Here is a 194,718-nt window from a genome sequence, read left to right as displayed (position 1 = left end):
AAGGCGGTGGCGGTCTCCTTTCGCTCGTCGGCGAGGATCTCGCTGTAGGCCAGGCGGGAGTGGTCGTCGACGGCGTTGTGGAGGTAGCTGTAGCCGGCGCCGGAGCTGTTCTTCTTCCCGACGGGGCGGCCCAGCACCCGGTGGCCGCCGCCGTCGGGGATGTTGCCGAGCTTCTTGATGTCCACGTGGACCAACTCGCCTGGCGCGCAGTGCTCGTAGCGTCGTATCGGCCGACCCGTGGCGCGGTCGAGATGCGCGAGACGGGCGAGGCGATAGCGGGTCAGCACGCGGTGCACGGTGGCCGGGTTGAGTTTCAGCAGGTAGGCGATGCGGGCCGGTCCCCAGCGTCGCAGGACGCGGACCTTGATGATCCGTCGCTCGGTGCGGGTCGGGGTTCGGCGCGGGCTGCGGTGCGGCCGGCTGGACAGGTCGCTCATGCCGGCCTCGCCGAGCGTGCGGTAGCGGTCCGCCCAGCGCTTGGCCGTGGTCGGTGAGACCTGGAAGCGCTCGGCGGCCCGCCGCAGCGGCCAGCCGTCCTCGACCACACAGCGGGCCAGACGCAGGCGTCCGGTCTCGGTCAGCGGTGCGTTACGGTGTGGCATGAGGGCCTTTCTGGTCGCCGGTGCAGATGTCGCAATCCACACCTGGCCAGAAGGCCCTCACTCATTTCAAGATCACCTGGCCGTGAGCCCTGTCACCAACCTCCGTGGTCAGTACACCTAGGCGGCAGGCACGCAGGAAGGGGCGGTGCGCATCGCGCACCGCCCCTTCCTGACGTCTCGTCGAGTCTCAGATCTCGCCGCGCAGCTTCGCCAGTGCCTCCGCCAGGATCGCCTCGCCGTCGGCGTCCGTGCGCCGCTCCCGGACGTAGGCCAGGTGCGTCTTGTACGGCTCGTTGCGCGAGGGCGCGGGCGGGTTGTGCTCGTCCTGGCCGGCCGGGAAACCACAGCGCGGGCAGTCCCAGGTGTCCGGGATGACGGCCTCGGCGGCGAAGCTCGGGCGCGTCTCGTGCTTGTTGGCGCACCAGAAGGAGATCCGGTTGCGGGGGGCTGATTCGCCGCGCTCCGCCTCACCCATCGGGCCGGCCCCGACCCTGCTGCCTCGAATGGCGTTGCCACTTGCCACGGTCTGACTCCCTGCGTGCCCTTGACCACCTGGGGGTGCCCAGGTGCTGCCTACCGGCCGCCCGCTGCGGACAGTGGCAAGTTGTCCTAGTGTACGGAGCGGATAAGGATCTGTCCGCACCGCCTTCGGAACTGAGTCCTGATCAGCCCTTGACCTTCATCAGCAGACCCAGTACCACGATGCAGGCGAACCAGCCGATGCCGACGATCACGGTGATCCGGTCGAGGTTGCGCTCGGCGACAGCGGAGCCGCCGGCCGAGGAGAGCGAACCGCCGCCGAACATGTCGGAGAGGCCACCGCCCTTGCCCTTGTGCAGCAGCACCAGGACGACCAGCATCAGGCTGAAGACGATCAGGGCAATCGAGAACCCGAGAACCACGGCGGGACCAACTCTCTCGTTCAAGGCTCATCTGGTGAAGAGGCCGGACCCCGGGGAAAGGGGTCCGGCCCAAAGACTACGTTGCTGCGGGGGCGTTAGCCTACTGCCTGGTCCCGGTAGCGCACGATCTTGACGAACTCGTCGGCGTCCAGCGAGGCCCCGCCGATCAGGCCGCCGTCGATGTCCGGCTGGGCCATCAGACCGGGCGCGCTGCTCGCCTTCATCGAACCGCCGTACAGCACGCGGACCTTGCCGGCCAGCTCGGCGGAGTACAGCTCGGCCAGCCGGGCCCGGATCGCGGCGCAGACCTGCTGGGCGTCCTCCGGGGTGGCCACCTCGCCGGTGCCGATCGCCCAGACCGGCTCGTAGGCGACCACGATGGACTCGGCGTCCGCGGCGGGCACCCCGTCCAGCGCGCCGTCCAGCTGCGCCAGGGTGTACTCGACGTGGGTGCCGGCCTTGCGGATCTCCAGCGGCTCGCCGACGCAGAGGATCGGGGTGATCCCGCTGCGGTAGGCGGCCTTCACCTTGGCGTTGACGATCTCCTCGTTCTCGCCGTGGTACTGCCGGCGCTCCGAGTGGCCGATCACCGCGAAGGTGCACTTCAGCTTCGCCAGCATCGGGCCGGAGACCTCGCCGGTGTAGGCGCCGCTGTCGTGGGCCGAGATGTCCTGCGAGCCGTACCTGATCTTCAGCTTGTCGCCGTCCACCAGGGTCTGCACCGAGCGCAGGTCGGTGAACGGGGTCAGCACCGCGACCTCGACCGCCTGGTAGTCCTTGTCGGCGAGGGCGAAGGCCAGCTTCTGGGTGTGCTGGATCGCCTCCAGGTGGTTGAGGTTCATCTTCCAGTTGCCCGCCATCAGCGGGAGACGCTCAGTCATTGCTCTCAGCCCTCCAGAGCGGCGATGCCGGGGAGGGTCTTGCCCTCGAGGTACTCCAGGCTCGCGCCGCCGCCGGTCGAAATGTGTCCGAACTTGTTCTCGTCGAAGCCGAGGATGCGCACGGCCGCGGCCGAGTCGCCGCCGCCGACCACGGTGAAGGCCTTCGAGTCGAGCAGGGCCTGGGCCACCGCGCGGGTGCCGTCGGCGAACTGGGGGTGCTCGAAGACGCCCATCGGGCCGTTCCAGAAGACGGTGGCCGCGTCGGCCAGCTTCTCGGCGAAGAGCCGCGCGGTCTCCGGGCCGATGTCCAGGCCCAGCTTGCCGTCCGGGATGGCCTCGACGCCGACCACCTCGAAGCCCTCGGCCGGGGTCCCGCCCTTGAGGTCGGGGAAGCTGCCCGCCACCGCGGTGTCCACCGGGATGACGAACTCCACCCCGGCCTCCTTCCCCCGCGCGAGGTAGTCCTGGGCGACCGGGATCTGGTCCTCCTGCAGCAGCGAGGCACCCACCGAGTGGCCCTGGGCCGCGAGGAAGGTGAACATCATGCCGCCGCCGATCAGGATCCGGTCGGCCTTGCCCAGCAGGTTCTCGATCACGCCGACCTTGTCGGAGACCTTGGAACCGCCGAGCACCACCACGTACGGGCGGGCCACGTCCTCGGTGAGGCGCTTGAGGACGCCCAGCTCCTTCTCGATCAGCAGGCCGGCCGCGTGCGGCAGCCGGGCCGGCAGGTCGAAGACCGAGGCGTGCTTGCGGTGCACCGCGCCGAAGCCGTCGCCCACGTAGAGGTCGGCCAGCGCCGCCAGCTGGTCGGCGAAGGCGCCGCGCTCGGCGTCGTCCTTGCTGGTCTCGCCGGCGTTGAAGCGCAGGTTCTCCAGCAGCGTGACCTCGCCGTCGCCGAGGGCGGCGACGGTGGCCTTCGCGCTGTCCCCCACCGTGTCGGTCGCGAACGCGACCGGGGTGCCGAGGATCTCGCCCAGCCGCACGGCGACCGGGGCGAGCGAGAACTGCGGGTCCGGCTCGCCCTTCGGGCGGCCCAGGTGCGAGGCGACGACCACCTTGGCGCCGCGCTCGAGCAGCTTCGCGATGGTCGGCGCGACGGCGCGGATCCGGCCGTCGTCGGTGATGGTGTCGCCCTTCAGCGGCACGTTGAGGTCGGCGCGGACGAACACCCGCTTGCCTGCCACATCGAGGTCGTCGATGGTCTTCACGTCTTCGGTCTCCAGGGAAGGAAGGTGGCGCTGAACAGGCGGCACAGCGCCGGGCCGCCGGGGGAAGGGGGCGAGGTGAGGGTACACGCAGGGACAGGGCCCGGAGACGAGTGCCGTCCCCGGGCCCTGCCACCTCACATCACGTCAGCTGTCGCCGTGTCAGAGCTGGTCGCCGACCAGGGTGGTGAGGTTGACCAGGCGGTTCGAGTAGCCCCACTCGTTGTCGTACCAGCCGAGCACCTTGACCTGGTTGCCCTGCACCATGGTCAGCTTGGAGTCGAAGATGGTCGAGAAGGGCGAGCCCACGATGTCGGAGGAGACGATCGGGTCCTCGGTGTAGGCCAGGATGCCCTTGAGGTTGCCCTCGGACGCCTTCTGGAAGGCGGCGTTGACCTCCTCGACGGTGACGTCCCGCTCGAGGGTGACGACCAGGTCGGTGATCGAACCGGTCGGGACCGGAACGCGCAGCGAGGTGCCGTCCAGCTTGCCCTTCAGCTCCGGCAGCACCAGCGCGGTGGCCTTGGCGGCACCGGTGGAGGTCGGGATGATGTTGACGGCGGCGGCGCGGGCGCGGCGCAGGTCCTTGTGCGGGAAGTCCAGGGTGACCTGGTCGTTGGTGTAGGCGTGCACCGTGGTCATCAGGCCCTTGACGATGCCGAAGCTCTCGTTGAGCACCTTCGCCATCGGCGCCACGCAGTTGGTGGTGCAGGAGGCGTTGGAGATGACCGTGTGGTTGGCGGCGTCGTACTTCTCGTCGTTGACGCCCATCACGATGGTGATGTCCTCGTCGGTGGCGGGCGCCGAGATGATGACCTTCTTGGCACCGGCCGCGACGTGCTTCTTGGCCGCCTCGGCCTTGGTGAAGATGCCGGTGGACTCGATCACGATGTCCACGCCCAGCTCGCCCCAGGGGAGGTTGGCGGGGTCGCGCTCGGCGATGACCTTGAAGGTGTGTCCATCGACGGTGATGGAGTCCTCGGTGTGGCTGACCTCGGCCTGGAGGGTGCCCAGCGTGGTGTCGTACTTGAGCAGGTGGGCCAGCGTCTTGGTGTCCGTCAGGTCGTTGACACCGACGATCTCGATGTCCGCGCCCTGCGACTTGACCGCCCGGAAGAAGTTGCGGCCGATGCGGCCGAATCCATTGATGCCTACCCGGATCGTCACGAACCGATCTCCTCTTACTACGCCGGGCTGCCCCGACGGGGTGGAAATGGGAAGTCCCCGACCACCCACGACCCTACCCCTCGGGACGTGCGTAGAGCACATCAGCCGGTGGCCGCCACCCGGGCGTGGCGCGTCCGCGGAAGGGCTGCGGACGCGCCGTCCGGACGTCGCCGGACAGTTGACCGGAGGTCAGCTGAGCGCCATCTCCTCGGTCAGGCTGGACTCGGTGCCGGGCAGGCCCAGCTCCAGCGCGCGCTTGTCCGCCATCGCCAGCAGCCGGCGGATCCGGCCGGCCACCGCGTCCTTGGTCAGCGGCGGGTCGGCGAGCGCGCCCAACTCCTCCAGCGAGGCCTGCTTGTGCTGCATCCGCAGCTGGCCGGCGGCCGCCAGGTGCTCCGGCACCTCCTCGCCGAGGATCTCCAGCGCGCGCTGCACCCGGGCGCCGGCCGCCACCGCGGCGCGGGCCGAGCGGCGCAGGTTGGCGTCGTCGAAGTTGGCCAGCCGGTTGGCGGTGGCCCGCACCTCGCGGCGCAGCCGGCGCTCCTCCCAGGCCAGCACCGACTCGTGCGCGCCGAGCCGGGTCAGCAGCGCGCCGATCGCGTCGCCGTCGCGGATCACCACCCGGTCGGCGCCGCGCACCTCGCGGGCCTTGGCCGGGATGCCCAGCCGGCGGGCCGCGCCGACCAGGGCCAGCGCCGCCTCGGAGCCGGGGCAGGTGATCTCCAGCGAGGAGGACCTGCCCGGCTCGGTGAGCGAGCCGTGCGCCAGGAAGGCGCCGCGCCAGGCCGCCTCCGCGTCGCAGGTGGCGCCGGAGACCACCGCCGGGGGCAGGCCCCGGATCGGGCGGCCGCGCCCGTCCACCAACCCGGTCTGCCGGGCCAGCAACTCGCCGTCCTTGATCACCCGGACCACGTAGCGGCTGCCGCGCCGCAGACCGCTGGGAGCCATCACGACCAGTTCGGAGGCGTGGCCGAAGATCTCCAGCAGGTCCTTGCGCAGCCGTCGCGCCGCAATGCCGGTGTCCAGCTCCGCCTCGATCACGATCCGACCGCTCACAATGTGCAGTCCGCCCGCGAATCGCAGGATCGCCGACACCTCAGCCTTGCGACAGCAGGCCCGGGTGACGGGGAGCCGGCTGATTTCGTCCTTCACCGCTGCCGTCATCGCCATGGGCCGATCCTTCCATGTGTCCGGAAAATCCGGTCGTACGCCGCAGCCAGAAGCTCCGGGTCGTGTCGCGGGGTGCCGTCGCCGCGGGCCACCGTGTCGAGCACCAGCGCGGCGCCCATCCGCTCGGCCGCCTTGCGCAGCCCGGCCACGTCCGCCACGCCGAAGGCGCCGCCGGTGACCGCCCGCTCGTCCACCAGGATCGCATCCACGCCCAGCTGCGGAGCGTGGTCGGCGATCACCTCCAGGTGGCGCTGCGGGGTGAAGCCCTCGGTCTCGCCCGGCTGCGGGGCCAGGTTGAGGCAGAGCAGCCGGCGGGCCTTGGTCTCCACCAGGGCCTTGGCCAGCTCCGGCACCAGCAGGTGCGGCAGCACGCTGGTGAACCAGGAGCCGGGCCCGAGCACCACCCAGTCGGCCTCCAGCACCGCGCCCACCGCCTCCGGCACGGCCGGCGGCTCCTCCGGCAGCAGCCGGACCGACTGCACGGTGCCCGGGGTGACCGCCACGTTCGCCTGGCCGCGCACGGCCGAGACCGCGGCGGGCCGCGCCGGGTCGTGGCCGCGCACCTGGGCCTCGATGTCCAGCGGGACCGCGGACATCGGCAGCACCCGGCCCTGCACGTTGAGCAGCCGGCCGACCCACTCCAGCGCGGCCACCGGGTCGCCCAGCTTCTCCCAGAGCGCCACGATCAGCAGGTTGCCCACCGCGTGGCCGCCCAGCTCGCCGGTGCCGGTGAAGCGCTGCTGGATCACCTCGGACCAGGTGCGGCCCCAGTCGTCGTCGCCGCAGAGCGCGGCCAGCGCCTTGCGCAGGTCGCCGGGCGGCAGCACGCCGAGCTCGGCGCGCAGCCGGCCGCTGGAGCCGCCGTCGTCGGCGACCGTGACCACGGCGGTCAGGTCGGAGGTGAGCCGGCGCAGCGCGGAGAGCGAGGCCGACAGGCCCTGCCCTCCGCCGAGCGCCGTGATCCGCGGCGCGGTACCACCGCGGGAGCCTCGTGGTGCACCCGGGGAGCCCCGCTCGGCGGCCTTGTAGAGGTTCTGCTGCCGCCCTGGCGAGTATCCCGTCACACCTACCCCACGATCCTGTTCCGTCCGGCGGTGCTGGGGACCGCCGCTACTCCCGTCCCATGTCGCGGTGCACCAGCACCGTCTCCACGCCCTCCGCGATCAGACGCTTGGTCAGCCGCTCGGACATGGCGACGCTGCGATGCTTGCCACCGGTGCAGCCTACGGCAAGCGTCATGTACCGCTTGCCCTCCCGCCGGTAGCCCTCGGTGACGATGCCCAGCAACTCGGTGTAGCCGTCCAGGAACTCCTTGGCGCCGGGCTGCCGGAAAACGTAGTCCGCGACCTCCGGATCGGTGCCGGTGCGGGCCCGCAGCTCCGGCACCCAGTGCGGGTTCGGCAGGAAGCGGCAGTCCACCACCAGGTCGGCGTCGACCGGCAGGCCGTACTTGAAGCCGAAGCTCATCACGGTGCAGCGCAGCTGCGGCTCGTCGTGGTCGGCGAACTGGGCGTCCAGCTTGGCCCGCAGCTGGTGCACGTTGAGGTCGGTGGTGTCGATCACCAGGTCGGCCTCGCCGCGCAGCTCGCGCAGCAGGTCGCGCTCCTGGGCGATGCCGTCCACGATCCGGTTGTCGCCCTGCAGCGGGTGCGGGCGGCGGACGCTCTCGAACCGGCGCACCAGCGCCTCGTCGCTGGACTCCAGGTAGACCACCCGCAGCCGGGTGCCCCGCTTCTCCAGGTCCTCCAGCGAGGCCCGCAGGTCGTCGAAGAACTGCCGGCCCCGGACGTCCACCACCACGCCGATCCGGGCCACCGCGCCCTGGGAGCGGGCGCCGAGGTCCACCATGGTCGGGATCAGCGCGGGCGGGAGGTTGTCCACCACGAACCACCCGAGGTCCTCCAGGCACTTGGCCGCGGTGCTGCGGCCGGCCCCGGACATCCCGGAGATGATCACCAGCTCCGGGGCGTTCTCCACCGCTGCGGCCTGCGGCCGGGTGGTTCCCCCGTCGTCGGACACTGTCACTTCGGCTCCCCGCTCTCGGTACTGGCCGGTCCCTGGTCACTGGCCGGTCTCTGGTCGGACGTGCCCCCGGGCGCGTCGTCCTCCATGATCTCGCCTGTGGCGGTGTTCACGGCGAATGCCGCGGGTGTCCGGGAGGACAACGCCGTGACAACAGTTTCGGCGGTCCGGCGGCCGATCCCGGGTACTTCGCAGATCTCCTCGACCGTGGCGGCGCGCAGCCGCTTCAGCGAGCCGAAGTGCTTGAGCAGCGCGGTGCGCCGGGTCTCCCCCAGGCCCGGCACCGCGTCCAGGCCGCCCGCGGTGAACCGCTTGCCGCGCTTGGCGCGCTGGTAGGTGATGGCGAACCGGTGCGCCTCGTCGCGGACCCGCTGCAGCAGGTACAGGCCCTCGCTGCTGCGCGGCAGCACCACCGGGTCGTCCTCGCCGGGCAGCCAGACCTCCTCCAGCCGCTTGGCCAGGCCGCAGAGCGCGACGTCGTCGATGCCCAGCTCGTCCAGCGCCCGCTTGGCGGCGGCCACCTGGGGCTGGCCGCCGTCCACCACCAGCAGCTGGGGCGGGTAGGCGAAGCGCTTGGGGCGGCCGTCGTCGGTGCGGTTCCGGTCCTCCTCGCCGCCCTCCTCGGGCACCGCCCACTCGCCGGTCTGCTCGCGCTCCTGGAGGTAGCGGCGGAACCGGCGGCCGATCACCTCGTGCATCGAGCGGACGTCGTCCTGGCCCTCGAAGCCCTTGATCTGGAACCGGCGGTACTCGCTCTTGCGGGCCAGGCCGTCCTCGAAGACCACCATCGAGGCCACCACGTCCTCGCCCTGCAGGTGGGAGATGTCGAAGCACTCGATCCGCAGCGGGACCGAGTCCAGCTCCAGCGCGTCGGCGATCTCCTGCAGCGCCCGGCTGCGGGTGGTCAGGTCGGAGGCCCGCTTGGTCTTGTGCAGCGCCAGCGCCTGTTGGGCGTTGCGGGCGACCGTCTCCATCAGGTCCCTCTTGTCGCCGCGCTGCGGCACCCGCAGGTCCACCTGGGAGCCGCGCAGGCCGGTCAGCCACTCCTGCACCGGGGCGGCCGGGTCGGGCAGCGCCGGGATCAGCACCTCGCGCGGCACCGCGGCGGTGTCCCCGCCGTAGAGCTGCTGCAGGGCGTGCTCGACCAGGGCAGCGGTGTCCACGTCCTCGACCTTGTCGGTGACCCAGCCGCGCTGGCCGCGGACCCGGCCGCCGCGGACGTGGAAGATCTGCACCGCGGCCTCCAGCTCGTCCTCGGCCAGGGCCAGCAGGTCGGCGTCGGTGCCGTCGGCGAGCACCACCGCGTTCTTCTCCATCGCGCGCTTCAGCGCCTCGATGTCGTCGCGCAGCCGGGCCGCCTTCTCGTACTCCAGCTCCTCGGCGGCCTCCTTCATCTCCTCTTCCAGCCGGCGCAGGTAGTTGCCGGTCCGGCCGGCCATGAAGTCGCAGAAGTCCTCGGCCAGTTCGCGGTGCTCGGCGGCGGAGACCCTGCCGACGCAGGGCGCGGCGCACTTGCCGATGTAGCCGAGAAGGCAGGGGCGGCCGACCTGGGCGGCCCGCTTGAAGACGCCGTTGGAGCAGGTGCGGACCGGGAAGACCCGCAGCAGCAGGTCCACCGTCTCGCGGATCGCCCAGGCGTGGCCGTAGGGCCCGAAGTAGCGCACGCCCTTCTTGTGCGCCCCGCGCATCACCTGGGCGCGCGGGAACTCCTCGTTCATGGTGACGGCGAGCTCGGGGTAGCTCTTGTCGTCGCGGTACTTGACGTTGAACCGGGGGTCGAACTCCTTGATCCAGGAGTACTCCAGCTGCAGCGCCTCGACCTCGGTGCCGACCACGGTCCACTCCACCGAGGCGGCGGTGGTGACCATGGTGGCGGTCCGCGGGTGCAGGTTGGCCAGGTCCTGGAAGTAGGAGGAGAGCCGCGGGCGCAGGCTCTTGGCCTTGCCGACGTAGATCACCCGGCCGTGCTCGTCCCGGAACCGGTAGACGCCCGGCGAGGTCGGGATCGCCCCCGGTGCCGGGCGGTAGGTGGACGGGTCAGCCATGCGGTTCGGTCCCCCTCGGACGCTGTTCTGGTGTGGCCGGGCCTCAGCTGGTGGTGACCGTGAGCTGGCCGTTCTGCACGGTGACGGGGTAGGAGGTCAGCGGCGACGGGGCCGGGCCGCCGGCCACAGAGCCGTCCGCGACGTTGAACGCGCTGCCGTGGCACGGGCACTTGATCAGTTCCCGGCTCACCGTGTCGACGATGCAGCCGGCGTGGGTGCAGCGGGCGCTGAACGCCTTGAACTGGTTGGGCTGCGGCTGGGTGACCACGATCCGCTGCTCGCGGAAGACCTTGCCGCCGCCGACCGGGATGTCCTCGGCCGAGCCGAGCTGCAGCGGGCCGCCGGAGCTCTTGGCGGCGGTGGTCTGGCTGCCCGAACCGCCGGCGCCGGAGGCGGAGGAGCCGCAGCCCGCCACGGTGAGGGCCGCGCCCGAGGCCAGCGCGGCGGTGCAGCAGAGCACGGCGCGGCGGGAGGCTGCGGGCTGGTCGACGGTCTCGGACATCGTTGCTCCTGAGGGGTGCCGGGGGCGGACGGCCGCAGTCTAACCGCGCGCTCCGACCGCCCCGGCGCCCTCGCTACTTCTTGGCCGCGGCCCGCTTGCGGGCGGTGCGCGGGGCCGGCACCGGGGCGTCGGTCACCCGGTCGCCCAGGATGTCCCGGAGGAACTTGCCGGTGTGACTGGCCGTCACCCCGGCCACCTCCTCCGGGGTGCCCTCGGCGATCACGCCGCCGCCGCCGCTGCCGCCCTCGGGGCCCATGTCGACCACCCAGTCGGCGGTCTTGATCACATCGAGGTTGTGCTCGATCACGATCACCGTGTTGCCCTTCTCCACCAGGCCGGTGAGCACCTTGATCAGCTTGCTGATGTCCTCGAAGTGCAGGCCGGTGGTCGGCTCGTCCAGCACGTAGACGGTCCGGCCGGTGGAGCGCTTCTGCAGCTCGGAGGCGAGCTTGACGCGCTGCGCCTCGCCGCCGGAGAGGGTGGGCGCGCTCTGGCCGAGCCGCACGTAGCCCAGGCCGACGTCGGTCAGCGTCTTCAGGTGGCGGGCGATGGCCGGCACCGCCTCGAAGAAGTGCAGCGCCTCCTCGATCGGCATGTCCAGCACCTCGGCGATGGACTTGCCCTTGTAGTGCACCTCCAGGGTCTCCCGGTTGTACCGGGCGCCGTGGCAGACCTCGCAGGGCACGTAGACGTCCGGCAGGAAGTTCATCTCGATCTTGATGGTGCCGTCGCCGGAGCAGTTCTCGCAGCGGCCGCCCTTGACGTTGAACGAGAACCGGCCCTGCAGGTAGCCGCGCACCTTGGCCTCGGCGGTCTCCGCGAAGAGCTTGCGGACGTGGTCGAAGACGCCGGTGTAGGTCGCCGGGTTGGACCGCGGGGTGCGGCCGATCGGCGACTGGTCCACGTGCACCACCTTGTCCACCAGCTCGGTGCCGGTGACCCGGGTGTGCCGGCCGGGCACGGTGCGGGCGCCGTTCAGCTCGCGGGCCAGGTGGGTGTAGAGGATGTCGTTGACCAGGGTGGACTTGCCGGACCCGGAGACGCCGGTGACCGCCGTCAGGGTGCCGAGCGGGAAGCCGACCGTGACGTCCTTGAGGTTGTGCTCGCGGGCGCCGTGCACGGTGATCTGGCGCTTCCTGTCCCGCGGCCGGCGGGCCGCCGGGATCGGGATCGAGCGCTTGCCGGCGAGGTACTGGCCGGTCAGCGACTCCTCGTTGGCCAGCAGCTCCTTGAGCGCGCCGGAGTGCACCACCTTGCCGCCGTGCTCGCCGGCGCCGGGGCCGATGTCCACCACCCAGTCGGCGGTCTTGATGGTGTCCTCGTCGTGCTCGACCACGATCAGGGTGTTGCCGATGTCGCGCAGCCGGACCAGGGTCTCGATCAGCCGGTGGTTGTCCCGCTGGTGCAGGCCGATCGAGGGCTCGTCCAGCACGTAGAGCACGCCGACCAGGCCGGAGCCGATCTGGGTGGCCAGCCGGATCCGCTGCGCCTCGCCGCCGGACAGGGTGCCGGCCGCGCGGTCCAGCGAGAGGTAGTCCAGGCCGACGTCGACCAGGAAGCGCAGCCGCTCGTTGACCTCCTTGAGCACCCGCTCGGCGATCTTCTTGTCCCGGGCGGTCAGCTTCATCGCGCCCAGGAAGTCGGCGCAGTCGCTGATCGACATCCCCGCGACCTCGGCGATCGACCGGCCCTGCACGGTGACCGCGAGCACCACCGGCTTGAGCCGGGTGCCCTGGCAGGCCGGGCAGGGCACCTCGCGCATGTAGCCCTCGAAGCGCTCCCGGCTGGAGTCGGTCTCCGCCTCCGAGTGCCGGCGCTGGATGAACGGGATCACGCCCTCGAAGCCGGTCACGTAGGACCGCTCCCGGCCGTACCGGTTGTTGTACCGGACCTCGACCTTGGCCTTGTGGCCGTAGAGCAGGGCCTTCTTGGCCCGGGCCGGCAGCCCGGCCCAGGGGATGTCGGTGCGGAAGCCCAGCTCGGCGGCGAGCGCGCCGATCAGCCGGCCGAAGTACTCCTTCATGTGGCCGCCGGACCAGGGGTGGATGGCGCCCTCGTCGAGCGACTTCTCCTCGTCCGGCACCACCAGCTCGGGGTCCACCTCCATCCGGCTGCCCAGGCCGGTGCACTCCGGGCAGGCCCCGAACGGGGAGTTGAAGGAGAAGGAGCGCGGCTCCAGCTCCTCGAAGGAGACGTCGTCGTACGGGCAGTAGAGGTGCTCGGAGTACATCCGCTCGCGCTCGGGGTCGTCGGCCTCCAGGTCGACGAAGTCGAGCACCACCATGCCGCCGGAGAGCTTGAGCGCCGTCTCCACCGAGTCGGTCAGCCGGCGCTTGGCGCTCTCCTTGACGGTGAGGCGGTCGATCACCACCTCGACGGTGTGCTTCTCCTGCTTCTTCAGCTTGGGCGGGTCGGTCAGCTGCACCGTCTCGCCGTCCACCCGGGCCCGGGCGTAGCCCTTGGACTGCAGGTCGGCGAAGAGGTCGACGAACTCGCCCTTGCGCTCCCGGACCACCGGGCTGAGCACCTGGAACCGGGAGCCCTCGGTGAGCTTCAGCACCTGGTCGACGATGGCCTGCGGGGACTGCTTGGCGATCGGGCGCCCGCAGTGCGGGCAGTGCGGCTTGCCGACCCGGGCGAAGAGCAGCCGGAGGTAGTCGTAGACCTCGGTGATGGTGCCGACGGTGGAACGCGGGTTCCGGTTGGTCGACTTCTGGTCGATCGAGACGGCCGGGGAGAGGCCCTCGATGAAGTCCACGTCGGGCTTGTCCATCTGGCCCAGGAACTGCCGGGCATAGGAGGACAGCGACTCGACGTAGCGGCGCTGGCCCTCGGCGAAGATCGTGTCGAAGGCCAGCGAGGACTTGCCCGAACCGGAGAGACCCGTGAAGACGATCAGGGAGTCCCGGGGCAGGTCGAGCGAGACGTTCTTGAGGTTGTGCTCGCGAGCACCGCGGACGATGAGGCGGTCGGCCACTGCTTCTGGCGCCTTTCTCCGGGACGGACGGAATCGGTCTCTGTCCAGTGTCGCCGACCAGCATATAGCTCAGGCGTTCGAATACCGGCGCTGTCCAGCCGGGACCACCTGAACGAGTGAAGCGCCTCGCACTGACAATCGGAGCGGGGTGCGGAAACCCGCTGCTCACGGGCGCGCGCGGAGATAGCCTCGCCTTGGAAACCAACGACCGGACTCCGGACAAGGCACGCGCCGCCAGGCGTGAAAACAGAAGAGGGGCCCCATCCGATGACCCAGCAGCCCGCTCCCGCGGACCTCGCCGCCGAGACCTTGAAGGCCGTCGCCGAGAGCACCGAACGCCTGCTGCGCACCGTCGCCGAACTCACCCCCGAGCAGATCGCCGAGCCCTCCGGCCTGCCCGGCTGGACCCGCGGCCACGTACTGGCCCACGTCGCCCGCAACGCCGACTCGCTGGTCAACCTGCTGGAGACGGCCCGCACCGGCGTGCCGATCCCGCAGTACCCGAGCGAGGCCGCCCGCGAGGAGGGCATCCAGCAGGGCGCCCCGCGCCCGCCGGCCGAGCAGCTGGCCGACCTGGCGGCCAGCGCCGAGCGGTTCGCCGCGGCCGCCGCCGAGCTGCCCGCCGAGGCCTGGTCGGCCGAGCTGACCCACCGCCACGGCTACACCTTCCCGGCCTGGGAGATCCCCGAGAAGCGGCTCGGCGAACTGGAGTTCCATCACGTCGACCTGGCCGCCGGCTACACCCCGGCGCACTGGCCGGCCGGCTTCGCCGCCGAGCAGTTCGGCTGGCTGGTGGAGAGGTTCACCGGACGGGACGGCGTGCCGGCCGTCGAGCTGGTCAGCGACGACACCGCCGACCGCGGCGCGATCGGCGCCGGGGGCCCGGCGGGACTGCGGGTGGAGGGGCCGCTGCGGGCGCTCACCGCCTGGCTCTCCGGCCGCTCGAACGGCGACGGGCTGCAGGTGCACACGGCGGACGGCCACCTCGCCGACCCGCGCGCCGCGCTGCCGGTGCTCCCGCCGATGGGCTGAGCGGCGATCATGGTTGCTGCCCCACCCGCCCAAGCAGTGTCGTGAAGGAGAGTCAGCCTTGAGCTACCACGGAGCCGTCACCGTCGGCGGCCGGCCGGACGTACGGGAACTCGCCCACCTGATCATCACCAAGGTGGCGGTCGGGCCGTTCGACAACAACGCGTACCTGCTGCGCTGCCGGGCCACCGACGAGCAGCTGCTGATCGACGCGGCCGCCGACGCGCCCGCCCTGCTGGAGACCGTCGGCGACCGGCTGGCCACCGTGGTCACCACGCACCGCCACCGGGACCACTGGGACGCGCTCGCCGAGGTGGTCGCGGCCACCGGCGCCCGCACCGCGGCCGGCCGGATCGACGCCGAGGGCATCGAGGTGCCGACCGACCTGCCGCTGGACGACGGCGACACCGTCCGGGTCGGCGACTGCGCCCTGACCGTCCGCCACCTGGTCGGCCACACCCCCGGCGCGATCGTGCTGGTCTACGACGACCCCGAGGGCCACCCGCACGTCTTCACCGGCGACTGCCTCTTCCCCGGCGGGGTGGGCAACACCTGGAAGGACCCGCAGGCCTTCGCCACGCTGTTCCGGGACGTCAACGAGAAGCTGTTCGACGTGCTGCCGGACGAGTCCTGGGTGTACCCGGGCCACGGCAACGACACCACGCTCGGCGCCGAGCGCCCGCACCTGGCCGAGTGGCGCGAGCGCGGCTGGTGACCCGCCGTCCGGTGGTCCCCCGCGGGGGACCACCGGGCCACCCGGCTACTCGGCCGCGGGCAGCGCCCGGGCGGCCCGCCGGGTCGCCCAGAGGCTGGAGACGGTGGTGACCGCCAGCACCGCGCCGATCACGCCCAGGGAGAGCGGGATGCCGATCTCCGGCACGTGCACGCCGCTCTCGTGCAGCGCGTGCAGCACCAGTTTGACGCCGATGAAGCCGAGGATCACGGCCAGTCCGTAGGACAGGTGCACCAGCCGGTCCAGCAGGCCGCCGAGCAGGAAGTACAGCTGCCGCAGGCCCATCAGCGCGAAGGCGTTGGCGGTGAAGACGATGTAGGCGTCCTGGGTCAGGCCGAAGATCGCCGGGATCGAGTCCAGCGCGAAGAGCAGGTCGGTGGTGCCGATCGCCAGCATCACCAGGCCCATCGCGGAGAGCGAGGGGAACCACCGGCGCAGCGCGGTGAGCAGCCGGCCCTCCTCGAACTCCTCCTCCTGGTGGCCGCCGCGGGCCTCCTTGAGCAGCTTCCAGGCGGTCCACACCAGGAAGGCGCCGAAGAGGTAGAAGATCCAGGAGAAGTTGGCGATCAGCGCGGCACCGGCCGCGATGAAGATCGCCCGGAGCACCAGGGCGATGATCACACCGACCATCAGCACCCGGGGCTGGTGCTTGGCGGGCACCGCGAACTTGGCCATGATCAGCAGGAAGACGAAGAGGTTGTCGACGCTGAGCGACTTCTCGGTCAGGTAGCCGGCGAAGAACTCGCCGGCCTTGTCACCGCCGCCGTACCACCAGAGGAAACCGCCGAAGGCCACGGCGAGCAGCACCCAGACCACGGTCCAGGTGCCGGCTTCCTTCATCGAGACTTCGTGCGGCTTGCGGCCGCCGATGAAGAAGTCGGCGGCGATCAGCAGCACCAGCACGGCGATGGTGCCGGCCCACAGGGCCAGGGAAACGTCCATGAAAACTGCTCCTCCGGCAGTCGAGTCTGCCGGAGGTCTCCTCCGCCCGCGTACGACACGCGGACCGGTGCGCCCGGGTGGGCCGATCGACGGCCACCGTGATGACGGAGGCACCGCTTGGGGAGTACTCCCCTCCGATGTCAAGCAGAGTACCAGAGAACCCCAAGAGAAGGTAAAGAACCTCTAAAGGAAGGGCTCGATCGCGGGCAGCAGGTCCTGGAAGGTGCGGGCCCGGGCCGGGGCGCCGATCGCCTGCATGCCCCAGCCGTCGCCGTCCCGGTAGACCTTGGCCATGATCTGCCCGGTGTGCTCGCCGCCGCCGGCCAGCTCGTAGCGGGCCAGCTCGGCGCCGTTGGCCTCGTCCACCAGGCGGCAGTGCGCGTTCTGCACCTCGGCGAAGGTCTGCCCGGTGTAGGAGCTGACGGTGAAGATCACCTGGGTGATCTGGGCCGGGATCCGGGTCAGGTCCACCACGATCGACTCGTCGTCCTCGCCGGCCCCGGCGCCGCCGACCAGGTTGTCGCCGGTGTGCCGGACCGAGCCGTCCCGGCTGACCAGCTGCTGGAAGAAGACCACGTCCTTGGGCGTGTGCTCGGCGTAGAGCAGCGCGGAGGCGTCCAGGTCGATCTGCCGGGTCCGGGTGCCGAAGAGGCCGCGCTTGGGCGCCGCCCGCCAGCCCAGGCCCATCCGCACCAGGCTCAGCGTCTCACCGCTCGACTTGCGCAGGCTGACCTGCTGGCCCTTGCTCAGACTCACCGACACGGCGCCCCCTCTTTCCTCAACGCGCTCGCCTCACCCTAGGCCCTGGGCGGCGCACCCCACCAGGGGAGGGCCGCCCAGCGTCGGGCCGGTCAGGTGACGGTCAGCCGATGCCGGCCTCCCGCATCTGGCGCAGCTCCTTCTTCAGCTCCTTGACCTCGTCGCGCAGCCGGGCGGCGACCTCGAACTGCAGCGAGGCGGCGGCCGTGTGCATCCGCTCCGTCATGTCCTGGATCAGCTGGGCGAGTTCGGCGATCGGCAGCGAGCTGGGCTGCTTGCGGTCGGCGCCCAGGGCGGGCACCGGGGCCTTCTTGGCCTTGCCGGCGTCCCGGTAGCCGGTGGACAGCAGCTCCTCGGTGTCCACCTCCTCCCGGGCCAGGGTGTCCAGGATGTCGCCGATCTTCTTGCGCAGCGGCTGCGGGTCGATGCCGTGCTTCTGGTTGTAGGCCTGCTGCACCTCACGGCGCCGGTTGGTCTCCTCGATCGCCTTCTCCATCGAGGGGGTGATCCGGTCCGCGTACATGTGGACCTGGCCGGAGACGTTTCGGGCGGCGCGGCCGATGGTCTGGATCAGCGAGGTGCCGGAGCGCAGGAAGCCCTCCTTGTCCGCGTCCAGGATCGCCACCAGCGAGACCTCGGGCAGGTCCAGGCCCTCGCGGAGCAGGTTGATGCCGACCAGCACGTCGTACTTGCCGGCCCGCAGCTCGCGCAGCAGCTCCACCCGGCGCAGCGTGTCGATGTCGCTGTGCAGGTAGCGGACCCGGATGTCCAGGCCGAGCAGGTAGTCCGTCAGGTCCTCGGACATCTTCTTGGTGAGCGTGGTGACCAGCACCCGCTCGTCCCTCTCGACCCGGGCCCGGATCTCGTGCACCAGGTCGTCGATCTGGCCCTCGGTCGGCTTGACGATCACCTCGGGGTCGATCAGGCCGGTCGGGCGGATGATCTGCTCCACCTGGCCGTCGCCGCGGGAGAGCTCGTACGGGCCGGGGGTGGCGGAGAGGTAGACGGTCTGGCCGATCCGCTCCAGGAACTCCTCCCACTTCAGCGGGCGGTTGTCCAGCGCGGAGGGCAGCCGGAAGCCGTGGTCCACCAGGGTGCGCTTGCGGGAGGCGTCGCCCTCGTACATCGCGCCGATCTGCGGGACCGTCACGTGCGACTCGTCGATCACCAGGAGGAAGTCCTCCGGGAAGTAGTCGAGCAGGGTGTTCGGCGGGGAGCCGGGCTCGCGGCCGTCGAAGTGCATCGAGTAGTTCTCCACCCCGGAGCAGCTGCCGATCTGGCGCAGCATCTCGATGTCGTAGGTGGTGCGCATCCGCAGCCGCTGGGCCTCCAGCAGCTTGCCCTGCTTCTCCAGCACGGCCAGCCGCTCGACCAGCTCGGCCTCGATGCCGGTGATCGCCCGCTCCATCCGCTCCGGGCCGGCCACGTAGTGCGAGGCGGGGAAGACGTGGATCGCGTCGTCCTGGCTGATGATCTCGCCGGTGAGCGGGTGCAGGGTGTAGAGCGCCTCGATCTCGTCGCCGAACATCTCGATCCGGACGGCCAGCTCCTCGTAGACCGGGAAGATCTCGATGGTGTCGCCGCGCACCCGGAAGGTGCCGCGGGTGAAGGCCAGGTCGTTGCGGGTGTACTGGATGTCGACGAAGCGGCGCAGCAGCGCGTCCCGGTCGACCTCCTCGCCGACCCGCAGCCGGACCATCCGGTCCACGTACTCCTGCGGGGTGCCGAGGCCGTAGATGCAGGAGACCGAGGCGACCACCACCACGTCCCGCCGGGTGAGCAGCGAGTTGGTGGCGGAGTGCCGCAGCCGCTCGACCTCCTCGTTGATCGAGGAGTCCTTCTCGATGTAGGTGTCCGTCTGCGGGACGTAGGCCTCGGGCTGGTAGTAGTCGTAGTACGAGACGAAGTACTCGACCGCGTTGTTCGGCAGCAGCTCGCGGAACTCGTTGGCCAGCTGGGCGGCCAGGGTCTTGTTCGGCGCCATCACCAGGGTGGGCCGCTGCAGCTTCTCGATCATCCAGGCCGTGGTGGCCGACTTGCCGGTGCCGGTCGCGCCGAGCAGGACGACGTCCTTCTCGCCCGCGCGGATCCGGCGCTCCAGCTCGGCGATGGCCGCCGGCTGGTCGCCGTTGGGCTGGTAGGGGCTGACGACCTCGAAGGGCGCCGTGGTCCGCTCAATGCTCGTGATGGGTCGCACGGTCCCACCGTACGACCCACCGGTGACAGGGCGGCGACTACTTGGCGGAGTCCCGGGCCAGCGCGACCAGCCGGGAGACCGCCCGGAGGTACTTCTTGCGGTAGCCGCCGGCCAGCATCTCCGCGGAGAACACCTGGTCGAAGGGGATGCCGGAGGCGGTGATCGGCAGCTCCCGGTCGTACATCCGGTCGGCCAGCACGACCAGGCGCAGCGCGGTGGACTGGTCGTCCACCGGCACCACGCCGCGCAGGAAGACCGCGTGCACGTCGTCCAGCATCGCGCCGTAGCGGCTGGGGTGGACGGCGGACAGGTGGGCCAGCAGCGCCGGGAAGTCGTCCAGCGAGGCGCCCGGGGCGGTGGCGGCCCGCTCGGCCACCTGCTCGTCGGTGTAGGGCGCCGGGGCGGCGGGCAGGCCGCGGTGGCGGTAGTCCTGGCCGTCGATCCGCACGGTGCGGAAGTGCGCCGAGAGCCCCTGGATCTCGCGCAGGAAGTCGGTGGCGGCGAACCGGCCCTCGCCCAGCTTCTCCGGCAGGGTGTTCGAGGTGGCCGCCAGCTTCACCCCGGCCTCGACCAGCCGGGAGAGCAGGGTGGAGACCAGCACGGTGTCGCCCGGGTCGTCCAGCTCGAACTCGTCGATGCAGAGCAGCTTGTGCCCGGAGAGGGTGCGCACCGCCTGCTGGAAGCCGAGCGCGCCGACCAGGTTGGTCAGCTCGACGAAGGTGCCGAAGGCCTTGGGCCCGGGGGCGGCGTGCCAGAGCGAGGCGAGCAGGTGGGTCTTGCCGACGCCGTAGCCGCCGTCCAGGTAGACGCCCGCGGGCCCGGTCGGCGCCTTGGCCCGCCCGCGGAACCAGCCGCGCCTGGGCGCCTCGGCCGTGTTCAGCGCGGCCGCGAACTCCTCCAGCACCGCGACCGCCTGCTGCTGGCTGGGCTGGGTCGGGTCGGGCAGGTAGGAGCCGAAACTCACCCCCGCGAAGCGCGGCGGCGGCACCATCTCGGCCACCAGCCGCTCGGCCGGGACCACCGGCTTGCGGGCGGAGAGCGCCACCGGGGTGGTGGTGACGGTTATGGCATCAGCATGGAAGGCTCCGGACACGGTAGTAAAGGGTACGCGCCGTGGAAGACTCCGGATCATGTACCAGCTGATCTCTCCGTCACACCTCGAGGCCCCCGGCACACCCCTGGACGACTCGCTGGAGTCGCTCGCCGCCGTCTACGCGTACCCCGAGCAGGTGAACCTCGGGCACCCCTGGCTGCGGGCCAACATGGTCTCCTCGCTGGACGGGGCGGCCCGGCTGGCCGGCCTCTCCGAGGGGCTCTCCAGCGAGGCCGACAAGCGGATCTTCGGCGTGCTGCGGGCACTGGCCGACGTGGTGCTGGTGGGCGCCGAGACGGTCCGCGCCGAGGGCTACCGGCCGGCCCGGGCCCGGGAGGCGTTCCAGGCGGCCCGGGCGGCCGCCGGGCAGGCGGCGGTGCCGGCGATCGCGGTGGTCAGCCGCTCGCTGCGGCTGGACCTGGCCGCGCCGCTCTTCACCGAGCCGCTGGTGCCCACCGTGGTGGTGACCACCGAGGACGCGCCGGCCGACCGGCTGGCCGAGGTGGGCGCGGTGGCCGAGCTGGTCCTGGCCGGGCAGGGCGAGGTGGACCTGGCGGCCGCCCTGGCCCAGCTGACCGCCCGGGGCTGGACCCGGCAGCTGACCGAGGGCGGCCCGCACCTGCTGGGCGGGCTGGCCGAGGCCGGGCTGCTGGACGAGCTCTGCCTCTCGCTGGCCCCGCTGCTGACCGCCGGCGGGGCGCCGCGGATCGCGCACGGTGCGGAAATGGCTGACGCGCAGCGGATGCGGCTGGTCTCATTGATCGAGCAGAAAGGTTTCCTCTTCACCCGCTACTGCCGTCTGCCCGTCAGCTGACGGGTCCGTTGCTCACTCCCACGTGGCGCGAGTGCCGCGTGTGCCGCGTGAGGAAAGCTTCCTCCGGGCACTATGGGAGGGGACACCGGACCCCGGGGGCCTGCAACACGGAAGGGACTCTTGTGTTCAAGACCGTACTGATGATCGAAAAGGCGCTCTCCGACGCCGACGTGGAGCTGGTCACCACGCTGCACGGCGAGGAGAAGGTCTCCTTCGTCGTCCTGATGCAACCCCGCGGCAAGACCGACGAGCTCCTGCGGGCCCTCGACGACGTGGCCCTCGGACATCTCGACAAGGCGGTGCACGAGCACGAGGAGGCCGATGCCGGCGCCGTCGCGGGCGAGTCGCTGGAGCACAGCCTGCGCCACCTGCGCGCGGCCGGCGCCGAGGCGGTCGGCAAGGTGGTCGAGGCCCACCCCCTGGACAGCCTGCGCGCGGTGGTCGAGGAGACCGGCGCCGACGAGGTGCTGGTGCTCACCGCGCCGCACTTCGTGGAGGAGTTCTTCCACCGCGACTGGGCCTCCCAGGCCCGCCACAAGGTCGGCGTCCCGGTGCTGAAGCTGTTCGCCAGCGAGACCTGAGCGGAGCGGCCGGAACCCTCCGGTGGTGCAGAATCGTCCTTGCGTGCGCGCCCCGGTCCGGGGCCCCCGTTCGCGAGGACGATTCGCCACTTCCTACGGAGCACTCCCTTGAACGACGCCGCCCACGACCTGCACGCCCCGCACTTCATCGGCATCGGCGGCGCCGGCATGTCCGGACTGGCCAAGATCCTCACCGTCCGCGGCGCCAAGGTCTCCGGCAGCGACGCCAAGGAGTCCGAGACCGTGCTGGCGCTGCGCGAACTGGGCGCCGCCGTCGCGGTCGGCCACGCCGCCGCGAACGTGCCGGACGGCGCCAGCAGCATCGTGGTCTCCAGCGCCATCCGCGAGGACAACCCGGAGCTGGCCGCCGCCCGCGAGCGCGGCATCCCGGTGGTGCACCGCTCCGACGCGCTGGCCGCGCTGATGGGCGGGCGCCGGGCGCTGGCGGTGGCCGGCACCCACGGCAAGACCACCACCACCAGCATGCTCGCGGTGGCGCTGGGCGCCCTCGGCCTGGACCCGTCCTACGCGATCGGCGGCGACCTGGACGCGCCCGGCTCCAACGCGCACCACGGCGCCGGCGAGATCTTCGTGGCCGAGGCGGACGAGAGCGACCGCAGCTTCCACAAGTACGCCCCCGAGGTCGCGATCATCCTCAACGTGGAGCTGGACCACCACGCCAACTACGCCTCGATGGACGAGATCCACGACTCCTTCGAGACCTTCGTCGGCCGGATCCAGCCCGGCGGCACCCTGGTGGTCTCCGCCGACCACCCCGGCGCCCGCGAGCTGACCGCCCGGGTGGCCGGCCGCGAGGGGCTGAACGTGGTCACCGTGGGCGCCGCCGAGGACGCCACCGTGCGGGTGCTCTCGATCGCGCCGCGCGGCATGACCAGCCAGGTGGTGGTGGAGCTGGAGGGCAGCGAGCTGGCCTTCACCGTCTCCGTCCCCGGCCGGCACTACGCGCACAACGCGGTGGCCGCGCTGGCCGCCGGCGTCGCGCTGGGCGTGCCCGCCGAGCGGCTGGCCGAGGCGCTGGGCTCCTACACCGGGGTGCGCCGCCGGCTGCAGCTCAAGGGCGAGGCGGGCGGCGTGCAGGTGATCGACTCCTACGCGCACCACCCGACCGAGATGGCCGCCGACCTGGAGGCGATCCGGGACGCGGTGCGGGAGTCCACCGACGGCCGGGTGCTGGTGGTCTTCCAGCCGCACCTGTTCAGCCGCACCCAGCAGCTGGCCGAGGAGATGGGCCAGGCGCTGGCGCTGGCCGACGCCTCCGTGGTGCTGGACATCTACCCGGCCCGCGAGGACCCGATCCCGGGCGTCACCAGCGAGCTGATCATCGGGGCCGCCCGCCGGGCCGGGGCGGACGTGGCCGCCGAGCACCGGTTCGACGCCGCGCCCGCGCTGCTGGCCGGGATGGCCAAGCCGGGCGATCTGGTTCTCACCATGGGAGCCGGGGACGTCACCAACCTCGGTCCGGCCATCCTTGAGGAGCTCGCACGATGACCTACGAGATCGAGAAGACCGACGCCGAGTGGCGGGCCCAGCTCAACCCGGACGAGTTCCGGGTGCTTCGCCAGGCGGGCACCGAGCGCCCGTTCACCGGTGAGTACACCGACACCAAGACCGCCGGCGTCTACGCCTGCCGGGCCTGCGGCTCCGAGCTGTTCAGCTCGGAGGCCAAGTTCGAGAGCCACTGCGGCTGGCCCTCCTACTTCGCGCCGCTGGCCGGCGACCGGGTCGAGTACATCGAGGACACCACGCTCGGCATGCGCCGGGTCGAGGTGCGCTGCGCCCGCTGCGGCAGCCACCTCGGGCACGTCTTCGAGGGCGAGGGCTACCCGACCCCGACCGACCAGCGCTACTGCATCAACAGCATCTCGCTGACCCTGCGGCCGGCCGAGTAGCGAAAAATCCGGAGAGGCCTGCGACCGGATCGGCTGTCCGATCCGTCCTGGTGGTCAGAGCCCGTGCCGAACGGGCCCGCATGGCCGGCGTGCGGTTGAGACCACCAGAAGGACATCCGAGATGAACGACGAGTTCAGCAACGCCCTGCGCGAGGAGCTGTCCCGGCTGAGCGAGCCGCCGGTCGGCGACCTGGTCGGGCAGGCGGCCCGCCAGGGCCGCCGGGTCCGGCGGTTCCGGGCGATCGGGGCGACGGCGGCGGTGGCCGCCGTCGCCACCGTGACCGCGGTGCTCGGCGGGCAGGCGGTCGGCCACGGCCACGGCGGCACCACCGTCCAGCAGATCGGCCCGGCGGCGGCGCTGGAGGCACCGGTGGGCGCTTCCGCCTCCGCCTCTGCTTCCGCTTCCGCCTCTGCTTCCGCTTCCGCCACCCCGTCGGCGCCGGCTTCGGCCACCGCGTCCGCGTCCGCCGCCTCGCCCTCCGCCTCCGGCGGCGGCGCGCTGGTCCCGGCCACCGCGGCCGCCCTGCTCGACGCGGTGGTCAAGTCGCTGCCGGCCGGGTTCACCGCCGACCACTTCAGCGCCGACCTGCCGAAGCCCCCGATCACCACCGACCCGACCGTCTTCCTCCAGCTGCACAGCGGCTCGAGCAACGGCCGGATCAGCGCCAGCGCGTTCAGCTACGACACCGCGGGGCCCTGCACGGTGCCGGAGGGCTCCCAGAACGTCACCATCGCCTGCTCGACCGACCGGGCCGGCGACCAGGTGCACGTGCTGACCAACACCAAGAACTGCATCCAGGCGCAGAGCATCATCGTCTACCGCCCCGACGGCATCGGCGTCGGGATCGACCTCTCCTCCTGCCTCGACTGGACCGGCAGCCAGAACCCCTCGGCCACCGTGGTCCTGACCCATGACCAGGCGATCGCACTGGCCGACAATCCGCTGATCAACACGAGGATGCCCGCCGCGTTCGTCCAGGCCGCCGACGCCGCCTACCCGAACCTGCCCGAGCCGCAGTAGCCCACCGGCGACCGCCGCGGCCCCTCCCGGGGCCGCGGCGACCGGCGTTCCCACACCAGCGACCGACCCGGGGGTTCCACGTGCGCAACGAAGCAGAGTTCACCGCCTTCGCCGAAGGCAGCGCCAAGCGGCTGCGGCAGATCGCCTACCTGATGTGCCGCGACTGGCACCTCGCCCAGGACCTGACCCAGACCACCTTCACCAAGATGTACGTCCACTGGAACCGGATCACCCGCACCCCGGGCTCCGACCCGTTCCAGTACGCCCGCAAGGTGCTGCTGAACGCGCTGCTGGACCACCGGCGGCTGCGCAGCAGCACCGAGCTGGCGGTGGACCGGGTACCGGACGAGCCGGACGGCGCCGCCGACCCCGCGGCCACCCGGCTGACCCTGCTGGACGCGCTGGAGCGGCTGCCCAAGCGGGACCGGGCGATCGTGCTGCTGCGCTACTGGGAGGACCTGAGCGTGGAGGCGACCGCCGAGGTGCTGGGGGTCAGCGTCTCGGTGGTGAAGTCGCAGAGCGCCCGTTCGGTGGCCGCGCTCCGGGCCCACCTCGGCCAGGAGGGGCGCCTGCTGCTCGGCTGACCATCCGTCAGATGGTCACGATTCCGTATCGCGCTGGGGATAAGCCGTGCCGATTGTCATCAGAGAGGTTTAGAACTGGGCCCATGTGGTTGCTCTTCCTCGTCCCGGCCTGCGTGATCGCGGTGGTCTCCTGCCTCCGCCTGGTCCGGGCGGCAGCCACCGCCGACGCGATGGCGGGGATCGCCGAGGAGGAGCCGGAGGCGCTGTCGATCGGCCTCTACGAGACGGCCTACCTGGCCGGCGGGCCCAGCCGGGTGGTGGACCTGGCGCTGGTGCTGATGAGCGGCCGCGGCCGGCTGCACCTGGCGCACACCGGCTGGACCACGGTGGTCGACCCGCTCGGCCGCAGCCGGCTGGAGCGGGCGCTGATCGGCGAGATCGGCCCGGAGGGGCAGTGCCGCACCAGCGAGCTGCGGCAGGCCCTGGTGGACCACCCGACGGTGACCGAGATCGGGGTGCGGCTCTCGCTGGCCGGCCTGGCCACGCCGGCCGGCATCCGGGAGAGCACCCTGCAGGCGGTCCGCCAGGTCCGCCAGGCGCTGGTGCTGGCGGTCGTGCTGCTGCTGGCGGCGCTGACCCTGACCCGGCCGGGCGAGCCGGGCGGCACGGCCACCCTGGCCTGGTTCTCGCTGCCGCTGATCCTCACCACCGGCACCCTGCTGATGGCCCGGGTGGACGTGCACCCCTACACCCGCTGGGCGGCCCCGGCCGGTCAGCGGGTGCTGCGCGAGCTGCGCGTGCCGGGCCGGCGCGGCGAGTCGGACACCGAGCGGCGGCTGCTCACCGCGGTGGCGATGAGCGGGGCGGACGCGGTGCCGGACGCCCGGCTGCGGGCGGCGCTGCGCGGCTGAGCCGGTGCGCCGCCCGCGAGCCGGGCGCGGGGTGGCGGTGCGTCAGGCCAGGCCGGCCAGCAGGTCGGCGACCGGCTTGCGGCGGCCGGTGAAGAACGGCACCTCCTCGCGGACGTGCAGCCGGGCCCGGGACGGGCGCAGGTCGCGCATCAGGTCGACGATCCGGTGCAGCTCGTCGGCCTCGAAGGCGAGCAGCCACTCGTAGTCGCCGAGCGCGAAGGAGGCGACCGTGTTGGCCCGCACGTCCGGGTAGCCGCGGGCCATCATGCCGTGCTCGGCCAGCATCTGCCGGCGCTCCTCGTCCGGCAGCAGGTACCACTCGTAGGAGCGGACGAACGGGTAGACGCAGACGTACTCGCGCGCGTGCTCGTCGGCCAGGAAGGCCGGGATGTGCGACTTGTTGAACTCGGCCGGGCGGTGCAGCGCCATGTTCGACCAGACCGGGGCGAGCAGCCGGCCCAGCGCGGTGCGGCGGAACCGGTTGTAGGCCTCCTGGAGGTCGTCCGAGCTCTCGGCGTGCCACCAGATCATCAGGTCGGCGTCGGCGCGCAGGCCGGAGACGTCGTAGCTGCCGCGGACCACCACGTCCTTGGCGGCCAGCTGCTCGAACAGCTCCTCGACCTCGGCGGCCAGGCCGGTGCGGTCCTCCGGGAGGACGCCCTCCAGCCGGAACACCGACCACATGGTGTAGCGGATGACCTGGTTCAGGTCCCGGGCCTTCTTCTTCGCGGGCTGCTCGGTGCTCTCAGTCATGGTCCTCATTCTCCCTTCGCTCCCCCTGCCCCTGGCAGGAGGTCACTACTTCTTCGGCGGCCCGCCGGGCGCTGCCCACGCAGGCCGGGATGCCCACGCCGTCGAAGGCGGCGCCGGCGAGCGCCAGGCCCCCGGTGGCGCGGGCGGCGGCCCGGATCCGGGCGACCCGGTCCTGGTGGCCGACCGGGTACTGCGGCAGGCCGGCCCGCCAGCGGGTGACGGCGGTGGCGTACGGGACGGCGGTCAGCCCGACCGCCTCGCGCAGGTCGGCGAGCGAGCGGCGGACCAGCTCGGCGTCGTCCAGGTCGAGCGCGGCCTCCTCGCGGTGCCGGCCGAGCGAGGTGCGCAGCAGGAAGGCCTCCGGCGCGGACTCGGCCAGCCAGCCCCACTTCTGGCTGGAGAAGGTGGCGGCCTTGATCGACCGGCCGTCCACCGGCGGCACCAGGAAGCCGCTACCGGGCGGCGGCGCGGGCAGCTCGGCCCGGTGGAAGGCCATGGTGACCAGGGCCATCCCGGCGTACTCGACGCCGGCCAGTTCGGCGGCCGCGGCGGGCGCCTCGCGGGCCAGCAGCCGGGCGGCGACGGGGGCCGGCACGGTGAGCAGCACGGCGTCGTAGGCCTCGCCGTCCACCAGCCAGCCCTGCGGGGTGCGGCGCAGCTCGCCGACCGGGGAGTCCAGCCGCAGCTCGGCACCGGCCGCGCGGCAGGCCTCGGCGACGGCGAGCGGCAGGGTGCCGATCCCGCCGGGCAGCCCGGCGAAGACCGGGCCGCCGGCGCTGGGCCGGGAGAGCAGCTCGTGCACGCCCTCGACCAGCGAGCCGCCGCCCTGGGCGATGGCCAGCAGCTGCGGCACGGCGGCGCGCAGCGAGATCTCCTCGGCCCGCCCGGCGTAGACGCCGCCGAGCAGCGGCTCGACCAGCCGGTCCACCACCTCCCGGCCGAGCCGGTCGGCGACATAGCCGCCGATCGAGGTGTCCTCGCCGAACCGGGCGGCACGCTCCTGCCGGGCCCGGTCCAGGCCGGCCTCGGTGAGCACCCCGGAGGCGGCCAGTGCACCCAGGTCGCCGGGCACGCCCATGAGTTGACCGGCCGGCAGCGGGCGCAGCGCGCCCCGGGTCCAGACCGCGGCCTTGGCGGTGGTGGGCGCCTGCAGCGCCTCGCCGAGCCCGACCGCGCGGGCCAGGCCGACCGCCTCGGGGCGGCGGGCCAGCATGGACTCGGCGCCCAGGTCGACCCGGACCCCGCCGACCTCGCCGCTGTGCAGCTTGCCACCGAGCCGGCCGCCCGACTCGAAGAGCACCACCCGGGCCCGGGCGGGCCCCTCGGCGGCGCCGCAGAGGAAGGCGGCGGCGGCCAGGCCGGTGATCCCGCCGCCGATCACGGCGACCCTGGGCAGTGCTGCGGTGCGTGGTTCAGCCATGGCTGGCAGTCTCGCAGTCCTCACGTCCGGCCGGGTCAGCGGGCGCTGGCCTCGTGCACGAAGGCGACCAGCCGGGTCAGCGCGTCCGGGTCCATGCTGGGCGAGACGCCGTGGCCGAGGTTGAAGATGTGGCCGCTGGTGCCGAGCGCGGAGGCGGCGTGCAGCACCTCGCGGGCCTTGGTCTCCACCACGGAGGTCGGGGCGAAGAGCACCGCCGGGTCCAGGTTGCCCTGCAGCGCCTTGCCGAGGCCGACCCGGCCGGCGGCGACGTCCAGCGGCACCCGCCAGTCCACGCCGACCACGTCGGCGCCGGCCTCGCCCATCAGGCCGAGCAGTTCGCCGGTGCCGACGCCGAAGTGGATCCGCGGCACGCCGTAGCCGGCCACCGCGTCGAAGACCTTGGCGCTGCCCGCCATCACGGAGCGCCGGTAGTCGTCCGGGGCGAGCGAGCCGACCCAGGAGTCGAAGAGCTGGATCGCCGAGGCGCCGGCCTCGATCTGCACCTTGAGGAAGCCGGCGGTGATCACCGCGAGCCGGTCCACCAGCTCGGCCCAGAGCTCGGGCTCGCCGTACATCATGGCCTTGGTGCGCTCGTGGCCCTTGGACGGGCCGCCCTCGATCAGGTAGCTGGCCAGGGTGAAGGGGGCGCCGGCGAAGCCGATCAGCGGGGTGTCGCCGAGCTCGTCGACCAGCAGGCCGACCGCCTCGGTGACGTAGCCGACGTCCTCGGGCTCCAACGGGCGCAGCCGCTGCAGGTCGGCCCTGGTGCGGATCGGGTCGGCGATCACCGGGCCGACGCCGGGCTTGATCTCGACGTCGATGCCGACCGCCTTGAGCGGGACCACGATGTCGCTGAAGAAGATCGCCGCGTCCACCTTGTGCCGGCGGACCGGCTGCAGGGTGATCTCCTTGACCAGTTCGGGCCGCATGCAGGACTCGAGCATCGGGATGCCCTCGCGCACCTTGTGGTACTCGGGCAGCGAGCGGCCGGCCTGCCGCATGAACCAGACCGGGGTGTGCGGGACCGGCTCGTGCCGGCAGGCGCGCAGGAAGGCGGAGTCGTGCGCGGCGGTGCGGCGCACGGAGGGCTGGGCGGCGGTCGTCTCACTCACCGCGCCATCCTCCCACGCGTGATCGCGGCGCCGGTCGCGCCCAGCTCGTGGGATTGTCCAATTTCAGACGTGGTCGACTGGTGGCATGGCGTGCCGGTCCTGGGGGAACTGTCGCACAGGGCCTAGTCTTCAGCTCATGGCATCGGTCGGTGGGAACCCCGCGCAGCACGGCGGGACGGGCAAGGAGTCGGCGCCGATCGGGTTCACGGCCGCCGTGCAGGCGCTGGCGGCGGCCCGGGTGCGGCCCGAGGTGCGGCTCTCCCCCACTCCGGCGCCGCGCCGGCTGGCCCCGTTCGCCTGGGCGGTGACCGCCGAGGTGGAGGTGGACGGCGAGGAGTTGGCCGACGGGCGCTTCGTGCTGCTCCACGATCCGGCCGGCCAGGAGGCCTGGCAGGGCGAGTTCCGGGTGGTGACGATGGCCCGGGCCGAGCTGGAGCCGGAGATCGCCGGCGACCCGATGCTCGGCGAGGTCGGCTGGTCCTGGCTGATGGACGCGCTGCAGGCGCACGGCGCCGGCTACGCCGAGCCGGGCGGCACGGTGACCCACGCCGCCTCGCAGTACTTCGGCGCGCTGGCCGACCGGACCGACAGCACCGAGCTGGAGCTGCGGGCCTCCTGGACCCCGGCCGACGGCCGGTTCGAGCGCCACCTGTCCGCCTGGGCGGACCTGCTGGCGGTCTGCGCGGGGCTGCCCCCCGCGGTGCCCGCGCCCCTGCCGCCGGCCGACGCGCCGTCACTCGGCGGAGTGGTCCCGATGCCCGCGCGCCGCCGTCCCCGCTCACACTGAAGGCTGACGCCCCGCCAGACCCCCGCAGACCCGGTCCCCGCTGCTCACTGGGGGTTACGGGGCGTCAACTCACGCACACCGGCCGATCGTTTCGTGTGGGTTTCGTTCGATTTCCTCCGACTTCTGGGCATGTTGCATCAATCATCCGCTCGATTTGTCCGTATTGTGACTCACTAGATCGTGATCATTCGCTAAAGCCGGGCACGGATGATGCCGAAGCAGTCTGTGACCCTTTCCACACGCGGAACACTCCGACTCCTTCGCCCATCGGGGTTCCGTCCGCCACTCCCCTCAGGAGGCACGGTGTCGGTCCTGCTAGAGCACCCCGCAAACGTGGTCGCCTACCGCCCGACCAAGCCCACCGCGATGGTGGTGATCGCCGACCCCCGGGTCCGCAACACGGTCACCCGTCATCTGTGGGCCCTCGGCGTCCGCGACGTCATCGAGGTGTCGTCGATCGCCGAGGCCCGGCCGCGGGTCTCCACCCCCCGGGACATCTGCGTGGCCGACGTCCACCTGCCGGACGGCTCCGGCCTGACCATCCTGGCCGAGACCCGGGCCGCGGGCTGGCCGAACGGGCTGGCGCTCTCCGCCGCCGACGACATCGGCGCGGTGCGCAGCGCGCTGGCCGGCGGCGTCAAGGGCTACGTGGTCACCGGCACCCGCACCAACGTCGCGATGCCCGGCCGCCCGGGCCTGCCGCTGGGCGCGGCCGGGCTGGCCGGGCGGATGCGCCGGCCCGGCATCCCGGGCGCCCCGGGCCACCACGGTGCGCCGGGCGCGCCCGGGGCCCCCGGTGCGCCGGGCGCCGCGCCGGCCGCCTACCGCGAGCTGTCCGGCCGCGAGGTCGAGGTGCTGCGGCTGGTCGCCGAGGGTCAGTCCAACAAGGCGATCGGCGTGGCGATGGGGCTCTCCGCGCTGACCGTGAAGAGCCACCTGGCCCGGATCGCCCGCAAGCTGGGCACCGGCGACCGGGCGGGCATGGTCGCGGTCGCGCTGCGGACCGGCATCATCCACTGAGCCGCGACGGCGGCCCGGAGGAACGTTTCCTCCGGGCCGCCGTTGGCATCCGGGCAGGTCCGCGCCTGACGATCAGGGTCCACCGAGCGGGGGTCGTCGTACCCTTGGTGGGTGACCGACGCCGCTGAAGCCATCGCCGTAGAGACCGTCCCGGTGCCGCTCCTCGAACCCCGGGAGGGCCTGCCACCGGTGGTGGCCGACCAGGCGGCGCTCGACGCGGTGATCGCGGCCTTCGCGGCCGGCACCGGACCGGTCGCCGTGGACGCCGAACGGGCCTCCGGCTACCGCTACGGCCAGCGCGCGTACCTGATCCAGCTGCGCCGGGCCGGCGCCGGCACCGCACTGATCGACCCGATCGCCTGCCCCTCGCTGGCCCCGCTCGGCGAGGCGCTGGCCGAGGCGGAGTGGGTGGTGCACGCGGCCACCCAGGACCTGCCCTGCCTGGCCGAGGTGGGGATGCGCCCGCACCGGCTCTTCGACACCGAACTGGCCGGCCGGATCGCCGGCTTCGCCCGGGTCGGCCTGGGCCCGATGACCGAGAACGTGCTCGGCTACAGCCTGGCCAAGGAGCACTCCGCGGTGGACTGGTCCACCCGCCCGCTGCCCGAGCCCTGGCTGCGCTACGCCGCGCTGGACGTGGAGGTGCTGGTCGAGCTGCGGGACGCGCTGGAGGCCGAGCTGGCCGGCCAGGGCAAGCTCGACTGGGCGCTGGAGGAGTTCGCCTCGATCGCCGCCGCGCCCCGCCCGGCCCCCCGGGTGGACCCCTGGCGCCGCACCTCCGGACTGCACAAGATCCGCCGCCGGCGGCAGCTGGCCGCGGTCCGCGAGCTCTGGCAGGCCCGCGACCGGGTGGCCCAGGAGCGGGACGTCTCGCCCGGCCGGGTGCTCTCCGACGCCGCCATCGTGGCCGCCGCCCTGGCCATGCCGGCCAACCTGCCCGGCCTGCAGGCCGTCGCCGGCTTCGGCCCGCGGATGCACCGGCGCCAGCTGGAGCAGTGGCTGGCCGCGCTGGACCGGGCCCGGGCGATCCCGGAGGCCCAGCTGCCGCCGGCCGCCGCCCCGCACGAGGGTCCGCCGCCGCCGCGCGCCTGGGCCGAGAAGGACCCGGTCGCGGCCGCCCGGCTGACCGGCGCCAAGGCCGCGGTCACCGAGCTGTCGGAGCGGCTGCGGCTGCCGGCCGAGAACCTGATCACCCCCGAGCTGATCCGCCGGGTCTCCTGGGAGCCGCCGGCCGAGGCCACCGCAGCCGCGGTGGCCGACGCCCTGCGGGCCCTCGGGGCTCGCGCCTGGCAGGTCGAACTGGTGGCCCCGGCGGTCGCCGCGGCCTTCCTGAAGGCAGAGTCCGGGGCCGTCTGACGGACGTGGCGGGGGACACAGCCGCCTCCGGGGGCCCGGCCCTGGGCAAGTTGGTTACCGACCAGTAGCATGGCCGTGAAGCAGTGCCGCTCGCCCATGGGCGCCGGGCTGCGCACCATGCCATGTCCCCTGGGAGGAGAGCCCCCGTGCCTCGTACCGCGAGGGACGTCGTCTTCGTCGACGGCGTCCGCACCCCGTTCGGCAAGGCCGGCCCGAAGGGCATCTACCACGAGACCCGCGCCGACGACCTGGTCGTCAAGTGCATCCGGGAGCTCGTGCGCCGCAACCCGAACCTGCCCGTCGAGCGGATCGATGAGGTCGCGATCGCGGCCACCACCCAGATCGGCGACCAGGGCCTGACCATCGGCCGCACCGCCGCGCTGCTGTCCGGGCTGCCGAAGTCGGTGCCCGGCTACGCGATCGACCGGATGTGCGCCGGCGCGATGACCGCCGTCACCACCACCGCCGGCGGCATCGCCTTCGGCGCCTACGACATCGTGGTGGCCGGCGGCGTCGAGCACATGGGCCGCCACCCGATGGGCGAGGGCGTGGACCCCAACCCGCGCTTCGTCTCCGAGAAGCTGGTGGACGAGTCCGCCCTCTTCATGGGCATGACCGCGGAGAACCTGCACGACCGCTTCCCGCACCTCACCAAGGAGCGCTGCGACGCCTACGCGGTGCGCTCCCAGGAGAAGGCGGCCAAGGCCTACGCCAACGGCGACATCCAGCCCGACCTGGTGCCGATCGCCATCCGCAACACCAACCCCGAGGCCGGCGAGACCGGCTGGGGCCTGGCCACCGCGGACGAGCCGATGCGCCCGGGCACCACCATGGAGTCGCTGGCGGGCCTGAAGACCCCGTTCCGCCCGCACGGCAACATCACCGCCGGCAACGCGGCGGGCCTCAACGACGGCGCCACCGCCTCGCTGCTGGCCGCCGAGGACGTCGCCCGCGAGCTGGGCCTGCCGGTCAAGATGCGCCTGGTCTCCTACGCCTTCGTCGGCGTGGAGCCCGAGGTCATGGGCATCGGCCCGGTGCCGGCCACCGAGAAGGCGCTGGCCAAGGCCGGCCTGACCATCGACGACATCGGCGCCTTCGAGATCAACGAGGCGTTCGCCGTCCAGGTGCTGTCCATGCTCGACCACTTCGGCATCGCCGATGACGACGAGCGGGTCAACCCGTTCGGCGGGGCGATCGCCTTCGGCCACCCGCTGGCCTCCTCCGGCGTCCGCCTGATGAACCAGCTGGCCCGCCGGTTCGAGCAGCGCCCCGACGTCCGCTACGGCCTGACCTCCATGTGCATCGGCTTCGGCATGGGCGGGACCGTCATCTGGGAGAACCCGCACTTCGAGGGTGGCAAGTGATCATGACCAACACCACCGAGCTCCTCACCCGCGGCGCCGAGCTGTTCCCCGGCGAGGTCGTCACCACCGCGCACGTACGGCACCTGGACCTGCCCGGCCAGGCCGGCCGGCTGGCGCTGATCACCCTGGACAACGGCTTCGACCACACCAAGCCGACCACCTTCGGCCCGGGCTCGCTGCTCAAGCTGTCGGTGGCGCTGGACCAGGTCGAGGCGGAGGCCGCGGCCGGGCAGATCGCCGGCGTGGCGATCACCGGCAAGCCGTTCATCTTCGCGGTCGGCGCCGACCTCAAGGGCGTCGAGCTGCTGACCGAGCACGCCGACGCGCTGGCCATCGGCAAGGGCGGCCACGAGGTCTTCAAGCGGATCGCCGCGCTGCCGGTGCCGACCTTCACCTTCTACAACGGCGCCGCCATGGGCGGTGGCGTGGAGATCGGCCTGCACTGCGACTACCGCACGGTGAGCGCGGGCGTGCCGGCCTTCTCGCTGCCCGAGGTCTTCCTCGGCCTGGTCCCCGGCTGGGGCGGCTGCACCCTGCTGCCGAACCTGGTCGGCCCGGCCAACGCGGTCAAGGTGATCATCGAGAACTCGATGGCGCAGAACAAGCAGCTCAAGGGCAAGGAGGTGTTCGAGCTCGGGATCGCGGACGCGATCTTCGAGCCGGCCGACTTCCTGGAGCAGTCGCTGCTCTGGGCCGCGAAGGTCCTCAAGGGCGAGACCGTGGTCGTGCGCCCCGAGATCGACCGCGGCGAGCACTGGGACCAGTGCATCGCCTGGGGCCGCGCCGTCGCCGACGGCAAGGTGCACGGCGCCGCGCCGGCCGCCTACCGCGCGCTGGACATCATGCAGGAGGCCAAGGACGCCGACCTGCAGAAGGGCTTCGACGCCGAGGACGCCGCGCTGGCCGACCTGATCATGGGCGGCGAGCTGCGGGCCGGCCTCTACGCCTTCAACCTGGTGCAGCGCCGGGCCAAGAAGCCGTTCGGCGCCCCGGACAAGTCGCTGGCCCGCCCGGTCTCCAAGGTCGGCGTGGTCGGCGCGGGCCTGATGGCCTCGCAGCTGGCGCTGCTCTTCGCGCGCCGCCTGGAGGTGCCGGTGGTGCTCACCGACATCGACCAGGAGCGGATCGACAAGGGCGTCGGCTACGTGCACGCCGAGATCGACAAGCTGCTGGCCAAGGGCCGGATCGGCAAGGACAAGGCCAACAGGCTCAAGGGCCTGGTCTCCGGCCACCTGGACAAGGCGACCGCCTTCGGCGACGCGGACTTCGTGATCGAGGCCGTGTTCGAGGAGATGGGCGTCAAGCAGAACGTCTTCGCCGAGCTGGAGGCCGTGGTCGCGCCGACCGCGATCCTGGCCACCAACACCTCCTCGCTCTCGGTCTCCGAGATGGCCTCCAAGCTGGAGCACCCGGAGCGCGTGGTCGGCTTCCACTTCTTCAACCCGGTGGCGATCCTGCCGCTGCTGGAGATCGTCCGGGCCGAGCGGACCGACGACGCCTCGCTGGCCACCGCCTTCGCGGTCGCCAAGAAGCTGAAGAAGACCGCGGTGCTCTCCAAGGACGCCCCGGCGTTCGTGGTGAACCGCATCCTGACCCGCTTCATGGGCGAGATCCAGACGATCATCGACGAGGGCACCTCGTTCGAGACCGTCGAGAAGGCCGTGCAGCCGCTCGGCCTGCCGATGTCGCCGATCGCGCTGCTGGAGCTGGTCGGCCCGGCCATCGCGCTGCACGTGTCGGAGACCCTGCACGGCGCCTTCCCGGAGCGGTTCGCCGTCTCCGAGAACCTGGGCAAGGTGGTCAAGGCCGGCAAGCGCGGCTTCTACGTCTGGCAGGACGGGCAGCAGGTGCTCGACCCGGAGGTGCTGGAGCTCCTCTCCTTCGGCGACAGCGTGCTCACCGAGGAGCAGGTCCGGGCCCGGGCGCTGGACGCGGTGGCGCAGGAGATCGGCCTGATGCTGGACGAGGGCGTGGTCGGCGAGGCGCAGGACATCGACCTGTGCATGATCACCGGCGCCGGCTGGCCGTTCCACCTGGGCGGGATCACCCCGTACCTGGACCGCGAGGGCGTCTCCGAGCGGGTCAACGGCAAGAAGTTCCTGGCCCCCGGCCTGGCCAGCGTGCCGGTCTGAGCCTGACCCGGCCCCGCCGGCGATGACCAAGGGCGCCCCTCCTCTGCCAGGGAGGGGCGCCCTTCGCTATACAGCAAATCAGGACGAAGCGCATAATACCGATAGGCCAAGCGGTTCAGACTTGCACACGCACGAAGGAGGCGAGTCGTATGGCCGACGTCTCACATCGAGCCGGTGATCTGCGCACGCATCCGGACATCGCCGAGATGCGCGCCCGGTACGCACGCATGATGGACGGACCCCAGGGAGTGGCGGTGGACGGCCTGGTCGTCCTGGCCGGCCTCTATCTCGCCATCTCGCCCTACGTGGTGCACTTCAGCGCCGCCAGCCACGAGCTGGTGGTCTGCAACCTGATCCTCGGCATCGGCATCGCCGTACTGGGGCTCTGCCTCACCCTCGCTCCGGCCCGGATGATGGGCCTGACCTGGGCGATGGCCGCCACCGGTGTCTTCCTGATCATCTCCCCCTGGGTGGTGACCGTCGGGCACACCGCGACCCGGGGCATGATCTGGAACCAGGTCATCGTGGGCGGCGTCACCGTGGCGCTGGCCCTGACCGCCGGGGCCGGCATGGTGGTGGGCAACCGCCGACGCCGGATCTGACCCTCTCCCCCGACCTGCCCGGCCCCTGCGGACCGGGCAGGTCCTCCTCGCGCCCTACGCCTCGACCGGCTGCGCGGCGTCCAGCCGGGAGACCAGCGCGGTGACCTGGCGGGCGACGTCCGGCGCGGTCAGGCCGATCTCGGCCAGGATCTCCTCGCGCTTGGCGTGGTCCAGGAACTCCTGCGGGATGCCGAAGTCGCGCACCGGAAGGTCCACCTCGGCGTCGCGCAGCGCCTGCGCCACGGCCGAGCCGACGCCGCCCGCCCGCCCGTTGTCCTCCACCGTGACGACCACCCGGTGCCCGGCCGCCAGGCCCGGCAGCGCGGCGTCCACCGGCTTGACCCAGCGCGGGTCCACCACGGTGGCGCTGATGCCCTGGGCGTCCAGCAGCGCGGCGGCCTCCAGGCAGAGCGGGGCCAGCGCGCCGACCGAGACGATCAGCACATCGGCCCGGCGCTCCCCCTCGGCCACCGGCTCCGCCGAGCCGTGCAGCACGTCCATCCCGCCGATCCGGCCCAGCGAGGGCACCGCCGGGCCGACCGTGCCCTTGGAGTAGCGGACCACCGTGGCCGCGTCCTCGACCTGCACGGCCTCGCGCAGCTGGGCGCGGAGCTGGTCGGCGTCGCGCGGGGCGGCGAGGCGCAGGCCCGGCACCACCTGCAGGATCGACATGTCCCACATGCCGTTGTGCGAGGCGCCGTCGGTGCCGGTGACCCCGGCCCGGTCCAGCACGAAGGTGACGCCGAGCTTGTGCAGCGCCACGTCCATCAGCACCTGGTCGAAGGCGCGGTTGAGGAAAGTCGCGTAGACCGCGACCACCGGGTGCATCCCGGCGGTGGCGAGGCCGGCCGCCGAGACGGCCGCGTGCTGCTCGGCGATGCCCACGTCGAAGGTGCGCTGCGGGAAGGCCTTGGCGAACGGGGCCAGGCCGACCGGGTGCAGCATCGCGGCGGTGATCGCCACGATGTCCTGGCGCTCCTTGCCGAGCTCGACCATCTCCTCGCCGAAGACCGAGGTCCAGTCCTTGCCCGAGGTCTTCACCGGCAGGCCGGTGTCGGGGTGGATCACGCCGACCGCGTGGAAGCGGTCCTCCTCGTTCTGCTCGGCCGCGTGGTAGCCGCGGCCCTTCTCGGTGATGCAGTGCACGATCACCGGGCCGCCGAAGCCGCGGGCCTTGCGCAGCGCGGACTCCACGGCGACGATGTCGTGGCCGTCGATCGGGCCGATGTACTTCAGGCCCAGGTCCTCGAACATGCCCTGCGGGGCGATGAAGTCCTTGAGGCCCTTCTTGGCGCCGTGCAGCGCGCCGGCCAGGCCCTCGCCGATCACCGGGGTGCGCTGCAGCGCGTCCTTGCCCCAGGTGAGGAAGCGCTCGTAGCCCTGGGTGGTGCGCAGGGTGGCGAGGTGGTTGGCCAGGCCGCCGATGGTGGGCGAGTAGGAGCGCTCGTTGTCGTTGACCACGATCACCACCGGGCGGTCCTCGCCCTCGGCGATGTTGTTCAGCGCCTCCCAGGCCATGCCGCCGGTGAGCGCGCCGTCGCCGGTGACCGCGACCACCGGGCAGTCCTTGCGGCCGAGCAGCTGGTTGGCCTTGGCGATGCCGTCGGCGTAGCCGAGCACGGTGGAGGCGTGCGAGTTCTCGATCACGTCGTGCTCGGACTCGGTCCGGCACGGGTAGCCGGAGAGGCCGCCCTTCATCTTCAGCCGGCTGAAGTCCTGGCGGCCGGTCAGCAGCTTGTGCACGTAGGACTGGTGGCCGGTGTCGAAGAGGATCCGCTCGCGGGGCGAGTCGAAGACCCGGTGCAGCGCGATGGTCAGCTCGACCACGCCCAGGTTGGGACCCAGGTGGCCGCCGGTCTTGGCGACCTCCTCGATCAGGAAGCTCCGGATCTCCTCGGCGAGGGCCGCCAGCTGCCCCGGGGTGAGCCGGTCGAGATCGCGCGGTCCCCTGATGCGGGTCAGCAAGGACACCCGTTCCTCCTCTGTCGTCTTCGGTCGCCGGGCGGGCGGTCGGCCCGGCCGGACTGGTCGAGTCTAATGTCCGCCGAACGGACGCTTCGCGCCGGGAGCACACCTTCGGGGCGTGCAAAAGCCCGGAACGCGCCCCCTGTTCGCGGGGCGCGTTCCGGGCGGGCGCACGGGGTCAGCCGCGGCCGGAGGACTTCTGGGTCCGGCGGGAGACCGAGTCCAGCACCACCGCGGCCAGCAGCACCGCACCGGTGATCATGTACTGGATCGACTGGCTGATGCCCTGCAGGTCCAGGCCGGTGACGATGGACTGGATGACCAGCATGCCGAGCAGCGCCGACCAGGTCTTGCCGCGGCCGCCGAACAGGCTGGTGCCGCCGATGACGGCCGCCGCGATGGAGTTCATCAGCACGTTGCCGCTGCCCAGCTGCTTGTCGGCGAAGCCGGACTGGGAGGCGATGAAGAGGCCGCCGACCGCGGCCAGGCCGGCCGAGATCATGAAGACCGAGATCCGCACCCAGGCCACGTTGATGCCGGCCCGGCGGGCCGCCTCGACGCCGCCGCCGACCGCGAAGACCTGGCGGCCGTAGGTGGTGCGGCGCAGCACGAAGTCGGTGACCAGCACCACACCGAGGAAGACCACCAGCGCCAGCGGCAGGCCGCGGTCCTGGTTGAGGGTGTAGGCGCCGCCGAAGGCGAGCACCGCGAGCACCGCGGCGCGCAGCAGGATCTCGCTGTTCGCCTTGGCCGGCAGGCCGGCCGCCCGGCGGCTGCGGGCGCCCAGGACGGCGGCGGCCAGGTAGCCGGCCACCGCGATCACGGCCAGCGCGTAGGCGGCGGCGACGTCGGCGAAGAAGTAGTTGTCCAGCTTGGTGATGAAGCCGTTCGGGATGTTGTTCAGGGTGCCGGTGTTGCCCATCACCCAGCCCTGCAGACCGCTCCAGGCGAGCAGGCCGGCCAGCGTCACCACGAAGGCGGGCACGCCGATCTTGGCGAAGAAGAAGCCGTGCAGCGCGCCGATGGCCACCGCCGCCAGCACCGCGATCACCGCGGCCAGCACCTCGTTCATCCCGTGCTGCACCGAGAGCACGGCGGAGACCGCGGCCGAGACGCCGGCCACCGAGCCGAGCGACAGGTCGATCTCGCCGAGCAGCAGCACGAAGACGATGCCGACCGAGATCAGGCCGGGGCCGGCGATGTAGAGGGTGATGTTGGAGATGTTGCCGGCGGTGAGGAACTTGCCGGTGATCGCCTGGAAGATGATCGCGATCAGGACCAGGCCGAGCACCACCGGGACCGAGCCGAGGTCGCCACTGCGCAGCTTGCGCCGGAACTCGGTGACGTAGCCGCTCAGGCCCTGTTCGCGGACCAGCAGCCGCGGGTCGATCGCGGGGGGAGGAGTGGTCTCCGTGGACATCTGCGCTGCCTTCTGGTTGGTGGCGTTGGTCGCGTGCTTGCTCACTGGCCCGCTCCCGCGCTGTGCCGCATGGTCGCATCCGCGACGCGGGCCTGACGGCGGGTCACCGCGTTGTCGGTGGCGCCCGTGATGGCCGAGATGATGGTCTCCTGGCTGGCGGAGGCGACCGGGAAGACGCCGTTGTTGCGGCCCAGCCGCAGCACCGCGACCTGGTCCGCGACCGCGCGCACGTCGGCCATGTTGTGGCTGATCAGGATCACCCCGAGGCCGCGGCCGCGCAGCCGCTCGACCAGGTCGAGCACCTGGGCGGTCTGCTCGACGCCGAGCGCGGCGGTGGGCTCGTCGAGGATGACGATCTTCGGGTCGCCGATCAGCGCGCGGGCGATCGCGACCACCTGGCGCTGGCCGCCGGAGAGCGCCGCCACCGGGATCCGCACGCTGGGGATCCGGATGGAGAGCGTGTCCAGCAGCTCCTTGGCCCGCTTCTCCATGGCGACCTCGTCGAGGCGGCCGCCGCGGACCAGCTCGCGGCCGAGGAAGAGGTTGGCGACCACGTCGAGGTTGTCGCAGAGCGCGAGGTCCTGGTAGACGGTGGCGACGCCGAGCGCCTGGGCGTCCTGCGGGCGGGTCAGCTGGACCCGCCGGCCCTCCCACTCGATCGTGCCCTCGTCGATGGTGTAGACCCCGGCGATGGTCTTCACCAGGGTGGACTTGCCGGCGCCGTTGTCGCCGACCAGCGCCACCACCTCGCCGGCGTGCACGTCCAGGTCCACGCCGGTGAGCACCTGCACGGCGCCGAACCGCTTGGAGATGTCCCGCATCGCGAGCACGGGTATGTCTGACTGAACCATCGGGGCTCCTTCGGGGTCGTCAAAAGGGGCGCACGGGGCTCGAGTCGGCCGGTACGCCGGTGGTCCCGCGGGCGCCGGCCGGACCACTGCTCGGGTCCGGCCGGCGCTCCGGCGGGTGACGGGGCGTCTGACTACTGGATGCCCGCGGCCTTGCAGGCGTCGGCGTACTGCGCGGTGCAGATGTCCGCGGCCTTGTAGAGGCCGTCCGCGATCACGGTGTCCTTGACGTTGGCCTTGGTCACGACGACCGGGGTCAGCAGCAGCGAGGGGATGTTGGCCCCGTTGCTGCTGGTGGAGGCGGTGGCCACGCTGGTGACGTCCATGTTGTGCAGCAGGTCGACCGCGATGGTGGCGGCGCCCTCGGCCTCGGGCTTGTAGGCCTTGTAGATCGTGTAGGACTGGTCGCCCGTCAGGATCCGCTGCACCGCGTCGGAGGCGGCGTCCTGGCCGCCGACCGGGACGTTGACGCCCTGCGCCTTGAGCGCGGTGATGATGGCGGCGGCCATGCCGTCGTTGGCCGAGTAGACGGCCTGGAAGCCGTTCTTGCCCAGGGCGGTGATCGCGGCACCGATCTTCTGGCTGGCCACGGTGGGCTTCCACTCGCCGGACTGCTCGTAGACGACCTTGCCGACGGCGGAGTCCAGCACCTTGTGGGCGCCGGCCTTGAACATGCCCGCGTTCGGGTCGGCGTCGTCGCCGTTGATCATGACCACGTTGGCGGACTTGGCGTTCGCGCCCAGCGCGTCCACCAGCGCCTGGCCCTGCAGCTCGCCGACCTTCTCGTTGTCGAAGGAGACGTAGGCGGCGACCGGACCGTCGGCGAGGCGGTCGTAGGCGATGACCTTGACGCCCTTCTTCTGGGCGTCGGTGACCCAGCTCGCGGTGCCCTTGGCGTTGACCGCGTCCAGCAGGATCACCTTGACGCCCTGCGAGACCAGGGTGTCGAACTGCTGCTTCTGGGTCGCCGCGTCGCCGTTGGCGTTGTTGTACTTGACGGTGCAGTCGGAGCAGAGCGCCTTGACCTTGGCCTCGATCAGCGGCTTGTCGAAGGACTCGTACCGCACCGACGACGAGTTCTCCGGGAGGAGCAGACCGATGGTCTTGTTGTCACCGGAGTTCGCGGAGGACGAGCTGCTGCCGCCGGCCTTGCCGCAAGCGGCCACGGAGAGGGCCATCGAGACGGCGGCGGAGCCGATGACGACGCGACGCATCATTGCGTTCATGTGGGGGGTGCCTCCCTGACAAGAGCCGCAGCGTTGCGGCGAGGTGGAAGGAGTCAACCTTTCTTCGCACCTTGTCGTCAACATGTGAAGTCAACGCTCCCTGGATTCAGATCTTTTCGTTACCTTTCTGAAAGCTCACCTGAGACCAAGCTGTCCGAACCTGTACCGATTCGTCCCCCTTGCGGGGGACGGACGGGGCGTCAGGCGCGGGCGGCGGCGGCCGGGGCGCCGTGCCCGATTGCGCCGGTTTCGCCCATCTCGCTCATCACCAGGGCCAGCGCTCCCAGCACCTCGGCGCGGCCACCCAGGGTGCCCGGCACGATCGACAGCTGACGCGCCGCCGACGGGATCGCGTACCGCGCCACCGAGTCCCGGATCGGGGAAAGCACCAGCTCACCGGCGTCGGCGAGGTCCCCGCCGAGGATCACCCGGCGGGGGTTCAGCAGGTTGCACAGGGTCGCCACCCCGGTCCCGATCTGCCGGCCGGCATCCGCCAGCACCCGGCGGCAGCCCAGGTCGCCCTGCTGGGCCAGTTGGACCACCGCGGAGAGCGTCAACTCCTGCTGATGGCTCGCGTTCAAGAGGTTGAGCAGATAGCGGGAGCCGACGAAGGTCTCCAGGCAGCCCCGGTTGCCGCAGCGGCAGACCGGCCCGGCCTCGTCCAGCGTGATGTGCCCGATCTCGCCCGCGGTGCCGCCCGGGCCCCGGTAGATCTGCCCGTTGATGACCAGCCCGGAGCCCACGCCGCTGGCCACCTTGATGTACGCCAGGTCGCTCAGCCCGCGCCCGGCGCCCCAGACCAGCTCGCCCAGCGCGCCCAGGTTGGCGTCGTTGTCGACGTGCACCGGCATGCCCAGCCGGGCCGACAGCTCCCGGCCGGGGGCGATCCCGGTCCAGCCCGGCAGGATCGCGGTGGAGCCGAGCGCCCCGGTCTCCACGTCGATCGGGCCCGGCACGCCCAGGCCCACCCCGATCACCTTGTCCGCCCGGAACCCGGCCTGCGCCAGCAGCCGCTCCACCAGCGACTCCGCCCGGGCGAAGCCCTGCTCGGCGGAGACGTCCACGTTCATCGGCTCGCTCTCCTCGGCGAGCACCCGGTGCGCCAGGTTGCCCACTGCGACCCGCAGGTGGGAGTGGCCGAAGTCGACGCCGACCACGATCCCGGCGTCCCCGCTGAGCGAGACGCTGCGCGCCCGCCGGCCGCCCGAGGAGGTGTCGGCGACCACGACGGTGCCGCCCTCCTTCAGCTCGCGCACGATGTTGGAGACCGTGGCGGCGGAGAGCCCGGTGCTGCGGGCGATCTCGGCCTGGGTCAGCGAACCGGCCATCCGGACCGCTTTCAACACCCGCTCCAGGTTGGCGCGGTGCAGCGAGGACTGCGAACCCGGCGTGTCCATGGACATGAATTACCCTCCTCAGGGCACGGGAACCCGACCAGCTCCCGCCCCGCGCCGCGCCCTTGCGGCGGAGTCGCGTCTACCAGAAGTTCACCTTCAACTTGTGAACTCTATGCTGATCCGCCCCCCACGTGTCGCCGGAGCGGCGCAGGACGCCCGCGACGGCCCCCGGGGCGCTGCGCCGCACCCTTCGGCAGCGCCGCTCCGGTCCACCTCTACGATGTCCTTTGTTCTCAGCCGCCCCCACCGCCACCGGAGCCGCACGGCCCGCTGCCGGGGGCGCACTCCACGCACAATGACGGGGAATCACATGGCAGGGGATCAGCCGGACCAGAAGACCCAGCTCGACGGGGCCTCGGTCCCGCAGCCGGCACAGCCGCCGGCGGGCGCGGCCGACGTCAGCTACCAGCCGACCGCGCCGGCCTTCCCCGCGCAGCCCGCGCAGCCGGCCGCCGCGCCCGGCGGCGCCCCGATGGGCCCGTACGACCCGCAGGCCTCGGCCGGCTACGGCTACCCGCAGGCCGGTCCGGCCCAGTCCGGCTACTCCGCCCCCGGCCAGCCGGGTCCGGCCCAGCCCTACCCCACCCCGCAGCCGGGCTACCAGCAGCCGGTGCCGCCGCAGGCCGGCTACCAGCAGCCGGGCGCCTACCCCACCCCGCAGCCGGGCTACTACCAGCCGAACCAGACCCCGCCGGGCAAGCAGCGCAACCCCGTGATGGTCTTCGGCGCGATCGCCGGCAGCGTGCTGGCGATCGCCATCGTGATCGGCCTGGTCGTGCTGTTCCAGCCGAACCACAAGCCGACCAGCAGCGCCGGCACCTCGGGCGGCCCCGGCCCGACCAGCGGCCCGAGCGGCAGCGCCGGCTCCGGCACCCTGGCCGCCGCCTGGACCGCGCCCAAGCCGACCGACAGCAGCGGCGACCACCGCATGATCGGCGTCTGGACCACCGACAAGTACGTGGTCCGCGGCGACGCCCAGGCGCTCACCGCCTACAACCTGAGTGACGGCCAGGTCGCCTGGACGCTGCCCGCGCCCAGCGGCACCAAGGCGTTCTGCAGCATGTCCAAGGACACCAACAAGAACAACGTCGGCGGCGTCAGCTTCAACCTGGGCGACGACGACTGCGCCGCGCTCGGCGCCGTGGACGCCACCACCGGCAAGCTGCTCTTCAAGCTCGGCAGCCCGCTGAGCAACAAGAGCTACGACACCCAGGTCACCATCACCGACACCACCCTGGTCGGCGCCAGCAGCGCGCTGCTGGCCGGCTACAACCTGTCCGACCAGAAGTCGGCCTGGTCGTACACCGACCGCGGCAAGTACTGCAACGAGAACGCCGACGCGTCCGGCGGCGTGGTGGTGGTCAGCGACTACTGCGCCGACAGCTCGCCCAAGCAGGTCATGCAGGTGCTGGACGCCAACACCGGCAAGGCCAACAGCACCATCACGCTGAACACCGAGAACGACCGGCTCTCCCAGATCGTCTCCGTCAAGCCGCTGGTGGTGCAGGTCAGTTCGGACGGCGACAACGACTACATGGTGGAGATCGACGGCTCCGGCAACCCGATGGCCAAGGTGCCGCTGAAGGTCACCGGCCAGGACAAGCTGCGGCTCTCCGCCGCCTCGGCCGCCGAGGCCAAGAACCTGGTGATCGGCAACACCCTCTACGTCGAGGTGGACCAGAACAGCAAGACCGCGATCCAGGCGATCGACCTGAGCAGCGGCAAGACCCTGTGGACCTCGGACGGCGGCGCCGCCCAGGGCCTGCGGCTGGTCGACAAGCCCTCCGCCACCGCGCTGCCGGTGATCGCCATCGACGGCTACGACAAGGGCGCCCGGCTCGGCACCCTCTCGGCCGGCGACGGCTCCTTCACCCCCACCGCGAGCTTCAACAAGAAGGACCTGGGCTTCATGGCCTTCCAGGACTCCGAGGTGCTGGCGGCCACCGACGGCAGCCAGGTGCTGGACGTCCAGGGCCTGCCGATCGACAGCACCGCGGTGCTCTTCAAGAAGAAGTAGCGGACGGGGCCGGGGCCCTGCGTGCACCCACCGGTCGGGCCGGGGCGGAATTCCGCTCCGGCCCGTCCGGCATGACGTGGGAGGATTCGGCCAAGAAGCCTGACGAAGGAGTCCTGCGAGTGCCTGGCACCAACTTGACCCGTGAGGAGGCCCGTACCCGGGCCGCGCTCCTCCACGTGGACGCGTACGACATCGAGCTCGACCTGGGCTCGGCCCGCGACAGCGCGACCTTCCGGTCCACCACCGTGGTCCGCTTCACCGCCACCGAACCCGGTGCCGCCAGCTTCATCGACCTGGTCGCCCCGGCCGTGCACGAGATCGTGCTGAACGGCCGTCCGATCGACACCTCGGCCTTCGCCGACAGCCGGATCGAACTCACCGGCCTGGCCGCCGAGAACGAGCTGCGGGTGGTCGCCGACTGCGCCTACACCAACACCGGTGAGGGCCTGCACCGGTTCACCGACCCGGTGGACGGCGAGACCTACCTGTACAGCCAGTTCGAGGTGCCGGACGCCCGGCGGGTGTTCGCCAACTTCGAGCAGCCCGACCTGAAGGCGAGCTTCGCCTTCACCGTGCACGCCCCGCGCGGCTGGGTGGTGGTCTCCAACTCGCCCACCCCGGAGCCGGCCGGCGAGGGCGAGGTGCAGACCTGGAGCTTCGCCCCGACCGGGCGGATCTCCAGCTACATCACCGCGGTCATCGCGGGCCCGTACACCGGCGTCTTCGACTCCTACACCGACGGGGACCAGGTGGTGCCGCTGGGCATCTACTGCCGCCCCTCGCTCAAGGAGTTCCTGGACGCCGAGGCGATCTTCGACGTGACCCGGCAGGGCTTCGCCTACTTCCAGGAGAAGTTCGACACGCCGTACCCGTTCGAGAAGTACGACCAGCTCTTCGTGCCGGAGTTCAACGCCGGCGCGATGGAGAACGCGGGCGCCGTCACCTTCCGCGACCAGTACGTCTTCCGCTCCAAGGTGACCGACGCCTCCTACGAGGCCCGGGCCACCACCATCCTGCACGAGCTGGCCCACATGTGGTTCGGCAACCTGGTCACCATGGAGTGGTGGAACGACCTCTGGCTCAACGAGTCGTTCGCCACCTACGCCGAGATGGTCGCGCTGGTCGAGCCCTCGGGCACCCAGTGGCCGAACGGCTGGACCACCTTCGCCAACCAGATGAAGACCTGGGCGTACCGGCAGGACCAGCTGCCGTCCACCCACCCGATCATGGCCGAGATCAACGACCTCGAAGACGTCATGGTCAACTTCGACGGCATCACCTACGCCAAGGGCGCCTCGGTGCTCAAGCAGCTGGTCGCCTACGTCGGCCAGGACGCCTTCTTCCAGGGCGTGCAGGCCTACTTCAAGCGGCACGCCTGGGGCAACACCACGCTGGCCGACCTGCTCAGCGCGCTGGAGGAGACCAGCGGCCGCGACCTCAAGGCCTGGTCCACCGCCTGGCTGGAGACCGCCGGCATCAACGTGCTCCGGCCCGAACTGACCACCGACGCCGAGGGCCTGATCACCAGCTTCGCGGTCCGCCAGGAGGCCCCCGAGCTGCCGGCCGGCGCCAAGGGCTCCGCCGCGCTGCGCCCGCACCGGATCGCCATCGGCTGCTACGACCTGGTGGACGGCAAGCTGGTCCGCACCCACCGGGTGGAGCTGGACGTGGACGGCGAGCGCACCGAGGTGCCCGAGCTGGCCGGCCGTCCGCGCCCGACCGTGGTGCTGCTCAACGACGACGACCTCTCCTACGCCAAGCTCCGGCTGGACCAGGAGTCGCTGACCGCCGTCACCGCGCACCTGGGCGACTTCGCCGAGCCGCTGCCCCGGGCGCTGGTCTGGTCCGCCGCCTGGGACATGACCCGGGACGGCGAACTCGCCACCCGCGACTACCTGGAGCTGGCCGTGGCCGGCCTCCCCAAGGAGTCCGACATCGGCGTGGTGCAGTCGGTGCACCGCCAGGTCAAGCTCGCCCTGGACCTGTACGCCGACCCGGCCTGGCGCGAGCAGGGCCTGGTCCGCTGGGCCGCCGTCGCCGAGGAGCGGCTGCGCTCCGCCGCCCCGGGCAGCGACCACCAGCTCGCCTGGGCCAAGGCGCTGGCCTCGGTGGCCCGTTCGCCGCAGCAGCTGGCGCTGCTGGACGACCTGCTGCAGGGCACCGCCCAGCTGGACGGCCTGGCCGTCGACACCGACCTGCGCTGGGACCTGCTGACCCGGCTGGTCATCACCGGCAAGGCCACCGACGCCGCGATCGACGCCGAACTGGCCCGCGACCACACCGCCACCGGCCAGGAGCGCGCCGCCACCTGCCGGGCCGCCCGCCCGACCGCCGAGGCCAAGGCCGAGGCCTGGGCCAGCGTGGTCGACTCCGACGCCCTCACCAACTACGTGCAGGACGCGGTGATCGGCGGCTTCATGGTGGCCGACCAGCGCGAGCTGCTGGTCCCGTTCACGGCCAGGTACTTCGACTCGCTGAAGTCGGTCTGGGACACCCGCAGCCACGAGATCGCCCAGCAGATCATCGTCGGCCTCTACCCGAGCTACCAGGTCAGCCAGGCCACCCTGGACGCCACCGACGCCTGGCTCGCCACCGCCGACCCGGCCCCGGCCCTGGCCCGCCTGGTCGTCGAGTCCCGCGCCGGCATCGAGCGCGCCCTGCGCGCCCAGGCCGCGGACGCGGCGGCGGGCGGCCGCTGACGGCAGCTCGACCCCTCGGGGCCCCGGGCGCGCACCGCGCCCGGGGCCCTCGTCACGGCAGGCGCAGCTCGAACACCGTTCCCGGGCCGTCATCCTGACGCAGCGTCAGAGTGCCGCCGTGGGCGGTGGCGATGGCCCGGGCGATGGCCAGGCCGAGGCCGGTGCCGCCGGTGGAGCGGGCCCGGGAGTGGTCGCCGCGGGCGAAGCGCTCGAAGAGGTGCGGGCGCAGCTCCGGGGGGATGCCCGGGCCGTCGTCGGCGACGGTGAGCAGGCCGCCGGCCAACCGGACGGTGACGGTGGTGCCCGGCGGGGTGTGGCGGTGGGCGTTGCCCAGCAGGTTGGCGAGCACCTGGGAGAGGCGGTCGCGGTCGCCCGTGATCAGCACCGGTTCGGCGGGCAGTTCCAGCCGCCAGTGGTGGTCCGGGGCGGCCGCCCGGGCGTCGGCGGTGCCGTCCAGCACCAGCCGGGTCAGGTCGACCTCCTCGCGGGCCAGCGGGCGGCCGGCGTCCAGCCGGGCGAGCAGCAGCAGGTCGTCGACGATGGTGCCCATCCGGCGGGACTCCGCCTCGATCCGCTCCAGCGCCCGCCGGACCGGCTCGGCGACCGGCTCCGGGTGGCGCAGCGCCAGCTCGGCGTAGCCGCGCACGGTGGCCACCGGGGTACGCAGCTCGTGGCCGGCGTCGGCGGCGAAGGAGCGCAGCCGGTCCTCCACCGCGTGCCGCTGGGCCAGCGCGTCCTCGACGTGGCCGAGCATCCGGTTGAGCGCCAGCCCGACCCGGCCGGTCTCGGTGTCCGGGTCGGCGTCGTCGGCCGGCACCCGCTCGGTCAGCACCACCTCGCCGCGGGCCAGCGGCAGCGCGCTGACCCGGGTGGCGGTGTCGGCGATCCGGTCCAGCGGGCGCAGCGCCAGCCGCAGCCAGAGCCAGCCGGCCGCCCCGGCCACCGCCACGGCGCCCGCGAAGACGGTCAGCTCGAGCAGGATCACCTGGTGCACGGTGGCCTCGGCCTGGGCCATCGGCAGCCCGGTCACCAGTACGTCGCCGTCCTGCCCCGGCACCGCGCGGACCCGGTACTCGCCGAGCCCGGTCATCCGCACCGTGCGGGCCGGGCCGCCGACCGGCAGCGCCAGCAGCTCGCGCTGGTCGGCGGTGGTCAGGGTGACCCGGTCGTCGGTGTCGGCGGGCTGGGTGCCGGCCGCCACCGCCGCGTCGTCGGCGTCGCCGTCCACCACCCCGGCATCCGTCACCAGGCCGTGCAGCAGCCGGGCGCCGAAGGTGCCGGGGGCCTGTGCCCGGGTGTCGGTGACGCCCGTGCCGTGCTCCAGGCTGGCGGCGTAGCGGCCGCCGGTGTCGGAGAGCTGCTGGTCCAGCCGGTCCAGCAGGAAGGTGCGCATCGCGGCCGTGACGAAGACCCCGACCGCCGCGAAGATCATCAGCAGCAGCGCCAGCAGGCCGGCCACCAGCCGCACCCGCAGCGAGCGCCGCCGCGGGGGCCAGTGGCGCAGCCACCGGAGCCGGGTCACGCAGCGGCCTTCAGCAGGTAGCCGGCGCCCCGCACGGTGTGGATCATCGGCGTGCGGCCGGCGTCGATCTTCTTGCGCAGGTAGCTGATGTAGAGCTCGACCACGTGTGCCTGGCCGCCGAAGTCGTAGGACCAGACGGCGTCCAGGATCTGCGGCTTGCTGAGCACCTGGCGCGGGTGGCGCATCAGGTAGTGCAGCAGGGCGAACTCGGTCGGGCTCAGCTCGATCGGCTGCCCGGCCCGGGTCACCTCGCGGGCCGACTCCACCAGCACCAGGTCGCCGAGCACCAGCGCGTCGGGCGGCGGGGCGCCGGCCGGCTCCACCCGGCGCAGCAGTCCGCGCAGCCGGACCACCACCTCGGCCAGGCTGAACGGCTTCGTCACGTAGTCGTCCCCGCCGGCCGCGATGCCGGCGATCCGGTCCTCCACCGCGTCCTTGGCGGTCAGGAAGAGCACCCGCACCTCGGGCCGCTCGGCGTGGATCCGCTCCAGCACGGCCAGGCCGTCCAGGTCGGGCAGCATCATGTCGAGCACCACGGCGTCCGGGCCCCAGCTGCGCGCGGCCGCCACGGCCTCGGCTCCGGTGGCGGCGCCGAGCGCCTGCCAGCCCTCGTAGCGCAGGGCCCCGCAGAGCACTTCGACCAGATCGGGCTCGTCGTCCACGACGAGGATGCGGCGGGTCATGTCGCTCATTCTGCCGGGTCGGAATGAGAAAGCGCTGAGATCCCTGCGCAGCGCTACCCCTTCCTACCTGCGGAAACGCACAATCGACCGGGTGGATTCAGAGCGAACTGAGAGTTCCGGCTGACAGCGTGGCGGACCAGGACGGCAAGGAGGTACCCATGGTGACGACAGCGACCCCGCAGCGCGGCCGGCGGGCGGCGCCCGCCAAGACGCCGTTGCGCGAACTGGCCGCCGCCGCGCTGCCCGCCCTGGTCCCGGCGCTGATCGCCTGCGGGGCGCTCGCGGTGCTGGCGATCTGGTGGCGGGACACCTCGGCGGTGCGGGGCGCCGACGGCTGGCTCACCGGCGCCTCCCGGATCGCCGGGCTGCTCGCCGGGTACGGCGCGCCGGTGCTGCTCCTGCTGATGGCCCGGATACCGGTGCTGGAGCGGGAGGTCGGCGCGGACCGGCTGGCCCGCTGGCACGCCGTCGGCGGGCGGTACGTGGTGGGCCTGGTCACCGTGCACCTGGTGACGGTGATCTGGGGCTACGCGCTGACCGCGCACCAGAACGTGGTGTCGGAGACCGACGAGCTGGTCTTCCACTACCCCGACATGATCAAGGCGACCATCGGCACCCTGCTGATGCTGGGCACCGGCGCGGTCTCGGCCCGGGCAGCGCGGCGCAGGCTCAGCTACGAGGCCTGGTACTACCTGCACCTGGCCACCTACCTGTCGATCGCGCTGGTCTTCGCGCACCAGCTGGCCAACGGCGCCGACCTGGTCGAGGGCCCCGGACTGCTCGGCTGGTGGGTGCTCTACCTGGGCTCGTTCGCGGTGCTGGGCTGGTTCCGGCTGGCCCTGCCGTTCCTGCGCGACCGGCGGCACCGGCTGCGGGTCGCCGAGGTGCGGCCGGAGGCGCACGGGGTGGTCTCGGTCTTCCTCAGCGGGCGGCGGCTGGAGGAGCTGCGCTGCGAGCCGGGGCAGTTCTTCCGGCTGCAGTTCCTGGCCCCCGGGCTGCGCTGGTCGGCCAACCCGTACTCGCTCTCCGCGCCGCCGCACCCCCGGTTCCTCCGGTTCACCGTCAAGGACCTGGGCGCGCACAGCGCCGCGGTGGCCGCGCTGCAGCCGGGCGTGAAGGTGCGGGCCGAGGGCCCGTACGGCGCCTTCACCGCCCGCCGCCGGGTGGCCAGGGGCCGCCGGGTGCTGCTGATCGCGGCGGGGGTCGGGATCACCCCGATCCGGCCGCTCTTCGAGACCATGCCGGCCGGTCCCGGCGAACTCACCCTGCTCTACCGGGCGCGGCGGGCTGAGGACGTACTCTTCCGGGACGAGCTGGAGCGGGTGGCCGCCCGCCGCCGGGCCAAGCTGCACCTGCTGCTCGGCTCGCGGCGGGAGGCGGGCGATCCGTTCACGGCGGCGGGGTTGAACCGGTTGGTTCCGGGGTTGCGGGGGCACGAGGTGTTCCTGTGCGGGCCGAGCGAGCTGACCGAGTCGCTGGTGCGCGAGCTGCGCGCCGCCGGGGTCGCGCGGCACCGGATCCACCACGAGTCCTTCGTCTTCTGACGTCTTCCGGTCTTTTGAAAGGAGCATCAGCCGATGCGCCGATTCGTCATCACCAGCGCGGCCACCTCGGCCGGGATCATCCTGCTGCTCTCGCTGAAGCCGCACGGCAGTGCGTCGGCGCAGGGCATACCGGTGATCTCCTCGGACACGGGGGCGACTTCGAGCGCGGCACCGTCGTCGCCGTCCTCTGGTGCCTCGCCGAGCGCTTCCGCTTCTGCCTCCGCTGCGGCTCCCGGCACCCGCACCATCACCGGCAGCGCGGTCGACACCCGCTACGGGCCGGTGCAGGTGCGGATCACCCTGACGGGCGGCAAGCTCACCAAGGTCGACGTGCTGCAGTACCCGGTGGAGAGCGGGCGCGACCAGGAGATCAACGCCTACGCGATCCCGCAGCTCAACCAGGAGGCGATCCAGGCGGGCAACGCCACCATCGACAGCGTCTCGGGCGCCACGTACACCTCCGCCGGCTACACCCGGTCGCTGCAGAGCGCCCTGGACCAGGCCGGGGTGCACTGATGCTGCGTCATGCGGAGGAGGTGATGGGGACGGTGGTGTCGTTCGCGGTTCCCGGAGCCTCCTCGGCCGCGGTGCTGGCGGAGGCGATCGCCGAACTGCACCGGCTGGACGCGATGTTCTCGACGTATCGGGCGGGGAGCGAGATCAGCCGGCTGTCGCGCGGTGAGCTGACGATCGACCAGTGCGACCCGCTGGTGCGCGAGGTGCTGGCGCAGTGCGCCGCCGTCGCGGCCGAATCGGACGGCTACTTCAGCGAGTTGGCGGTGGACGGGTCGCTCGACCCCTCGGGCTGGGTGAAGGGCTGGGCGGTCGAGCGCGCCTCCGCCCTGCTGGCCCCTGCTCTCCCGAACCACACCATCTCCGGCGGCGGCGACGTCCGCACCCGCTCGGTGGACGGGCAGCGCCCTTGGCGGATCGGCGTGGCCGATCCGCAGCAGCCCGACCACCTGGTCGCCGTGCTGACCGCCACCCACGACTTCGCCGTCGCCACCTCGGGAACCGCCGAACGCGGCGCCCACATCCACGACCCGCACACCGGGCGCCCGGCTGCGGGGTTCCTCTCCGTGACGGTGGTCGGCCCCGAACTCGCGCGCACGGACGCATACGCCACGGCGGCGTTCGCCATGGGACCGACGCGCGCCCTGCCGTGGCTGACGGCGCTGCCCGAGCACGAGGCACTGGCGGTGCTGCCGGACGGTCAGCGGGTGGGCACCCCGGGGATCACGCGCTACCTGGGCTGAGCTGCCGGACCGGGCCGAGATCAAGCCAGCCCTCGGCTCTGGCGCTGAACAGTGGCGAGCACCACTCGAACGAGTGACGCTGCCACCGGAGCGTCAGCTGGCCCCGGCCCGTTCGGGTGTGCGAAGACTGGAGAGTGGACGACACGGTAACGAGCGATCAGGGGCACCCGCCGCACGCCGGTGCTGAGGGCGGCGGGCTCAGCACCCGGCTCAACTGGCTGCGCGCCGGGGTGCTCGGGGCGAACGACGGGATCGTCTCCACCGCCGGGCTGGTGGTCGGCGTGGCCGGGGCCACCGACTCGCACACGGCTCTCCTCGCCTCCGGACTGGCCGGGCTGCTGGCGGGGTCCCTGTCGATGGCGTCCGGCGAGTACGTGTCCGTGAGTACCCAGCGCGACTCGGAGCAGGCCGCCCTCGCCACGGAGCGGCGGGAGTTGGCGGAGCAGCCGGACTACGAACTCGACGAGCTGACCGGGCTGCTGGTGGACCGCGGCATCTCCCGCGAGCTGGCCCGGGAGGTGGCGGAGCAGCTCACCGAGCGCGATGCGCTCAGTGCGCACGCCCAGGTGGAGTTGGGGATCAATCCCGAGGAGATCGTCAATCCGTGGCACGCCGCCTGGGCGAGCTGCATCTCGTTCACCGTCGGCGCGCTGCTGCCGCTGCTGGCGATCGTGCTGCCGCCGGTCTCGCTCCGCGTTCCCGTCACCGTCGTGGCGGTGCTCTGCGCGCTCGTCATCACCGGGTGGGTGGGCGCACGGCTCGGTGGCTCGCCCGTGGGGCGGTCGGTGCTGCGGAATGTCGTCGGGGGTGGACTGGCGATGGCGGTCACGTACCTGGCGGGCACTCTGCTGGGCGCTGCCGGGGTGTGAGGTCGATGACGAAGCGCGGGAGCATCCGTCCCGGGATCGAACCCGACGGCGATTCGCCCTCCCGGCGGGCGCCCATCGCCGCGTAGAAGTCGGCGGCGTAGGGATCGGCGTCCACGGTGAGCCGCGGCAGGCCCTGAGATCGGGCCAGTTCCAGCAGCGCGCGGTAGAGCGCGCCGCCTACCCCCGTACCGATCGCGGACGGGTCGACGAAGAGCATGGACAGCTCCTCGCCCTCCAGCAGCCCGAACCCCACCGGCGCCCCGTCGCGCTCCGCGACCAGCGCCTGCCCGGCGGTCAGCCACTCCGGCCGCACCGTCAGCTCCGCCCGCACCGAGTCCAGGAACGCCTGGTCGTACCCCCAGTGCGCCTTGGAGCGCATCACCAGCTCGGTCAGCTCGGCGGCCTCAGCAAGGTGCGCAGCGCGGATGGTGTCCATCCGTCCACCGTCGCACAACGGACGACGCCCCCGCCTCCGGTTTTCCAACCGGAGGCGGGGGCGTCGGAAGATCAGCTGTTCGGCTTGCCCTTGTGGCTGTTCTTGGTGCCGAGCACCACCAGGCCGGCGATCACCGCGAAGGCCAGCAGCGGCAGCGCGACGTAGAGCCCGAGGGTCTGCGCGACGGACAGGCCCGGGCCCGGGTCGTCGCCGTCGTCCCTGGTCAGGGCGAAGGCGGGCGACGACATCAGCATCATCAGCGTGGCCGCTGCGGAGACCGCACCGGCGCGCATAGCGTTCCTCTTGTCCACGTTTTCCAAGGTACCGGCCTCTTACCAGGGGTCGCGCGGCGGGGTCGTCCTTCCGGGGCGGGCCAGCTGCTCGGCCACCGCGCGCGGCCCCGGGGCGGCCGCCAGCTGCTCCAGGGTGACCGGCCGCCCGCCCGCGTCGGCGACCGGGAGGCGCCAGTTCGGGTACTGGTCCCAGGTGCCGGGCAGGTTCTGCGGGCGCGGGTCGCCGACGGTGTCCGGCAGCCAGATGCCGAGCAGCTGGGCGGGCGTGGCGAGCAGGAACCGGTAGAGCGCCCGCTGGTCCAGCTCCTCCCCCGGCGCCAGCATGCCGAGCCGGAGCAGTTCGGCCCGCCAGTCGGCCAGCTCGGCGGCGGCCGCCTCCTGCTCCTCGACCAGCGGGCGGGCCAGCAGCCCGAGCTGGTGGCGCAGCATCACCTGCTCGCCGTTCAGCCGGGCGGCGGTGCTGGGCAGGTCATGGGTGGTCAGGGTGGCCAGGCAGCCGGTGCGCCAGCGCTTGGCGGCCAGCGGCGCGCCCTTGGCGCCCTCGCTGCCGGTCCAGTCCCGTTCGAACCAGAGCACCGAGGTGCCGAGCACCCCGCGCGCCGTGAGCTCCTCGCGGACGCCGGGTTCGACGGTGCCCAGGTCCTCGCCGATCACGGCGGTGCCGGCCCGGTGCGCCTCCAGGGCGAGCACGCCGAGCATCGCCTCGGCGTCGTAGCGCACGTAGGTGCCCTCGGTGGCGGGCCGGCCCTGCGGGATCCACCAGAGCCGGAACAGGCCCATCACGTGGTCGATCCGCAGCGCCCCGGCGTGCCGGGCGGCGGAGCGCAGCAGTTCGGCGAGCGGGGCGTAGCCGGCGGCGGCCAGCGCGTCCGGGCGCCAGGGCGGCAGGCCCCAGTCCTGGCCGTGCGCGTTGAAGGCGTCCGGCGGGGCGCCGACCGAGATGCCGGCCGCCAGGTGGTCCTGCAGCACCCAGGCGTCGGCGCCGCCGGGGTGCACGCCGACCGCCAGGTCCTGCACCAGGCCGATCGCCATGCCGGCGTCCAGGGCCGCCTGCTGGGCGCGGCCCAGCTGCTCGTCGAGCTGCCAGGCCAGCCAGCGGTGGAACTCCACCCGGCCGGCGAGCTCGGTGCGGGCGGCGGCGACCTGCGGGCTGTCGGGCCGGCGCAGGCCCTTGGGCCAGTGCGGCCAGTCGGGGCCGTGCTGCTCGGCCAGCGCGCACCAGGTCGCGTACTGCTCCAGCCACTCGCCCTCGCGCCGGACGAAGGCCCGGTAGGCGGCCTCCCGGCCGGGGCCGCGCGGGACGGTGTGCAGCAGCTCCAGCGCCTCGCGCTTGACGGTCCAGACGGCGTCCCGGTCGATCAGCCCGTCGTGCTCCAGCACCTCGGCGCGCAGCCGGGCGGCCCGCCGGGCGAGGTCCTCCAGCGCGGCCCGGTCGGTGCAGTGGGCGTACTCGGGGACGGCCTCGATCCGCAGGTGCACCGGGTCGGCGAACCGCCGGGTGGAGGGGCGGTACGGCGACGGGTCGGAGGGCACGCCGGGCGGCGCGGGCCGGGCCGCGTGCAGCGGGTTGAGCTGCACGAAGTCGGCGCCCAGGCCCGCCCCGGACCACTGGACCAGCTCGGTCAGGTCGCCGAGGTCGCCCATCCCCCAGGAGCGCTCGGAGAGCACCGAGTAGAGCTGGGCCAGGAAGCCCCAGCCGCGCCCGGGCAGCGGGGCCAGGCGGTCCGGCGCGACCAGCAGCACGGCGCTCTCGGTCCGGTCGCCGAGCGCCAGGCGCAGCCGGTGCCGGCCGAGCGGCAGGTCGGCGGGCAGCCAGTGCGAGCGGCCCGGCGTCAGCTGCCACTCGCCGCCGGTCTCCAGCTCCACGGTGAGCCGGGCGGTGGCGGGGACGTCGACCGCGGTGCGCCGGCCGGCCCGGACCACCAGGCAGGGCGGCAGCAGCCGGGCGGCCTGGGCGGCCCGGTGCCCGGCCAGCGAGCGCTCCACGGCCTCGGGGGTGGCGGCGTCCACGCCGAGTGCGGCGAGTACGGCGACCAGGGTGGCGGCCCGGACCGGGACCGGTGCGCCGTCGCCCGGATCGTAGGCGGTGTCCACGCCGTGGGCGTGCGCGAGGGCGGCCAGCCGGGGGCCGGGGGCGTCGCCGTCGGGCGCCGGTTCGGCGGCCGGTTCGGGGGCCGGTTCGGGGGCCGGTTCGGGTTCGACGGCCGGTTCGGGCTCGGCGCCGGTGGCACCTGAGGCGTCGTCATGGTGCTCGTCGGAGCGGTCGAGGTATGCGGCCAACGCGGTCTCCTACCGGTGCTCGGGGCGATGGACTGGGCGGGCGTTCGGTGGCTCCTACACCTACCCGGCCCACCGCCCCCGCACCCGCCGCAACGCGCCCTGACGACTCGTCGGACAAAGTCGGATCAAACGGTCATCACAGCAGGTCACATTGACAGTGACGCGTCCAACTGGTGGGCTTTGGGCGCGAGTCCCACCTGCTCTGCGGGGGGTCGGGGGCGGACTCGCAAGCCCCCTTGAGCCACCCTCGATCCGGCCGACTGTCCCCGGCCCTTGGAGGCCCCCGTGCAGACCAGTGTGTCTGCAGCCGCCGGACGGCGGTTGCGGCAGCAGCTCGAAGCCAGTCCCGCGCTGCGCGAGGTCCTGCACCATCCCGCCGTCGAGGCCACCCGCCGGGCCACCGCCCGCACCGCCCGGCTGGTCGCGCCGCGCACCGCGGACCGGCTGATCGCCGACCTCAAGGGCACCGAACCGCTGCTCGCCGAGGTCCGCGCCGAGCGGCCCGCCGGACCCACCGTCAGCGGCACCGGCACCGCCGAGGCGCTGACGGCGCGCCGGGCCGGCCTGCGGGTGGCCGCCACGCTCTCCGTCGCCGCCGTGATCGGCGGGCTGCTGGCCTCCGTGCCCGCCGCCGCGCTCGCCGCCCCCGCGGCCGCCGCCAGCGCCGTGCAGCTGCCGGCCGGGTCGCGCACCCCGCTGGGCTCGCTGACGGACCCCCAGGTCTACCCGAAGCCGCAGCAGCTGCGCGCCGCCGGCAAGCCCGTCGCGGTGCCCGCCGACGTCACCCTGGTGATCGGCGGCACCCCGGACCCGGCCACCCTCTCGGTGGTCCGCAAGGTGCTGCTGGACGCCGGCGCGGTCTCCATCCTCACCCCCGAGTCGCCCGCCCCCGCGCCCGGCGCGCTGCTGGTCTACGTGGACTCCCCGGGCCCGGGCGACTCCTCCGACCCGGCCGTCGCCCGGGCGCTGCACGACCTGGGCGCCGACTCCCCGGCCGGACTGCCGGACGGCGGCTACACCCTGGCGGTCGGCCAGCTGCCGGTGGCCGGCGGCAGCTACGGCGCGGTGGTGCTCTCCGGGGTGGACGCGACCGGCTCCTTCTACGCCGCGCAGAGCCTGCGCCAGCTGCTCGCCCCGGTGCCCGCGGGCACGGCGGCCCAGGGCAGCGGCGGCTACGGCTTCCCCGGTCTGACGGTGCGCGACTGGCCGAGCGGGGCGCTGGTGCGCGGCACCGCCGAGTCCTTCTACGGCACGCCGTGGAGCAGCGAGCAGCGGCTGGCGATGCTCGACTTCCTCGGCCGGACCAAGCAGAACTTCTTCCTCTACGCGCCCGGTGACGACCCGTACCGCCAGGACCAGTGGCGCGCCGCCTACCCGGCCGACCAACTGGCCGACCTGCGCTCGCTGGCCGACCGGGCCGCCGCCAACCACGTGACCCTGGGCTATGCGGTGGCGCCCAGCCAGAACTTCTGCTTCAGCTCGGCCGCGGACACCGACGCGCTGATCGCCAAGCTGGAGGGGCTGCGCGAGATCGGCTTCGGCGCCTTCCAGCTGCAGTTCGACAACGTCAGCTACGACGAGTGGCACTGCAGCGCGGACCGCCGCGACTTCGGCACCGGCCCGGCCGCCGCCGCCAGGGCCCACGCCCAGCTGGCCGCCGCCGTGCAGAGCCGGCTGATCGCCGCGCACCCGGAGCTGGCCGCGCTCTCCGTGGTGCCCACCGAGTTCCACCAGCAGGGCGCCACGCCCTACCGCACCGCGCTGGCCGCCGCGCTGCCCAAGGCGGTGCAGGTGGCCTGGAGCGGGATCGGGGTGATCCCGGGCAGCATCACGGCCCAGCAGACCACCCGGACCGGCGCGCTCTTCGGGCACCCGCTGGTCACCATGGACAACTACCCGGTCAACGACTCCACCCCCGACCGGCTCTACCTGGGCCCCTACGCCGGCCGCGACCCGGAGGTGGCCACCCGCTCGGCGGTGCTGCTGACCGCCGGGATGCGCCAGGCGGCCGCCTCCCAGCTCCCGCTGGCCACCGCCGCCGACTACGCCTGGAACCCGACCGACTACCAGTCCGACGCCTCCTGGCAGCACGCGCTGCGCGAGCTGGCGGCCGAGGCCGCGCCGGCCCGCAGCACCGACGCCGGCCCGGCGCTGGCGGCGCTGACCGCGCTGGCCGGGAACAGCACCTCCTCGCCGCTGTCCAGCGCCGAGTCCGGCTACCTGACCCCGCTGATCGCCGCATTCTGGGCCGCCCTGCAGCCCACCGGCGGCAGCGCCGACCTGGCCCGGCTGCAGCAGGCCGCCGACCCGCTGCGGGCCGCCTTCGCCACCATGGCGGGCGCGCCGGACGCGCTGCGCGGCAACGACACCGGGGCCGGCGCCGGGATCGGCGGCTCCACCCTGCTGGCCGAGACCGGGCCCTGGCTGAACCGGCTGAGCACCTACGGCCGGGCCGGCGAGGCCGCGCTGGACATGCTGCTGGCCCAGCACAAGGGCGACGGCGCGGGCGCCTGGCAGGCCCGGGTGACGCTGCGCCGGCTGCGCGACCAGCTGGCCGCCGCCGGGCCGGTGACGGTCGGCGCCGGGGTGCTCGGCCCGTTCCTGGACAAGGCGCTGCAGGCCGCGGACAGCTGGTCCGGGGTCAGTGCCGGCGCGCTCAACCCGACCAGCAGCATGGGCAGCGCCAACGGGCACGGCCCGTCGCTGATGACCGACGCTGCGCCGGACACCTTCTACTGGAGCTCGGCCCCGCCGCAGCCGGGCGACTCCTTCGGGGTGGACCTGGGCGACGGGCGCCCGGTCGGCACGGTGACGGTCCTGATGGGCGGCTCGGACGGCGCGGACCGGACCGTGGTGCCGGGCAGCGACGAGGCCGCGGCCGCCGACGACTACCTGCACGACGGGGTGCTGGAGTACTCCACCGGCGACGGCAGCTGGCACCAGCTCGCGGTGCTGCACGACCAGAAGACGGTCACCGCCCAGCTGCCGCCCGGCGCCGTGGTCCGGGCCGTCCGGCTGCGCGCCACCAGGACCCAGCAGACCGCGGTGGCGGTGCGCGACTTCGCGGTCGGCGCGCCGGACGCCGGCAAGCCGCAGGTGACCGGCGGCCCGGCCGCCGCGCCCGGCTCCTCGGCCGCCTCGGTGCTGGACGGCGACCCGGACACCGCCTTCCGGGCCGCCGCCGCGCCGGCCGCCGAGGACGCCCCGCTGACCGTGCAGCTGAGCTCGGTCCGGCCGCTGGACCGGCTGACCGTGCTGACCGACCCGACCGTGCACGCCACCGCCACCGTCTCGGTCCAGCACGCGGACGGCGGCTGGGTGCCGATCGGCACCGTCAACCCGGGCTACAACGAGCTGCCGGCCGGCGGCCAGCCGACCGGCGCGATCCGGCTGGCCTGGCAGCCGGGCGGCGACGCCCCGGTGGTCAACCAGATCGTGCCCTGGTACGCCGACACCCCGGTGGCCCGGTTCTCGCTCTCCGACCAGCAGCTGGACGTGGTGGCGGGCGCCGCCTCGCCCGCGGCCACCCAGGCCGTGGTGGACGCGGTCCGCCCGGACGGCGCGACCGGCGAGGTCCGGGCCGCCGCCCCCGCCGGGGTGGCCGGCATCACCGTCTCGCCCGCGCCCGCCCAGGGCCAGCCGGGTGCGCCGGTCAGCGTGCCGCGCGGCGGCCGGGCCGGCACGGCGGTGCAGGTGACCGCGGCGGCCGGCACCCCCTCGGGCACGTACGAGGTGCCGGTGGACTTCGTCTCCGGCCAGGTGACGCTGCACCAGGTGCTGAAGGTGCACGTGGTGCCGCCGACCGGCGGCCCCGACCTGGCGCCCACCGCCACCGCCTCCTCCTCCGGCAACGAGACCGCGAAGTTCCCGGCCTCGGCGGTGAACGACGGCGACCCGGCCACCCGCTGGTCCTCCCCCGCCGCCGACAACGCCTGGGTGCAGCTGCAGCTGCCGCAGCCGGCCCACCTGGGCCAGGCGGTGCTGCACTGGCAGGAGGCCTACGCCGCCTCCTACCAGCTGCAGACCTCGGCCGACGGGGTGAACTGGACCACGGTGGCCACCGTCGGCAACGGCCACGGCGGCACCGAGACGGTGCGCTTCGACGCGCCGGGCGCGCTCTACCTGCGGATGCAGGGCGTCAGCCGGGCCACCAAGTACGGCTACTCGCTGTACGGCATCGAGCTGTACGCGGTCGCCGACCCGACCCCGCCGGTGCCGGCCCCGCCGGCCGTGCCGCCGGTCGGAGTGCCGGTGCCCACCCCGACGCCGGGCGGGGTGCCGACGCCGCTGCCCAGCCCGTCCGCGACCTCCGCGCCGACGCCGGCCGGCGGCCCGATCCCGTCGCCGAGCCCGACCGCGCCGGCCCCGAGCCCGACCGCGGGCCCGCCCTCGCCGTCCGCCGCGCCCTCGCCCGGCCGCACCGGCACGGCGACGCCCACCGCGGGGCAGTAGAACGCCGGTGGGCCGGCGGCGCGCCCTCGCGGAGGGTGCGCCGCCGGCCCATGAGGCTACCGGGGTACTGCGGCCTTGGCTGGTCAGGCGGTGAGCGTCTCGGGCTCGCCGCGGTGGACGGGGCGCGACCGGCCCAGCGGAACGGGGGCGCCCGCTTCACCGGTATGGTCGTGGTGTTCGAAGTCACGGAACTGGTCCGTGCCGCCGTACGGCTCCAGGTAGGGCCGCCAGCGCGGGTCCTTGATCCCGGTTCCGATGATGCGCCAGGCGAGCCCGCTGGGCGGGGCCGGAGGTCGCTTCATCCGCCACCCGAGCTCGGTCAGGTGGCGGTCGGCCTTGACGTGATTGCAGCGGCGGCAGGCCGCCACCACGTTGTCCCAGCGGTGCTGGCCGCCGCGGCTGCGCGGGATCACGTGGTCGACGCTGGTCGCGGCGGCCCCGCAATACACGCAACGCCCGTGGTCACGGGCGAACAGTGCGCGGCGGGTGAGCGGTACTGGTCCGCAGAACGGCACCCGGACGAACCGGGTCAGCCGCACCACGGAAGGCGCCGTAACGGCGCTGGTGGCGCTGTGCATAGTGACACCCGAGTCCTCCAGGCTGACCGCCTTGTGGTTGAGGACGAGGATGAGGGCGCGGCGCATCGATACGACGCCGAGTGGCTCGTAGGACGCGTTGAGGACCAGGACATGCGGCACGGATGCCTCCTTGGACGCCTGCGGCGCGTGGCTCGCGCCGGGACGAGCGGATGACCGCGCATCTCTGCGCGATCACCCCCAGTGTCGCCTTACGAGTTTGTACGGCGCCACCACTACCGGGTAACGGGCGGACGCGGGTTCGGCGGACGCCCGTGGTACTGCCATCTATGCCCAGACCTGCGCCTTGGCGCACTCGAACGCTCGCTAGGCTGGCGTCCGAACGTGTCGTGACCATCAGGAGGGCTCCACCGTGACCGATGTCACCTCCAGTACCCGGGAGGCGGCCGGCTGGCTGGACGCCAACTGGCAGGCCTGGCTCGACGGGCTGCTGCGGATCGTGCTGGTGGTGCTGCTGGCCCTGGTGCTGCGGGCGGTGGTCCGCAAGCTGATCGACCAGTTCATCCACCGGATGGCCCGGGAGGCCGAGCACTCCGACAACGAGACCAGCAGCCGGCTGGGCGGGCTGCTGGTCAACACCGAGCGGCGGCTGCAGCGCTCGGCGGCGATCGGCTCGGTGCTGCGCAGCGTGGCCTCGTTCGGGATCATGGGCACCGCCTCGCTGATGGTGCTCTCCCAGATAGGGGTGGACCTGGCCCCGCTGCTGGCCAGCGCCGGGGTGGCCGGGGTGGCGCTCGGGTTCGGTGCCCGCAACCTGGTCACCGACTTCCTCTCCGGGGTCTTCATGATCATGGAGGACCAGTACGGCGTCGGGGACGAGATCGACATGGGCGTGGCCAGCGGCACCGTGCTGGAGGTCGGCCTGCGGGTGACCAAGCTGCGCGGGGGGGACGGCGAGATCTGGTACATCCGCAACGGCGAGGTGAAGCGGATCGCCAACATGAGCCAGGGCTGGTCCACCGCCAACGTGGACGTCCAGGTGGGCTACCGCGAGGACCTGGGCCGGGTGCAGGAACTGATCCTGGCCAGCGCCGAGGCCTTCGCCAAGGAGTCGCCCTGGGACGAGCTGCTCTGGGAGCCGGTCACGGTGCTCGGGGTGGAGTCGGTCTCGGCGGACACCGTGGTGCTGCGGGTGCAGGCGAGGACCATGCCGAGCAAGGCGCAGCTGGTCGCCCGGGCGCTGCGCGGGCGGCTGAAGGCGGCCTTCGACGAGGCCGGGATCAAGCTCAAGGAGGAGGCCGGGCCGGCCCCGAAGGCGGTCACGACCCCCGACGCCCAGGCGCCCTCGGCGCTGGCCGACCCCTCCTCGCTGCGCTCGCTGGCCAGCCGGCCGATCCCGCCGCCCTCGCCGGAGGAGCAGCAGGCCTTCAGCAAGCTGCCCTGACCCACCGGGACACGCCCCACCGAGCCCCGCCCGCCGCCTCCGCGGCGGGCGGGGCTCCGGCTTTTCCCGGCGCGCGACGCATTGACACCCCCGGAATTGTTAGTAAAGTTTCCAATCGTCAGGAGTTGGCAGCCGCGCGGCCGGACGGAGGAGGATGCGCACGTGACCGACGCCTCCCCCACCCCCGTGCCCCGCCCCGGCACCCCCAGCCGACTGCGCGCCATCAACGACCGCGCCGCGCTGGACCTGCTGCTCGCCCAGGGCCCGCTCTCCCGGACCCGGATCGGTGCCCTCACCGGCCTCTCCAAGCCCACCGCCTCCCAGCTGCTGGCCCGGCTGGAGACCGCGGGACTGGTCGTGCCGGTCGGCACCACGGCCGGCGGCCCCGGCCCCAACGCCCAGCTCTACGAGGTGAACCCGGCCGCCGGCTACGTCGCCGGACTGGACGTGACGACCACCCAGATCCGGTTCGCCGTCGCCGACATCACCGGCCGCACCCTGGCCGAGCACCTGGTGCCCACCCCGGGCCGGCAGGCCGCGGGCACCCTGGAGCGGGTCACCGACGGCGTGGCCGCCGTGCTGGACCGAGCCGGCCTGGCGCCCGGCAGCCTGAACCGGGTCACCATCGGCACCCCCGGCGCGCTCGACCCGAACACCCAGAAGCTGCGCTATGCCGCCCACCTGCCCGGCTGGCACGAGCCCGGCCTGCTCGACCGGCTGACCGCCGCGCTCGGCACCCCGGTCGCGATCGAGAACGACGTCAACCTGGCCGCCGTCGCCGAGCAGGTGCTCGGCTCGGCCCAGGGCAGCTCCGACTTCGTGCTGCTCTGGGCGGAGGAGGGCATCGGCGCCGCGATCGTGCTCGGCGGCCGGCTGCACCGCGGCCACACCGGCGGCGCCGGCGAGGTCGGCTACATGCCGGTGCCCGGCGCCCCGCTGGTGCGCAACGTGCGCCGGGAGAACTCCGGCGGCTTCCAGGAGCTGGCCGGTGCGGCCGGCGTGCTGGCGCTGGCCCGGCAGCACGGCCTGACCGCCCGCACCGCCGAGGCGGCGATCGCCAAGGCACTCGACACCCCCGGCCCCGGGGACGGCTTCCTCACCGAACTGGCCCACCGGCTCGCCACCGGCCTGGCCGCCATCGTCGCGGTGATCGACCCGGAGCTGGTGGTGCTCTCCGGCGGCATCCCGACCGCCGGCGGCCGGCGGCTGCGCGACCTGGTGCAGGACGAACTGACCGGCCTGGCCGTGCCCCGCCCCCGGCTGCTCAGCAGCACCGTGCCCGGCTCCCCGGTACTGCACGGCGCGCTGCAGCGGGCCCTCGGCGAGGCCCGGGAACAGGTCTTCACCACCGCATAGCCCCACCAACCGCCCACCCACACCCGACAGGGGTCGCAGCTGATGTCTCTGAAACTCGCCATCGTCGGCGGCGGATCCACCTACACCCCCGAGCTGATCGACGGTTTCGCGCGGCTGCGCGACACCCTGCCGATCGCCGAGCTGGTGCTGGTGGATCCGGCCGCGGACCGGCTGGAGCTGATCGGCGGCCTGGCCCGGCGGATCTTCGCCAAGCAGGGCCACCCGGCCGCCGTGCGCACCACCACGGACCTGGACGCGGCGGTGGCCGGCGCCGACGCGGTGCTGCTGCAGCTGCGGGTGGGCGGGCAGGCGGCCCGCAACGAGGACGAGACCTGGCCCCTGGAGTGCGGCTGCGTCGGCCAGGAGACCACCGGCGCCGGCGGCCTGGCCAAGGCGCTGCGCACCGTGCCGGTGGTGCTGGACATCGCCGAGCGGGTGCGCCGGGCCAACCCGGACGCCTGGATCGTGGACTTCACCAACCCGGTCGGCATCGTCACCCGGGCGCTGCAGACCGCCGGGCACAAGGCGGTCGGCCTGTGCAACGTGGCGATCGGCTTCCAGCGCAGGTTCGCCGCCCACCTGGGCGTGGCGCCCGAGCTGGTCCGGCTGGACCACGTCGGCCTCAACCACCTGACCTGGGAGCGCGGCGTCACCCTGCTCGACGCGCCGGGCTCGCGCACCGGGCGCGAGGTGCTGCCCGAGCTGCTGGCCGGCTTCGGCACCCAGATCGCCGAGGACCTGCACCTGCCGCTGCCGCTGGTCCGCCGGCTCGGCGTGGTCCCCTCCTACTACCTGCGCTACTACTACCAGCACGACACGGTGGTCGCCGAGCTGCGCGAGCAGGGCTCGCGGGCCGCCCAGGTGGCCGAGATCGAGCGGCAGCTGCTGGAGCTGTACGCGGACCCGACCCTGGACACCAAGCCGGAGCTGCTGGGCAAGCGCGGCGGGGCCTTCTACTCGGAGGCCGCGGTGCAGCTGATCGGCGCGCTGCTCGGCACGGCGGGCGGCTCGGACGTGCAGGTGGTCAACACCCGCAACGACGGCATCCTGCCGTTCCTGCCCGACGACGCGGTGATCGAGGTGCCGGCCGAGGTGGACGCCGCCGGGGTCCGCCCGCTGCCGCAGCGCCCGGTCGAGCCGCTCTTCGCGGGCCTGATCGCGCACACCACCGCCTACGAGCAGCTGGCCCTGGAGGCCGCGCTCAAGGGCGGCCGGGAGCGGGTCTTCGAGGCGCTGCTGGCCCACCCGCTGGTCGGCCAGCTGGACCGCGCCGAGCAGCTGACCGACTCCCTGCTCGCGCACAACAAGCAGTACCTGGCCTGGGCCTGACGGTCCGTCACACCACCGCACTCACCCCAGGGGAACCCCATGGAGCAACTGGCCGGCGTGCTCGCCATCGACGCGGGCAACAGCAAGACCGACGTCGCGCTGGTCGCCGCCGACGGCACCCTGCTCGGCACCGCCCGCGGCGGCGGCTTCGCCCCGCAGCTGGACGGCCCGCGGGCGGCCGTCGACGGGCTCGCCCCGCTGGTCGCCGCCGCCGCGGCGGCCGCCGGGCTGCCCGCGGACCGGCCGCTCGCCGCCCAGTTGCAGGGCTGCCTGGCCAACGCCGACCTGCCGGTGGAGGAGCAGGCACTGGAGGCGGAGCTGGCCGACCGCGGCTGGGCGCTGCAGACCGCGGTCGCCAACGACACCTTCGGGCTGCTGCGGGCCGGCACCGACGGGCCGCGCGGGGTCGCGGTGGTCTGCGGGGCCGGGATCAACTGCGTGGGGCTGCTGCCGGACGGGCGGACCGCGCGGTTCCCCGCGCTCGGCGCGCTGACCGGCGACTGGGGCGGCGGTGGCGGCCTGGCCACGGCCGCGATGTGGCACGCCACCCGGGCCGAGGACGGGCGCGGGCCGGCCACCGGGCTGGCCCCGGCGATCGCCGCCCGGTTCGGCCTGCCCTCGGCCACCGCGCTGGCCGAGGCGCTGCACCTGGGCGAGCTCGGCCGGGAGCGGCTGCACGAGGTGGTGCCGGTGCTCTTCGACTGCGCGCGGGACGGCGACCCGACGGCGCGGCGGCTGGTGGACCGGCAGGCGGAGGAGATCGCGCTGCTCGCCGAGGTGGCGATGCGCCGGCTCGGGCTGCTGGACGAGCCCACGCCCGTGGTGCTCGGCGGCGGGGTGCTGGCGGCCGGTCAGCCGCTGCTGCTGGAGAACCTCCACCAGCGGCTGCGGCGGATCGCCCCGCTCGCCGAGCCCCGGATCGTCACCGCTCCCCCGGTACTCGGCGCGGCCCTGCTCGGCCTCGACCGGCTGGCCGCCCCGACCACCGCGCACGCCCGGCTGCGGACCGCCTACGAGCGGCTGGCGGTGGCGACCGCGGCCTGATGGAATCGCCCCCGGTGGCGGCCCATGGGCGGAATACTGGAGTCCGTGGGCGTAGCAGAGCTGAGGGGTGCGGACATGGCCGCTGGGCCGCGGGAGATCTTCGAGCTGTTCCGGGCCAACCTGCTGGCCGGCGAGCCGGCGCTGGCCGACGAGCACTGGGCGGCCGACGCCGTGGTGGAGTTCCCCTACGCGCACGAGGGCCGGCCGCAGCGCGCCTCCGGGGCGGCCGGGCTCTGGGCCTTCGCCACGGCGGCCCGGCCCGCGCCGGTCGAGGAGTTCCGGGTGCGCGCGCTGCACGGCACCGCCGACCCGGAGGTGCTGATCGCCGACTACGAGCTGGCCGGGGGCGGGCAGCGGGCCGTCTCGGTGCTGATGCTCCGGGTCCGCGGCGGGCTGGTCCGGCACTGGCGCGAGTACCAGGACGTGGCCGTCCCGGCCTGACGGCGCCTCAGGCCAGGACGGGCTCCCCGACCGGCTCCGGCTCGCGGACGGCCAGCTCGCGCACCGAGCGGTCCGCCAGCGCCGCCACCGTGGCCAGCAGGATCAGCCCGGCCGAGCCGAGCAGGGTGGTCCGGGTGCCGATCCGGGCCGCCAGCGGCCCGGCCGCCATCTCGCCCAGCGGCAGCGCCAGGAACGAGCCGAGCGCGTCGAAGGAGTAGACCCGGGCCAGCCGGTCGGCGGGGATGTTCTGCTGCAGCGACAGGTCCCAGGCCACGCCGAAGAACTCCATCGCGAAGCCGGTGGTGAACATCGCCGCGGACAGCACCAGCACCCCGGGCCGGGCGGCCAGCGCCAGCGAGGGCAGCGCCATGGTGAGCACGGCGGCGACCCCGACCAGCAGCGCCCGGCGCAGCGCCAGCTTGGCCACCAGCAGGCCGGCCGCCACCGCGCCGACCATCGGCACCGCCAGCACCAGGCCCCAGGCGGCCCGCCCGATCGTCGCGTCGGCCACCCCGGGGCCCAGCACGGTGACCGCGCCGGACTCCGCCGCGTTCACCACCAGGAACTGCAGCACCACCACCCAGACCCACCGGTGGGCGATGAACTCCTGCCAGCCCTCGCGCAGTTCGGCGATCGGCCGGGAGCGCTCGGCGGGCCGGGCGGTCGCGGGCAGCCGGGCCGCCAGGTAGCAGAGCGCGGCGGCCAGCAGCACCGCGCCGTCCAGCGCCAGCGCCCAGCCGCCGCCGACCACCGCCACCAGCGCGCCGCCCAGCGAACTGCCCACGATGAAGCCGGCGTTGCTGCCGAGGCGCTTGACGGCGTTGGCCGCCAGCAGCTCCTCGGCCGGGACCGTCTCGGGCAGCAGCGCGGCACTGGCCGGCAGCGAGAGCGCGGCCAGCACGCCGTTCACCAGGCTCAGCCCGATCAGCAGCGGCAGCGAGGCGAAGTGCGCCAGCACGGCGAGCGCCAGCAGCCCCTGGCTGACCGCCGAGGCGACCGTGGTGCCCTGCAGGATCAGCCCGCGCCGCACCCGGTCGGCCAGCACCCCGCCGAAGAGCAGCGCCGCCACATTGGCCAGCGAGCGGGCGCCCACCACCAGGCCCAGGTCGGTCAGCGACCCGGTCAGGTCCAGCACCGCGAAGGAGAGCGCCACCGGTGCCAGCGCATTGGCCAGCGTGGCCAGGCTGCGCCCCACCACCAGGCGGCGGAACGTCAGTCGGCGCAGCGGGGCGAGGGTGGCGGTCATCCGACCAGCCTGGCCAGCGGCCGTAGGTGCGTCAACGGATTATCGGGGCCGGCGGCCCGGTCCGGGCGTCAGTCCTGGTGCTCGCGGCGGCGCCGGCGCCAGAGCCAGACCCCGAGCCCGACCAGCACCAGCACGGCGACCAGCACCGCGAGCGCCGTGCCGACCAGGTGCTCCACCCTGGCGTAGGCAGCCCCGGCGAGGAACCCGAGCAGGGTGAAGCCGACGCCCCAGAGCACGCCGCCGGCCACGTTGAAGGTCAGGAACCGGCCGTACGGCATCCGCGAAACGCCCGACAGCGTGGGCACCAGCGCCCGGAAGAGCGCGACGAACCGGCCGAAGAAGACCGCCGTCGGCCCCTTCTCGCGGATGAACTCCTGCGCCTTGCCGATCCTCGCCTCGTGCCGCACCGCCAACCGGGTCCGCAACAACGCCGGACCGAACCTGCGCCCGACCGCGTACCCCACCGAGTCCCCGAGCACCGCGGCCAGCACCACGACCGCCATCATCACCGGCAGGCTCACCCCCCGGTGCGCCGCGGCGATCGTCCCCCCGAGCACCGCCGCGGTCTCCCCGGGCAGCACGAACCCCACGAACAGCGCGTCCTCGGCGAAGACCAGCCCCGCCACCACGGCGTACACCACCGGCCCGGAAAGCCCGGCCAGCCAGCCGGTGATCGACCCCACCGCGCGACCCCTTCCACCTCGACGCCTACGGCGCCGCCGACGACACTCCCAAGCTTCTTCTCACCCTCCCACCCACCGGATACTCCCGCTCCCGCGGCAACAGGGCGGCGGCCTCCTCGCGCTCCCCCGCCCGGACCAGCTCGCGGATCCGCCGGGCCAGCGGCGTCACGTCGCGCACCGCCTCGATCCAGCGGTCGGCGTACTCCCCGGCGGCCCAGCCGGACAGGCCGAGCTGCAGCGAGCGGTGCGGCAGCGGCCGCAGGTCCAGGTCGCGCTCCGGATCCCACTGGACGCGCACGTCGCTGGTGCGCAACTGCCCGGCCCACTCGGCCCGGTCGGCGTGCACGCGCCGGTCGTAGTGCGAGAGGCAGGCCCGCTCCAGCGCGGCGTCGAAGCCGGCCCGGCTGATCTCCAGGGCCAGCACCCGCTCCTGGCCGGGCTTGCCGCCCCAGCCGCTGCGGTACATCATCCACAGGAAGCTGGGCTTGACCCAGGTCATCCGGGTGCGCGACCAGCTCTCCGGGAACGCGCCCCGGGCGATCGCGTGGTCGCCGATCTCCGGGCCGTACGCCTGGTAGACCGTCACCGTCCGCTCGGTGCAGGCCGCCCGGATGCGGCGGCTCGGGAGCTCCAGGGCTCCGCTGTTCGTCATGGGCGTGGAGCGTAGCGGTGAGCCCTTGGCCTGTCCTTGGGTTTTCCATGGGACTCTGGGTATCGCCGCGTGATCTTTCCGTGTCCGGGGTGAGACCGTTGGGGCGACGGGTTGTTAGGTGAGCCTTGCCTGCCCTACTGTCTCCCGTCGGACCCTCTCCCCAACCTCCGGAGCACTCGCATGTCCAGCGGACAGATAGCCCTGCTCGGGGCCATCGCAGGCTTCACCATCTACCTCGGACTGCCGATCGGACGGCTGCGCAATCCCGCGCCGCGGTTGCGGGCGGGGTTGAACGCGCTGGCGATCGGGATCCTGCTCTTCCTGGTCTGGGACGTGCTGACGCACGCCTGGGAACCGACCGACAAGGCGCTCGGGGACAAGCACTGGGGCACCGCCGTGGCCGGCGGGCTGGTGCTGGCGGCGGGGCTCGCGGTGGGGCTGTGCGGGCTGGTCTACTACGACCGGTGGAACGCCCGGAAGCGGGCCGGGCAGGACGCCAAGCAGGGCGCGGCCGGGCTGGCGATGATGATCGCGGTGGGCATCGGGCTGCACAACTTCGCCGAGGGCCTGGCGATCGGCAACTCCGCCGCCAGCGGTGAGATCTCGCTCGCCGTGCTGCTGATCGTCGGCTTCGGCCTGCACAACGCCACCGAGGGCTTCGGCATCGTCGCCCCGCTGGCCGCCGAGGGCACCCGGCCCTCCTGGGGCAGCCTGGCGCTGCTCGGCCTGATCGGCGGCGGCCCGACCTTCGCGGGCACCCTGGTCGGCCAGCACCTGGTCAACGACTACCTGAGCATCGCCTTCCTCGGCCTGGCCGCCGGGTCGATCCTCTACGTGGTGATCGAGCTGCTCGCGGTGGCCCGCCGGGCCGCGCTCAAGGAGCTGACCACCTGGATGATCCTGGCCGGCCTCTGCGCCGGCTTCCTCACCGACGCCGTGGTCACCGCCGGCGGCGCCTGAGCCCGGGGCGGGCCGGGCTCAGGCCCGGTCCGCCGCCAGCCATTCGGCCAGCGCCCGGGCGCAGTCGTCCACGCTCTCCCGCCAGGCCTTGACCGCGCCCTCGCCCGCCTCGTCGCTGACGTGCTTGACCAGCCGGATCGGCACCCCGGCCCGCCGGGCCGCGGCGGCCAGCGCATAGCCCTCCATGTCGACCAGGTGGGCCTCGGCGGCCAGCCGGTCGCGGGCTGCCGGGTCGGAGACGAAGAGGTCGCCGGTGGCCAGGGTGAGCCCGTCGGCGGCCAGGCTCAGCGGCTCGCCGGTGGGCCGGCCGGTCAGTTCGAAGAGCACCCGGCCGTCCAGGTCGTGCTGGCGCACCTCGGCGATCCGGTGGGTGCGGCCGGCCAGGCCCGGACGCAGCGCCCCGGCCGTGCCCAGGTTGAGCACCTCCGCCGGGTGCGGCCCGCCCGCCAGCACGGCGGCCAGCGCGGCGGCGGCGTTCACCTTGCCCATGCCGGTGAGCAGCACCGGCAGGCCGCCGTCCAGGTGCGCGGCCTCCTCGGCCAGCGCGAGCACCAGCAGCGGGCGGTCCGGGGTGATGGTTCCGATCAGCTCCATGCCGGCCATGCTAAGTCGCCCGCTCAGGAGCCGGCGCCGAACCGGTGCTTGAGGTTGGGGTCGTCCAGCCACCAGGGCCGCGAGCCCTCCGGCTCCTCGGGCTCGGCCGGGCCCGCCTGACCGGCCGTCACCCGGGCCTCGGCGCGGGCCGCCCGGGCGGCGGCGCGGGCCTCGTCCTGGGCGTCCAGCACCGCGTCCACCGCGGCGGTCTCCTCCCGGCCCTGCACGATCATCCGGCGCACCAGCGCGCACAGGAACGGCAGGCCGACCAGGTCGCCCAGCACCCAGAGGCTGTTGCCGCCCCAGGTCTGGTCCTGCGCCAGGCTCGGCCCCCAGGGCCGGTCCAGCGCGGTGTAGTAGTGCTGGGCGACGATGTGGCCGCCGTAGATCAGCACGATGCCCAGCGCCGCGTCGAAGATCACCTCGGCGAAGGTGATGAAGAGGCCCACCAGGTGCGGGTACTCGTGGCCCACCGGGTCCAGCTGCAGCCGCGGCCAGAAGTACGCCAGTCCGAGCAGCACCAGCGACAGGTGCAGGCCGGTGTTCCAGGCGCCGCTGCTCAGCGACTTCTCGTACCAGGGGGTGAAGTAGAGCAGCCACGGCGGCGCCATCAGCAGCGCGGTGGAGACGGCGGGGAACATCAGCAGCTTGGACGGCCCGCTGCGCAGCGCCCGCAGGATCCGCTCCCGCCGGGCCGGCGGCGAGGCCTCCACCAGCAGCGAGACCGGCGCCCCCAGCGCCAGCAGCAGCGGCACCAGCATCAGCAGCAGCACCACCTGCACCGCGCGGTCGGTGAACAGGATCCGCTCGTAGACGCCCAGGCCCGAGCAGGTGCACCAGATCCAGAGCAGCAGCCCGCCGAGGAAGGCCAGGGTCCGGGTCGGCTGCCAGCGGGTGCCGGCCCGGGCCAGCCGGCGCACCCCGAGCAGGTAGCCGCCGCCGAGCAGCACCGACAGGGCGAGCACCACCGGCTCGGCGGTCCACGAGGTGGCCAGGTCGGACCACTGCCACGGCGGCGGGCCGTGGTAGCCGGTGGCGGCCAGGACGGTCTGTGCGGTCTGCATCTCGTTCGCGCTCCATGCTCCGCCCGGTTTGGGCGGTTCCAACCAGCCATCATGGCCGATCCGGAGACGATCACCGCGTCCGGGGGCCCGACCCGCCTCCCCCGGGCGGGTCGGAACCGCATAGGGTACGCGCGGCGTCTTGCGACCCGCCGGGCTCGTCAGCGGCGGGACCTGGTGGCCATACTGCTGGCAGCACGCCGGTTCCGGGCGACCGGGCGGCTCTTGGGGGAGGGTAGGGGCGGGTGGGAACACCAGTACCGCAGAGCACGGCGCCGCAGGCCGCCGTGGCACCGACGGCACCGTCGGCACCGGCCGGCCAGTGGGCGCCCGCCGTGCCGGAGCGGCCGCCGGTGCGGCCGGGGCTCCGGGACCGGCTGGCGGCCTCGGCCGGCACCGCACCCGGCCGGCTGCGCCTCGTCGCCACCGGCCTGACCGTGCTGGTGCTCGGCCTGGGCGCGCTGACGGCCTGGCAGGTCAACGACCGCACGGCGGCCGCCGACCAGGTGGTGACGCACAGTCAGCCGCTGAGCCAGAACGCCGCCGAGATCTACCGCTCGCTGGCCGACGCCGACACCACCGCCGCGGCCGGCTTCCTGCTGGCCGGCAACGAGCCGGCCGACGTGCGCAAGCGCTACCAGGACGACCTGGACAACGCCACCAGCCTGCTCTCCCAGGCCGCCGAGCGCTCCGACGGCTCACCGGCGGCGCAGCGGCTGATCCGCGAGCTCAACCAGGAGGTCCCGGTCTACGCGGGCCTGGTGGAGACCGCCCGGGCCGACGACCGGCAGGGCCTGCCGCTCGGCGCCGCCTACCTGCGCTGGGCCTCGGCCAACATGCAGGGCGACGCCGCCCAGGGCGTCCAGCCCAAGGACGCGATCCTGCCCAAGGCCCAGCAGCTCTACCAGGTGGAGCTGGACCGGCTGAACCGCGACTACGCGGACGCCCGGTCCACCCCCTGGGCCGCCTACGCGCTGGGCGTGGTGGTGCTGCTGGCGCTGCTCTGGTTCCAGCTGGTGCTGTTCCGGCGGACCAACCGGGTGTTCAACCCGGGCCTGCTGGGCGCCACCGGTGCGGTGCTCGTGCTGCTGGCCTGGACGGCCGGCGCCTCGCTGGCCGCCGACTCCTCGCTGCAGCAGTCGATCGACCGGGGCACCGCCCCGCTGCTGGCACTGGACACCGCCCGCACCGACACCCTGCAGGCCCGCACCGCGGAGAACCTCAACCTGGTGGCCCGCGGCTCCACCACCGCCTACGCGGACCAGTGGACCAAGGCCTCCAAGGGCGACGACGGCGCGCTCAGCCGGGCCGCCCAGCTCGCCCCGGGCGGTGCCAAGGCCAAACTGGCCGACGCCCGGACCCAGTTCACCGACTGGACCACCAAGCACAACGCGGCCGACGACAAGAACAACAGCGGCGACTACCAGGGCGCGCTGAACCAGACCGTCGGCAGCGACCCGAAGAGCGACGCCGGCTCCTTCCAGGCGCTGGACAAGTCGCTGGCCGACGCGGTGACGGTCGAGCAGGCCGAGTTCACCAGCGCCGCCACCGACGGCCGGGACGCCACCGCCACCGTCGCCATCGCCGCCGGGGTGCTCGCCCTGCTGGCCGCCGCAGGCGTGCTGACCGGCATCGGCCGGCGCCTGGCGGAGTACCGATGACCAGGAGATCCGGAGGACGCATGCGGATCAGGACCGCCCTGCTGGCCGTGGCGCTGGCCGCCCCGCTGACGCTGCTCGGCAGCGCCCAGGCCGCCCCCGGCGGCCCGTCCGCCGCGGCCGGGCCGGCCAAGGCCGCCCTGACGGACGACCAGGGCTGCAGCCTGACCAAGAGCCTGCGCCCGAGCACCGACGAGAGCGGGCCGACCATCCGCGCCATCAAGGCCCGCGGGGTGCTGGTGGCCGGCGTGGACCAGAACGCCTACGACTGGGGCTTCCGCGACCCGGCCACCGGCCAGTTGCAGGGCTTCGACATCGACATCGTGCACGCGATCGCCAAAGCGCTGCTCGGCGATCCCAACAAGGTGCAGTTCAAGACCGTCCCGACAGCGTTGCGTATAAAAGCCATCCAGGACGGTTCGGTCGACCTGATCGCGCGTACGATGTCGATCACTTGCGACCGGTTGAACCAGGTGGCGTTCTCCACCGAGTACTTCCAGGCCGGCCAGCAGGTGGTGGTGCCGAAGGCGGCCGGCGCCAAGTCGATCGACGACGCGCTGAGGGGGAAGCGGGTGTGCGTGGCGGACTCCTCCACCGCGCAGGCCTACCTGAAGTCGAACCCGCGCGGCCAGGCGGCCGTGGTGACGGTCGGCAACGCGCTGGACTGCCTGGTGCGGATGCAGCTCGGCCAGGTGGACGCCACGCTGACCGACAACGCGCTGGCGGTCGGCCAGGCGGCGCAGGACCCCACCGTGCAGGTGATCGGGCCCTCGCTGACCGACGAGCCGTACGGGGTGGCGATGTCCAAGAACGCCCCCGACCTGGTGGCCCGGGTCAACCAGATCCTGGAGGACTACCGGCACGGGCTCTGGCAGGCCAGCTACCAGCACTGGCTGCAGCCGGTGCTCGGCCCGTCGGCCGGACCGCCGGCCGCCGACTACCTGCCGTAGCACGAGGATCAGGAGGAAGAGGGGCGTGGCGTTGACAGGATCCGCTGGCCCGGTGCTGAGCCGGGAGGAGGTGGACCGCGAGCTGAGCCGGCTGAGCGCCGAGCGCGAGGCCGTGGAGTCCGCGCTGCTCGCGCTCCAGGACCACCCGGGCCGGCGGCTGCTGGAGGGCGCCGCGCTCACCGGCCGTACCGAGGAGCGCTGGCAGGTCGCGGCGCAGGGGTTCACCCTGCTCTGGACCTTCTACGACCGCTACAGCGAGGCGCTGGCCTCGGCCCGCGCGGTGCGCTCCCGGCGGACCCGGCCCGGCTCGGCCGAGCTGGCCGAGCTGAGCGAGCTGCTGCGGGGCCGGGCCGTCACCGTCTCCGGTGGCCAACTCCCGGATTCCGCGATCCAGTTGGGCGGGCCGGCCCGGCTGGTCGAGCAGCTCACGCTGGCCGAGCTGATGGACCGGATGAACTCCTGCTACGCCACCGTGCTGGAGGTGGTGAACGCCGCCGACGCGGTCTGGTCCGCGCTGCCGGCCCGGATAGACCTGCTGGTCGCCGAGCTGCGCCGGGTGGCCAGCCTGGCCGGCTCGGTCGGGGTGCGGCCCGGCGGCCACCCGCTCGGCGACGACCTGGCCCGGCTGGAGCAGCAGTTGGCGGCCCTGCGGGCCGAGGTGCTGGCCGACCCGCTGGCGCTCTGGCGCCCGGCCCGGGTGCCGGCCCAGCGCGGCCGGGAGTCCGCCACCGGCGTGGCCGCCGCCCAGCAGGCGGCGGCCGGCGTGGTGGACGTCGAGCGGTTCGACCGGGCCGCCCGGGAGCTGGACGGCATCCGGGTCGAGCTGGAGCAGCTGCTGCGGCTGCGCGACGAGGCGGACGAGCGGCTGCACCAGGTGGCCGACCTGCTGCGGCGCGCCGACGCCACGCTGGGCGAGGCCCGGCAGGCCCGCGGCGAGGTGCTGGCCAAGATCGCGGCCACCGAGGTGCCGGCCGTGCCGGGGCCGCTGGCCGCGCTGCGGGACGGCGTGCACCAGGCGGCGGAGCTGCGGCAGAACGGGCAGTGGCACCGGCTGGCGCCGCTGCTGGACGCGCTGGAGGAGCAGGCCGCCCAGGAGCTGCGGCGGGCCCGCCAGTCGCTCACCGAGGTGACCGCCCCGCTCGCGGTCCGGGCCGAACTGCGCGGGCGGCTGGACGCCTACAAGGCGATGGCGGCCCGGCTCCGGGTGTCGGAGGACCCCGAGGTGATCGAGCGGTACGAGAAGGCCCGCTGGCTGCTGTGGAGCGCGCCGTGCGATCTGCGCGCGGCCGCGGCGGCCGTGGCCAGGTTCCAACAGGCTTTGCGCCCGGCGGCCGCGCCGCGGGACGCCCGGCCGTACGACGGACAGGGGGATTGAGATGGGTCAGGCGTGTGTCCGTCCGGAGTGCTCCGGCGGCGAGATCGACGCGGACGGCTACTGCACCGAGTGCGGGCTGGCGCCCGAGGGCGCGGGGGCGGTCGCGGCCGCACCCGCCGCCGCGGGCGGCGGTCCGGCGCCCTGCCGGCGCCCGGGCTGCTCGGGCACGATCGACGCGGACGGCTTCTGCGACGAGTGCGGGCTCTCCCCGGACCCGGCCGCCGCCGCGCCCGCCCCGGTGCTGCCCGGCGCCCGGCCCGCGCCCGACTCCCGCTCGGTCGCCTCGCACGCCTCCAGCCGCACCGGCTCGGCCCGTTCGATGTCCGGCCGGTCCCGCTCGCACCGCTCCACCCGGACCGGCACCCGCGGCTCGGTCTCGGTCCGCAGCTCCACCGGCACCGCCGGCAGCACCAGCCGCAGCCGGCTGGGCGCCGGCCTGGTCACCGTCCCGCCGGTGCCGAAGAGCGACCCCTCCAAGGCGGTGCTGGCCAACCCCGAGGTGCCGGAGCGCAAGCGCTTCTGCAGCAAGTGCGACGCGCCGGTCGGCCGGGAGAAGAACGGCCGCCCGGGCCGCCCGGACGGCTTCTGCACCCAGTGCGGCCAGGCCTACTCGTTCACCCCCAAGCTGCAGCGCGGCGACCTGGTCGGCGGGCAGTACGAGGTGATGGGCTGCCTGGCGCACGGCGGCCTGGGCTGGATCTACCTGGCGGTGGACCGCCGGGTGAGCGACCGCTGGGTGGTGCTCAAGGGCCTGCTGGACACCGGGGACGAGGACGCGCTGGCGGTGGCGATCGCCGAACGGCGGTTCCTCGCCGAGGTGGACCACCCGAACATCGTGCGGATCATCAACTTCGTCGAGCACCCGGACCTGCGCACCGGCTCGACCGACGGCTACATCGTGATGGAGTACGTCGGCGGCAAGTCGCTCAAGGACATCGCCAACGAGCGCCGCACCCCGGAGGGCCGGCGCGAGCCGCTGCCGGTGGCGCAGGCCATCGCCTACGCCCTGGAGGCGCTGCCGGCCCTGGGCTACCTGCACGACCGCGGCCTGGTGTACTGCGACTTCAAGATCGACAACGTGATCCAGAGCGAGGACACGCTCAAGATCATCGACATGGGCGCGGTCCGCCGGTTCGACGACGACGGCCCGATCTACGGCACCGTCGGCTACCAGGCCCCGGAGATCGCCACCGACGGCCCCTCCCCCTCCTCCGACCTCTACACCGTGGCCCGCACCCTGGCGGTGCTCACCTTCGACTTCCAGGGCTACAACACCACCTACCGGGAGGAGCTGCCGGGCCCGGAGGAGGTGCCGGTCTTCGCCCAGTACGAGTCGTTCTACCGGCTGCTGGTCCGCGCCACCGACCCCGACCCGTCCCGCCGGTTCGCCTCCGCCGAGGAGATGGCCGACCAGCTGCACGGCGTGCTGCGGGAGATCCTGGCGCTCTCCGACGGCCAGCCTCGGCCCGCCCTCTCCACCCTGTTCGGCCCCGAACTGCGGGTGGTGGACACCGAGCTGATCACCGACGGCGCGGCCCCCGTGCCCGGCCTGCCGCCGCTGGTGCCGACCGACGCCGCCGCGGCCGCGCTCGCCCTGCCGGTCCCCCGGGTGCACGCCGGCGACCCCAACTCCGGTTTCCTGGCCGCCCTGATGGCCACCCGCGCGGGCGACGTGCTGAGCGCGCTCGGCACCGCCACCCAGGACTCGGTGGAGCTGCGGCTGCGCCGGCTGCGGGCGCTGGTGGAGCTGGGCCGGCACACCGAGGCCGAGCAGTCGCTGACCAGCCTGCGGGCCGACCACGGCGACGACTGGCGGGTGGTCTGGTACCGCGGTCTGGCCCAGCTGGCCCAGGCCGGCGCGGCCGCCACCCAGGTGCAGACCCGGGCGCTGACCGAGGCCGCCGCCGAGGCCTTCGACGCGGTCTACGACGCCTTCCCCGGCGAGGCCGCGCCCAAGCTGGCGCTCGGCGTCTGCGCCGAGCTGCTCGGCAACCGGGAGGACGCCGCCGAGTTCTACCGCCTGGTGTGGACCACCGACCGCGGCTACGTCAGCGCCGCCTTCGGCCTGGCCCGGGTCTGCCTGGGAGCCGGCGACCGGGTCGGCGCGGTGGCCGCGCTGGAGTCGGTGCCGGAGACCTCCAGCCACTACACCGCCGCCCGGATCGCCGCGATCCGCTCCCGGGTGCGGGCCCGCACCCCGCAGGAGCAGCTGGCCGCCGACCTGGCCGCGGGCAACGACCAGCTGGCCCTGCTCGGCCTGGACGACCGGCGGCGCGAGCAGCTGTCGGTGGAGGTGCTGGAGACCGCGCTCGGCTGGACCCTGGCCGGCACCCCCGGCCACTCCCCGGCCGCCGCGGCGCTCGGCACCCTGCCGATCCGGGAGCGCGAGCTGCGGTTCGCGCTGGAGCGGTCCTACCGCTCGCTGGCCCGGCTGGCCGAGCGGCCCGAGGACCGGATCGACCTGGTGGAGCGGGCCAACCGGTCCCGCCCGCGGACGTGGGTGTGACGATGACCAACTGCCCCAGCTGTCACGACCCGGTGAGCCCGGCCGAGGCGTTCTGCGAGAACTGCGGCCTCAACCTCCGGGACGCCGCCCAACCCCCGGCACCGGCAGCCGACTTCGAGCCCCCGGCGGCCGCCGGCCCGGTCTGCGCGCACTGCGGGGCCGGACAGGTCGCCGCCGACGGATTCTGCGAGGCCTGCGGAATGGCCCAGCCCAGCCCGCGCGACCACGTCGAACTCTCGCTGGCCGGCGCGGCCGGGGTGAGCGACCGCGGCGTGCGGCACCACCGCAACGAGGACTCCTTCGCCCTGGCCGCCACCTCGCTGCCCGACGGCAAGCCCGCCGTGGTCGCGGTGGTCTGCGACGGCGTCTCCTCCGCGGCCCGGCCCGACGAGGCGTCACAGACCGCCGCGGACGCGGCCGTCGAGGCGCTGCTCGCCACCCTGGAGCGCGGCGAGCAGCCGGAGGCGGCGATGCGCGGGGCGATCGGCTCGGCCGCCGCCGCGGTGGCCGCGCTGGCCGAGGCCGGCCCGGTGCCGCCGCCCGGGCACAACGCCCCGGCCTGCACCGTGGTCAGCGCGGTGGCCGCGGCCGGCGTGGTCACCGTCGGCTGGGTCGGCGACAGCCGCGCCTACTGGATCCCGGACGACCGCGCCGACGCCGAGCCCTACCGGCTCACCGAGGACGACTCCTGGGCGGCCGGCATGGTCGCGGCGGGCCTGATGGCCGAGGCCGAGGCCTACGCCGACGCCCGGGCGCACGCCATCACCGGCTGGCTGGGCGCGGACGCCGAGGAGGTCGTCCCGCACACCGTCGCCTTCACCCCGCACGTGCCCGGGGTGCTGGTGATCTGCACCGACGGCCTGTGGAACTACGCCGAGGCCGCCACCGACCTGGCCGACCTGGTCCGGGTCGACGCCCGCACCGACCCGCTGCGGGCCGCCCGCGCGATGGTCTCCTTCGCCGTCTCGGCGGGCGGGCACGACAACATCACCGTGGCGGTGCTGCCGGTGCAGCCCGATCCGGCGGCCGGCTGGTCGGAGACCGTGCTCGACCTGCCCGTGCTCGCCCCTCCGGTGACGGGGGCGGCCCCGCCGGCCGTCCCGCCGATGCCAAGCTTCCCCCCGGCCTCCCGCAGCGAGCAGGGCTGACGCCCGCTCACCACCCTTTCCCAGGAGTCACGGCATGGCCAGTCTGACCAAGTCGAACCTGCCCAGGTTCACCACCGAGATCTTCCAGAACGAGTACCTCTCCGAGGGCGCCCGCGAGGTCAACGCGATCGTCACCGTCACCGCGACCGGCGGCGGCACCACCGGCGGCCGGCCGCTCGGCCTGGCCGCCGACGCGGGGCCGGCTGCGGGCCGGACCGTCAACAACGCCGCGGTGGTGCTGATGGTCGACTGTTCCGGCTCGATGGACTACCCGCCGACCAAGATGCGCAACGCCCGGGACGCGACGGCGGTGGCGATCGACACGATCCGCGACGGCGTCGCCTTCGCCGTGGTCGCCGGCACCCACGAGGCCCGCGAGGTCTACCCGGCCGGCGGGCAGCTGGCCGTCGCCTCCGCCGAGACCCGGGAGGCCGCCAAGCAGTCGCTGCGCCGGCTGACCGCCGGCGGCGGCACCGCGATCGGCACCTGGCTGGCGCTGGCCGACAAGCTCTTCCTGACCCGGAGCGACATAGCGATCCGGCACGGCATCCTGCTCACCGACGGCCGCAACGAGCACGAGAAGCCGGAGGACCTGCAGCGCACCCTGGACCGGGTGAGCGGCCACTTCACCGCGGACTGCCGCGGCGTCGGCACCGACTGGGAGGTCGCGGAGCTGCGCAAGATCGCCTCCGGGCTGCTCGGCACCGCCGACATCGTCGCCGAACCGGCCGACCTGGCCGAGGACTTCCGCTCGATGATGACCACCGCGATGGGCAAGCAGGTGGCCGACGTGGCGCTGCGGGTCTGGACCCCGGCCAACGCCACGGTGAAGTTCGTCAAGCAGGTCGCCCCGGACCTGGAGGACCTGACCGAGCGCCGGGCCGAGGCCGGGCCGCGGGCCGGCGACTACCCGACCGGCTCCTGGGGCGACGAGAGCCGCGACTACCACGTCTGCGTCGAGGTGCCCAACGCCGCGGTGGGCAACGAGATGCTGGCCGCCCGGATCAGCCTGGTGCTGCCCGGTGCGGACGGCGGCAGCGAGGTGCTGGCGCAGGGCCTGGTCCGCGCGGTCTGGACCGACGACCTGGCCTCCTCCACCCGGATCAGCCCGCAGGTGGCCCACTACACCGGGCAGGCCGAGCTGGCCGAGTCGATCCAGGAGGGCCTGGAGGCGAAGCGGGCCGGCGACCTGGACACCGCCACCGCCAAGCTGGGCGCGGCCGTCCGGCTGGCCCACCAGACCGGCAACGAGGGCACCTTCAAGCTGCTGCAGAAGGTGGTCGACGTGGTCGACCCGAAGGAGGGCACGGTCCGGTTCCGCAAGGACGTCAGCGAAGCCGACTCGATGACCCTGGAGACCCGGTCCACCAAGACCGTGCGGGTCTCCGGCCGCAAGCGGGCCGAATAGGCGACGGCCGGGCCGGACGCACCCCCCGGTGCGCCCGGCCCGGCCGGTTCGGTTGCCGGTGCGGCTACTTGATGTTCTTCACCAGGGCCTGGGCCAGCGTGGTCAGGTCCGGCAGCTGGCCGGAGCCGGCGTCGCTGCCGTCCAGCAGCAGCACCTTGTCGCCGAGCCGGACCACCAGGTTCTCCTGGCTGACGAAGTGGCCCTGCGGGACGTTCTTCAGCAGCGCGCTCTCGTCGCCCAGGCCGGCGACCGGGCTGTCGGAGAGCGCCATCTGGGTCTGGCCGCCGCCCAGGGTGTCCGCCTGGTAGCTCTTGCAGCCGTCCGCGGAGGTGCGGATCTCGGCCAGCAGCTTGGCCGCGTCGCCCGGGTGGTAGGCGGCGATCACCACGCTGACGCTGGCCTTGTTCGCGTCGCTCAGGTTGATCGAGGCGTAGGACGCCCGGTAGTCGACCGACAGGCCCTCGGCGCCCTGGTTGGTCCACCCCTTGCAGCTGTTCTGCGGCAGCTGCGGGACGCCCGGGTCCATGATGTTGGTGCCGGTGTCGAACTCGTTGCCGCTGCCGTCCAGCGTCCAGCCGGAGGGCAGGGTGGCGGCGGCGGGCAGCATCGCCTTGAGCGCGGTGCCGGTGGGCACCGCGCCCCCGCCGCCCGCGGGGGAGGCCGGGGCGGAGCCGCCCGAGGAGTCGGACGGGCTCGCGGCGGCCGCCGGGGCGGAGCTGCTGGGCGCGGCCGGGGCCGAGGCCGTGTCGGAGGCGGAGACGGAGGGTGCGGCGGCCGGCGGGGAGACGGCGGCCGTGGCCGAGGGCTTCGGCGAGGACTGACAGCCCGACAGCAGCGCGACGGACGCCAGCACTGCCCCCGCGGCGGCCGGAATTCTGAGCTTGGACATGCCCGCCAGCCTGCCCGGAGCCGCTAACGGCCCGCTCACGTCCGGCTCACGGGGCGGGCGGGATTGATGGATTGATTGCTCGACCAGACGGTTCAACGGGGTTCTGACGGTGCAACGGGGAGTAAGGATGCAGTTCGGGCTGCTCGGACCGGTGACGGCCGACACCGGCGAAGGACCGGCCACGATCGGCGCGCCCAAACAGCGGGTGGTGCTCGCGGCGCTGCTGCTGGAGGCCGGGCGGGTGGTCTCCACCGAGCGGCTCACCGAGCTGCTCTGGCAGGGGCGGCCGCCGGCCACCGCGCGCACGGCGCTGCAGAACCACGTGATGCGGCTGCGGGCCGCGCTCGGGCCGGCCGGGGAGCGGATCCTGACCCGCGGTCCGGGCTACCTGATCGAGCTGCGGGCCGGCGAACTCGACCTGGAGCGGTTCCTGGCGCTCGGCGAGCGGGGCGCGCAGGCACTGGCCGCCGGCCGCCCGGCCGAGGCGCGCGACCTGCTCGGCCGGGCGCTGGAACTGTGGCGCGACGAACCGCTGCTGGACGTGGACTGCGCCGAACTGCGGGCCACCGCGGCCGGGCGGCTGGCCGACTGCCGGACCAGGGTGCTGGCCGACCGGATCGACGCCGACCTGGCGCTCGGTCAGCACCTGGCCGTGCTGCCCGAACTGCGGGCCGCGATCGGCGACCGGCCGCTGGACGAGCGGCCGCACCGGCAGCTGATGCTGGCGCTCTACCGGGCCGGGCGGCAGGCCGAGGCGCTGGCCGTGCACCGGGAGCTGCGGGCGGTGCTGGTGGCCGAGCTGGGGATCGAACCGGGGCCGGAGATCGCCGAGCTGCAGCAGCGGATCCTGTGCGCGGATCCGGAGCTGCTGGCGGTGCCGGCCCCACCCGCCGCGCCGCCCGCCGCCCCGGCCGAGCCCGTGCTGCCGGCGCCGCCGGCGCGGCGGCGGCCGCAGTTCGCGGCGGTGCCGCTGACCGGGGTGCTGATCGCCGGGGCGGCGGTGCTGCAGGCCGACGCCGGGCGGCACCCGCGGCCGGCGGTGACGGCGGCGGCCGCGGCGCACGTGCGCTACGTGGCCAGGACGGGCAGCGACGAGCAGGTGCTCAGCAGCACCGCGGTCGACGTGCCGGTGCTGGTGCCGGTCAGGGCCGGGGACACCCTGGTGGTCTCGCTGATGCTCACCTCGACCGACCCGGGCCCGGTCACGGTGACCGACAGCGCCGGGGACGCCTACGCGCCGGTCGCCGACGTGACCGATCCCACGGGCCACCGCACCATGCTGCTGGCGGCGTTCGGCGTACGGGCGCTGGGCACGGCGGACCGGATCACGGCGGGGTACCCGCGGGCCAGCAAGTACCACATCGCGGTGGACGAGTTCAGCGGCGTCAGCGCGGCCGCCGGGCGGGCCGCCGCCTTCGCCGACCCGGGGTCGGCGCCGACCGCCTTCTCCACCAGCGCCACCCCGGTCGCCTGCGGGCCCGGCGACCTGCTGGTGGCGGCGGTGGGCTCCAACTCCGGCCCGGCGCCGCAGTTCGTGGCCGGGTGGCGCAGCCTGCCGGTGCTGAAGCTCTCCTCCTACCGCCTCAGCACCGCCTACCGGCTCGCCGGCGCCGCCGAGCCGGATCGCTGTGCGGCCACCGGCACCACGACGGCGCAGTGGGAGGCGGCGCTCGCGGTGCTGCGCTGAGCGGGGAGCAGCCGAGGGGAAGCGGCACCCGCGGGGTCCCTCTCCGACCCCTCGGGCGGGGGCCGGCCACCCGCCGGACCCTCGCGGTCCACCGCCGCCGTTCTCCCGGTCACCACTCATCGGTATCGTGAGAGGCTGTCGTGAAACTGGTTCCGCCGGGGGCCGGGACCTGCCGAGATGTGGGGGATTTGATGGCGATCTGCCCGAGTGGCCACGAGTCGCAGTCGGAGGACTACTGCGACTACTGCGGCCTCGCCATGCGCCCGGCCGGGGTCCCGTTCGGCGCGGCCGTGCCCCCGCCGCCGCCCGCGCCGCCGCATGCGCCGCCGATGCCGGGGGGCTTCCCCGGGGCCACCGAGGGCCTGCTCACCTGTCCGATCTGCCGCACCCCGAAGGCCGGCCGGTACTGCGAGGAGTGCGGGTACGACTTCGACCTGTCCACCTCCCCCGGCATGGCGGTGCCCAACTACGGCTACCCGCCGCACGGGCCCGGCCAGCAGCAGGCGCCGTTCCAGCCGCCCAGCTACCAGACGCCCGGGCAGCAGCAGCTGCAGGGCCAGCAGCAGGTGCAGGGCTACGGCTACCCGCCGCCCGGCCCGGCGTACCCGCCCCAGCCGGAACCCGCCTACCCCCTGGGCGACCCGTACGGCGCGGTCCCGGGCTACCCGCCGGCCGAGCAGTCCGTTCCGGCGCCGAGCGTCGAGCAGTACGGCACCTCGTTCCACCTGGCCCCGCCGTCCCAGCAGGTGCCGCAGGCCGAGCCGGTGCGGTCGAACTGGGTGGCCGTGATCAGCGCCGACCGGGACTACTTCACCGACATGATGGCGCGCAGCGGCCCGGAGGCCTCCGGGCTGTTCTTCCCGCCGTACTGCCCCGAGCGAAGAGTGCCGATCACCGGCCGCGGCCAGCTGCGGATCGGCCGGCGCAGCCAGCACCGCGGCACGGTGCCGGAGATCGACCTCTCGGTGCCGCCGGAGGACCCGGGCGCCTCGCACCAGCACGCCCTGCTCGCCGAGCAGCAGGACGGCAGCTGGGTGCTGGTGGACCAGGACTCGACCAACGGCACCACGATGAACGGCGGTTCCGAGCCGATCGCGCCGCACACCGCGATCGCGCTCAACGACGGCGACCGGATCCACATCGGCGCCTGGACCACCATCACCCTGCACCGCGCCTGACCCGTCACCCCGTTGACCCGCTGATCGGTGGGGCCCGTCGACCGGCCCGCCCCGGCGGGCGTCGTAGGACCGAAGTCCCGGTTCCGGCGCCCGCCGGGGTCTGCGACCATGGTCGGGTGACTGAGATCGGGCGTGACGGTGCTGGCGAGGTGAGCTTCTTCGAGGCGGTCGGCGGTGAGCCGACCTTCCGGCGGCTGGTGCACCGGTTCTACCAGGGGGTGGCCGGGGACGAGCTGCTCCGCCCGATGTACCCGGAGCAGGACCTGGGCCCGGCCGAGGAGCGGCTGGCGCTCTTCCTGATGCAGTACTGGGGCGGACCGCGCACCTACAGCGACGAGCGCGGCCACCCGCGGCTGCGGATGCGGCACGTCCCGTTCCGGGTGGACAAGGCCGCGCACGACGCCTGGCTGCGGCACATGCGGGACGCGGTGGACGAGCTGGACCTCGCCCCGGAGGCCGAGCGGCAGCTCTGGGACTACCTCACCTACGCCGCGGCCTCGATGGTCAATTCCGAGTGATCCGACCGGATGTCCGACCGGATGCATTTGGCATGTACGGTGCCCATTCGCTTTCGCTAAGAACTCTTTTCGCGCTGAACCCTTTCGTTTGAGTTCGCGCTCTGACAATATCGCCCGGTATTCGGTGCGAAGCTTCCGCAGGCCGGTGCTCATGCTGCACATCCTGCTGCCCTGCCACCCTGCTGCCCCGCGGCTGCCTCGCGCCCGAATGTCGACTTGTCGGGGGACCGGGGGAGGGACGGCGTCCTATGGGCGGCTTCGTCCTGCGCAGACTGCGCAGCAGACTCGCACTGGCCGGCGCGGCGATGCTCACCATCCTGCTCACCGCGGCGGTGCTGGCGACGCTCACCGCGTTCGACAACGCGGTGGGTGCGGCCGGTGAGCGCCGCTCGCTGGTCGGGCCGGACCGGGCCAGGACGTCCGTGCTGGTCAGCACGGACACCGACCTGGCCGGGCGGGCCAAGGCCGAGCCGCGGGTGCGCCAGCTCGCCGCCGACCTGTCCGGCGCGCTGCCCAACACCGTCCGGATGGCGGCCCGCAGCCACGCGCTGGCGCTGCCGCAGCCGGTGCCCGCGCCGGTCCGGCCGGACGGCTCGCCCACCGACCCGGACCTGACCATGCTGGCCTCGCTGGATCCCCGCGAGGTCACCATGAGCGCGGGCCGGCCCCCGCGGGCCAGCGCCCCGGGCGCACCGATCGAGGTGGCCGCGCCGGACAGCGTGATCGGCCGGCTCGGCCTGCAGCCCAAGGCGCTGCCGCTCACCCTGCGGCTGACCGACCGGTTCGACGGCTCTCCGCACGAGGTGGTGGTCACCGGGACCTACCACCCGACCGACTCCGCCGACCCGTACTGGCAGATCGACCCGCTGGGCGGCCGCGGCGTGCAGGTCGGCGGCTTCACCACCTACGGCCCGCTGCTCGCCCCCGACGAGGCCTTCACCGACTCCTCGATCTCCCAGCAGAGCGTCAACTGGCTGATCACCACCGACTTCCGCTCCGCCTCGCTGGCCCAGCTGGACGCGCTGCGCGGCTCCGCCGACCAGCGGATGGGCGACTTCCAGAACTCCACCGGCTGGACCACGGTCACCCAGCTCACTGCCGTGCTCGGCGAGTTGCACACCGGACTGCTGGCCGGCCGCTCCACCCTGGTGATCGGCGCCCTGCAGCTGGCGGTGCTGGCGACCGCCGCCCTGGTACTGGTCACCCGGCTGCTGAGCGAGCGTCAGACCACCGAGAACGCACTGCTCACCGCGCGCGGCGCGGCCTGGTACCGGATCGCCGGGATCACCGCGCTGGAGGCCGGACTGCTCGCGCTGCCCGGCGCGCTGTTCGCCCCGCTGCTGGTGCCGCCGCTGCTCGGCCTGCTCGGCCGCACCGGTGCGCTGGCGAAGACCCAGGTGCCGCTCCCCGGCGGGCTCACCGCCGGCTCCTGGTGGATCTCGGCCGGCACCGCGCTGGTCTCGGTGCTGATCGTGCTGGCCCCGACGGTGGCCCGGGCCGGCGGCGCGGTGGTGCAGGTGCGGGCCGGCCGGCGGCAGGCGCTGGTCTCCGGGCTCAGCCGCTCCGGCGCCGATCTGGTGGTGCTGGTGCTCGCCGTGCTCGCCTACCTGCAGCTGCGCCAGTACAGCTCCGGCAGCACCGGCGGTGCGCTCTCCACCGACTCCTCCGGACAGCTCGGCCTGGACCCGGTGCTGGTGGTCGCGCCCACCCTGGCGCTCTGCGCCGGCACCCTGCTGGCGCTGCGGCTGCTGCCGCTGGCGGCCAGGCTCGGCGAGCGCTGGGCTGCCCGCGGGCGGGCGCTGCCGGCGGCGCTGGCGGGCTGGCAGTTCGCCCGCCGGCCGCGCCGCAACGCCGGGCCGGTGCTGCTGATGGTGCTGGCCGTCTCGATGGGCGTCCTGGCGCTCGGCCAGTCCGCCTCGCTCGACGCCTCGCAGCGCGACCAGGCCGACTTCACCACCGTCGACGGCCTGCGGATCACCCAGGCCGCGCTGCCGCCGGTCGGCCAGGCCGGCATGCTCACCGGGCTGCCCGACGGCGACCGGCTCGTCCCGGTGGCCCGTCAGGAACTGCCGCTCAGCAACGGCAGGACCGGCCAGCTGCTGGCCCTGGACGCCGACAAGGCCGCCCAGTCGGTCCGGCTGCGCGACGACCTCAGCGGCGGCCGCACCCCCGCCCGGTACTTCGCCCCGCTCACCCACCCGTCCGCGGACGACGGACTGGTGCTGCCGGGCCGGCCGCTCCAGCTCACCCTCGACCTCTCCGTCACCAGCACCACCGGCACGCCGATCCCCTACACGGTCGACCACCCCTACCCCGGGGAGAGCGGCAAGCCCTGGCCCGCGCCGCCGACCGCACCCGTGCTGGACCTGCAGATGCACGACCGGGTCGGCAACCTGATCACCACCAAGGTGACCGGGCTGCCGGTGAACGGCGACGGCACCGTCACCGTCGACCTCTCGGCGCAGTCCGCCTCCCCGGTCGGATCGCTCGCCTACCCGCTGACCCTCACCGGCATCCAGATCGGCTTCGAGGAGAGCGGATACGGCAACCTGAGCCAGCAGGTGACGGTGCACCGGATCACCTCGACCGCGCTGGACGGCAGCACCGCGGCGACCGCCGGGCTGCCGGACGGGCTGGACTGGCAGGCGGCCAGCACCACCGAGGACCCCGACGCCCCGGTCTTCCGGCAGTTCGCCACGACCGCCCACCAGAAGCTGCCCGTGGTCATGCCCGTGGTGGACACCGCGGACCGTCAGGACCTGTTCCGGATCGGCTACTACAACGGCCTGGGCGCGGGCCTCAACACCGCCGCGGTCAACCTGCGGGGACCGGCCGGGGTCCCGCCCACCGCGATCAACGGGCTGGCCACCAAGGAGTTCCTGGCCGCGGTCGGCAGTTCGGTCGGGCAGACCGTGCCGATCCAGTTCGACGGCGCCCAGCTCCCCGTCACGATCGTCGCCGTGGTGCCCGGCATGCCCACCGTCGGTGCGCCCGGTGGCGGCGCGCAGGGCACGCTGATGGTCGACCTGCCCACCCTCGACCGGGCGATCACCGCGCTCGGCGGCTCCGCGCCGACCGCGGGAGAGTGGTGGCTGCCGAGCAAGGGCCCGGGCGACCAGGCACCCGCGCGGTTCGCCGCCGCGCTGCGCCGGGGCGTGGTGCCGACCCGGTTCCAGCTGGACGACGACGTGTACGGCTCGCTGCGGCTGGACCCGCTGGCCGCCGGCCCGCAGGCCGGACTGCTCGGCCTGACCGTGACCGCCGCCGTGCTGGCCGCGATCGGCTTCGCCGCCGCGGCGGTCGGCGCCGCGGCCGAGCGGGCCACCGAGTTCGCGGTGCTCCGCGCGCTCGGCACCCCCGCCCGGCAGCTGGCCCGGATGGCGGCGGCCGAGCAGAGCATCCTGATCGCGCTCGGGCTGGGGCTCGGCGCGCTGCTCGGCACCGCGCTGACCCACCTGGTGGTCCCGCTCACCGTGCTGACCCCGGCCGCCCAGCGGCCGGTGCCGGCGGCGCTGGTGGTGCTGCCGCTGGGGCAGACGCTGCTGCTGCTCGCCGGGGTCGCCGCGCTGCCGGTCCTGCTCACCGTCTACCGGGTGCTGCGGCCGACCCGGGCCGGGGAGACCACCACCCGCCTGCGCCACTCGGAGGAGATGTGAGCAGCGACCGCGACCCCGAGGGCGAGCTCGAGCCGGTCCGCATCCACGGCTCCGCCGAGCCGCGCGCGCCCCGTGAACCCCGGGCCTTCCGGTCCGCCCGGTCCGCCAGGTCCGCCAGGTCCGCCAGGTCCGCCCGGCGGTCGGTGGCGCCCTGGGTCCGCACCCGGCTGCGGACCAGCCGGGCCGCCGCCCTGCTGCTGGCCGTCCTGGTGCTGGGCACCGCATTCCTGGGCGCCGCACTCCCCCGGACCCTGGACCGCGCCGCCGACGTCGCGCTCACCAAGACGCTCACCGACGCCACGCCGCACGCCCGCTCGCTCTACGCGACCGAGGTCGCCCAGCTCCGCCCGGGCGCCAGCGCGCCGCCGGCCTTCACCATGTCCGCCGCCGACGGCATCGCGGCCTCCATGCAGTCCCAGCTGGTCGCGCCGTTCGCCCCCTCCGTCGAGGAGGAGAGCTGGGGCGTCCGGTCGACCCTGGGCCGCACCCTGACCGACCCCGGGCTGCCGGTGCTGGAGGAGAAGCAGCCGCAGCTCAAGCTCGCCACCCTGCACGGCCAGGACCAGCGCTACAAGATCGTCCAGGGCCGGCCCGCCACCCACACCGACGGGCAGCCCGGCTGGGAGGCGGTGCTCTCCACCGCCGACGCCAAGCAGCTGAACATCACGGTCGGCACCGTGCTGCACGCCGCCGGGCTGGAGATCGCCATCGTCGGGCTCTACCAGCCCGACGACCCGGCGAGCGCCTTCTGGACGGACACGCCCTGCCTGACCGCCGCCTGCGTCACCTACACCCAGGAGATCCCGCCGTCCCCGTTCTGGACCGTTGCCGCGCTGGTCCCGGACACCGCCGCGCCGGACATGGCGCGGTTCGAGCCCGCCCAGATGTTCTGGCAACTGCCGATCGACCCGCACCACCTGCGCGCCGACCAGCTCGACCAGGCCCAGGAGCTCGTCGACTCGGTCCTCTCCGGACACCGCTCCGGCAACGTGACCGACGGCTCGGGCCGGATCCTCCAGGTCACCTCCGACCTGCCGGTCCTGCTCAGGCAGGCCCAGCTCGACCAGCGGGCCGCCGCCCCACTGGAGACCATCGGACCGCTCGGCGCCGCCGCCATCGCCTTCGTGGTGCTGCTGCTGGCCGCCGACCTGGCCGTCGACCGGCGGCGCGCCGAACTGCTGCTGCTCCGGGCCCGCGGCGGCTCGCTGCGCGGCATCGGCGGCCGGCTGCTCGGTGAGACGGCGGTGCTGGTGCTGCCCGCGGCCGCGATCGGCACGGCGGCGGCGCTCGCGCTGCTGCCCGCGCCGCGCTGGCAGGCGGCGGTGCTGGCCGGGGTGGCGACGATGCTGGTCGCGCTGCTGCCGTTCCCGGCGCGGGCGGTGCTGCTGGTGCGCGGGGCCGATCCGGCGAGGCGGCGCCGGCCCGCCGGGCAGCGCGGCCGCCGCCGGTTCAGCCTGGCCCGACTGGTCAGCGACCCGCGCCGGCTGGTGCTCGAACTCGCCGCGCTGGCCGCCACGCTGGGCGCGGTGGTGGCGGTGCGCCGGCGCGGGGTGGGGCCGGACAGCTCCGTCGACCTGCTGGTCAGCTCCGCGCCGCTGCTGATCGCGCTGGCGGGGGCGGTGCTGCTGGCCCGGCTCTTCCCGCTGCTGCTGGCGCCGCTGGTGCGCGGGGCCCGGTGGAGCTCCGGGGCGATCGGGTTCCTCGGGCTGGCCCGGGCCACCCGGAGCGCGGCCGCGGGCGGCGACGCCGGACGCGGCGAGGGGCGCCGGGCGCCCACCGTGCTACCGCTGCTGGCGCTGCTGCTCGCGGTGACCACCGCCGGGTTCGGCGTCACCGTGCTCGAATCCACCACCTCGGCCCGTCAGTTCGCGGTCCGTCAGGCCGCGGGCGGCGACGCCCGGGTGACCGGCAACGACCAGATCACGCTCCCGCCCGACTTCACGGCCGCGGCGGCCAGGCTGCCCGGCGTGCGGCAGAGCCTGCCCATGGTGGTCGACCGGACCGCCACGGTCGGCACGGCCAACGGCGGACTGCTCAGCGACGCGATCGTGGTGATGGTCGACCCGGCGAGCTACGCCGCGCTGGCCGACCGGGTCGGCTACGGGCAGATCGACCCGGGCCTGCTCAGCGCGCCGACCTCGGCGCCGGGCGACCCCGTACCGGTGATCACGACCCGCGACTTCGGCTCCACCGGCCGGGACAGCGACCTGCAGACCGTCCAACTGCCCGGCACCTACGGCACCATGAAGTACAAGGTGGTCGCGACGGTGGACAGCTCGCCGCTGCTGCCGGCCGGCGGCACCCGGCTGGTGATGGTGGTCTCCAGCGCCGCCGTGCTCCGCCAGCTGCCCGCCACCAAGGACATGCTGGACGCGCCCAACACCTGGTACGGCATCGGCGACGGGATCAGCGGCGACGCGATCCGGCAGCTGCTGGGGAGCGAGCTGAAGCTGGGCAAGGGGGACGGGTCCGGGAGCGCGGCGGGCTCGGGCGCTTCGGCGAGCCCGGGCAGCTCGGCGAGTGCGAGCGGTGCGGCAGGTGCGAGTGGTGCGGCAGGTGCGAGTGGTGCGCCGGGCGCGCCGACCACGCCCCCCGCGGTGGTCAGTCAGAACGTGGCGGGCGGCGGCTCGCCGGTGGACGACTACTTCTCGATCGCGACCGCCGCGGACGTCGCCGCCAAGCTCGGCAGCCACCCGCTGCAGCACTCGGCCGCGCAGTTCTTCTGGACCGCGGTGGCCGCCTCCGCCGGTTACAGCCTGCTCGCCCTGCTGCTGACCCTGCTCCGGGCCGCACCGGAACGGGCCGCGCTGCTGGCCCGGCTGCGCACCATGGGGCTGCGGCCCGGCCAGGGCCTGGCGCTGATCCTGGTCGAGGCGCTGCCCCAGGCCCTGCTGGCCGCCGCGGCGGGGGCGGGCCTGGCCTGCCTGAGCGCGCCGCTGCTCGGCTCGGCCGTCAACCTGTCCTCGATGGTCGGCGCCACCGTGCCCAACGGACTGCAGATCGCCACCGCCCAGGTGTGGTGGCTGGCCGCCGGACTGGCCGGGCTCAGCGCCCTGGTCGTCCTGGTGGAGACGGCCGTGGCCGGCCGGCGTCAGATCAATACCGAGTTGAGAGCGGGGGACGAGCGGTGACGGCTCCGGAGCAGGACACGACCGGCAAGGGCGCCGGGGACGGCACGGGCGGCGCGGGTGGCGCGGGTGGCGCGGGTGGCGCGGCCGGCGCGGCCGGCAGCAGTGCGGGGAGCGGAGGCGGTGCGGTCGGCGGGACCGCGCGGGCGGTGATCCGCGAGGACGTCAGCCTCGAGGAGTTGCGCCGCCGCGCCGAGGCCAAGCGCACCCAGGCCGCCTACGGCCACGACTCGGTGATCGCCTGCGACCAGGTGGTGCGGATCTTCACCGCCGACCGGGTCGAGGTGCAGGCGCTCCAGGGGCTCGACCTGCTGGTCCGCAAGGGCGACCTGATCGCCCTGGTCGGCGCCTCGGGCAGCGGCAAGTCCACTCTGCTCAACATCCTGGCCGGGCTGGACACCCCGACCGCCGGCACGGCCACCGTGGCGGGCTGCGACCTGCTCGGCATGTCCGCCAAGGAGCGGCTGCGCTACCGGCGCGAGGTGGTCGGCTTCGTCTGGCAGCAGACCGCGCGCAACCTGATGCCCTTCCTGACGGCGGCGCAGAACGTGGCGCTGCCGATGCAGCTCAACGGCGAACGCTGGCAGGCCGGCCGGACCGCGCGCAGGGCCGCCCGGGCGCACGAGCTGCTGGACGCGCTCGGCATCGCCCACCTGGCCGGCCGTCGGCCGGCCCAGCTCTCCGGCGGTGAGCAGCAGCGGGTGGCGATCGCGGTGGCGATGGCCAACAACCCCTCGGTCGTGCTGGCGGACGAGCCCACCGGCGAGCTGGACTCGGAGACGGCGGGCTCGATCTTCGAGGCCTTCCGGACCGTCAACCGGGAGCTCGGCGCCACCGTGGTGATCGTGACCCACGACCCGATGGTGGCCGGCGAGGTGCGCCGCACCGTGGCCATCCGGGACGGCCGGACCAGCTCCGAGGTGCTGCGCGAGACCCTGACCGACGAGCACGGCCGGGAGTCCACCACCGAGCGCGAGTACGTGGTGCTGGACCGCACCGGCCGGGTGCAGCTCCCCCGGGAGTTCCTGGCCGCGCTCGGCATGGAGCACCGGGTCGCGGTGGAGCTGGAGCCCGACCACATCGCACTCCGCGCGGACGACCGGGCGGCACAACAGGACGCGGCCGCGGAGAGCGGTAACGGGAGCGGGAGCGGAAGCGAGGCCGCGTCGGCGCAGGGCGAATCCTGAGGCAGCCGGCGACCGGGCTCAGCCGAGCGGCGTGAGCCCGAGGCCGGCGCCGGGCGTCGCGGTCCGCAGGACCACCGTGCCGTGCGGCGCGCTCAGCCGCTGCCAGCCGCCGGCCCGGTGCGCGGTCAGCGGGGCATCTGGGCTCAGGAAGCCGATCCGGTAGGCGGCGTGGGCCGCCCGCAGCGGCAGCGCCGGCAGCACCTCCAGCGGCCGGGCCCAGATCTCGTCGGCGAGGCCGTCCAGCACCGCCCGGGTCCGGTGGTGCTCCGGCACCTGCGCCGTGCGCTCCTTGAACTCCCTTACGGAGTCGATCAACTGAGGCATCACCAGGTTCGTCTCGGTGGTCCCGAGCAACTGCCAGCCGGCTCGCGGCGGCAGCATCCCGGCCCAGGCCGGACCGGTCACCGGCGGCGGCACGGCGAGCGTGCCCGCCGCCTCGTCCACCCCTTCGAGCAGTTGGCCCGCCGAGACCGTCGAGTCGGCGGCCGGCGCCTGCCCGGCCAGCCGCGCGGTGCGCAGTGCCAGCACCCCGGTGCCGCCCAGCGGCAGCCGCCCGTAGACGGCCAGCACACCGCCCCCGGCCGTCTCCTCCCCCACCGCGCCCGAAGTGGGGACGGCCTGCAGGCGCACGGCCGCCGCCCGGTCGAACCGCAGCAGCCGGGTCAGGAACGCGCCCAGGTCCGCCGCCTCCCGCGGGTCGGCGAAGGAGAGCGGCAGGGTGCTGATCACGCGGCGACCTTCTCGCCCTCGTCAGCACCGCTCGGCAGGTCCGCGTCGGCCGGACCGGCCGTGCTGTCGGCGGCCGGCTCCTCCGCGCCGTCCAGGTAGCGGCTGAGGAAGGCCCGCTCCACCTGGCTGATCCGCCGCGGCCGGCCCGCCGCCAGGTCATAGGGCACCACGACGGTGGAGGCCCGGACGTAGACCTTCTCGGTGCCGTCCTCGGCGACGTCCTTGATCTCGTAGCCCACGGTCACCGAGGCGCCGCCGACCCTGGTCACCCAGGTCTCGATGGTGACCGGCTCGGGCCGGTGGACCAGCGGGAGCTTGTAGTCGATCTCGTGCCGCGCCACCACCGACCCGCCCGAGAACTCGCCCGCCCCGGCCTCGGCGGCCCGGTGGAACATGAAGTCGATCCGGGCCTCCTCCAGGTAGCGCAGGAAGACCACGTTGTTCACGTGACCGAACGCGTCCATGTCGGACCAGCGCAGCGGGCAGGCGTAGAGGTGGCGAGCCACGGATTCGTTCTCCTTCGGGGCCTGGTGAGGGCCTGGCAGGGGGCCGGTAGGCGGGACGGCGGCAACCGTTCCACGGGTCGGCCCGGCGCCGGCCCTCTCGTGCGTCGGCCCGGCGGCCACCCTCCTCGGGCGGCCGCCGGGCCGACTGCGACTGGGTCGGACAGGGTCCGACCGGTCAGCCGCGGGTCAGCTTCTTGTAGGTCGCCCGGTGCGGACGGGCCGCGTCGGCGCCCAGCCGGTCGATCTTGTTCTTCTCGTAGGACTCGAAGTTGCCCTCGAACCAGAACCACTTGCTGTCGCCCTCGTAGGCGAGGATGTGGGTGGCCACTCGGTCCAGGAACCAGCGGTCGTGGGAGATGACCACGGCGCAGCCCGGGAACTCCAGCAGCGCGTTCTCCAGCGAGGACAGGGTCTCGACGTCGAGGTCGTTGGTCGGCTCGTCGAGGAGCAGCAGGTTGCCGCCCTGCTTGAGGGTGAGCGCCAGGTTCAGGCGGTTGCGCTCACCGCCGGAGAGCACGCCGGCCGGCTTCTGCTGGTCCGGGCCCTTGAAGCCGAACGCCGAGACGTAGGCGCGGGACGGCATCTCGACCTGGCCGACGTTGATCCAGTCGAGGCCGTCGGAGACGACCTCCCACAGGGTCTTCTTCGGGTCGATGTTGGCGCGGCCCTGGTCGACGTAGCTGATCTTGACGGTCTCGCCGACCTTGACGTCGCCGGAGTCCGGGATCTCCAGGCCCTGCAGCATCTTGAACAGGGTGGTCTTGCCGGCGCCGTTCGGGCCGATCACGCCGACGATGCCGTTGCGCGGCAGGGTGAAGGACAGGTCCTCGATCAGGACCTTCTCGCCGAAGGCCTTGTTGAGCTTGTCCACCTCGACCACGATGCTGCCCAGGCGCGGGCCCGGCGGGATCTGGATCTCCTCGAAGTCCAGCTTCCGCATCTTGTCGGCCTCGGCCGCCATCTCCTCGTAGCGGGCGAGGCGGGCCTTGGACTTTGCCTGGCGGCCCTTGGCGTTGGAGCGGACCCACTCCAGCTCTTCCTTGAGCCGCTTGGCGCGCTTGGCGTCCTTCTGGCCCTCGACCTTGAGACGGGCCTGCTTGGTCTCGAGGTAGGTGGAGTAGTTGCCCTCGTAGGGGTAGGCGCGACCGCGGTCGAGCTCGAGGATCCACTGGGCGACGTGGTCCAGGAAGTACCGGTCGTGGGTGACCGCGACGACGGTGCCCGCGTACTTGGCGAGGTGCTGCTCCAGCCAGTTCACCGACTCGGCGTCCAGGTGGTTGGTGGGCTCGTCGAGCAGCAGCAGGTCGGGCGCCTCGAGCAGCAGCTTGCAGAGCGCGACCCGGCGGCGCTCACCACCGGAGAGGCTGGTCACCTGCCAGTCGCCGGGCGGGCAGCCCAGGGCGTCCATGGCCTGCTCCAGCTGGGCCTCGAGGTCCCAGGCGTTCGCGTGGTCCAGCTCCTCCTGCAGCTTGCCCATCTCGTCGAGCAGCGCGTCGGAGTAGTCGGTCGCCATCAGCTCGGCGATCTCGTTGAACCGGTCGAGCTTGCCCTTGATCTCCTTGACGCCGTCCTGGACGTTCTCCAGGACCGTCTTGGTCTCGTCGAGCGGGGGCTCCTGCAGCAGCATGCCGACGGTGAAGCCCGGCGACAGGTAGGCCTCGCCGTTGGAGGGCTGCTCCAGGCCGGCCATCATCTTCAGCACCGTGGACTTACCGGCGCCGTTGGGACCGACGACACCGATCTTCGCCCCGGGGAGGAAGTTGAGCGTCACGTCGTCAAGGATGACCTTGTCGCCGTGTGCCTTGCGCACCTTGCGCATGGTGTAGATGAATTCCGCCACGTGAGATCGCTCCGGCGTCGTCGGGGAGAGGCTGGGACTAATCGGGTAACCGCGTTTCAGCGTTCCATTGTGCCGCACCTGGGGCGGCATCCCGAACCCCAGCCTCGCCGCCGGGCCCCGGCACCGGGCGCAGGGGCGGGTGCACGGGGGCGGTCGCGGCGGCTTCGCGCGCGGATCCGGGCGCGGGAGCGGGTGGTTCACGCTGATCGGGCCGGCGGGGCTCGTCGGCGCCGCCGGGAAGGCGCGGTGGTCCGGCCCCGCGTCGGGACCGGACCACCGGCTGGTGCGCGGCTCGCGCGCACCGTCAGTCATTCACTGTTGTCGGTCATTGGCTGCCGCGGGTCGTGCGGCCGCCGGAGTCGTGCAGGACCGTAGGCCGCGGACCCGGGCCGGGCGGAGGGTGTCCGCCCGGCCCGGCTGCCGGAGCCGGACTCAGGCAGCGGTGCGACCGTGGCGGCCGCGGCGGCGCATCATGAAGACCGCGCCCGCGCCGGCCAGGACCAGCGCACCGGCGACACCGGCGATCAGGCCGGCCGAGCTGCCGCCACCGGTGAAGGCGAGGCTGGGGCCGCTCGGGCTGGCGCTGGCCGACGGGGCCGGAACGACGGCCGGGGCGGAGGCGGAGGCGCTGGCCGAGGTGCTGGCCGCCGGGGTGCTCGGCTGGGTCGAGGCCGGGGCCGAGGAGGTGGCGGGTGCGCTGGGCGCCGGCGGGGTGGTGGCGGCCTGGCAGTCCAGGACCCCGGTGATCTTCTTGACCTGGCCGTTCAGCAGCGGAACGTCGACCTCGTAGCTCGCACCCTGGGTCTCCGGCACCGAGACCTTCTGCGAGCCGCCCGGCTTCACGGTGACCGGGTAGCTCTTGCCGCCGCCGGTCACGTTGGTGGTGAAGTCCTGGTCACCGTTGTTGGCGATGGTGACGTCGACCGAGTTCTGGGCGCAGTTGACCAGCGAGGAGACCGCCGGGGACGGACCGTTCGGGGTCCAGCTGGCCGACGCGGTGGCGTTGACGGTGACCGGCTGGCTGCCGGCGACGATCAGCGTCTGGCTGTGCTTGTCCGCGGTGTAGCCGAGGCTGGTGAAGGCCCGGCCGATCTGCAGCTCGGTGGTGCTGGAGGCGGTGACGGTGGCGGTGCCCGCCGGGGTGCCCGCCGGAACCTTCAGGTAGAGGGCGTCACCGCTCTTGCCGCCGGCGGTCAGCTTGCCGGTCTTGTCGGAGAGCACCGTGTTGCCGGTCTTGTCGGTGAACTCGACGCCGGCCGCGGCGGAGGTCGCGTCCAGCTGGACGGTGACCGCGCTCGCCGAGGTGGTGAGGTTGATCGGGCCCAGGACGCCGCCGCTCTTGCCGGAGATCTGCATGGGAGCGAGGTCGAGGGTCGGGCTCGGCTCCGTGACGTCCGCGGCCTTGGCGACCAGGTAGGCGGTCAGCGCGGCCGCCTTCTTGTCCTGCGGCACGGCCGGGAGGTGGTCCGAGAACTGCCAGATGGCAGCCTGGGTGCCCGCCTCGACCTGGTCCAGGTTGAGCGAGTCGACCTTGGCCTCCTTGGCCAGCACGTCGAGCTGGGTGACGTGCGGGTAGGAGTTCTGCAGGATCCAGTTGATCTTGCCGGCGTCCTTGTTGCCCTGCAGCGAGGTGGAACCCCAGCCGGTCTCCTGGTACTGGGCGCCCTCCTTCGTCATCTTGCCGAGGTCGATGCAGTAGGTGTCGATCTCGGGGCCCGCCGCACCGTGGGGCGTGAGCCGGATCAGGCCGCCGGAGAGGACCGTCTCACTGTTCGTGAACCCGATCCGACCGCCGTTCTTCAGGCCGTCCTGCAGGTCGTAGACCGGCCCCGAGGCGCCGGACCCGCTGTCGGCCGCGGCCGCACCCGCCATGGCCAGCCCGCCACCGACCGCCATACTCGTCGCGAGCATGACAGCAGCTATGCGGGCACCCCGCCGTTGCATGTGGAACATCAAAAGACCCCTCCGGGCAGAGCCGCGCCCTAGGTCGGCTCGCCGCACTATGCCGCGCTCCCTGTGGCGCTGACACACTCATCTGAACCAGACGCATCCTATGGACAACCGCCGTCGCGCAAACCACCGGGCCAATCAAAGCCGGTTCTGTATCGGAATTGTTATCAAGGAACAGACCCGTCCGGCCACCTGACGGGGCGACAGATATTCGTCACTTTATCGACTTCTGCTGACTTCCACCGACCCATTGCGCAGCCGAGTTGCACGGTGGACGGCGACCAGTGTCGCCAAAAGCTCAACGAACCCTCAAGAACCAGTTCCCGATTCGATCTCCCCGGCGCCAGGGAGACCAGGCGGGCAACTCATCACACCGGCACCGCCTCCTCCACCCGACCACTCCGGACGCCGCTACGCGCCGGCCTCCCCGCCCGCCCGCCACCACGGACGGCCCGCTCCACCCCACCGGGGCCACCGAGGCCGCCCACCTCCTCGCCGCCCACTCCCAGCTCGAGCTCGAGCGGCAACTCCTCCTCTCCCGTGAGCCCCTGACCGTCCGCCATGATCATCTCCGGCTCGGACTCCGGCTCCCCCACACCCACCGGCCCGGCCAGCGCCGGCGCCTCCTGCCCACCCCCGGCCCGCCGCTCCCGCACCGCCCGCATGATCCACTCCGGCACCGCCTCGCCCGCCGTCTGCAGCCCGCCCACCGGCTCCTCGGCCGCCGCCGGCGCACCCGGCAGCTCACCCCTCCCGCGCACCGACCAGCGGAACGCCGAGGTCCCCCGCCCCAGGTCATGGCCGATCGACCGGGCGTCGATCTCCACCACCGAACGGCGCTTGCCCTCGTCCTCCCACTCCCGCACCTTCAACCGCCCGCTCACCATGACCGGTTGACCCTTCTCCAAGGAACTGACCACATTGGCCGCGAGCCACCGCCAGGCCGTCACCTTCACCCAGGTGGTGTCCCCGTCCACCCACTCACCGCGCGCCCGGTCATAGCGCCGCTCGGTCGCGGCCAACCGGAAGTTCGCCATCGGCACTCCGCCCGCCGTCTGCCCGTACTGCACCTGGGAGGCGACATTCCCGATCATCGTCACCACGGTCTCGTTCACAGCAGTCCCTCGCTTTTCGAGCGTCTCGTCCGCCGGAAATCTCCGACTGCCCCGATGGTGCGCCGCCGCCCAAAAGGAATCCAGAACGAATTCATTTCTGTGGAAAACTCGGCCATGTGGATAACTTTGCCCAGGTATAGCAGTATTATTTTCTCACTCCCAGGAACCATTTTCCGCGTCCATGCCAAACGCTCCCCGGCCCCGGCCATAACGCCCCGCCGTACTCCTGATCGCACCCCTGAACGAGTGACCCGCAGCCGTTCTGTCCACGTCATCCGAGCGAACGAACCGATATCCCGCCCACCCCGGACCGCACTGCGCAGTCACGCCACCGGTACGCCCCGCTACCAGCGCGCCAGGTCCATAACGGGTGAGGAGACACCGCCATAACGACTGCACAACGTCCGGCGGCAACCTTGCTCACAACGCTGCACACACCGTGTCTACCTGCGATTATCAGACCGCTATCGCAAGGCCGACACACCACTCCACCTGTGGAAAGCCGAGCAAGGCAGCGAACCCCCTTATCCTGTCCCCGCAGGGCAAGGGCCTCCTCACCCCCACCCCCAGGGATTCGGCAGGGACGCTCCCACAGTCCCCCGCCACGCCCGCCCGCCCCCGTAGCTCAGCGGATAGAGCAGGTGCCTTCTAAGCACTTGGCCGCAGGTTCGAGTCCTGCCGGGGGCGCCGCACCGCCCCGCCGATCCGAACCGGATCGGCGGGGCGTTTTTGCTGGTCGCAGACCATTTCGGGGCCCCCTCGCACCTTGCCGGGCCACACGGCGCATCGAACGCCTGTCCGACTGTTTGCGGGCGTCGTCGTCAATCTACGGCTGTCCGCGTCGAATCTGTGTCGACGTCCGCTTCGCCGGGCGGCTCGGCTTGGTCCTCCTTCTCACCACCGGCCAGCCGCTCCGACAGCTCCTGAACACGCGCAAGGAGCTGCCTGATCATGTCGGGGCTGCCAAGTGCCGCCGTCGCGGCGGCCTCTCGCGCCGTCGACGTGGACGAGTCCGCGCCGTCCGGGACTCCCGTCTCCCAGCCAAGCGCGGCCTCGATCCGGCGCTGGTACTCGCCTTGCTGACCGTCGATGCAGAGGGCGTAGTTCCGCAGCAGCACTTCGACGCTGTTGCCTGCCCAGGCGGCGACCTGAGCAGGCGGGATGTTGGCGTTGAGCCACTCGGTCAGTCGGGTGTGCCGCAGGTCGTACACCCGCTTACCCATGAGGGACGCCTGCTCCTGTTCGGTCAGGACCTTCTCGCGAGCACGGCCCCAGGCTCGGCGGTAGACGATTCCGGCGAGCACCCCGCCCTTCTCCCCTTGGAACAGGAGGTCGTCGGGCTTGAGCTTCTCGTCCGCGATGTGCTGGCGAAGGATGCGGCTCAGCAGAGGTGAGCATGGCACCGGCCGCACTACCTTCTCCTCACGCCCCTTCAGATGCCGTTGGTCGTGACGCTGACCGGAATCCGTCCACCTCTTCCCTACCTCAGGGGTGGCGGTGTGAACGAGCAGTTCGCCCCATCCGCTCTCCCCAACAGTCAGGTCGCTGACGCGCAGGGCGACCGCCTCCTCCGGCCGCGTCCCGGCATAGCGCAGCGTCGCGAAGAAGGGGTACAGCCGTGCACCGCCCCGTGGCCGATTCCGGATCCACTCGAACAGTTCCGCCGTCTTCTCAGGGCTCAGCAGGGACCGCTTGTCCACCACGTCGCTGGTCTTCACCGCTTTCGCCTGCGGCTCGTTTGGCTGCTGTACCGGATTGGCTGTCAACTGTGCTGTGCGCACGGCGAAGTCGAGGGCGTTGCTCAGGATTCGACGGTTCCGGCTCCGGGATGACGCGGCGGCCCGCTTCCCGTCGAGTTTGGTGGTGATGGCCGTCATCACCTGCTCGAACACCGCGCTGTCCTCAAGGTCGCTGGTAGGGCGGCTGTGTCCTTGCACCCAGCGGAGAATCCGCTGCACGTCGCGCGGAGCAGCCTCTCGGTACTCCTTGTTAAACGCCCACTCGCGCAGAGCCGCCCGGACCTTGACGGGGTGGTAGTCCGTCGGCAGATCTCTCGTCAACATGGCAACGGTGACCGGCACCAGCGCCTTGGCGGCGTTCTGTCGGCTGTTCGCCGACGAGTGTGGCCACTTCATGTCGATGTACGAGAGCGCGAAGTCGTACCACCCCTTCGACGCCGTCTTGCCCTTGGGCGCTACCGGCATCCCGGTGTCGCAGTAGAACGCCTTGCCCTCACGCGCGGCCGTCACCAGTTTGGATCGGAACGACTCAGCGAGCGCGAAGGTAGCGAACGGAGAACGAAACCGCGCCCCGTCCACGGTCCACCTGACTGTGTAGGTCGTGCCTCGGGCGCCGTGGTACTCCAAGATGCCCCAGATGCGGACTTTGTAGCTGGTCTGATCTGCCATCAGGCAGCGTCCTCGCAGTCGTCCAGCCAGTCGTCGAGGTCCGCGCGCCGGATCCTCAGCTCGCCATTGGGGAGCTTGATGCAGCGCGGAGCACGGTGCTTCTGGCGCCAGTCGTAGAAGGTGGAGCGGGAGATCTCCAGTTCCTCGCAGAGCTCGGGCACGGTGAGCATGCTGCGGGCGGCGGAGGACTTAGGCATTGGCGTCTCCTTGTTCCTCAGAAGTCCGCTACCGCCGCTACGCCGCTACCTCGCAGGTCAGCAGCAGTGCGGCGGTAGCGGGAGGGGTAGCGGTAGCGGCTGCTCTGCGTCAGCCGGTGGGGTTGAGGCCGTCCTCGGCGGGGGTGGCGGTGTGCGGGGTTTCGTCCGCTACCGCTACCTGGTCCGCTACCGGGAAAAGGGGCCTGACCTGCGCGGTAGCGGCAGTAGCGCCGGTAGCGCTCTCCTCGGACCGGTCCTCGGAGAGGGGGGTGCAGTACCTGGTCCAGGCGTCGGTGAGGTCGGTGGCGTAGTAGCCCTTGAGGACGGATCCGGCGACCTTGATGTTGCGGGGCTTGATCGGGTCGTTGTCGGCGGTGACGTAATCGCCGAGCATCCGGGCCAGGGTGCGGGTGTTGAGCGGCCGGCCGTCGACGTCGGCCCACGGCGCGTCGTCCATGGCGAGCAGCCGTTCCAGGATGGAGGCGCTGGTCATCCGCGCGGCGCCGTCGAAGACGGCGCGCAGGTCGGCGAGCAGCCGGATGCCGATGCTGCCCTTGTCGTTGGCCTTGGCGGCGTTGACGAGTTCGAGGCAGGCGGCGCGGGCGCGGGTGGGCCAGTGCCCGCCGGCGGCGTCGGCCACGGCGAGCAGGGGTTCCCACACGTCGGCCGGTCGGTCGGTGACGCCTTCGGGCATTTCGGGCCAGGCGCCGTCGACCTTCTCGCGTACCTGCTCGGCCCACTCGGCGAGGCGGTCACGCAGGGCGTGGCCCTCGGGCTCGTTGACGCGCTGGCGGAAGTGCTCGACGGTCTCGTTGGGGGCGCGGCGGCGCATCCGGATGACGACGGCGCGGCTCATGATGGTGTCGGGCAGGTCGCCGAGGCCGGCGAGGGCGAGGGCGGAGTAGACGGGGAACTTCACGACCTTGTGGTCTTCGCCTTCGCGAACGCTGCGGTAGATGCCGCCGGTGCGGCGGTATCCGGCGTTGATCAGGCCGCGCAGTTCCTCCGACCCGACGGCCTTGGGGCCGAAGACGGTGTCGATCTCGTCCCACAGCACGGTGGGGCGGGCATCGGTGGCAGACACGGAGCGGAACAGGGCGGACGGGCTGATGTCGACGGTGGTCATCGGGCGCGGGACCAGGGTTTCGATGATCTCCAGCGCGCGGGTCTTGCCGCTGCCGGGTTCCGGGGAGAGGAAGGCCAGGCGGGCGGTGGCCTCGAAGCAGTCCATGAAGTGGGTGTGCGCGTCCCACAGCACCACGGCGACGTAGGCCGCTTCGGAGGGGAAGACGTTGAAGCGGCGGTGGTGGCGCTCGACGTCGTCCAGGAGGGCGGCGCCGTCCTCGGGGCCCGCGCTGGTGGTCGGGTGGGGCGGGTTGGGGTGGTTCATGCGGCGGGCCTCGCGGTGGTGTGGGTCAAGCCCCAGTCGAGGCCTGAGCGGATGGTGCGGGCGGCTTCCTTGTCGTGGAGGCCGGCGGCATGGGCGGCGTCCATGAGCCGGTTCTCGACTTCGGCGCGGGTGAGGGTGCGGGTGGCGATCATGCGGGCCAGGGAGCGGGCGGCGCCGAGCAGGGCGTGGTTGCGTCCGCCCTCGGTGGTGGTGGCGACCTTGTCGCACTCGCGGTCCAGCGCGGCGTTCGCCCACGCGGTCGGGTCGCTGATCCGGCCGGTCCTGCTGCCGGTGCGGGTCGCGGTGGGGACCGACCTCTTGCTGATCAGCAAGAAGTCGGGCAAGGGCAGGAGCGGAACGTCCAGCTCCACCGGGTAGGGCCGGCCGTCGACGACGGACCCCGGGGCAACGACGTAGCCGCCGGCGGCGCGGGTGTCCACGCACCAGCCGAACGAGCCGATCGTGGAGCGCTGCGCCACCTCGGGGGCCCGGTAGTAGAGGTGGCGTCCGCCGGAGCCGGTCCGCACGCGGAACGTCTGGTCGGCGGTCATCAGGCCGTGGCGGGCGGCGAGTTCGGCGAACACGTCGGTGCCGTCGGTGATGCCGGGCAGGTCCCAGTCGGCGGGCGGCCGGTGGCCGGGCTTGGGTACGTCGAGGTCGACAACGACCAGGTGGGAGGGGCCGCAGGCGATCCCGATGTTGTAGGGGCCGCTGGTCCAGCAGCGGCGGATCCGGTCGGGGTCGGTGGTGGCGCGCTGCTCCCACTGCACGACGGCCGGCCGCTTGGCGCCGGGCGTCAGGGGAAAGACGTGCCAGCCGCGGTCGGCTGCGGCCAGCGCGGCGGTCATCAGTACTGCCGTGTCAGGAGTGTTGGTCATGGGAACTCCGAGTTCGTGATCGCCGCCGGCCTGCCCCGCGGGACTGCTGCGGGGCAGGCGGCGGGGGACGTGTCAGAGCGTGAAGAGCGGGTCCGGCTCGACGGCCGGGGTGCTGGTGCGTGCGGCCTTGCGGGCGGCGGACAGGGCGGCGTGGTGGCAGTCGGGGCACCAGGCGGCCAACTCCCGCGTGGGCAGGGCGGCGGCCTTGTGCGGTGCCAGCAGCAGGTCAGCCGGCTGCGCGGGGGCGACCATGAGGCGGATGCGGTGGCTGCCGGCGCCGTGACGGCTGTGGTAGCCGTCGTGGAGGTGGGGGCAGCGTCCGCCGTCCTTGGCGTGGTCCTTACCGCAGACCCCGCTGCACTGGCAGCGCATGCCGGCACGGGTGGTGACGGCTTGCCAGAGCTTGGCTCCGGCGAGCGGCAGTGTGGTCATGCGCCGGCCTCCTCGTCCGCGTCGCTGCGGCAGGACCAGGGCGAGCAGCCGGGCCGCTCCTGCTCGTCCTCGTCTTCGTCCTGGTCGGCGAGAGCGGCGAACAGGTCACCCTGTCGGTCGGCCCATTCGGAGCGGCTGACCTTGTCGATCGGGGCCTGGTCGAGGGGCAGCAGGCTGCGGTGCAGGTACGGGGCTGCCTTGATGCCGCGCAGCGTCGTGGCGCGCATCTGGTGGTCGAAGTCGACCGCATCGGCCCACTCGTCGGGGTGGTTGTCGCGCAGGTCGCGCCAGGCCGCGTTGCCGTGGAACGGGCAGCCGATGCACGCCGATTTCGGCGTGGACTCCCAGCCGTGGGTGCGCAGGTAGCGCAGGCAGTCGGTGCGGGACCAGCCGATCCCGGCGCCCCCGGGTGCGGGCAGGTCCAGCAGTGGGAACACGTTGCGCAGGTAGCGCACGTGCGCATCCTTGGCGCGGTGGAACTCATCGCGGCTGATCCCGATCGCCTGCTCCACCACGACCCGCGCCGGGACGGGCTTGGGGTGCGGGTAGCCGAGCAGGCCGCGGATGGCCGCCTTGACGGGCTTGACCTTGTACTCCTCGGTGCACTGCCGGCGCACGACCGCGGCCCGCTCGCCGGTGCGGTCGGCCACGAAGACCGGCATCCGCACCCAGGAACCGGGCGCGAGGGAGTCAGCGCGCAGGTTGCCACTGACCCGGCTCTTGCCCTCGCTGGCCTGCGCTTGCACGCGCAGGATCGGGATCCCGGCCGGCTCGGCGACCTCCCGTTCGAGCCTGTCCAGGTGGGTGTACACGGTGGCGGGTTCCCAGCCGGTGTCCGCGAAAATCGCGGCATCGAAGGCCGGGATCCGGCCCTCGGCGGCGAGCAGGAGCAGGGTGGTGGACTGCACGCCGGCGCCCAGTGACAGGACCCGCAACGTGGCAGCGATCGGCTCGCTCATCGCATGCCCCCGGTCAGCTCGTTCACGACCCGGGCATGCCGATTGAGCACGTCGACCAGCTCGGCGACGGCTTCCTTGGCCTCGATCAGCAGCAGTGGGCCGGGGCCCTTGGCGGCCGGCTCATCCAAAATGCCGGCAGGCACGGGGATGACCAGGGACGCGGTGAGCAGCAGGGCCGACCGGGCGCCCATCGTCGGCTCGGCGAGCGGGCGCCAGGCGGTGCCGGTGTCCTGGGCGTAGAGGCTGCTGGTCCAGTCCGCCAGGCCGGCCGGGCGGTGGGCGAGGGCGTGCTGGCGCACCGGGACGAGGACGTTCATCAGCAGCACACCGTCGTCGTCGGTGTAGACCTTGACGCCGAGCAGGTCGGGACGGATCCGGACGTAGCCGGGGGCCATGATCGGGCTGGTGGCCACGGTCCACGCGGCGGCGGCGAACTGGGCGGCGTCCAGCGGGTATCCGTCGTCGGTGAACAGGTGGGCGTGCTGGTCGAGGTAGGCGCCGTAGCGGGAGGAGCGGTTGGAGGCGTGCTCGCGGTCGTGGACGTCGTCGGCGAGGGCGAGTGTGTCGGGGGTGAACTCGGGCATGCTGGTCTCCGGTCTCATCTCGGTTGGGATCAGCAGGGCCCCGTGTCAGCCGCCGTCCCGGCCAAGGTGGACGGCTGATCGCGGGGCCCCTGCGCTGCGTGAACGGGCCGCTCAGAACGGGGGATCGACGGGGCCGTCGCCGCCCCAGTTGCCGGCCGCGGCACCCGCGACGGCGGGGGCAGGCGTGGACCACGAGTCCGTGGCCGGGCCGCCGCTGGCGGGGGCGCTGGTGCGCTGGGCGCGGGTGACCTTGGCGGTCGCGAAACGCAGGGACGGGCCGATGTCCTGGACGTCGAGGCCGAGCATCGAGCGGTTCTCGCCCTCGGGGGTCTTCCAGTTGTTCTGGACCAGGTTGCCGGTGGCGATCACGCGCATGCCGCGGGCCAGGGTCTCGGCGATGTAGTTGGCCATGTCGCGCCAGGCGGTGCAGCGGATGAACATCGCGGTGCCGTCCACCCACTGGTTGGTGGTCTTGTCGAAGGTGCGCGGGGTGGAGGCGATGGTGAAGCGGGCCATCGCCACACCGCCGGTGGTGAACTTCAGCTCGGGGTCGGCGGTGAGGTTGCCGACAATCGTGAACGGGGTCTCTCCAGACAAGGTCTGACCTCAGCTTTCGTGGGATGGGTGATTGAGGGCACGGAGTGCTGCTGGTCCCGCCGCTGGTTGCGGCGGGAGCCAGTCGGGCACGTCCGAGGTGGTAAGCCAGGCGCAGGCCGATGTCGCGGTTGAAAGTGCCGTCAGCAACCGCTTCGGCGAGCGGCCCGCCGACAGGCGCGGCCTGTTTGGCAACTCCTCCTTGGACGAGGAGGGGGTGGGCTTAGCGCACCAGCGGAAAGGCAGGTCCCAGGTGTGGTCGAAGTGGGATGCGTCGCGCCAGTCGAGGACAGGTGCCATAGGGGCTCCTGAGACGTGGGCGGGCTACTGATGTCCCGGCAGCAGCGCAGGTGCTTGCCGGACGAACTTCCTGTCGGGCTGGGGCAATAGAGTCCAGTCATGGCGAACCATGACCTTGAGCTCGTTCCGGGACTGCTGACCACCCGCACGGAGGTTGCCGCGGCCTACGGCGGCGCTCGATTCGGCGGCATCGAACCAGCGGTCGACTCCGGCATGGTGCTGGTGTACTCCGACCCGAAGGTCGGCGAGCTGCACGGCTACACGTTCGACGGTCAGGCCGAAGACGACGAGCACGGACCGCTGTACCTGTACACCGGAGAGGGAAAGACCGGGAAGCAGGAGTTCACCGACGGGAACAAGGCCCTCCTGCAGCATGCCGCGGACGGCCGCACGGTCCACTTGTTCGTGGCGGACGGGAACGTGATCGACCCAGTCACCAACAAGAAGAAGAAGGGCAAGCGGCAGCGTTACATCGGCCAGATGATCGTCGACCCTGACACGCCCTACGACCGGCGAACCGCGCCGGGCCAGGACGGTGTGGAGCGGTCAGTGATCGTATTTCACCTGCGCCCCGACCCGCAGGCCACGTTCCCGCCGAAGTTCACGCCCGCGGATGCCATCCCTCCGGCGACGGCACACGCCGTCGTGGATCTCGACATCGAGGAAGAGCTTGAAACCGATGTCGAGGTAGAGCAGAGCGCGCCGACGGGCCCATCGTCGTCGCAGGTTGAGACGGAGGAGCACGCCACCGATGAGACGGTGGCGAACATCCCCGGTGGCCAGCGCACGATCCAACGGCGGGAAGGCCGACTGACCAAGGCCTACAAGGCCCATCTGGTCGCTGCGGGTCACACGGTGACGCGGTTCCAGATCTCGGTGGAGGGCGTGGCCACCACGCTGAAGACCGACCTGTACGACGTGACCGACAACGTGCTCTACGAGGCCAAGGGCACCATCCGGCGTGATGACGTCCGCATGGCCATCGGTCAGCTTTTCGACTACCGCCGCCACATCGACGCCCCGACTGGTCTGAGGCTTGCGGTGCTGCTGCCAGGTGAGCCGGGCAAGGACCTTCGTGCGCTGCTCAGCGACCTCGGTATCGCCCTGGTCATCCGCACTGACGAGGGCTTCGACGGATTTCCACTGGCGTCACTGTGACCGGTTCACAGCAGGGCTGAGCAGGAGCGATGCTCACTGGTCGCCACCTTCGGTGGCGACCCACCATCCCCAACTGTCCGGTTCGACCAGCCGGATGACGGTGGCGGGGGCGGTGCCGGGTGCGGGGTGGTCGAAGATCTGCGGGTTGTGCTCGCCGGTCTCGTACGGGCACGCGGGGTCGTGGCAGAGTGGGCCGCAGGTGAGCGTGCTGGGGGAGCCCGGGAGCGTGCCGAGCGCGCCGGCGATCGTCACGTCGCAGGGAGCAGAAGTCCCAGTTGGTGCGGGCGTAATGGTTGGCAGCGGCCAGCGCGAGCCGAGGCGGGACGTGACCGGCGAAGACAACGGCCACGGACCCGTCCTCGTAACCCCACTCCCCCACCCTCGAAGGCCCGGTAGGACGTGCCGATGGTGGTCACGGCGTCTCCTAGAGGTTGTTGGTGAAGGTGGAGCGGCCCTTGGCGATCTGCTTGCCGATGCTGGTGGTCTTGGTGGTGGTGTTGGTGGAGTGGAAGAGCGACAAGGTGGTGTCGCCTTCGCTCTTGCGGGTGCGGACCTTGGCCGCGACCACGGCGCCGACCAGCATCGCGAGGGCAATGGCGAACCACTTGAGGACGTGGACGATGCCGTCCATCGCAGGGGCCATCTCGGTGACCGCGGCGGCGACCATCCAGAACGCACCGCCGGCTGCCAGGGTGATCAGGGAGCCGTAGAGCGCGCACTGCCGCACCGCCAGCGACAGCCCGGCCTCCTCCGTGCCGGCCGTGCCCGGTTCGGCCGTGTGCTGCTGCTCGCCGAGCGGGGCGGAGTGCGGGACCGGCGCGGCGAAGGTGGCGGTGTCGGCGATGGGAACGGCGACGATACGGCCGTCGGGGGTGAGGGCGGCGACGTGGCCGGGCGGCAGGAGGTAGTCGTCCGGCCCTGCGGTCGGCAGCACGGTGTCGGCGGCGGGGGCGGCGAACTGGCGGTGGACGCTGTCCATGGGGCATCTCCGGAAGAGTCAGCAGCAGACGGGGCGGGGCCGTGCAGGGCGCTGGACGGCCGTCAGGGCGCACCGGACCCGCCCAGGGCGGTACGGGTCCGGCGCGAGTGCCGTGAGGCCGTTCTGAGCGGGTTTTTGGCGGTTCGTCAGGCGGCCTGTTCAGTGGCGGCTGGGGTGGCCCAGTGCCCGTGGCCGAGGTCGGCGACCTCGCCGGCCTTGGCGGCGCGCTTGAGGGTGGTGGTGACGGTGGACAACGGCATGCCGAGTCGCTGGGCGAGGATGCCGGTGGTCGCCTCGCCTTCGGCGGCGAGCAGGGCCAGGATCTGGCGCTTCTTGTCCCCGCGCACCGGCTGCGCAGCAGCGGGGGCGTTCACCTGCTGCTCGAACCCGCCAGCGGCGGGGGCGGACTTGCCGAAGGAGACCGAGGTCACCGGGGCGACCTTCTTCCCGCCGGCGGCAGGGGCCTTGGCGGTGCGGGTGGTCTTGGTGAGAGTGATGTCGGCCTCGGCCCCCTCGATCTCGACCAGCTCGACCTCGGTGACGCCCGGGACCGGCGGGATCTCGCCGCGGCGGCGGGCGTCCAGGCGCTCGCGCCACTGGGTGTAGGCGGGGCCGACGTGCTCGGCCGCCTCAGCGCCGAGGGTGCCGGGCGTGCCGGTCTTGGCCCACCGGGTGGCGGTGGCCTGCGGTTCGGGCGCCCAGCCGCGGAACATCGCGGAGCGCTCCTCGGTGCCCTTGAGGTAGCCCATGCCGGAGGTCGGCACGCCGGGATCGTCCGGCCAGGTGGCGGGGATGTCGTTCGGGTCGGCCGGCAGGTTGACCACGTATCCGGCCGAGCGTTCGGTGGTGCGAAAGGCGATGTTGTTGCCCGCGGTCAGCGGCTGGCGCAGCTTCGCCGAGCCGATGGCGTCGAGGGTGGGCAGGTGGCTGATCAGCCGCAGCTTGATGCCGACCTTGCGGCCCAGCACCCCCACGCGCACCGCGTAGTCGAGTGCTTCGGGGTAGGTGCCCCAGATGTCCTGCCATTCGTCGAAGCTCGCGCAGATCAGCGGCTCTTCGACCGTGGGGTTCCAGTCAGTGTCGCCCCACATCAGGTCCCCGTCGACGTCGCGCCACGTGCTCAGGGAGGAGGACTTGCTGCGGCGGGTCAGCTCGGCGTCCAGGGCGATCAGCATGCCCATGCACTCGTCCACCCCGGGGGCGAAGTAGTCCAGGTAGTCCTGCCAGAAGCCGAAGGACTTGCCTTCTTGCGGGTCCCCGCCCCAGGAGCTGATCAGGCCGGCGGCGTGGCGCTCGACGGTGAACAGTGAGCGCAGCAGTGCGGACTTGCCGGCACCGGTGGCGCCGGAGATGTGGGTGTGGACGGCGCCCCACCCTGGTCGCCACATCTGGTACTGCGCGGGGGTGCCGTCGATGTGCAGGCCGAGCTGGGCGATCCCGGTGGATAGGTCGAGGACCTGCGGGCCGGGGAAGACCGGCACGGTCTTGAGCGGGTTGCGCTCGAAGACCAGCAGCTTGGCCCGGGACGCGGCCCCGCCGGGCAGGGCGTCCATGGCCACGGAGGAGACAGGAAGGGCGTAGGCGGAGGCGATCATCGTGGTTGCGCTGATCGCGGTGGCGGTGGTCTGCCGGCCGCCATCCAGTTCCACCACGGCCTCCCAAGCCCCACCGCCGGGCCGCTCCACAATGTCGGTCAGGCGGGAACCCGGGAGGATGCCGCGGGTGGAGCCGACCTTGGACTCCCAGACCTCGATCCGCTGATCGGTCTCGGCCGTGGTGGGGCCGCCGCCGCGGATTCGGCGGCGCCACCACCACGGGATCGCGGTGGCGGGGGTCAGGGCCAGCCACCACCAGCCGGCCATCGGCGCCTGGAACGGGCCGGTGTTGGCGAGCGGCATGGCGGTCAGCAGCGCGCCGGCCGCAGCAGCGGCGGCGCCGGTGCGGATCGTCTCGGCGCGGCTCATCGGCCGGTTGGGCGGTGTCGGAAGTGCCCGGTGCAGGTGGGCGAACTTGGCGAACCTGCCGCGGTAGGGCTTCTTGCGGCGCCAGGCCCGCGCGGCCCACACGGCGGCGGGCAGGGCGGCGTCCATGGCCAGCGCCCCGGTGGTGCCGTTGGGCAGGCTGGTCAGGGCCTGCCCGTAGGCGGCCAGCACTATCGAGCCGGCCAGCGGCGGCAGGTGGCGACGGTTGCGGTACAGCTTGCGGGACGCGAACCGGGCCAGCCTCAGGGAGACGGGCCCGCCGCCGCGACCGGCCGGGGCAGCGGAAGCGTGGGTCTGGTGCGGGTTGTCCTGGGCGGGCGCGACGGCCCGGGTCCGGGTCTTCACGGACGGGTCCCTTCCGGCCGGCCGCCGGCCGGCCTGACTGAGGTCAGGTGGCGTGCGGTTCCGGGCCCAAGGGGGCGGCACCTCGGCCGGACACCGGCCCGTCCCACCCCGAACCAGCAGTTCGGGGTGGGCGGGACGGTGTCCGACCGGGACGTCACTCCGGCAAGGCGGCGCGGGTGATCAGGTCCGGTTGTAAGCCTCGCGGTTGGCGGCCGGGACCGGGGCGGAGGCGACCGCCCGGTCGATGCCGCCGTGACGGTGCTCGATGTCGCGTCCGGCGGTCAGGGCCATGCCGTTCAGCTCGATCGCGGTGTTGGCCGCGGCCACGACCTGGGCGGCCTGGGACACCAGAGCGTCCCCGACCAGCCGGAAGTCGTTCAGGGTGAGCGGGTCGAACCCGAGGGCGAGGGTGACCTGGTAGTTGCGGTCCGCCTCCACCACCTTCGCGATGACCCGGGAGTGGCGGTCGCGGGCGGCCTGCTCCTCAACCGCGGTGGCCCGGGCCAGCGCGATCAGCACCGCCCGCACCTGGCTGTAGGTGATCTCCGCCATGCGGATCTCCCTTCCTGAAATGTGCTGGTGAACGGGGGGTCGGTCAGTCGCCGTAGGTGGTGGACTCGGCCATGTCGACCGGCGCGGCGTCCACGGCTTCCTGGATCCCGCCGTGGCGGGACCAGACGTTGGACGAAGCGGTGGAGGCGTTCTGCTCGGCCAGCTCGGAGGCCTTCAGGTCGCCCTGCCGGCTCAGCCGCAGCTGCCCCAACTGCTCGGTGATCGCGGCCAGCTGGCCCAGCGTCGCATCGTCGTACTTCGCCGCCGCGGCGGCCGTGTACGCCGCTTCGGCCTTGGCCTCCAGCTGGGTGAGCCGCTGGACCGCCGCGGAGGCGTCGTCGCGTTCCATCCGTGCCCACCGCGACAGCTGGGCCAGGTACTGCATCAGCGACTCGACACCGGTCACCTCGGTGACCCGGGACGCGGAAGCGGGCAGCGTCGACACGTTCGAACTCCCATCCGAATAGGCGGTGCCCCCGCCGCCGCCTGCGGCCGGGGCGGGCGGAGCGGCCACCGCGGGAGCGGGGGCCGCAGCAGGCGCGGGCGCCGCCGGCGCCTGCCGAGCGGTGGCGGCGGGCTTGACCAGCCGCAGGCGCGGACCCGACCCGTCCGGGTCCGGCCCCGTGGGCGCGACCGTCGCCGCAGCGGGCACCGGCGCCGGCGGACCGGCCGCATCCGGGGTGTCCCGCTCGGTGTCCGGCTGCTCGCCGGCGGGCGCCGAAGCAGGAGCGGACGCCGGGGCGGGCGGGGGCGGATCGGTGGTGATGTGGACGTGGACGGTGGCGTCCGCACTCGCCGCGGCGGCTTCCCGGGCGGCGTCCACCCGGGCCGCGTCCGGGGCGACCGGGCCGCCGGTATTGACTGCGGTCTCGTCCTCCACGATCTCGGCGTCGATCACGCCGTCGTCCTCGACCACCTCGGCGTCGACCACCACGCCGCCGGCCGCCGCGGGCCCGCCGGCCGTGGCGGCGGCTCGGCGGGCTTCGCGGTCGGCCTTGGTCTTGGCGCGGCGCTCGCCGATCGTGGCCTTCGTCTCGGGCCAGGCCTTGCGCCAGCCTTCCTTGGCCCCGGAGGTCCAGGTGTAGGCGCGGGCCACGCCGTTGAGCGCGCCCTGGGCGGCGCGCTGGCCCTTGTCGGTCCAGTCGATCGGCTTCGGGGTCTTGGTGTCGCGGGCCTTGGCGTGCTGCTGGGCGGTGGCGTGCCCGGCGGTGACCCCGCCGCCGAGCGCGTACGCCAGCGCCATCAGGATCAGCAGTTCCACTGCGTGGTCCCTCCCTCAGGGGCTAGTGGATACCGAACGCGGAACCGATCCAGTGGGCGACGGTGGACACGACCCAGGTCACCGCGAGCGTCGCGGTGTGCCCGACCGGGCCAGGGATCGCCGACAGCAGGCACGGCAGCATCAGCGCCGCCCCCAGGGTGCGCGGGCCGATCTTGGAGTACGCGACGTCGCGCACGACCATCACCAGCACCGCCCCCGACACGACGAACCCCAGCCCGGCGCCGACGAAGTGCGCCAGCCACGAGGCGACGAGGTGGTTGGCCCACGTCGCCACGGAGTTGAGCACCCGGCCCAGCCCCGTGCCGGCCAGCCCTGCCCCGCCCGTCAGGAACAGCGCGACGTGCAGCCGGGGCATCTCCAGCTTCGCGAGCACCGACGACAGCGCACCCGTCAGCGCGTCCCCGCCGCCTCCGCGCCGGCCGGCCCCCGGTCCCGCCTGGCCCTGGGTGCCGTAGCGGCGCCCGTACCCGGCGGTCACGGTCGACCCGCCCGCCGCCAACACCTGCAGCGCGACCGACACACCGACACTCAGCACGCCGACGCCGGCACTCACGATGCCGTCCACAACCGTCATCGCAACCCCCTCCAAGGGTCGTTGGATCATGGGAAAGACCGGCCCGACGGACCGGCCAAAGAATCTTGAAACGGGCCCTTGCGTCACGCGACGTGACCCGCCATACTCGCGCGCGCCCGGGCGCGCCTCTACGCGTTGGGGCCGCCGAAATTCGCATCGCGATGTGTATTCGCGATGCGAAATTCGCAAACCGACTACGTAATGTGACGATCGGTCAGGTTCGATGACAGGGCGCGAAGAGTGGCGGCCAGCCGCGCCCACTCGCCCTCCTGCTGACCGGCCGGCAGGCGGCCGACCGCCGAGCGCAGGATGTCCCACTCGACCGCCGCCACCCGGTGCGGCCCCTCCGCCGCGGCCGCTGCCCGGTGCTCGGCCTGACGCTGCTTCAGGCGCTGCTCGCGCTCGGCCCGCTTCTCCGCACTCGTCAACCGTCGGCCCTGGCGGCCCGGTCCGGCGCCGCTCACCGCGGCGTCCCCGTCCGGGCCCGCTCCACGACCGGCTTGTCCAAGTCACGGTGCTCGATGACCACGGGCAAGCCGAGCTTGGTCAGCCGGGCCGCGAGTGCCATCGTCACCGTCGCGGCCCGGTGCCGGCCGCCCGCACACCCGACGGCCACCAGCACCACGCCGCCGGCCGGCCCGAGGTCGAACGCCTCCACCACCCCCGCCGTGCAGGCGACCAGTTCGCGGATGCCCGGGGTGGACAGCACCGCCCGCCGCACCGGCTCGTCGTGCGCCGTCAGGTACTTCAGCGCCGGGTCCACGTGCGGGTCGCGGAAGTGCCGGCGCAAGTCCAGCACCAGGTCCGCGCCCTCAGGCGGCCCGCCGTGCAGGAACCCGAAGCTCACCACCCGGACCACCGTCATCGCCAGCCACCTTCCTCCGCGGCGATTCGGGCCGCGGCGGCGACGATCTCGTTGTGGTCGAACGCCAGACGGCCGGGGTAGTCCAGCGGCATCCACTGCACGCGGGCGGCGTCGTCCCCGGCCCTGGCCATCGTGCTCTCCGGGACGGTCACCAGGTACGCGACGGTGACGTACCGGCCCCGCTCGTCCCGGTCGGGCGCGTCGAACACGCCGATCTGGACCAGGTCCTCCAGCCGGACCCGGACACCGGTCTCCTCCAGCAGCTCCCGCGCGGCACCCTCGCGGGACGTCTCGCCCGCGTCCACGTGCCCACCGGGCAGGGCCAGCATTCCCCGGCAGGGTTCCCAACCGCGCTCGATCAGCAGCACGTCGTCGCCCCGGACGCACACCACGTCGGCGGTGTAGCGGATCATCTCCGGCATGGTCTCGGTCATGTCGTGTTCTCCCTGGTCAGGCCGCGACGATGAGCGCGGCGGCGGTCTCGAACAGGTGGTGCCAGGACTGGTCCAGCAGGTAGGCGCCGTTCATCCCGTGGTCGGCGAGGTGGACGAAGCTGCCCTTGCCGGTCGCAGTAGCCAAGCGGCGCAGCGGCTCGCGCCGGTCGGCGATGTAGTGGGTGCCGGCCGACAGCGCCAGCGCCGCCGCGACCCGGCTCGGCCGGCCCCGGACGCCGAGCAGGGCCAGGCCGCCGACCAGGGCCGCGGCCTGTGTGGCGGTGTAGGTGGCCACGTGGGCAGCACAGGCGCGACGCCCGGCCGCACTCGACTGCCCCTCGTGGTGGTCGTGCTGGCCCTTGGTCCGGGCCTGATGGTCCGTCTGGACCCAGTGGTCCGCCACGTCCGCCGCAGCCCTGAGCAGGGCATACGCGGCGGCGAACCGCGCGGCGCGGACGCTGATCACTCGGACTCCTCGGCAGTCGTGGCGTGGTAGAAGCCGGTCAGTTCGACGGGGGTGCCGGCAAAGTGGCCGATGGCCTGCCACCAGCACTGGTCGGTGTCGTCGCTGCGGTCCTTCGTGATGGTGGCCGGGTCGATGTCCAGTGCCTGACGCCACTGCTCGAACTGGCTCAGGTCGTCGCTGAACGAGATCCGCACGCCCCAGCCCAGACCGGTGAAGGTCGGAGTGAAGATCAGGCCGAGCTGCAGGTGCGGGATCGGCAGGTCGGAGTGTGCGGTCAGCATGGCCAGCGCGGTCCCGGCGGCCTTGATCTGAATGGACGCGGTGTCCGTGGTCATGGTGTGTTCTCCCTGGTCAGGCCGCATCGGCGGCCGAGTCGATGCAGTGCAGGCACTCGCCGAAGCGGGTGGAGATGACGTACAGGCGCAGGGTGCGGCAGGTTGGGCAGGTGCGGCGGGCGCGCATCATCGCCTGGTGCGCGCCAGCGGCCCGGCGTCATCGGCCGCACAGGCATCGCCTCGTCCACCCGGGCCGCAATCCCCGTTCTCGCAACTGCCGCCGAATCAGCAGATGTTCGGGGGCCATGCGCCACGGGTAGGTCGGCATGCCGCCGTGCCGCGAACTCTCCGGGTCCCAAAACTGCGGGCGGGCTCATCGCTCGCCAGCCGCAGGAACGAGGTGAAGTCCATCGGCAGGCCGAAGACGATCTGCCACCTCGGCGGGCGCGCCGGCCGCGGCCTGCTGTGCCTCACGGGCCTCTTGGTAGCGGGCGGCGATCCAGCCGGCCGACCAGCCGGTCAGCTGCACCGCCTGGCGCTGCGACATGCCGGCCTTGAACGCCGCCTGAGCCGTCGACCGCGCCTGCTCTTCCGGCAACCGCGCAGTAGCAGGCCCGAACGACAGCAGCTCTTGCCGGATCCGCTCCGCGTCCTCGCGCTCACGGCGCTCACGCTCGCTCGCCTCGCGCTCACGCTCGACGTGCTCGGCCTGCTCCGCGGCCCGCTGCTGCTCCTCGCGTTCGCGCTCGACTTGCTCACGGCGGGCCACGGCGTCGTTCGCCTCGCGGGCCATCCGCAGCTCGTGCTCACGCTGAAGACGCAGTTGCTCATCCTCGCGGGCAAGGCGCTCACGCTCCCGCGCATCGGCACGGTCCCGCTCGGCCGCCCGCTCCTCGCGCTCCCGCTGCTGCCGCTCCTCGGCAAGCCGGCCCCGCTCGGCCCGCTCAGCCCGCTCAGCGGCCTCCCGGGCGACCAGCGCGGCGGTGATCGCCCGCCGGTACGCAAGCGAGGTCTCCGACGTGACGATCAGCAGCAGCGGCGCCACCGAGTGGACCGCCACCCCCACCAGATCGCCTTGCAGCGCCGACAATCCCACGTTGAGCAGCACCGTCATGACGCCGGTCAGCCAGCGCAGCACCGCCGGCCAGTGACCGCCGTCCCCGCCCAACCGGGCCAAGGTGGAGTCCATCCGGACCACGATCACCACCGCCGCATCCACCACCAGCGGCAGGACCGGCGCTGTCCACCGCCACCCCGACGGGGTATGGCCGGCCATCAAAGGGGTCACCGTGAGCACGGAGTAGAGCACCGCGCCAACCGTGATCGTCCACGTCCCCGCCGTCAGTGCCCGCTCGGCCGAGCGGACCTGACCCAGGTTCACCGGCCCGCTCACCCGGCCCGCCCCTCTGCCGCCCGTGAGCGGCCCGGGAGCACGCTCGCGGACTCCGTGAGCACCGGTGAGCGCCCGTGAGCGACCACGAGAACCCGTCGCTCCGGATCGGCCGCGGCAGCGGCGCAAGCGCGGTCCCGCTCATGTCCGCGGGCCACCTCGTCCGCCATCTCGGCGACCATGCCGACCAGACGGTGAGCGCGCTCACGCACCCGCCGAAGCCCCTCGCCCGCCTGGACCCGATCCGCCTCCCGGCTCATCCAGCCACCGCCGTCCCCGCCGCACGGACAGAGTCGCGGTACCGGCGGCGCAGCACCGCGCGGCGCTCGTCCGCGGTCAGGCCGCCGAACACGCCGAACTGCTCGCGGCGCTCCAGCGCACCCGCCAGGCAGGCGGCCCGAACCGGGCAGGCCGAGCAGATCGCCTTGGCACGCCGCCCGGACCAGTCCTCCTCGGCCCGCAGCAGCGCCAGCTTCTCGTCGTCGCCGTCGGCCAGCTCGGCCAGCTCGTCCTCGTCCCGGCCGAACCACAGGTCCACCGCGGCACCGCCGCAGGCGGCGCCGGGCAGCGCGCCCGCGGCGTCCGGGGCGAAGTCGAACGCGTCGGGCCCGGTCGGACGGGGCGTCAGGTGAGCGGTGCGGGTGCCGTGGATCGGGCCGTCGACCGTGACGCCCACAGCACGCATGTAGTGGAGCACCATGTCAGGCCGCCTTCCACTCACGCACCTGCACCCGGTCCGCACTGCGCAGCAGCCGGGCCTTGAACCGGCGCTCCACCGGCTGCAAGTCCCGCACCACCCCGTGCACCGCGCCGGCGGCCGGATCGTCATCGGGGTCGGTGTCCAGGTCGACGCCGAGCGCCAGTTCCTCGAACTCCTGGGGCGTGCTGGCCATCTGGCCTGCGACAATCAAACGCATGGGTCATAACTCCTTAGCTGGGATGGCCCTGAGCGGCCCCGGTGCACCACCACCGGGGCCGCAGCCATGCGGACGAAGGAAGCCGGTTGCTCGGCGAGCAGCCGCGGCGCCCGGCGAACACCCACCCGCAACAACAGGGCGAGGTGGTGCACGCCGAGCACCGTGATCACTCGTGAAGCGACCAGAAGCGAAGAGCCCCGCCGCGAAGTTCAGCGACGGGGCGACCTATGGGTTCGAGGCATGCTCAAACTCCCTGGTCAAGGCCCCTAGAGGGCAAGGTCGTTGGAAGTGCCCGTCCCACGGGCGTCAGGTCTGTCGGGCCTGGTCCGGTGCTTCATCCCTGCTCAGCACCAGCAGGGCGGCACGCCCATATAAAAGGAGGCGCTGCGTGGTCTCGCTGCCGCCGGCGAACATCACCCGGTCGCCTCGGGGGCGGTCTGTCTCATCCCGCCACGTGCATTGGAACCCCGCTGGTCCACTCGGCTCGCCATCCAGCCGTACGAATCGGCCTGGTCAGCGTCCGTCCGTCCCCACACCCCGAAAGGGGTGGCATGCCACTGCGTAGGGGGAGGGCCACGTTCATCACGGCGGTTCGCCCCCGGTCTCTCGACCTAGGCGCCTACCGTGACCGCCGCCCTCGCGTCGGTCCCGCACGATCACTCTTCAGTTCTCAAGCAACACGGCTTCCATGGCCAACCCCGAGGAGCTGACTTCCGGGCGCATTTGCGCAGGTCAAAGAAGGCCCTTCATGGACCGTCAGTTCGCCCGCCTCGTCTTGCGAGACATGTTGAACATGTCTCTTACGATGCCGAGAAGCCGACGGTTCGTCAAGTCCTTCTGTGATTTGCCGGAGTGTGTCCGGCAGCGCAGAACAAGATTCGCGCGTTCCGAAGCGTCAGAACACGACGCAGGTGGACGGTTACGGACAGTCCCGAGTACGGTCAGACCGTCCAACTTCGTCCAGGCGCCACAACATCGTCCAGGGGAGGACGGGATGGCTAATGAACGGCTCCGCGGTGCGATCCTCGCGAGCGGCATGAAGTACGAGCTGATCGCCGACCGGGTCGGAGTGAACGTGAGGACCCTCGATCGGTGGATCGCGGAGAAGGACGGCCGGCGGCCCCAACGGCGTTCTCAGTACGCGCTGGCGAACTTGCTGGGCCGCAGCCTCTCCGACCTGTGGCCCGATGAGCACACGAACGCGCAGACCGCTGAGGCGGGACGTGCAGAGCTGGTGAGGGTCTACCCGCACCGCGCAGTTGCCCCGAAGGAGCTCTGGACGTCTCTCTACGCACAGGCGACCCGACAGTTCGACCTCGTGGTGTACGCCGGCTTCTGGCTGTCGGAGGACCCTCTCTTTCTGCGGCTGATCAAGGAGAAGTCCCAGGAAGGCATACCTGTCCGGCTCATGCTTGGCGATCCATCTTCAGCGAACGTCGCGCAGCGCGGCGAGGACGAAGGAATCGGAGCGGCGATGGCCGGGAAGATCCGGAACGCCATCGCCAACTACGGGCCGCTGTTCGGCCTGCCCAACGTGGAGTTCCGGATCCACGCGACCACCCTCTACAACTCGCTCTACCGCGCCGACGACGAGATGCTTGTCAACGGCCATGTGTACGGCGTCGGGGCGTACTTGTCACCGGTCCTGCACCTGCGCCAGGTCGCCGGCGGTGAGCTGTTCCACACGTACGCCACTAGCATCGACCGGATCTGGGAAGAGTCCCGCCGGATCACGTCTCCCCAGTTCGAGAGCGAGTCGTCATGAGCCGAGTGGACTACTTCCACGACCCGAAAGCGCCGGCCGCCAACTCCGTCGTGCCGTCGGTCACGGCAGTCATCCAGGACGACGCCGGCCGGATCCTCCTGATCCACCGGACCGACAACGACCTCTGGGCGGTGCCCGGGGGCGGCCACGACATCGGCGAGTCCATCGCGCAGACCGTGGTGCGCGAAGTCCGCGAGGAGACCGGAATCGAGGTCGAAGTGCTGGCTGTGACCGGGCTGTACACCGACCCGGGCCACGTCATGGCCTACGACGACGGTGAGGTGCGCCAGCAGTTCTCGATCTGCTTCCGGGCCCGGCCCATCGGCGGCGAGTTGCGGACCAGCTCAGAGAGCAAAGAGGTCCGCTGGGTCGACCCGGCGGACCTCGATCGCCTTCCGATCCACCAGTCAATCCGACTGCGGATCAAGCACGGCCTTGAACCTGACCGCACGCAGCCGTACATCGGCTAAGCGCCGGCTGCGGCCCGCTCCAACTGCTCCGCCACCCGCTGAGCAGCGCCGTGGATCTCCGGCTCGGCTCGGCGGATGAACCGGCCCACGACGCTGTCAGGGCCGTATCGGCCCACGATCTCCGCGATCCTCTCCGGCGTGGTCGTCAGCTCGCCGTCCGGCGTGGTCGTCATGTCGCAGTAGATCAGGGCGTCGACCAGGTTCGGTTCTTCGAGCGGGAACTCCTCAGCGAGTTCTCGTTGAAGGGTCCCGCCCCTCTCCTCAGCTTCGAGCAACGCACAGGAGTGGTTGGCAACCAGCCGCACCACGCGATCGTCGACGCCGGCCGCGTCGCGGAGGAATCGGGCGCCGTCAAGCGGATGGAACCCGGTGGTGGCCAGCTTGGGGGTGTAGCCGATGTCGTGCAGCACGGCCGCAGCCTCAAGCAACTCGGCGTCCGGCCCAAGGATCGGCTGTAGCGATCGAGCCCGGTTGGCCACGCCCAACGAATGAGCCCACCGGCGTGGCAGCGGCTCGGCGAGAAGTGACTCTGCCAGGTCATACGCCCACATGATCTAGTCCCCGTTCTAGGAAGAGTGAGCAGGATTCTTGGTCTCGGGAATGGCCAGTACGACCCTCCCCTTTCCGTGCTGAGCTTCCAGGACTCCAGCGCCCTCCAACTGGGCGAGCGCGCGGCGCACGGTCCCGCGCGCGGCCCCCGTCCTCTCGCAGAGTTCCTTCTCCGAGGGATACCGGTCCCCTACCGAGAGCTGGTCGGACGCCGGCCCGATGAGCGCAGTGAGCTGGTCCAGCAACGACGGCGGTTGCTCGCCAGCCGTGACCACCAGCCAGGCGCCGCCCGGCTGAGACCTGACCAACCCCTCGCGCTCAAGCACCGCGAGTGCCCGCCGCACCGTCGTCCGGGCAACTCCGTGCGCAGCCATGAGCTGAGCCTCGGAGGGGAGCCGGCCCTCATCCGCGCCGCCCGTGATCCGGGCTCGTAGCGCGTCCGCCACCAGCAGGTACGTGCCCCGAGGACTCCGCTCGGCCACTAGCCACCCCTCTACATCGGTTCGCTCCAACCAGTTCTCGACTCCTAACTCTGCCAGGTTCACAGCATCCGCGAATCGACCAAGCCTCACTGTCCGCAGTGGATCCTCCGTACGCCGCCACGACTGGACGCCGGAGCTAGGCAGCGCCTTGCACGCCAGGCAGGGCAAGGGGTTCGTGATGGTGCCAGATGAGGGCCCTGTCGCTGGCGCGAAGTTCGGCCGCACCCCACTCCATCCGGACGATGCCGGTGTGCTGGGCACAGGCGTAGGCCACGAGTACCAGCCCCGTTGCCGGATCGAGCTGGCTCAAGTCCCGGTGGATCTCCTCGGGCGCCTGGGGCTCAAGCCCCAGGTCGAGTTCGCCTTGCATGGGGTCCGGACCGTGGCGACGGATTAGGTCCGCTCGCATGCCTGTGGCGCGTCGGAGGCGGGCGGCTGTGACCGGCACGTCGGTCTTGGCGTAGCGGAGCGGGTAGATGACGTAGCCAGCGACCACCATGACGGTGCGGCCCTGCAAGCGCACGGGGATGGCGCCGGGCAGCTGGCTGAGGCCGGTAGCGAGTTCCTCATACTGCACGGCGTAAAGGCCATGCCCATAGGCCTCCAGGGTCTGGGTGTGCACACCCTGGTGGCCATCCCTGGCCCGCTCGTGCGCGCGTACGAGGCTCGCCGGTACTGCTTGACCGACTTGCTCTGCCAAAGATCCGAAGGTCGCGCGTGCCCAGGGTGATGCAGAGTCCGAACCTGCCATCCTTCTCCCCTTCGCTGCCTTGCCCGCAGTGCGGTGCACGAACTTCGACAGTCGAGCGTGAAGGTGCTGTTGGCAAGGGCGCGTTGGGTCTCGCGGGAAGCACGAGCAACGGGCGTAGTGGCGGGCCAGTGCTGCCATGGTTCATCACGAATCGCTGTCCGCCACGATGAGCCGCTGAGGGCATCATCTGGGAGCCCAAAGGAAAGCCACCTAAGCTGCAAAGGCCTTCTCCACGGGTCCAAGGAGCGGCGCGCAGCGCCGCGGCCCCGCCCGGCTGTCCGCCGCTCCTCTCCGCCCCGCTCGGCGCCCGTCCGGCGGTGCCGCGATCAGCGGCCAGCGAGAAGACAACGGGGCTCTGCCCGAACCCCGGGGGCTCCCCTCAGGGGACTCAAGGACCGGCGCACGGGCGCAGCTCGGATGTGGTGAGTGCGGTGGGTCAGGGGTGCTGTTAACGCTGGTCGAAGGGGGTGGGCGAGATCCAGCCGGTCGGCATAGAGATCTTGTACTGAGTCGTGGGCTCAGTACTGAGACGCATGAGCTTTCCTAGGCCCGCTCTGGCCCAATGCCGCCCGGCATGGTCAGTGAACGCGATCTCCACGGCAGGGAGGCGATGCATGCCATAGTCAAAACGATCTACAGTCACGCAGAATTGCCCTGGCGGTAGGACGCCGATTGTGCGACGCAGAGTCGGTGGCGTGTCGCGGCCGTCACGTGGGCCGGCACCCTGGAGAACTACAGGAGACACCACGACGTGATACACCGGCTGCCCCGAGTTGTTGAAGAGAGCGATCCGCTGGTCGCCGTGCTCGTTGACTGTCCCCTCCAGGAACCACGCGCTGACTAGCTCTGCTTGCTGGCGGGTCGACTCCCTTCGCCGGAGCGTCTCGCTCCAGGAAATTTGGCCAACTGCCGCCACAGTGTTCCGACAGTCCCGACGGCCGTTAGCCAGTCGGTAATAAGCGGGTCTCCCATGGGAGGACCATAGACCTTCCGTGCGAAGAGCTAGGGGCGCGCCCAGCGTGAGGCTATCCACTGAACGTCTCTTCATCAGTCCACGTACTGCCGTTCCAGGCAAGGACTCGCTGGCCGGTTGTTCCGATAGTTACGAAGGGCTTGCCACCGTCATTGATCATCTGAGAGTGGCGGTGGCCGTCGATCACCATGAGCAGTTCAAGCTCCCATTCGTGGTAGCCCTCACGGGTTTGCGCCCACACATGGAACTGTTCGATCTCTCCCGGAGCCAGCGTGAACGACGGCGGCCCGGCTAGGTGCTCGTCTCGATCCAACCAGGACATGCTCCCCACTCCGTTCCAGTCGAGATTAATCTCGATCCGACGTGGGTTCATGGATGCGCCTCCGACTCTCGCACGCGCCACAACTCCGCCTTCCGGAACCGGTCGGTGTGCCCGGACATGCAGCTTGACACCTTCGATGATCAACGAGATGCCATCGCGGGCCTGCACGGTCACCTTCAGCGTGGTCTGACCCGCATCCTGGCCAGAACGTTCGCGAGCCCACCCCCACCACTCAGTGGCCAACTCAGGAGGGGCGGTAGCTATCAAACCCGGGAACCAGTAACTGGCGCCGACCCAAGGAGGGGTTCCGGCCCAGATGTTCGATGGATCTTGTTCCACCCAAGCATCGACTGGCCGGATCTTCCATACGCGTCTGGATAGCGCCTCCGCTGGCCGAGCCAATGGGTAGAGGAACGCCGTCATCAACCAGCCGAGCAAGGCGCCGGCGAACAGGAGGATGGTGTCTTTCACGCGGAGAGTCTGGCATCAAGCCACATCGCCAGGCAGCGGAACTGGCCAGTAGCGTAGGTCGACTTGCACTACAGCCTTGGCAGGCCCGCCCCACGGCATCGACCCGCTCAAGGTCGACCGCAAGAGGTCACCAACGAAGGCAGTCTTCACGGGCGAACACATGCAGCCCCGTGTCGATTGCGTGTCGACGGGAACCCGGCATAACGACTAAGCGGCACTCAGTCGCAGGTCAGCGACCTAGCGCACAGGGTTAGAGCAGGTGCCTTCTAAGCACTTGGCCGCAGGTTCGAGTCCTGCCGGGGGCGCTCAGAACATGGCTGGTCATTGGACCAGTCACGGCCACGGCGGTCATGATCGCTGAGGTCGACCACCAGCAGGTCGGGCCCACTCGCCGGCCCCGACCTGCTGACCCGGTCCGCCAGCTCTAGGAGCCCGCCAGCGGCTGCCTGGGCGATTGTGACCTGGATCTCCACCTCGCGGCGCCCCCGGTTGAAGTGCAGCTGCAGCTGGAAGGCGTCATACAGCTCGCGCTGGATCGCCTCCGGCACCTCGGCCAGGCGGGTGCCGAGCTGTGGGACCGCATCGAGCAGGCTCGCGTCCTGGGGCCCTTCGCCGCCGTCCGGCTCCGCCTGAAGGTCTTTCAGCTCCTGGCGCAGCTTTTGGGTGGCTTGTTCGAGCTCCTTGAAGCTCGCCTTGATCTCCTTGCGGAACCGTGCGGACAGTTCCAGGTCGTCATCATCGTCGGGGTCGGCGAGCTGGCGGACGAGGCTGCGCTGGCGCTTCTCGTTGTCGGCGATCGCCTTCTCCAGCGCGGCTCTCTTCTTCTCGTGCTCCGTGGCCGGCTTGGTCTGGCGTGCCTGGAGGTCCTCGGCGAGCAGTTGCTGTCGGTCGGGGCCGAAGACCCGCTCGGCGAAGAACGTGTGGACCAGGTCGGTCAGCGGCGCGCCGCTCACCCACACCGCCTTCGGGTGCGCCTCGTACCAGGGCTCCTTCAGGTGGACCTGCTTCTTGGGCTGGCAGACGTAGTATTCCGAACCCTTGCTGAACTTGCCGAACATCCGCCGTCCGCAGAAGCCGCACCACACGTAGGAGCGCAGGAGGTAGCTTCGCCTGGTGGCCGGGTGCGAATTCTGCTCTGCGCCGCTGCGTGACCCCTGGCGGGTGCCGGGAACGGGGACGGCGGCGTCGAACATCTCCCGGGTGACCAGCGGTTCGTGGGTGGGCTGCGGGGACCAGATCCACTCGCTGGGCGGGTTGTTCTGGTTACCCTTCTTCCGCGCGCGGCGGTTCCAGACTTGATAGCCGGTGTACTTGGGGTTCTCCAGGATTCCGCGGACGGAGGAGGGGGTCCACCTGCCGACCGTGGCATCCGGTCGGTTGGCCTCCGGCGGCGGGTAGGCGACGCGGTCCGCATCGAGCCGTGCGGCGATCGCCGAGTAGCTCAGCCGACCCAGGACACGCAGTCGGAAGATCTCCGTGACCACTGCTCCCCGCCCGGGGTCGGGGACCAGGCGGTGCTTGGTCCGGCCCTCGGCCCGCCGGGCGGGCACCGGGTGTGGGACCTTGTCCGCGAGGTACCCGTACGGCGGCTTGCCGATGTTCCAGCCCTGGCGAGTGTGCTCGCAAAATCCGTCCCAGGACAGCTCCAGCATCTGCAGCACGTACCACTCGGACACCGCCTGCTTGACGCGCCGGGTGAGCGTCGGGGTCGCGCGCTTGGCACGGCCGTCCGTGCTGATCGGTTCATCCGCAGCGCACAGGGCAACGCCGTTGCGTTCCAGCTCGTACTCGATCTTCGTACCGAAGCGCAAGAAGGCGTCCTACGACGAACTCATCGCGGCAGGCGGCGCCTTGTGGTGGCTTCAGTCCGATCCCGACCTCGCGGGTGCCCGTCGGCTCATGTGTGCCACCCCTGGGGCGGAAGCCAGGCCGCAAACCCCGCCCGAAGTGTCGGTGGGCGGCTGGCTGCATGCCTACGGTGGCGGGTCTTACGCCGTTGGGCGTACCTGCCAGTGGATCATCGGCGCTGATGACAGCAAGGTCCACCAACTCGGGCCGGACTCTTCGCTCCGGTGCGCGGTGCCGTCCAATGACGACTATCTCTATGGTGACCTGCACCTCGCAGATGACACCTTGCTCGCTGTCCGGGGCACCGACGAAGGGGACGAGATCGTCGAAATCGCCGGGGAAGGCGTGAGCGTGCGGGTGTTGGTCCGCTCGCCGGGCTTCCTCGCCGCACCGCGGCTTCGCGGTTCGACGATCGCCTACCTGGAGTGGAATGGCGACCAGATGCCGTGGGACGCGAGCAGGCTCTACGTCACGGAGTACGTGGCTGCCGGCGGACTGGGCGCGGGCAAGCTCGTGGCCGGCGGCGACCACGAGTCCGTCGTCCAGCCGACCTGGGGGCCGGACGGGTCGCTGTATTTCCTCTCCGACCGCACCGGGTGGTGGAACCTGTACCGCTGGAACGGCTCCATCCACGAGGTCGTCCCATTGGAGGCCGACTGCGCGCCTGCGCCTTGGGAGGCCGGCTACCAGTCGTACACCTTTCTTCCCGACGGCCGTATCGCACTGACCGTTCACGATGGCTTTCGAACCCGCCTGGTCACCGTCGACTCGAGCGGCAGCCAGATGGAAGTTGACAGCGGTCTGACCTCGATCAAGCCCTACATCGCGGCGTGCGGCGATCAAGTGGCTGTCATCGGCTCCACCCCGTTCAGCACTCCCTCTGTCTGCCTGGTCGATGCCGCTCTCCCGGCCACTGCGTCCAGCCGTCCAACCCAGACGAGCCACAACCTGAGCCTTTCGAGCCCGACCCTCCGCGAGACGAAGTCTGGTGGTGTCGCTGTCCGGTATCTGCTGCACCTACCGACAGCGGGCGACAGCCAATCCCCTGCCCCGCTGCTTGTACGGGCCCATCCAGGGCCCACCGATGACGTGTCGCTGCGCCTGGACTGGACCGTCCAGTTCTTCACCAGCCGAGGATTCGCCGTCGCCGAGGTGGCTTACCGAGGCAGCACCGGCCAAGGCCGCGTCTTCCGCCAAGCTCTGCACGGTCATTGGGGAGAGTACGACGTCGAGGACTGCGAGGCCGTCGCAAAGCAGCTTCTCGCGGACCGGCTCGCCCTGCCAGAAGCAGTCTTCATCTCTGGAGCCAGTGCCGGCGGGTACACCGCACTCCAAGCCGCTTCCCGCCCAGGACCGTTCACGGCGGCCACGGCAACCTCGGCCATCATCGACCCGGCCCGGTGGGCCGCGACAGCACCACGGTTTCAACAGCCCCACGCCGCGATCCTCGCCGGACCGGCCGGCGCAGTGCGCGCCGAAGCAATCGCCAGGCCCGTACTGCTGGTTCACGGAAACGCCGACGACATTGCCCCAGTGGCAGATGCCCAGCTGCTCGCTGAAGGTCTGTCAGCGCTGAAGCTCGACCACGAGGCGCTGATTCTCGAAGGTGTCGGGCACTACCTGTCAGCACCCGCCAACCTCCAGACGGCACTCGAAGCCGAGTTGCGGTTCTACCAACGACTCATGCCCGAGACGCTATAGCATCCGCCTGACGCGCCGCCGCCGGCAGCACCTCGCGTACGTAGTCTCCGAGTTCAGTGACGGCTGGATGTCCTGCGTAGGGCGCCATGTCAGCGAGGAGCCGAGAGACACGGTCAACGCTGCGTCCTGACGATGTGCGTGCCGCAAACCCGACGGCCTCATGCCCGGCGGCGCACGCCTGCTCGAGATCGCCCGAGCGAAGCCACGTCGAGGCCAACAGCGCCGCGTCGATGGCCAAGCGACGGACTCGGTCCCGACCGACACCGTCGAGCGCGTCGGAGACCTGGGTCCGAGCGGCCGGCGCACGCCCGAGGTCATGGAGGCAGTGCGCCATTTCGTCCGCCAGGTACGCACGCGTGAAGTATGTGATCCACGGCGGTTCGTCGTCGGACAGGGATGCATCCAGCAGCCCTTCAGCCTGGAGAAGCAGCTCGGTCGTTTGTTGCTCATCGCCCATGCGCGCGCGTGCCCGGGCGCTTACAGCTACGATCGCGGCCCGCGTTGCCGGGCTCGCCGACGTTCCCACTGCAGCGGTGGCGGCCTGCGACCAACGGAGGGCGGCGTCCGGGTGATCACAGTGCAATGCCAGATGACCAAGGTTGACCGCGACCAGGTACCCGCCGTAGGAACGGTCACCAGTCGCCACAGTCAGCTCGAGCGCCCGCTTGTAGTACGCCTGCGCCCACCCGGGCCGACCGGAATCCACGGCCTGATAGCCCGCCAGTTCGAGCAGCCCGGCGGCCGCCTGGCCGCGGCTGAGCGCGACTTCCTGGCTCGCTACCGGCCGCGAGAGCAATGCCGTGAGCTCCGTGTCGATGTACGTGCCCAGGTTCACCGCGAACTGACCGGCACCGTGAGCGTGGTCCAGCTGCCGGAACATCGCGAGAGTGCTCCTGGCCACCGTTACGTCCTCGTCAGTGACCCACAGGCGGCCATGCGCAGCACCCGGAGCGGCGGTCTCTGGCTCTGTCGCCGCCCACGAGGCGATTAACGACTCAGAGGCTTCCGGAGCAAACCTGGCCGGCTGCGTGCTCACCGCGCGTACGGGGCCGACTGACCGTGTGCGACGACGCTCCTCATCAGCAGCCGGCCATAGAGCCGCCAGTACGCCATCCGCACGCAGCGCTCGATCACATGCCTCGATGAACTCGCGGGTCGGGAACCTCTCCGTCGCTTCAACTCGCCGCACCAGATCAGGACTGCTGTGGATCATCGCCCCCAGCCGGGCCATGCTCAGCCCGCGCAGCGTACGCAACCTCCGCAGCTCGGCCCCGAGCCGCGCTTGCTCCGACCCCGCCGACACGATCTCCCGCGCCTTGGCTGCCACCTCGCCCCTGCCCTTACCACCAGCCGACCATTCGTGGTGACACGACGTCAACCTACCGTCACGACGCGTCGGACGTAGTGGTTTTGCTGTCGACCGGGCCCAAATCCAGCGCGGTCAGCCCTGGCGACACTCGACCTACTTCTGGTCCCCGTGCCGGCAGCGTTCCCCGCGCCACCACCGCCGACCCGGGCCACGTTCCGACCGCGACGATTCCTCTGCCGCTCCACCCCAGCGGCGCGTGAGTAATCATGTGCGGCGCCCTGGACCACGCTGCAACAATTCGCGCTTCCCACATACCCGCTGGCCACACCGGCCGACAGACCCAGGAGCGTAACGACGCCATGAGCCGTCTCAGCGAGTCCGTAGTCCGCGCAATGGAGATCCTCAAGGGATCGGACCTGGCCGCGGACTATACGGTCGCCCGGCTCTTGGAAGAGACCTATAGCCGCCGCTCGCTGGACCTGTCCGACCTCTCCCTGGCCGAACAAGCCGCGCTGGTCGAAGGCCGCGCGATCTACGTCATCCCCTCCGCGTCCGCGCTCGCGGAGAAGATCACCGCTGCGCAGGCAGAGGGCCGACCGCTCGTGGTCAAGTACGGCATCGATCCGACGTCCCCGGACGTCCACCTGGGCCACTCAGTGCCGATCATCATCGCGTCACGCTTCCAACGCATGGGCCACCACGTCGTCTTCATCATCGGTGACATCACGGCCAAGATCGGCGACCCGTCCGGCCGCTCCTCCGAGCGACCCGCACTCACCGACGCCGACATCGCCCAGAACCTCAGCGGATATCAGCAACAGGTCACCCCGTTCATCGACTTCACGCGCGCCGACCTCCGCTTCAACGGCGAGTGGCTGAACAAGGTCAGCCTCCCCGCACCGGTGGGCGTCCTAGCTCACGTCCCGGTCTCGATGACCCTCCAGCGCGAGGACTTCCGTAACCGCCTCGCCGTCGGCGACGGCCTGTCGGTCGCCGAGTTCGTCTACTCCGTCGTCATGGCCCTCGACTCCGTGGCCATCGAGGCGGACGTCGAACTCGGGGGCGTGGACCAACTCCTGAATCTCCAGATGTGCCGCAAGGTCATGGAGATCCGCGAGCAGGCCCCCGAGGTCATCATCACCCCCCGTCGGATGTCTTCTTCGTGGCCCCGCAACGGGGCTCCCGGCCTCCGGCCCGGCATGACTGTTCCCCCCTGTAGTTCGCATGTCCGGGGGGGTGTCACCGGGCCGGAGGCATCGGTAGACCGCTGATAGGGGCAGGACCACCAGCATGCTGGGAGGCTCTTCGTCACGTGGATGCCGACGACTGGTGCCACGCCAACGAGGCCGGGACAGCACGACCTCGTACGGGATCAGCGTGATCGACACCGGCGATGTGGACGTCTTCCTCGGCCTGGACGTCGGCAAGGGCGAACACCACGGAACCGCGGTAACCCGGACCGGCAAGCGGGTCTTCGACAAGCGGCTGCCGAACAGCGAGCCCAAGATGCGGGCCGTGCTGGACAAACTCACCGCCAAGCACGGCACAGTCCTGGTCGTCGTCGACCAGCCCGCCTCCATCGGCGCCCTGCCCCTGGCGGTCGCCCGGGACGCTGGCTGCCGCGTCGCCTACCTGCCCGGCCTGACGATGCGCCGCATCGCCGACCTCTACCCCTGCGAGGCAAAGACCGACGCCCGCGACGCCTTCGTCATCGCGGACGCCGCCCGCACCATGCCGCACACCCTGCGCGGCATCGAGCTCACAGACGAGACCGTCGCCGAGCTGGAGATGATCGTCGGCTTCGACGACGACGTCGCCGGCGAAGCGACCCGCGTCGCCAACCGCCGGCGCGGACTGCTCGCCCAGATCCACCCGAACCTGGAGCGAGTGGTGGGGCCCGGGATCGACCACCCGGCGGTGCTGGCCCTGATGGAGCGGTTCGGCTCCCCGTCCGCCCTGCGCAAGGCCGGACGCCGCCGCCTGCTCGGCGTCGCCCGGCCGTTGGCCCCGCGCATGTTCGAGCACCTCGTCGAGGACCTCCTCGCCGCTCTCGACGAACAGACCGTCATCGTCCCGGGCACCGAAGCGGCCGCACTGATCGTGCCGAGCCTGGCCGGCTCGCTGCGGGCCGTCCTCGACCAGCGCAGACTCCTGGAGAAGCGAATCCAGGAACTGCTCGACGAGCACCCGCTCTCCAAGGTCCTCACCTCCATGCCCGGCATCGGCACCAGGACCGGCGCCCGCGTCCTGATCGACGTCGGCGACGCGAGCGCCTTCCCGACCGATGCCCATCTCGCTTCCTACGCCGGCCTCGCCCCGGCGACCCGCAGTTCCGGCTCCTCCATACGCGGCGAGCAACCCTCCCGACGGGGCAACAAGCAACTGAAACGGGCGTTCTTCCTGGCCGCGTTCGCCTCACTCGGCGACCCGGCCTCCCGCGCCTACTACGACAAGAAGATCGGCCAGGGCAAACGGCATACCCAGGCGCTCCTCTGCCTGGCCAGACGCCGGGTCGACGTCCTGTTCGCGGTGCTCCGCGACGGGACCTTCTACGAGTCCAGGCCGGCTGCGGCGATCAGCTGAACAGCGGATCCGCCAGCAGGACCACGCGGTCGGCATCGATATCGAACCTCAGAACTGGATGAAGTGGATCAGACTCGGGAGTCAACGTCACCGGCTTGCCGAGCCGACGCCCAATCGCCCGCAGCAGACGGCACAGCAGATTGACGCCGTCCTGGCCCTGCAGCTCCCGCAGATCAACATCGAAGTCGATGGAGCTGGCCTCATACGCCCGGAAGATCACCAGGAATCCGGTGGCGGGCCAGACCCTCAACAACGCGTCGGTGTTCTGGCTGCGGGCCAGCATGTCCACTGCCCGTGGCAGCCGGACGGAGGCACCGTCCTCGGAGTACTCGCACGACCACCCCTTCGACCGCACCAAATCCAGCACCGCCTGCCAGTCCTCGACCGAGGTGTCTACGACACGCGCGTCCGGCAGCGACCCCATCAGGTCAGGGTCGAAGAAGTTCCTGACGTCGTCCCACAGCAGATCTGGCATCCCGCCATGCTGCCCGGCCCCCACCCGCGATGCAGCCCGATTTCCTTGACCAACCCCAGAGAGGACCCCGACGGCACGGGCGCGAAGATAAGCAAGTCCAAGGTCAACTACTTCGGACCCTCTTCCTCCCCGGACGAGACCTTCGGCCGCGTCATCTCCATCCCCGATCACCTGATCGAGCCCTACCTCAAGCAGCTCACCGAGTGGACCAACGAGGAGATCGCCGTCGTCACGGGCCGGTTGACGGACGGCACCGCGCACCCCATGGCCGTCAAGCGGATCCTGGCGGGCGAGGTCACCGCGGCCCTGCATGGGCTGAAGGCTGCCGAGGCCGCCCGCGCCGAGTTCACCGCCTTCTTCTCCAAGCGGACCTTCTGCGAAACGCAGAACCTCCCGGTCATCTCCCTCAAGGAGCACGCCGAGACGCCCTGAAGTTCCCCCCTGATCTTGGACAGCGGGTGCTTACGCTGCGGGGGTGAAGTCGTGCTGCAGCCTGGCTCGGGTTTCGAGTGGGGTGAGATACCCGAACTCGGGGTGCTTGCGGAGCCTGGTGCGGTTGTATTCGACTTCGATGAAGCGGAAGACGTCGGTGCGGGCGGCCGCGCGGCTCTCCCAGACTGTGGTTCCGATCTCCGCTTTGAGCAGTCCGAAGAAGCTCTCCGCTGCGGCGTTATCGTAGCATATGCCGGTTCCGCCCATACTCTGCCTCAGGTTCAACTTCCTTATCTCCGTGCGGAATTCACTACTCGTGTACTCGATTCCGCGGTCGGTGTGCATGATGCAGCCAGGCTTCAGGCCGCCGCGACCGGCGGCCATCCTCAGAGCGTCGGTGACCAGCTCGGCGCGGTGATGGTCGGCCATCGCGTAGCCGACGACCTCGCGGGTCGCCAGGTCGATGACGGTGGCCAGGTACCACCAGCCCTCAAAGGTGGGCAGATAGGTGATGTCCCCGACCAGCTTCGTGCCCGGCCGCTCGGCGGTGAAGTCGCGGCCGACCAGGTCCGGGGCCGGGGCGGCCTTGGTGTCCTGCTTCGTCAGGTGACGGCGCCTGCGGCGGGTGATCCCGCGGATGTCACGCTCGCGCATGATCCGCTCGACCCTCTTCCGGTTGATGCCGTGGCCCTTGCGCCGCAGCTCGGCGTGCACACGCGGGGCGCCGTAGGCGCCCCGGGAAGCGGCGTGGATCTCACGGATCCGATCGGCCAGCTCGTCCTCGGCGGACTGCCGCTAGGCGACCGCCGGCCGCGCGGCGAGCCACGCGTAGTAGGTGGAGCGGTTGACGCCCAGGACGCGGCACAGCAGCGCGACGCTGTAGCCGTCGGGGTTGTCCTCGGCGGCCTTCTCCGCATCGATGAAGAGGCACACGGCGCCTACTTCACGATCTCCCTCGCGAAGAAGGCCGCGGCTTTTACCAGGATCTCGTTCGCCTTCTTGACCTCGGCCAGCTCGCGACGGACGCGACGCAGTTCCTCGCGCTCATCGCTGGTCAGCGCGCCCGCCGGCCCCTCGCCCCGGTCGGTCCGGTCCTGCTTGACCCAGCCCCGCAGCCCCTCGGGGCTCACGCCCAGTTCCCTGGCGATCTCGGTGACGTTGCGGTGCGGCGAGGACCGAACGAGAGCGATCGCATCCCGCTTGAACTCGGCCGTGTACCGCTTGCTCATGTTGCTCTTGCCACTCACTACTGGACTGCTTCCTCCGGGACCATCCGTCCCAGTATCAGGCTGTCCAGCTCAGCGGGGGAACTTCACCCTGCTCACCCAGATCCTGGGCTTCGCCACCAGCAACTCAGCCGCCCCCGCGTCGCCGCCCAGAACGGCCTGCATCTCATCGCCGAAACGGCGGACGGCGGACGGCGGACGGCGGACGGCGGACGGCGGACGGCGGACGGCGGACGGCGAGCAGCACACCACCCAGCTCGACCAGGACACCACCTAGCAGCTGCTGTCCGCCCTCGTCAGCGAGGCGGACATCACTGGGGAAGCGACGTTCTACCTCAAGGCAGGCCGGAGGATCGCCCGCATCGACGCGTGACAAATACTGGCGTGGTGGTGGGGCTGGGCTTTCCCCGCCACCGCGCCAGTCTCGGTCGTCGATGCTTGATGATGTGTGCTGTCCCGCGGGATTCTCCCGAAGAGCCGGCACGCACAGCTGGAACCAGCGCAAAGGACCGGGAGACCGTACTCTCGGTGAACCTTCACCTCCTCAAGACCGCGGTCCCCTGCCCGCCGTCCGACTTCAGTCGCCTCCCTGACTAGCCATCTGAATCCGAGCGGCAAGCAGTTGGATGCTGCCCTGGAGCTCTCCCTGCGGCGCGGCCAGGTCAATCGGGTGGCGATGGATCGTGATGTGGCCGTCAGCGAGAGGGATCTCCACGGTATTGGTGGGCCCACCGGCGTAGACGAGGTGGCCCTCGGTGAGTCCAAAGCGCAGGCAGTAAGCGAGTATCTGGTATAGATCGTCTCGGCTGTGGGTTCTCTTGTACTTGGCGTCCACCAGCGCGTACGGCCGCGCCAGGCCGGCGGCGGACGGCCTGTAATGGACCAGGTCGGGCAGAAGTATGTATCGACTGCGACGGTCCAGATATCTGGTCTTGTCCGGGGTGTGACTGTAGGCACTTCTGTGCTGCTCGTCGAGCTCAGCGCCTACCGCGGCTCCGATGAAGTCCTCAAACACCTGCCACATTCGCAGCAGCAACCCGTCGACGAGGACGCTACGGCCATCTTCGAGTTCATACGAGCCACCGCGCAGGATGAGCTGCGCGAGGGCCAGGGCTGGCAGGTAACGGGCGTTGAGGCGGTCCGCATTCCAGCGCGGCAACGCCCGGCCGGGGCCGACTGGGGTCACGCCATCGAGGCGCGCCACAATGGCACACAATCGTGCCCGCATCGCTGGGGCCAGATCGGGGAGTCGCAGAAGCTGCCGCGCCGCACCGAGGAGTATCTGGTTCTCGGGAATGTCGGCAGTGTGCTCGTCATAACTGACTTCCAGCGGCAGCGGCTGGCCCGGGCGTCGGCGGAGCTGCTCGCCGACAAGCAGCCTGCCGCGTAAGACCGGCAGAGAGTCTTGGACCTCCTGATAGCCGAGCAGGACACCGGGGATGAGCGCGCGATCGGCCGCCGCGACGAAAGCGTAGGCGATGGCGGGTACAAGGTCCGGGCGGTCATCTGCCTCGACCGGCTCGGGTCGCCAATCAGCGCGCTTGGCCGCGTATTGGAGGAGATAGAGAAGCCGGTCGACGAGGACCTTGGGACGCAGGCGAAGCTGAACCGTGTCCTCGCCTCGACCCAGCTGGACGGCCCCGATCATGTCCTTTGGCTTGAGGTCCCACTCCATCGACCAACGCGTCGGCCTCACCTGCACGAGCTCGGACTCGCTGAGAATCGCCGCTTGCGTCGGCGTGAGGGTACGCCGGACCCACCCGCCGCCTTCAGTCAGTTCAATTCGAAGGCCGGGCAGGGTGCGGAACCGAACGGCGCTACTCACCCGATCTGTCCAGCGTTCGCGTCTTCGTCGCTCTCCAGCGGGCCGATTGGATCAACTTGCATCGTCGGGAGTCCGAGCCGCTGCCGGAGCACATCCAAGCCGTACGTGGCGGAGATGTCTGTGCGATCGCCCCAGTGGTACTCGGCGAGCAACGGGAGAATCTGCGTACGCCACACGCGTTCGAGTCCCTTCGGACTCTCGTGGACAGCCTCGCGCATAAGGTAGGAGGGACCGATGCGGAAGTCCCGGTCAGCGGAAGGGGATTCGGCGATAGCGCCGTTCAGCTCACGAAGAATCCGGGCACTGTCCTGCGGCAGATCCTTACTCTCAAGCCACTTCTCGAGCAGAGTGTTAGTGGGAGGAGCATCAGGGTGCAGCTCCTGGAAGAAGAAGCGGCGGCGCATGGCGCTGTCCATCAGCGCGATGGAACGGTCAGAGGTGTTCATCGTGCCGAGAATGACGAGGTTGGACGGGAGGTCGAAACTGCTGCCTTCCTCGGACCCATAGAGCAGGCGGACAGCCTTCTTCCGGTATTCCAAGAGGAAGTAGAGCTCCCCGAAGACCTTGGAGAGGTTACCCCGGTTGATCTCATCAATGATCAGTACATAGACCTGGGCTGGGTGCTGGCGAGCGGCATCAGCAAGCCTGCGAAGGGGACCTCGGACCAGGTCAAATGCCAGACCCGCCGCCGACGGCTCTGAGGCCTCGGTCTTTGCGGAGGAGCGGTCCGCGCTGCCGCGAACTAGGCGAGGACGGTACCCCTCGAAGAAGTCCTCATACGAGTAGGCCGGGTGGAACTGAACCAGCTGCGTATTCTCCGGGCGCCCGCCGGTCAGGTGGTCCGCAAGCCCTTGGGCGATGTGGGTCTTACCCGTGCCAGGCGGCCCGTAAAAGATCATCTGCGGCCGGTCGCGCAGTAGTTCCACACACTCCTGAAGCCACGCCCCGTCTGTCATGAGATCAGCCGCCAGCTCGCCGGTGACATCTGGGAGAGCAGCCTGCTCGTCTGCGGTCCCGGGCCGGCGAGGCTCCTCACTGAGCAGCCGTTCCAGATCCCTGGTGAACTCTGTGAGATCGATCAGGTCCACGCTCGGATCATCCAGGCGGTTGATCAGGGTCTCCGGGAGGTCAACCCGGTACCTGAGCGGCTCGTCGAGGTTCTGCCAGTCGACGGGGCGCTGCACCCATGAGGGGACAGCGTGCTCGTCCTCATGGCTGGGCCACCGGGCGGGACCCTTGACTACACCGAGATAGACCTTGGATGCGTCGTTGCAGAGCACGATGTCCCCCTCGGCCATACTCGAGAGGAAGGCATGGAACTGCCGGGTGAGGCTGTCCTGACGATTTTGATCGGCACTGGGAAAGCTAGCCTTCACCGCAGCGCGCACTCTCGCGGGAGCAGAGCCTGGTGACAGTCTGGGCAGCCCAAATGTCCGCAACGAGCAGATGTTGTTGGTTCGCCACATCGATCTGATCAGACTTGCGCCGGTGCCTTCCTCACTACCACGTACCAGCCATGAGCGGCGGGGGGCCAGACCGCTCTCCTGGGCGGCCTCTGTATCAAGTTGACGGCCCAGCTCGTTCAACTTGGAGAGCTTAGACAACTCCAGTCGCGCCTCAGGCTTTGCGCGGATGCGGTCCGCACTCGAGATTGCTTCGCTGAAGAGACCATCCTGTTGGAGGAGCTCGCGCCACTCGTCGCGGTCTTCCTGCTGCATGCTGTACGCGCCCGCAGGAATCTCCCCCTCCCGGCTCAGGGCACGGTGCCAGCCGTCAGGACGCTCGGTCTGCAGCCAGCCAGCCAGCCGGACCTCCTTGAGCTCGAATAGCTCAGCGAGGTCTGAGAGCGACGCCCAACTCTCTTCTGGCAGCAGGCTGAGGAACTGGCCAGCGGCATTGAAGACTTCCTGGCGGGCCTCCCAATAGCGGTAGGCACGCGTCGCCTCACCATAAAACCCCGCCGGACTCTTGAACTCGTCCAAGGCATCCCTGCCGAGCCCCGTGAGCCGCCAGCCATACTGACGAGGACGACGCAGCCAACCCGCTTTCACCAGATTCGTGGCCGCCCGGCTCACCCCCTCCAGGAGCGAGGTGGGGTACTCCTCCACCGCTTCAGCCCACTGGGGCTCCAACTCCGGGTCCGCCTCCAGTACGAGCGGCCACAGGGCGCGTCGAGCAAGCCCCTCCGGCTTCTCGGAGAGGATGTCAGCGGCGATACGCAGAGCACGCCCAGTGATCTCAGTTACGGTCGGCACCGGAGCCTTTCAGGGGGCAAGGGGACAGGTTGTCGAGATGGTGAGACATGCGAGCTCAGCCCCAGAAACCGAGCTGTGCGTCATGCCCAATCTCGCTGAGGCTGAACAGGCCATCTTCGGCGGAGGGCTCGGATGCTGATCCTAGGTCAGGCGTTTGATGATACGAAGACTTGCCCTCCGGGCTAGGAGCACCTGCGGCAGGCTCCGGCAGTAGTGGGCGGGTGAGGGGTACGGAGCCAGCGGGATGGCGCGGACCGTGGCCGGGAAGCGGGGTGAGCGCAGGGTCCACGTAGGCGACGCCGGAGGCTGAGGCATCAGCCATCGCGTCGTAGCGCTCGATGATCTGCCTCTTGGTGGCCTCGAACAGCTCAGGGGTCCTATTACGGAAGGCGCGGAAGCTGTCCAGGATCAGCGGAAGGTCCTCCGCTGGAATGCCGTATAGGTGGAAGAAAGCAGCGTCGAGTTCCGCACGGAGGAGAAAGCGGCGCTGCTCATCCCATACGAAGGGGCCGCCGGTATCACCGAGGTAACGAGCGAAGGGAGCCAGGTCGTAGGCGGTGTATGTGAGCTCGAGGACACGTGCGCGGATCCAGGCATCCGGAGTTGCCCCCGCGAGCCACGCGGCAGGAGACCTGAAGGTGGACGGCGGAAGGATGGGCAGCTGCTCGAGGTAGGTGTAGGTGAGGTGAGCGCCGGAGATCTTCTGCCTCGCCGCAAAGTCGAGGGCAATCGAGGAGAGATTTGCCAGTAGGGCTTCCAAAGGCAAGTCCAACCGGCGTGGAAGAAACACTGGAGCCGTGTGCCCGACCGCAGTTCGCGGCATCACCGAGCTGATGACCGTACGCTCATCAGAGTAGCGACACACATCACGCCATCCGATCACCCAGTCATGCGACCATTCCGGCTTACCCTTCTTCGGGTCAGCCGCGAGCCGGTCATCCACCTCGCTCTCAGTCACCCAGTAGCGCGGCACCGGAAGGTGTGACGGGTCAGCATGATCCTCGAGGGCCAGGCGGGGCAAGGTTCCCTTGTTGAGCTGAGCTTGCGTGGCGCCCTCATAGGTTGAGAATCGGGAGTCGTACAAGTGAACGTGCTTACCCTCGTACAGCGGGACCGCACGTCCCTGGCCCAATTGGAAAATCGTGCCATCGCGGGTCCAACCGTCAGCTTCGAGTTGCTCAGCAGTCTGGAACAGGCCGGAGTCGCCTGACATGTGGAACATAACCTGGAAGGCGAGTTTCCATGGATTGCTGTCGCCGCCTACTTTACGCCACAGCACTCTCCCGCCTTCGTGCAGCTTTCGCAGTACCCGTACGTGCTCGGGCCCCTCGCACACCGGCGACGTCACGGTGTTCGGATTGATCTCCTTGAAACCAGCCGCATCGAGCGTGAACTCTCGGTCGTCCAACTGGTCCGGACGCCGTGCCTGGAAGGCAAGGCGCACCTCCTGAACTGCCTTCTCCGGACGCCCAGTGACGAACAGGCAAAATCGGTAGCGGTTCGTCACATCAGCAAAGAGCTTCTCCTCGTTCTCCATGTCCAATACCGCCACCAACTGTCGCCGCTCAACCAGGTCAGCGAAGAACGGTGCCGTCGTCTTGTCGGTCGCGATCCCCGTAGGAACCACGATCCCTGACATACCTTCAGGCGCGAGCAGCGTCTGCGCCTGCTCGGCAAAGACGGCATACAGATTGACGTCGCCGCGGCCAGCCAGCGGAAACAGACCGGAGTCGCGAAGCATACGAGTCGTACCGGCTGCCTCGCGCTGAGCGATCCGCCAGCTTTCGTGGAGCTCGCGTTCCACGGAGTCTTCGCTCAGTGCCAACGAGTCGATCAGCTTCTGCCTGGCTGAGGCGTTAGGGGCATCGGCGACTGCCTCGTCCCGGGCGGCGAACCACTCCTTCTGTTGGATCTTTACGCGGTCCCACGGCGGGTTTCCGAGCACCACGTCGAAGCCGCCCTGCCAGCCGGCAAACGCGTTATGGTCCCCGGATTCATCGTCCTCCACCCTGAAGATACGGGGGAACTCGAGATGCCAGTGGAAGAACTGGTTACGCGAGACGATCGCTTCGAGCTCCTGCTCCCCGGCCTTCTCCCGCTCCAGGATCTCCAGCGCTGATTCAGGGCCCCGTTTGGCCAGTTCTGCAGCGGTCGGCGCGGGGATTCCCGGCAACATGCCGCCGGTCGCGACCCTCCGCAGGGTAGCGCTGGTGATGGCCGGCGGGGCGCCCTCATGCTTGCGCCACAGGAATGCGGCACACCAGGCGTCAGCCACCCGGCGGGCAAAAGTCAGGCCTGCGGATGCCGCGAAAGCACGGTGCTGGCGCGCCTGTTCCCGAACCTGCGCGAGTGTGCGGCTGGGTAGCTTAGCAAGCTGGTCAGCGGCGACGCGGAGTTCTACGGTCCCGACTCGCACCAGCGGTTCCATCAGTGCGTCCTGCACCGCGCCGCCCCGATAGGCGGGCCGCTCCTTCTTGTTGGCGGCCTTGAGTGAGGACACTATCTTTCGATCATCACCCGGGAGCGGCTCGAAGGCGCCGTCTGGCAGTCCTGCCGCCAGCAGGTTGGGGGTCGTGCCCAGAAGCGCATTGCCGACCTTGATCCGGTTGTCGAGATAGGCAAGGGGCTGGCCCGGCACCAATGTCTCCAGCCACAGGGAGACCTTGGCCAGCTCGGCTGCCAGTGGATTGAGGTCTACCCCATGGACACACTCGCGTACGACATCGGCCATGATCTCGCGCACCCGGGTCGGAGTCGGCTCGTCGTGGCCAGTTTCCATGACCGCGTAACGGCGGGCGATTCGCCGGGCGGCGGCGACCAGCACATGCCCCGATCCACAGGCCGGGTCGACGAAGCGGATCTTGAGGAGGTCCTTGGGGGCTCCTCTCTTCTTCGCGAATCGCTCGATTACCGGATCCAGGGCATTGTCAAGTAGCTTCTCAATCACGGAGGACGGGGTGTAGTAGGAGCCGGTGCCCTTACGCTTGTTTCCCGCGAGGTTCTGCAGCCAGAACGCCCCAGTCTGCGAGTCGTAGCGCGGGATGAGCTCGAGCAACGACTCGTAGATGCTGCCGAGTTCCTCCGCGCCTAGGTGACGGTAGTCCACACGCTGGGCGCGCCCCTGGTCGTCGGCGACGATGGAGAGCAGACGCACTGCGTTGAGGAGATGCTCGTTCGAGAGCTCACTGCCGCGCAGAGGTTCCAAGCTCCCGAGCAGGGTGCCTCGTGCGGCCCGGCCGCCTCCGGCGCCGTCAAGGGTTTGCGCTTCGTGGTCCTCGCGAAAGTACAGCCCACCGAGTTCGGGGAGCGCCAGCTCCTCACAACCGCCCTCAGCCCCAAGAGCGTTCAGGACCAGGGCCAGCCCTTCCCAAAGGTCAGTATTACGGTCACCCTTTCTGCGGGAGGCGATACGGCGCAGCCGGGCAGTGGAGAAGTAGTCCAGGTAACGCTTGCGAGCGTCCCGGACCGCCGCATTGTCCCGGCTATCCAGGAGGGCTTCGCGGTCTTCGGCAACGCAGAGGAAGATCAGCTGATAGGCAAGCCGGAGCAGTTCGTGGTGGAACTCCTCGAGGGCTGGCCGGCCGCCCGTGGCCAGCGCATCCGTCAGGTGCTTATTGTTCTGGAGGAATCCAGTACCAAGTTCACTGAGTGCACGTTCGACCTGGTCGCGCAGGCGGTTCCGAGAGCGGGTACCAGTTTCGATGGCATAGTTGCGCCACCATTCCAGGCGACAGTCGGCCGCAGTGAGGGCAAGCCCGATGTCCTCGCCGGCAGCACCCTCTCCCTCCTCCTCCGCATCAGCTTCATCTTCAGGTGGCGTGACGTCGACAAGCGCTTCCTGACCGGAATTTACACCATCAGGCCCGCTTGCATTCCTCCGCTGCTTCTTCTCCGGCTTGGCGACCAGCTCGAATCGCGACGCGTGCAGCAGCGCGAAGAGCAAAACAAAGTCCGGGTAAAGGTTGCCGTCAAAAATAGCTTCAAGGTCAAATTCAATGTATGCGGAGCCCACCAGTGCGGTGGAGTCGCGCAGCAGTCGCAGCGTCCGGCCGTTGGAAAGAAGGCCCCATAGGTGCTTGTCCGAAGTGTTGAGGAAGTCCTGCAGCATGGACTGCGGGGCACGGGTGGCAAGTGTCCGGTCAAGCGAGGTGTCCCAGGAAACCAGATGGATCGGCACGTGGCTGCTGTACTGATGGCTGACGGGCCAGACAGTGTCCGGTCGGGCGCCGGCCGTCAACTTGCCGACGTAGGACAGCTTGCCGTAGTCGAGTGCCTTGAAGAGAAGCAGCATCCAGTCGCTACGGGTAGTGCCTTCGGTTGAGACACCGCCAGGGTGTTCGGAGAGGCCTGCGCGAAAGTTGGCGTACGCGGCCTTAAGGGTGGCCCACTGGGTGCTAGCCGCTTCCCCGAGGCTCCCTCGCGCGCCGAGCCAGTAGTCGGATGGGGTGACTCCTGGCAGCTCGGGGTCTTGATTGGCAATCTGCTGTAGGAGTGCGACTGGCAGGAGGCCGTTCTCCACGCGTACGGCGGTGAAGGCGGACATCGCCGGCTGCTGGTCGGCGGGGGTCAGGTGCGCGTATGTGGTCACCGAGATCCTCCGGCGGGCAGGTAGACGTACACCCCGAGGATGTCGGGCGTTCCCACGGACTGGGCGTCAATACGGCGAGCAGCGGCGGCGCCGCGGGCGCGGCCGCGCTCACCCGATGCCTCACGTACACGCATGTGGGCATCTCTTAGCTGTTCGGCGAGGGCTCGGCCTTGCTGTTCGAGCTCAGGCTTGAGCTCCGCCGTACGGGTGACAGCCCACTTCGCTGCAGCACGGCGGAGCTCAGGGAGGACGTTGCCGTCCGGGACACTGGCGAGGAGTGCGGCTGCTTGCTCGTCCGTCAGCCACTCTGCGGTATTGCTGCCGTCTACTGTCTCGCTGGGACGCCAGGCGAGAAGGCGAGCGTCTTCAGCAACGCGTTCGACGTCAGGTCGGCTGGTGCCGGTTGCTTGTCCGCGGGCCGGCGCGGATCGGTCGGGCAAGGTCAGGCGAAAGCGGAAGCGGGTGAGCAGCAGGACGGTCCGGGTTTCGACTGCGGTGGTGCGAATCACACCAAGTCGCCGACCGGGGCGGTCGCGGTCGCTGATGGTGGGATCGAGGGCAGCGTCGAGGATATAACGGGCAATGGCCCGAACGGCGGGGTCGGTGCGGACGAGTGCCTGCTCACCTGGGGCGACGGGCAGGTCCGCGCGGAAGATCAGAGTGTGGCCTACGGCCTTCTTACGTGCACCACGCGCCGTGATCGCGCCCTTGGCACTGGTGGCGCCGATGGCGGCAGCCAGGGCTTGGTCGGCTTCGTCGTAGACCCCGAAGGCGTGTCGCAGGCCTGGGGGCAGGGGTTCGGCCGCAGCGGTGAAGCCAAGGCTGGCTGAGTCCGCGCGCACGGGCGAGCCGAGTGCGCCGAGGGCTTCGCGGGTGAAGTCAGCGATGTCAGAAAGCTCGCCTAGATCTTGCTTGAGCGCATCGAGTTCGGCAGTGACCTCTTCGGGCCGCAGTCCAGCCTGGGCGTGCTTGGTGAATGTCTTGGACTGACGAGCGGCAGCGCTCTCCCACTCCTTGTGAGTACGGTCGCGAGCAGCTCCGAGCTCGTGGTCCTGGCCTAGATCAAGGGCTAGTTGCTCCGGCCCACCGCGGCCGCGCAACAGGAGACTCTGGGTCAAGGCCTTGAGGACGCTCTCGCCGCCGTCCGGGATGGCTACGTGTACGCCAGTACGTCGGGCAATGTCACGGTACTTGCGGATGAGGACTTCCAGGACGACGCCGTCGATGCCGGTGCCCTTGTCGAAGAGTGTGACCGCACGGACCAGCTCCCGGCGCTGTCCGAAGCGGTCGACGCGGCCTTCGCGCTGCTCATGGCGGGTGGGGTTCCAGGAGAGGTCGTAGTGGACGACTGCGCCGAAGTGCTCCTGCAGGTTGACGCCTTCGGAGAGGCAGTCAGTGGCAACCAGGACATGGCGTCCGGGAAGCTCTCCTAGCTTGTCGATGCGGGCGCGGCGCTCCTCTGCGGGGAGCTCGCCCGTGACGTGTTCGACGTGGACGTTGCGGCCCAACGTCTTTGCCAAGTGCTCGGCGACGTACTTGGCTGTGGGGATGAACTGGCAGAAGACGATGGGGTCATAGCCGTCGAGGAGCAGGGCGTCGACTTCGTCGATGAGCGTGCGCAGTTTCGCATCGCTCTCGGCCCCTGCGGTTTCCAGTTGGCCGGCGCGCTTGGCGAAGCCCGCAAGCCGCGGGTTCGCCAGCTTCTTCGCGACCCCAGGGGCCGCGCCGTCGGCCGGGAAATCCTTGTCGAGAAGGGTGCCGAGGATACCGTCGATGCCTTCTACATTTTCGTCGTTGGTGAGCTCCATGATCGCAAAGCGAAATTCGTCGGCTTGCTCCGGAGTACTCGCGCTGGCGACGCCGGCTCGGGTGTTCAACGTGGCAACGGCCGCGGCGGGTGAGGAGAGCACGCAACGCAACAGGGTAAGCAATGCCCACCAGCTCATCCGCTGGCCGAGTGTGCCGTCCGTTCCCCGGACCTCTTCACGGGCGTAGGCGAGGATGTCGGTGATAAGCGACTTGTAGGAATCGTCGAGCGAGTAGGGCGCCTGACGCAGCTTCCGATCAGCAGGGAAAGGGGTGTCCTGGCCGTGGAAGCGCAGGATGTCATTGCGGCGGCGCTGGATGAAGTGCCGCGCCAGCAGGTTGCTGTACGCGTCTCCGCCACGTGCGAGGCCGTTGTCGCTGGGAGGGCCCAGCTTGGGGTCGAGCAGCGCGGTCAGCTTGTCGAAGGCGTCGGTATTGCCGCTGTGCGGGGTGGCGCTGACCAGGATCAGGTGACGGGTCGGGTCTGCAGCCAGCCCCTGGAGCAGTTCGTAGCGCTGCTGTCGTCCTGCCCCGACTCCGACACAGGAGTGAACCTCGTCGACGATGAGCAGATCCGGGCATGCCTCCTGAAATCGTAGGCGGAGCTCGGGCTGCTTGATGAAGTCGGTGGAGACCACCGTGATGCGGTGGCGATCGAAGATACTCTCATCGGGGTTGAGCCCACGCTGCAGTTTGGCGGCGGTCGACGGCAGGACGAGTTCTGCTTCCAGGCCGAACTTGTCGCGCAGCTCTCGCTGCCATTGGTCGGCGAGAGCAGGGGAACAAAGCACGGTCAGGCCGCGTACAGCGCCTTCCTCCAGCAGCTCCTTGGCAATCAGAGCGGCTTCGACGGTCTTGCCGACGCCTACGTCGTCGCCGATGAGGAGTCGTACAACGGGCATCTTCAGTGCCATCATCAGCGGCACGAGCTGGTACTGCCGAGGCTGCACGGCCAGGCCCGCAAGACTGCGGAAGGGGCCGGGACCCGCGGTGGCGGACACCCGCAGCGCGGTGCGCAGCAATCCGGCGGCAGCGAAGTCCCCGATTTCATCGCTGCCGACAGCCGGGGGTTTGAAGCCAGGCTCCTTGATCTCGTGCTCGAACAGCGCCGTGACAAGTTCGAGGTCGCCGTCGAGGGGTCGGGCGACCACTAGATTCCCGGCCGAGTTGGGGAGGACTACCCAGTCGCGACCACGTGCATTGACCAGGTCACCGGGCGCGTACTTCCGGGAGACGGGGTTCGAGTCAGTCTGGCTCACCGTGCGGCCCTGCCGGTGCCGAAGACGCTGGGGTACTCACGCACGGTCTGCTCCCACTTGTCGTTCATCGTCTCGTCCTCGTTGCCACCGGTCAGACTGCGGGACGGGAATCTGATGACCAGCCAGCCGTCATTGGCGAGCCGGTCCTCAGCCGCAAGATCCCTGCCTGACGACATCGTCCGCCGATCACCGGTACCGGTGTCGTGACCGATGTCGTCCACGAAGATAGCCACATCCGCACCCGGCAAGCGGTAGATGAAGTCAGGAAGGGCCCTGGCCCTTGCCACCTCGGCTCCAGCCATGTCCGGGAGCCGGTGGCCCCTTTCGCGCAGCCAGCGCACAAGGTCCTGGCCGGCCTGGTGCTCCACCTCGCCCACCAGGGTCTCGGCAGCCTGCTGAAGGCTTTCCTGGACGGCTTTGACAGTGCTACCGGCTACCGGGCTGGAGCCGTCAGCTCCCACAGCCGAACAGTGTGCCAACGCCATCAGCAGGGGAACGGCGCTGTGCCTGTCGATCTGCGTGTGGAAGCCTTGGTTGGCGTACGAGAGCAGACAGTCATAGCAGCCTCGCTCGCAACGCTCCCGCGCACCAGGGGCCTGGCCCAGGTCCGCACCCGTGGCCGGGTCTATGTGGATGATGTCCAGCGCCGTGCGCGCCACGTCCGCCAGGGCTCCGGGCTCATCCCTCAATCGCCGCAGAACGCCCGCGCCGCCTTCTGCACCCTCGACGAACAGCATTCGGGCGCGGTCCTCGCGATCTGGCAACCCCTCGCTGGACAGCTCCGAGTCCTCCAGCTGGAAATATGCCTCAATGCCGCGTTCCAGGGCATAGCGCAAGGACACTGCCGTGGTCCGACGCTGCTCCTCGTCTCCGGAAAGGGTGCGCTCCAGACGAAACACAGAGATGTTCTTCTGGTCCTGGACGTAGGGCACGACCTTGGTGGTGCGCTGAGCATCGGCGAACGAACCGAGGCCCTCGTCCTCGGCTGCCAACTCCTGGTCACGTTTGGCGGCCTGGCCGTCACCCAGCCACACTCCGCGCACCGGGTCGAGCCAGAACCCGATGTCAGCCTGGTGCTGTCGGCGGCGGCGACCGAGGTTGACGACGCGGACAGTGGCTGCATCCCCGTAGGAGAGCCGGGCAATGGCCGCCGCGACGCCCTCCTGCGCGCTGTGAGCCGGGACGAAGAAGACCTCTGTGCTACCAGGACCGACCCCGGTCTCGTTGAAGCGGAAGGATGTTCGCAGTTGGTAGCCGGCCCGCAGGCGCTCCTCCTCGTCAGAGGAGATCCGCCGTACGGGCTGGGCCTTCACCGTGCTCAGCTGCATAAGCCGGCTCAGCAGCTCGACAAGGGGCGCATGGCAATGCTGGCACTTGTCCGCGCCGAGGTGCCGGTCGTGCCAGTAGCCACAGGATCCGCAGATCTTCGCGTCGGTGGTGGCGATCTCGCCGGTCTTCTCCCCAACCGGGATCTGCACCTGGTTGACCTTGTACCGGGCGCCCTCGTGGTAAATCAGGGCTCCCGGGCCGAACTCGCTGATCGCAATGAAGCGGGGGCGCTGAATGTACGAGCCGCGCTGGCGCTCCCCCGGCAGATAGGCCGCAAGCGGCAGCCGTGGAAAGGAGTAGCCCGGCAGGAACCCCTCGGAGGCGAAGTACCGGTAGGTATAGAAGTCGCTGAAGGACTGCTCGTCGTCCTCGTTACGCAGCAGCCGCAGCTGCTGCTCGGCTTCTGCCCGGCGCATCTGGGCGCGGCGGCGGGCAGCCGGAGTGGTCGACAGGTCACCGGCGTGGCGGTGCTGCTCGTCGCGTTCGGCATTCGCTGCGCGGTAGAGCCTGCGCCATCGCTCGCAGGCGGCGTCGAAGGATTCACGAGCCGCTCGTACGGTGTCTTCGATCCAGCCTTCGTACCACCAACCCGTGCGCAGGAAGTCAGCTTCCAGCGGTGCCAGCACGTCGCGGGCGCGGCTGATCGCACGCCGGGCCGCTCCCGGGCTCTCCAGTTGGCCCAACAGGTCCGGGTCGAGCGGAAGCGGCAGCTCGCCGCCCGGCTCGTAGGGCAGGGCGTCGGCATTGACGACCTGGCTCATCCGTTCCTTAAGGTGAACGCCGGTCTCAGCCAGCCACAGCGCCTGGACGTGGGAGCGCAGCAGGTCCTCGTTACACAAGTCGAGGCGCGGTGGTTGAACTCGGCCTGCCACCATGAGCGCGGAACGCCGAAAGTAGTACTGATCGTGAGCGTTCCCGGTGGAGCAGTAGGTAGTGACGAGCGCGGGCTGGCCCGATCGGCCGGCGCGCCCGGAGCGCTGCGCGTAGTTGGCCGGGGTCGGCGGGACATTGCGCATCGCGACCGCGTTAAGGCTCGCGATGTCGACGCCAAGCTCCATGGTGGGCGAGCAGTACAGGAGCTTGAGTTCACCCTTGCGGAAAGCGTTCTCGCGGGCCATCCGGTCTTCGGAGGTGACCTGTGCGGTGTGCTCGCGCGCGACCAGGCCGCCGAGGTCCTCGGCGGTGTACTGGTAGAGGTCCCTGAAGAAGTGATTTACATGCCCGCCGGCCCCGTCGTCTGTCACCTTGCGCAGCGGGTCGGGCTCAGCGGTCTTGCCCTCGCCAGGCAGCCAGATCAGTGCGGAGGACTTGAGCTGGTAGCCCCGCGTGCCATCTGGTTCCTCGTGGACGACGCACAGCAGTCCGAAGCGTTCCAGCACAGCCATCAGACTGCGGATCACAGCCTCGGCGTCAGCGACCGAGATGCGCTTGCCCATGTGCTTGGCGAAGGCACCGAAGGATCCGGGACGGCGCAGGTAGCGGCCGTACGCGCCAAGCCCGCTGAAGTAGACCGCGTCCTTCTCGTGCAGCCCACGCCGGCTCCGACCTCGCCCCTTGGACTCGACAGTCTTCGTGCCACGCTTGGGCAGCGCGATGCGCGAGGAGACACGAGGCTCGTTCGGCGCGAGCGACCATGTACCAATGAGCAACTGCTGGGACTGGCTGAGCAACTGGTCGAAGCCCTCCTGAGTGAGCAAAAATTCGTTCACCGCAAGGGAGCGGCGCATCTCGTCGAGGAGGACTCGGGCGATCTGCTCCCGATGATCATAGGAATCCCCGGCTAGCAGCGGATGTGCGCCCTCCCAGCATTCCTCGTCCCGGGCGATCTCCGAAAGGCTCATGTAATCGAAATGCAGCAACCCAGTCTGCGAGAGATTGGGCATGGTCAGCCGCCAGCCACGCTCTAGGTCCGCGTAGATCCGGTAGGCAAGGACGGAGCGCAGCGCCGAGAGCACTTCCTCGCGCTGATTGTACTTCACCTCGGGGTGCTGGGCGAAGAGGGGCATCGGGAGGTCAAGGGCGTCCGACACCGCCTTTGGAAGTGCGGTGTGGCGCAACCCCTGGCCGCCCGCGTCACGGTCGGCGGCAAGGGCTCGGTAGAGCGCGCCGCGCACCTGGGTAACCTGGGCGAAGTCGTTGAAGTGTCCAGCCTGGAGGCTGGCGTCCTGTCGGTTGTCGACAAAGGCCAGGAGCTTTCGCGCCTCCTCCTTGAGCAGTGGCTGCGAGCGCAAGGACCGAATTACGCTCGCGCTGATCAAGGACACCGCAGAGCTGCGGCCCTCCGCTGAGAATGTCGCCAGCTTGGCGAAATCGCTGGACTTGAGCTGCTCATAGGAGACGCCGCAGCGCAGGCAGAAGCGGAACGGTGCGCTGACATACCAGGCGCGCAAGCCCTCGCCAGCCGTGGTGGGCTTACCCTCCGGGGCCAGCCACACTTCACGGGGAAGATCCCCCTGGCGGGCCGGTACAAGTTTCCGGTTGCCGTTGTCATCGGTCTCCACCCAAGTGGAGGGGAGACGGTCGACCACGCCTGGCGCGTCCGCAGTGCCATCCCATTCGGCTGGCCAGGGCGCCGTCTCGCTGACGTAGAGGTAGCCGTCGTCCTGCTGGCTGGGGCCTTCCGGATCCTGCCGGGCGACGATGCGCCCCTCCGCCCGGTGGGTGTCGCGAGAGACGACGAGGTAGTCGTGGCCACATTCCCGGCAGAATGCGAGCGGGATCAGCGGGCGCTCGCGATCACCGGGGACAGAGACCTGGTATTGGCTGGTGAGATAACGAGTGGCGGCCGGTTCCAGGCTGGCGTAGACCGTGTCGCCTTTGGAGAGAAACTGGTGCAACCGGAAAGCAAAGAGTGGTCGGTCCGTGTTTGGGTGGGTGGCCGCGGCCCCACCCTGGAGCATGGCTCGAATCGCTGCCGTACAACGATCGGCGTCCACCCCAGTAGCTTCCTGGAGCTGCACGGCAGCCGCGGATACGGTAACTGGCAACCGCCGGATCAGAGCCTTCTGATCCTTGGAAAGGGTAAGGCCGAAGGCGTCTTCGATCCAGCGGGCCAACGGGTCCTCGGCAAGGGTGAGATAGTCAGCCGACAGCTCGCCGGCCGCTGCTCTGACCACCGCCGCCGTCAGCTCCTCCGACGTACTGTCCGCAGAACTGCGCTTCGGAGCAGTAGCCCGCTCCAATGTCTCCCCGATCACGCGATTCGGGTGCACGATGGTCCCGAAGAGGTCCGTCGCCACCTTGGCTACGGCTTCCTGGGCCTCCTCGAACGTCTCAGCCGTTGCCATGGTCGCTGACGTGCCGATGCACTGCAGGTCGGGGGCCTCACAGGCATCCCGAAGACGTCTCACCAGCAGGGCAACGTCGGCTCCCTGCCGACCGCGGTAAGTATGAAGCTCGTCCAGAACCAGGAACTTCAGGCCGCGGGCTGCGCCGATCAGCTCACGCCGCTCGTCCGGCCTGGTCAGGAGGTACTCCAGCATGACGTAGTTGGTCAGCAGGATATCCGGTTTGGCACGCAGGACCGATTCCTTGTCACCCTTTCCCTCCTGCCCCGTGTATCGAGCGAAGGTAACCTTGCGCTGCCCAGCCGGGACGCCCCACTCGAGGTACTTTTCCAGCTCATGCTTTTGGCTATTCGCGAGCGCGTTCATCGGGTAGACGACGATGGCAGAAATGCCGCCCGGATTGGGATTACGAAGTACAGCATCGACGACTGGCACGATGTATGCAAGACTCTTGCCTGAGCCGGTGCCCGTCGTGAGTACGTACGAGTCGCCGGTAGCTGCGGCCTCGATGGCGTCCTTCTGGTGCTGGTACAAGGTGAGCGTACGATCACCCGGATCGTCCGGGCCATCTTTTGCCCGGAAATAGTCCCCACACTCGGGCTGGAGGAGTCCATCCTCGATCAGCCTGGCGACCGTACCAGCCTTGCGAAAGTTCGGGTTCAGCGAAAGCCACGGTTCGGGCCAGCGTGTTTTCGCACCGCGCTCGGCGTCAAGGTGGTAGCGGATCCGGGGGTCTCGGACATGAACCAGAGCGCTGGTGAACGAGTCGTAGTCGTCGATCAGCCGCTGGTGTACCTCGAAGACGTCCATGCCGAGTGAGCTACCCCTTGAAACCAGACAGTTGAAGCTGAGGCCAGCGGCGCGGGTCGCCTGCTCTGCCCCGATGAAGTCTATGCGGCACATACGACTAGCAGGGCCCACTTCTTCCAGACGAGCCGGTCCCGCCGGTGACGAGGAGGCGCAGCCCGTCGTTGTTGCCGGTTGCGTCCAGAGCTACCTGGACGAACAGATCAGGGCAGTCGTCATTGCGACGGGCCTCGGGCGATGCCAGCACAGGCGGGGAAGGGTTTCACAGCTGCGGTTGGCCATCCGCACCTCATACCCGCGTCCGCCTGGGTGGTGCTCTTCATGCCCTCTGCGACAGGCCAGCGGCGAACGTCTTCTACCTCCGCTCGATCCATCAGCGCCTTACGGCGCACCTTCCAGATGTGCCCCCTGCCACCTGCGGCGTTGGATCGCGCCGGCGGTGTCGGCGGTCGGTCCCGCGCCTAGAAGTGGGTCATCGGTCCGTCGACCAGGCGGGCAGGATCCGCCCAAGCTAACCAGCGAGGCGAGCATGAAGACAGCAAGCGCGGGTCGCCGGCGACCCATCGCTGATCACCTAGTGCCGCATCAGACAACGTTTGCCCCGTCCCGCAGGGCTGGGGCGAACGGATGGGTGCCGTTGCGCATTACGTAGTCTCGCGGCATGCATTCACATCGTCGTTTCGAGAATCCTCCTGCCCTGCCTCACGACGTGGTCGTCGAAACGTTGGAGCGGGCGCTCCGGGACCGGGTGCATGAGCCCGAGGCAGCGAGGGTGCTGGTTGGGACCGCGTTGAATGACGACGAGCAGAGGTTCGTCGAGCACTGGTGCGTGGAGGTCGGGACGCGGGCTGCGCCGGGCAGCCCCCTTCTCGGGCTGGCCGGCTTGTGCCTTGGACATACCGCTCGGCGCTTCGGTCGTCTCAGCGATGAGGCCATGGCACTGGCGGAGTCGCTGGCGGCGCGGGCTGAAGCGGACCCGGCGGACGTGGACGGGCGGGCACTCGACGGCTTTGACGACGTCCGGAGCTTCCTGCACCGCTGGTGAGTTCGGCTACCGCGGCCAGGCTTAGGCGACGTTTGCCCTGGCCACGAGGGCGTTGAGGTGCTTATCGGTGGCGTTCTTGTTCCGCCAGATGATGTAGCGGCGGATCATGCTGCCCTGGGCCTTGTGGGTGGGATGGTCGGTGCCATCGAGGGCGAAGTAGCGCAGGGCGGTGAACTGGGCCTCGATCCGGTTGAGCCAGGAGCTGTTGGTCGGGGTGTAGGCGATCTCGACGTTGTTCGCCGCGGCCCAGGTCCCGACCCGCTGGCACCGCTTCGTCGTCAGGTGGGGTGAGTAGTTGTCGCAGACGATGGCGATGCGCACGTCCATCGGGTGCAGCGAGCGCAGGTAGCGGCAGAACTCCAGGAACTTGGAGCGGTTCTTGGTCTTCTTGATGTGGCCGTAGAGCTGATCCTTGGCCAGGTCGTAGGCGGCGAACAGGTGCCGGACCCCGTGGGGGCGGGTGTAGGTAGCCCGGCGGCGGGGCCTGGGTTCGCGGTCGGGGTCCTTGTGCCGCCCGCCGCGTTCGGCCCACTGCCGTCCGGGGTGGGGCTGGAGGTTGAGCGGGCCGAACTCGTCCATGCAGAAGACGACTTCCGGCTCGCCCTCTTCGGGTATGACCTCGCCGTCGGCGATCGCGTAGAGGTGCTCAACGCGTGCCTTCTTCGTGGCGTAGTCGGGGTCGCGGGAGGTCTTCCAGGTCTTCACGCGTTGAAAGGAGACGCCTTCCTCGCGGAGCAGGACCCGAAGGCCCTCGTGGCTGATGTCGTCGACCACCCCCTCGGCGACCAGGAAGTCGGCCAGCTTGGCCAGGCTCCAGGTCGAGGTACAGGGAGTCGAAGCCGTCGGCGTTGAAGTTGTGGATCACGTCACGGACCCGGTCCGCGCTGGTGAACGTCACCTCGGCGATCTTGCCGACATCCATGTTCTGCGCGGACAGGATCACCATCTGGGCCCGCCGCCAGGTCACCACCGACCCGGTGCCCCGCCGGACGATCCGCAGCAACCGCCGCCCCTCGTCCTCATCAATCTCTCTGACCTGTACTCGCTCTGCCACGTGCACAGCTTGGCGCACACGCGCCGCCCAGAGCATCTCTCTGGACGACGCGTCACATCACAACGGGGCGAACGTTGTCTGATGCGGCACTAGTCGAGCTCGGTGATCAAGCACATCAGGACAGCCCTTGTCTCGATCGTGATCGGGTCCAGGCCGTCAGACACCGGCACCGATGCCTGAGGCCGAATCTCGTGGCGCGCCAAGAACAGCGCCCAGCCGGTTGACTCATCCGGCTCGCACCGTGATGATGTTAGCTCGGGCAAGCTCGGGAGGCCTTCGGTGAGCTCGGGGCTCTACGGGCACCGTGACGAGCCGCATAGAAGTGGGGACAAGAGATGCAGATCGAGTTCGATGAGGCTACAGGTACCGCCTTGCGGTCAATGGCCGCGGTGCGGAATGAGACTATCGCCAAGGTCGTAGCGTTCCTATTGCAGGAGTGGCTCGCAGCGCGAAGCAACTCTGGCGGGCACCATGAGATCCTGCGAGCAGACGAGGCACCTGTTTTCGGCGCATACGCAGGCCAGACCATCAGGGCTGTCTTCAGCAAGGCGACTAGGCACGTGCACATCGCATCAGGTGTCCTTTCAGGACAGCAGTTTGAGTCGCCGAGTGCGGCAGCAAGCGCGGTCGTTGCAGCGTTGAACCCTAGCCGCAAGCACCCGGCAACCAACGGCATGAAATTCTGGAAGACTGCGGAAGGGCACGAAATCAGGACTCTTCTCTCATAATCCTGGATTCCAGGAACCCGCCCGATCACGCCAGCATGCGCTCAATCGCCGCGCACCACACGGTCATGGCGATTGAGCGTCGGGATGGCGGGAATGCGTCCGCAGGGCCAGGACGTGTTCCGAGAAATCCACCCGCCCAGGTCACCGAGCCACGACGGACAAGCCGTGCCACGAGCCGGCTCAGCCTAATCGCTCGAGACACACCCCTTCAATGACGATGGGTCCGGCGCGCGCTGCGTGCCGGACCCATCGTTTCGTAGCGGGGACAGGATTTGAACCTGCGACCTCTGGGTTATGAGCCCAGCGAGCTACCGAGCTGCTCCACCCCGCGTTGGTAGAAGTAACCCTACGGCACTCAGCGCCCGTCGCCCAATCCGACGCCGGACCGTAGCTGGCACCGCCACTCAACTACCCCACTGAGCAATGGAATTTGCTGTGGACGCCGGGGACCTGGGCAAGTCAGGTCGACGCCGCGCCGCCGACTCTCCCTGAAACACAGGAAGCAGCCCACGCCTCGGGCAGCCAGCCCCTGCGGGAAGAAGTGGTGTAGTGGATCAGTGCAAGCCAGTGAGTGCGTGGAAGGAATTGGCCGGATGCTCCCGCACCGACCGGCCTACCTCCCACGACCAGCTGGTCGGGAAAGGCAGACCATGCGGCTCTACATGTCTGGCCTGGCGTCAGAGCGCGACGACCCGCCGCATCACCAATCGCCCGCAACGACCAGCCATGTCCTGCTGCTCCTGCCGGGGGCGCACAACCTGTGGTTGCGTTTCCGCAGGTCAGGCCACTGGCCGACGATGAGGTTCCACTGATCCGTTGGCCAGTTCGAGCTGACTGGAACAGAAAAGGCCAGCTCAGGGGCCATCTGGCTTCATCTGCGGTACCAGCCACTTCGCGCCCCCGGGGACACGCAGAACAAGGCAGGTTGAACAAATGGCATGTACACGTCACCTGTTCTCGATCCGGTAGGCCTCCCGAAGGCGCGGGAGCGCTGCCCGCGAAGTCGACGTACCCGGTCTCACCGTGCCGTAGGTTGGACGCATGAGCATCGATGCCGCCACGTTCGCCCGCCTGCGCGAGATCGCGGACGAGCTGTCCCAGCTGCCGATGAAGCCCCGGGTGGAGATCGGCCCGCAAGGTCTGGTCATGATGATGTCGCCGACCACGCCTCACGGACTGACCGCGATCCATCTGCGCCGGCAGCTCGAGCAGCAGACACCCGATGTGCTCGTCTTTACGGACACCGACATGCAGGATGCGGCAATCGGCCGCATGCGCGTGCCGGATCTCATGGTCCTTCCCGCGGATCTGATCGACTCCCAGCCCGATGAGGCGGTCAATCCGCACGACGTCGAGCTGGTGATCGAGGTCGTCTCGAAGTCCAACCCGGAGAACGACTACCGCGACAAGATCGTCGATTACTCGGCGATGGGCATCCCGCTCTACCTCATCGTCGACCCCGGCCGCGGCATCGCCCAGGTCATGTCCGAGCCGGACGGCACCAGCTACCGCAAGACCGAAACCTACGACTACGGCCAGGACGTACCGGTCGGCCGCTGGCTGCTCAGCACGGACCGTCTCCCCCGCTACCGCTGAGCTGCGCCTACGGCTGCAGGTCAGCGAGCAGGTGTGGCAGCAGGAGCTCCTCCTCCACCCGAATGCAGTGCCGTTCGATGGCCGAACTCAGCTGCGGATCCCAGGGGGTCGGGGCCGGGACGCCCGTGGTGAGCGGGGTGCCCAGCCCGCCGGACAGCGCATCGAGGTACGCGGCGCGGTCGTAGCGCCAGGGGACGGCTCCCGGCAGTCGCATGACACCGGCGGCGATGCGGACGCCGCCCCAGTCGAAGTCTCCGTGGTACGCGAGGCGGGTGCCCTCGGTGGAGAGTCGGGCAAGCAGGGTGCGGGCGGCCAGCGAGACGTTGCCTTCCACGCAGATCAGCGGTGGGCAGTCGGCGCCGAGCGAGGCGGCCGCAGCGGAGACGACCGTCGGGTTCTCGCAGACCCGCACGAGCGAGCCGACGTCCGTGAACGGTCCCCCGTCACCGGCACGCGCCAACTGGCGCAGCGTCAGGACGCACGGCTCGCCGCCTTCTCGGGCGGCGGCGAGGATCCGGGCGGTGGTGCCCCGGTCGCCACCCGGCAGCCCCAGTGTCAGCACCCGCGAGGACAGGTCGTCGACGGCCACGCCCACGGCCGCCCACAGGGCCCGGCGGCCCTCGGCCCCGGTAGTGGCCGACTCCGGCAGGCCTGCGAGCGCCTTGAGGGCGGAGCGGACGAGCGCGGCCAGCGGGCGGCCCTCGTCGAGCGCGTGCGCGTCCGCCAGGCCGCGGGCGGCGAGCACGGGCACGGTCAGCGCGGTGGCGGGGTCGGCTGGCAGTTGGGCGAGGACGAGCGCTGCTTGCTCGGCCAACTGCCGCGCGGCGGCCGGGTCGGCGCCGGAGAGGCGCTTGAGCAGGCCGGTGGACTCCAGCCGTGCGCGCCACGCGGCCAGTTCGGCTCGATCACACACGGTGTCGAGCGGCACGAAGGCGTCGCGCCACGCGTCGGCCGAGGCCGCGGCTTCGGCGCGCCGGTCGGTGACCGGTCCGGTGAGTAGGACGACGGCCACCGCCAAGCCATCGGGGCAGGCCAGGGATTCGCGCAGGGTCCGGTCGACCTCTGTGAGCGGCACCGACAGCGAGTGGCCGCTGCGCAGCCTGCGGCCGAGCAGCAGCTCGACCGCGCGCCGCTGCTCGGCGGTGGCGTCCTTGAGGGTCGCGGGAGTGTCCAACGCGCGCCCGGTGGCGAGCCGTTCGCGGACCCGCTCAACCAGCCACGCCGTGTCGGGTCCACCGAGCAGCCGCCGCAGCCGGGGCAGGTCGGTCACCGGGTCACTCGTCCCCGAGCAGGGTCGGCTGTTCAGCGGCCAACGGTTTCCCGAGCAGATGCGCCCGCTGCTCGCGCACCCGCTCGCGCCCGTCCCAGCGCCAGGGAGTGACGAGGACCGCGTCGATGCCCTCGCGCCGGGTCAGCTGGGCGATCCCGATCCCTGGGACGGTCGGGTAGCAGGCCCACTCGCGCTCGCTGGTCATCACCACGTCGAGGTCGAAGGCGGCGAGCAGGCCCAGGCACTTGGCCCGGGAGTCGTCGTCGACCCCGGCGAAGGCCTCGTCGAGGGCGATCAGGCGCGGTGCGTGGGGGCTGCCGGAGGAGTAGTGCGAGGAGGCGGCGGCGAAGAGCGGTACGGAGGCGGCCAGCACCCGCTCGCCGCCGGAGGCCGGGCCGGTGGCGGGCTTCCACTGGCCGTCCTGCCGGCGCTGGATGGTAAACACGTGCCAGGTCCGGTAGTCCAGCGCGCGGGTGAGCTGGTCGGCCCAGGAGTCGCCCGGATGCTCCTCGCGGTCCTGCGCGATCCTGGTCTGCAGGAATTCGCCGACCAGCGCCCGGTCGGCCGGCCGCCAGGCGTCCGAGGATTGGCGCAGCAGGCGGGTTCGGACTGCCTCCAGGCCCTGCGGCGCGTCCTTGGCGGGTTGCCAGAGCAGGCGCAGTGCCATGCCGGTGGAGGTCGGACGGTCCGCCAGGTCCTGGTTCATCGCCTGGACCTGCTCCTCGGCGCCGGCGATCAGTTCCTGCAGGACCCCGGCGACCTCGCCCACCAGGTGGTTCTCCAGGAGTTCGCGTTCCTTGGCGGACAGCAGGCGGCCGCGCTGCTCGACCTCCTCCCGGAGCGAGGCGGCGAGTGCGGGCACGTCGTGGGTGCGGCCCTGGAACAGGACGTCGACGACCATGACGCCCTCGTGCAGGGTCATGCCGACGGAGTGGCCGTGCCGGGCGAGGGCGTCGGTGAGGAGCTTGTGCTCGGTGGTGATCCGTTGCTGGACCAGGTCCCAGCGGCGGTCGCTCTCGTCGACGGCTTCGAGTTCCTGGTGCACGGCCCGGGCCAGGGCCACCGCCGGGGTGGGCGCCCAGGGCTCCTCCGGGCCCAGCAGGGCGAGTTCCGGGACAGCGGTGCCGAGCAGGCCCGTGGCGGCGAAGGCGCGCATGGCGGTCACCGCGCGCTCGCGTTCCTCGGTGGCGTCCGCGATCCTGGCGCGGATCTCGGTGCGCCGGCCCTCTGCCCGGGCCCGGGCCGACAGGGCCGCGTCGCGAGCCGCCCGGGTGGCCTTCTCGGCGGCTTCGCGCCGTTCCAGAGCTGCGTCCGTCTCGGCAAGTCTGCGGAACAACTCCTCGACACTCGCCCCGATGGTCTCGGCCAACACTCGATGCCGCTCGGTAGCCGCCTCCGCCGTGCGACGAGCTGCGCCGGCCGTCTCCTCGGCTTCGGCCAGCGCCTCGGCTGCCGTTTCCGCCTCGGCTGCCGATTCGGCTGCGTCGGCGGCGGAGCGCGCCAGCGCGGTGGCGGCGGGCAGCAGGGCCGCGAGCGCGGCCCGGTAGCCGGCCAGTGCCTCGCGCACCGCGTCGAGCCCTTCCCGGGAGGCCGGCAGACCGGTGTCGGCCGCGTACTCCTCGGCCCGGGCGACGGCCTCCTCGGCCTCCTCCTGCAGGGCCACAGCCGTCTGCTCGGCCTCCGCTTGACGCTCCGCCAGACGACGGACCGCCTCGGCCTCGTGGCCCTGACGAGCGTGCGCCTCACGCAGGTCCTGGTCAGCGGGGGCCGCCCGGTGCTCGGCGGTCAGCACGGCTACCCGCTCCCGAAGACCGGCCCGCTGCTCGTCCAACGCAGCAAGAGCAGCAGTCAGTTCGTTCTTGCGGTCGGCGAGTTCGGTAAGCCGGGCGCGGCGGGCTGCTTCGCGGGAGCCCTCGCCGATGTAGTGGGCGGCCGACTTGTTCCAGGAGCCGACGAGGGTGCCGAGTCGATAGCCGCCGTCGACGGTCACCCAGCCCGCTGCGTCCGAGTCCGGCCCGAGCCCGATCGCGGCGAGGACGGCGAGCACCGCCTCGTCGCTCAGCGCGGCTGCCTGCGGGTCGGCCCGGTCGACGGCCGGGCACAGCACGGCAGCCAGTGAGTCGCCGCCAGAAGGGGAGTTGGCCAGCAGCACGGCATCATGGGTGCCCGCGCGCAACAGGGAGCCGTCGGGGGTGAGCCAGGCGTCGAGCAGGCCGGCCGCCTCCAGCGCGGCCTCGATCCCGGCGCGGTCCGCCGGGGCGACACCGTCCGCGAAGTCCACCGCCCGCCACAGCGGCGCGCCGGGGCGGCCGGGACGCGTGCGGTGGTCGCGGGTGTGGGGGACCGGCGGGGGCTCGTGGCCGCCGGACTCCAGGCGGGCGATCTCCTCTTCCACCGCTTGCTGCTCGCGTCGGACCGCGGCGCGCTCGGCATCGAGCCCGGTCTCCTGGCGGGTCAGGGCCGCCGAGTACTCGCTGTACGCCTGCGCGACGGTCTCGGCCGCCGGGTTCGGGCCCGCCAAGGTCTCGGTCCAGGACTCCAGCTCGGCCAGCGCCTGATCAGGGTCGGCCAGCCTCAATTCGGTCGTGCCCGACGTCCAGCTCCGGTACGCCGAGAGCAGTTCGGCCCCCCGGTGGGCGACCGCCTCGGCGGCGAGCGCGGCGCGCTCCCGCCCGGCTTCCAGGTCCGAGCTGCGCCGGCCGGCCTCCGCCTGTGCCTCGCGGGCCCGGCCCTGGGTCCGCTCGGCGGCGGTCAGCAGGTCGGTCAGGCCGGTGACGGCTTGGCGGCGGCGCTCGACGGCCCGCTCGGCCGCCCGCCTGGTGTCCTGGTGCGGCGCGCGGTCGCGCTCCAGTTCCTCGGCCACCGGCGTGTGGTCGATGCCCGCGGCGTCGGCGCTCTGGCGCGCGGCGGCCTGAGCCATTGCGAGAGCGGCCTGGTCGGCGGTGGCCTGGGCGAGCGCGGCGGCGCCGCGCCGACTCCAGTCGGCTGCGGTGCGCCGGGCCGTCTCCCGGGCGGCCTCCCGGTCGAGCGCGACCTTGCCCAGGGTCTCGGCGGTGCGGCCGGCCTGCTCCAATTCCCGGGCCGCGTCCATCTCGGGGCTGCGGTTCAGCGCGTCGCGGGCTGCCGTCAACCGGACCCGGGTGTCCTCCAGCTCGGCCAGGCTCCCCTCTGCCTGCGCCAAATCCTCCTCGGCTGCTGCGTGTTCGGACTCCGCCTCGCCGAGGTCGCGGCCCAGGTGCTCGTAACGGCTGTGCGCCGCACGCAACACGCCGGCCTGGCGCTTGGCGGCGATCTGCGCGTAGCGGCGATAGTGGGTGAGGAAACTCCCCGCCGCGCCCGACGCCTCGGTCAGTGCCACCAGCGCCTGCCGCTCCTCGTCAAGGCCACGGAACGCCTCGGCGACCTCGCCGACCAGCGCGGGATCCAGTGGGGGCAGCGACTCGGTCAGGGCCTTCGACAGCAGCTTCTCGTCCGGCTTCTTGGACAGCTGCGGCTGGCGCAGTTGGATCAGCAGGCCGACCAGCGCCTCGTAGCGCTCCTGGCCCAGGCCGAACAGCTGCTCGTCCACCGCCCGCCGGTACTCGGTAGCCGTGTCGTGCACCAGGCCGTGGTCCTGCAGGGCGTCGCGCAGCCGCTCCCGGGTGAACGGGACCCGGGTCGGTGAGAGCAGCGGCAGGTCCGGGCCGATGCGCAGAGTGGTGGTGAAGAACCAGTGCTTGGCGATGCCGCGTCCCTTGACGGCTTTCAGCCCGCAGCCGATGGTCCGGTACTGAGGTAGGCCGTCCTCGTCGATCCGGCCGAACTCCAGCCAGGTGTAGCCGGTGCGCTCGTCGTTGGGGTGCTTGCCGCCGAGCAGCAGGTTCCACTCCATGCGCTTGGCCCGGTCGCCGTCCGGCTCGACCCGGTTGGGTGCGAGTTCGCCGTCCAGCAGGAAGGGGAGGGTGAGGGCGAGCACCTTGGACTTGCCGGTGCCGTTGTTGCCGCGCAGCAGCAGGCGGCCGTCGTGGAAGCGGAACTCCTCGGCGTCGTAGTAGAAGATGTCGACCAGTCCGGCGCGCAGCGGCTGCCAGCGGGTCTTGGCGGGCTGGGGCAGCGTCATGAGCGGGAGCGGGCCTTTCGGATGGTCGGGGCGGCGAGGGCGTAGCGGACGAGCGCGGGCCGGGCACCGACCTGGTCACCGTCCCGGTCGATGAGGTCCAGGGCGGTCAGCCGGTCCAGTGCCTGCGCCAGCAGGTCAGCCGCGGCAGCCGGCTCGGCGGCGGATTTGCGCCAGTACGCCGAATGCTGGACCGCGAGCTCGCGGATCAGCCGCGCCAACTCCGGTACGGTGCACGGCCCGTCGGCCGTGACGAGGTGCGCGGCCACCAGCAGTGTGACGTGGCCCTCGGTCCCCTGCTCGGGCATCCGCACGTCGGTCAGTTCGTCGTCCGGGTCCACCATCGCGACCCCCTCGGCACGCGGCTCGGCCACCAGTCCGGTGAGTTCGGTGATCCGGCGGGTGATCGCGTGCCGTTGGGAGACCAGGTAGGCGCGCTCGTCCTCGGCGAGTTCGGCGTAGTACACGACGGGATCGTCCAGCAGCCTGCGGGTCAGCCGGTGACGCAGCGAGCGCAGCCGCAGCTCGTCGGTATCGGGCGTGACTTCCTCGGTCAGGGCGACCAATCGTCGGTCCGGGTCGGCGGTGGCGACGGTGGACGGCCCCCGTGTGGTGGCCAGCAGGCCGGCCAGGACCCGCCTGCGCACGTCGTACAGCACGTCGTTGGAGGAGGCGGACAGGTACGCCTCCTCATCGCCCGCCACCCGGTGCAGCACTCCCAGCTCCAGCAGCAGCCGGACGGCGGCCACCAGGTCGGAGCGTTCCTCGCGGCGCTCCATCCGGAACTCGATCCCGGCCGCTGCCAGGGCCGGATCGGCGGCCGCAGTCAGCACGCCCTCGGCCAGCCGACCGAGCGTGATCTGCGCGTCGGCCCGCTCCAGCACCGCCAAGGCCAGGCAGAGCAGCACGTAGCGGCGGCGGGTGAACGGCACCTTGGTGCGCGGCGCTCGGGCAGGACGGGTCGCATCGTCCAGCCGGGCCGGTGTCTTGAACAGTCGGGCTGTCTCGGCGTCGACCACCAGCCGCCAGCCGGTCTCCTGGGTGAACCAGGCAGCGAGCTCGGCCGCGTGCTTGCGCACCAGCCGGAACTCCTCGTCCGCGATGGTCAGCAAGGGCGCGGCGAGCAGCGCACGGGCTGCCCGGCGACGCTCCGCCTGGACGTCGACCAGTGGCACGGCATTCACGCGGTGTCTCCCGTCGGCGCCAGATCGATGATCTCGACCACGTGCTCCGGGCCGGACAGCACGCCGTCCACCGTCTGGATCTCCACCACCCGCTCCGCGTCCACCAGCTTCAATCGGATCTCCATCGTGCCGTCACCGGTGATGGCCGAAGACTCGCTCTCCCCGGGCATCCGAGCTGACAGTGCGTCACTGAGGACCGTGAGGAAGAGCCGGAACTCCTGAGCGTCCAGCCCGTCCGGACCCGCGATCGCGGAGAGCAGCACCGGCCCGTCGGTGGCCAGCCTGGCCCTTGCGGCAGCGGTCTGCTCCGCCTCCCGTTCGACCTGTTCGGCCAGTGCCTGGCGCGCCGACGCCCGGTCGGCGACCCGGTTGGGCGCACCGCGCCGCTCGTAGGAGCCGGTCTCCCGCAGGCGCGGGCTGATCTCCAGCGGCGGCGCTTCGCGCCAGGGAGTGGCCGGCGGCAGGTCGGCGTCCTGCCAGACCGCCTCGGTCACCGCGTCGACGGTCAGGTGTCGGGCCGGGGTCAGTGCGAACGCCGCGCGCCACAGCCGGTGCGCCGACGCGTCATCCGGCGCCTCGGCGAAGAACCGGGCCAGCGCCCGGAAGTCCGCCGAGCGGTCGGTGCGGCCGCCGCGCCGCTCGTTGAGCGCCGCCACCGTGTTGACCAGGGCGGTGATCGCGCTGACCGCCGCGCCGCGGAGCAGCTTCGCCTGGGAGGGCCGGCGGCTGGAGCGGCTCAGGAACCAGTCGGTCAGCCCGCGCCAGCGGTTCTCCCACCCGGTGTGCGCGGCCGTCAAGGCCGTTGCCCTGGCCTGCTCGGCGGCCTCGCCACCGTCCCCGTCACCAGCGGGAACGGCGTCGGTGGCCTCACGTCTGGCAGCTGCCAGCAGCAGACGGGCCACACCGGCACCCTCCAGCCGGTCGATCAGATCGGCGATCTGCGCGCCGCGGTTGGCCAGGTCGGCAATGAACCGCTCGATGTACTCGACCAGGCGGTCCTTGTAGGCGATGAACGCGTCCTCGTCGCCGTCCTGGAAGTCGATGGTGCGGCGCAGTGAGGCCATGAACGCCTGCGCGTTGTCGGCGAGGCTGCCGAACCGGTCGGCGAGTTGGAGCAGCAGCAGATGGGCCTTGACCGGATCCGGGTCGTCCTGTTCGGCCAGTGCCAGCAGCGAGCCGAGCTGTTCGGCGATGTCCGCGAGGGCGACGGACTGCAGCTGGCCCCGCTGGCCGAGCGCCTCCTCGTACAGCGCGACGGCGCGCAGCGCGGCCTGCCCGTACCGGGTGAGCTGGTACAGGTACCGGGCGCGGTGGAAGTCCTCGACCGAGGTGACCCGGCCGGTGTCGGCATCGGCACGCAGGTTGCCCCACGCCACCAGCTGCTCCAGCGCCCCGCCGACGGCGTCGACCGGGACCCCGGCCACCACCGCGTCCGCGGCGTGCCGCAGTTCGCCGGCCACGTCCTCAGGACGCAGGTGCACGATGAACCGCGCACGCGCCTGGGCGAACACTCCCAGCACCTGGCCGTACAGCTCGGCTTTCGGCGCACTGAGGTAGGCGAAGGGCTGCGGCGATAGTGCGGGGTCCACGCGGAACAGTTTCGCAGAACCCTCAACCCGTCGGGGCGGCTTCTCGGAAACAGCCCGCACACGCACCGATACGGCGTGCGAGCCCGGATCGGATGACACGTCCCATGCAGCCCGCCTGCCTCGCCCCGCCGCACCACACGCTGAGCGGATGACCATCGGAGTCACCGGCTTCGCCGACTCCGTGGTCCGCGTGCGCCCGGCCTCACGCAGCATCGGCCACCTCCGTTCGCGAGGACGACGCCGTTTCCGGAGCCGCCGTCAACGGGAACGAGCAGTCGCCAGGTCGCCTCCCCAACTGCTGGACCATCAGCGCCGCGAGGAGCGAAACGCCTGGCCCGGTGACAGGCAAGCGCTGGGTTCCGACGTAATAGACGCCGTCGGAGCTCGGGTCTACCCCGCCCGGGTCGGCGCCACCGGCAAGGGCGGCGCAGAAGCCCCACAGATCCGCTCTCAATCCGCTGGGCAGGTCTGCATCGACGTAGACGATCGGATGGGCCTGACCGTCGGCGTCGTAGCCAAACGCGACCGCGGCACCGATTCCGTCGGGTACCGGTCGAACGTGTGGGGGAACATCCTCGGCGATACCGTCGAGGTGCTGCACGATCAGGTCCTTCAATGCCTCGATGACCTGCTCGTCGGTGCGCCAGCCGGCCACTGGTGCCCAGGGGCTCTCTCCGTACAGCGCCCGAAGGCCGGTCTCCGACAGCTCCGCGGGCGGAGCCGGGCTCGCCGCTTCGTCCTCGAACCCGGATATGTCGTCGGCGCTGAAGACCACCGCCCCACTCGGTCCGGAGGAGGGCTCGGCGCACAGCAGAGAGGCGGGTTTCGCGAGGTAGCGGCACACGAGAAGCCGAATGACGTGTTCGGCCCGCTTGTCCTCCAGCCCGGGGCAGAGGTAGATCCGCCCACCACTGGCAGCGTCGGCGAACAACGCACCAAGAACAACCTCGGGCGCGGGTGTCTCCATCGCCGTCATTCCGAGGTGTTCGAGAAGCTTGCCGAGCGGCAGCGCCCAGGCATCGTGTGCGCGCAGTCGGTAGGTCTCCCGCTCCGCCATCGCCAAGTCGGGTCGCGGGTCTGGTTGATCAGCGTCGGGCCAAGTGATCTCGTCGGACACGGTTCATCCCTTCCTGTCGATGACGTTGGCGATCAGTCGCCCTCGCCCAGTCAGGCAGCGGCGCGTGGGGTACCCGCCTGCCCGGCCCACGTGTAGATGGGGAAGTCGCAGTCGCCCGGCTTTCGCCCCAGCCACTGGAGGATCAGCGCGCCGAGCAACGCCGCACCCACCCGCCGAACCGGGCTCCGTTCGTTGCCGATGAACAGGCACTCGCCGGCAGGGAGCGAGAAGCGGCCCTCACAAGCCAGCACGGCCAACGCGGTACAGAACCCCCAGAGGTCGGCCCGAAGGCCGGTCGGCTGGTCCGCACGGACGTAGACAACGGGCCGCATGACGCCACCGGGGCGGTCGCAGGTGACCACCGCGCCGATGCCGTCCGGAAGGTCGCACTCGCCGGGCAGGATGTCTTCGGCGAAGCCTTCCAGGATGTCGGTGAGAAGTGCCCGAACGGCGAGGATCACCGTTCGGTCAGGCTGCCAGCCGGCCATCGGGGCCAGGGGCCCGCACTGGTACCGGTCGAGGATTCGCATCGCTGTGTCCTTACCGCGGGCCGTCCGTGGTGAACGGCCCGCGAGTCCGAGTGACGGCGGTCCCTTTACCAGGCCATGTGGTCCTACCAGGCCATGTGGTCCCGCCGTCGGTGAAGGCGCACGTAACAGGTCGGGCACCGGCCGGCGGTCCACGTACCGGCGGACACATGGCCCGGCGGGGCGGTAACCAAGCTGGAGGGGACATCGGGCACGGGGGCACTGTCCGGATCGATCCCGGCCAGGCGACGCAGGTCTTCTGTGGCGACGCGATACCCGCGCCCCACCGTGACTACACGGCAGGGAAACCGTCCACGCCGAGCCAGTTCGTAAGCACTGGACCTACCGATGCCCAGGGCTCTCGCGGCCGTCGGCAGGCTGACGAAGCTGGGCAGGGCGAGCAGTTGGGCTCGCGACAGGCCCCGCAGACGCTCCGGCGCGGTAGTCGGATGCGCCTGCGTGGGTCGCAGCCCACCCTTGCCTTCCTCGGTCTCGGTCGCCATCTCACGCTGCCTCCTCTCGCAAGATGCTCCAGTTCGAGGGCACGGACCGGCGGTGAGGTCCCGGGATCACCAGGTACTTTGCGAGGCGTTCCTCCGCCGCCGTCCGACGAGCCCGGCACTGCTGGTAGCCGATGTCGAGCTGGAGCGCGGCGGCGGCCAGCCCGTTCTCCTCGAGGCGGGTGCAGCCGATCAGTTCGGACTCGTCTTCGGTGATGACTCCCGCCCGCACCGCCCGGTCCAGCACCTGGTCCGGATGACCCCCGAGCGCGCTACGAGGGTTCAGACAGGCGAAGTCCGCGGCCTGCGCCCGCACGGGCATGGCACGGTACGAATCACGGGCCCGCAGACCGTGCCGGTAGCCGGCCCACCACAGTCGCCCCGCGACCGCTCGTGAGTCGATGTCCACGGCCCGGAGCTCACGCAGGAAGCCCTCGACGACCTCCGCCTCGATGTCGGCGTACGGCGCCCAGCCGTTGTTCACGATCCGCCAGGACGCCTTGCGCAACCCCGGCGACATCATCCAAATGGCACCCAGCTCCCATTTGTGGCCGCGATTCTGCGCGAGGAACGCCAGCTCCGACCAGACACCGTCTCGCGCCTCGTACGTCGTCTCGGGGCGCAGCAGCAACGGTCGCAATTCGGTGATCGGCAACTCACGCTGCGGCAAGCTCTCATGGACGGACGCACCGTCCAGGAACAGCGGCCCCAGCCATGCCTCGGGCCCGCTCACGGCAATGTCGACGGCCTTCAGAACAGATCTCTCTCGCACGTATCCCATCAGCTCTCCTGGATTCCGGTGATGTCACGCCGCGACAGGTCGGCAGGGAGTGTCCGAACCGGTCCCGGAGACGGTGAAGTCGAGGCCTCCCCTCATCAGTTGGCGCGCCCGCTCCGGGAGTAGAACGCCGGTCCTGACGTAGTGTTCGACGATCCGGTTCTCCGCCCGGCGGCGGCGCTTGCGGCAGGCGGCGTACGTGATACCGAGGCGGGCGGCGGCTACGGAAAGCGACTCCCCTTCAAGTCGGGTCCGGCCGATCAAGTCGGCGTCCTGGGCGTTGATGACTCCTCGGGTGCACAGCCGGGCCAGCGCGACGTCGGGATGGCCTACCAGACCTGCCCCCGCCACCAGGCGCGGATCGATGTCGCCCGCGATCAACAACCGTTCCGCCTCGATGACGCCCTGTCGGAACCGTCCGACGGCGCGCTGTGCGGACCAGTACAGCTGTCCAACGAGCCTGGGATTCTCGGGACGCACCACCGCGAGGCAACTGAGGAACTGCGCGACCAACTCGGCCTGCAGATCCTGATGATCGGACGGGCCGACACCCGCACGCCGACACATCCCACGCAGCCCCGGGGTCATGGCCCCGACCGCGACGACCGTCCACAGATCCTGGTCGGTCGGCAGCCGGGTCCGCTCGACCAGTTCCCGCCAGATGGTGGTAGCTGCGTCCGGATGTGGCGGGTTCAGCAGCAAGTTCCGCATTTCGTCGAGTGGCATACTTTCGGCAGGCAGGACGCCCCCGAGTGCGCCGCCGTCCAGTGCGAGCGCACGGGGACCGGTGGAGAGCTGTCGGAACATCGATTCGATTCGGTCGAGCACCAGGTGATGCGCTGCAGGCGACATGCGCTGCCTCCCTGTCGAGTCCTGTTCTGCAGTACGCATGGGTGCTCGGCTCTGCAGTTCGGATCGCGCCACCGGATCCCGGGTCCCCCACGGCGGACGCCCCGAACGCTGCACCCGCTTCATAGAGCGTCCGTTCCCCCGCATTTGGGACAGCCGCCAGCGAACTCGTCCAAGATGAGCGGTTTGCACTCGTTCCGACCGCTTGGCAGTGGCCCCTGTTCGGTTCCCACCTGCCATTCGACCGATCCCGAGCGGCCAATCCGCCAGGCAGCCGAGTAGCGGCCGGCTCCGGCCGTTGTGGCCACCGAGCCCTGTCGTAAAGAGAGGTGACCTCTGATCACTCAAACGGGTGAGAGCAGAGCTCTCACCTTCCTGGGCCGTCCTCCTCGCTGCCATGATGCTTATGGGTGCGGATCGGTGGCATTTTCACCGGCCCAGCACCACGACTTGACGCACCGCCAGCCGCCCCGACCGACCAGCCATGTTCTGTGGCTCCTGCCGGGGGCGCAAACACGGCCCGACCAGCACACGCTGGCCGGGCCGTTCCACTCGGCACAGGCACCGCCCCAGCGCGCGCACGGACCACGTGCCCTCACCACCAGTGCCCTCACCACAGTGCCCCGGTACCGTCACTCGTGACCGCCAACGCCGAACCGACCTGCCTCGCCGAGATCCGCACCTCCTACGACACCGTCGCCGAGGCCTACGCGACTTCGTCCGCGGGCCCTTCCGGCAGGACCTGCTGCGCGAACGCCGTGATCACGGCGTTCGCGCAGCAGGTAGGGCCGGCGGGGTGCTGGCGGACGCGGGGTGCGGGCCGGGCATGTAACGGGGTTCCTGCGGGAGTTGGGGGTGGACGCGTTCGGGGTGGAGCTGTCGCCGGACATGGTCGCGGTGGCACGGCGGGCGCATCCCGGGGGTGCGGTTCGCGGTGGGGAGCATGGCGGGGTTGGCGCCGGCCGGCGGGGCGGTGGCGGAGGTGCTGGCCTGGTAGTCGATCCTGCGCCTGCCGCCCGAGGCGCTGCCGGTGGCGTTCGCGCAGTTCCGCCGGGTGCTGGTGCCGGGCGGGTCGTTGCTGCTCGGGTTCCACGTGGGTGACGAGCGGCGCAGGGGGCAGGGCGACGAGCATCCGATGGCGCTCAGCCTCTCTCTGCTGCGGCCGGAGCGGATCCCCGAGTTGGGGGTGGCCGCCGGGCTGGAGCTGGAGGGGTCACTGCGCGGCGAGGGCAAGCAGGCCTGCCTGTTGCTGCGCAAGCCGGTCACGGGCGGAGCCGGCGCCAGGCCGACGGGCTGACGCCGTGTGCCCGTTTGAAGGCGGTGCTGAAGGCGAACGCGTCCTGGTAGCCCACCTCGCGGGCGACGGTCGCGACGGTGGCCTCGGTGTCGCGCAGCAGGTCGGCGGCGAGGGTCATCCGCCAGCCGGTGAGGTAGCCGAGCGGGGGCTCGCCGACCAGGGTGGTGAAGCGGGCCGCGAAGGCGGCGCGGGAGAGGCCGGCCGCGGCGGCGAGTTCGGCCACCGTCCAGCGCCGGGCGGGGTGTTCGTGCAGTAGGCGGAGCGCCTCGCCGAGGCCGGGGACGGCCAGTGCGCGGTACCAGGACGGCGCTGCCGCCTCCGCCCGGGCGCACCAGGCGCGCAGCGCTAGTACCAGGACCAGGTCCAACAGCCTTTCCAGCACGGCGTCCTGGCCGGGCTCCTCGCGGCCGGTCTCGGCGGCGAGCAGGTCGAGCGCGCCCCGGGTGCCCGGGCCGGCGGGGACCACGGCGAGCGGCGGCAGTGCGGCGAGCAGCCGTTCGCCGACGCCGCCGCGCAGTTCGTAGCTGCCGCGCAGCATCACGGTGGCGTCCGGGTGGCCGTCGCCGTAGGTGCGGGGCGCCAGGTTCCGGAGGGTGCGGGTGGCCTCCGGGCCGGTGGTGAGGATCTGCTTCTGCCCGTCGCGGATCAGCACGTGGGGCGGGGTGCCGGGGTCGTCCGCGACGGTGTGCGGGTGCGGGCAGGCGACCAGTGCGATGTCCCCGGCCGCGAGCGCGACGCCCTCGCCGCTCGCCAGCCGCACCGCGCCCCGCCCGCCCAGCACGGCCACCAGGCTGAGCGCCGACGGAGCCGCGAAGGCGATGGACCAGGGCGGCCGTTGGACGAGCTGCCGGATCACCGCTTCCCGGGCCCGGGCCCGGTGCAGCAGGTCGCTGAGGACATCCATGCCCGCCAGCATAGGAGCAGACGATCACCAAGGTTCCGGGGACGATCACCCATGGATCGTCCGGCCGGCAGCGAGTTGGCTGGTGCCCATGGAACCGATCCTCATCCTCGGCGGCACCGGCAAGACCGGCCGCCGCATCACCGGCCGGCTGCGCGCGGCCGGCCACCGCGTCCGCACCGCCGCCCGTGCCGGCGCCGACCTCCCGTTCGACCTGGCCGACCCGGCCGGCTGGCCGGCCGCGTTGGAGGGCGTGCGCGCGGCCTACCTGCTGCTGCCCGGCCCGAGCGGGCCGGGCAGCGTGCCGGAGCTGGCGAAGGCCGCCGTGGCGGCGGGCGTGGGGCGGCTGGTGCTGCTGTCGGCCAACGGCATGGACGCGGCGCCGGCCGACCACCCGCTGCGGGCGGCCGAGCAGGCGGTGCGCGAGTCCGGCGCCGAGTGGACGCTGCTGCGGCCGGACTGGTTCGCGCAGAACTTCAGCGAGGCGTTCTGGCTGGCCGCCGTCCGCTCGGGCACCCTGGCGCTGCCCACCGGCGACGGGCGGACGCCGTTCGTGGACGCCGAGGACATCGCCGAGGTCGCGGCGGCGGCGCTGGTGGAGGATGGGCACGCGGGCCGGATCTACCACCTGACCGGGCCGCGGGCGATCGGCTTCGGCGAGGCGGCCGAGCTGATCGCCGCGGCCTCGGGGCGGCCGGTCCGTCATCTGGACGTCGCCCCGGCGGAGTTCGCCGCGGCCGCGGTGGCCTCCGGCGTTCCGGCGCAGTTCGCGGAGCAACTCGCCGGGCTGCTGACGGCGATCCGCGACGGGCGCGGCGGCGCGGTGCACGACGGCGTGGCGCAGGCGCTCGGCCGCCCGGCCCGGCGGTTCGAGGACTACGTCACCGCGGCCGCCGCCACCGGCTGCTGGAGCTGACCGCCGGGCAACCCCACGGCCCGCGGCCCTTCGACGGGGCACCGGGGCCGCCCCCTCCACGGTCCCGATACCCCGTCGGAGGGCCGCCGACCTGGGCCGTAAGCGCAGTGCAGTGCAGTCGTCATCCGGAGCGATGCCTATGTCATCCCGGACCGTCAGATCCTGTCAAGAGTGTGATGACCATGCAAAGGAACTGAAGCATTGTCATAATCACTGATCGTGATCAATGTCCGATTTGGCGCCGCTTGACCCTCACCCTCCGCAGGCGAAGCACCGTTGGGTCGACCGCCAACCACCAACCGCCGACCATCCACCGCTGGCCACCGACCGCCGACCACCGACCCCCGACCGCCGACCGCCGACCGGCCCGGTCAGATCCCGGTGACCACGCCGCCGATCACCCGCGCCACGCCGTCCGCCCGGGCCGCCAGCGCCGCCCGCAGCCGGGGCTCGCGGGCCGGCCCGAGCAGCCGGGCCGCCTCCTCCACCTCCACCCAGCGGTACTCCTCCAGCTCGCTCTCCTGGAGGGCGACCTCGGTGCCGACCGGCAGCGGCTCGACGTCGAAGACGAAGTGCACGGCGGGGTGGTTCAGCTGCTCGGTGGGGTGGGTCCAGGCGACCGCGAGCAGCCGGCCGACCGGCAGGTCGAGCCCGGTCTCCTCGAGCAGCTCGCGGCGGGCGCACTCGGCCGCGTCCTCGCCGCGGTCGATGATGCCGCCGACGAACTGCCAGCCCGGGCGGTAGTTGGGCTTGACCACCAGCACCCGTCCCTCCTCGTCGGTGAGCAGCACGGCGGAGCCGGTGTAGGAGCGGGACAGCGAGGCGAGCCAGGCGTCCCGGGGCTGCATCTGGTCGTTCTCCACGGCGGTCTCTCCGATCGTCAGAGTCAGAGGCGGCTGGGTGCCGGCATCCAGGGCCGCATTCAAGCACGCGCCCCGCGGCGAACCGCCGCTGCTCCGCGCCCCGCTGCGCCCGCCCCCGCCCACCCCCTGCGAGAGTGGGCGCATGACGACCCACGAGCCGCCCGCCGACCAGCGCCCCGGAACCGGCCACGCCGCCGGCCAAGCCGCCGACCTCGCCGCCGGTCGCGCCGAACTCCCGGCCGGCGCACCGGGCCTGCGCGCGTTCCACGGTGCCGACGGGGTCGCGGTGCTGCTGCTGGACCGGCCGTCCCGGCGCAACGCGGTGACCCTGGAGATGTGGAGCGCGCTGCCCGGGCTGCTCGCCGAGCTGGCCGCACTGCCCGGGCTGCGGGCGCTGCTGGTGACCGGCGCCGCGCGTACCTTCAGCGCCGGCGCGGACATCGCCGAACTCGCCGACGCCTACGGCTCTCCGGCCGCCGCCGACACCTTCCACGCCCGCAACGTCGAGGCGGAGCAGGCACTGGCCGCCTTCCCGCACCCGACGCTGGCCGTGGTGCACGGCTCCTGCGTGGGCGGCGGCTGCCAGTTGGCGCTCGCCTGCGACCTGCGGTTCGGCGCGACCGACGCCCGGCTCGGGATCACCCCGGCCAAGCTGGGCGTGGTCTACCCGGCGGTGCCGACCCGCCGGCTGGCCGAGCTGGTCGGCCCGGCCCGGGCCAAGTACCTGCTGTTCTCCGGCGAGTTGGTGGATGCGGCGCGGGCCGAGCGGTTCGGGCTGCTGGACGAGGTGCACCCGGCCGGGGCGCTGGACGCCCGGGCGCTGGAGTTCGCCCGGCTGCTGGCCCGCCGCTCGCCGCAGACCATCGGCGCGGCCAAGGACGCGCTGGCCGCCGCCGACCTGGCCGGCGCGGTCGCGGCGCTGGCCCCGTGGGAGCGGCGCTCGCGCGAGGCGCCGGACGTCCGCGAGGGCCTGGCCGCTTTCTTGGAGCGCCGCGAGCCGGCCTTCCAGGACGCGGACCAGGAGGCGAACGCCCGCGGCTGACGGGCCTGCGCGCTGGGCTCGACGGAGTAACGTGAGACGTGAGTCCAGTCACTCTCTGGTGAGCTGTCCCCAGGAGCAGTTCCCCCCGAGACGAGGAGTTTCCGGACATGCGCGCAGACGTAGGCGACCGCATCCACATCCACAGCCGGGCCGTCGGCATCGACGAACAGCAGGGCGAGATCACCGAGGTGCGCGGGACCGACGGCGAACCGCCGTACCTGGTCCGGTTCACCGACGGCCACGAGGGGCTGCTCTACCCGGGCCCCGACTGCACCGTCGAGCGCCGCGCCGCCCAGCAGGGCTGAGCGGCGGGCCGGGGGTCAGCGGCCCGGGCTCAGCGGCCCAGCTGCCCGGGCCCAGCAGCCCGGGCTCAGCGGCCCGAGCCCAGCAGCCCGGGCTCAGCAACCCGCGCTCAGCGGATCGGCATCCCCGACACGGTCCGGGCGATCACCAGCCGCTGGATCTCGCTGGTGCCCTCGAAGACCGTGTAGATCGCGCTGTCCCGGTGCATCCGCTCCACCGGGTACTCGCGGGTGAACCCGTTGCCGCCGAGCAGCTGCATCGCCTGGGCGGTGACCCACTTCGCGGTCTCACCGGCGTACAGCTTGGACATCGAGCCCTCGGCGGCGGTGAACGGCTGCTGGTTGGCGGCCATCCAGGAGGCCCGCCAGACCAGCAGCCGGGCCGCGTCGATCCGGGTGCGCATGTCGGCCAGGGCGAAGGCGACGCCCTGGTTGTCGATGATCGGGCGGCCGAACTGCACCCGGGTCTTCGCGTAGTCGAGCGCCACCTCGTAGGCGGCCCGGGCGATGCCGATGGCCTGGGCGCCGACGGCGGGGCGGGAGGCCTCGAAGGTGGCCATCGCCGCGTTGCGCCCGCCGGAGGAGCCGGCGGTGCCGGCCGCGGCCCGCTCGCGGGCCCGGGCCAGCCGCTCGTCCAGCTTCTCCTTGCCGCCGAGCAGGCAGTGGCCGGGCACCCGCACCGCGTCCAGCACCACCTCGGCGGTGTGCGAGGCGCGGATGCCGTGCTTCTTGAACTTCTGGCCCTGGCTGAGGCCCTTGGTGCCGGGCGGCACCACGAAGGAGGCCTGGCCGCGGGCGCCCAGCTCCGGGTCGACGGTGGCGACCACCACGTGCACGTTGGCGATGCCGCCGTTGGTGGCCCAGGTCTTGGTGCCGTTCAGCACCCACTCGTCGGTGGCCTGGTCGTAGACGGCCCGGGTGCGCAGCGCGGAGACGTCGGAGCCGGCGTCCGGCTCGGAGGAGCAGAAGGCGGCCACCTTGACGTCGTCGGGGGTGCCGAACATCTGCGGCACCCAGGTGCCGACCTGCTCCTCGGTGCCGTTGGCCAGTACGGCGACGGCGGCCAGGGTGGTGCCGACGATCGCCAGGCCGATCCCGGCGTCGCCCCAGAACAGCTCCTCCATGGCGATCGGGATGCTCAGGCCCGAGGGGTCGAAGTACTGCTGGGCGTAGAAGTCCAGCGAGTAGATCCCGACCTTGGCGGCCTCCTGGATGATCGGCCAGGGGGTCTCCTCGCGCTCGTCCCACTCGGCGGCGGCGGGGCGGATCACGTCCGCGGCGAAGCCGTGCAGCCAGTCCCGGACGGCGAGCTGGTCCTCGCTCAGGGCCATCGAGAAGCCGCTCATCGGGTCACTCCTCAGGTGGTGGGTCTTCCGGGGCCGGTGGTCGCGCCGCCCTGGTGTTACCGGCGGTAACGTGGACGGAGTCTGCTACTGATAGCCGGGGACTGTCAACGAGTCCAGGGAGCGGGAGAGAGGGAGTGCCGGGGTGACCGCGCTGGAGGAACCGCGCAGGGAGCAGCTGCTCAACGCCGCCGACCGGGTGGTCCGGCGGGAGGGCCCGAACGCCAGCATGAACGCGATCGCCACCGAGGCGGGGATCACCAAGCCGATCCTCTACCGGCACTTCGGCGACCGCGGCGGGCTCTTCCAGGCACTGACCGAGCGGCACACCTCCGGGCTGCTGACGGCGATCCGGGCCGCGCTGGCCGAGCCGCTGGAGCGGCGCGAGCGGGTGGAGCACGTGCTGGACACCTACCTGGCCGGGATCGAGGCCCGGCCGCAGGTGTACCAGCTGCTCACCCATCCGGAGACCGGCGACCCCAACGGGGTGGGCGGGGTGCTGGCCCCGGCGCTGCGGCAGATCGCCGAGGAGATCACCCGCGCGGTGACGGCCCAGGTGGACCTCGGGCCGGACGCCCCGCTGATCTCCGAGGCCTGGGGGCGGGCGATCACCGGCATGGTGCTGGCGGCGGGCGACTGGTGGCTGGAGCAGAAGCCCTGCCCGCGGGCCAAGATGGTGCAGGCGCTGGCCGACCTGCTCTGGGGCCGGCTGGCGGCGGCCGCCGCACTGCCCACCCCGGTCGCGCCCGCGGCACCCGCCGCCCCGGCCGAGACCGCCGCGGAGACCGCCGAACCCGCCGTCGAGCCCCGGACTCCCGTGCAGGAGTGAGCTGCTGACAATCCGTCTCGTTCGACCCCTTGCGCGCCGCGGCGGGCTCCGGAAGCATCGGCCCCCTCCCCCACCGCCGTCCGTGCGAGGTGCCCGTGCGCGTCCGCCGTACCGCCGCCGCCCTGCTGCTCTGCGCCGCCACCGCGCTCGCCCTGCTGACCGCCGCACCGCCGGCCGGCGCGGCCGAAGGGCCGGCCGGCTTCCCGGTCGGGACGGCGACCGCGCCGGACGGCCGGGTGCTCTTCACCGACCGGCAGGGCCGGGCCGTCGAACCGCGCGGCTTCGACCTGGACAAGTACGACGAGACCACCGCGGCCGATCTGCGGGCGATCGCCGACCACGGCTTCACGCTGATCCGCGCGGCGGTCTCCTGGAACCGGCTGGAACCCGCCCGCGACCACTACGACGGCGCCGAACTCGCCAAGCTCCGGCGGCTGTTGGACTGGGCCGACCAGGACGGCCTGCTGGTCCTGGTGGACTTCCACCAGGACGTCTACGGCCCCGCCTTCCTCGGCGGCGACGGGGGCATCCCGCGCTGGGCGACCCGGGACGACGGGCTGCCCTTCGTGCCGGACCCGGCGAACTGGTTCGCCGGCTACTTCCAGCCCGCCGTGCAGGCCGCCTTCCGGCACCTCTACGACGACCCGGACCTGCGCCGCGCCCAGACCGACCTCTACACCCGGGTGGCCCGCGAACTGCGCGGCCACCGCTCGCTGCTGGGCTACGACCTGTTCAACGAGCCGTTCGGCCCGGTGGACGGCGACCCGGCCGACCCGGCGGTGCTCGCCGCCTCCTCGGCGGCGCTGGAGCAGGGCCGGCTGGCACTGATGTACCAGCGGCTGATCGGCGCCGTCCGCTCGGTGGACCGGCGCAGCTGGCTCTTCGTCGAGCCCACCGTCCTGGTCGGCCAGGGCGTGCCGACCAGTCTGCCCGGCTTCACCGACCCGCGCTCCGGCCCGGCCCGGCTGGGGTACGCGCCGCACTACTACGACACGGCGGTGGAGAACGGGGCCGACTGGGACCCGGGCGACGGCTTCATCGAGTCCTACACCGCCGCGATCACCGACTACCCGCGCCGGCACGGGATGCCGCTGCTGGTCGGCGAGTGGGGCCCGCCGGACCCCGACACCCCGGGCAACCGGGAGCTGGTGCGCCGTCAGGTCGCGGCGATGGCGGGCTTCGCGAGCGGCTGGACCATGTGGTACTGGTGCCGGGGCGACGGCGGCTACTGCGCCCTGGACCCGGCCGGGCGGCCGGCCGCCGGGGACGGGCCCGCCTTCGGCCCGTACGCCCTGGCGCTGGCCGGGCTGCCCGCCGCCGAGCAGTGGTCGGCCGGCAGCTGGTCCGCCACCTTCACCAGTACCGGCGGCTGGACCGAGCTGGCCGCCCCGCCCGGCGCCCGGCTCACCGTCAGCGGCGCCGGGGATCCGGAGGTCCGCGCCGGCGGCGGACGGATCCTGGTCCGGGTCCGCCGGGGCGCCCGGGTCACCCTGACGGTCGCGACCGGCTAGAGCAGGTCCGCCCGGGCCGCCTGGATGCCGGCCTGGAACCGGGTGCGGGCGCCGAACCGGTCCATCAGCTCCCGCACCCAGCGCTGCACCGTCCGGGTGGAGACGCCCATCTGCCGGGCGATGCTCTCGTCGGTCAGCCCGGCCGCCAGCAGGGCCAGCAGCTGCCGGTGCCGGTCCTGCGGCAGCTCGGCCGAGTCGGCGGCCGGCATCCGCATCGCCCTGGTCCAGTAGAGCTCGAACAGCCCGGCCAGCGCGTCCAGCAGCGAGGACGGCCGGACCAGCAGCACGCTCTGCAGCTCGGTGCCGGAACTCACCGGCAGCAGCGCCCACTTGTCGTCCACCAGGGCCAGCTTCAGCGGCAGCTCGGGCAGCACCCGGGCCTGCTCGCCGGCGCTGGTGAAGAGCCGGATCTCGGCCTGCCGGTCCGGCTCCCGCAGCACCCGGCTCTCGTAGACCACCCGCATCCGCACCCCACGGCCCAGCGCGGCGAGTTCCAGCTCCGGATCGGCCCGGCGGATGTACGGCGGCTTGTCCAGCACCCGCAACTCGGCCCGCACGCCCAGCTGCAGGCTGCGCCACAGCTCGGCGATCGAGTCCCGCCCGGTGATGATCTCGACCAGCTCGCCGGCCTCGGTGCCGATCCGCGAGCGCCGGTAGGTGCGCAGCAGTTCGTTGATCCGCCCCCTGGTGCGGCGCAGCTCCAGCTCGCGCCGCATCAGCAGCTCCTCCAGCGCCACATCGGGGGCGGCCGCGTTCCACGCGGCGCCGTCCGGGGACACCGGCCGCTCCACCAGACCGAGTTCGGCCAGTACCACCAGCGCGGCGAGCGAGCGCTCGGTGCCGATGCCCAGCGAGTGGCCGAGCTGGCCGGCGCTCAGGCCGGCGGTGCTCAGCAGTTGGAGGTAGAGCCGCTCCTGGTCGGGTGAGAGGCCGAGGCCGCCGAACCGAGCGGTCCACTGCTCCGTCATCTGCGCTACCACCCCCGGTCTCCCGGTCCGACCCGGGCCGTTTGCGACCCGACTGTCGCCGATAGTTGCGCGGAAATCAAGAGTATCGGCAGCTGTCATGTTTCCGCCATGGCGGATTCCGGAACCGGCACGGAGCCCGACGGGCCGTGCCACCAACCGGTGGCACGGCCCGTCAGGATGCCCCTAGCCCAGCCCGCGCCGCGCCAGCAGCGGCTCGACCCGCGGCTCGCGCCCGAGCACCGCCCGGTACGCGGCCATCGCCGGCACGCTGTCGCCCCGGGAGAGCAGCTCGCGGCGGAACAGCTCGCCGCTCTCCCGCACCGGGCGCCCGTTGCTGCCGAACCACTCCACGGTGTCCGCGTCCAGCACCTCGGACCAGAGGTAGGAGTAGTAGCCGGCGCTGTAGTCGCCGACGAACAGGTGGCTGAAGTAGCCGGTCCGGTAGCGCGGCGGCACCCCGGGCACCGCCAGTCCGGCCTCCGCCAGCACCCGGCTCTCGAACTCCGCCACGTCCGCCACCGGTTGGCCGGCCGGCCGGGTGTGCCAGGCCCAGTCCAGCACGGTCGCGGCCAGCACCTCGACCATCCGCAGGCCCTGCCCGAAGCCCTCGGCCGCCGCCAGCCGGTCCAGCAGGTGCTGCGGCAGCGGCTCCCCGGTCTCGTGGTGCCGGGCGTAGTTGGCCCGCACCTCGGGCCGGCTCAGCCACATCTCGTTGACCTGCGAGGGGAACTCCACGAAGTCCCGCGGCACCCGGGTGCCCGCCAGGCGGGGGAAGCGCACGTCGGAGAAGAGGCCGTGCAGCGCGTGCCCGAACTCGTGGAACAGGGTGCGCACCTCGTCCAGGCTGAGCAGCGCCGGGCGGCCGGGCGCCGGCTTGGTGATGTTGAGGTTGTTCACCACCACCGCCGAGCGGCCGAACAGCGCGCCCTGGGTGACCAGTTCGTCCATCCAGGCGCCGCCCCGCTTGGACGGGCGGGCGAAGAAGTCGGCCAGGAAGAGGCCCAGCGGGGTGCCGTCCGCCTCCCGCACCTCGAAGACCCGGGTGTCGGGGTGGTAGCCGCCCAGCTCACCGGTGCGCTCGGTGAAGCTGAGCCCGTAGACCAGCTCGGCGGCGTGGAAGACGCCGTCCTTCAGCACCCGCTCCAGCTCGTGGTACGGGCGCAGCTCGGCCTCGTCCAGGTCGTACTCGGCCTTCCGGACCTTCTCCGCGTAGTACGCCACGTCGTGCGGGCCGAAGTCCTCGACCCCGTCCCGCTCGGCGGCGGCCGCCAGCCGGGCCAGCTCGCGCTCCACGTTCGCCACCGAGGCCGGCACCAGCCGGGCCAGCAGCCCGGCCACCGCGTCCACCGTGCCGGCGGTCTGGTCGGCCACCACGTAGGCGGCGTGGCTGGGGTAGCCGAAGAGCCCGGCCCGCTCCGCCCGCAGCTCGGCGATCCGGGCGGCCAGCGGGCCGTTGTCGGCCAGGCCGCGGGCCAGCGTGCGCTCCAGCAGCTCGCGGCGCAGCGCCCGGTCGGTCAGCTTGGCCAGCGCGGGCTGGTTGGTGAAGTTGACCAGGGCGATCGCGTACCGGCCGTCCTGCCCGAGCTCGCGGGCGCTCTCGGCGGCCGCCGCCAGCTCGCCCTCGGAGAACCCGGCCAGCTGCTCGGGCCGGTCCACCAGCAGCGCGCCGGCCTGGTTGGCGGCCCGCAGCTGTCGGGCGAAGGTGCTCTCCGCCGCGGCCAGTTCGGCGTTCAGCTCGCGCAGCCGCCGCTGGGCCTGCTCCGGCAGCCGGGCGCCGGCCCGGACGAACTGCTCGTGGCGGCGCTCCAGCAGCCGCAGCTCCTCCGGCTCCAGCCCCAGCTCGGCACGGCGCCCGTGCACCTGGTCGAGCCGCGCGAAGAGCGCGGCGTCCAGGTGGACCGCGTCGGCGTGCGCGGCGAGCAGCGGCCGGTACTCGGCCTCCAGCTCCCGCAACCCCTCGGTGCTGACCGCCGCGGCCTGGTTGTCGAAGACCGGCTGCACCCGGCGCAGCAGCGCACCGGCCCGCTCCAGTGCGACCACCGTGTTGTCGAAGGTGGGCGGCTCCGGATCGGCCGCGATCCGCGCGGTCTGCTCCCGCTCCTCGGCCATGCCCTGGTCGAGGGCCGGCCGGTAGTGCTCCTCCGCGATCGCGGCGAACGGCGGGAGCTGGAAGGGCAGCGGGCTGGGGTCGAGGAAGGGGTTGTCCGTCATTCCGCCGACCATACGCGCAGCGTTGTCGGTCCGGGGGGATACGGTCGAGCTTGGCTGGTGCATGCCTTTCCGGACCCGAACAGGAGGTCGCGATGGTGTCCAGGATCGCCCTGGTGCCCGATCAGCACGGGCGCGGCGGCCGCCTGCAGCGCCTCGGCGAGCGCGGCGAGGCGGTCGGCGCCCCGCTGCCCGCCGCCGACCTGGCCGCCGCCGTCGCCGGGCTGGAGGCAGCCGAACAGCCGCGCTGGGTCTGGGCCTCGGCCGAATCGGGCTACGCCCCGCTGCTGCCCGCGCTGCCCCGCCCGCTCGGCCGCTGCCACGACCTGCGGCTGGTCGAGCCGCTGCTGCTGGCGCACGAGGGGCAGTGGGGCGCGGCCCGTTCGCTGGGCGCCGCCTGGTCCCGGCTGCGCGGCCTGCCGGTGCCGGCCGACCTGCCGGAGGCCGCCGCCGGCGAGGCGCAGGACTCGCTCTTCGCGCCCGACCGGCTGCAGCTGCCGCCGGGCACCGATCCGCTGGCCGCCGTGGTCGCCGTCCACGCCGACCAGCAGCGCCGGTTCGAGGCCCTGCCCGAGCCCGAGCGCGGCCGGCTGCGGCTGCTGGCCGCCGCCGAGTCGGCCGGCGCGCTGGCCGCGGCCGAGATGGCCGAGGACGGGCTGCCCTGGCGGGTCGAGGTGCACGACGCGATGCTCACCGAACTGCTCGGCCCGCGCCCGCACGTGGCCGGCGCCCAGCCCGCCCGGCTGGCCGAGCTGGCGGTGCGGCTGCAGCAGGCCCTCGGCGGCAAGCCGTTCAACCCGGACTCGCACACCCAGGTGCTCAAGGCCTTCGCCGACCAGGGCGTCCGGCTGAACTCCACCCGGCTCTGGGAGCTGCGCACGGTCGACCACCCCGCCGCCGAGCTGATGATCCGCTACAAGGAGCTGTCCCGGATCCACACCGCGCACGGCTGGGCCTGGCAGGACGCCTGGGCCCGCGGCGGCCGGTTCCGCCCCGAGTACGTGGTGGGCGGCGTGGTCTCCGGCCGCTGGGCCAGCCGCGGGGGCGGGGCGCTGCAGATCCCCCGGCTGCTGCGGCGCGCGGTGCTGGCCGATCCGGGCTGGCGGCTGGTGGTGGCCGACGCGGCGCAGCTGGAGCCCCGGGTGCTGGCCGCGCTCTCCCAGGACGCGGCGCTGGCCCGCAGCGCGGCCGGCGGCGACCTCTACCAGGCGCTGGCCGCCACCGCCTTCCAGGGCGACCGGGCGAAGGCCAAGCTCGGCCTGCTCGGCGCCATGTACGGGCAGACCAGCGGGGACATCGGGCCGCTGCTGGCCACCCTGCGCCAGCGCTACCCGAGCGCGATGGGCTACCTGGAGGCGGCCGCCCGCACCGGCGAGGACGGCGGCATCGTCCGCTCCCGGCTGGGCCGCACCTGCCCCCCGCCCTCGGACGCCTGGCTGGACCTCACCGAGGCGGCCGGCGACCCGGGCGAGCAGGGTCCGCGCTCGGCCCGCGCCCGCGGCCGGTTCACCCGCAACTTCGTCATCCAGGCCAGCGCCTCGGACTGGGCGCTGGCCCTGCTGGCGGCGCTGCGCCGAAGACTCGCCGGGCTGCCGGGCCGCCCGCACCTGGTCTTCTTCCAGCACGACGAGGTGCTCGTGCACACGCCCGCCGAGCTGGCCGACCAGGTGGTGGCCGCGGTCGCCGAGGCGGCCACCGAGGCGACGGGGCTGGTCTTCGGGCCGACTCCGGTGCAGTTCCCGATGAGCACCGCCGTGGTGGAGTGCTACGCGGACGCCAAGTGACGCCGCGCCACCCGGCGCCCCGTCAGAACTTGTTCACCTGCCGGGCGTCCTGCGCCGAGCGCACCACCTCGGCCAGCCCGGCCCCGGTGGAGGCGGTCACCACGGCCGCCACCGCGCCCTCCACGAACGGCGCGTCGACCAGCACGACCTGCTCCGGGTCGCCCAGGTCGGCCAGCACCGTGCGGGCGGTCAGCACCGCGCTGCCCAGGTCCGGCAGCACCAGCACGCCGGCCCCCTGGTCGGCCTCCCGGACCGCGGCCTCGATCAGCTCGTAGCTGGTGCCGATCCCGCCGTCCTCCAGCCCGGCGGCCACCGCCACCGGCACCCCCTCGCCCAGCTGCCCGGCCAACTCCCGCACCCCGGCGCCGAGCAGCGCGCTGTGCGACACCAGGACGATCCCCACCGTGCTCCTCATACCCAGGAGACTAACCGGCCCGCCATGCCCGGGCGTGCCGAACGAATGAGGAACGGCACCGGGGTGGCGTAGGTTCGACAGCACGGTCCGACCGACGTTCCGGGAGTCCCGCATGAAGAAGCTGATCAACTCGCCCGACACCGTGCTCGACGACACGCTCGCCGGACTCGCGGCCGCCCACCCGGAGTTGGCGGTGGATCCGGTCTCCCGGGTGGTGCGGCGGGCGGGCTCCCCGCGGCCCGGCAAGGTGGCGCTGGTCTCCGGCGGCGGCTCCGGCCACGAGCCGTTGCACACCGGCTTCGTCGGCCCCGGGATGCTGGACGCGGCCTGCCCCGGCGAGGTCTTCACCTCCCCCGTGCCGGACCAGGTGCTGGCCGCGCTGGCCGCCACCGACGGCGGGGCCGGCGCGGTGCTGGTGGTGAAGAACTACACCGGCGACGTGCTCAACTTCGCGCTCGCCGCCGAACTCGCCGGCGAGCAGGGCATCGAGGTGCACACCGTGCTGGTGGACGACGACGTGGCCGTCCAGGACTCCACCTACACCGCGGGCCGGCGCGGCACCGGCGCCACCGTGGTGGTGGAGAAGACGGCCGGCGCACTGGCCGAGCGCGGCGCCAAGGCGGCCGAGGTGGCGGCGATCGGCGAGCGCGCCAACGCCGCCTCCCGCTCCTTCGCGGTCGCGCTCACCGCCGCCACCGTGCCCGCCGCCGGCCGGCCCGGCTTCGACCTGCCGGCCGATCAGATCGAGGTCGGGGTGGGCATCCACGGCGAGCCGGGCCGCCGCCGCGAACCGCTGCGCCCGGCCCGGGAGCTGGCCGCCGAGGTGCTGGAGACCGTCCTGGCCGACCACACCCTGGTCCGCGGCGACCAGGTGATCGCCCTGCTCAACGGCCTCGGCGGGACCCCGCTGCACGAGCTCTACCTGGTCTACGGCGAGCTGGCCGCGCTGCTCGCCGACCGCGGCCTGGTGGTGGCCCGGCGGTTGGTCGGCAACTACGTCACCAGCCTGGACATGGCCGGCTTCTCGCTCACCCTGACCAAGGCCGACCAGGAGCTGCTGGACCTCTGGGACGCCCCGGTCGCCACCCCGGCCCTGCGCTGGTCCTGACCCCGTCCAGCGCCCCCCACGGAACCGACGGAGCATCAGCAATGCCCTATGCCATGGACCACGACCTGGCCGCCGCCTGGCTGCGCACCACCGCGGCCGCCGTCGAGCGGCACGAGCAGGAGCTGACCGCGCTGGACGCCGCGATCGGCGACGGCGACCACGGCAGCAACCTTCGGCGCGGCTTCACCGCCGTCACCGCGCTGCTGGACGGCCTGGCCCCGGACACCCCGCCCGGCGCCCTGCTGACCCGGGCCGGCACCACGCTGATCAGCAAGGTCGGCGGCGCGGCCGGCCCGCTCTACGGCAGCGCCCTGCGGGCCGCCGGGGCGGCGCTGCCGGAGCCGGCGGCCGACCTGACCGAGCTGGCCGCCGCGCTGCGCGCCGGGCTGGACCAGGTGCGCAAGCTCGGCGGCGCGGTGGTCGGCGAGAAGACCATGGTGGACGCCTTCGAACCGGCCGTGGCCGCCCTGGAGCGGGCCGCCTTCGACGGCTTCACGCTGCGCGAGGCGGGCGCGCTGGCCGCCGAGGCGGCGGAGGCCGGCGCCCGGGCGACCGTGCCGCTGGAGGCCCGCAAGGGCCGCGCCTCCTACCTGGGCCCGCGCAGCGTCGGCCACCAAGACCCGGGCGCCACCTCCACGGCGCTGCTCTTCCGCGCGCTGGCCGACAGCACCGCGCCCTGATCAGCGCCGGCTGACCAGCAGCAGCAGCGCGTCGTCGCCCAGCTCGCCGCCGGTGTGCGCGAGCAGGTCGGCGTAGAGGCCGGCCACCGCCTCCTCCAGCTCCGCCACCGAGCCGCCCCGGCCGGCCACCAGCGGGCCGGCCCGCCGCTCCAGCGGGTAGAACTCGCCGCCGGGGCGGCGGGCCTCGACCACCCCGTCGGTGCAGAGCACCAGCACGTCGCCGGGCTCGAACGGCTCGGTCCAGCCGCTCGGCCGGCCGATCGCCAGGCGGCCCAGGCCCAGCGGCACCCAGGGGTCGGGTGCCTCCAGCACCGTCACGGTGCCGTCCGGCGCGACCCGCAGCGGCGGCACGTGGCCGTACTGCAGCAGCTCGATCGCCCCGGGCTCGCACACCTCGGCGAAGAGCGCGGTGGTGAACTCGCCCTCCGGCACGTTGCGCAGCACGCTGGCCTCGATCCGCCGGGCCACCCCGCCCAGCTCGGGCTCGTCGTAGGCGGCCTCGCGGAAGGCGCCGAGCACCACGGAGGCGGTGCGCACCGCGCCGAGCCCCTTGCCGCGCACGTCGCCGACCAGCACCCGGGTGGCGCCGGGGGTGTCCAGGACGGAGAAGAGGTCGCCGCCGATCCGCGCCTCGTCGGCGGCCGAGGCGTACCGCACCGCCAGCCGCAGCGGCCCGACCTCCGGCTCCGGCTGGTGCAGCAGCGCCCGCTGGGCCGCCTCGGCCACCGAGCTGACGGCGGCGAAGGCGGCGGCCCGGCGCATCCGGACCTCGGCGACGTAGGCGCTGAACAGGGTGAGCACCGCGTAGGTGACCATCGACCCGACGAGGAACCGCTGGTCGTGCACCGCGGTCACGTTGTCGTACTGGTTCAGGCCGAGCAGCGCGACCAGGCCCACGGTGCAGACGCCGAGCACGCCGACGGCGGACATGGTGAGCGCCGCGACCGAGGGCACCACGGTCATCAGCGGTGCCAGGTAGCGCTCCTCCCCGGTGGCCAGGTCGGCCAGGCAGACCGCGGCGATCGCCAGCAGCGCCGGCACGGCCCGCCGCCGCCAGGAGAGGTCGCGCAGGTCCACGGCCGCCAGTGCCCGTCGGCGGCGGTCCCGGTTCAGGCCGAAGACCTCGGCATTCGACGGGACCAGGGGCGGACAGGGGCGGCGCACCTGCGAAGACTACGGCACCCGGTCTGCCCCGCCGGGCGGCTCGCGCGGCCGGCCGGGGCGGGGACGCTCCGGGTTTTCCACCGGCCAGGAGCGGCGGAGTCGTACGCCTGGTACGGGTGCGACTACCCTCTGTCGCGGATCGTGACGACCGTCACACATTTCCCGATACCCCCACCCCCTATCGAAATACCCTAGGGGGGTATGGTGTTCTCAACAGCACGGCGCCGCTCCGGCGCCCCGGAACCACGGAGGCCCCCATGGCCAGCACCATCACCTACACCGTCACCGGCATGAGCTGCGGCCACTGCGAGAAGTCCGTCAGCAGCGAGCTGTCCGCCATCGCGGGCGTGCTGGACGTCGCTGCCGACGCCAAGGCCGGCACCGTCACCGTCTCCTCCGAGCAGCCCCTGGAGGAGTCCGCGGTGCGCGCCGCGATCGACGAGGCGGGCTACGAACTGGTCGGCCAGGCCGCCTGAGCACGGCGACGGGGGGCGGCACCCCCGCCACCGCCCCCCGTACCCTCTGGAGAGAAGGAGCAGCACGATGAGCACAGCCAGTAGCACCGTCCACGCCACGGCCGGAGCCGACCGGGTCGAGCTGTCGATCGGCGGGATGACCTGCGCCTCCTGCGCCGCCCGGATCGAGAAGAAGCTCAACCGGATGGACGGCGTCGAGGCGACCGTGAACTTCGCCACCGAGAAGGCCCGGGTGGACTTCGCCCCCGGCGTCTCGGTGGACGACCTGATCGCCACCGTCGAGCGCACCGGCTACACCGCCGAGCTGCCGCCGCCGCCCGCCGCCCCGGCCCCCGAGAACAAGCCCGCCGAAGCCGTGGCGGACCCCCTGCGCGACCGCCTGCTGCTCAGCGCGGTGCTCACCCTCCCCGTGGTGCTGCTCTCCATGGTCCCGGCCCTGCAGTTCACCAACTGGCAGTGGCTCGCCTTCGCCCTCACCGGCCCGGTGGTCGCCTACGGTGGCCGGCCCTTCCACAAGGCCGCCTGGACCAACCTGCGGCACGGCGCCGCCACCATGGACACCCTGGTCTCGCTCGGCACGCTGGCCGCCTTCGGCTGGTCGGTCTGGGCGCTCTTCTGGGGCGATGCCGGGATGCCCGGCATGAAGCACCACTTCACCCTCTCGGTCAGCCGCGCCGACGCCTCCTCCACCCTCTACCTGGAGACGGCCGCCGCCGTCACCACGCTGATCCTGCTCGGCCGCTGGCTGGAGGCCCGCTCCAAGCGGCGGGCCGGCGCGGCCCTGCACGCCCTGCTCGACCTGGGCGCCAAGGACGTCGCGGTGCTCCGGGACGGCCGCGAGCTGCGCGTCCCGGTGGCCGAGCTGACCGTCGGCACCCGCTTCGTGGTCCGGCCCGGCGAGAAGATCGCCACCGACGGCACGGTGGTCGAGGGCGCCTCCGCGGTGGACGCCTCGATGCTCACCGGCGAGTCCGTGCCCGTGGAGGTCGCGGTCGGCGACCCGGTCACCGGCGCCACCGTCAACGCCGGCGGCCGCCTGGTGGTCGAGGCCACCCGGGTCGGCGCCGACACCCAGCTGGCCCGGATGGCCGAGCTGGTCGAGCAGGCGCAGAACGGCAAGGCCGCCGCGCAGCGGCTCGCCGACCGGATCTCCGCGGTCTTCGTGCCGGTGGTGATCATGATCGCGCTGGGCACCCTGGCCGCCTGGCTGCTCACCGGCGGCGGCGCCACCGCGGCCTTCACCGCGGCGGTGGCCGTGCTGATCATCGCCTGCCCCTGCGCCCTCGGCCTGGCCACCCCGACCGCGCTGATGGTCGGCACCGGCCGCGGCGCCCAGCTGGGCATCCTGATCAAGGGCCCCGAGGTGCTGGAGACCACCCGCACCGTGGACACCATCGTGCTGGACAAGACCGGCACGGTGACCACCGGCAGGATGGCGCTCACCTCCGTGCACACCGCCGAGGGCACCACCGAGGAGCAGGCGCTCCGGCTGGCCGGCGCGCTGGAGGACGCCTCCGAGCACCCGATCGCCCGGGCCATCGCCGCCGCCGCGAGCGAGCGGCTGGGCACCCTGCCGGCCGTCGAGGGCTTCGAGAACCTGCCCGGCCTCGGCGTCCAGGGCGTGGTCGACGGCCACGCGGTGCTGGCCGGCCGGGAGAGCCTGCTGGCCGACTGGGCGCAGCCGCTGACCGGCGAGCTGGCGCTGGCCAAGGCCGGCGCCGAGCAGGCCGGGCGGACCGCGGTGGCGGTCGGCTGGGACGGCGCGGCCCGCGCCGTGCTGGTGGTCGCCGACACCGTCAAGCCGAGCAGCGCCGAAGCGGTCCGCGAGCTGCGGCGGCTGGGCCTGCGCCCGGTGCTGCTGACCGGCGACCACCGCGCGGTGGCCGAGGCGGTCGCCGCCGAGGTCGGCATCCCGGCCGCGGACGTCATCGCCGAGGTGCTGCCCGAGGACAAGGTGGCCCAGGTCAAGCGCCTCCAGGGCGAGGGCCGCTCGGTGGCGATGGTCGGCGACGGGGTGAACGACGCCGCCGCCCTCGCCCAGGCCGACCTCGGCCTGGCGATGGGTACCGGCACCGACGCCGCGATAGAGGCCGGCGACCTCACCCTGGTCCGCGGCGACCTGCGGGTGGCGGCCGACGCGATCCGGCTCTCCCGCCGGACCCTGGCCACCATCAAGGGCAACCTGTTCTGGGCCTTCGCCTACAACGTGGCGGCCCTGCCGCTGGCCGCGACCGGCCTGCTCAACCCGGTGGTGGCCGGCGCCACGATGGCCTTCTCCTCGGTCTTCGTGGTCACCAACAGCCTGCGGCTGCGCCGCTTCCGCTGAACCCGCGGCACTCCCCCGAGCTCCTCGGCCTCAGCGGCCGAGGAGCTCGCCGCCGTTGCAGTGCAGGATCTCGCCGGTGATGAAGCCCGCCTCCGGGGAGGCCAGGAAGCAGACCGCCGCGGCCACCTCGCCGGTCTCGCCGATCCGGCCGAGCAGGGTGCGGGCGGCCCGGCGGGAGACCTCGGCCTCGTCCAGCCGGGGGCCGAAGAACTCGGTGCCGGCCACCGTGCCGGGCGCCACGATGTTGGCGGTGATCCCGGACGGGCCCAGCTGGGCGGCCAGGAAGTGGTTCCAGGCGTGCAGCGAGGCCTTCGCCGCGCCGAACGAGCCGGCTCCGCGCAGCGCCGCGATCGAGCTGATCGTCACCACCCGGCCCTCGCCCGGCGTCAGCCGGTCCCGCACCGACTCGGTGAGCAGCACGGCGGTCAGCACATTGCGCTCGAAGTCGCCGCGCCAGCGGGCCAGCAGCGCGTGCGGGCCGACCCCGAAGCCGGTCTCCCGGCTGCCCGCGTTGTTCACCAGCACGTCGATCCGGGCCGGCAGCACCCGCAGCGCCGCCTCCACCTCGTCCGGATCGGCCAGGTCGCAGACCAGTGGGGTCACCGAGCCGCCCAGCTCGACGGCGGCCGCCTCCAGCACCGCGCGGCGCCGGCCGACGATCACCACCTGCTCGCCCGCCTCGACGAACCGGCGGGCGATCTCCAGGCCGATCCCGGTGCCACCGCCGGTGACGACAACGTTCCTGGCCATCTCGCACTCCCGCCCTGTCCGTACCGGAATGACACGATTCCTATCACGCAGGGTCGCCGTGACTGCGGGGAGGGTGACGCCGCCGGCTCCGGCGGATTGTGATATGGGCGGTCCCCGGACCCGCAACGGAAACAGGGAGAGACAACTCACACACCCCCGACGTAACTTTGCGGGGCCTGATACGTCTTACCTTGGTGAGTGCGGCTTCATGACTGCGGAACGGCGTGCGCGTGCCACCCTCCCCCTCCGGGTGGGTCCGCGCACCCGCGGTCCGGGCCGCCGACGGGGCTCCGGCGGGCCCCGGGACGGCCGTCGTGCCAAACGGCGGTCCTCGCGCACGGCGCCGGGCACGGGACGGGGCCAGGAACGCTTTGAGCGGCCGTTCCAGGCTCCACCCGCTCCCGGGCGCCGTGCGTCGCGAGAGAGACCCGAAGGGCCCCGCTGCCAGTGGCAGCGGGGCCCTTCGGGTCTGCGGGCCGGCGTCGGTCAGCGGGCGTCGAGCGCCACGTAGTCCCGGATCGCGGTGCCGGTGTAGATCTGCCGCGGGCGGCCGATCCGGCTGGTCGGGTCGTTGATCATCTCGTGCCAGTGGGCGATCCAGCCGGGCAGCCGGCCGAGCGCGAACAGCACGGTGAACATGCTGGTCGGGAAGCCCATCGCCCGGTAGATCAGGCCGGTGTAGAAGTCCACGTTCGGGTAGAGCTTGCGCGAGACGAAGAAGTCGTCGCTGAGCGCGTGCTCCTCCAGCTTGAGCGCGATCTCCAGCAGCTCGTCCGACTTGCCGAGCTGGGCCAGCACGTCGTGCGCCAGGCCCTTGACCAGCGCGGCGCGCGGGTCGAAGGCCTTGTACACGCGGTGGCCGAAGCCCATCAGCTTGACGCCGTCCTCGCGGTTCTTCACCTTGCGGATGAAGGCGTCGACGTCGCCGCCGTCCTTCTGGATCTGCTCCAGCATCTCCAGCACGGCCTGGTTGGCGCCGCCGTGCAGCGGGCCCCAGAGCGCCGAGATGCCGGCCGAGATCGAGGCGAACTGGTTGGCGTGGCTGGAGCCGACCAGGCGCACCGTGGAGGTCGAGCAGTTCTGCTCGTGGTCCGCGTGCAGGATGAGCAGCTTGTCCAGCGCGTTGACCACGACCGGGTTGAGCTCGTAGTCCTGGGCCGGGACCGCGAAGGTCATCCGGAGGAAGTTCTCGACGTAGCTCAGGTCGTTGCGCGGGTAGACGAACGGCTGGCCGACCGACTTCTTGTAGGCGTAGGCCGCGATGGTCGGCAGCTTCGCCAGCAGGCGGACGGTCGACAGGTGGCGCTGGCCGGCGTCGAACGGGTTGTGGCTGTCCTGGTAGAACGTGGACAGCGCGCCGACCACCGAGGAGAGCATCGCCATCGGGTGGGCGTCCCGCGGGAAGCCCTGGTAGAAGCGCTTGACGTCCTCGTGCAGCAGGGTGTGCTGGGTGATCTCATTGCTGAAGCCGGCCAGCTGGTCGGCGGTCGGGAGCTCACCGTTGATCAGGAGGTAGGCGGTCTCGATGAAGCTGCCGCGCTCGGCCAGCTGCTCGATCGGGTAGCCGCGGTAGCGCAGGATGCCGTTGTCGCCGTCCACGAAGGTGATCGCGGACTTGTACGCGGCGGTGTTGCCGAAGCCGTTGTCCAGGGTGACCAGACCGGTCTGCGGGAGCAGCTTCGAGATGTCGAAGCCAGAGTTGCCGGCAGTGCTCTCCACGACGGGGTACTCGTACTCGCCGCCCTGGTACCGCAGTACTACGGCGCTTTGACTGTTCTCGCTCACGCTCTTCCTCACCGACGTAATGACGGGCCGGCCCACGGGGGGCCGCTTCGAGTGCCCTGACTCGTCCACCCTCCCCCATGCGGGAGCGGGCCGCGCACCCGGGGTGGCCCAAAAGAGCCTGCCCCTACAAAAGCCGACGCCCCAGCCCGTGCGAACCGGACAAGATCGCGGCAAGACTAGGCTGGTACATCAATTTCTTCACGTCAAGATACCCCTGTTCCGGCCCGGGACCGCACTCCGGGTTCAGCTGTTCATCCGGTGGACAACCGGTGGTCCAGTGCGGCATGGCGCCGGCCGGCGCCGACGGTGCGCACCGCCTGGCCGATCGCCCGGCGGGAGCCGACCAACACCACCAGCTTCTTGGCCCGGGTGACGGCCGTGTAGAGCAGGTTGCGCTGCAGCATGTTCCAGGCCGAGGTGGTGACCGGAATCACCACCGCCGGATACTCGCTGCCCTGCGAACGGTGGATGGTGACGGCGTAGGCGTGCTGCAGCTCGTCCAGCTCGTCGAAGTCGTACGGCACCTCCTCGTCCTCGTCGGTCAGCACGGTGAGCCGCTGCTCGTCCGTGTCCAGCGAGGTCACCACGCCGACCGTGCCGTTGAAGACGCCGTTGCGCCCCTTCTCGTAGTTGTTGCGGATCTGGGTGACCTTGTCGCCCACCCGGAAGGTACGGCCGCCGAACCGCTTCTCCGGCAGGCCCTCCCGGCCCGGGGTGACGGCCGCCTGCAGCAGGGTGTTCAGGTTCCCGGCGCCCGCCGGGCCGCGGTGCATCGGGGCCAGCACCTGCACGTCGCGCCGGGCGTCCAGGCCGAACCGGCCCGGGATCCGGCGCGCCACCACGTCCACCACCAGGCCGGCGGTGCGCTCGGTGTCGTCCTCCACGAAGAGGAAGAAGTCCGGCAGGCCGTCGGTCAGCGGCGGCTTGCCCTCGTTGATCCGGTGCGCGTTCACCACCACGCCGGACTGCTGGGCCTGGCGGAAGATCCGGGTCAGCCGGACCGACGGGATCGGGCCGCGCTCGTCCAGCAGGTCCCGCAGCACCTCGCCCGCCCCGACCGAGGGCAGCTGGTCCACATCCCCGACGAAGAGCAGGTGCGCGCCCGGAGCCACCGCCTTCACCAGCTTGTTCGCCAGGATCAGGTCCAGCATCGACGCCTCGTCCACCACCACCAGGTCGGCGTCCAGCGGACGCTCCCGGTCGTAGGCCGCCTCGCCGCCCGGCCGCAGCTCCAGCAGCCGGTGCACGGTGGCCGCCTGATGGCCGGTCAGCTCGGCCAGCCGCTTGGCCGCCCGGCCGGTCGGCGCGGCCAGCAGCACCTTGGCCTTCTTCGCCAGCGCCAGCGTCACGATCGACTTCACGGTGAAGGACTTGCCGCAGCCCGGACCGCCCGTCAGCACCGCGACCTTCTCGGTCAGCGCCAGCCGGACGGCCTGCTGCTGCTCGGGCGCCAGCTCGGTCCCGGTCCGCTCGGCCAGCCAGCCGAGCGCCTTCGCCCAGTCCACCCCGCCGAAGCCGGGCATCCGGTCGGAGTCCGAACCCAGCAGCCGCAGCAGCTGGTTGGAGAGCGACACCTCGGCGCGGTGGAACGGCACCAGGTAGACGGCGCTGATCGGCTCGCCGTCCGCCTGCTCCGGCGGCAGCACCTCGCGGACCACGCCCTCGTCGGCGACCAGCTCGGCCAGGCAGTCGATCACCAGGCCGACGTCCACCTGCAGCAGCTTCACCCCGTCCGCGATCAGCCGCTCCTCGGGCAGGTAGCAGTGGCCCTGGTCGCTGCTCTGCGAGAGCGCGTACTGCAGGCCCGCCTTGACCCGCTCCGGGCTGTCGTGCGGGATGCCGACCGCCTGGGCGATCCGGTCCGCGGTCAGGAAGCCGATGCCCCAGACGTCCGCGGCCAGCCGGTACGGCTCGTTCTTCACCACGCCGATCGAGGAGTCGGCGTACTTCTTGTAGATCCGCACGGCCAGCGAGGTGGAGACACCGACGCCCTGGAGGAAGACCATGACCTCCTTGATGGCCTTCTGCTCCTCCCAGGCCGCGGCGATCATCTTGGTCCGCTTCGGGCCCAGCCCCGGCACCTCGATCAGCCGCTCGGCCTGCTCCTCGATCACGGTCAGCGTGTCGATCCCGAAGTGGCCGACGATCCGCTCCGCGAACTTCGGGCCGATCCCCTTGATCAGGCCCGAGCCCAGGTACCGCTGGATGCCCTGCACGGTGGCCGGCAGGACGGTGGTGTAGTTCTCCACCGTGAACTGCCGCCCGTACTGCGGGTGCGACCCCCAGCGGCCGTGCAGCCGCAGCGACTCGCCGACCTGCGCGCCCAGCAGCGCCCCCACCACCGTCAGCAGCTCGCCCCCGCCGCGGCCGGTGTCGACCCGGGCCACCGTGTAGCCGGTCTCTTCGTTGGCGTAGGTGATCCGCTCCAGCACGCCCTCCAGCTGGGCCAGCTGCCGAGGGACGCCGGCCTGGGTCTGCTGCCCGCTCATCCGGGCTCCCCTCTGACGGTGCGCGCCTTGCGTGATGAACGCTACCGCTCCGTGCCGACAGGCCCGCCGCGATTGTCGGTACCCGCGGGCAGGGCTGACGATGACAGGAGGGAAACGATTCCGACCGAAGCGGGCGACACCATGCTGACCACCGAATTCGTGCCCGGCGCTCCCAACTGGATCGACCTCGGCAGCCCCGATCCCGCGGCCTCCCAGGACTTCTACGGCCGCCTGTTCGGCTGGACCTTCAGCACCGCCGGCCCCGACGCCGGCGGCTACGGCTTCTTCCGCCTCGGCGAGCGGACGGTCGCCGCGCTCGGCCCGCTCACCGAGGAGGGGGCCTCGGCGGCCTGGACGGTCTACTTCCGCACCGACGACGCCGAACGGACGGCGCAGCTCGTCACCCGGGCCGGCGGCGGAGTCCACTTCGGGCCGGTCGACGTCTTCACCGCCGGGTGGATGGCCGGCTTCACCGACCCCACCGGCGCCCGCTTCGCGGTCTGGCAGCCCGGCTCCACCAAGGGCCTGGAAGCCGTCACCGAGACCGGCACGCTCTGCTGGACCGAACTGCACACCACCGGCCCGGAGCTGGCCAAGCCGTTCTACCGGGCCGTCTTCGACTGGCTCGAACAGGACGTGCCGTTCGGCGACTTCACGTACACCGTGATCTCCCCGACCGGCGGCGGCACCGACTCGAGCCAGGGCGGGATCGCCGCCCTGGTCGACGAGGACCTGAGCGCGCACACCGGCTCCTACTGGCTGCCCTACTTCGAGGTGGCGGACGTGGACACGGCCCTCGCCACGGCGCTGGAGCTGGGCGGCCAGGCCCGCGGCGAGGTGGTCGAGGAGCCCGGGGTCGGGCGGTTCGTGCAGCTCACCGACCCGCACGGCGCCGCGTTCTCGGTGATCACCAGCCTGCCGGCGGGCAGCTGAGCCGGCGGGCGGCTCACTAGGCTGAGCGGCATGAACGATCTGATCATCCGCCCGGCCACCCGCGAGGACATCCCCGCGATCGTGGCCCTGCTGGCCGAGGACGCCAAGGGCGCCACCCGGGAGACTCCCGAGGACCTGACGCCCTACCACGCCGCCTTCGACCGCCTGGAGGCCGATCCCCACCAGCACCCGACCGTCGCCGAGCGGGACGGCGAGGTGGTCGGCACGCTCCAGCTCTCCGTGATCCCCGGGCTCTCCCGGGCCGGCACCACCCGGACGATCATCGAGGCGGTGCGGATCAAGGCCGCCGAGCGCGGCAACGGCCTGGGCACCCAGCTGATCCGGTGGGCGGTCGAGGAGTCCGGCCGGCTCGGCGCGGGCCTGGTGCAGCTGACCTCCGACAGCAGCCGGGCCGACGCGCACCGGTTCTACGAGCGGCTGGGGTTCACCGGGTCACACGTGGGATTCAAGCTGCAGCTCTGACTCTCTTCTCCGCCGAATTCCCCGGAAACGCGAAGAAGCCCCCAGCACGAATGCTGGGGGCTTCTCCTGAATGATTGTTCGGCGGCGTCCTACTCTCCCACAGGGTCCCCCCTGCAGTACC

The 194,718-nt window shown here is 71.8% G+C and carries 158 protein-coding genes, 2 tRNA genes and 3 pseudogenes; 63 read left to right on the top strand and 100 right to left on the bottom strand.

From position 1 onward, the window contains the following. The 12 genes from ACFYNO_RS25515 to uvrA all read right to left on the bottom strand — a co-directional run. Nucleotides 1-602: leucine zipper domain-containing protein (locus ACFYNO_RS25515; protein WP_388016822.1), on the bottom strand; the 602-nt coding region annotated here is incomplete at its 3' end. Nucleotides 603-789: 187 nt separating this feature from the next. Continuing rightward, on the bottom strand, nucleotides 790-1,125 hold the full coding sequence (locus ACFYNO_RS25510) for an RNA polymerase-binding protein RbpA (protein ID WP_035841977.1): 336 nt from the start codon (nucleotides 1,123-1,125) through the stop codon (nucleotides 790-792). A gap of 142 nt (nucleotides 1,126-1,267) precedes the next feature. Further along, on the bottom strand, nucleotides 1,268-1,504 hold the full coding sequence (gene secG / locus ACFYNO_RS25505; protein ID WP_388016819.1) for a preprotein translocase subunit SecG: 237 nt from the start codon (nucleotides 1,502-1,504) through the stop codon (nucleotides 1,268-1,270). A gap of 95 nt (nucleotides 1,505-1,599) precedes the next feature. Beyond that, entirely contained in the window at nucleotides 1,600-2,385 is a 786-nt protein-coding gene (tpiA, locus tag ACFYNO_RS25500; RefSeq protein ID WP_388016816.1) for a triose-phosphate isomerase, read from the bottom strand. A 5-nt stretch (nucleotides 2,386-2,390) separates the two neighbouring features. Beyond that, on the bottom strand, nucleotides 2,391-3,596 hold the full coding sequence (locus ACFYNO_RS25495; protein ID WP_388016813.1) for a phosphoglycerate kinase: 1,206 nt from the start codon (nucleotides 3,594-3,596) through the stop codon (nucleotides 2,391-2,393). Between the two features lie 159 nt (nucleotides 3,597-3,755). Next, nucleotides 3,756-4,760 (bottom strand): type I glyceraldehyde-3-phosphate dehydrogenase, encoded by a 1,005-nt coding sequence (gene gap / locus ACFYNO_RS25490; RefSeq protein ID WP_388016810.1) that lies wholly within the window; start codon nucleotides 4,758-4,760, stop codon nucleotides 3,756-3,758. 189 nt (nucleotides 4,761-4,949) lie between these two features. Next, nucleotides 4,950-5,930, bottom strand: coding sequence for a DNA-binding protein WhiA (gene whiA / locus ACFYNO_RS25485; RefSeq protein WP_388016807.1), 981 nt, complete (start codon nucleotides 5,928-5,930; stop codon nucleotides 4,950-4,952). Then, a complete protein-coding gene (gene yvcK, locus ACFYNO_RS25480) occupies nucleotides 5,921-6,994 on the bottom strand; it encodes a uridine diphosphate-N-acetylglucosamine-binding protein YvcK (RefSeq protein ID WP_388016804.1) in 1,074 nt (357 codons plus the stop codon). The genes whiA and yvcK overlap by 10 nt, the downstream gene beginning before the upstream one ends. Before the next feature lie 46 nt (nucleotides 6,995-7,040). Beyond that, the gene (gene rapZ / locus ACFYNO_RS25475; RefSeq protein ID WP_388016843.1) at nucleotides 7,041-7,871 is read right to left on the bottom strand and encodes an RNase adapter RapZ; all 831 of its coding nucleotides are present in this window, start codon (nucleotides 7,869-7,871) and stop codon (nucleotides 7,041-7,043) included. A gap of 80 nt (nucleotides 7,872-7,951) precedes the next feature. Beyond that, complete coding sequence (gene uvrC / locus ACFYNO_RS25470; protein ID WP_388016801.1) at nucleotides 7,952-9,997, bottom strand: excinuclease ABC subunit UvrC; 2,046 nt, start codon at nucleotides 9,995-9,997, stop codon at nucleotides 7,952-7,954. 43 nt (nucleotides 9,998-10,040) lie between these two features. After that, a complete protein-coding gene (locus tag ACFYNO_RS25465) occupies nucleotides 10,041-10,499 on the bottom strand; it encodes a Rieske (2Fe-2S) protein (RefSeq protein WP_388016798.1) in 459 nt (152 codons plus the stop codon). A 73-nt stretch (nucleotides 10,500-10,572) separates the two neighbouring features. Then, on the bottom strand, nucleotides 10,573-13,476 hold the full coding sequence (gene uvrA, locus ACFYNO_RS25460) for an excinuclease ABC subunit UvrA (protein ID WP_388016795.1): 2,904 nt from the start codon (nucleotides 13,474-13,476) through the stop codon (nucleotides 10,573-10,575). A gap of 267 nt (nucleotides 13,477-13,743) precedes the next feature. On the opposite strand from uvrA, the gene ACFYNO_RS25455 reads away from it, so the two are divergent. Both ACFYNO_RS25455 and ACFYNO_RS25450 read left to right on the top strand, forming a co-directional pair. Next, nucleotides 13,744-14,508, top strand: coding sequence for a maleylpyruvate isomerase family mycothiol-dependent enzyme (locus ACFYNO_RS25455; protein ID WP_388016792.1), 765 nt, complete (start codon nucleotides 13,744-13,746; stop codon nucleotides 14,506-14,508). A 58-nt stretch (nucleotides 14,509-14,566) separates the two neighbouring features. Then, nucleotides 14,567-15,220 (top strand): MBL fold metallo-hydrolase, encoded by a 654-nt coding sequence (locus tag ACFYNO_RS25450; RefSeq protein WP_388016789.1) that lies wholly within the window; start codon nucleotides 14,567-14,569, stop codon nucleotides 15,218-15,220. A gap of 45 nt (nucleotides 15,221-15,265) precedes the next feature. On the opposite strand, the gene ACFYNO_RS25445 is transcribed toward ACFYNO_RS25450, so the two are convergent. From ACFYNO_RS25445 to zapE, 4 genes are all read right to left on the bottom strand, one after another. Then, the gene (locus ACFYNO_RS25445) at nucleotides 15,266-16,180 is read right to left on the bottom strand and encodes a TerC family protein (protein WP_388016786.1); all 915 of its coding nucleotides are present in this window, start codon (nucleotides 16,178-16,180) and stop codon (nucleotides 15,266-15,268) included. A gap of 183 nt (nucleotides 16,181-16,363) precedes the next feature. Then, the gene (locus ACFYNO_RS25440) at nucleotides 16,364-16,942 is read right to left on the bottom strand and encodes a TerD family protein (protein ID WP_388016783.1); all 579 of its coding nucleotides are present in this window, start codon (nucleotides 16,940-16,942) and stop codon (nucleotides 16,364-16,366) included. A 100-nt stretch (nucleotides 16,943-17,042) separates the two neighbouring features. Beyond that, the gene (uvrB, locus tag ACFYNO_RS25435; protein ID WP_388016780.1) at nucleotides 17,043-19,136 is read right to left on the bottom strand and encodes an excinuclease ABC subunit UvrB; all 2,094 of its coding nucleotides are present in this window, start codon (nucleotides 19,134-19,136) and stop codon (nucleotides 17,043-17,045) included. Nucleotides 19,137-19,173: 37 nt separating this feature from the next. Continuing rightward, nucleotides 19,174-20,268, bottom strand: coding sequence for a cell division protein ZapE (gene zapE / locus ACFYNO_RS25430; RefSeq protein WP_388016777.1), 1,095 nt, complete (start codon nucleotides 20,266-20,268; stop codon nucleotides 19,174-19,176). Between zapE and ACFYNO_RS25425 the strand changes: the two genes are divergently transcribed. The 7 genes from ACFYNO_RS25425 (at nucleotide 20,267) to ACFYNO_RS25395 (ending at nucleotide 25,990) form a co-directional block, all read left to right on the top strand. Continuing rightward, a complete protein-coding gene (locus tag ACFYNO_RS25425; protein WP_388016774.1) occupies nucleotides 20,267-21,043 on the top strand; it encodes a pyrimidine reductase family protein in 777 nt (258 codons plus the stop codon). The genes zapE and ACFYNO_RS25425 overlap by 2 nt on opposite strands. A 122-nt stretch (nucleotides 21,044-21,165) precedes the next feature. After that, on the top strand, nucleotides 21,166-21,624 hold the full coding sequence (locus ACFYNO_RS25420; RefSeq protein ID WP_388016771.1) for an indole-3-glycerol phosphate synthase: 459 nt from the start codon (nucleotides 21,166-21,168) through the stop codon (nucleotides 21,622-21,624). Between the two features lie 108 nt (nucleotides 21,625-21,732). Beyond that, the gene (gene murC, locus ACFYNO_RS25415; RefSeq protein ID WP_388016768.1) at nucleotides 21,733-23,133 is read left to right on the top strand and encodes a UDP-N-acetylmuramate--L-alanine ligase; all 1,401 of its coding nucleotides are present in this window, start codon (nucleotides 21,733-21,735) and stop codon (nucleotides 23,131-23,133) included. Then, nucleotides 23,130-23,534: a peptide-methionine (R)-S-oxide reductase MsrB gene (msrB, locus tag ACFYNO_RS25410; RefSeq protein ID WP_388016765.1), complete on the top strand. Its 405-nt coding sequence runs from the start codon at nucleotides 23,130-23,132 to the stop codon at nucleotides 23,532-23,534. Before murC ends, msrB begins: the two co-directional genes overlap by 4 nt. Nucleotides 23,535-23,655: 121 nt before the next feature. Beyond that, nucleotides 23,656-24,555 carry a hypothetical protein gene (locus ACFYNO_RS25405; protein WP_388016762.1) on the top strand — a complete coding sequence of 300 codons (900 nt, stop codon included), beginning with the start codon at nucleotides 23,656-23,658 and terminating at the stop codon, nucleotides 24,553-24,555. Between the two features lie 80 nt (nucleotides 24,556-24,635). After that, nucleotides 24,636-25,139 carry a SigE family RNA polymerase sigma factor gene (locus tag ACFYNO_RS25400; RefSeq protein WP_388016759.1) on the top strand — a complete coding sequence of 168 codons (504 nt, stop codon included), beginning with the start codon at nucleotides 24,636-24,638 and terminating at the stop codon, nucleotides 25,137-25,139. An 83-nt stretch (nucleotides 25,140-25,222) separates the two neighbouring features. Then, nucleotides 25,223-25,990 (top strand): TIGR04222 domain-containing membrane protein, encoded by a 768-nt coding sequence (locus tag ACFYNO_RS25395; protein WP_388016756.1) that lies wholly within the window; start codon nucleotides 25,223-25,225, stop codon nucleotides 25,988-25,990. Nucleotides 25,991-26,032: 42 nt separating this feature from the next. On the opposite strand, the gene hemQ is transcribed toward ACFYNO_RS25395, so the two are convergent. The 3 genes from hemQ to hemE are packed head-to-tail and all read right to left on the bottom strand — an operon-like array spanning nucleotide 26,033 to nucleotide 29,275. Continuing rightward, nucleotides 26,033-26,743 (bottom strand): hydrogen peroxide-dependent heme synthase, encoded by a 711-nt coding sequence (gene hemQ / locus ACFYNO_RS25390; RefSeq protein ID WP_388016753.1) that lies wholly within the window; start codon nucleotides 26,741-26,743, stop codon nucleotides 26,033-26,035. Beyond that, nucleotides 26,736-28,163: a protoporphyrinogen oxidase gene (gene hemG / locus ACFYNO_RS25385; protein WP_388016750.1), complete on the bottom strand. Its 1,428-nt coding sequence runs from the start codon at nucleotides 28,161-28,163 to the stop codon at nucleotides 26,736-26,738. Before hemG ends, hemQ begins: the two co-directional genes overlap by 8 nt. Before the next feature lie 35 nt (nucleotides 28,164-28,198). After that, a complete protein-coding gene (gene hemE, locus ACFYNO_RS25380; protein ID WP_388016747.1) occupies nucleotides 28,199-29,275 on the bottom strand; it encodes a uroporphyrinogen decarboxylase in 1,077 nt (358 codons plus the stop codon). Between the two features lie 136 nt (nucleotides 29,276-29,411). Between hemE and ACFYNO_RS25375 the strand changes: the two genes are divergently transcribed. The 6 genes from ACFYNO_RS25375 (at nucleotide 29,412) to ACFYNO_RS25350 (ending at nucleotide 36,536) form a co-directional block, all read left to right on the top strand. Beyond that, entirely contained in the window at nucleotides 29,412-30,062 is a 651-nt protein-coding gene (locus ACFYNO_RS25375) for a DUF3000 domain-containing protein (RefSeq protein ID WP_388016744.1), read from the top strand. Between the two features lie 303 nt (nucleotides 30,063-30,365). Beyond that, complete coding sequence (locus ACFYNO_RS25370) at nucleotides 30,366-31,082, top strand: LuxR C-terminal-related transcriptional regulator (RefSeq protein WP_388016741.1); 717 nt, start codon at nucleotides 30,366-30,368, stop codon at nucleotides 31,080-31,082. 111 nt (nucleotides 31,083-31,193) lie between these two features. Next, a complete protein-coding gene (locus tag ACFYNO_RS25365; protein ID WP_388016738.1) occupies nucleotides 31,194-32,438 on the top strand; it encodes an HRDC domain-containing protein in 1,245 nt (414 codons plus the stop codon). Between the two features lie 146 nt (nucleotides 32,439-32,584). Then, nucleotides 32,585-33,802 (top strand): thiolase family protein, encoded by a 1,218-nt coding sequence (locus ACFYNO_RS25360; protein ID WP_388016735.1) that lies wholly within the window; start codon nucleotides 32,585-32,587, stop codon nucleotides 33,800-33,802. 2 nt (nucleotides 33,803-33,804) lie between these two features. Then, on the top strand, nucleotides 33,805-35,934 hold the full coding sequence (locus ACFYNO_RS25355; protein WP_388016732.1) for a 3-hydroxyacyl-CoA dehydrogenase NAD-binding domain-containing protein: 2,130 nt from the start codon (nucleotides 33,805-33,807) through the stop codon (nucleotides 35,932-35,934). A gap of 149 nt (nucleotides 35,935-36,083) precedes the next feature. Beyond that, the gene (locus tag ACFYNO_RS25350) at nucleotides 36,084-36,536 is read left to right on the top strand and encodes an SPW repeat protein (protein WP_388016729.1); all 453 of its coding nucleotides are present in this window, start codon (nucleotides 36,084-36,086) and stop codon (nucleotides 36,534-36,536) included. Nucleotides 36,537-36,590: 54 nt separating this feature from the next. Here the strand turns inward: ACFYNO_RS25350 and dxs are convergent, their stop codons facing one another. The 5 genes from dxs to ACFYNO_RS25325 all read right to left on the bottom strand — a co-directional run bounded on the left by dxs (nucleotide 36,591) and on the right by ACFYNO_RS25325 (nucleotide 43,392). Continuing rightward, nucleotides 36,591-38,507 (bottom strand): 1-deoxy-D-xylulose-5-phosphate synthase, encoded by a 1,917-nt coding sequence (gene dxs / locus ACFYNO_RS25345; protein ID WP_388016726.1) that lies wholly within the window; start codon nucleotides 38,505-38,507, stop codon nucleotides 36,591-36,593. Nucleotides 38,508-38,679: 172 nt separating this feature from the next. Continuing rightward, nucleotides 38,680-39,921: a sugar ABC transporter permease gene (locus ACFYNO_RS25340; protein WP_388016840.1), complete on the bottom strand. Its 1,242-nt coding sequence runs from the start codon at nucleotides 39,919-39,921 to the stop codon at nucleotides 38,680-38,682. A gap of 41 nt (nucleotides 39,922-39,962) precedes the next feature. After that, nucleotides 39,963-40,772 carry an ATP-binding cassette domain-containing protein gene (locus ACFYNO_RS25335; RefSeq protein ID WP_388016723.1) on the bottom strand — a complete coding sequence of 270 codons (810 nt, stop codon included), beginning with the start codon at nucleotides 40,770-40,772 and terminating at the stop codon, nucleotides 39,963-39,965. Nucleotides 40,773-40,903: 131 nt separating this feature from the next. Then, a complete protein-coding gene (locus ACFYNO_RS25330; RefSeq protein WP_388016720.1) occupies nucleotides 40,904-41,995 on the bottom strand; it encodes a sugar ABC transporter substrate-binding protein in 1,092 nt (363 codons plus the stop codon). A gap of 200 nt (nucleotides 41,996-42,195) precedes the next feature. Next, nucleotides 42,196-43,392 (bottom strand): ROK family protein, encoded by a 1,197-nt coding sequence (locus ACFYNO_RS25325; RefSeq protein ID WP_388016837.1) that lies wholly within the window; start codon nucleotides 43,390-43,392, stop codon nucleotides 42,196-42,198. 310 nt (nucleotides 43,393-43,702) lie between these two features. On the opposite strand from ACFYNO_RS25325, the gene ACFYNO_RS25320 reads away from it, so the two are divergent. Together ACFYNO_RS25320 and pepN are read left to right on the top strand one after the other, a co-directional pair. Beyond that, nucleotides 43,703-45,409: a PQQ-binding-like beta-propeller repeat protein gene (locus tag ACFYNO_RS25320; protein ID WP_388016717.1), complete on the top strand. Its 1,707-nt coding sequence runs from the start codon at nucleotides 43,703-43,705 to the stop codon at nucleotides 45,407-45,409. 119 nt (nucleotides 45,410-45,528) lie between these two features. After that, the gene (pepN, locus tag ACFYNO_RS25315) at nucleotides 45,529-48,108 is read left to right on the top strand and encodes an aminopeptidase N (protein WP_388016714.1); all 2,580 of its coding nucleotides are present in this window, start codon (nucleotides 45,529-45,531) and stop codon (nucleotides 48,106-48,108) included. 52 nt (nucleotides 48,109-48,160) lie between these two features. On the opposite strand, the gene ACFYNO_RS25310 is transcribed toward pepN, so the two are convergent. Together ACFYNO_RS25310 and ACFYNO_RS25305 are read right to left on the bottom strand one after the other, a co-directional pair. Next, entirely contained in the window at nucleotides 48,161-49,630 is a 1,470-nt protein-coding gene (locus ACFYNO_RS25310) for a sensor histidine kinase (RefSeq protein WP_388016711.1), read from the bottom strand. Further along, nucleotides 49,627-50,313 (bottom strand): response regulator transcription factor, encoded by a 687-nt coding sequence (locus ACFYNO_RS25305; RefSeq protein WP_388016708.1) that lies wholly within the window; start codon nucleotides 50,311-50,313, stop codon nucleotides 49,627-49,629. Before ACFYNO_RS25305 ends, ACFYNO_RS25310 begins: the two co-directional genes overlap by 4 nt. 158 nt (nucleotides 50,314-50,471) lie before the next feature. Between ACFYNO_RS25305 and ACFYNO_RS25300 the strand changes: the two genes are divergently transcribed. From ACFYNO_RS25300 to ACFYNO_RS25285, 4 genes are all read left to right on the top strand, one after another. Continuing rightward, nucleotides 50,472-51,857, top strand: coding sequence for a ferric reductase-like transmembrane domain-containing protein (locus ACFYNO_RS25300; protein ID WP_388016705.1), 1,386 nt, complete (start codon nucleotides 50,472-50,474; stop codon nucleotides 51,855-51,857). 33 nt (nucleotides 51,858-51,890) lie between these two features. Then, a complete protein-coding gene (locus tag ACFYNO_RS25295; RefSeq protein WP_388016702.1) occupies nucleotides 51,891-52,373 on the top strand; it encodes an FMN-binding protein in 483 nt (160 codons plus the stop codon). Beyond that, entirely contained in the window at nucleotides 52,373-53,113 is a 741-nt protein-coding gene (locus ACFYNO_RS25290; protein WP_388016699.1) for an FAD:protein FMN transferase, read from the top strand. The genes ACFYNO_RS25295 and ACFYNO_RS25290 overlap by 1 nt, the downstream gene beginning before the upstream one ends. A gap of 134 nt (nucleotides 53,114-53,247) precedes the next feature. Next, nucleotides 53,248-53,982, top strand: a complete 735-nt coding sequence (locus ACFYNO_RS25285; RefSeq protein WP_388016696.1) for a VIT family protein — start codon at nucleotides 53,248-53,250, stop codon at nucleotides 53,980-53,982. On the opposite strand, the gene ACFYNO_RS25280 is transcribed toward ACFYNO_RS25285, so the two are convergent. From ACFYNO_RS25280 to malQ, 3 genes are all read right to left on the bottom strand, one after another. After that, nucleotides 53,939-54,418 (bottom strand): GNAT family N-acetyltransferase, encoded by a 480-nt coding sequence (locus tag ACFYNO_RS25280; RefSeq protein WP_388016693.1) that lies wholly within the window; start codon nucleotides 54,416-54,418, stop codon nucleotides 53,939-53,941. The two genes, ACFYNO_RS25285 and ACFYNO_RS25280, sit on opposite strands and share 44 nt — an antisense overlap. Before the next feature lie 71 nt (nucleotides 54,419-54,489). Continuing rightward, nucleotides 54,490-54,738, bottom strand: a complete 249-nt coding sequence (locus ACFYNO_RS25275; protein WP_388016690.1) for a hypothetical protein — start codon at nucleotides 54,736-54,738, stop codon at nucleotides 54,490-54,492. A 12-nt stretch (nucleotides 54,739-54,750) separates the two neighbouring features. Next, nucleotides 54,751-56,991, bottom strand: a complete 2,241-nt coding sequence (malQ, locus tag ACFYNO_RS25270) for a 4-alpha-glucanotransferase (RefSeq protein WP_388016687.1) — start codon at nucleotides 56,989-56,991, stop codon at nucleotides 54,751-54,753. 285 nt (nucleotides 56,992-57,276) lie between these two features. On the opposite strand from malQ, the gene ACFYNO_RS25265 reads away from it, so the two are divergent. After that, nucleotides 57,277-61,443: a beta-N-acetylglucosaminidase domain-containing protein gene (locus tag ACFYNO_RS25265; RefSeq protein ID WP_388016684.1), complete on the top strand. Its 4,167-nt coding sequence runs from the start codon at nucleotides 57,277-57,279 to the stop codon at nucleotides 61,441-61,443. An 83-nt stretch (nucleotides 61,444-61,526) separates the two neighbouring features. Here the strand turns inward: ACFYNO_RS25265 and ACFYNO_RS25260 are convergent, their stop codons facing one another. Further along, nucleotides 61,527-62,141 (bottom strand): HNH endonuclease, encoded by a 615-nt coding sequence (locus ACFYNO_RS25260; protein WP_388016681.1) that lies wholly within the window; start codon nucleotides 62,139-62,141, stop codon nucleotides 61,527-61,529. Nucleotides 62,142-62,391: 250 nt separating this feature from the next. Here ACFYNO_RS25260 and ACFYNO_RS25255 point away from each other — a divergent pair, with 250 nt between their 5' ends. The 5 genes from ACFYNO_RS25255 to ACFYNO_RS25235 all read left to right on the top strand — a co-directional run bounded on the left by ACFYNO_RS25255 (nucleotide 62,392) and on the right by ACFYNO_RS25235 (nucleotide 67,593). After that, the gene (locus ACFYNO_RS25255) at nucleotides 62,392-63,423 is read left to right on the top strand and encodes a mechanosensitive ion channel family protein (RefSeq protein WP_388016678.1); all 1,032 of its coding nucleotides are present in this window, start codon (nucleotides 62,392-62,394) and stop codon (nucleotides 63,421-63,423) included. Between the two features lie 162 nt (nucleotides 63,424-63,585). Continuing rightward, nucleotides 63,586-64,779 carry an ROK family transcriptional regulator gene (locus tag ACFYNO_RS25250; protein WP_388016675.1) on the top strand — a complete coding sequence of 398 codons (1,194 nt, stop codon included), beginning with the start codon at nucleotides 63,586-63,588 and terminating at the stop codon, nucleotides 64,777-64,779. Between the two features lie 48 nt (nucleotides 64,780-64,827). Continuing rightward, nucleotides 64,828-66,108: a 6-phospho-beta-glucosidase gene (locus tag ACFYNO_RS25245; protein WP_388016834.1), complete on the top strand. Its 1,281-nt coding sequence runs from the start codon at nucleotides 64,828-64,830 to the stop codon at nucleotides 66,106-66,108. 39 nt (nucleotides 66,109-66,147) lie between these two features. Continuing rightward, nucleotides 66,148-67,152, top strand: coding sequence for an N-acetylglucosamine kinase (locus ACFYNO_RS25240; protein ID WP_388016672.1), 1,005 nt, complete (start codon nucleotides 66,148-66,150; stop codon nucleotides 67,150-67,152). Between the two features lie 75 nt (nucleotides 67,153-67,227). Continuing rightward, nucleotides 67,228-67,593, top strand: coding sequence for a nuclear transport factor 2 family protein (locus tag ACFYNO_RS25235; RefSeq protein WP_388016669.1), 366 nt, complete (start codon nucleotides 67,228-67,230; stop codon nucleotides 67,591-67,593). A 7-nt stretch (nucleotides 67,594-67,600) separates the two neighbouring features. Here ACFYNO_RS25235 and ACFYNO_RS25230 read toward each other — a convergent pair whose 3' ends face one another. The 3 genes from ACFYNO_RS25230 to ACFYNO_RS25220 all read right to left on the bottom strand — a co-directional run bounded on the left by ACFYNO_RS25230 (nucleotide 67,601) and on the right by ACFYNO_RS25220 (nucleotide 70,174). After that, a complete protein-coding gene (locus tag ACFYNO_RS25230; RefSeq protein WP_388016666.1) occupies nucleotides 67,601-68,839 on the bottom strand; it encodes an MFS transporter in 1,239 nt (412 codons plus the stop codon). Nucleotides 68,840-68,907: 68 nt separating this feature from the next. After that, on the bottom strand, nucleotides 68,908-69,522 hold the full coding sequence (locus ACFYNO_RS25225) for a DedA family protein (RefSeq protein ID WP_388016663.1): 615 nt from the start codon (nucleotides 69,520-69,522) through the stop codon (nucleotides 68,908-68,910). A gap of 25 nt (nucleotides 69,523-69,547) precedes the next feature. Then, nucleotides 69,548-70,174: a DUF4291 domain-containing protein gene (locus ACFYNO_RS25220; protein ID WP_388016660.1), complete on the bottom strand. Its 627-nt coding sequence runs from the start codon at nucleotides 70,172-70,174 to the stop codon at nucleotides 69,548-69,550. 180 nt (nucleotides 70,175-70,354) lie between these two features. Between ACFYNO_RS25220 and ACFYNO_RS25215 the strand changes: the two genes are divergently transcribed. Further along, a complete protein-coding gene (locus tag ACFYNO_RS25215; RefSeq protein WP_388016657.1) occupies nucleotides 70,355-71,134 on the top strand; it encodes a ZIP family metal transporter in 780 nt (259 codons plus the stop codon). An 18-nt stretch (nucleotides 71,135-71,152) separates the two neighbouring features. On the opposite strand, the gene ACFYNO_RS25210 is transcribed toward ACFYNO_RS25215, so the two are convergent. Both ACFYNO_RS25210 and ACFYNO_RS25205 read right to left on the bottom strand, forming a co-directional pair. Next, nucleotides 71,153-71,728 carry a nucleosidase gene (locus ACFYNO_RS25210; RefSeq protein WP_388016654.1) on the bottom strand — a complete coding sequence of 192 codons (576 nt, stop codon included), beginning with the start codon at nucleotides 71,726-71,728 and terminating at the stop codon, nucleotides 71,153-71,155. 23 nt (nucleotides 71,729-71,751) lie between these two features. Then, entirely contained in the window at nucleotides 71,752-72,792 is a 1,041-nt protein-coding gene (locus ACFYNO_RS25205; protein ID WP_388016651.1) for a cytochrome c oxidase assembly protein, read from the bottom strand. Between the two features lie 242 nt (nucleotides 72,793-73,034). Here ACFYNO_RS25205 and ACFYNO_RS25200 point away from each other — a divergent pair, with 242 nt between their 5' ends. The 6 genes from ACFYNO_RS25200 to ACFYNO_RS25175 are packed head-to-tail and all read left to right on the top strand — an operon-like array spanning nucleotide 73,035 to nucleotide 81,834. Next, a complete protein-coding gene (locus tag ACFYNO_RS25200; RefSeq protein WP_388016648.1) occupies nucleotides 73,035-74,450 on the top strand; it encodes a hypothetical protein in 1,416 nt (471 codons plus the stop codon). A gap of 20 nt (nucleotides 74,451-74,470) precedes the next feature. Beyond that, nucleotides 74,471-75,397 carry a glutamate ABC transporter substrate-binding protein gene (locus ACFYNO_RS25195; protein ID WP_388016645.1) on the top strand — a complete coding sequence of 309 codons (927 nt, stop codon included), beginning with the start codon at nucleotides 74,471-74,473 and terminating at the stop codon, nucleotides 75,395-75,397. Between the two features lie 25 nt (nucleotides 75,398-75,422). Next, the gene (locus ACFYNO_RS25190) at nucleotides 75,423-76,772 is read left to right on the top strand and encodes a hypothetical protein (protein WP_388016642.1); all 1,350 of its coding nucleotides are present in this window, start codon (nucleotides 75,423-75,425) and stop codon (nucleotides 76,770-76,772) included. Between the two features lies 1 nt (nucleotide 76,773). Next, nucleotides 76,774-79,278: a tetratricopeptide repeat protein gene (locus tag ACFYNO_RS25185; RefSeq protein WP_388016639.1), complete on the top strand. Its 2,505-nt coding sequence runs from the start codon at nucleotides 76,774-76,776 to the stop codon at nucleotides 79,276-79,278. A gap of 2 nt (nucleotides 79,279-79,280) precedes the next feature. Further along, entirely contained in the window at nucleotides 79,281-80,426 is a 1,146-nt protein-coding gene (locus ACFYNO_RS25180) for a protein phosphatase 2C domain-containing protein (RefSeq protein ID WP_388016636.1), read from the top strand. A gap of 34 nt (nucleotides 80,427-80,460) precedes the next feature. After that, a complete protein-coding gene (locus ACFYNO_RS25175) occupies nucleotides 80,461-81,834 on the top strand; it encodes a VWA domain-containing protein (protein ID WP_388016633.1) in 1,374 nt (457 codons plus the stop codon). Between the two features lie 64 nt (nucleotides 81,835-81,898). Here the strand turns inward: ACFYNO_RS25175 and ACFYNO_RS25170 are convergent, their stop codons facing one another. Further along, on the bottom strand, nucleotides 81,899-82,723 hold the full coding sequence (locus ACFYNO_RS25170; protein ID WP_388016630.1) for a hypothetical protein: 825 nt from the start codon (nucleotides 82,721-82,723) through the stop codon (nucleotides 81,899-81,901). Between the two features lie 127 nt (nucleotides 82,724-82,850). Between ACFYNO_RS25170 and ACFYNO_RS25165 the strand changes: the two genes are divergently transcribed. The 6 genes from ACFYNO_RS25165 to ACFYNO_RS25140 all read left to right on the top strand — a co-directional run bounded on the left by ACFYNO_RS25165 (nucleotide 82,851) and on the right by ACFYNO_RS25140 (nucleotide 94,077). Continuing rightward, nucleotides 82,851-84,410: a BTAD domain-containing putative transcriptional regulator gene (locus tag ACFYNO_RS25165; RefSeq protein ID WP_388016626.1), complete on the top strand. Its 1,560-nt coding sequence runs from the start codon at nucleotides 82,851-82,853 to the stop codon at nucleotides 84,408-84,410. A 191-nt stretch (nucleotides 84,411-84,601) separates the two neighbouring features. Further along, the gene (locus ACFYNO_RS25160) at nucleotides 84,602-85,588 is read left to right on the top strand and encodes an FHA domain-containing protein (RefSeq protein ID WP_388016623.1); all 987 of its coding nucleotides are present in this window, start codon (nucleotides 84,602-84,604) and stop codon (nucleotides 85,586-85,588) included. A gap of 116 nt (nucleotides 85,589-85,704) precedes the next feature. Beyond that, nucleotides 85,705-86,106 carry a globin gene (locus ACFYNO_RS25155; protein WP_388016620.1) on the top strand — a complete coding sequence of 134 codons (402 nt, stop codon included), beginning with the start codon at nucleotides 85,705-85,707 and terminating at the stop codon, nucleotides 86,104-86,106. A gap of 248 nt (nucleotides 86,107-86,354) precedes the next feature. Continuing rightward, nucleotides 86,355-89,762 carry an FtsX-like permease family protein gene (locus ACFYNO_RS25150; RefSeq protein WP_388016617.1) on the top strand — a complete coding sequence of 1,136 codons (3,408 nt, stop codon included), beginning with the start codon at nucleotides 86,355-86,357 and terminating at the stop codon, nucleotides 89,760-89,762. Next, the gene (locus ACFYNO_RS25145) at nucleotides 89,759-92,893 is read left to right on the top strand and encodes an FtsX-like permease family protein (RefSeq protein WP_388016614.1); all 3,135 of its coding nucleotides are present in this window, start codon (nucleotides 89,759-89,761) and stop codon (nucleotides 92,891-92,893) included. The genes ACFYNO_RS25150 and ACFYNO_RS25145 overlap by 4 nt, the downstream gene beginning before the upstream one ends. Nucleotides 92,894-93,042: 149 nt before the next feature. Continuing rightward, nucleotides 93,043-94,077 carry an ABC transporter ATP-binding protein gene (locus tag ACFYNO_RS25140; RefSeq protein WP_388016831.1) on the top strand — a complete coding sequence of 345 codons (1,035 nt, stop codon included), beginning with the start codon at nucleotides 93,043-93,045 and terminating at the stop codon, nucleotides 94,075-94,077. 18 nt (nucleotides 94,078-94,095) lie between these two features. Here the strand turns inward: ACFYNO_RS25140 and ACFYNO_RS25135 are convergent, their stop codons facing one another. The 5 genes from ACFYNO_RS25135 to ACFYNO_RS25115 form a co-directional block, all read right to left on the bottom strand. Next, nucleotides 94,096-94,806: a hypothetical protein gene (locus ACFYNO_RS25135; protein ID WP_388016611.1), complete on the bottom strand. Its 711-nt coding sequence runs from the start codon at nucleotides 94,804-94,806 to the stop codon at nucleotides 94,096-94,098. Next, nucleotides 94,803-95,312 carry an acyl-CoA thioesterase gene (locus ACFYNO_RS25130; RefSeq protein ID WP_388016608.1) on the bottom strand — a complete coding sequence of 170 codons (510 nt, stop codon included), beginning with the start codon at nucleotides 95,310-95,312 and terminating at the stop codon, nucleotides 94,803-94,805. The genes ACFYNO_RS25135 and ACFYNO_RS25130 overlap by 4 nt, the downstream gene beginning before the upstream one ends. A gap of 175 nt (nucleotides 95,313-95,487) precedes the next feature. Next, the gene (ettA, locus tag ACFYNO_RS25125) at nucleotides 95,488-97,152 is read right to left on the bottom strand and encodes an energy-dependent translational throttle protein EttA (RefSeq protein WP_388016605.1); all 1,665 of its coding nucleotides are present in this window, start codon (nucleotides 97,150-97,152) and stop codon (nucleotides 95,488-95,490) included. A 432-nt stretch (nucleotides 97,153-97,584) separates the two neighbouring features. Beyond that, the gene (locus tag ACFYNO_RS25120; protein WP_388016602.1) at nucleotides 97,585-99,063 is read right to left on the bottom strand and encodes a Cys-Gln thioester bond-forming surface protein; all 1,479 of its coding nucleotides are present in this window, start codon (nucleotides 99,061-99,063) and stop codon (nucleotides 97,585-97,587) included. 407 nt (nucleotides 99,064-99,470) lie between these two features. Beyond that, a complete protein-coding gene (locus ACFYNO_RS25115; protein ID WP_388016599.1) occupies nucleotides 99,471-100,196 on the bottom strand; it encodes a single-stranded DNA-binding protein in 726 nt (241 codons plus the stop codon). A 635-nt stretch (nucleotides 100,197-100,831) separates the two neighbouring features. On the opposite strand from ACFYNO_RS25115, the gene ACFYNO_RS25110 reads away from it, so the two are divergent. Beyond that, nucleotides 100,832-100,904 (top strand) — tRNA-Arg (locus tag ACFYNO_RS25110). A 134-nt stretch (nucleotides 100,905-101,038) separates the two neighbouring features. On the opposite strand, the gene ACFYNO_RS25105 is transcribed toward ACFYNO_RS25110, so the two are convergent. The 8 genes from ACFYNO_RS25105 to ssb all read right to left on the bottom strand — a co-directional run bounded on the left by ACFYNO_RS25105 (nucleotide 101,039) and on the right by ssb (nucleotide 107,662). Next, nucleotides 101,039-102,625, bottom strand: coding sequence for a tyrosine-type recombinase/integrase (locus ACFYNO_RS25105; RefSeq protein WP_388016596.1), 1,587 nt, complete (start codon nucleotides 102,623-102,625; stop codon nucleotides 101,039-101,041). Then, on the bottom strand, nucleotides 102,625-102,822 hold the full coding sequence (locus tag ACFYNO_RS25100; RefSeq protein WP_388016593.1) for a helix-turn-helix transcriptional regulator: 198 nt from the start codon (nucleotides 102,820-102,822) through the stop codon (nucleotides 102,625-102,627). Before ACFYNO_RS25100 ends, ACFYNO_RS25105 begins: the two co-directional genes overlap by 1 nt. Nucleotides 102,823-102,931: 109 nt before the next feature. Next, nucleotides 102,932-104,212 (bottom strand): DUF3631 domain-containing protein, encoded by a 1,281-nt coding sequence (locus ACFYNO_RS25095; RefSeq protein WP_388016590.1) that lies wholly within the window; start codon nucleotides 104,210-104,212, stop codon nucleotides 102,932-102,934. After that, on the bottom strand, nucleotides 104,209-105,090 hold the full coding sequence (locus tag ACFYNO_RS25090) for a bifunctional DNA primase/polymerase (protein ID WP_388016587.1): 882 nt from the start codon (nucleotides 105,088-105,090) through the stop codon (nucleotides 104,209-104,211). The genes ACFYNO_RS25095 and ACFYNO_RS25090 overlap by 4 nt, the downstream gene beginning before the upstream one ends. Nucleotides 105,091-105,162: 72 nt before the next feature. Further along, a complete protein-coding gene (locus ACFYNO_RS25085) occupies nucleotides 105,163-105,522 on the bottom strand; it encodes a hypothetical protein (RefSeq protein WP_388016584.1) in 360 nt (119 codons plus the stop codon). Further along, on the bottom strand, nucleotides 105,519-106,481 hold the full coding sequence (locus tag ACFYNO_RS25080) for a hypothetical protein (RefSeq protein WP_388016581.1): 963 nt from the start codon (nucleotides 106,479-106,481) through the stop codon (nucleotides 105,519-105,521). Before ACFYNO_RS25080 ends, ACFYNO_RS25085 begins: the two co-directional genes overlap by 4 nt. After that, the gene (locus tag ACFYNO_RS25075; RefSeq protein ID WP_388016578.1) at nucleotides 106,478-107,065 is read right to left on the bottom strand and encodes a hypothetical protein; all 588 of its coding nucleotides are present in this window, start codon (nucleotides 107,063-107,065) and stop codon (nucleotides 106,478-106,480) included. Before ACFYNO_RS25075 ends, ACFYNO_RS25080 begins: the two co-directional genes overlap by 4 nt. A 111-nt stretch (nucleotides 107,066-107,176) precedes the next feature. Then, nucleotides 107,177-107,662: a single-stranded DNA-binding protein gene (gene ssb / locus ACFYNO_RS25070; RefSeq protein WP_388016575.1), complete on the bottom strand. Its 486-nt coding sequence runs from the start codon at nucleotides 107,660-107,662 to the stop codon at nucleotides 107,177-107,179. A 396-nt stretch (nucleotides 107,663-108,058) separates the two neighbouring features. Here ssb and ACFYNO_RS25065 point away from each other — a divergent pair, with 396 nt between their 5' ends. Further along, on the top strand, nucleotides 108,059-109,117 hold the full coding sequence (locus ACFYNO_RS25065) for a hypothetical protein (RefSeq protein WP_388016572.1): 1,059 nt from the start codon (nucleotides 108,059-108,061) through the stop codon (nucleotides 109,115-109,117). Nucleotides 109,118-109,150: 33 nt separating this feature from the next. Here the strand turns inward: ACFYNO_RS25065 and ACFYNO_RS25060 are convergent, their stop codons facing one another. The 14 genes from ACFYNO_RS25060 to ACFYNO_RS24995 all read right to left on the bottom strand — a co-directional run bounded on the left by ACFYNO_RS25060 (nucleotide 109,151) and on the right by ACFYNO_RS24995 (nucleotide 119,178). Beyond that, nucleotides 109,151-109,369 (bottom strand): hypothetical protein, encoded by a 219-nt coding sequence (locus tag ACFYNO_RS25060; protein WP_388016569.1) that lies wholly within the window; start codon nucleotides 109,367-109,369, stop codon nucleotides 109,151-109,153. A gap of 172 nt (nucleotides 109,370-109,541) precedes the next feature. Beyond that, entirely contained in the window at nucleotides 109,542-110,096 is a 555-nt protein-coding gene (locus tag ACFYNO_RS25055; protein WP_388016566.1) for a hypothetical protein, read from the bottom strand. A gap of 146 nt (nucleotides 110,097-110,242) precedes the next feature. Next, complete coding sequence (locus ACFYNO_RS25050) at nucleotides 110,243-112,423, bottom strand: winged helix-turn-helix transcriptional regulator (RefSeq protein ID WP_388016563.1); 2,181 nt, start codon at nucleotides 112,421-112,423, stop codon at nucleotides 110,243-110,245. A gap of 180 nt (nucleotides 112,424-112,603) precedes the next feature. Continuing rightward, nucleotides 112,604-112,975: a hypothetical protein gene (locus ACFYNO_RS25045; protein ID WP_388016560.1), complete on the bottom strand. Its 372-nt coding sequence runs from the start codon at nucleotides 112,973-112,975 to the stop codon at nucleotides 112,604-112,606. A 43-nt stretch (nucleotides 112,976-113,018) separates the two neighbouring features. Continuing rightward, complete coding sequence (locus ACFYNO_RS25040; RefSeq protein ID WP_388016557.1) at nucleotides 113,019-114,236, bottom strand: hypothetical protein; 1,218 nt, start codon at nucleotides 114,234-114,236, stop codon at nucleotides 113,019-113,021. 22 nt (nucleotides 114,237-114,258) lie between these two features. Continuing rightward, nucleotides 114,259-114,831, bottom strand: a complete 573-nt coding sequence (locus ACFYNO_RS25035; RefSeq protein WP_388016554.1) for a hypothetical protein — start codon at nucleotides 114,829-114,831, stop codon at nucleotides 114,259-114,261. A gap of 194 nt (nucleotides 114,832-115,025) precedes the next feature. Next, entirely contained in the window at nucleotides 115,026-115,259 is a 234-nt protein-coding gene (locus tag ACFYNO_RS25030) for a hypothetical protein (RefSeq protein WP_388016551.1), read from the bottom strand. A 32-nt stretch (nucleotides 115,260-115,291) separates the two neighbouring features. Next, on the bottom strand, nucleotides 115,292-115,696 hold the full coding sequence (locus ACFYNO_RS25025; protein WP_388016548.1) for an ATPase: 405 nt from the start codon (nucleotides 115,694-115,696) through the stop codon (nucleotides 115,292-115,294). Beyond that, nucleotides 115,693-116,130 carry an NUDIX domain-containing protein gene (locus ACFYNO_RS25020; RefSeq protein ID WP_388016545.1) on the bottom strand — a complete coding sequence of 146 codons (438 nt, stop codon included), beginning with the start codon at nucleotides 116,128-116,130 and terminating at the stop codon, nucleotides 115,693-115,695. The genes ACFYNO_RS25025 and ACFYNO_RS25020 overlap by 4 nt, the downstream gene beginning before the upstream one ends. A 16-nt stretch (nucleotides 116,131-116,146) precedes the next feature. Next, nucleotides 116,147-116,596, bottom strand: coding sequence for a hypothetical protein (locus ACFYNO_RS25015; RefSeq protein ID WP_388016542.1), 450 nt, complete (start codon nucleotides 116,594-116,596; stop codon nucleotides 116,147-116,149). Next, complete coding sequence (locus tag ACFYNO_RS25010; RefSeq protein ID WP_388016539.1) at nucleotides 116,593-116,931, bottom strand: hypothetical protein; 339 nt, start codon at nucleotides 116,929-116,931, stop codon at nucleotides 116,593-116,595. Before ACFYNO_RS25010 ends, ACFYNO_RS25015 begins: the two co-directional genes overlap by 4 nt. A gap of 313 nt (nucleotides 116,932-117,244) precedes the next feature. Next, entirely contained in the window at nucleotides 117,245-118,252 is a 1,008-nt protein-coding gene (locus tag ACFYNO_RS25005) for a DUF2637 domain-containing protein (RefSeq protein WP_388016536.1), read from the bottom strand. A gap of 265 nt (nucleotides 118,253-118,517) precedes the next feature. Beyond that, a complete protein-coding gene (locus ACFYNO_RS25000; protein ID WP_388016533.1) occupies nucleotides 118,518-118,961 on the bottom strand; it encodes a WhiB family transcriptional regulator in 444 nt (147 codons plus the stop codon). A 1-nt stretch (nucleotide 118,962) separates the two neighbouring features. Next, nucleotides 118,963-119,178: a hypothetical protein gene (locus ACFYNO_RS24995; RefSeq protein ID WP_388016530.1), complete on the bottom strand. Its 216-nt coding sequence runs from the start codon at nucleotides 119,176-119,178 to the stop codon at nucleotides 118,963-118,965. A gap of 994 nt (nucleotides 119,179-120,172) precedes the next feature. Here ACFYNO_RS24995 and ACFYNO_RS24990 point away from each other — a divergent pair. Both ACFYNO_RS24990 and ACFYNO_RS24985 read left to right on the top strand, forming a co-directional pair. Beyond that, the gene (locus tag ACFYNO_RS24990; RefSeq protein WP_388016527.1) at nucleotides 120,173-120,943 is read left to right on the top strand and encodes an XRE family transcriptional regulator; all 771 of its coding nucleotides are present in this window, start codon (nucleotides 120,173-120,175) and stop codon (nucleotides 120,941-120,943) included. Further along, nucleotides 120,940-121,413, top strand: a complete 474-nt coding sequence (locus tag ACFYNO_RS24985; RefSeq protein ID WP_388016524.1) for an NUDIX hydrolase — start codon at nucleotides 120,940-120,942, stop codon at nucleotides 121,411-121,413. The genes ACFYNO_RS24990 and ACFYNO_RS24985 overlap by 4 nt, the downstream gene beginning before the upstream one ends. Here ACFYNO_RS24985 and ACFYNO_RS24980 read toward each other — a convergent pair. From ACFYNO_RS24980 to ACFYNO_RS24960, 5 genes are all read right to left on the bottom strand, one after another. Beyond that, nucleotides 121,410-121,964, bottom strand: coding sequence for an HD domain-containing protein (locus ACFYNO_RS24980; RefSeq protein ID WP_388016521.1), 555 nt, complete (start codon nucleotides 121,962-121,964; stop codon nucleotides 121,410-121,412). The two genes, ACFYNO_RS24985 and ACFYNO_RS24980, sit on opposite strands and share 4 nt — an antisense overlap. Nucleotides 121,965-121,979: 15 nt before the next feature. Further along, nucleotides 121,980-122,408, bottom strand: coding sequence for a GntR family transcriptional regulator (locus ACFYNO_RS24975; RefSeq protein ID WP_388016828.1), 429 nt, complete (start codon nucleotides 122,406-122,408; stop codon nucleotides 121,980-121,982). A gap of 172 nt (nucleotides 122,409-122,580) precedes the next feature. After that, nucleotides 122,581-123,066, bottom strand: a complete 486-nt coding sequence (locus ACFYNO_RS24970) for a hypothetical protein (protein WP_388016518.1) — start codon at nucleotides 123,064-123,066, stop codon at nucleotides 122,581-122,583. Between the two features lie 1,154 nt (nucleotides 123,067-124,220). Continuing rightward, nucleotides 124,221-124,961, bottom strand: coding sequence for a hypothetical protein (locus ACFYNO_RS24965; RefSeq protein WP_388016515.1), 741 nt, complete (start codon nucleotides 124,959-124,961; stop codon nucleotides 124,221-124,223). A gap of 266 nt (nucleotides 124,962-125,227) precedes the next feature. Further along, on the bottom strand, nucleotides 125,228-126,772 hold the full coding sequence (locus tag ACFYNO_RS24960; protein WP_388016512.1) for a recombinase family protein: 1,545 nt from the start codon (nucleotides 126,770-126,772) through the stop codon (nucleotides 125,228-125,230). Between ACFYNO_RS24960 and ACFYNO_RS24955 the strand changes: the two genes are divergently transcribed. Next, nucleotides 126,732-128,510 carry a prolyl oligopeptidase family serine peptidase gene (locus ACFYNO_RS24955; RefSeq protein ID WP_388016509.1) on the top strand — a complete coding sequence of 593 codons (1,779 nt, stop codon included), beginning with the start codon at nucleotides 126,732-126,734 and terminating at the stop codon, nucleotides 128,508-128,510. The genes ACFYNO_RS24960 and ACFYNO_RS24955 overlap by 41 nt on opposite strands. Here ACFYNO_RS24955 and ACFYNO_RS24950 read toward each other — a convergent pair. Both ACFYNO_RS24950 and ACFYNO_RS24945 read right to left on the bottom strand, forming a co-directional pair. Beyond that, the gene (locus tag ACFYNO_RS24950; RefSeq protein ID WP_388016846.1) at nucleotides 128,491-129,390 is read right to left on the bottom strand and encodes a hypothetical protein; all 900 of its coding nucleotides are present in this window, start codon (nucleotides 129,388-129,390) and stop codon (nucleotides 128,491-128,493) included. The two genes, ACFYNO_RS24955 and ACFYNO_RS24950, sit on opposite strands and share 20 nt — an antisense overlap. Before the next feature lie 225 nt (nucleotides 129,391-129,615). Further along, a pseudogene (locus ACFYNO_RS24945) lies at nucleotides 129,616-129,813 on the bottom strand (helix-turn-helix domain-containing protein); the annotation flags it as partial. Nucleotides 129,814-130,211: 398 nt separating this feature from the next. Here ACFYNO_RS24945 and tyrS point away from each other — a divergent pair. Together tyrS and ACFYNO_RS24935 are read left to right on the top strand one after the other, a co-directional pair. Beyond that, nucleotides 130,212-131,090, top strand: a complete 879-nt coding sequence (tyrS, locus tag ACFYNO_RS24940) for a tyrosine--tRNA ligase (protein WP_388016506.1) — start codon at nucleotides 130,212-130,214, stop codon at nucleotides 131,088-131,090. Nucleotides 131,091-131,196: 106 nt separating this feature from the next. Then, complete coding sequence (locus ACFYNO_RS24935) at nucleotides 131,197-132,402, top strand: IS110 family transposase (RefSeq protein ID WP_388016825.1); 1,206 nt, start codon at nucleotides 131,197-131,199, stop codon at nucleotides 132,400-132,402. Here the strand turns inward: ACFYNO_RS24935 and ACFYNO_RS24930 are convergent. After that, nucleotides 132,395-132,877 (bottom strand): hypothetical protein, encoded by a 483-nt coding sequence (locus ACFYNO_RS24930; protein WP_388016503.1) that lies wholly within the window; start codon nucleotides 132,875-132,877, stop codon nucleotides 132,395-132,397. The genes ACFYNO_RS24935 and ACFYNO_RS24930 overlap by 8 nt on opposite strands. Nucleotides 132,878-132,922: 45 nt before the next feature. Between ACFYNO_RS24930 and ACFYNO_RS24925 the strand changes: the two genes are divergently transcribed. Continuing rightward, a complete protein-coding gene (locus tag ACFYNO_RS24925) occupies nucleotides 132,923-133,309 on the top strand; it encodes a hypothetical protein (RefSeq protein ID WP_388016500.1) in 387 nt (128 codons plus the stop codon). A 30-nt stretch (nucleotides 133,310-133,339) separates the two neighbouring features. Here the strand turns inward: ACFYNO_RS24925 and ACFYNO_RS24920 are convergent. The 8 genes and pseudogenes from ACFYNO_RS24920 to ACFYNO_RS24885 form a co-directional block, all read right to left on the bottom strand. Then, nucleotides 133,340-134,086, bottom strand: a pseudogene (locus tag ACFYNO_RS24920) (IS3 family transposase); the annotation flags it as partial. Nucleotides 134,087-134,104: 18 nt separating this feature from the next. Continuing rightward, the gene (locus tag ACFYNO_RS24915) at nucleotides 134,105-134,242 is read right to left on the bottom strand and encodes a hypothetical protein (protein WP_388016497.1); all 138 of its coding nucleotides are present in this window, start codon (nucleotides 134,240-134,242) and stop codon (nucleotides 134,105-134,107) included. Between the two features lie 5 nt (nucleotides 134,243-134,247). After that, complete coding sequence (locus ACFYNO_RS24910) at nucleotides 134,248-134,538, bottom strand: transposase (protein WP_388016494.1); 291 nt, start codon at nucleotides 134,536-134,538, stop codon at nucleotides 134,248-134,250. 574 nt (nucleotides 134,539-135,112) lie between these two features. Then, on the bottom strand, nucleotides 135,113-136,360 hold the full coding sequence (locus ACFYNO_RS24905; RefSeq protein WP_388016491.1) for an McrC family protein: 1,248 nt from the start codon (nucleotides 136,358-136,360) through the stop codon (nucleotides 135,113-135,115). Beyond that, nucleotides 136,357-138,615, bottom strand: coding sequence for an McrB family protein (locus ACFYNO_RS24900; RefSeq protein WP_388016488.1), 2,259 nt, complete (start codon nucleotides 138,613-138,615; stop codon nucleotides 136,357-136,359). The genes ACFYNO_RS24905 and ACFYNO_RS24900 overlap by 4 nt, the downstream gene beginning before the upstream one ends. A 55-nt stretch (nucleotides 138,616-138,670) precedes the next feature. Beyond that, nucleotides 138,671-143,203, bottom strand: a complete 4,533-nt coding sequence (locus tag ACFYNO_RS24895; protein WP_388016486.1) for an Eco57I restriction-modification methylase domain-containing protein — start codon at nucleotides 143,201-143,203, stop codon at nucleotides 138,671-138,673. Then, nucleotides 143,200-146,268, bottom strand: coding sequence for a helicase-related protein (locus ACFYNO_RS24890; RefSeq protein WP_388016483.1), 3,069 nt, complete (start codon nucleotides 146,266-146,268; stop codon nucleotides 143,200-143,202). Before ACFYNO_RS24890 ends, ACFYNO_RS24895 begins: the two co-directional genes overlap by 4 nt. Next, nucleotides 146,265-151,694, bottom strand: coding sequence for a DEAD/DEAH box helicase (locus tag ACFYNO_RS24885; protein WP_388016480.1), 5,430 nt, complete (start codon nucleotides 151,692-151,694; stop codon nucleotides 146,265-146,267). Before ACFYNO_RS24885 ends, ACFYNO_RS24890 begins: the two co-directional genes overlap by 4 nt. 706 nt (nucleotides 151,695-152,400) lie before the next feature. Here ACFYNO_RS24885 and ACFYNO_RS24880 point away from each other — a divergent pair. Continuing rightward, the gene (locus ACFYNO_RS24880) at nucleotides 152,401-152,736 is read left to right on the top strand and encodes a hypothetical protein (protein WP_388016477.1); all 336 of its coding nucleotides are present in this window, start codon (nucleotides 152,401-152,403) and stop codon (nucleotides 152,734-152,736) included. 21 nt (nucleotides 152,737-152,757) lie between these two features. Here the strand turns inward: ACFYNO_RS24880 and ACFYNO_RS24875 are convergent. Together ACFYNO_RS24875 and ACFYNO_RS24870 are read right to left on the bottom strand one after the other, a co-directional pair. Continuing rightward, nucleotides 152,758-153,790, bottom strand: a pseudogene (locus ACFYNO_RS24875) (IS630 family transposase). Between the two features lie 985 nt (nucleotides 153,791-154,775). After that, nucleotides 154,776-154,849 (bottom strand) — tRNA-Met (locus tag ACFYNO_RS24870). 710 nt (nucleotides 154,850-155,559) lie between these two features. On the opposite strand from ACFYNO_RS24870, the gene ACFYNO_RS24865 reads away from it, so the two are divergent. Beyond that, complete coding sequence (locus tag ACFYNO_RS24865; RefSeq protein WP_388016474.1) at nucleotides 155,560-156,114, top strand: Uma2 family endonuclease; 555 nt, start codon at nucleotides 155,560-155,562, stop codon at nucleotides 156,112-156,114. Nucleotides 156,115-156,121: 7 nt separating this feature from the next. Here the strand turns inward: ACFYNO_RS24865 and ACFYNO_RS24860 are convergent, their stop codons facing one another. The 9 genes from ACFYNO_RS24860 to ACFYNO_RS24820 all read right to left on the bottom strand — a co-directional run bounded on the left by ACFYNO_RS24860 (nucleotide 156,122) and on the right by ACFYNO_RS24820 (nucleotide 168,027). After that, nucleotides 156,122-157,384 carry a TIGR02679 family protein gene (locus tag ACFYNO_RS24860; protein WP_388016471.1) on the bottom strand — a complete coding sequence of 421 codons (1,263 nt, stop codon included), beginning with the start codon at nucleotides 157,382-157,384 and terminating at the stop codon, nucleotides 156,122-156,124. Between the two features lie 4 nt (nucleotides 157,385-157,388). Beyond that, nucleotides 157,389-161,483: a TIGR02680 family protein gene (locus ACFYNO_RS24855; RefSeq protein ID WP_388016468.1), complete on the bottom strand. Its 4,095-nt coding sequence runs from the start codon at nucleotides 161,481-161,483 to the stop codon at nucleotides 157,389-157,391. Next, entirely contained in the window at nucleotides 161,480-162,664 is a 1,185-nt protein-coding gene (locus ACFYNO_RS24850; RefSeq protein ID WP_388016465.1) for a TIGR02678 family protein, read from the bottom strand. Before ACFYNO_RS24850 ends, ACFYNO_RS24855 begins: the two co-directional genes overlap by 4 nt. After that, entirely contained in the window at nucleotides 162,661-164,253 is a 1,593-nt protein-coding gene (locus ACFYNO_RS24845; protein ID WP_388016462.1) for a TIGR02677 family protein, read from the bottom strand. Before ACFYNO_RS24845 ends, ACFYNO_RS24850 begins: the two co-directional genes overlap by 4 nt. Before the next feature lie 202 nt (nucleotides 164,254-164,455). Beyond that, entirely contained in the window at nucleotides 164,456-165,370 is a 915-nt protein-coding gene (locus tag ACFYNO_RS24840; protein ID WP_388016459.1) for a hypothetical protein, read from the bottom strand. A gap of 50 nt (nucleotides 165,371-165,420) precedes the next feature. Beyond that, a complete protein-coding gene (locus ACFYNO_RS24835) occupies nucleotides 165,421-165,900 on the bottom strand; it encodes a hypothetical protein (RefSeq protein ID WP_388016456.1) in 480 nt (159 codons plus the stop codon). 83 nt (nucleotides 165,901-165,983) lie between these two features. Further along, complete coding sequence (locus ACFYNO_RS24830; RefSeq protein WP_388016453.1) at nucleotides 165,984-166,400, bottom strand: helix-turn-helix domain-containing protein; 417 nt, start codon at nucleotides 166,398-166,400, stop codon at nucleotides 165,984-165,986. Between the two features lies 1 nt (nucleotide 166,401). Beyond that, nucleotides 166,402-167,178 (bottom strand): hypothetical protein, encoded by a 777-nt coding sequence (locus ACFYNO_RS24825; protein ID WP_388016450.1) that lies wholly within the window; start codon nucleotides 167,176-167,178, stop codon nucleotides 166,402-166,404. 24 nt (nucleotides 167,179-167,202) lie between these two features. Then, nucleotides 167,203-168,027 (bottom strand): hypothetical protein, encoded by an 825-nt coding sequence (locus ACFYNO_RS24820; RefSeq protein ID WP_388016447.1) that lies wholly within the window; start codon nucleotides 168,025-168,027, stop codon nucleotides 167,203-167,205. A gap of 1,027 nt (nucleotides 168,028-169,054) precedes the next feature. Here ACFYNO_RS24820 and ACFYNO_RS24815 point away from each other — a divergent pair. Beyond that, nucleotides 169,055-169,321: a hypothetical protein gene (locus ACFYNO_RS24815; protein ID WP_388016444.1), complete on the top strand. Its 267-nt coding sequence runs from the start codon at nucleotides 169,055-169,057 to the stop codon at nucleotides 169,319-169,321. On the opposite strand, the gene ACFYNO_RS24810 is transcribed toward ACFYNO_RS24815, so the two are convergent. After that, on the bottom strand, nucleotides 169,287-170,225 hold the full coding sequence (locus ACFYNO_RS24810) for an AraC family transcriptional regulator (RefSeq protein ID WP_388016441.1): 939 nt from the start codon (nucleotides 170,223-170,225) through the stop codon (nucleotides 169,287-169,289). The genes ACFYNO_RS24815 and ACFYNO_RS24810 overlap by 35 nt on opposite strands. Nucleotides 170,226-170,313: 88 nt before the next feature. On the opposite strand from ACFYNO_RS24810, the gene ACFYNO_RS24805 reads away from it, so the two are divergent. Then, on the top strand, nucleotides 170,314-171,138 hold the full coding sequence (locus tag ACFYNO_RS24805) for an NAD(P)H-binding protein (RefSeq protein WP_388016438.1): 825 nt from the start codon (nucleotides 170,314-170,316) through the stop codon (nucleotides 171,136-171,138). A gap of 371 nt (nucleotides 171,139-171,509) precedes the next feature. On the opposite strand, the gene ACFYNO_RS24800 is transcribed toward ACFYNO_RS24805, so the two are convergent. Next, entirely contained in the window at nucleotides 171,510-172,001 is a 492-nt protein-coding gene (locus ACFYNO_RS24800) for an NUDIX domain-containing protein (RefSeq protein WP_388016435.1), read from the bottom strand. A gap of 142 nt (nucleotides 172,002-172,143) precedes the next feature. Here ACFYNO_RS24800 and ACFYNO_RS24795 point away from each other — a divergent pair, with 142 nt between their 5' ends. Together ACFYNO_RS24795 and ACFYNO_RS24790 are read left to right on the top strand one after the other, a co-directional pair. Continuing rightward, complete coding sequence (locus tag ACFYNO_RS24795) at nucleotides 172,144-173,043, top strand: enoyl-CoA hydratase/isomerase family protein (RefSeq protein WP_388016432.1); 900 nt, start codon at nucleotides 172,144-172,146, stop codon at nucleotides 173,041-173,043. Between the two features lie 107 nt (nucleotides 173,044-173,150). Further along, nucleotides 173,151-173,348 (top strand): DUF1918 domain-containing protein, encoded by a 198-nt coding sequence (locus ACFYNO_RS24790; RefSeq protein WP_388016429.1) that lies wholly within the window; start codon nucleotides 173,151-173,153, stop codon nucleotides 173,346-173,348. 107 nt (nucleotides 173,349-173,455) lie between these two features. On the opposite strand, the gene ACFYNO_RS24785 is transcribed toward ACFYNO_RS24790, so the two are convergent. Then, nucleotides 173,456-174,691, bottom strand: a complete 1,236-nt coding sequence (locus ACFYNO_RS24785; protein WP_388016426.1) for an acyl-CoA dehydrogenase family protein — start codon at nucleotides 174,689-174,691, stop codon at nucleotides 173,456-173,458. Between the two features lie 142 nt (nucleotides 174,692-174,833). Between ACFYNO_RS24785 and ACFYNO_RS24780 the strand changes: the two genes are divergently transcribed. Together ACFYNO_RS24780 and ACFYNO_RS24775 are read left to right on the top strand one after the other, a co-directional pair. Next, entirely contained in the window at nucleotides 174,834-175,517 is a 684-nt protein-coding gene (locus ACFYNO_RS24780; RefSeq protein ID WP_388016423.1) for a TetR family transcriptional regulator, read from the top strand. Between the two features lie 95 nt (nucleotides 175,518-175,612). Next, a complete protein-coding gene (locus ACFYNO_RS24775) occupies nucleotides 175,613-177,028 on the top strand; it encodes a glycoside hydrolase family 5 protein (RefSeq protein ID WP_388016420.1) in 1,416 nt (471 codons plus the stop codon). On the opposite strand, the gene ACFYNO_RS24770 is transcribed toward ACFYNO_RS24775, so the two are convergent. Then, nucleotides 177,025-177,996 carry a LuxR C-terminal-related transcriptional regulator gene (locus ACFYNO_RS24770; protein WP_388016417.1) on the bottom strand — a complete coding sequence of 324 codons (972 nt, stop codon included), beginning with the start codon at nucleotides 177,994-177,996 and terminating at the stop codon, nucleotides 177,025-177,027. The genes ACFYNO_RS24775 and ACFYNO_RS24770 overlap by 4 nt on opposite strands. A gap of 183 nt (nucleotides 177,997-178,179) precedes the next feature. Next, nucleotides 178,180-180,207 (bottom strand): M3 family metallopeptidase, encoded by a 2,028-nt coding sequence (locus ACFYNO_RS24765; RefSeq protein WP_388016414.1) that lies wholly within the window; start codon nucleotides 180,205-180,207, stop codon nucleotides 178,180-178,182. Between the two features lie 92 nt (nucleotides 180,208-180,299). Here ACFYNO_RS24765 and ACFYNO_RS24760 point away from each other — a divergent pair, with 92 nt between their 5' ends. Beyond that, nucleotides 180,300-181,988, top strand: coding sequence for a bifunctional 3'-5' exonuclease/DNA polymerase (locus ACFYNO_RS24760; protein ID WP_388016411.1), 1,689 nt, complete (start codon nucleotides 180,300-180,302; stop codon nucleotides 181,986-181,988). Nucleotides 181,989-182,010: 22 nt separating this feature from the next. Here ACFYNO_RS24760 and dhaM read toward each other — a convergent pair whose 3' ends face one another. Next, nucleotides 182,011-182,403, bottom strand: coding sequence for a dihydroxyacetone kinase phosphoryl donor subunit DhaM (dhaM, locus tag ACFYNO_RS24755; protein WP_388016408.1), 393 nt, complete (start codon nucleotides 182,401-182,403; stop codon nucleotides 182,011-182,013). A 112-nt stretch (nucleotides 182,404-182,515) separates the two neighbouring features. On the opposite strand from dhaM, the gene dhaK reads away from it, so the two are divergent. Both dhaK and dhaL read left to right on the top strand, forming a co-directional pair. Beyond that, nucleotides 182,516-183,511 (top strand): dihydroxyacetone kinase subunit DhaK, encoded by a 996-nt coding sequence (dhaK, locus tag ACFYNO_RS24750; RefSeq protein WP_388016405.1) that lies wholly within the window; start codon nucleotides 182,516-182,518, stop codon nucleotides 183,509-183,511. Nucleotides 183,512-183,552: 41 nt separating this feature from the next. Beyond that, nucleotides 183,553-184,191 (top strand): dihydroxyacetone kinase subunit DhaL, encoded by a 639-nt coding sequence (gene dhaL / locus ACFYNO_RS24745; RefSeq protein ID WP_388016402.1) that lies wholly within the window; start codon nucleotides 183,553-183,555, stop codon nucleotides 184,189-184,191. Here dhaL and ACFYNO_RS24740 read toward each other — a convergent pair whose 3' ends face one another. Next, nucleotides 184,192-185,355 (bottom strand): PP2C family protein-serine/threonine phosphatase, encoded by a 1,164-nt coding sequence (locus ACFYNO_RS24740; protein ID WP_388016399.1) that lies wholly within the window; start codon nucleotides 185,353-185,355, stop codon nucleotides 184,192-184,194. Between the two features lie 257 nt (nucleotides 185,356-185,612). On the opposite strand from ACFYNO_RS24740, the gene ACFYNO_RS24735 reads away from it, so the two are divergent. Continuing rightward, nucleotides 185,613-185,831, top strand: a complete 219-nt coding sequence (locus tag ACFYNO_RS24735; protein WP_388016396.1) for a heavy-metal-associated domain-containing protein — start codon at nucleotides 185,613-185,615, stop codon at nucleotides 185,829-185,831. A 67-nt stretch (nucleotides 185,832-185,898) separates the two neighbouring features. After that, nucleotides 185,899-188,157 (top strand): heavy metal translocating P-type ATPase, encoded by a 2,259-nt coding sequence (locus ACFYNO_RS24730; protein WP_388016393.1) that lies wholly within the window; start codon nucleotides 185,899-185,901, stop codon nucleotides 188,155-188,157. A gap of 30 nt (nucleotides 188,158-188,187) precedes the next feature. Here ACFYNO_RS24730 and ACFYNO_RS24725 read toward each other — a convergent pair whose 3' ends face one another. The 3 genes from ACFYNO_RS24725 to ACFYNO_RS24715 form a co-directional block, all read right to left on the bottom strand. Beyond that, entirely contained in the window at nucleotides 188,188-188,907 is a 720-nt protein-coding gene (locus tag ACFYNO_RS24725; RefSeq protein WP_388016390.1) for an SDR family NAD(P)-dependent oxidoreductase, read from the bottom strand. A 486-nt stretch (nucleotides 188,908-189,393) separates the two neighbouring features. Next, entirely contained in the window at nucleotides 189,394-190,704 is a 1,311-nt protein-coding gene (locus ACFYNO_RS24720; protein WP_388016387.1) for a citrate synthase, read from the bottom strand. A gap of 239 nt (nucleotides 190,705-190,943) precedes the next feature. Further along, on the bottom strand, nucleotides 190,944-193,181 hold the full coding sequence (locus tag ACFYNO_RS24715; RefSeq protein WP_388016384.1) for an ATP-dependent RecD-like DNA helicase: 2,238 nt from the start codon (nucleotides 193,179-193,181) through the stop codon (nucleotides 190,944-190,946). Nucleotides 193,182-193,322: 141 nt separating this feature from the next. Between ACFYNO_RS24715 and ACFYNO_RS24710 the strand changes: the two genes are divergently transcribed. After that, nucleotides 193,323-194,114, top strand: a complete 792-nt coding sequence (locus ACFYNO_RS24710) for a VOC family protein (protein ID WP_388016381.1) — start codon at nucleotides 193,323-193,325, stop codon at nucleotides 194,112-194,114. Between the two features lie 30 nt (nucleotides 194,115-194,144). After that, the gene (locus ACFYNO_RS24705) at nucleotides 194,145-194,597 is read left to right on the top strand and encodes a GNAT family N-acetyltransferase (protein ID WP_388016378.1); all 453 of its coding nucleotides are present in this window, start codon (nucleotides 194,145-194,147) and stop codon (nucleotides 194,595-194,597) included. The last annotated feature ends 121 nt before the right edge of the window (nucleotides 194,598-194,718 follow it).

The sequence above is a fragment of the Kitasatospora sp. NPDC006697 genome (assembly GCF_042869935.1).
Taxonomy (GTDB): Bacteria; Actinomycetota; Actinomycetes; order Streptomycetales; family Streptomycetaceae; genus Kitasatospora.
Note: the sequence above shows the minus strand (reverse complement) of the source record. Positions and strands in the feature narration are given on the sequence as shown.

What these genes read in the sequence shown, in the direction of transcription:
- ACFYNO_RS25150 (WP_388016617.1), top strand. Translation starts at nt 86,355, where the DNA reads ATGGGCGGCTTCGTCCTGCGCAGACTGCGCAGCAGACTCGCACTGGCC.
- ACFYNO_RS24710 (WP_388016381.1), top strand. Translation starts at nt 193,323, where the DNA reads ATGCTGACCACCGAATTCGTGCCCGGCGCTCCCAACTGGATCGACCTC.
- ACFYNO_RS24725 (WP_388016390.1), bottom strand. Translation starts at nt 188,907, where the DNA reads ATGGCCAGGAACGTTGTCGTCACCGGCGGTGGCACCGGGATCGGCCTG.
- ACFYNO_RS25100 (WP_388016593.1), bottom strand. Translation starts at nt 102,822, where the DNA reads ATGCCTAAGTCCTCCGCCGCCCGCAGCATGCTCACCGTGCCCGAGCTC.
- ACFYNO_RS24715 (WP_388016384.1), bottom strand. Translation starts at nt 193,181, where the DNA reads ATGAGCGGGCAGCAGACCCAGGCCGGCGTCCCTCGGCAGCTGGCCCAG.
- ACFYNO_RS25185 (WP_388016639.1), top strand. Translation starts at nt 76,774, where the DNA reads ATGGGTCAGGCGTGTGTCCGTCCGGAGTGCTCCGGCGGCGAGATCGAC.
- ACFYNO_RS24990 (WP_388016527.1), top strand. Translation starts at nt 120,173, where the DNA reads ATGGCTAATGAACGGCTCCGCGGTGCGATCCTCGCGAGCGGCATGAAG.
- msrB (WP_388016765.1), top strand. Translation starts at nt 23,130, where the DNA reads ATGACCTACGAGATCGAGAAGACCGACGCCGAGTGGCGGGCCCAGCTC.
- ACFYNO_RS25295 (WP_388016702.1), top strand. Translation starts at nt 51,891, where the DNA reads ATGCGCCGATTCGTCATCACCAGCGCGGCCACCTCGGCCGGGATCATC.
- ACFYNO_RS24805 (WP_388016438.1), top strand. Translation starts at nt 170,314, where the DNA reads ATGGAACCGATCCTCATCCTCGGCGGCACCGGCAAGACCGGCCGCCGC.
- ACFYNO_RS25170 (WP_388016630.1), bottom strand. Translation starts at nt 82,723, where the DNA reads ATGTCCAAGCTCAGAATTCCGGCCGCCGCGGGGGCAGTGCTGGCGTCC.
- ACFYNO_RS24985 (WP_388016524.1), top strand. Translation starts at nt 120,940, where the DNA reads ATGAGCCGAGTGGACTACTTCCACGACCCGAAAGCGCCGGCCGCCAAC.
- ACFYNO_RS24820 (WP_388016447.1), bottom strand. Translation starts at nt 168,027, where the DNA reads ATGTCGCCTGCAGCGCATCACCTGGTGCTCGACCGAATCGAATCGATG.
- ACFYNO_RS25395 (WP_388016756.1), top strand. Translation starts at nt 25,223, where the DNA reads ATGTGGTTGCTCTTCCTCGTCCCGGCCTGCGTGATCGCGGTGGTCTCC.
- whiA (WP_388016807.1), bottom strand. Translation starts at nt 5,930, where the DNA reads ATGGCGATGACGGCAGCGGTGAAGGACGAAATCAGCCGGCTCCCCGTC.
- ACFYNO_RS24810 (WP_388016441.1), bottom strand. Translation starts at nt 170,225, where the DNA reads ATGGATGTCCTCAGCGACCTGCTGCACCGGGCCCGGGCCCGGGAAGCG.
- ACFYNO_RS24950 (WP_388016846.1), bottom strand. Translation starts at nt 129,390, where the DNA reads ATGTTCCGGCAGCTGGACCACGCTCACGGTGCCGGTCAGTTCGCGGTG.
- ACFYNO_RS25465 (WP_388016798.1), bottom strand. Translation starts at nt 10,499, where the DNA reads ATGTCCGAGACCGTCGACCAGCCCGCAGCCTCCCGCCGCGCCGTGCTC.
- ACFYNO_RS25205 (WP_388016651.1), bottom strand. Translation starts at nt 72,792, where the DNA reads ATGCAGACCGCACAGACCGTCCTGGCCGCCACCGGCTACCACGGCCCG.
- ACFYNO_RS25210 (WP_388016654.1), bottom strand. Translation starts at nt 71,728, where the DNA reads ATGGAGCTGATCGGAACCATCACCCCGGACCGCCCGCTGCTGGTGCTC.
- ACFYNO_RS25035 (WP_388016554.1), bottom strand. Translation starts at nt 114,831, where the DNA reads ATGACGGTTGTGGACGGCATCGTGAGTGCCGGCGTCGGCGTGCTGAGT.
- hemQ (WP_388016753.1), bottom strand. Translation starts at nt 26,743, where the DNA reads ATGACTGAGAGCACCGAGCAGCCCGCGAAGAAGAAGGCCCGGGACCTG.
- rapZ (WP_388016843.1), bottom strand. Translation starts at nt 7,871, where the DNA reads ATGTCCGGGGCCGGCCGCAGCACCGCGGCCAAGTGCCTGGAGGACCTC.
- ACFYNO_RS24930 (WP_388016503.1), bottom strand. Translation starts at nt 132,877, where the DNA reads ATGCCAGATCTGCTGTGGGACGACGTCAGGAACTTCTTCGACCCTGAC.
- ACFYNO_RS25320 (WP_388016717.1), top strand. Translation starts at nt 43,703, where the DNA reads ATGGCAGGGGATCAGCCGGACCAGAAGACCCAGCTCGACGGGGCCTCG.
- ACFYNO_RS25165 (WP_388016626.1), top strand. Translation starts at nt 82,851, where the DNA reads ATGCAGTTCGGGCTGCTCGGACCGGTGACGGCCGACACCGGCGAAGGA.
- ACFYNO_RS25055 (WP_388016566.1), bottom strand. Translation starts at nt 110,096, where the DNA reads ATGGACAGCGTCCACCGCCAGTTCGCCGCCCCCGCCGCCGACACCGTG.
- ACFYNO_RS24790 (WP_388016429.1), top strand. Translation starts at nt 173,151, where the DNA reads ATGCGCGCAGACGTAGGCGACCGCATCCACATCCACAGCCGGGCCGTC.
- ACFYNO_RS25425 (WP_388016774.1), top strand. Translation starts at nt 20,267, where the DNA reads ATGTACCAGCTGATCTCTCCGTCACACCTCGAGGCCCCCGGCACACCC.
- ACFYNO_RS25065 (WP_388016572.1), top strand. Translation starts at nt 108,059, where the DNA reads ATGGCGAACCATGACCTTGAGCTCGTTCCGGGACTGCTGACCACCCGC.
- ACFYNO_RS25120 (WP_388016602.1), bottom strand. Translation starts at nt 99,063, where the DNA reads ATGCTCGCGACGAGTATGGCGGTCGGTGGCGGGCTGGCCATGGCGGGT.
- ACFYNO_RS24730 (WP_388016393.1), top strand. Translation starts at nt 185,899, where the DNA reads ATGAGCACAGCCAGTAGCACCGTCCACGCCACGGCCGGAGCCGACCGG.
- ACFYNO_RS25375 (WP_388016744.1), top strand. Translation starts at nt 29,412, where the DNA reads ATGGCATCGGTCGGTGGGAACCCCGCGCAGCACGGCGGGACGGGCAAG.
- ACFYNO_RS25330 (WP_388016720.1), bottom strand. Translation starts at nt 41,995, where the DNA reads ATGAACGCAATGATGCGTCGCGTCGTCATCGGCTCCGCCGCCGTCTCG.
- ACFYNO_RS25325 (WP_388016837.1), bottom strand. Translation starts at nt 43,392, where the DNA reads ATGGACACGCCGGGTTCGCAGTCCTCGCTGCACCGCGCCAACCTGGAG.
- ACFYNO_RS24735 (WP_388016396.1), top strand. Translation starts at nt 185,613, where the DNA reads ATGGCCAGCACCATCACCTACACCGTCACCGGCATGAGCTGCGGCCAC.
- ACFYNO_RS25290 (WP_388016699.1), top strand. Translation starts at nt 52,373, where the DNA reads ATGCTGCGTCATGCGGAGGAGGTGATGGGGACGGTGGTGTCGTTCGCG.
- ACFYNO_RS25010 (WP_388016539.1), bottom strand. Translation starts at nt 116,931, where the DNA reads ATGACCACGGACACCGCGTCCATTCAGATCAAGGCCGCCGGGACCGCG.
- ACFYNO_RS25335 (WP_388016723.1), bottom strand. Translation starts at nt 40,772, where the DNA reads ATGGTTCAGTCAGACATACCCGTGCTCGCGATGCGGGACATCTCCAAG.
- ACFYNO_RS25340 (WP_388016840.1), bottom strand. Translation starts at nt 39,921, where the DNA reads ATGTCCACGGAGACCACTCCTCCCCCCGCGATCGACCCGCGGCTGCTG.
- ACFYNO_RS25020 (WP_388016545.1), bottom strand. Translation starts at nt 116,130, where the DNA reads ATGACCGAGACCATGCCGGAGATGATCCGCTACACCGCCGACGTGGTG.
- ACFYNO_RS25025 (WP_388016548.1), bottom strand. Translation starts at nt 115,696, where the DNA reads ATGACGGTGGTCCGGGTGGTGAGCTTCGGGTTCCTGCACGGCGGGCCG.
- ACFYNO_RS25160 (WP_388016623.1), top strand. Translation starts at nt 84,602, where the DNA reads ATGGCGATCTGCCCGAGTGGCCACGAGTCGCAGTCGGAGGACTACTGC.
- ACFYNO_RS25195 (WP_388016645.1), top strand. Translation starts at nt 74,471, where the DNA reads ATGCGGATCAGGACCGCCCTGCTGGCCGTGGCGCTGGCCGCCCCGCTG.
- tpiA (WP_388016816.1), bottom strand. Translation starts at nt 2,385, where the DNA reads ATGACTGAGCGTCTCCCGCTGATGGCGGGCAACTGGAAGATGAACCTC.
- ACFYNO_RS24760 (WP_388016411.1), top strand. Translation starts at nt 180,300, where the DNA reads ATGGTGTCCAGGATCGCCCTGGTGCCCGATCAGCACGGGCGCGGCGGC.
- ACFYNO_RS24995 (WP_388016530.1), bottom strand. Translation starts at nt 119,178, where the DNA reads ATGCGTTTGATTGTCGCAGGCCAGATGGCCAGCACGCCCCAGGAGTTC.
- ACFYNO_RS25215 (WP_388016657.1), top strand. Translation starts at nt 70,355, where the DNA reads ATGTCCAGCGGACAGATAGCCCTGCTCGGGGCCATCGCAGGCTTCACC.
- ACFYNO_RS24825 (WP_388016450.1), bottom strand. Translation starts at nt 167,178, where the DNA reads ATGGGATACGTGCGAGAGAGATCTGTTCTGAAGGCCGTCGACATTGCC.
- ACFYNO_RS24770 (WP_388016417.1), bottom strand. Translation starts at nt 177,996, where the DNA reads ATGACGGAGCAGTGGACCGCTCGGTTCGGCGGCCTCGGCCTCTCACCC.
- ACFYNO_RS24865 (WP_388016474.1), top strand. Translation starts at nt 155,560, where the DNA reads ATGAGCATCGATGCCGCCACGTTCGCCCGCCTGCGCGAGATCGCGGAC.
- hemG (WP_388016750.1), bottom strand. Translation starts at nt 28,163, where the DNA reads ATGGCTGAACCACGCACCGCAGCACTGCCCAGGGTCGCCGTGATCGGC.
- ACFYNO_RS25175 (WP_388016633.1), top strand. Translation starts at nt 80,461, where the DNA reads ATGGCCAGTCTGACCAAGTCGAACCTGCCCAGGTTCACCACCGAGATC.
- ACFYNO_RS24980 (WP_388016521.1), bottom strand. Translation starts at nt 121,964, where the DNA reads ATGTGGGCGTATGACCTGGCAGAGTCACTTCTCGCCGAGCCGCTGCCA.
- ACFYNO_RS25355 (WP_388016732.1), top strand. Translation starts at nt 33,805, where the DNA reads ATGACCAACACCACCGAGCTCCTCACCCGCGGCGCCGAGCTGTTCCCC.
- dhaL (WP_388016402.1), top strand. Translation starts at nt 183,553, where the DNA reads ATGCCCTATGCCATGGACCACGACCTGGCCGCCGCCTGGCTGCGCACC.
- ACFYNO_RS25115 (WP_388016599.1), bottom strand. Translation starts at nt 100,196, where the DNA reads ATGATCGGGAATGTCGCCTCCCAGGTGCAGTACGGGCAGACGGCGGGC.
- ACFYNO_RS24830 (WP_388016453.1), bottom strand. Translation starts at nt 166,400, where the DNA reads ATGGCGACCGAGACCGAGGAAGGCAAGGGTGGGCTGCGACCCACGCAG.
- ACFYNO_RS24885 (WP_388016480.1), bottom strand. Translation starts at nt 151,694, where the DNA reads ATGGACGTCTTCGAGGTACACCAGCGGCTGATCGACGACTACGACTCG.
- ACFYNO_RS25095 (WP_388016590.1), bottom strand. Translation starts at nt 104,212, where the DNA reads ATGAACCACCCCAACCCGCCCCACCCGACCACCAGCGCGGGCCCCGAG.
- ACFYNO_RS24785 (WP_388016426.1), bottom strand. Translation starts at nt 174,691, where the DNA reads ATGAGCGGCTTCTCGATGGCCCTGAGCGAGGACCAGCTCGCCGTCCGG.
- ACFYNO_RS24910 (WP_388016494.1), bottom strand. Translation starts at nt 134,538, where the DNA reads ATGAGCAAGCGGTACACGGCCGAGTTCAAGCGGGATGCGATCGCTCTC.
- ACFYNO_RS25455 (WP_388016792.1), top strand. Translation starts at nt 13,744, where the DNA reads ATGACCCAGCAGCCCGCTCCCGCGGACCTCGCCGCCGAGACCTTGAAG.
- tyrS (WP_388016506.1), top strand. Translation starts at nt 130,212, where the DNA reads ATGGAGATCCTCAAGGGATCGGACCTGGCCGCGGACTATACGGTCGCC.
- ACFYNO_RS25090 (WP_388016587.1), bottom strand. Translation starts at nt 105,090, where the DNA reads ATGACCAACACTCCTGACACGGCAGTACTGATGACCGCCGCGCTGGCC.
- ACFYNO_RS25405 (WP_388016762.1), top strand. Translation starts at nt 23,656, where the DNA reads ATGAACGACGAGTTCAGCAACGCCCTGCGCGAGGAGCTGTCCCGGCTG.
- ACFYNO_RS24855 (WP_388016468.1), bottom strand. Translation starts at nt 161,483, where the DNA reads ATGACGCTGCCCCAGCCCGCCAAGACCCGCTGGCAGCCGCTGCGCGCC.
- ACFYNO_RS25075 (WP_388016578.1), bottom strand. Translation starts at nt 107,065, where the DNA reads ATGCCCGAGTTCACCCCCGACACACTCGCCCTCGCCGACGACGTCCAC.
- zapE (WP_388016777.1), bottom strand. Translation starts at nt 20,268, where the DNA reads ATGATCCGGAGTCTTCCACGGCGCGTACCCTTTACTACCGTGTCCGGA.
- ACFYNO_RS25105 (WP_388016596.1), bottom strand. Translation starts at nt 102,625, where the DNA reads ATGGCAGATCAGACCAGCTACAAAGTCCGCATCTGGGGCATCTTGGAG.
- ACFYNO_RS25235 (WP_388016669.1), top strand. Translation starts at nt 67,228, where the DNA reads ATGGCCGCTGGGCCGCGGGAGATCTTCGAGCTGTTCCGGGCCAACCTG.
- ACFYNO_RS25085 (WP_388016584.1), bottom strand. Translation starts at nt 105,522, where the DNA reads ATGACCACACTGCCGCTCGCCGGAGCCAAGCTCTGGCAAGCCGTCACC.
- ACFYNO_RS25000 (WP_388016533.1), bottom strand. Translation starts at nt 118,961, where the DNA reads ATGGTGCTCCACTACATGCGTGCTGTGGGCGTCACGGTCGACGGCCCG.
- ACFYNO_RS25280 (WP_388016693.1), bottom strand. Translation starts at nt 54,418, where the DNA reads ATGGACACCATCCGCGCTGCGCACCTTGCTGAGGCCGCCGAGCTGACC.
- ACFYNO_RS24795 (WP_388016432.1), top strand. Translation starts at nt 172,144, where the DNA reads ATGACGACCCACGAGCCGCCCGCCGACCAGCGCCCCGGAACCGGCCAC.
- dhaM (WP_388016408.1), bottom strand. Translation starts at nt 182,403, where the DNA reads ATGAGGAGCACGGTGGGGATCGTCCTGGTGTCGCACAGCGCGCTGCTC.
- ACFYNO_RS24835 (WP_388016456.1), bottom strand. Translation starts at nt 165,900, where the DNA reads ATGCGAATCCTCGACCGGTACCAGTGCGGGCCCCTGGCCCCGATGGCC.
- dhaK (WP_388016405.1), top strand. Translation starts at nt 182,516, where the DNA reads ATGAAGAAGCTGATCAACTCGCCCGACACCGTGCTCGACGACACGCTC.
- ACFYNO_RS24765 (WP_388016414.1), bottom strand. Translation starts at nt 180,207, where the DNA reads ATGACGGACAACCCCTTCCTCGACCCCAGCCCGCTGCCCTTCCAGCTC.
- ACFYNO_RS25350 (WP_388016729.1), top strand. Translation starts at nt 36,084, where the DNA reads ATGGCCGACGTCTCACATCGAGCCGGTGATCTGCGCACGCATCCGGAC.
- ACFYNO_RS25240 (WP_388016672.1), top strand. Translation starts at nt 66,148, where the DNA reads ATGGAGCAACTGGCCGGCGTGCTCGCCATCGACGCGGGCAACAGCAAG.
- ACFYNO_RS25230 (WP_388016666.1), bottom strand. Translation starts at nt 68,839, where the DNA reads ATGACCGCCACCCTCGCCCCGCTGCGCCGACTGACGTTCCGCCGCCTG.
- ACFYNO_RS25180 (WP_388016636.1), top strand. Translation starts at nt 79,281, where the DNA reads ATGACCAACTGCCCCAGCTGTCACGACCCGGTGAGCCCGGCCGAGGCG.
- ACFYNO_RS25305 (WP_388016708.1), bottom strand. Translation starts at nt 50,313, where the DNA reads ATGACCCGCCGCATCCTCGTCGTGGACGACGAGCCCGATCTGGTCGAA.
- ACFYNO_RS24705 (WP_388016378.1), top strand. Translation starts at nt 194,145, where the DNA reads ATGAACGATCTGATCATCCGCCCGGCCACCCGCGAGGACATCCCCGCG.
- uvrC (WP_388016801.1), bottom strand. Translation starts at nt 9,997, where the DNA reads ATGGCTGACCCGTCCACCTACCGCCCGGCACCGGGGGCGATCCCGACC.
- ACFYNO_RS25045 (WP_388016560.1), bottom strand. Translation starts at nt 112,975, where the DNA reads ATGGCGGAGATCACCTACAGCCAGGTGCGGGCGGTGCTGATCGCGCTG.
- ACFYNO_RS25300 (WP_388016705.1), top strand. Translation starts at nt 50,472, where the DNA reads ATGGTGACGACAGCGACCCCGCAGCGCGGCCGGCGGGCGGCGCCCGCC.
- ACFYNO_RS25445 (WP_388016786.1), bottom strand. Translation starts at nt 16,180, where the DNA reads ATGGACGTTTCCCTGGCCCTGTGGGCCGGCACCATCGCCGTGCTGGTG.
- ACFYNO_RS25080 (WP_388016581.1), bottom strand. Translation starts at nt 106,481, where the DNA reads ATGAGCGAGCCGATCGCTGCCACGTTGCGGGTCCTGTCACTGGGCGCC.
- ACFYNO_RS25220 (WP_388016660.1), bottom strand. Translation starts at nt 70,174, where the DNA reads ATGACGAACAGCGGAGCCCTGGAGCTCCCGAGCCGCCGCATCCGGGCG.